The organism is Leclercia sp. G3L, from assembly GCF_021117075.1.
GTDB classification, from domain to species: Bacteria; Pseudomonadota; Gammaproteobacteria; order Enterobacterales; family Enterobacteriaceae; genus Enterobacter; species Enterobacter adecarboxylatus_C.
Window position 1 is genome coordinate 3442014 of record NZ_CP088265.1, and the last position, 230686, is coordinate 3672699.

Consider the following 230686-nt stretch of genomic DNA (forward strand, 5'->3'; position numbering starts at 1 on the left):
CTTGCATCCGGTGTTGCTTGATAATCAGCAGACGTTCTGGCAGCCCCGGCCCGTCGGGCCCGCGGAGTTTGAACAGGTCATGACGATCCTGGCGGAACGGGGCGTAGATTTTTCGCCTTCAAGCGGTATAGCCACTGGGGCGGAGAGCGGTGTGATTACGTTGCCGCTCGGCCCGCAGTTTGGGGGGGATTTAGCGGTTTTCAGAAAAAAGGTAACCTGTCGCCCACAACATGATGAAGAGGCAATAATATGACCACCCCGGTATTCCGCCAGGCAACCCCAGCTGACGTTGATCGTTGCTATGAAATTGAAATCACATCCTACGAAGGGGATGAAGCGGCAACGCGTGAGAAAATTGCCACCCGCATTAACCGCTACCCGGAAGGATTCCTCTGTATAGAGCTGGAGGGCAACGTCATCGGATTCATTAATGCGGGCTGTGCAGGGGAAGTGGTGATGTCCGATGAAGCGTTTAAAGAGCTGGTGGGCCACGATCCGGATGCGCCAAACGCGGTGATCATGTCCGTGGTGGTTCATCCGGATTTTCAGGGGAAAGGCTACTTGTCACTGCTGATGCGTGAGTTCGTGTCACGCATGAAGGCGATGCACAAAAAGACGATCCACCTGATGTGTAAAGATCGCCACGTCGATCTGTACGCCCATTTTGGCTACCGCTATATCAAGCCCTCAGCGTCCGATCACGGCGGAATGGCGTGGCATGAAATGATGATGACGCTCTGAATTTTCTGCACCTTATTGCGCAGCGTTAAACAGCCTGGCCTGCTCAATCATCCACTCCCGGAAGTGGGCGATCTTCGGCAGGCTGTCGCAGCCCGGGCGATAGACCAGGTAATAGGCCAGCGGGCTGGTAAGCGACACCTCGGGGCACAGGCGGATAAGCCTGCCGCTTTTCAGATCCTCATCCACCATAATGCTGCGCGCCAGCGCCACACCATGACCTTCCACGGCCGCCTGTAATACGGCGGCTGAGCTATTGATACGCAGGCCGGGCTTACGGGCCATGGCCTGCACGTTGAAGCGGCGCAACCACAGATCCCAGGTAATAAAATCGTTGTGCTGTTCCATCGACAGGTCGTGAATCAGCGTCTGCCCCGTGATGCCCGTCAGGCAGTTTACGGCCGGGTTGTCCGCCATCATGGCGGGGGCACACACCGGAAAAACCTCTTCCGACATCAACAGTTCTGCCTGTAATCCCTCCCACTGCCCCAGTCCGTAGCGAATACCGACATCCATCCCCAGCGCGGTGAAATCCAGCAGCTTCAGGCTGGTTTCCAGACGCACGTCGATATCGGGCCAGCGCTGCTGAAAATCTTCAATACGCGGCAATAGCCACTTGGCGGCAAAGGCCGGGCTGATGGTGACATTGAGAATGCCATGGGTGGCACCTTCGCGCAGCAGGGTCATCCCCAGGTTCAGGCTCTGAAATCCCATACGAATATCCGGGAGCGCACGCTGCGCGGGCTCCGTCAGCACCAGCGCGGCGCGTCGGTTGTGGCTGCGATGAAAGAGCGGATAGCCCACCACCTCTTCCAGGGAACGCACAAGCTGACCGACCGCGGCAGGAGTGACATTGAGCTCTTCCGCAGCCAGGGAAAAGCTTTGATGGCGCGCGCTGGCTTCAAAAGCCCGCAGTGCATTGAGGTGAACCGGCAACTTCATATCAGATAGAAAACCTTTTCAGAAAGCCAAGATTATCTCATTTGTTCATGAGAGCGATGCTAACGATAATGCAGAAACGGTAAGGCTTACAAAACAAATCGTTTAAGTCCTTAAACCTGTCGATGCTTTCAAGTGAAAAGTTTTTCTTTGTTCTACTAACAGAGTAAAGGAGTTAACAATGGCTTATTTGCAAATCACCCTTGATATCAGCGAACAGAACCGTGCCGCCGCCGCCGCGGTGTATCAGAAGTATAAAGCGCCTTTCCTGGAAACCATTGAGGGTGCGGTTTCTAAAGAGCTGCTGGTGCGCGCGGAAGATGTACAGGTGCTGCATGGTTTCGACACGGCAAAACAGGCCGAAGCCTATCTCGGCTCTCAGCTGTTCACCGCGGATGTCGTTGAAGCATTGAAACCTTATCTCAACAGTGCGCCGGATGTACGTATCTACACCCTGGCCTGATGACTCACTTCTAAAAGGGGATGTGTGTGTTTTTGAACTGGACTGAAATGCGTAAAGAGCTGCGTGCCGCTATCGGGAAATTTGCAGGTCTGCAACCCGACGTGATGCAGGGTATCGATAAGATGCAAAACGGCGCGGCAGCGACCGGGCATCTGGATGCCAAAACGCATGAGCTGATTGCGCTGGCTGTCGCCGTCACGACCCGCTGTGATGGCTGCCTGTCGGTGCATGCTGAAGCCGCGGCAAAGCACGGTGCGACGCGTGAAGAGATTGCAGAAGCCTTAGGTGTGGCGATCACGCTGAACACCGGCGCGGCGCTGGTTTACTCCTCCCGTGCGCTCGATGCTTTCGATTCGTTGCCAAAATAACCTCAGTACGGCGGCTTCTTCCTGAAGTCGCTTTTCCCTCTTGCAGGAACGCCACATGTTAATTAATCACGATTTTACCCGGCGCGTCACCGTCACCCGCGATCGGTACCGTTGGATCCCTTCGCCGCAGCCCGGGGTTGATCGTGTGATGCTGGATCGCATTGGGGCGGAGCAGGCACGTGCAACCAGTCTGGTTCGCTATCTTCCCGATAGCGCCTTTCCCTCCCATTGTCATCCGGGCGGCGAAGAGATTCTGGTGCTGGCCGGGCAATTTTCCGAAGGCGGGCAGCATTATCCCGTCGGTTGGTATCTGCGCAACCCACCCGGATCTGCCCATCAGCCTCATAGCTCCGGAGGGACATTACTGTTTGTTAAGCTCGGGCAAATGGCGGAGAGCGAGAAACTGCCGCTGCGCGTCAATACCTGCGACCCGGCAAACTGGTTAACGCGCGATGAACATCAGGTGTGTCCCCTGTTCAGTAATGCGCAGGAGAACGTCTGTCTGTTACGGCTGCGGGCCGGGTCGCTGTTAGTTGAATCCACTCTGCCGGGCGGTGCGGAGCTGCTGATCGTTGAAGGCAGCCTGATTGAAGCCAACAGCATTCATGAACAGGGAAGCTGGATCCGCATCCCATCGGGTCAGCGCATGGCGTTTATTGCTGAGAAAGAAAACACCCTCGTCTACCTCAAAACCGGCCATCTCGCGCCCGCACAGGAACCCCAATCATGATCAAGACCCGGGTGGTAATTGTAGGGGCGGGATTAAGTGGGCTATACGCGGCATACCTGCTGGAGCAAGCCGGAGTGGATTACCTGCTTCTCGAAGGGCGGGAACGCGTCGGAGGGCGGATTGTGCAGGCCCCGGGTTCGCAGGCAGATTTGGGGGCTACCTGGATTTGGCCGGGGATCCAGCCGGCGCTTAATCAGCTACTCGCCAGGCTGGGCATCGACATTTTTGTCCACCAGGAGACAGGCGATATGCTCTTCGAACGCGGGGGCAATACGCCGTCGCGCCATCCCGGATTTGTCTCTTCCCCGGCGGCGGCGCGGGCGCGCGGCGGGATGTCTCGTCTTATCGCTGCCCTGAAGCAGCAGATTGAGCCTGCGCGGATCATGACCGGCATACAGGTCACGCAGGCGGAACAGCGTGACGAGCAGATCGCGGTGACCTGTTTGGCCGCGGATAAGCAGTACGTGTCAGTGCAGGGCGATCGTCTGTTGTTAGCCCTGCCGCCAATGCTGGCCTCGGCGATCGCCTTTTTACCTGCATTACCGTCGCCGCTGCTGCAGGCCTGGCGCAACACCGGGACCTGGATGGCGCCACATGCAAAATATGTGGCGCTCTATGACCATGGCTTCTGGAAGAACAATGGCTTATCCGGTGAGGCCCGCAGCAGCGCTGGCCCCATGGTTGAGATACATGATGTCTCTGAGCCTGATGAGATGTTTGCCTTGTTTGGCTTCATCGGCGTGCCGTTCGCCGCTCGTCAGGCGCTGGGCGAGGAGCAGTTACAAAAGCTGTGTAAAGCGCAGCTGGTGCGCCTGTTTGGTGCGGAAGCCGCCTTTCCGCGGGCTGAATATCTGAAAGACTGGGCTGGAGATCCGTTTACCGCGACGTCGCGCGATCTGACCTTACCGGCGGGTCACGCCGTCCCTCCGGCCTGGCCGACAGAAGGACGGTGGAGCCGCGTCGTCACGGGCATCGCCAGCGAGTGGTCGCATGATTTTCCGGGCTATATCGCGGGAGCCATAGAGGCTGCCGAAGAAGGCGTTAAACGCATCCTGAATCGGAGTTAAAACATGACTAACACCTACACAGCCATGCAGGTCACCCGGCCGGGACAACTGGAAAGGGTGGAGAAACCCCTGCCGACACCCGGCCCGGGAGAGGTGCTCATCAAAGTGGAAGCCTGCGGAATTTGCGGCGCGGATTCGGGCGTGATTGAGGGGCTGGAAAAGGGCGTGGACTATCCGCGCGTGCCGGGGCATGAGGTGGTTGGCACCATTGTCAGGGTCTCTGATGCTCTGCCCGCGTACCTGAAACCGGGCCAGCGCGTCGGGGTGGGACGCCTGGGCGGGCACTGTCATGTCTGCGAGCAGTGCCGACTGGGGCATTTTAACCTCTGTCAGAATCAGCCCGTGACGGGCAGCTCGCGTGACGGAGGCTATGCCGAGTATATGCTGGCGCGTGCAACGGGGCTGGTCACTATTCCGGATGATCTTACCTCTGTGGAGGCCGCGCCGCTCCTCTGTGCCGGTATTGCGACCTTCAATGCCCTGAGAAAATCCCACGCCCGGGCCGGGGATACCGTAGTGATTCAGGGTGTGGGCGGCTTAGGCCATCTTGCGTTGCAATACGCCCGCAAGATGGGCTTTCGCTTCGTCGCCGTTGGCCGGGGGGACGACATCGCGGATGATGTCATGGCCCTGGGAGCGCACCACTATATTGATATCCACCGCCACGATGCCGCCGCGGCGATCAAATCCCTCGGCGGGGCGCAGGTGATTTTGTCGACCATTACCGATAGCCAGGCCGTCTCGGCGTTATTACCGGCGCTGGCGCCCCAGGGCAGGCTGATGGTGGTTGGCGTGGGTAAGGAGCCGCTGGCGTTAATGCCGGGTTTGCTGGTCGGCAGGGAGCTGTCGGTCAACGGCGCTATTACCGGCACGCCCATTGAGCTGGAAAAGGCGCTGGATTTCAGCCTGCTGGCGGATGTGCGCGCCAGAATAGAAACCCGGCCCCTTGCCCAGGCACAGGAGGCCTGGGAAAAGATGCGCAGCGGACAGGCCAAATTCCGCATGGTGCTGACGATGGATCGCGCCTGATCGGGCGGGAGACGGTTAAAATACGCCTCACAAACAAGGCCTGGGCAATATGTTGCGCAGGCCTTTTTATTGAAAGAAAACCTTCATCATCCACAAAGTTTATCTGCTTTGTCGCACGTGCAGTTTCCCCCGCATACTGCCGCAAATAACCCTGTTCCCTGACGCCACGCGGTACGCCGACCGAAAAGAGCCATGACCATTCCATTGACGATCAAACAGATTGAAATGCTGGTGAAAATCAGCGAAGGGCAGGGGCTCTCGGAAGCCGCGCGCCTGCTTAATATTTCCCCTTCAGCCGTCAGCAAGGGGCTGGCGGTGATGGAAGAGAATCTTGGGGTGCCGCTGATCCAGCGAACCACGCGCACCTTCCAGCTAACCGAAGCCGGAGAATATTTCGTTTCCAGGGCCACGGAACTGCTGAAGGAGTTTGACGACATCATCAACACCACCTGCGGCTATTTTAACCATCCGCATGGCGCCCTGAAGATCACCTGCTCCGTGGCGTTTGGTTATTCCCACTTGATCGACATCTTTGAAGAGTATCGAAGAAAGCATCATGACGTGGAGTTGATCCTCGACCTGGACGATCATCTGATCAACCTGAACGAAAACAACGTTGATATCGCGCTGAGGATCACAGCTACCCCGCCGCAGAACTATGCCGCGCGCAAGCTCTCCCGAATCAGCTGGCTTTACTGCGCGGCACCTGCGTACCTTGAGCGTAACGGCACCCCGACAAAACGTGCTGAGCTGGTCAGCCATGAGTGTTTAGTCTATCCCGGGCTAACGCCCCCGTTACGCCTGAACGAGAGGGGGTTACAGCATCCCCACTGCGACATCAAACCCAGAACACCGGTACAGGCCAACAGCAGCTTGCTGTTGCTGAAGGCGGCGCTCTCAGGACAGGGTATCGCCTGGCTGCCCTCCTACCTGATCAGCGAGCACATTGCGAGCGGAGCGCTGCTTCCCCTGAAGCTGGATGGCCGCTATGCGTATCCGACGCACAGCCTCTACGCGCTCTACTTCCCGAGCAAGTTCCGCAACCCGAAAGTCAGATCGTTCATCGATTATTTGGTAGAAGAACATCAGCCCTGGAACCTGTGGGAAAAAACGATTGCCAGCCTCGATTAAGGCCCGGTAAATAAATATGATCTGCTTCACAAAATAAATGACAGATAAGAATGTACTCATAAATAAAATCTCTCGCCCGGATCACATTCGGGATAAATAAAAAACTGCCATTTGCGGCTTGCGTCATGTTATTTCCATCTGCCCTGTTTGTGAGCAAAAGTAGAAACTGTTTTCTCTAATTTTCATTCGCCATCTATTCTGGGCTGTGTAAAGCTTTCCGCATTCAATCATTAATAACCGCAGGGTTATAGTCATTGAAAATAGCGGCGGCAACGTTATTAGTGTTTCAGGTAAATATAAAACTGAGTTGCAGGGTGCATATTTTGAACAGCGCCCGCCGGTTTTATTATTTTTTGCAGATTGGGGTCTCCTATGACAGTAGGAATTAATAACGAAGTGATTAATAAAAAGAATATACCCTTTACCCTGTACGATCTTGGGTGGGTGGTACTCTGTATTGGCGCCGCGATTGGCTCCGGGATTGTTTTTTTCCCGTTACAGGTGGGACTCAAAGGGGTGTGGGTATTCGCCCTGGCGGTGCTGCTGGGCTATCCGGCGGTCTACTACATGCAGAAACTGTTTATCGAAACCATGGCACGTAGTGATGAACAAGATTCCTATCTGAGTATTATCACCAGCTATGTCGGCAGCCGTTGGGGCGTACTGCTGGGGGCCTTGTACTCCATCACCATGCTGAAATCGATGGTGGAGTATGCGCTAGCCATCACCAACGACAGCGCTTCCTACCTGAAAACCTTCGGCCTTACGACCCAGACGTTATCGGAACACTGGTGGTGGTCTTTGCTGCTGATTGCCGGGCTGTCGCTGGTGGCATCAAAAGGGGAAAAGCTGCTGTTCAAGGTATCGGGCAGCATGATCGCCATAAAGCTGGTGATTATCGTGGCGATTGGCTTTGTGGTGGTGCCTTTCTGGGATCTGAGCAATATTGGCGAGTTTCCAACGGTGAGTCATCTGGTTGTCGGCACCTTCCCGACTTTGCCTTTTGCAATCTTCTCCATCATGTTTGTGGGCATCCTGAACCCGATGAATATTGCCTACAAGAAGCGCGAAGAAGATAAAGAGGTCGCGAAATATAAGATCCTGCGGGTGCATAAAGTCGCCTATCTGATTCTGGTCGCCACCGTCCTGCTGTTTGTGGTCTCCATTGTGCTCTCTATCAGCGAGGCGGACGCGCTGCGGGCCTATCAGGATAACATCTCGGCGCTGGCGCTGGCGGCGAAAGTCATCCCCGGAGCGGCGGTGAAATACATGAGCGTGATCCTCAATGTGTTCTCCATCGTCACCGCCTTCCTGGCGCTGTACCTGGCGGTACATGAATCCTTCGTCGGGTTAATCAAAGTCACCGTAGAGAAGTTCTTCCGGGTGCGGAAGGATAACGCCAACGGGATCGCCATTGCCGCATTCTTCATGGTGGTGCTGGTGCTGTGGTTAATCGTGTTGACCAACTTCCCGATCCTGAAGGTGTTCGTGTTTGGCGGCGTTACCTACGGCCTTATTAGCTGTATCGTCCCCGGGATAATTATATTGAAGAATGACAAGTTTGTTGATCTTCGCGGGGCATCGGTTTATTACGTGATTCTGATTGGGCTGCTGATGTGTATCGGACCCTTCGTTATGCTGTTTTCACAATAGATATTTTACCTCTGTAACTACAATGTTGTCTTAACCCTATAATAATACAGTGCGGCATTATTAATTATATTGCGGGTCATCATTAATCTCATTCATGATGACCCGATAATTAAATGGCGTAAGTGGAAAGTCATTATCAAAAACGTTTACCTGTGATATTAAAAAAGAGACGTAATGAAAAAGGGGAACGGAAGATGTCGCATAATAAAATCGCCAGTAAATTACAAAATCTTCAGTCATCTGCAATTAGAGAATTATTAAAACACAGCAAAATGGACGGGGTGATCTCCCTGGGCGGCGGTATCCCCGATCCGCAGCTGTTTGACCGTGAAGGGCTGCAACTGGCCATGGATAAGGTGCTCTCCAGCGCCTGGCGAGACGCTTTTCAGTATGGGCTGAGCGAGGGCAGCCCGGAACTGCGCGGTGCGATCTGCCAGCTGATGCACGAGCGGGCAATTCACGCCACTCCGGATGAGGTGGTGGTGACCTCGGGATCGCAGCAATCGCTGGATATTCTTGCCCGCGCCCTGATCAATCCCGGCGACGTTGTGGTCGTGGAGCGGCCCACCTATCTTGCGGCACTGCAGGTGCTGCAGCTGGCGGAGGCAAACCTGATGTCGGTGGGAACCGACGGGGACGGGATGAAGATTGACGAGCTCGACGCGCTGGTGAAAACCACGTCGGTAAAGGCCGTCTATATCGTCCCGACCTTCGGAAATCCCGGGGGTGTAACCCTGGCAGAGCACCGCCGCAAGCAGCTGGTGGCGCTGTCCCAGCGGTATGGTTTCGTCATCATTGAAGACGATCCCTATGGCGAAATTAACTTCACCGGGACCACCTTCACCCCGCTGAAAGCCTGGGCGGCGGAAGTGGGGAATAGCGATAACGTGATTTATACCTCAACGTTCTCCAAGATCCTCGCCCCGGGCGCACGCGTGGGATGGTTGGTGGTGCCTGGCTGGCTGAAGCGCCAGGTGGTGAACCTGAAGCAGGCCACCGATCTCCACACCAGTTCGCTGTCACAGTCGCTCGCGTACCACTATCTGATGAGTGGCCGTCTGGCCGGACAGATCGCCCTGATCCGCGCGGCCTATAAACAGAAGTGTCAGGTCCTGAGCCAGCACCTGCAAAACGAACTGGGTGACCATCTGACCTTCCACCCGCCGAAGGGCGGCATGTTTCTGTGGGCGAAATTTAAGTACGAGATGGATACCACCCGGTGGCTGCAAAAGACGCTGAACCACGGCGTGGTGTACGTGCCCGGCGAATTCTTTTACTGCGATGAGCCGGACCACGCCACGCTGCGGATGTCCTACGTCAGCACCACGGAAGAGAACCTGAAAGAAGCGGTCAGGCGGTTAAAAGCCGCCCTGAATTAACTGTCCCCGTTATCCACTTCGGGACGGGGACAAGGGTAATAACAAATCTGTACGTGTTGTGAAAAGAGGAAGAGTAAGAATGTCTAATCATAGTTTTGATCGCCAGGTATCCCCGGAAACCTATCTCTGCCATGGTCCGTTTGATCCCGACGTGTTCGGCGGCGTGGTTAATCCGCCGGTTTATCATGCTTCTACCGTGATTTTTAAAACCTGCAAAGAGCTCAGCGAACGCCATCAGGCGCTGTTCGAAGATGCGGAAGATGAGGTCATGTACTACGGCCGTTTTGGAACCCCGATCACCTTTGCCGTGCAGAAAGCCCTGGCGGAGCTGGAGGGCGGCTATCGCGCGTTATTAGTGCCGACCGGCCTGGCGGCCTGCACCAGCGCGCTGCTGGCGCTGGTAAAAAGCGGCGATCATATTCTGGTCAGCAGCAGCGTGTATGGCCCGACGCGCGGCTTCGTCAACAACGTGCTGGCGAAGATGGGAGTGGCGGCAACCTTCTTCGAGCCGACCCTTGGCGAGGGGATTGCCGAGCTGTTCCGCGACAACACCAGCGTGGTATTTACCGAATCGCCGGGATCGCAAACCTTCGATATGCAGAATATTCCGGCCATTACGCGAGTGGCGCATGCGCGCAATGCGAAGGTGATTGTCGATAACACCTGGGCGACGCCGCTGTTTTTCAAACCATTCGACCACGGAGTGGATGTCTCGGTCCATGCCGCCACCAAGTATATCGTCGGCCACTCTGACGCCCAGATGGGGCTGATCGTGACCAACAAAGAGACCTGGCTGGCTATCCGTCGCTTCGTCTATCTTTTTGGTCTGCATGCCGCCCCCGACGACGTTTACCTCGCCCAGCGCGGGCTGCGCACCATGTCCCTGCGACTCGAGCGGCATCAGGCTTCCGCGCTGAAGATCGCAAAATGGTTTGCCGAGCGTGACGAGGTGGAACAGGTGCTGCACCCGGCGCTGCCTTCCTGTCCGGGACATGATATCTGGAAGCGAGACTTCACCGGGTCGAGCGGTCTGTTTAGCGTGGTGCTGAAACCACATTATTCAAAAGCGTCGGTCGAAAAGTTCATCGATAGCCTGGAGTATTTCGGCATTGGTTTCTCCTGGGGCGGCTTCGAAAGCCTGGCGATACCGTTTAACCCGCGCAAGGATCGGCCGGAGTATCACTGGCCGTATGAAGGAGAAGCCTTCCGTCTGCAGATTGGCCTGGAAGACCCGGTGGATTTAGTGAAGGATCTGGATCAAGCCTTACGTCACCTGAAGGCCTGATCCTTGTTATACTCGCGTGATGAATACCTGTTCTGATTTACGGATTGCGTAATGGATATCCCGATTGACCTTAAGCACTTACACACCATTCTTACGTTGCGTAAAACAGGCAATTTAACGCGCGCTGCGGTCGCGTTACAGCTGACGCAGTCGGCGTTATCGCACCAGATCAAGCAGCTGGAAGATCACTATGGCGTCACGCTGTTCATCCGCAAAACCACGCCGGTGCAGTTCACCCATGCCGGCGAGCGTTTGCTACAGCTGGCCGAAACCGTGCTGGGTGCTATCGAAAATGCCGACCGCGACCTCTACAAGTTTGCCTGCGGTAAGCAGGGGGCGCTGCGGGTCACGCTGGAGTGTCACACCTGCTATGGCTGGCTGTTGCCGGTGATGGATGAGTTTCGCAAAAAGTGGGCCGAGGTTGAGATCGATATTCTGCCCGGCTTCCAGCCGGATCCGGTTGGGCTGTTGCTGCAAAACAGAGCGGATGTGGCCATCGTGGATGAAACAGAGCAGACGGCGCTGGTGAGCTACAGCCCGCTGTTCAAATATGAAATGGTGGCAATTTTATCCAACGACCATCCCTTAGCGCAGAAGCCGTGGCTGGAGGCGGAGGATTTCCGCGGCGAAGCGTTAATCACCTATGCGGTGCCCGAGGATCGTATCGATCTGTGTCGGAAGGTACTTAAACCTGCCGGTATTCCGGTACGGCGAAAAACAACCGAACTCACCATGGCGATTGTACAGCAGGTTGCCAGCCAGCGAGGGATCGCCGCGTTACCTGTCTGGGCGGTGTCGGAATATCTGGATAAAAAGTACGTTACGGGAAAATCGATTACCAGAGACAAACTGATGTCGGAAATATGGCTCGCATCGCTGACGGATAACAGGGATAAAGATTACGTGCAGGACTTTATTCATTTTATCAAGCAGCGCTGTATGCGTATGCTGCCGGAAATTCAGATTACGTAATCGAGGATCGTCAATTATCAGGGGGGTATTACATTAAACCCTCCGGGAAACTATTTTTCAAAAGGTAAAAGATGAAAAATATTATTAACACCGAGTCGGCTCCGGCCGCTATTGGGCCTTATTCCCAGGGCGTCGCTTACGGCGATCTGGTATTTACGTCCGGCCAGCTGCCGCTGGATCCTGTCACCATGGCCTTTCCCGAGGGCGGGGTACAATAGCAGACTCGCCAGTCGCTGTTGAACCTGAAAGCGGTTCTGGAAAAGTCAGGCGCGTCGCTGGATAGCGTGCTGAAAACCACCTGTTTTCTCGCCAGAATGGAGGACTTCGCCGCGTTCAATGCGATCTACAGCGAGTTTTTCGGCGCTACCGGCGCACCGGCCCGCTCCTGCATTCAGGCAGGTAAACTGCCGAAAGATGCGCTGGTAGAAATCGAAGCAATCGCCTGGATTAAAAAATAACGCAGACAGGAGGCAGGGTGGATATTCAACGTATCAACATGACACACCATTTCTACTACTGCCTCCTTGTCGCAGTAAAAATATATCGGCAAGAACGTGGGCTTGCGAATAAGGTGGATGAGAATGCGTTTATCTATTGTTGGTTAAATAAAGCCGCTTCAGAAGCCGTTTTTGATTATTCTCTGCAAGCCGAAATAATATGGTTAAAATCGCAGCTGAAAAGCCGGGGCATAACGGCAAATATGTTAGCGATCATCGAACCTGTTTTCGTTAAGCTGGATGCACTATTAAACGAGGTAAGTAAGAAGGCGGTATGAAACCTTTTCGCGCCCGGATCAGAATGCTGTTGCCACCGCCGCTTTTGCTGGTGCTGTTTTTGCTGTTCGACCTGGGGACGAGCGGGCCGAATATGCTCGACTTGCACCGGCTCATGGACAGGCCGGTGCTATCCGCTACTGCGCTGGTCACGGGTGGGCTCAGCCTGTATCTGGTCATCTCGGGCCTGCTGAGGCTGGTTTGCAACCACACGACGATCAATGCGCTGCATCCGGCCCGCACAACCACCTTGATCACCGACGGCTGCTATGCGTTTTCACGTAACCCGGTTTATCTCGGCTTTGTGGGGATCCAGCTCAGCGTTGCCATGCTGTCGGGCAGCACGTTGGGCTTATTGATTTCGCCGCTGCTGATGGTGCTGATAACCCTCCTGCATATTCAGCCTGAAGAGGAAGAGATAGCCCGTCGGTTTGGAGAGCAGTGGAAACGCTACCGCGAGCAGACGCCCCGCTGGCTGACATGGCGCCTGCGGTTTGGGCGCTCCAGATAAGCGGCGTCGCTGCGATCGTTAACGGCATTCAAGATAGATTTTCTTTCAAATCCCGCAATTTCTTATGATTCGCCAACCCTGATGCGTGCTGGCATTCTGTTGCCACACGATAAAAAGCAAATCAGGCGCTGGCGGCTGACGGGCAGGTGTCGCTGATCGTCGCCGATCTGATGACCGAAGCGGGCATGAAGCACGTCACCGGGGTGATTAACGCCGAACATAAGGACATCAGCCTGCTGGTGAATGCGGCCGGGGTCTTCTTCCCGAAACCCTTCACCGAACATGAAACGGCTGACTACGATCTCTATATGAGCCTCAACCGCGCGACCTTCTTTATTACTCGCGATGTGGTGCGCAATATGGTAGACGCAGGGATCAAGGGCGCCATCGTCAACATCGGCTCCATGTGGGCCCAGCAGGCCGTCGGAGCGACGCCATCTTCCGCCTATTCTATGGCGAAAGCGGGCCTGCACGCGTTAACCAAAAATCTGGCCATCGAGCTTGGCGGGAAAGGTATCCGCGTGAATGCCGTCTCTCCGTCGGTGGTGCATACGCCAATCTACGAAGGCTTTATTCCTAAAGACGAGGTAAAAGAGGTGATGAACAGCTTCGACAGCTTCCATCCGATTGGCCGGGTCGGTACACCTGAAGATATCGCGGAAACCGTTGCCTTCCTGCTCTCGGACAAAGCGGGCTGGGTCACCGGCGCCATCTGGGGTATCGATGGTGGGGTGATGGCAGGTCGTAATGCCTGATGATGTCGCCGCACGGGAGGCACCACGTGCGGCGTTCGTGAAATTTTAATCTGATTAATCCAGTTGAGATCGCGCATTACATGACCACAGAGCAGGCTCTTTCTGTCCCTGAGCAGAACAATAACATCATGCGCCTGGCGGCGGCTCAGGCCCTTGCCGGGGCCAACTCCGTGGTGTTCTATGCCACCGGGGCGATTGTTGGTAACGTCCTCGCACCCAGCGCGTCCCTCTCCACGCTGCCGATTACCCTGTTTGTCCTGGGGATGGCGGCCTGCATTTTGCCGTTCGGCGTGCTGGCACGAAAGCACGGGCGAAAAGCGGCATTTATGGTCGGCACCGGAGCAGGGGTGATTACCGGCCTGACAGCCGCGCTGTCGATGGTTATCGGTTCATTTTTGCTGTTTTGTCTCGCCGCGTTTCTTGGCGGAGCCTATGCCGCGGTTGCGCTCAGCTTCCGCTTTGCCGCCACGGACGGCGTCGCGCCTGAGCGGCGAGCCCGGGCGTTGTCGCTGGTGATGGGCGGCGGCGTGCTGGCTGGCGTCATCGGCCCGATGCTGGTGACCAGCACCATGAACCTCTGGCCGCCCTATACCTTTGCCATTACCTTTCTCGGCCAGGCGCTGGTGGCAGTAATGTCTGCCTTCATCCTGAAGGGGGTGATTCCGGCAGAGCCCGCAGCGGCGGCAGCGCCCTCCGCCGGGCGTCCTCTGGGCGAGATCGTGCGTCAACCCGGCTTTTTGAGAACGGTATTCAGCGCCGCTGTCACCTATATGGTGATGAACTTCCTGATGACAGCCGCGCCCTTGTCGATGCACATGCACGGTATTTCTCAGCAGGCATCGAATCTGGGGATCCAGTGGCATGTGATCGCCATGTACGGACCGGGATTTTTTACCGGCAAGCTTATCGACCGTTTCGGCGCCATGCGGGTTGCGGCTGCGGGGCTGGTGATTAGCGCCGGATCGGTTTTCGCTGGGCTTAGTGGCACGGAGATCGTCCATTACTGGCTGTCTCTGATTTTACTGGGGATCGGCTGGAACTTCGGCTTTATTGGCGCGTCGGCGAAAATCATTGAGTATCACCGGCCGGAGGAGAAGACCCGGGTCCAGTCCCTGAATGATTTCGTCGTTTTTGGCGTGATGATCCTGGGGTCGTTTTCGTCAGGGGTACTGCTGAATCTGTACGGCTGGAACGCCGTGTTGTGGGGCTCTCTGGTGCCGTTAGCGCTGGCGCTGCTGGTAATGATGCCGGGACGTCGGGCGTTGACAGGATCGTATTAACCTCTGACCCGGTCCCGGAGGGGGGTTATTTCAGTTCCAGCTCGGTTATTACCCGGGCAATCTCTGCGATATCTTCCGCTGGCAGCGGCTGCAGAGGGCGGGGCAGGCAGTCGGTATCGGTCAGCCCCAGCACGCCTGCGGCGGCGGCAATCACCCGGATGCTTCCGCCATGCTTACGGTAAAGCGCCCACAAGGGCTCCAGGCGGGTGGTCAGGGCCGTGACGCGGGCAGGATCGTTCATCGCCGCGGCCTGGGCGATCTGTTTTGCCGTCTCCGGGAATAAGCCCCCGCGGACGGAATACCACACCTCGCAGCCGGCATTTAATCCCAACCCGGCAAACGCATCCCCGCTGATCCCGATCGTCACGCCGGGGCGAAGACGGTGGCGTAACGCCGCGACGCGATCGACGGCAGCGGCTGGCGTATCCGGGACGCCGGGGATTTTGACCGAACGCACGCCGTTCAGGGACGACAGGCGTCCGTGCAGTTCATCCGTAAAGGTAAAATGGGTGGTGCCAGGATTGTCATAGACGCAGACCGGGACTGAAGCATGTCGGATGACGGTTTCAAAGAGGGCAAACACCTCGTCATCCCTGAGCGGCTGGTAACTGACCGCCGGAAGGAGCAGGGCATCCGCACCCGCCTCCTGCGCGTCTTCTGCCAGACGTAAAACGGTATCAGTGCTGACCGCGCCCACGCAGACCATCATGGGAATATCTCCGGCAAGCTCATTAGCCAGCGTGGCGATACGCTTGCGCTGCTCCCGGGTCAGGAAGGCGTAGCTTCCGGTTGACCCCAGAATGCCCAGTGAATCCACCCGGGCTGCCGTCAGGCGGGCCAGAATGTTACGGAACCCCTCTTCATCCACGCCGCTGGCGGTGACGGGGGTTAACGGGAAAGCACACAAGCCGGTGAACATGCTGTTTCTCCTGAATGATAGAGAGCCGATGAGGTGTTATATTGACCGACTTGTTTCATAATATCGACCGGTAGTAAAAAAAGTCAATCTAATGAATACAGTCCGTAGGCTGGGCAAGCGTAGCCCGGCGACTGCCACACAATGATGAGGTTTTCCAGAACGGTTTGTTGGAACGCGAACTTGCGTTGATGAGTAAGGTTCGGATAGTTTCGTTGAACTTAACTTAAGGAGTTTATGGCAATGGCCTTAATAAGGGCAGCAGCGTTAAAAGACATCCCCTCCCTGCAAACGCTTTTTCTGCAGTTGGGCTACCAGACAGATCCTGAGAACCTGAAACGACACATTAACGACGCGAAGACCGATTACAACGTGTTAGTGGCTGAAGCAGAGCAGGACGTTTGCGGCGTGATTGTGGTGAACTTTATTACCCCTGTGCATGAGAGTGGCCTGTGGGCTTTGATCTCCGCCCTGGTGATCAATGAGTCGGCACGGGGGGCAGGCATTGGTCAGAAACTCCTTTTCGCCGCTGAGCAACACGCCCTTGATAAAGGCTGTACGCAGATTGAGCTTTCAAGCAGTGAAAGCAGAGTCAGGGCGCACAATTTTTATGAAAATAATGGCTATAAGGAGGTCAGAAAGCGCTTCGTCAAGCGCCTCGCCGATCCCTCCCTCTGAAAGATTACGCGCCAAACGCGCCGTCGATGGTGTGCATGGCTCCCGTCACGAATGACGCTTCCGGGCCAGCCAGCCAGGCGACCATGCCCGCCACCTCTTCCGGACGCCCGTGCCGTTTAATGGCCATAAAGCTGTGCATCAGCTCCTTCATCGGACCACTCTCCGGGTTCGCATCGGTGTCGATGGGGCCGGGCTGCACGACGTTGACCGTAATGCCGCGTGGGCCAAAATCCCGTGCCAGGCCGCGCGCCAACCCTTGCAGGGCGGACTTACTGACCGCATAGGCAGCCATCCCCGGAACGGGCATGCGATCGCCATTCACTGAACCAATAACAATAATGCGTCCGCCGTCCGGCATCTGCCGGGCAGCCTCGACCGCAGCATGGTAAGGCGCGTGGATGTTGATACGGAACAGACGATCGACGGCATCGCTGTCCTGCTCCAGCGCATCGCCGAAGAGAGCGATCCCCGCGTTGACGATCAGAATATCCAGCGGCCCACTGTCACGCACCAGCTTTGTTACCGCATCCCGGTCGGCGCTGTCGGCCTGCACCGCAACACTTCCGGTTTCAGCGGAGAGCTGCGCGGCGGCGTCTGGCGAGCCGGCGTAGCTGAAAACCACCGACGCGCCCTCGGAAGCAAAACGCCGGACTATAGCCGCCCCAATACCACGACTCCCGCCCAAAACCAGTACCGATCTCTTTTGTAATGCAGCCATAACACGCTCCTCATGATATTGTAGTGAGCATTACAATATGTGTCGGCCACGCGTGCCGTCAAGGAGTAATGTAGTGGTCACTACAAAAAATAGTCGTACCCCAGGACGTCCCCGCCGGTTCGATCCTGAGCAGGCCGTTGAAACGGCGCAATACCTGTTTCACTCACGGGGTTATGACGCGGTCAGTATTGCGGATCTGACAAAAGCCTTCGGTATCAATCCGCCCAGTTTTTATGCGGCCTTTGGCAGTAAATTCGGGCTGTATACCCGCGTCCTGGCGCGCTATAACCACACCGGCGCGATCCCCTTTACGTCGCTTTTGCGTCACGACCGTCCGGTGGCTGACTGTTTGATGGACGTCCTGAACGAGGCGGCAAGACGCTACGTTGCCGATCCGACGGCTGCCGGGTGCCTGGTTGTGGAAGGCACCCATTGCAACGATCCCGAGGCGCGTGAGGCGGCGTGCGGTTTGCATACGGCTGCTGAAAATAGCATTCGGGACTATATTGCCGCCCGGTACCCGCAGGAGGCCGTCCGGCTGACGGACTTTATCAGTACGCTGATGTCTGGCCTCTCCGCGAAAGCCCGGGCGGGGGATAGCCTGGCGCGTCTGCAGGAAACCGTGCGGCTGGCGGGTCTGGCCATGCAGCAATTACTTCAGCGCTGAGGCCGGATCCTGCCCCCGGCGCCGCAACGGTGACGCCGGGGATGGCGGCTATCGGGACGTTAATAGCGGCGCGTAATCCATATTCTGAAGATCGTCGAGCAGGCCGGGGCCGGTGGGATGCCAGCCCAACTGCTGACGCGTCCAGGCCGATGATGCTCGCAGGTTCGAGGCGGCAAAAATAGCGAGCCAGCCAAAATGCGCCTCAGCCTCTGAGGGCGGGAGCGATATCAGGGGCAGATTGAGCTTACGGGCAACGGTTTCCGCGATCTGCCGTAGGGGCACCCCTTCTTCAGCCACGGCATGGTAGCGCTTACCCTTTTCGCCATGCTCCAGCACCCGATGGTACAGCGCAGCGACATCGCTGACGTGCGCCGCCGACCAGCGGTTATCTCCCTCACCAATGCAGGCAACCACACCTTTCTCAATCGCGTGCTGAATGTACCAGGTGATGAGGCCCTGGCGCCGGGTGTCATGAACCTGCGGCAGCCGCACTACCTGGACATTAACGCCTTCAGCGAGCAGCGCATTGCCCTCAAGTTCGGTTGCTACGCGGGGGTTATGATTCCCGGCTTTAAACTGATTTTCCCGGGCAATGGCCGCGGCGTCGTCATCACCGATGCCCGTTCCGGAGGTGATGATTAATGGACGATCGCTGCCTTGCAGCACTTGTCCCATGGCGCGGATAACCCGCCGGTCCTTCTCGCAGTTCTCGACGAAACGGTGAAAATCATGATCAAAAGCCGTATGGATCACGGCATCAGCGTGCTGCGCTCCCGCCGCTAACGTATCGGGTTCATCCAGCGTACCGCGATGAACGTCGGCACCCGCATGGCTGAGCGCCTGCGCGCTGCTGTCCGTGCGGGCAAGGCCGGTTACCTGATGTCCGGCCGCCAGCAGTTCAGTAAGGATCCGGGCGCCAATAAATCCACTTGCGCCGGTGAGGAAAATTCGCATAACACACCTCCAGATTAGGGTTCCGGAACAGAGTAGCGCTATAGTCAGACGAGAAAAGTAGAGACATTATCAGGGTATAAACCCTAACAGGATGACGACGATGCACACGGCAATGCAGTCACTGGGTGATTTCCTGCGGGCGCGGCGTTTGCGTCTCGATCCCGCCGCGTTTGGCTTTATGGCGGGCAAACGGCGCACGCCCGGCTTGCGCCGTGAAGAGGTTGCTCAGCTCGCCAGTATCAGCCCGGTCTGGTACACCTGGCTTGAGCAGGGGCGTGGCGGTGCCCCGTCGCGGGAAGTGCTTAACCGTATCGCCAGCGGGCTGCGCATGACCTCACCGGAACGCGAGCACCTGTTTATTCTGGCCTTCGGCCATCCACCCGACACGCAGTTCACCATTTCTGCTGATATCACGCCGCGTTTGCAGCGGGTTCTTGATGCCTTTAGCATCCCCGCGATCGTCAAAACCGTTGCATGGGATGTCATTGCCTGGAATCGTGCTGCCGCATGCGTTTTAACCGATTATTCGCGGTTGCCCGCCTCGGAACGTAATGTTCTGCGCCGGCTGTTCACCGATCCGCAAGTACGCCGTGCGCAGGATGACTGGCAGGCGATAGCGCGGCTGGTGGTTAACGCCTTTCGGGCTGACGTGGCGCGAGCGGGAACATCGCCGGAAACCGAAAACCTGATTGCCGAGCTTTCCCGTCAGAGCCCCGAATTCGATGCCTGGTGGTGCAGCAACGATGTCGCCAGCCATGCTGAGGGCGTAAAACGGATTTATCATCCGCAGGCCGGGGCGATAGACCTTGAGTTTTCGACCTTTGCGGTGGAGGGGCGGCCGGATCTGGCGATGCTGGTTTTTAACCCGGCGACAGAGGAGAGCCGACAAAAAATAGCGACCCAGGTCAGACAATCCCTGCTCTGCGACTAGCTGAACTCTGCCAGTCCGTCATTTTTTACCGCCGCGCGATGCTGGGCATATTCAACGGTTATCCGACATACTGATCCTATTCCCGGTCATGTTATTTCAGGAGACCATCATCAGCGGCTACCTCTCTGTGGCAGTAATGCTGACAGCATTGCTGCTCTTCAGCTTTCACGAGCCTGCGCACGCCGCGGACAGGATGGTGGTGGCCGCGGCCTTTTTGCAGGGTTCAACCACCCCCGATCCCGTTGCGCGCGCCCTGCAACGTTTTGCCCAGCTCCAGTCTTATCAGGTGATGGTGCGTTCTGTCTCCGCCCGGGATGAAACCAAAGTCATCCGCTACAGCTACCGTAAACCGGGCTCTGTGCGGATGGATTTTTCTACTCCGCATGCCGGGGCGGTGCTCATCTATAACCCGGACAATGGCAAGGTGAAGCTGTGGCCCTTCGGCGCGGGGACCTTTCCGGTTCTCAACCTGTCCCCCACGGATTCATTGATAACGGATGAAAATGGTCATCGGGTGGATCGGTCCGACATTGGCGTGTTGCTGAATAATATTCGTCGTCTGCAACAGGGCGGCACAAACACCCTCGTCGGTGAAGAGGACCTCGCCGGGAAACCGACGTTGCATCTGTCGGTGGTCGGCCCCGAAGGTAAGGCTGTCGATGCGGTTCATCGCTATGAGGTCTGGTTTGATAAACAATCCGGATTGCCTGCCAAGGTGGTCAGCTACGGGCTGGGGGGCAAATTACTGGAAACCGTGCTGATGGAGGCCATGGAGATCGACGTGCGTTTCCCTCCTGATTTTTTCACCCCCTGACGGGAGCAGAGCGCTATGGCTGACTATCGGTTTTCCACCGTCTGGCGGGTTGAGGCTTCGGTCCAGGAGGTCTGGGAGATCCTGTCTCATCCGGATTTATGGCCCGAATGGTGGGGAAGTCTGGTGCAGGTTATCGAAATAAAGAAAGGTGATGTCCGGGGGATCGGGGCCCTGCATCGCTATACCTGGAAGGGCGCGCTCCCGTATCGCATCACCTTTGATATTCATGTATTAACGATTCAGCCGTTATGCCTGCTGGAAGGGGAAGCCAGCGGCGAGGTGGAAGGGCGTGGCCTGTGGTCTTTGACCGAGCGGGGGCGGGAGACGATCGTCCGGTATGACTGGGATATCCGCACCAACGCTCGCTGGATGAACGTGCTTGCCCCGCTGGCAGGGCCCGTTTTTCGCTGGAACCACGACAGGGTGATGCGCGACGGCGCAAAAGGGTTAGCCCGGAGATTAGGCGCGCGGGTCGAGGTATATGCCGGTTAAAAAGCCCGCGTTTCATTATATGAAAATCTTTAAGAACAAGTGCTGGGAACGGGACGCGGATGTTGCAATGGATAAAAATAAATAAAGGCGCCTTCCTGTTAACGGAAAGGCGCCTGCGTAAGCCTGACCAGCCGGTGTGGTATTTACCTGAACCGGCGTATCAGCGTGAAAGCCCGAAACCTAACGCATACAGCGGAGCGTGCAGATCGCCCGGTACGGAAGGATCCTGTTTGAGCACGGCCTCCATAGACGAAGGCAGCGCAAAGGGCAGGCGGCCTGAATAAGGGGCATCCGATGTCAGGCGTGAAAACAGCACCTCGTCACTCAGGCCAAAGTTAGCAATAAACGCCTGCGTTTTATCGGTGACGTCTGTCAGTACCGCCGGTCTTTCCATATACATTGTCATCACGACCGGCACCTTGCGGGCGACAGCGTTCAGGGTTTTCATGACCTCACTGTCGGCCTTATATTCCAGGGAGCCTTCATGATGGCGGCGACCGAAAAAGTAATTGTAATGGGGTTGTTCAAAAGGTGCGGATGTGCGCATTACCGCGATCTGCGCCTCTTCCGGGCGATCGACCACAATCAAACCGGCATTCTTTGCCGCAGTCGCTTCGGCGCCATAAAGCCAGACGCGGGTTCCCGGTTTGAGGGGCAGGACATTCTTGTTCTGTAACAGAACCAGAGAGTGCCTCTGCGCCTCGTTAGCTTCTTTCTGCGTCTCCTCGCGGCCCACAATATCGTCAGCCTTTGCAGCATCGACGTAAGGCTGCTCGAACAGGCCAAGTTCAAATTTTTGCCTCAGGATGCGCTTAGCGGACTGGTTGATGCGACTTTCACTGACCAGGCCTTTTTCGACGGCCCCGGTGATGATGTCTGAATCCGTGACGCCGCCGAACTGATCGATCCCCGCGTGGATTGCCATAACGAACCGCTGCTCTTTGGTTAAGGACTCCACACCCCAGGGCATGCCGCCTGTGACCGGCTTTTTGTCCTCGGGAGCGCCATTGACACATTCGTCATCGCAATCGTTGGTGATTAACCAGTCGCTGATAATCACGCCGTTAAATTTGTACTCGCCCCGCAGTAAATCGGTTAACAGAAAATGGCTGTAGCCTGCGGCTACCGGCTCCGGGGATTTACCGTTCAGGTTGACGCCTTTTAACACCGAATACGTGGGCATCACCGCTGCGACCCGGGATTCGAAAGCGCCTTTAAAAGGCACGATATGATCTTCGAGATTATTGGTTTTGAAAACGACGTTCTTGCCATAGGCGTTATGACCATCCCAGCCGTTCTCGGCGGCACCGTAACCCACCCAGTGTTTAACCACGGCCGCTACGCCGTGCGGATTGAGCCCCTGGCTGCCGTTCTGCATGCCGGTGATATAACCCCGGACCAGTTTCCTTGCCAGCTCAGGATCTTCGCCAAACGTTCCGCTGATGCGCGCCCAGCGCGGTTCGCTGGCGATATCAGCCTGAGGAGAGAGGGCCTCGGTGATCCCCACGGCGCGGTACTCCTGGCCAATTCTGCTGGCAAACTGTCTGGCAAGGCTTTCGCTTCCGGCGGCACCAATCCCGATGGGTTCCGGCCACTGGCTGAATTTACCTGCCGGATTGCTGATACCGGCCAGCGCCTGGTAAGAATTTCGTGGATCGGTACTGACCGTCACCGGAATACCCAGCCGGCCACTCTCTGCAATTTCCTGTAAATGGTTGTTCTGTTCGGCAAGACGACGCGGGTTTTTGCCGCCAAGCCGCGTCAGGATGCTGTTGATATGCGCATCAACGATCATTTTCCGGGCAGCGTTCAAATCGTAGACATCACCATTGCCGAAGTTATTTTCGCTTACGGGCCCTGTGCCATGCATCATCAGACCGGCTTTTTCCTGCAGCGTCATTCGCCGGGTTAAATCTTCTGCCCGCTGCGCGGGAGTTAAACGCCAGTCTTCATACGGGTTAAGCTTTCCGTCGCGATTCAGATCTTTAAACTGATAGCCATCCTGTGTTAGCTGGGGAGCCGTTATATGTCCGAGGTCAGGCTGAGGCATATTTTGGGCGTTTGCCGTTAATGTCGCCGATGCGCACAATATTGCCAGCAATTTATATTTAAAAAGCATGTTGTTGTTTTGCATATATCTTCTTGATCCCTGCATTTTGCCTGTAAGTAAATGAATGATAACGAATGAAAACACCGTTGATGCCCGGATGGTAAAGGGATTCTGCATTTATTTCGATGGGTGAAACAATTCTCCGATCGTGGGTTTGTGACTATGATCTCTGTTTGTTGGGCTACGTTAAGAATATTGTCCCGATATTAACGGCATTTGGCCCAATTGCTTTCTGAGATATTTTATTGATTGTCTTTATTGTGTTGTGGTTATTATTTTTGAGGTGAGTTATTTAAATAAAAATAATCTGCGTAACAGGGAAGGTGAAAAAGAGATATTGCTAATGAAAAGCAATAAACGGCTGACTGGCAGCCAGCCGTTTTACAGGTTCTGCGAATTTAAGGGTGTTTGTGGAACGCAGGCATCAGCGCTTTGTTATGCTCGATAACTTCCGCCAGCGCCTTTTCAAGCACCTGGCCGCTGTTGATTAAGGGGTTAATGACCAGCGCGCGCCACGCCGTGTGGCGATCGCCGGTAATAGCCGCTTCGATAGTCAGCGCTTCAAAGCTCTTCATCAGCTGGATCAGGCGCAGCGTATCCTCCGGGAAAGGTTCGACGTTCAGCGGAATAGGTCCAGAGCGGGTGATCAGGGAGCTCACCTCAACGGCACAGTCATCCGGCAGGCCGGCGATGGTGCCGTTATTGCGCGTGTTAACGTGCATAATGATACGTTTATCGTTGTAGATCGCACTCATCAGTTCACATGCTGCATCTGAGTAATACTGACCGCCACGTCCCTCCAGCGCCTTCGGTTTCTCAGCCAGCTCGGGGTTACGGTAGATATCGAAGAGCTGTTTTTCCAGGGCTTTCACCACTTCGCCACGGGTTCCTTCGCCCTGCGCCTCGCCCAACTCCTGGCGATACATGTCGTCGCTCATATAGTAGTAGCGCAGATAAGGGCAGGGGATCATGCCCAGGTTTTCCAGCAAACCCTCCGGCCATTTGAAAGGGGGAATATTACGTGGGATCAGCGGGTCGTTGCCCGCGGAAATGTTCTGGATCACCTGGGTCAGTTTATCGCGGCCTTCATGCCAGATATGACGCGCGAAAATAAAGTGATTGAGCCCGGCCACCTGAAGAATAAAGTCATTGACGTCATTGACCCCCAGTAAACTCGCAATCCCTTTTTGCATGATGACCGGCACATTACACAGCCCTACCGTCCGTACCTTACTGTGTTTAAGAATGGCTTCGGTGACCATTCCTGAGGGATTAGTGAAATTAAGCAACCAGGCGTCGGGACAGAGTCGCTCCATTTCGGCCGCAATTTCCAGGGCGACAGGAATGGTGCGGCACGCGTTAGCGAACCCGCCCAGTCCGTTGGTCTCCTGGCCAATCATGTCGTATTTCAGTGAAATACGCTCGTCGCTGATACGCGCGTCCAGGCAACCGGCCCGGAACTAGGAGCAGACAAAATCGGCATCCTTCAGGGCTTCCTGACGATTCAGCGTCTCAAAAACCGGAATATCCAGACCATTTTTTTCCAGCATTCGTCGGGTGAGGCCGGCGATAATAGCCATCTTCTCCCGACCCTCTTCGATGTCCACCAGCCACAACTCGCGGACCGGAAATTCATGCTGTCGCTTGATGATGCCTTCCATTAACTCCGGGGTGTAACTCGAACCGGCACCGATAACCACGATTTTTAGATCTTTCACCTTCGTGCTCCTTTTTATGATGTATTTGTCATCACGATTAAAAGGCAGCGAGCACGGCTGGACAAACGATCGTTTCGGGGGTATGCATTAGCTCATTTAATGCATAAAGGCTACCGGACGGAGATTATCACTATGTCAGCTCAGGAAAATCTGCTGGCGCTATTGCATACCTTTGAAATAGCCGCGCATCATCTCAGCTTTACGCGGGCCGCGAAAACGCTCAACCTGACCCAGGGCGCAGTGAGCCAACGTATACGGCATCTCGAAACCCTGCTGGGGTTCAGGCTGTTTCTCCGCCTGACCCGCAAGTTGCAGCTTACCGATGAAGGGGGGCGACTGTTGAACGTCCTGTCCATGTCCCTTAAGCGCATTAATGATGAAATCGAAGATATCCGCGTCCAGGGGTTGCGCGGCACACTCTCTGTGGGGCTTCCCCCCACGTTTGCTTTCCTGTGGCTGATCCCGCGTTTAGCCGAATTCCGGGCGCGGTGGCCTGGGCTGAACATTAATTTCCGGGTCAGGGCAGGGCTGGTGGATTTCAATCTGGAACGGGTAGATGCTGCGATTTACTACAGCAATCTCCGCTATCCGGATCTCTATTGTGAGCGCCTGGCCGACGAGGCGCTGGTTCCTGTGTGTTCGCCGGCGTTAAAAAATATCCTCCTGGCTAACGGTGACTGGCCTGCGGATATCCCCTTCATTCATGCTTCTGAGTCAGTGGATTCGCAGGACGTCTTTTCAGAGTGGCGCGAATGGTGTCAGGTCACAAACCAGCCCCTGCCGGTGGAAGAGAATTTTATGAGCTTCAACAATTGTCAGATGGCGATTGAGGCGGCGGTCAGCGGATGCGGGGTGGCGATGGGCAGAAAGCGGCTGATTAAGAAGTACGTTGCCGCGGGCGATCTGGTTATGCCCTTTGAACAGGAAATTCCAGCCGGGCATGGATATGATCTCATTATGCCGCGTGAAAACCTGAACCGACCGGGGATTGTGGCCTTCAGCCAGTGGGTGAAAGAGATCCTGCGTGAAGGGTCAAACTGACCCCTGCCGGAACGCCCGGGCTGGCATTACTTTACAAATTGCCGCTTGCCCGCTGGCGAGTCGCTCACTATTCTCATTGCCCATGACTATCCTGACTGGTCCGACTCAACATAAAAACAGGCAACTTAAAGCGGTCGCGCTTCTGGTGGTTGCCTGTTTTGTCATGCTGATCTGTCTGACCCAGCGGGCCAGTATCCTGCATCACATGCAGGTCAAAGCCGCCGCGCTCTCTTTGACTGCTGACAACAGCCCGCAGGAACTTACGTCGCCAGGGTTGTCACCCTGTGAGCTCAGCGCCCACTCGCTGCTTAGCGCGCAGCCCCTCCATTTCGATACCATTCTGCTCTTACCCGGTCTGCTGGTTCTTGTTTTAGCGGTGCTGCTTAAAATCAGTGTCCTGCCGAGACCGGTGATCTTTTTCCGACCCCCCTTACTTCGAATACATCTTAAGAACTGCGTTTTCCGTGAATGACTGAACCGGACGTTCCTGTTTAGTCACTTTTTCACGGAGAAAACATATGAAAACCTTTTTCAGGAGCCTGTGGTTCCTGTTATTCAGCCTGTCTGCGGCCTCAGCCGCGGTACCGGGCTGGCCGATAAAGCCTGACAATTTACATGCTCAGGTTCATGTCTGGCACGATGCGCCCGCAGAGGGGAAAGTACGTCTGCTGCTGGACGTAACCCCCAATGAAGGGTGGAAAACCTACTGGCGAACGCCCGGCGATGGCGGCTTTCGGCCCGCGATCGCATGGGAGCCGCAGACAAAAACGCAGTGGCACTGGCCCCGGCCCGTCCGGTTTGATTCTGCTGGCTTCAGTTCCGTCGGCTACGATCGCCGCGTCGTGTTTCCGCTGGACGTTGCCATCGATGAGCGCCAGCGATTGCGCGGGAAACTGACGCTTTCGCTGTGCAGCAATCTCTGCGTGGTCAATACCTTCCCGCTGGATATCGACCTGGCCTCCGGTCCGTCAGCGCACTTTGCCGAGGCCTGGGACAACGCGATGCGCGCTGTTCCGCCAGATAACGGCCCTGTGGCGGTTAAATCTGTCGTCGCGGACAATGACACGCTGACCGTCAAGCTGACCTCCCCGGAAGGCTGGTCGCAGCCCGATCTCTTTGCTGACAACCCGGCCGGGGCGAACCTGTCGCCACCGCAGACAGAGATCCTCGGTGACACGCTGACCGCCCGGTTTAGCGTAAGCGATAAGCAGGGCAACCCGCTGGATGCGTCCCGGCTACAGCAGCTCCCTCTGTTGATCAGCAATGGTGCGCAGAGCCAGCAGCTCAGGGTCGATATCAGCCCGTCCACCACGCTATGGCAGATCGTGGTTGTGGCGTTAGCGGGCGGGCTTATTCTGAACCTGATGCCCTGTGTCCTGCCTGTGCTCGGGATCAAACTCGCTTCGCTGATGACCCTGGCTGAGAGTAGCCGCCGTCAGACGCGGCTGCGTTTTCTGGCAACCGCGGCCGGGATCATCTTCTCGTTTCTGGTGCTGGCGGCAGTCATCACCGGCCTGCGGCTGTCCGGTGCCTGGATTGGCTGGGGCTTCCAGTTCCAGAGCCCCTGGTTCATTGCCAGCATGGTGCTGGTGACGTGGATCTTCTGTTTCAGCCTGGCAGGCCTGCTTGAGATCCGCCTCCCTTCCGGGCTTTCCACCCGGCTGGCTACCGCCGGTGGTAACGGCATCGGGGGGAGTTTCCTTGAAGGCGCCTTTGCGACCCTGCTTGCCACACCCTGCACGGCACCTTTCCTTGGTACTGCCGTCACCTTCGCGTTAGCCGCGCCCGTGCATCAGCTGTGGCTTATCTTCCTGGTGCTGGGTGTAGGGATGAGTCTTCCCTGGCTGGTAATCAGCATCGCCCCCGGCGTGGCGCGCTGGTTGCCTAAACCCGGCCCCTGGATGGGAAAACTGCGCCTGGTGCTGGTGCTCCTGATGCTGGGATCCTGTCTCTGGCTGATGTCGCTGCTGGTGAAAGAGTGGGGCGCACGCTATGTGCTGATCGTCGGCGGTTTGATGGTGGCGTTTTTCCTTTTCCGCTGCGCGCAGGCCATGCCGAACCACAAAGAGAATCTGCGCAGCCTGGTGTTTGGCGTGCTGTTTGGCGCGGGACTGTATGCTTTTCTGGCTCCCCAGCCCCAGGGGAAGGCCGACTCCCCTCTGAACTGGCAACCGCTCAGTGAAGCGGCGCTCAGTGAGGCGCTGGATGCCAGAAAGCGCGTGCTGGTGGATATTACCGTCGACTGGTGTCTGAACTGCCGGGTTAATGAAGTCCTGGTGCTTCATCGCCCTGAGGTGATTGCTGCCTTAAACCGCGACGACGTTGTGCTGTTGCAGGGAAACTGGAGTCAGCCCTCTGCTGAAATCGAGCAGTTCTTGCGCCGCTACGGCGCCAGCGGCATTCCTTTTAACGCCATTTTTGGCCCTGCCATTCCGCAGGGGCATGTCCTGCCTTCCCTTTTGAGCAAAGACGCGCTGTTGACCACGCTGACGAGGGCGAATCCGGCCCCGTCTCCTGATTTTACTGAGGAAAAATAATGAACAAGATCCTGACACTGTTAATTCTGCTTCTTAGCGCTACCGCTCAGGCGCAGACCACTGACCTGCCCGAACCTGTTAAACAAATGGAGAAGCAGGGCATTGAAATTATTAAGCCGTTTAGCGCCCCCGGAGGCGTGGAAGGGGGGTTGGGTAAATATCAGGATATGGGCGTAACGCTCTACCTTACCCCGGATAAAAAGCATGTGGTTTCAGGCTATATGTATGATACGCAAGGCAATAACCTGAGCGAGAAAATCATCAATGATGAGATTTATATTCCCGCCGGGCGCGAAATGTGGAAGCAGCTCACCGCCGCGCCGGGGATTTCAGAAGGCAGCGCGGACGCGAAGTGCCAGGTGGTGGTCTTTTCCGATCCCTTCTGCCCCTACTGCAACAAGTTCTGGCATCAGGCCCAACCTTTTATCAAAGATAAAAGTATCAGCACCAAAACGCTGCTGGTTGGCGTGATCCGCCCGGACAGCGCGCAGTATGCGGCGGCAATCCTCTCCGCGAAGGATCCGGCTAAAGCCTGGCATGACCTTGAGAGTAGCGACGGAAAGATTAAACCGGCGCTGCAAGGCAACACGCCGCCCGCCGTGTTTAAGCAGATACAGCAGAATCAGCAGCTTATGGAGCAGACAGGGGCCAGCGGTACGCCTGCCATTTATTACCTGAATAAGGCGCGGGCTTTGCAACAAATCATCGGCTTGCCTGATGCTGAACAAATGGCCGATCTGGTGGCCTGTAAATAAACCTCTCTCTTCCTACCCCTGTCCGCACCCTGGGAAAGGTCGCGGACAGGCGGCGAAGTATGTTATTGGTACAGGGCTCTGCTGTCCTTTATATCCCTTTTTTGTCTGCGAGGTTTCCGTGTCTGCGGTTCGTATTGTGGTCCTGGCTTTTGAAGGAGTCAGTCTGTTTCAGCTTTCTGTACCTGCCGTTGCCTTCGGCGTTGTGAATAAGCCCGCAGGTTTCCCGGCCTATGATGTGCAGTACTGCGCGCAGTCCCCGGGGCTAATCATCAGCGATCAAGGGCTACCAATTAGCGTTTCATCCGGTCTGGAGGCGATGGAGGAGGCCGATATTATCGTGGTTCCGGCCTGGAAAGATCCGGAAGAAGAGGTGCCAGACGACATCATTGAGGCGCTGCAGGTCGCTAACGCCAGAGGCAAGCCGATCGTCGGATTTTGTCTGGGGGCATTTGTCCTTGGCGCTGCCGGGTTGCTTGCCGGGCGGGAGGCGACGACCCACTGGGTTGCCCGGGAGATTTTTGCCCGCCGTTTTCCTGACGCGAAGTTCCGACCGGATGTGCTGTATGTGACGGATGGCAATATTGTGACCTCCGCTGGCACCGTTGCGGCGTTTGATTGCTGCCTTGAGATGATCCGCCAGCAGCATGGCTCCGATATGGCTAACCGGATCGCCCGCCAGCTGGTCACGCCGCCGCACCGACAGGGCGGGCAGGCCCAGTATATTGAACAACCGGTTCCGCAATTGCCCTGCGTCGGACGCCTGGTTGAAGTGCTGGAGTGGGCCCGGGAACATCTGTCTGAACCCTTAACCCTCGATACGCTGGCGGGCGTGGCGAAAATGAGCCGCCGTACATTTACCCGTCGCTTTCGCGACACAACCGGCACGACCGTCACTAAATGGTTAAATGCCGAGCGCGTGGCGCGTGCGCAGCAGCTGCTGGAAATCACCGAACTGCCGGTAGAGTGCATTGCTTCTGAGGTGGGATTTGGGACACCGATGTCTTTACGTCTGCAGTTTACGGCGCATCTGGGCACCTCGCCTTCAGAATACCGGCGTACCTTCTGTCAGCGGCGCGGTACACAGGCCTGAACATATCCCAGCGATTGGCCCAATAGTTTTTAATATTGTCATTCAGGTCAATTGTGCCCTGACGTTATTCTCCGCAAAATTTGTCTCCTCTGCGCTACGTCATCCAGACGTAGCCGCCTTCGCATTTTGAGGAACGACAGTGTGAATCAGGTCATTTTTGGTACGCGCCGGGGCGGGGCTCCGGTTCCACTTTCCGTGCTGGACTTCGCTATGGCGGGAAAAGGGGTAACGGCGCATGAGGCGCTGTCGGGGAGCATCCGGCTTGCCCGTCTGGCTGATAAGCGTGGTTTTACCCGTTACTGGCTTGCGGAGCACCACGCTATGCCTGGCGTTACTACCCCTTCGCCGCCGTTATTGCTGGCGCGGTTAATTGGTGAAACGACCCATATCCGGCTTGGCGCGGGTGGGATGATGTTACCTAACTTTCCGCCGCTGGTGGTGGCTGAACAGTTCGGATTGCTGGCCTCCCTTGCGCCGGGCCGTATTGATCTGGGCGTCGGGCGTGCCCCGGGAACCGATATGGCCACCGCGTCGGCGCTGCGGCGCGGTGACGTAGGGGCAAACAGTTTCCCGAAACAACTTGATGAGTTAATGCACTTCCTGAAAGGCGATTTCCCGAAAGGGCATCCGTGGCAAAAGGCAGGCGTGTATGCCGTTCCCGGCCCGCTGCAGGATAAAGAAAATGGGGTGCCAGGCGCGTATCAGCGTCCCCCCGTCTGGCTGCTGGGTTCGTCCGACTATTCTGCCCGGCTGGCGGCGCAAATGGGGTATCCGTTTGCGTTTGCTGCGCATCTGGCCGATCAGAACGTCATGATGGCCATCAAGGTCTATCGCCAGAACTTCCGTCCTTCTGCAAATCTTGACCGGCCTTATGTTATTGCCAGTTTTGGCGTGATGGCAGCGGATGATGAGAGTGAAGCCCGGCGTCAGGCATGGGCCTATTCCCACGCGATGATGCGCATGAGCACAGGCCGCTCATTTATCGTCCCAACGCCGCAGGAAGCCGAAAACTACGGTTATTCTTCGGGAGAGTTGCAGCTGATTAAAATGTGGAATGCCAAAATCATGAGCGGCACCGGTAACCAGGTGGTTGACCAGCTGGCCGTCTGGCAACAGCGCATTGATGCTGATGAGATTATGCTGCTGAATCTGGGGCACTCTCAGGAGGCAATTTATCGCTCGACGGAACTGATTGCGGATGCCTATGAGATGCCCGTCAACCTTTAACCACACCTATTAAAAAGCGTCCCTGAAAAGGGACGCTGGCACGGGATTATGCAGACAGATAGTCTGATGTTGACTGGACTTTGCCATAGCCAAACTCAAATGCGGCCATCATCGCAGCATGAACCTGGGCCGCCGGTACAGTGACGCCGCCAAAAGACAGGTCAAGGGTGGCGCAGGCATCATGCAGGACGGTGACCGGGTAGCCCATATCTGCCGCCGCCCGCACGCAGGCGTCCACACACATATGGCTCATCGCCCCCACGATAATCACCTCTTCAACACCTTTCGCATCCAGCTGCGTTTTTAAGTCAGTGTCCCGGAAGGCGTTGACGAAATTCTTCACGATCACCGCTTCATCCGCTGCGGGCTTAACGGTTGGCTGGATCTCCACACCCTCAGTCCCGGGAACAAACACCGGTGCTTCGCCATGAGCGAACTCATGACGAATATGGAAGACGGGGATCTCTTTTGAACGTGCGTCAGCAATAGCAAGCGCTGCGTTATGCGCTGCCGCCTCGATGCCGGTCAGGGGTAATTTACCGGTTGGCAGATATTCGTTTTGCAGATCGATGACGATTAAACCGCGTTGTTTCATTATCTCATTCCTGTTTTATGGCTCATTGAAGCACAAGTTTGACAGCGAAAGGGATAGGGCTGAAGTGGCGTAAACGACATAATAAGGGGTGATATCGCCATTTTATGCCATCTATTCCTTTGCCTGGCTGGCGCTAAAGCGACGGCGATATTCTCCGGGGGTGAGCCCGACAATACGGGTGAAAATCTTACGCAGGGCGCCGGGATCGCTGTAGCCCACTTCCCACGCGATGCGATCAAATGAATCGCTGCTGAACTGCAAAAGCTCCTGCGCCCGGCCAACGCGCAGGTGCTGACAATATTCCGTGCTGGTCATCCCGGTTGCCTTCTGAAAGCGGCGCAGAAATGTTCGCTCTTCTAATCCCGCCTGCGCCGCCAGGCTCGACAGGGTGGCATCTTTTGCCTGCGTTGCCTGGAGCCAGTGTTGCACCTTAAGGACCGCCGCGTCGCCATGGGTCAGACGCGGCGAGAAGACGCTGTAATAGCGTTGCTTGCGCCCGGGTGGATCGACAAGCAGCATGCGCGCGGTGTCGATCATCACGGTCGGACCGAGCAGCCGATGCACTAACCGCAAGCCGAGGTCGGTCCAGGACATAAGCCCGCCCGCGGTGATGATCTCGCCGTCATCAATAATGAGCTGATTCACATCGACCTCTATGTCGGGAAAACGCTGGCTCAGTAAGTCGGCATAGGCCCAGTGCGTGGTCATTTTCCGCCCGTTCATTAACCCCGTTGATGCCAGGACAAACGCGCCAGCGCATACGGAACTCAGGATAACCCCCTGATTGTGCAGACCGGTAAGCCATGACGTTAACGCCGGCGTCGTGTCAATGATGGCAGGCTCGCGTAAGGTCGGCGGGACGATCATCGCGGAGGGTAACGTCGGGTCGGCTTCAGGTTCCGTATCAAAAACGCACACAGGAAGGTCTTTCGGGCCAGGCTGCTGCCAGTGTGTCACTCTCAGCAGGTTCGCTTTATTTGCCTGATATTTTTGGGAAAACATGTTGGCCACGCCAAAGAGATCGTTCAGCCCAAGCACGGCAGCCTGCTGAACCCCGGGGTAAAGATACAAACCAATTTCCAGCATAGTTACCTTCGCGAAATGTCGTTTTTGCCATTTAGAGTGTCGTTTCCGACGCTTGTTACCTTAGCATTGCACAGACACACTGAGCAAAGTTTCAGGTAACTAATTAAACAATCCGGCGTGCAAATTACGATAGAAAGCAAGGTTGCGCACTAAATCCGCGTCGGTACCGCTTTCGTTGAATCAGCGGGCAGCGCCTTGATTTATCCTTAAATTCATGGATACTGTATAAATATACAGTTAAATGGATTTGATACTATGCCGTTTATCCTTCCGCGCGTTACCGCGCCTGTTAAAGCGCGCAAATAATCATGTTTGCTCTTGTCGACGTGAATAGCTTCTATGCCTCCTGCGAAACTGTTTTTCGCCCGGACCTGAAGGGGCGCCCGGTGGTGGTGCTGTCGAATAACGATGGCTGCGTCATCGCCCGCAGCGCCGAAGCGAAAGGGCTGGTGACAATGGGGGCGCCTTATTTCAAACAGAGAGAGATTTTCCGCCGCCACGGCATTGTCACCTTCAGCAGTAACTACGAACTTTACGCCGATATGAGCCACCGGGTGATGACCACCCTGGAAGAGATCACCCCGCGAGTCGAGATCTACTCGATTGATGAAGCCTTTTGCGATCTCACCGGGGTCAGCAACTGCCTCAACCTGGAGGCCTTTGGCCGCGAAATTCGACATACCGTTGAGAAACGTACGCACCTGACCGTCGGGGTCGGTATTGCGCCTACCAAAACGCTCGCCAAACTGGCGAATTTCGCAGCGAAAAAATGGCAGCGGCAGACCGGGGGCGTGCTCGATTTATCCAGCATCGAACGGCAACGTAAACTGATGGCGGCGCTGCCCGTCGAAGAGGTGTGGGGCGTCGGGCGGCGATTGAGTAAAAGACTCGATGCGATGGGAATTAAAACGGTGCTGGATCTGGCTGACACCCATACCGCCGTTATCCGCAAACATTTCAGCGTGGTGCTGGAGCGCACCGTGCGGGAACTGCGCGGCGAGTCCTGCCTGGGATTTGAAGAATTTGTACCGGACAAGCAGGAAATTATGTGCTCCCGCTCGTTCGGCGAGCGGATCAGCGATTATGAGTCGATGCGCCAGGCTATCTGCAGCTATGCCGCCCGTGCCGCCGAAAAACTGCGGGCCGAGCATCAGTACTGCCGGTTTATTTCCGCCTTCGTGAAGACCTCGCCGTTCGCGCTGAACGAGCCTTACTATGGCAACAGCGCCTCAGTCAAACTGCTGACGCCCACCGAAGACAGCCGGGATATTATTAACGCGGCAACGCGCTGTCTGGACGCCATCTGGAAAGAGGGGCTGCGCTATCAGAAAGCCGGGGTCATGCTGGGGGATTTTTTCAGCCTTGGCGTCGCTCAGCTCAATCTGTTTGATGAAAATCCTCCCCGGCGCAACAGCGCAGAGCTGATGGCAGTCATCGATGAACTGAATAAAAAAGAAGGGCGCGGAACCCTCTGGTTTGCGGGGCAGGGCATCGAACAGCAATGGCAAATGAAAAGAGAGATGCTATCTCCCCGATATACCACGCGTTTTTCTGATTTATTGCGGGTGAGATAATTCGTTATCGCTAAAATAATATGGAGAGTGAAAAGAAATATATGCGAAACGGGGTGTTTTTATACGATATATCCCTGGTCGATTGATATTTACGTTATGGTGGTCGTTCTATTCACCTGCCCGGAGGGGCTATTCCCAACCTAAAATTTGAGTGCCCGGTTTGCACAAGTAAGCGATTTCGTTTTACCACGTTTAGTCCAGCGCAAACCCAACCTCATGGTGCTGTTTGTTCCGTCTGTGGAACCCGACTCACTACCCACTCATGCGTGCCACTCCCGAAAAGGAGACGCTGGCCAAAACAGGTTGTTTAAGTGTAAAGCGGGGGCCTGATTCAGGCCCTCCTGGATATTATTTTGCCGCTTCGCTTACGACATTTTTTATATTTTTTGGGTGTTAGTAAGTTCCAGAAATAATAGCTGTCAATGCCATTGACGTTATTTTACACCTCACCGATGTTCTCAATTAATTCTGGCCCCTGGTTTCTTATATTCCCCACCGCCCGGGTCACGGCATGCCAGTGGAACTGGTCTGCGGGGACGGCTCCCGTCTGCGCGATCTCTTCTGCCTCTTGCCCGCTCACCGTTTCGCGCAGCCATTCCCGCGCCGCCTCTGGCGTTAACACCAGCGGACGTCGGTCGTGGATATCCACCAGCCCTTTATCCGCCGCGGCGGTAACGATCAGAAATCCTTCAGCCTCATCCCCGCGTTCAAACGGCGTGCTGCCGATGGCTGCCATAAAAATAGGTTGCCCGTCCGCGCGATAGAGAAAGTAAGGCTGCTTTTTATCCCCCTCTTTTTTCCACTCGAACCAGCCGTCGGCAAAGACAATTGCCCGGCCATGGTGCCACAGCGGTTTAAACATCCGGCTGCTGGCGGCGGTCTCCTGCCGGGCATTGATCAGCAGTGGCTTGTCCCACCAGCCGGGAGCGTAACCCCAGAAGACGGGGTCGAGATGCAACTGGTCCTCGCGCTCGCTGAGCAGTAAGACTTTGGTGCCGGGCGCGACGTTATAGCGCCCGATAGGTTCCGGATCGTAGGGGACGTTGCAATCCGCTTCATCAGCAAGAAAGGCAAGGTACTCTTCCCGGGTCTGGGCCTGGGCGAAACGTCCACACATAGTCACCTCCAAAGGTTTGCTTAAGTATAGGATAGGGGGCATAGCTGAAGGGCTTCGGGCAGGTTTCACTTGTGAGAGACGATATGACAGGAAAAATAATACTTACCATGCTGGCGTTTGCCGCGAACTCCGTCCTGTGCAGGGTGGCGCTGACCGGCGGATACATCGATCCGGCGACCTTCAGCGATGTGCGGATCGTCAGCGGGGCCCTGTTCCTGGTTATTCTGATGAACGTCAGAAAAAAGCCGGGATCGAAAATACATTATGACTGGCGCAGCGGCCTGGCCCTGACGCTGTATGTCCTGGCGATGTCCTGGTCCTATCTCCGGATCGATACCGGAACCGGGGCGCTGTTGCTGTTCGGCACCGTTCAGACGGCAATGGTTATCTATGGCTGGCGGCAGGGAGAAAAGGTCGGTGTACTGAAGGGGGCGGGGCTGTTTCTGGCGGTGGCAGGAACGGTGCTGCTCCTGCTCCCCGGCGCGCATGCCCCGGAACCGACCAGTGCGCTGATGATGATCGGCTCCGGGCTGGCCTGGGCCTACTACTCGGTGAAAGGGAAAAGCATGCCGGAGGCGATACCGGCGACGACGGGGAATTTTATACTGGCCGTGCCTTTCACCCTCATTCTCTCTCTTTTGCCGTCGGTGGAACGATTTGCCAGCGCGCCCGGACTGTTGTTAGCCATGACGTCCGGGGCGCTGGCTTCAGGCGCGGCCTATGCCCTGTGGTATACGCTGCTGCCGAGGATGAAAGCCATGACCGCCAGCACGGTTCAGCTGAGTGTTCCGTGCCTTGCCACCCTGGGTGGCGTGGCACTGCTGGGCGAAACATTCAGCCTGCGCATGTTGCTGTCGATGTGCGCCGTGCTGCTCGGCATCCTGATGGTTATCCGGGCGGGCCGCGCCTGAGGATATTATTTCTTCTCCCGTTGATGCTCGCTGATAGCCTGCGCCGCGCAGATCAGCGCGAGATGGCTCAGGCCCTGGGGCATGTTGCCGACCCACTCGCCGGTTCGGGTATCAAACATTTCATTGAAGGTTTCCACGTTGCCGCGGTGGCACAGCGTCTTAAGTATTTCATCCATGCTCTCTGCGGCAGCCGCCGGCTCGTCCATCGATGCCCAGGCCTCTGCCAGCCAGAATGAGCAGGCGATGAAGGTGCTTTCCTCCTGCTCAACGCCGCTGTAGCGATAGACCATCGCGCTGTTATGGCCCAGCTGCTGGTGGATAGCCTGATAGGTCAGCTTCATGCGTTTCGGATTCACCTTCACGCCGTAGCGTGAAACCAGCGCCAGCGAGGCGTCCAGCTGCCCGCCGTCGCCAACGTAGAAGCAGTAGGACTGATGGGCTTCAGACCAGCAGTGCTTTTCCACCCAGTCGCGGATCCGGTCCCGTTCGCGTTCCCAGCGCGCCTTCCAGGTAGGTTCGATATGGCTGTGCTGCGCCAGCACCACGGCGCAGTCCAGCGCCAGCCAGCAGGACATTTTGGAGTGGGTGTAATGGCGCTCTTCCGGCAGCTCCCAGATCCCCGAGTCCTTCATACGCCAGCGGTCGGCACACTGATTGGCAAGGTGTCCGAGGAAGCGCGAGGTGCCCGTATCCAGAATATGGCCCGCTTCGACAAACAGTTTTGCCACCCCAAGCATATCGGCATACATGCTCAGCTGGCGCTGGTTGCGGGCATTATTACCTACCCGTACCGGCTGCGAATCCCGGTAGCCCTGGAGTTCTGCATACCGCTCTTCCGGGACCAGCTCGCCTTCGAGGGTGTAGCAGGCCTGCATTTCCGGGCCGTGCCTGATGATGGTTTTCGACAGCCAGGAAAAGGCCGCTTTACACTCTTCGAGGGTACCCAGATAGGTAAAGGCTTTGATAATCAGGCAGGCATCTCTCACCCAGGCAAAGCGGTAGTCGTAATTTTTCTTTCCACCGATCCCTTCCGGCAGGGAGGTGGTCGCGGCCGCGGCCAGCGCGCCGGTTGGCGAATACCAGAGGAACTTCAGCGCCAGCGCGGAGCGAATGACGTGATCTTTATAGAGGCCATCATATTTAAGCCCCTGGACCCAGTCCTGCCAGGCGGTATGGCTGGTTTCAATGCGGTTATCAATCGCCTGAATGTCCGGCACGGCCAGCGGTTCACTCTGGGTCACGAGCAGGGCGACAACCTCCCGGCTGCCCTTTTTAAGGGTGATCTCCGCTTCGATCTCTTCGTCATCAGCATGCGTAATGACGACGTTTTCACTGGTGTGCAGCATCGCCATCAGGTCGCCGATATGGTAAACGCTGCCCTTAAAGGTATCCGATCGCCAGGGCGATCGCGTTTCGACCATCGTCCCAAACCGCAAATGGAGCCTGAAAGGCACGGTGCCGCGCACGCCCTCAAGCCGCCGCGCCAGCTCACTCCAGGGCAGACGCCCCGCCAGCGTGCTGTTAATCGATTCGGTTAACAGCACCGTGCCATCCTCCGTCTCAAAGCGGGTTTCCAGCACATTGCTGTCCTCGCGATAGGCGCGGGAGACGGTATAGTCAACCGCGGGCGTCAGGCTGAAAAAACCGCCAATGGTTGGGTCAAGCAGCCGATCGAAAAGGGGCGGGGAATCAAGATTGGGCGCGCTCCACCAGTCAATCGAGCCATCCGGGGCGATGAGCGCAACGGAGCGGCCCTCGCCGATCGCGGCATAATCTCCCAGACCAATGAACCCTTCCTCGCGTAAAGGCATTGTGTATTTAGCATTTTTCAAATGAGTCATCCCTTTAGTCTGGCGCAGCAGGCCGCGTTATCGTCACCTTGTGGTGGTGCATATAAAGCCTGGCATAATGTGATGAATATCGCGCTTTCAGGAGGAACATTTGAGAATTCAGCCCGTTAACTGAACGACGCCGCCTGATAACAGGCTTCCATTTGATCCAGTGCGGACTGATTTTCCAACCCCCACTGGTACATTTGCTCAATGGGTTCGGCAAAGGTTCTGCCGAGTGGGGTCAGGCGGTAATCGACTTTTGGTGGGACCACGTCATACACATGGCGGGCAATCAACCCTCGCTGCTCCAGCTCTTTGAGCGTCTGGAACAGCATTTTTTTGGAAATCCCCTGCAGGCTACGCTGTAACTCACCGGTACGTGCGCGTTCATCCGGCCAGTGATACAGCGCATGCAGCACCATTGTGCTCCATTTCACTGAAAAGAGCTCCATCAGGCGGCGCGGCGGCGAGTCCGCATAGAAAAAGAGTTTACCCTCAACCCAGGCTGGCATTGTTCTGTCCTCTGCTTATGGTCACCAAATGGTGACTACTATCAATATGGAACCCTGTTGACTATAGTCTGCCCCCTTGAGTTAGCCAGAACCAGCACATTCCTGAGGTAAGATGAAAATCAACGCATTAGTCGCCCATGACGCGGCACAACCCTTAACATCAGGCCAGATTTCGCTGCGCGCGTTACAAAAGCAGGATGTCAAAATCGAGATCCTCTTCTGCGGCGTGTGCCACTCCGATCTCCATATGGCGCGTAACGAATGGGCGGTGAGCCAGTATCCGCTGGTGCCAGGGCATGAGATTGTCGGGCGAGTCGTGGAGGTTGGGGACGAGTCCACCCGTTTTAAACCCGGTGATATCGTCGGTGTGGGCGTGATGGTCGACGCCTGCCGCGAGTGCCATTTCTGCAAGCACCACGAAGAGCAGTACTGTGAGGCGGGGTTTACCGCTACCTACAATGGTATTGATAAATATACCGGCGAAAGAACCCGCGGCGGCTATGCGCAGAGCGTGATTGTCGATCAGCATTTTGTGGTTTCGGTACCGAAAAACCTGCCGCTTGCCGGGGTTGCACCGCTGTTGTGTGCGGGCGTCACTGTCTGGTCGCCGCTGCGCCATTTCAATGTCAAAGCAGGCGACCGTGTGGGTGTTGTGGGGCTGGGGGGATTAGGCCATATGGCAGTGAAGCTTGCCAGTGCGATGGGGGCGGAAGTGACGCTGTTTACGACCTCCCCGGAGAAGGGTAAAGATGCTCTTCGTCTGGGGGCAAAACAGGTGGTGGTATCGCGCGATGCCGCGCAAATGGCTGCCTGCCAGACCTCGCTGGATTTTATCATTGACTGCGTAGCGGCACCGCACGATCTGGATCCCTATCTGGCAATGCTGAAAACCAATGGCCGCCTGGTGTTGGTAGGCATTCCGGACCAGCCGCACAACTCGCCGAATATTACGCCCATGGTGTTCCGGCGTTTAAGCATCAGCGGTTCGTCGATTGGCAGCATTCAGGAAATGCAGGAGATGTTGAACTTCTGCGGCGAACACAATATTACCGCTGATATTGAAACGATCGGTGGCGAGGATATCGAGGCTGCCTTTGCCCGTATGCTTAAGGGAGACGTTAAGTACCGCTTTGTCATTGATATGCAGGCTACGACCTGGTAGTGGAGCGGCAGTCTCGGGCGGCCATTGCAGGCCGCTTTGCGCCTGAGCGTAAATCAGTAGAGCAGACATGACGGCTATCGATGCTGCCCACTCCCTGTAAAAGGAGATATCAAGACGACTGGCGCATCAGGCATTGCGTCCCTCTGAAAGGTGCGGTAAGTCATTACACAACACCTGCAATTCATTGAAGAGTCTTGCCACATGGAAACCATCGCACACGGAGTGATGGACCTGAGCGGCGACAGGCAACAGTACTTTCCCATCCTGGTTGAAATATTTTCCAAACGTGAACATAGGGGCAAAAAAATTCTGCATGTTAGCCACGTTAATATTAAAACTGGTAAAACTTCCCCATGGAATAGACGAGACGAAAAATATATTTTCCGGAGATTCGCCCTTAGGCCAATAAGAAAGATTATTACCATAGCGTGCAACGTCTTCGGAATAAACCGTCTGGAAGTTTTGAATATTGCCATCGTACGGGCTCCATAATGATGAGAACGTCTCCGTTTCATTATGGAAAATGGTATAGCTTGGATGAACTTCATTCCAAATGACAAGCTCATTGTTCTTCATGGCCATACGAAATTCCGGATGGCTGTTTGCAATTTTAGAAAGAAGGGAAATCATAGTGGGGTAAAATTTCCAGCCCACCTCTTTAATATGTTTTAGCAGCACGGTAATATCTAAATTAACAGTTTGGTTAATTGTACTTTGAGCAAACGACTGAAATACCTCAAAATGCTCCTTCCTTGCCCAACGGGATAAATCAACAGTGGTATATTCCGGGATTGTTTTTTTCATTTTTCATCCTTATTAAGCAATCATATATCAGACTAAGTTTGTCATAAATTAAGCAAGGGTACAGGTCCCGAACCGTTTTGGTCGCGAACGCATTTGTGAGAGTAGCCTATCCTTATACAGGAGGAAAGAAAATGTTAAATGTTTAATATGTCAGATAATAAAAGTAGATTGTGCAATCTTCGGGTGTTTTCCTGTCGAGAAAATGCTCTGGAATATCCGCTCCTCCCTCATGATGGACCTGATAACCTTGCTTTTTGTTCGCTTCGCGCCAGAAGCAGACGTGTTAAAGTCCAGATCCTATAATTCAGAAGTCCTGAAAAAGGTAATGCTTTGAGGTTTCCGACATGACGACCTTTCATCAACTTTCTGCCACCAGCCTGCGCGGCCAGCTCGTCTCTATGGCCGACTATGCAGGTAAGCTGGTTCTGGTGGTGAACACTGCCAGCCATTGTGGCTTCACACCCCGGTAATGACTCCAACTTACTGATAGTGTTTTATGTTCAGATAATGCCCGATGACCTTGTCATGCAGCTCCACCGATTTTGAGAACGACAGTGACTTCCGTCCCAGCCTTGCCAGATGTTGTCTCAGATTCAGGTTATGCCGCTCAATTCGCTGAGTGTAACGCTTGCTGATTACGTGCAGCTTTCCCTTCAGGCGGGATTCATACAGCGGCCAGCCATCCGTCATCCATACCACGACCTCAAAGGCCGACAGCAGGCTCAGAAGACGCTCCAGTGTGGCCAGAGTGCGTTCACCGAAGACGTGCGCCACAACCGTCCTCCGTATCCTGTCATACGCGTAAAACAGCCAGCGCTGACGTGATTTAGCACCGACGTAGCCCCACTGTTCGTCCATTTCAGCGCAGACAATCACATCACTGCCCGGCTGTATGCGCGAGGTTACCGACTGCGGCCTGAGTTTTTTAAGTGACGTAAAATCGTGTTGAGGCCAACGCCCATAATGCGGGCGGTTGCCCGGCATCCAACACCATTCATGGCCATATCAATGATTTTCTGGTGTGTACCGGGCTGAGAGGCGGTGTAAGTGAACTGTAGCTGCCATGTTTTACGGCAGTGAGAGCAGAGATAGCGCTGATGTCCGGCAGTACTTTTACCGTTACGCACCACGCCTTCAGTAGCTGAGCAGGAGGGACAACTGATGGAGATGGAAGCCACGGGAGCACCTCAAAAACACCATCGTACACTAAATCAGTAAGTTGGCACCATTACCCACACCCCAATACGCCGGCCTTGAAAAGCTCTATAAAAAGTATGCCGATCGGGGGCTGGTGGTGCTGGGTTTCCCCTGTAACCAGTTCGGTAAACAGGAGCCCGGCGGTGCCGACGATATTTCGCAGACCTGCCATATCAACTACGGTGTGAGCTTCCCGATGTTCGAGAAAGTAGAGGTCAACGGCGCGGCTACGCACCCGGTATTTCGCTATCTGAAAGAGGCGTTGCCCGGCGTGCTGGGGGGGCGGATCAAGTGGAACTTCACAAAGTTCCTGGTGGGGCGCGACGGCAAACCGCTGAAGCGTTTTGCACCGATCTCCACCCCGGAGAAGATGGAAGCCGCTATCCTTGCTGCACTTGAAATCTAAGTGGGCCAGAAAGGGAAGGCCGGGAGCGCTTCGCTTGCCCGGCCCGGATATTGCAACGGTTGCCCTGTGGCGGACCTTATTTTGTCGCCAGTTCTCTGCGGATAATCTCCGCCCCCGCGCTTAACGCGTTGAGCTTGCCGTTGGCAACCTGGCGGGATAACGGCGCCATCCCACAGTTGGTTGAAGGGTAGAGCTTGTCAGCATCAACGAACTGCAGCGCTTTGCGTAAGGTACTGGCTACTTCTTCTGGCGTCTCGATGGTATTGGTGGCTACATCGATGGCGCCAACCATCACTTTTTTACCGCGGATCAGCTCCAGCAGATCCATCGGCACGCGCGAGTTATGGCACTCCAGCGAGATGATATCGATGTTGGAGGTTTGCAGTTTAGGGAACGCCTCTTCATACTGCCGCCACTCTGAGCCCAGCGTCTTTTTCCAGTCGGTATTGGCTTTGATGCCATAGCCATAACAGATGTGTACCGCCGTTTCGCATTTCAGCCCTTCAATGGCTCTTTCTAACGCGGCGATCCCCCAGTCATTCACCTCATCGAAGAACACATTAAAGGCGGGTTCATCAAACTGGATAATATCCACCCCTGCCGCCTCTAGCTCTCTGGCTTCCTGGTTGAGAATTTTGGCGAACTCCCAGGCCAGCTTTTCGCGGCTTTTGTAGTGGTTGTCATAAAGAGTGTCGATCATCGTCATCGGGCCAGGCAACGCCCATTTGATCGGCTGCGTGGTGAGCTGACGTAAATATTTGGCATCTTCAACAAACACCGGCTTCTGGCGAGCCACGGCACCCACGACGGTCGGCACGCTGGCATCATAGCGATTACGGATTTTAACCACTTCGCGCTTCGCAAAATCGACGCCGCTGAGGTGCTCAATAAAGGTGGTGACGAAGTGCTGACGCGTTTGCTCACCGTCGCTGACGATATCAATGCCGGCCCGCAGCTGATCGTCGAGGGATAAACGCAGCGCATCCTGCTTACCGGCGAGTAATTCCTCATTCTCCAGCTTCCAGGGAGACCACAGGGTCTCCGGTTGGGCAAGCCAGGACGGTTTCGGCAAGCTGCCGGCAGTAGACGTGGGGAGCAATGTTTTCATAACAGGTGACCTTATTGTTTTAATTAATCAACGCGCGTACTGAGCAGACCATTGCTCAAGAATATTCTTGTACGGTTTGATGAAGTGTTTCTCAGTAAACTTTCCCTGCTCAATCGCTAACTGGCTACGCTCTTCGCGATCGTAAACAATTTTGGTCAAGGAGTGATCCTGGTTCGTCAGGCTGGGTTGATAGTGTTGCCCGGCGACCGAGTTAGCGTTGTAAATCTCAGGACGGTAGATTTTCTGGAACGTCTCCATCGTACTGATGGTGCCGATCAGCTCAATAAAGCTGTAGTCGCTCAGTAAATCGCCGATGAAATAAAACGCCAGCGGCGCGGCGCTGTTTGGCGGCATAAAATAGCGAACCTGCAGGCCCATTTTTTTGAAGTACGCTTCCGTCAACGACGAACCCTGCTGCTGGTATTCGAAGCCTAAGACCGGATGTTCATTCCCGATGCGCTGATAGACGTTTTTATTGGATACGCTGAGGCAGATCACCGGCGGCTTGTTAAAGTTCTGCTGGTACTCGGTCGAATTAACAAAATGTTTGAAGATATTGCCGTGTAACGCGCCAAAATCCGCCGGAATGCTGAACGCTGTCTGATGCTTATTATGATCCGGCAGTAACACGCTGAAATCATAATCCCGGACATAGGAAGAGAAGTTATTCCCGACAATACCCTCAATACGCTCGTTGGTGAGTTTATCAATGATGTTGGTTTTTAATATTTCAATGGCCGGGAAGGTAAAGCGATTATCTTCCGCATCAATATTCATCTCGACAGAGATAATGTCCAGCTCGACAGTATAACGATCGCCTTTAGGGTTATCCCAGTGCGCTAAGGCGTTGAATCGGTTGTCGATCATCACTAACGTATTACGCAGGTTCTGCTGACGGTTGTCGCCGCGGGCCAGATTGGCAAAGTTGGTGGTAATACGCGTGTTTTCTGAGGGGTTATAATTCTCATCGAAACGACTGCGCTTAATCGTAAAGGTGAAGTCTTTATTCATCGTTATCTCACTTCCTGAGCTCTGGCATAAGGACTGAAGCTATCTCATTTCAATCTTTATGTTGCTGATACGTTAATGCATCTTTTATGCCAGAGCCCCGGAACGAGTGAAAGCGACTAAATTTCACTACAACATGAGCCATCTTCATGATCGGCGAACCGATCAGTCACTTTTCTCCGAACGCTGCTCCAGATCCAGCGCGCTGGCGCTGGCGGGATCGAAGAGTGAAAGACTTTCAATTTGATCCAGCATAATCACCTTGCGGAAGGCCATTGCGCTTCTGGGCTGTGAATCGAGGGTAATATCATGTTCGGCATACCACTTGCTGTAGTTATGCTCAATGCACAGATTCAGCGTCGTACCGTCACGATAGCCGCTGAGCATCGGGATCAGCACGATATTGGCGGTCTTTTCATATTCAAGGGTCGCGGTATGGATCATGCCGACATAAATTCGCCGCGACTTCAGGGTCACCAGCGCCAGTTCGCCTTCCTCCATACACTGGTAAAGCAGCTGTTCGATACCGCTGGATTGCGACAGGCGCTTATAAAGCTGTTTCCGGCCTTCGCCGTCCAGCCTGGCGCTGCCTGCCCAGTTAGAGCGATAGAGACAAAACAGGATGGCAAAGGCCAGCATCACCACCACCGGCGCCTGGATGCCCAGAAAGCTCCAGTTCATAAAATCCACTTGCCAGTTAGCGTTGTCCTGGGCGGTTAAGTGGAACGTATTGGCAGCATACGAGAGCCCGAGCAGCAGCAACCAGAGCAGGCCGGTGGCGATCACGCCCTGCAGTACAAAGATACAGCCGTACAGCGCGACCAGAAAATAGACGTCCCAGCCGAAGGAGCGCTTAATTTTAAACCGGGTGGAGAGGTCGCGACTGGTGTACCAGTATCCGCTCACCATCAGCACCATAAATATCGCCGTTCCCATATCAGGCCCTCTTCAGCGCGTTAACATGGCGCAGAAAGTCCTGTCGCACCTCTTTGCTTTTGTAATTGACCGAGGCGTTACCGTCCTGATCGATAATAATGCGGTCCCCGTCCTCGACGGCTTCAATAATTTCCTGCTGACTCATCACCTGCAGTAACGACTCCGGGCTGGAGAAGATCGACATAACCAGACGTCTCATCGCGTGGCATCCTTATAAACAAAAAGGTTAAGTCTGGTCGATCCGCGCAGGCGCTGCCTTAAGGTTATGCTGAAAATGTTTAGCTTAGGGCCACACAGGGGAGGGTGAATTAACCTGCCAGGGTGCATAAAAACCACCATAATTAGTAAGGTTAAACAACGCCAGGTGACAATCATGAAGGACAATATTGACGAGTTTAAAACGCACTTCCAGGGGGAAGTGCTTCTTCCGGACGATGCCGGCTACGACGAGGTGCGCCAGATCTGGAACGCCATGATCGACCGCAAACCCGCGTTAATCGCACGCTGTACGTCAACGGAAGATGTGATGCAGGCCATCCAGTTTGGCCGCACGCACAATCTGCTCATTTCGATCCGCGGGGGCGGGCATAACATCGCCGGCAACGCCGTCTGCGACGACGGCCTGATGATCGACCTCTCGCTGATGAAGGACGTGCAGGTAGACGTGACCACCCGTACCGCCAGCGTCGGACCCGGCTGCACCCTTGCCGACTTTGATCGGGTGGTGCAGGCTCATGGTCTCGCCACGCCGCTGGGCATCAATTCGACCACCGGGGTGGCCGGCCTGACGCTTGGGGGCGGTTTCGGCTGGCTGAGTCGCAAATACGGGATGACCATCGATAACCTGCTCTCTGCCGAAGTCATTACGGCAGACGGCCGGCAGCTGAACGCCAGCGAATCGGAAAATGCGGATCTCTTTTGGGGGCTGCGCGGGGGCGGCGGCAACTTCGGGGTGGTGACGCGCTTTGATTTTCAGCTCCATCCCGTCGGGCCGGAGGTGCTGAGCGGGCTGATCGTCTTCCCGTTTGAGCAGGCCAAATCGGTGATCTCGCAGTTTGCCCGCTTCACCGAGACCATGCCGGAGGAGCTCAACGTCTGGATGGTGACGCGCAAGGCGCCGCCGCTGCCGTTCCTGCCCGCAGAGGTTCACGGCAGGGAGATGATCGCGCTGGCCCTGTGCTATGTGGGCGATCCGGAAGAGGGTGAGAGGATTATCGCGCCGCTGCGCGAGTTCGGCACGGTGCTGGGCGAGCACGTCGGCGTGCAGCCCTATACCGCCTGGCAGCAGGCCTTCGATCCGCTGCTGGCGAAAGGGGCGCGCAACTACTGGAAGTCGCACAACTTCGCGCAAATCAGCGACGGCGTGATCGATGCCATCATCGAATACGCGGCCAGGCTACCGTCCCCGCACTGTGAAATATTCATCGGAACCATTGGCGGTCAGACGACCCGCGTCGCGCCCGAAGCCATGGCCTACTCCAGCCGTGACGCGAACTACGTGATGAACGTACACGGGCGCTGGGAAACCGCCGCCGAGGATGAGCGCTGCATCGCCTGGGCGCGGGAGTTCTTCGCCAGCTCGCAGCCGTTTGCCAGCAGCGGGGCCTACATCAACTTCCTCACCCAGGAGGAGACCGACCGCATCGCCTTTGCATACGGGGCGACCTGGAACCGGCTGGTGGAGCTGAAGAGCAAGTACGACCCGACAAACCTGTTCCGGATGAATCAGAATATTAAGCCGGTATGAGGTCGGTCAGGACGCATCAGGTAAGCCAGTCCGCAGCTAGTCGGACTGGCGTTTAGCATTAACCGGGATCAGTTCTCCTCAGATTCATTTTCCGCGTCGTTATCGCCACCAAAACTGAGCAGTTCGGAGACTTTCATATTGCCGATCTCCTCGGCTTTCTGCTTAACGCTGTCGATTTGCTTGTTCGTCTCTTCCGACAGCCCAGAGGCGAGAGCACTCTGTTTAGCTTTTTCCATTTCGCTGTTCACGGAGTTGGTTAACGCCTCTACCGAGGCATTGGCCTCCTGGGTCGTCTCTTCAACTTTGGATTTCGCTTCCTGCGAGAGCTCCATATCACAGCCCGCGAGGAGAACGCTTCCCGCAAGAAGGAGTGCCGGGGTAAGTTTGATCATAGTGGTGCAGGCCTTTTTCATTATCCGGACGTGTCGCAACGTCGTTGTGGTGGTATTTGCCAACATGATGACATGCCGCTTTGATATTTATTCGAGCGATAAAGTAAGAAAGCGCAAAGTTGGGTAAGCCAGTGGGACGCTACCTTTACCGGGCTGCGCAGATATCACGGTTTACATCGCTGTAGCAGATCGCATACCATACCCCCCTACAGTATCCAGGAGCCCCTTCCATGCCACATTCACCTGAAGATAAAAAACGTGTCCTGACGCGCGTGCGCCGCATTCGCGGGCAGGTCGATGCCCTGGAGCGGGCGCTCGAGTCCGGCGAACCCTGTCTCGCCATCCTGCAGCAGATCGCCGCGGTGCGCGGGGCGGCGAACGGGTTGATGGGCGAGATGGTTGAAATTCACCTCAAAGATGAGCTGGTGACGGGCGAAACCACCGCCGATCAGCGGGCCGTCAGAATGGCAGAAGTCGGTCATTTGCTGCGCTCTTATCTAAAATAAACACCTGACATCACTAAAAGGAAAGCAAGATGAAATCACGTGCTGCTGTTGCATTTGGCCCAGGCCAGCCGCTGAAAATTGTTGAGATTGATGTAGCACCGCCAAAGAAAGGTGAAGTGCTGGTCAAAATCACCCATACCGGCGTGTGCCACACCGATGCGTTCACCCTCTCCGGTGACGATCCGGAAGGCGTTTTCCCGGCGGTGCTCGGCCATGAAGGCGGCGGCGTGGTGGTGGAAGTCGGTGAGGGCGTCACCAGCCTGCAGCCGGGCGATCACGTCATCCCGCTATACACCGCAGAGTGTCGCGAGTGTAAGTTCTGTAAATCCGGCAAGACCAACCTCTGCCAGGCGGTTCGCGCCACCCAGGGCAAAGGCCTGATGCCGGACGGCACCACCCGTTTCTCTTACAACGGTGAGCCGATCTATCACTACATGGGCACCAGCACCTTCAGCGAATACACCGTCTGCGCCGAAATCTCGCTGGCGAAAGTGAACCCGCAGGCGCCGCTGGATAAAGTCTGTCTGCTGGGCTGCGGCGTCACCACCGGCATTGGCGCAGTACACAACACCGCGAAAGTGAAAGAGGGCGATACCGTAGCGGTCTTCGGTCTGGGCGGGATCGGTCTGGCGGTTATCCAGGGTGCGGTGCAGGCGAAGGCCGGACGTATTCTGGCGGTGGACACTAACCCGGAGAAATTCAAGCTGGCCGGGGAAATGGGCGCGACCGATTTCATCAACCCGAACGACTACGACAAGCCGGTGCAGGACGTGATCGTTGAACTCACCGACGGCGGGGTCGACTTCAGCTTTGAATGTATCGGGAATGTCAACGTGATGCGCGCGGCGCTCGAGTGCTGCCACAAGGGCTGGGGCGAAAGCGTAATCATCGGCGTAGCCGGGGCCGGGCAGGAGATCAAAACCCGTCCGTTCCAGCTGGTGACCGGTCGCGTCTGGCGTGGTTCCGCCTTTGGCGGCGTCAAAGGCCGCACCCAGCTGCCGGGCATGGTCGAAGACGCGATGGCGGGCAAAATTCAGCTCGATCCGTTCATTACCCATCGCCTGCCGCTGGAGCAGATCAACGAAGCCTTCGATCTGATGCACGAAGGCAAATCCATCCGCACCGTTATCCATTTCGGCGATAACTAACAGACCCTCTCTCTCCCGCTGCGCCTTTACGGGCAGCGGGACGACATTTCTTTAAAAATCATTGCGAAAGTGTGACCAGTGTTGCGATTTTAGGCGTAATCAAATTCAGTGTAGTGCCGATGACTATTTTACAGGCGTGTTCCCACGCATCTTACCTATGAGAGAGTCAACGGCTATGGACAAAACAACAACAGTTCGGGCGCAACATAAGCTGGGCTTCCTGCATCACATCAGGCTGCTTCCGCTTATCTCCTCGATTTTGGGTGGTATTATTTTGCTGTTTGCCCTGAGCGCCGGGCTGGCAGGCTATTTTTTACTGCAGGCAGACAAAGATCAGCAGGATGTCACCGCTGAAATTCAGGTGCGTACCGGGTTATCAAACAGTTCTAACCACCTGCGTACGGCGCGTATCAACATGATCCACGCGGGTGCCGCCAGCCGTATCGCGGAAATGGACGCGATGAAAAAGAACATCGCGGAAGCCGAACAGCGTATCAAACAGTCTCAGGACAGCTTTGCCATTTACATGAACCGCGGCGTGCGTACTCCGGCGGATGAAGCGCTGGATGGCGAGCTGAAATCGAACTATCAGGCCTATATCGACGGCATGCAGCCGATGCTGAAATATGCCAAAAACGGCATGTTCGAAGCCATCATCAACCATGAAAATGAATCGGCGCGCCCGCTGGATGACGCCTATAACGAGGTGTTGCTGAAGGCGATCAAGATCCGCACCGACCGCGCCAATATGCTGACCGAACAGGCGCATACCCGCACCCAGCTGGGGCTGATGTTTATGATCGGCGCCTTTGGTCTGGCGCTGGTGCTGACGGTGATCACCTTTATCGTGCTGCGTCGCACGGTGATTAACCCGCTGCAGCGCGCGGCGAACCGTATTGCTCATATCGCCAAAGGCGACCTGACCCTGGCTGAGGATCTGACCGGGCGCAGTGAAATTGGCCGCCTGACCCACGACCTGCAAACCATGCAGCGTTCGCTGGTGGGCACCGTAGGCACCGTGCGTCAGGGTGCGGAAGAGATCTATCGCGGAACCAGCGAAATCTCCGCCGGCAACACCGATCTCTCATCACGTACCGAGCAGCAGGCCGCCGCCATTGAGCAGACAGCTGCCAGCATGGAACAGCTGACCGCCACCGTGAAGCAGAACGCCGATAACGCGCATCACGCCAGCAAACTGGCGGAAGATGCCTCCGGTAAAGCCAGCCGTGGCGGCCAGATGGTCTCCGGCGTGGTGAAAACCATGGGCAATATCTCCAGCAGCTCGAAGAAAATCTCTGAAATTACCGCGGTGATCAACAGCATCGCCTTCCAGACTAACATCCTGGCGCTGAACGCCGCGGTGGAAGCTGCCCGTGCCGGTGAGCAGGGGCGTGGATTTGCCGTGGTCGCCAGCGAAGTCCGTACCCTGGCCAGCCGCAGCGCCAACGCCGCGAAAGAGATTGAAGGGCTGATCAACGAATCTGTGTCCCTCATTGACCAGGGTTCCGGTGAAGTGGTGGCCGCCGGTAATACCATGAACGAGATCGTGGAAGCGGTTAAACGCGTCACCGATATCATGCTGGAGATCGCAGCCGCCTCCGACGAGCAGAGCCGTGGCATTGTGCAGGTCAGCCAGGCGATCTCGGAGATGGATAAAGTCACCCAGCAGAACGCCTCGCTGGTGGAAGAAGCCTCTGCGGCGGCGGCCTCGCTGGAAGATCAGGCTGCCCGCCTGACCGAAGCGGTTGGTACCTTCCGTCTGCACGGTATGACCCAGGCCCGCAGCAGCAGTAAAGCGGCACCGATTACGCCTGCCGCGCCGCTGCGCCCGGCGGTAGCCGATGGTGATAACTGGGAAACCTTCTGATTTGCTAACCCTACCCGGTGGCGGCTACGCCTTACCGGGCCTACGAAACCTGGCACCATGTGGGTTTTCGTAGGCCGGGTAAGCGCAGCGCCACCCGGCAATAGAGGGGCACCCTTGCCGCCGGGAAAAAAGGGTTCATGTTTCGACATGAACCCTTTTTTTATTCCCCGCTATGATGGTTGTAAGGGCTGAAGAGGAACAAGACGATGAAACGATTTACGCAGGTGGTTTGCGCCGCATGGCTGCTGGCCGGGTGTGCTTCCGGCGGCAGCGTGGGGATTGGCGGCGTGGGAATAGGCGGGGGCGGTGGCAGCGGCGGCGTAGGGGTTGGACTCTCTTTTCCGGTGGGCGGCAGCACCTCGACCGCGGACAACGGGCTGGCGGACTGCGAGGGTGATGTCTACCGCGTGCAGCCCCGCTATCCAGAGCAGGCCGCGGCGCAGAACTACTCCGGCAGGGTGACAGCGTCGTTTAACGTCAAGCTGAACGGGCGGGCGGCGGACTACGAGGCGGCGGGAGATAAACCCTTCTTCGACGAGACGAAGCGGGCGGTGATGCGCAGCTGTTGGCCAGCCGGCGTCAGACAGAGTTGGGTCGTGAACTACCAGGGCGGCAAAACGGCGACCTGGATGCAGAATTCCTTGTCAGGCACGCCATAAAGATAAAAAAAACCGGCCACACGAGGTGGCCGGCTGGAGCATTACTGCTTATCAGGCAAGGCGTACGCGATGATGTAATCCCCGCGATCCGGTGACTGACGTGCGCCACCCGCATTGATGATGATGTACTGCTTCCCGGTTTTCGGTGACACGTAGGTCATCGGCCCGGACTGGCTGCCCACCGGCAGACGGTCTTTCCAGATCTCTTTTCCGTTGGCGGTATCGAACGCGCGCAGGTAGAAATCCTGCGTACCGGCGAAGAACAGCAGGCCGGACTGGGTAGAGAGCGATGCGCCCAGGGTTGGCATGCCGATCGGGATAGGCATATGCATGCGGATCCCCAGCGGACCGGTATCTTCCACGGTACCTACCGGCACCTGCCACACCAGTTTGCCGGACTTCAGATCCACGGCCGACATGGTGCCGAACGGCGGTTTCTGGCACGGAATGCCCAGCGGCGACAGGAAACGCTCGCGCATCGCGCCGAACGGCGTACCGTCCATCGGCACGATCCCCATCTCAATCCCGCTGGCGTTTTTGGCCACATTGGCGCGCGGCACCATGTAGTTCGCCAGCCCCAGGCGCATATCGTTAACGAACATCAGGCTGTTGTTCGGATCCACCGAGACGCTGCCCCAGTTCATCCCGCCCAGCGAGCCCGGGAACTGCAGGGAGCGATCCAGACCCGGTGGGGTATAGACGCCCTGATGGCGCATCTCTTTAAACTGGATGCGGCACAGCAGCAGGTCAACCGGCGTCGCGCCCCACATATCCGATTCGTGCAGGGTCTGGTTGCCGATCATCGGCATGCCGACCGAGTACGGCTGGGTAGGGGAGTAACGCTCGCCCTCGACATTCCCGGCAGGCACCGGACGCTCTTCCACTTTCGCGACCGGCTCGCCGGTTTCGCGGTTGAGCATAAAGATCATGCCCTGCTTGCTGGTCTGCACCAGCACCGGAGTGGTACCGCCTTTATCATCCGGCAGATCGTACAGCAGCGGCTGAGACGGCAGGTCGAAGTCCCACAGATCGTGGTGGGTGGTCTGGAAATGCCAGCGTACCTGGCCGGTAGCGGCATCCACCGCCACGATTGAGGAGCTGTATTTATCGTCCAGTTCGGTACGTTCGCCCGCGTAGAAGTCCGGGGTGGCGTTACCGGTCGGGAGATAGATCAGGTTCAGCTTCGCGTCATAGGACATGGCAGACCAGACGTTCGGCGTCCCGCGGGTATAGGTCTGGCCTTCCGGCGGCAGGCCGGTCAGGTTCGGGTTGCCCGGATCCCAGGCCCAGGCCAGTTTACCGGTGTGGACGTCATACGCCCGGACCACGCCCGGGGGTTCGCCGGTGGAGAAGTTATCCGCCACGCGTCCGCCCACAACCACCACATTACCCGCTACCAGCGGAGTGGAGGTTTGCTGATAGTAGCCCGGCTTGATCTCACCCATGCCTACGCCAAGGTCAACCACGCCGTGGTCGCCAAAGTCTTCGCACAGCTGGCCATTGTCGGCGTTGAGCGCAATCAGACGAGCATCGGTGGTCGGCAGGAACAGACGGCGCGCGCAGGCGGCAGGCTGCGTTTCTGTCGGTGACGTTGTCACGTTAGAGGTATCTTCGAAATAGCCCAGGCCACGGCAGCGCTGCCAGTTTGGCGCGGTGGCTTTCGAATCATAACGCCACTTCTCTTTCCCGGAGTCCACGTCCAGCGCCAGCACCTTGCTGTACGGGGTACAGACAAACAGCGTGTCGCCAATCTGCAGCGGGGTGTTCTGGTCTTCCGCGCCGGAGCCGTTGCTCTGCGGAATGTCGCCGGTATGGGCAACCCAGGCCACCTTCAAATCGTTAACGTTCTGCTTGTTAATCTGATCCAGCGCGGCAAAACGGTCGCCGTGGGTGGTGTTACCCCAGTGCGCCCAGTTCTTCTGCTGCTGCCCCGCAGGCACCGGTTTAACCGGGACGGGTTCGTTAGCGGCCACCAGGGTTTGCGGCTTAAACATCCAGCCGAAGCTCACCAGCATCACTACGGCCAGGACGGCAGCAATACCGAACGCCGGGGCTTTAGTGACCGGCCGATCCGCGCCACGCAGGTACGGCCAGACGATCGCGGCCAGGAATGCCAGCACCGCAAAGGTGAACAGGCGCGAGAACAGCGGCCAGAAATCCCAGCCTGCGTCGCTGACGGCCCAGATCGCCGAGGCGATAAACGCCACCGCGTAGAGGATAATGCCGCTGGTGCGATGACGCGCAATGAGGAACGCGGCGATCAGCATCACCACGCCCATGGTCAGGAAGTACCAGCTTCCCCCTACGGTGGCGAGCTTAAAGCCCAGCCCACCGACGGCCAGTCCGATGAGTGCCATCAGACCGACCAGCAGCCACAGCAGGATCCGGGGGAACCCACGTAGCGAATTACCTATAGCCATTTCTGTCTCCTGAAATAATCTTGTCTTCACTGGACAGGCAGAACCAGGCCTGAACCAAATGGGTAACAGAAGAGAAGATCCATGATGAAAAAGTCGGGCATGACGCCGTTATAGCGTCAGGGAAATCACCGCTGCGTTATTTGAATGAACCATTTGGTGAAATCGGCGGGTATGATAAAACTGTTAAATTGTTTAGCGCAATTGTTAATGAATGATTTCGCATTATTTGAGTAACGGAAACAAAAAGCCCGTCAGCAAGACGGGCGTAGGGGAAGTGTGCTCACACCGGCATGGATTTACGAATCGCGCTGAGGAGCGTTTGCGTGGCAGTGGAGAGCGGGGCTTCCACGCGGGTTAATACCCCAATAGGTTCGCCGGGGCTGGAGGTTGTCACCGGCAGCGCCACCAGCGTGCCCTGGCGCAGATCTTCTTTCACCGCGCCGGAAGGGACAAACCAGACATAGTCATAATCGACGGTCAGCTGGCGTGACAGGGAGGCTGACAGGGTTTCGATACAGCCCGACGGCAGTTTGCACCCCTGGGTTTGCAGCAGCGTTTCCGCGGTCTGGCGCGGAACGGTGCCTTTCGGGGAGACCACCACCGGCCACTCCATCACCCGGCTGAGGGTCACGGTATCGTTGAGGATCGGGTGACGCGGGCGCACCACCAGCTTCAGGGATTCCAGGAACAGCAGTTCGTAGTTGAGACCGCTCATCAGTTCCGGGTCCGACATTCTGCCGATGCCAATATCCAGCTCTCCGGATTTCAGCCCCGCCAGCAGCATGGTGTTATTCATGGTGGCGACCTGCAGCGTGATGTTGCGCTGCTGCTTGTGGAACTGGCCAATGACCGCAGGGAGGATGCCCAGCGCTGCGGTAGGAAGCGCACCGATGCGCACCACATCTCCCGGCACGTCGTTGCGCCGCGTCAGGGACTGGCCCGCCGTATTCAGGGCATCGAGCACTTTAATGGCGTGGGTCAGGAATTGCTCTCCCACCAGCGTCAGCTGTGCACCCAGTCGTCCCCGGTCGAACAGGCGGGTGCCGGTCAGCTGTTCCAGCTCATTCAGCGTTTTTGAGAGCGCAGGCTGGCTCAGGTTGAGAGTTTCAGCCGCACGCCCCAGCGTTCCCTGTTGAGCGACGGCCACAAAAGTGTGCAGATGGCGCAGACGAATGCGCTGACTAAACAAACCATTTTTTTCCATAGGCGATGTTAAAAACAGAGGTAGCGGAGTGACAAGTAAAGTTGTTTAATTTTGATAACCTGCTAGCAAAATATTATTAACATTCAATCTAATTGAGTAACAAGCAATTTTTGGTTCTGCACGGAAATAGTTGTGCAGACGCCTGAATCACTTCACATCGCCGCTAGTCAGGAAATGAGCACCTCTCCACCTGGATCACAATTCGTAAATTCTTCCAGACGGCCTTAATGGCCTTCTCTACACTCCAGATAATATTCACTGGAGGCATTAAATCATGGCGAACAACATCACGGCTGATGATATTCGGGAGAACTTTTCACAGGCGATGTCGGCAATGTATCAGCAGGAAGTTCCGCAATACGGGACGCTGCTGGAGCTGGTCGCGGATGTGAATCTGGCGGTACTGGAAAATAACCCGAAGCTGCATGAACAACTGGCCAACGCGGATGAACTGGCTCGCCTCAACCTCGAACGCCACGGGGCAATCCGTGTCGGTACGGCCCAGGAGCTGGCCACCCTGCGGCGGATGTTCGCCATTATGGGCATGTTCCCTGTCAGCTATTACGACCTCTCTCAGGCCGGGGTGCCGGTCCACTCGACCGCGTTTCGTCCGGTTGACGATGCCGCTCTGTGCCGCAATCCGTTTCGGATCTTCACCTCGCTGCTGCGCCTCGATCTGATTGATAACGTCGCCCTGCGCGAACAGGCGGCGGCGATCCTTGCCCGGCGCAATATCTTCACCCCCCGCTGTCTGGAGCTGATTGCGCTGCACGAAGCGGAAGGGGCGTTCACCCCGGCGCAGGCCGAGGAGTTTGTCCAGCAGGCGCTGGAGACCTTCCGCTGGCATCGTCATGCCACCGTCGATCATGAAACTTATCAGGCGCTGCACAACGAACACCGGCTGATTGCCGACGTGGTCTGCTTCCCGGGCTGTCATATCAACCACCTGACGCCGCGCACGCTGGATATCGACCGGGTACAGTCCCTGATGCCGGAGTACGGTATTGAGCCGAAGATGCTGATTGAAGGGCCGCCGCGCCGGGAGATGCCGCTCCTGCTGCGTCAGACCAGCTTTAAGGCGCTGGAGGAACCGATTTTGTTTGCGGGCGAACATCGGGGGACCCATACCGCCCGCTTCGGTGAGATCGAGCAGCGCGGCGTGGCCTTAACCCCGAAAGGGCGTGAACTCTACGATCGCCTGCTTAACGAAGCCGGAACGGGCAAAGACAACCTGACTCATCAGCTGCATCTGCAGGAGGTATTCCAGGCCTTTCCCGACAGCGATATTTTCCTGCGCCGTCAGGGGCTGGCGTGGTTCCGCTATCGCCTGACCCCGGCCGGGGAGTCGCACCGTCACTCCTTTGGCCCCGGGGACGATCCGCAGCCGCTGATTGAGCGCGGCTGGGTGGTGGCGCAGCCTATTACCTATGAAGATTTCCTCCCGGTAAGCGCCGCCGGGATCTTCCAGTCGAACCTCGGTAACGAGACGCAGGCCCGCACCCACGGCAACGCCAGCCGCGATGCCTTCGAGGAGGCGCTGGGCTGTCCGGTGCTGGATGAGTTCACCCTCTATCGCGAGGCGGAAGAACGCAGCAAGCGGCGTTGCGGTTTGCTCTGAAAACGGTACTCTGCGGGGATGTGATTGCAACCTGAGGTCAGTATGGAAAACGACTCATCCCCGATAATCACCACGCGCCAGGGGGCGCTGGGCGGCATCACGGATGGCGATGTGCAGGTCTGGCGCGCCATTCCCTACGCCGCGCCGCCGGTGGGCGCCCTGCGCTGGCGTTCGCCGCAGCCGGTTGAGCGCTGGCAGGGCGTGCGTCAGGCCACCACTTTTTCGCCGTCGAGCTGGCAGAGCAGCGAGTACTGCCAGCAACTGGGCGGGGGCGATCCGGGGCGTTTCTCGGAAGATTGCCTCTACCTGAACGTCTGGGCCCCGGTTCAACGCCCGGCGCCGCTGCCGGTGATGGTCTGGCTACACGGGGGCGGCTTCACTATCGGCGCAGGCGGGCTGCCGCCCTATGACGGGAAGGCGCTGGCGCAGCGCGGCGCGATCCTGGTGACGCTGAACTACCGGCTGGGCCATCTGGGCTTTTTTGCCCATCCGGCGCTGGCAGGGGAAGAGGAGCGGGTGGTGCATAACTTTGCTCTGCTCGATCAGATTGCCGCCCTGGAGTGGGTGCGGGACAACATCGCGCAGTTTGGCGGTGACCCGAACAACATCACCCTGTTTGGTGAATCCGCCGGGGCGCGCAGCGTGCTGTCACTGCTGGCCTCGCCGCTGGCATTGGGGCTGTTTCATAAGGCGATTATCCAGAGCGGGTATACCCTACCGGACACGCCCCGGGAGCAGGCGCTCAAAAAAGGCAAGGCGCTGGCGGCCCATTTTGGGCTGCAAGATGCCACCGCAGAGCAGCTGCGGGCGATCCCGCCCGAGGCGCTCTGGCCGCTGACGGCCCCGCTTAACGTCGCCCCTGCGCCGATCAATGGGGATTGCGTCCTGCCGGAGCCGATGCTGGAGGTCTTTTTTGCCGCTCGTCAGCATCCGGTGCCGATCATGGTCGGCTCCAACAGCGACGAAGCCAGCGTGATGGCGGTGTTTGGTATCGATCTCGCAGGGCAGATCCAGAAGCTGCGCCGGGAGCGGCGGCTGGGACTGGGGTTGATCAAGCTGCTCTATCCCGGCATCAAAGACGATGCTGAACTCGGACGCCAGGTGTGCCGCGATATGGCCTTCACCACCCTGGGGTTTGTGGTGATGCAGGCCCAGCGTCGGGTGGGGCAGCCGTGCTGGCGCTACTGGTTCGACTATGTGGCCGAAGCCGAGCATGCCACCTATATCAACGGGGCGTGGCATGGCAACGAGGTGCCGTACGTGTTTGATACGCTCACTCTGGCCGAGCCCGCCCGGCGCTATGTGAATGACAACGACCTGGCCTTCTCAGCCCAGGTTGCCGATTACTGGGTCAACTTCGCCCGCCATGCCAGCCAGCAGTGCGACGCGTTGGATGGCCCGACGCGCTGGCCTGCCTGTCACCACGGGCGGGACGTGTTGCTACGCATTGGAGTGAATAAACATGCGGGATTTAAGCTTGAAAACCGCTTTATGCGCGCCCGCATGGCGCTGTTTAAACGGGTGATGAAGCACCACGTCAGCCTGGATTGAGCAGACACTCTCGAAAGGCGGCCAGCCCGGCCGCTTTGCCGCGCGACTCCCGCAGCACCAGCCGGTAGCTGGCGCCGGTCCTGACGCTGCTGGCGTAAGGCCGCACCAGCCGCCCGGCGCGAATATCCTCTGCCACCAGCGTCTCGTCGGCAATGGCAACCCCGAGCCCCTGAATGGCGGCGGTGATCGCCAGATCCATGGTGTCGAAGTGTTGATTTTTGTGCATGACAGGCGGCGAAGTGGTCTGTTTTTCCAGCCACAGCGACCAGTCGGTCTTATCCCGCGTCGGATGCAGAAAGGTAAGCGACTCCAGCGCCGGGCCCTGGCGCAGAGGGCTGACCACCGGGGTTAACGCCTCTTCAAACAGCAGATCCCCGGCGCTGAGCTGGGTGCCAAAGACAATGGCGGCATCATAGGATTCGGTTTTGAAATTAACGCTGTGCTCGTTGGTGGTAGTCAGGGCAATCTGTAACTCGGGCTGTTCGCGCTCCACCTGCAGCAGCCGCGGCACCAGCCAGCGCATGGCGCAGGTGGGAACCTTCAGACGCACCACGGTTTGCTGGGCGCGGGCCTGATCCGCCACCGTCAGAAAGTGCTCCCAGGAGGCGCGCAGATCCGGCAGCAGGGCGCTGCCCTGGGGGGAGAGGCGCAGCCCGCGGGCGTGACGTTCAAAGAGCGGAAAACCGAACCAGCTTTCAAGAGCGGCGATTTTGCGGCTCACCGCTCCCTGGGTGAGGCAGAGCTCTTTTGCGGCATGGGTCAGATTCAGATGCCGCGCGGTGATAATAAAAGCCTCAACGGCGGTAAGCGGGAACGAGCGACGCGACACAGAACCTCCAGGTATGATTTTTTGTCATGGCTATTATGACAACAATTCGATTGTCGCCACAATAGTGTTCGGGTTGAATAGTTATGCATTCTCCACCAGAGGAATTTCCGATGACGCTGCGTACCCCGATACAACCCCGTTCCAAACTGCCGGACGTTGGCACCACGATTTTTACCGTTATCGGTCAGCTTTCCGCTGAACACAATGCCATCAACCTTTCCCAGGGTGCGCCGAACTTCGAATGCGATCCGGCGCTGATTGCCGGCGTTCACCGTGCGATGCAGGCGGGTCACAACCAGTACGCGTCGATGACCGGGCTGGCGCCGCTTAAAGCGCGCATCGCCGATAAAATCGCCTCGCTGTATGGCACCCAATACGATCCCGCCAGCGAAGTGCTGATCACCGCCAGCGCCAGCGAAGGGCTCTATTCGGCCATCAGCGGGCTGGTGCATCCCGGCGACGAAGTCATCTACTTTGAACCCTCATTCGACAGCTATGCGCCGATTGTGCGCCTACAGGGCGCGACGCCGGTCGCCATCAAGCTGACCGTGCCGGATTTCGCGGTGAACTGGGATGAAGTGCGTGCCGCCATCACCTCGCGCACGCGGATGATCATCATCAACACGCCGCATAACCCGAGCGGGCAGGTCTTCTCGGCCGCCGATCTGGAGCAGCTCGCGCTCGTCACCCGTAACACCGATATCATTATTCTCTCTGACGAAGTGTACGAGCACGTGGTGTTTGACGACGTGCCGCATCACGGCATGGCGACCCATCCCGGGCTGGCGGAACGCAGCGTGATCGTCTCGTCCTTCGGCAAAACCTACCACGTCACCGGCTGGCGCGTGGGCTACTGCGTGGCCCCGGCGGAGCTGATGGAGGAGATCTGCAAGATCCATCAGTTTTTAATGTTTTCTGCCGATACCCCTATGCAGTACGCTTTTGCCGAGCATATGGCCGATCCGCAAACCTGGCTGTCGCTGGCGGCATTTTACCAGCGCAAGCGCGATCTGCTGGTCAATCTGCTGGTCGATTCACCCTTCCGTCTGCTGCCGAGCGCAGGCTCGTTCTTCCTGCTGGCGGATTACAGCCACTTCAGCGACGAGCGCGACAGCGAGATGGTGAAGCGGCTGATTGTGGATCACGGCGTTGCCACTATCCCGCTGTCGGCGTTTTATACCGACGGGACAGATAACAAATTAATCCGTCTCTCTTTTGCCAAAGATGAGGCGACATTACGGGCAGGTGCGCAGGCCCTGTGTCGGGTAACACCACGCTTAGGAGTTCAGTCATGAAATTAAAAGCCTTCGTTGTCGGCCTGGGATTGCTGTGTTCGTTTTCGTCCTTCGCGGCAACAGAATTACGTTACGGCGTCGAAGCCGAGTATCCGCCATTTGAGAGCCGCAATGCCTCGGGTGAGCTGGAAGGGTTTGATATTGAGCTCGGCAACGCCATTTGCGCCGCCGCCGCGCTGAAATGCAGCTGGGTTGAAACCTCGTTCGACGCGCTGATCCCGGGGCTGGTGGCGAAGAAATTTGACGCTATTAACTCGGCGATGAACATTACCGATCAGCGTCGTCAGAGCATCGACTTTACCCAGCCGATCTACCGGATCCCCTCCCAGCTGGTGGGCAAAACCGGCAGCGCGGTCGACGCTACGCCGGAAGGGCTGAAAGGCAAGACCATCGGCGTGCTGCAGGGCTCCATTCAGGAAACCTATGCCAAGGAGCACTGGGAAAAACAGGGCGTCACCGTGGTGTCCTATAAAGATCAGAACATGGCCTGGGGCGATCTGCTCAATGGCCGTATCGATGCCTCGCTGGTGATGTCTGCCGCCGGGCAGGCAGGCTTCCTCAGCAAGCCGCAGGGGAAGGGCTTCGGCTTTATCGGCAAACCGGTATCGGATGACACTATTCTCGGCAGCGGGATCGGCTATGGCCTGCGTAAAGGCGACGAGGCCACCAAAAAGCAGCTTGATGCCGCCATTGATATAGTCCGCGCTGACGGCACTATCGATAAGCTGGCGAAGAAGTACTTCCCGGGTATCGATGTCAGCGTAAAATAACGACAATCTGACTTTTTAGCCCCTGTCGTTAATGTCCGGCAGGGGCCTTTTTATACGTTTCTTTACCCCCGATTCAGGCAATTCTCCTCGACATAAAAATCTTTCTCCCATTGCGCATATTCTCGCCTGTCAATTATTGGATTCTTAACCGTTTTTGTTTAGGCTGTGCCCTCTTAATGATGTTCTTTCTTGCCGTTGTTTCGCCCTGAGCGAAATCCACCTCCCCACGACCATAAGGACGTTTTTCCAGGCATGAATCGCAGACGTTTTTTAAAAGGCTCCCTGGCTGTTGCCGCCCTGAGCGGGACTTCCGGCCTCGCCGCGCTTTTTTCCCGGGCAGCCAGTGCGGCTGAGTCGGATATTGCGGACGGTACGAGCCGTCGTTTCGACTTCTCCGTGCTGCAATCCATGGCGCACGACCTGGCGCAAACACCCTGGGGCGGTGCGCCGCGTCCGCTGCCGGATACCTTAGCGACGCTGACGCCGCAGGCCTATAACAGCATCCAGTACGATGCGAAGCAGTCGCTGTGGAACAACATCGAAAACCGCCAGCTCGACGTGCAGTTCTTCCACGTCGGAATGGGCTTCCGCCGCCGGGTGCGCATGTTCTCGCTGGATAATCAGACCGCGCAGGCGCGTGAAATTCACTTCCGCCCGGAGCTGTTCAACTACCACGACGCGGGCGTTGATACGAAGCAGCTGGAAGGCCAGAGCGATTTAGGCTTTGCCGGTTTTCGCGCCTTTAAATCCCCGGAGCTGGCGCGTCGCGATATCGTCTCCTTCCTGGGCGCGAGCTACTTCCGCGCGGTGGATGACACTTATCAGTACGGCCTCTCTGCCCGCGGTCTGGCGCTTAACACCTATGCCGATACGCAGGAAGAGTTCCCGGACTTTACCTCGTTCTGGTTTGAAACCGTCAAACCGGGTGCGACCACCTTTACGGTCTACACCCTGCTCGACAGCCCGAGCATCACCGGAGCCTATAAGTTCGTGATCCACTGCGAGAAGACTCAGGTGATCATGGACGTCGAAAACCACCTATATGCCCGAAAGGACATTCAGCAGCTGGGGATCGCGCCGATGACCAGCATGTTCGCCTGCGGCAACAACGAGCGCCGCATGTGCGACACCATTCATCCGCAGATCCACGACTCCGATCGTCTGGCGATGTGGCGCGGCAACGGCGAGTGGGTCTGCCGTCCGCTGAACAACCCGCAGAAGTTACAGTTCAACGCCTATACCGATAAGAACCCGAAAGGCTTTGGTCTGCTGCAGCTCGATCGCGATTTCTCGCACTATCAGGACATCATGGGCTGGTACAACAAACGTCCAGGCCTGTGGGTCGAGCCGCGCAACCAGTGGGGCAAGGGCACCGTGGGGCTGATGGAGATCCCGACCACCGGTGAAACCCTGGATAACGTGGTCTGCTTCTGGCAGCCGGAAAAACCGGTGAAAGCAGGCGACAAGCTGGACTTCCAGTACCGTCTCTACTGGAGCGCCAAACCGCCGGTCCGTTCTCCGCTGGCGAACGTGATGGCGACCCGTACCGGGATGGGCGGCTTCCCGGAAGGCTGGGCCCCGGGTGAAAACTATCCGAAGGTGTGGGCGCGCCGTTTCGCTATCGATTTTGTTGGCGGCGATCTGAAAGCGGCTGCGCCGAAAGGGATCGAGCCGGTGATCACTCTCTCCAGCGGCGAAGCGAAGCAGATCGAGATCCTGTACGTGGAGCCGTTCGACGGGTATCGCATTCTGTTTGACTGGTATCCGACCAGCGACTCCACCGACACGGTGGACATGCGCATGTTCCTGCGCTGCCAGGGAGAGGCGATCAGCGAAACCTGGCTGTATCACTACTTCCCACCGGCGCCCGATAAGCGCCAGTACGTGGATGACCGCATAATGCGTTAAGCCTGTGCCGGGTGGCGGCTGCGCCTGACCCGGCCTACTCAAACCATAACGATCCGGACCGTAGGCCCGGCAAGCGAATGCGCCGCCGGGCATCAGCCGCACCGATGCCACATTGCCGGGTGGCGGCTACACCTTACCCGGCCTACAAAGGCTAACCGATGAATATGACTAACGAAGAAGAAATTATCCCCGTCAGCGCGCATATCGAACTGCGCGCCACCGACGAGCGTTACACCACCGAGCTGCACAATCTGGTGGTCAAAAACCGGGAGTGGCTGCAGGAATACCTCAACTGGCCGCAGTTTGTCGGCACAGAAGACGATACCCACCAGAACATCCTGAGCAACCAGATGCTGCATCAGCGCGGTTACGCCAAAATGTTCCTCATCTTCAGGGATAACGCCCTGGTGGGGGTGTTGTCGTTCAATTCCATCGAGCCGCTGAACAAAACCGGCTACATCGGCTACTGGCTGGATGAAGCGCATCAGGGGCAGGGGATTTTGTCTCAGGCGCTGGAAGCGTTTATTCAGCACTACGCCGGACGAGGAGAGATCCGCCGCTTCGTGATCAAGTGCCGCGTAGACAACGCCGCCAGTAACCAGGTGGCGCTGCGCAACGGCTTTCTGCTGGAAGGGTGCCTGAAAGAGGCCGAGTTCCTCAACGGGCGCTATGACGACCAGAATATCTACGCCCGGATCTGCACCTCATAATGCCCCCAGCAACGGCGTGCGGGTAATGTGCTGCGCGCCGTTGATCATCTTCTCGCCGCGCAGGTGAATCACCTCTCCGTCTGATGCCTCAATCACCGCGTCATCGGTAATTTCAATATGATGCTCGATCAGCACTTCGCCGCGAATGCGCGCCCGACCCTGGATCACCACTTTATCGTCAATCAGAATCGGCCCACCGTGTAGCCAGGCGTCGCCGCCAATCAGGACGTGATGTTTGAGCACGCAGTTGCCCTCCACCAGGGCGTTTTCCGCCACCTGGGAGCTGTAGCGCAGGGTGGGGATGGCATCCTCCTCCAGCCCGGCGAGCAGGCGGGCGTTGCCGTACACTTTGGCGCAGTCACACACCCAGACGTTATTCACCTCGTTGCCTTCGACCAGCGCGTTCTCAAACACTTCCGCGCGGTGTTCAACAAAGGCGTAGGTGACGATGGCGTTGCCGTAGATCTGCGCCTGATGCACGACTCGCGACTGGCTGACCGTGGCTTCGCCAAAAATGCGCAGGATCTGATGTGGGTCCGGGGTTAAGCCTTTGGCGGCAATTACCATGCTGTTATGCAGGATGCGGGCATTGTTGAAAAGATGACACTCACCGCGCACTATCGAGGATTGCACCGTGACGTTGTCACCTATACGCGCGCCGTGGGTGATCTGCGCCCCATCGACCCAGACGTTATCACTCACCGACGCCTGATGGCTGATGACGCAGGGCCGGGTGATGCGCGCATTGCCGCTGACCTGCGCCCCAGCGAACACCACGCTGTTCTCGTCGTAGATCCAGCAGTCTTGCTCGTGCGACAGCGCCGATTCGTCATCGATCCAGCCGCCCCGGGTGCCGCACTTCACATCGTTGAAATCACGCGCGGCGATAATCTGGCGCACTTCTACCGCTGCCTTCGTCTCGCCGTCCTGCCAGTAGTGCTGACGGCTTTCATCGCTAAGTCGATATTTTTTCATCACTCTGCTCGCAGTTGTCCTCTCCACTAAACGTAGCAAACTTTAGCTTGATCGAAACAGTGGCATCCACAAATGAAACACCTTAAACTAGTATTTCAAATATATTTTATAGATTAAAATTTATGTATAAAACGCAACCGACTGAACGCGTTCTTAATTTACCCGCGGGCTACTACGGGATGGTGCTGGGGACCATTGGGATGGGCTTTGCCTGGCGTTACGCCAGCACTATCTGGCCGGTGACGCGCTGGCCGGGCGAGATCCTGGTGACGCTGGCGATGGTGATCTGGGCATTTCTGACCGTCGCTTTTCTCACCCGGGCGATACGTTTTCCGCGCAGCGTGCTGGCGGAGATGCGCCATCCGGTGATGAGCAGTTTTGTCAGCCTGTTTCCGGCCACCACCATGCTGGTGGCGATTGGCTTTGTGCCCTGGTATCACCCGCTGGCGCTGGCGCTGTTCACCGTTGGCGTGGTGGTGCAACTGAGCTATGCGGCGTGGCAGTCTGCCGGACTGTGGCGCGGCAAACACCCGGAGGAGGCGACTACCCCGGGCCTCTATCTGCCTACGGTGGCGAACAACTTTATCAGCGCGATGGCCTGCGGCGCGCTCGGGTTTCACGATGCCGGGCTGGTGTTCCTCGGGGCCGGGGTCTTCTCCTGGCTGAGCCTGGAGCCGGTGATTTTGCAGCGTCTGCGGAGCGCAGGCGAACTGCCCCCCGCGATGCGCACCTCCCTTGGGATCCAGCTGGCACCCGCGCTGGTGGCCTGTAGCGCCTGGTTCAGCGTCAACGGCGGCGAAGCCGATACCTTCGCTAAAATGCTGTTCGGCTACGGCCTGCTGCAGCTGCTGTTTACCCTGCGCCTGATGCCCTGGTATCTGTCGCAGCCGTTTAATGCGTCGTTCTGGAGCTTTTCGTTCGGCGTCTCGGCGTTGGCCACCACCGGTCTGCATCTGGGGCAGAGTAGCCCGTCCGGTTTTTTCCACGCCATCGCCATCCCGCTGTTTATTTTTACCAATGCCATCATTGCGCTATTACTGGTGCGCACGTTTATCCTGCTGATGCAGGGCAAACTGTTGGTCCGTGCAGACAAAGCAACGCTTATGCAAGCTGAGGAAAGAGAATGACTGTGTTTGATGAGAACTACTTTACCGAAAAATATGGCATGACCCGCACCCACTCTGAGGTGGTGTACAGCGCAGGGATGGTTAAACCGGGCAAAACCCTGGATCTCGGCTGCGGCAACGGACGTAACAGCCTCTACCTGGCGGCTAATGGCTTTGACGTTACCGCGTGGGATAAGAATGCGGCAAGCATCGATAACATCGAGAGTATCAAGGCCAAAGAGGGGATCGCTAACCTGCAGACGGCGATTCAGGATCTCAACAGCCTGCGCTTTGACGGCGAATACGATTTTATCCTCTCAACCGTCGTGCTGATGTTCCTCCAGCCAGAGACTATTCCGGGCCTGATTGACAACATGCAGCGCTGCACCAAACCGGGCGGCTATAACCTGATTGTGGCGGCAATGGATACCGAAGACTATCCGTGCAACGTCGGCTTCCCGTTTGCGTTCAAAACCGGGGAGCTGAGCGGCTACTATGCGGGCTGGGAACAGCTGAAGTACAACGAGGACGTCGGTGAGTTACACCGCACCGACGCCCAGGGGAATCGTATTAAACTGCGTTTCGCCACGCTGCTGGCGCGTAAACCAGCGTAACGGGCATTGCCCGGCGGCGCTTCGCTTGCACGGGCCTACAGGTCAGGGGTTTTGTAGGCCGGGTAAGGCGTCAGCCGCCACCCGGCTTAACGCGCCGCCAGCAGACAAAGCTGCAGCGCCGTATGATACGAGGCCTCGAACGATTTCAGCGGTAAAAACTCAAACTTCGAGTGGAAATTATGGGCACCGGTGAAGAAGTTCGGGGTCAACAGCCCCTTCGCTGAAAGCGCCGCGCCGTCAGTGCCGCCGCGCATCGGGGTCGGTTTCGGCGTGATGCCTAAGCTTTCCATCGCCTCAAACATCAGGTCGATAGCCCGACGATCTTCCCCTACGGCGTTGCTGATGTTGCTGTAGGTATCTTCGATGTGCCAGCTCACCTTCGCGGTAGGATGCTGTGCGGCGATCTTCTGCGCGACGTCGCCAATTTGCGCCTTACGGGCGGCAAAGCTGTCGCGATCGAAATCACGAATATTGGCCTTCAGCACCGCCTCGTTTTGCCCGGCCTGGATGCCGTTGAACCAGATGTAGCCTTCACGGCCTTCGGTATGCTCCGGGGTTTGCAGGCGATCGAAGTGGCTGATGTAGTCGGTGGCCATCAGCAGCGGGTTCACCAGCACCCCTTTGGCCGACATCGGGTGCGCGGTCACGCCGGTAAAGCGAATTTCCGCCGCTGCGGCATTGAAGTTCTCATAAACAATCTCCCCCAGCTCGCAGCAGTCGATAGTCCAGGCGAAATCAACGTCAAAACGCGCCAGATCCAGGGCTTTCGCCCCGCACAGGCCAATCTCTTCGTCCGGCACGAAGGCCACCACGATATCGCCATGTTGATGCTCTGCGGTGAGGTTCTCCAGCAGCGTCATCACCACGGTGACCGCCGCTTTGTTGTCTGCGCCCAGCACGCTGGTACCGTCGCTAAAGATAATCTCTTCGTTGGGATAGGCCAGAATTTCCGGGTGCTCGCTGACCCGCAGCCAGATATCTTTTTCACGGTTAAGACAGAGATCATCTCCGGTAAAAGTGAGGATCTGCGGATAAATATCCGGTGACAATCCCACGTCGACGGTATCGATATGGGTGATAAAACCGATGCGCGGTGCGCCGGGCACATTGCCCTTTTTCACCGCGGTAACGGTGGCAAATTCGTCGATCACAATGTCGTCCAGACCCAGCGTTTGCAGCTCCATCGCCAGTGCACGAGCCATCTCATGCTGACCGGGGGTGGAGGGCAGGGTTTTCACCTTCGGATCGCTCTGGCTGGTGATAGCCAGGTAGCGAAAGAAGCGTTGGGTTAATTGACTGGCGAGCGCGTGAGCCATGATGGATCCTTCTTTATTTGTGTTATCAGGTGTTTGCACAATCACTTTAGTGTTATTTATGGTTTGGCACGACAAAAATTCATTAGCCGTCAAATTAAAAGACAGGAAAACGCGATGAAAAGCAACCTCACAACCCTGGCACTGATGGTCGCCGCGCTGACGGTCAGTTCCACCGTTGCCGCTAAAACGCTGGTCTACTGTTCGGAAGGATCGCCGGAGAACTTTAACCCGCAACTCTATACCTCGGGCACCAGCGTGGATGCCAGCGCCGTACCGGTGTATAACCGGCTGGTGGATTTTACTCCGGGCACTACCGATCTGGTGCCGAGCCTGGCCGAAAGCTGGGACGTCAGCGAGGATGGCAAGGTCTATACCTTCCATCTGCGCAAAGGGGTCAAGTTCCAGAGCAATACGCTATTCACCCCGACACGAGACTTTAACGCCGATGATGTGATCTTCTCGTTTATGCGTCAGAAAGATGCCAGTCATCCGTATCACAACGTCTCCAACGGTAACTACTCCAATTTCGAGAGCCTGGAGTTCGGCAAGCTGATCGTCGCCATCGACAAAGTGGACGAGCATACGGTGCGCTTCACCCTGGCCCATCCGGAAGCGCCGTTCGTGGCGGACCTGGCCTGGTACTTCGCCTCAATCCTCTCTGCCGAATATGCCGACGCGATGCTGAAAGCCGGCACCCCGGAGAAGGTGGATATGGAGCCGATCGGCACCGGGCCGTTTAAGCTGGCGAAGTACCAGAAAGACTCGCGTATTCTGTTTACGGCGTTCCCTGAGTACTGGCAGGGCAAAGCGAAGCTGGATCGCCTGGTGTTCACCATCGTTCCGGACGCCTCGGTGCGCTTCGCCAAGCTGGAGAAAAACGAGTGCCAGGTGATGCCGTTCCCGAACCCCGCCGATCTGCCGCGGATGAAGGCCAACAAATATCTCAATCTCATGAGCAAGGCGGGGCTGAATACCGGCTTCCTGTCGTTCAATACGCAAAAACCGCCACTGGATAACGTCAAGGTGCGCCAGGCGCTGGCGATGGCGATCAACAAACCGGCCATTATCGAGGCCGTCTTCCAGGGCACCGGCACCGCCGCGAAAAACCTGCTGCCGCCGGGCGTCTGGAGCGCAGACAGTGAGTTGAAAGACTACGACTACGATCCAGAAAAAGCCAAAGCCCTGCTGAAAGAGGCCGGTTTTGCCAACGGGATGACCATCGACCTGTGGGCCATGCCGGTCCAGCGTCCGTACAACCCCAATGCCAAACGGATGGCCGAGATGATCCAGGCCGACTGGGCAAAAGTCGGCGTGCAGACTAAAGTCGTCACCTATGAGTGGGGGGAGTACCTCAAGCGGGTGAAGGGGGGTGAGCATCAGGCGGCGCTGATGGGTTGGACGACGGCAACGGGCGATCCGGATAATTTCTTCGGCCCGCTCTTTACCTGCACCTCGGCCAACGGCGGGTCGAATTCCGCCAAATGGTGTTATCCGCCATTTGATAAAATTATTGCCGAAGCGAAATCTATTACCGATCAGAATAAACGTGCGGCGTTATACCAGCAGGCACAGCAAATGATGCACGACCAAATGCCAGCGGTGATGATTGCGCACTCAACTATTTTTGAACCTGTACGCAAAGAAGTCACAGGTTATGAAATTGATCCGTTCGGTAAACATTTATTCTGGCAAGTGGATATAAAATAAACGTTTAATTCTGCCCGTCATCAAGACGGGCGATTTTTTTTTAATTTGTGCTGTCTTCATCATTTTTTGTCACTTTTTTTTCAGCCAACTTTTGCTATAACTTCAATTGCATATTTGCACTTAACAGGGATACACCCATTATGCGTACTACTACTTTATTTAAAGTTGCCGCGCTTTCCGGCCTGTTGCTTCTTGCTGGCTGTGCGTCAAAAGTGGCTGCGCCTGAACAATATTCAGGCTTTTTAAAAGACTACTCCGGGCTCCAGCAAACCACCTCTGCATCGGGTAAACCAACGCTGCGCTGGGTTGATCCGTCTTATAACGAAGCAAACTACGACAGCATTATCTGGAACAATATCACCTATTATCCGACGCCTAAGCCTACCACTCAGATCGGCCAACGCACGCTGGATGAACTGTTAAACTACACCAACACCAAAATGAAAACCGCTATCGGCCAGCGTAAGCCGATTGTGACGACGCCGGGTTCACGCAGCCTGATCTTCCGTGGCGCCATCACCGGTGTCAGCTCGCAGAAAGAAGGCCTGCAGTTCTATGAAGTTGTCCCTGTTGCGCTGGTGGTTGCCGGCACGCAAATGGCAACCGGTCACCGTACTATGGATACTCACCTCTTCTTTGAAGGTGAGCTGATTGACTCTAAGACCAACAAGCCGGTCATCAAAGTCGTCCGTAAGGGTGAAGGGAAAGAGCTGAATAACGAAAGTACACCAATGACCTTCGCGACCCTCAAGCAGGTTGTTGATGACATGGCGACCGATGCCACCATGTTTGATGTGAATAAAACCAAATAACCACAGACCGGCCTGCAACGCGCAGGCCGGTTTTTTTTACGCCGTTCGCAGCCGTCTGAACCAGTTCTCCGGTCGGGCAAACATCACCAGATTCCCCGTTAAGATCAGCAGCAGCCCGGCAATGCCGTTGCTGTGCCAGACGTACCCCTCGTACACCGTCGAGAACGAGAGCGCCACCAGCGGGAACAGCAGGGTGCTGTACGCCGCTTTGCCCGCACCAATCCGCCCGACCAGCGTGAAGTAAGCGCCAAAAGCAATCACCGAGCCAAAAAGCGCCAGATAGAGCAGAGCGCCCATATAGCTCACCGACCAGACCGGGGTGAAGTCATCCCCGCGGATCAGCGCAATCGCCCCCATCACCAGAGTGCCGTACAGCATCGCCCAGGCGTTGGTGGTCATGGTTTCCAGCCCGTTGCGCTGGTGGCGCAGGCTGATCATATTCCCGAGTGAGAAGCCGTAGGTGCCCAGCGCCGACAGGGCAATGCCGAACAGCAGGCCGGCGCTCCAGCCGCTGGCTAACAGGTCGTTCCAGAACAGGGTGATAATGCCGAGCAGCCCCAGCGCCGCCGCCAGATAAAAGCGTGCCGGTGGGCGCTGACCAAAAAAGAGGAAGCTGTTCAGGGCGTTATAGAGCACCGCCATCGAAAAAATCACCGATTCGAGGCCGGTATTGATATATCCCGCTGCCGTATAAAAGCACCAGAAATTAAAGCAGAAGACGCAGCAGCCCTGCAGGCCGCAAAACAGATGGTCGCGCAAGGCGAGCGGGCGCAGGCGTCGCAATATTAACAGCACCGCCATAATGGTGGCGGTGGCGACGGCGAAGCGCCAGAAAATAGAGACCGGCGCAGGCACCGGCCCCTGTTGTAAAAAGATGGCAATCCAGGTGGTTCCCCAGATCACGACCACCAGCGCGTACAATAATGCGTTCATCGTTTTTTCTCTTATCAGCAAAGTCTGACCCCAGTATGGCGGCAGCGAGAAGGGCCTTCTTTCACAGGCTTGCGGCGAACTTGCATATTCTTGCGCTTTTTTCCCGCCGGGGAGTCAACAGGGCTGGCACTGAAGTGAAGATCTTTTTAGACTCAATGGTTCTTATTTATCAGGGTGTGAGTCGCTATGGCTGAGATGTACGGTGCCTTTGAAAATCTGCGCAAGCATAAAGCGGTATTGCACAATGCCGTGGCGCTGAATTCAGGCATCCAGCTGGCGGCCTGGTCAAATAAACGCGACACCATTACGCAATATTGCGATCACCACACCCTGAGCCTCTATATTGCCGACGGCTACGAGAGCTATCACAAAACCAACGCGGGCTGGAAAAACGGCGGCGGCCCGGATCGCTTCTGCCTGATGCCAAAAGAGAGTGAATCCAGCTGGGATATCCGCGACAATCTGTCGTTTATCCATCTCTACTGTACCGACGCGCACCTGCGCAACGTCGGGGAGCAGATCTGGGATAAAAGCCCGTACAGCTTTACCCTGGACGAAAATCTGTTTGGCGACGATGCCAGCATTACCGCCCTGTACCGCCATTTTATCCTCGGCTGCGACTGGCAGCAGTCGGCCAACCAGCTCACGCTGAGTACCGCCTCAACGCTGCTTCTTACCCATCTGGTGCAGCATTACAGCAACGTGCAGTGGGCGCTCCCGACGGTAACGGGCGGCCTGTCGCCGTTCGTGCTGCGCAACGTGCTGGGGTTTATCGAAGAGAATCTGGCCCAGCCGCTGACCCTGGCGGATCTGGCGGGACAGGCGAGCTTAAGCGAGTTTCATTTTGCCCGCATGTTCCGTCAGTCGATGCAGATGGCGCCGCACCAGTATGTGATGCAGCGGCGGATGGAGAAGGCCAAAGTCCTGGTGCGATCCACCCGCCAGCCGCTGACCGAGATCGCGCTGGCCTGCGGGTTCAGCTCCGCCAGCCATTTCAGCAACCGCTTTCGCGCTGCCACCGGGCTGACGCCGTCCCAGCTACGCGCGTCGGGTGCGTAACAGCAGGGCATAGCAGACGCCGCCCGCCACTAATCCCCAGAACGCCGAGCCAATCCCGGCAAGCGTCGCGCCGCTGGCGGTGAGCAGAAAGGTCACGATCGCGGCATCGCGTTCGGCCTCATTATGCAGGGCCTGATGCAGACTGCCACCGATGGTACCCAGCAGCGCCAGCCCCGCCAGAGTCTGGATCCAGCTTAACGGCAGGGCCGCCATCAGCCCGCTAATCGAGCCGCCGAAAATCCCCGCCAGCAGATAAAAGATGCCTGCCGCCGCCGCGGCCAGCCAGCGTTTGCCGGCATCCGGGTGCGCATCCGGGCTCTGACAGATGGCGGCGGTGATCGCCGCAATGCAGATAGAGTACACGCCAAACGGCGACAGCAGCAGCGCCAGCCCGCCGGTAAAGACGATCAGCGGCGAAACCGCCACCGGGTAGCCGGAGGCTTTGAGCGTGGCGAACCCAGGCGCATTCTGCGAGGCCATGGTCACCAGGAAGAAGGGCAGACCGATACTGACAAGCGTGGTCAGGTTAAAGGTCGGGGCGATAAATTCCGGCATTACCACCGCCAAGGTTAACTTATCAGTGACAACGTCACCTTTCAGGGCCGCTACTGCACCGCCCACCAGCAGGGTAACCACGATGGCATAGCGCGGGGCGAAAGCTTTGGTAATAAGCCAGGCCAGCAACATGCTGCCGCACAGCAGCAGGTGCCCCTCCAGATTGCTGAAGGCCTGTAATCCGAAACGCAGCAGGACGCCCGCCAGCATCGCTGCCGCCAGGGAGTGGGGAATAATTTTCATCAGCCGGGCGAACAGGCCGCTCACGCCGCAAATCAAAATCAGCGCGTTAGCAAAGATAAAGATGCCGATGGTCTCTGACAGTGTCACCCCTTGCAGGCTGGTCGCCAGCAGGGCGGCTCCGGGCGTCGACCAGGCGGTGAGCACCGGGGCTTTATACCACCACGACAGCGCCAGGGTGCTGATCCCCATACCGATCCCCAGCGACGTCATCCAGCCTGCAATCTGTGGTGCCGTCGCGCCTGCCGCAGCGGCCGCCTGCCAGATGATGGCGGCAGAGCTGGCGTAGCCCACCAGCACGGCGACAAAACCTGATAACAGGGTGGGAAAGGTGAGCGAGGTTGCGCGCATGAGAACTCCGTTGTGCGTTATAACAGCCGTGAATGTAGCACTGTGCGTTATAGCATACAAGTGATACACTCGCGACAACGGGAGGGCCCATGGACATCACACAACATCTTGCCTTTACACTGAAAACGCTGCGTCAGGCGCGCGGCTGGAGCCTGTCAAAGCTGGCAGAAGAGACCGGCGTGTCGAAAGCGATGCTCGGCCAGGTGGAACGCAACGAATCCAGTCCGACAGTCTCAACGCTGTGGAAAATTGCCACCGGGCTGAACGTGCCGTTCTCCACCTTCATCACCCCCGAAGCGGAGAATCCGCCGGTCTTCGACCCGCAGCAGCAGGCGATGGTGGTCAAACCGCTGTTTCCCTGGGACGAGACGCTAAAGTATGATCATTTCTCGATTACCCTCGCCCCGGGCGCACTCAGCGAATCCACGCCGCACGAAGCCGGGGTGATTGAGCACGTGGTGGCGATCAGCGGGGAGCTGGAGATGCAGATCGACGGCGTCTGGCAGACGTTAGCCCCCGACACCGGCCTGCGATTTGCCGGAGATAAACCGCACGCCTACCGCAACAGCAGCGGCCAGACGGTGCACTTTCACTCGCTTATCCATTATCCCCGCTAAAGGCACGCAAAACTGTTTCACTGGCCCATACTTCTGACTACAATAGCCGCCATTTTGACCATAACGGATAACGACGAAGTATGCGCCTGCCATCCCATCATCTTGAACTCTTAAGCCCGGCTCGTGACGCCGCCATTGCCCGTGAAGCAATTCTTCACGGCGCCGATGCGGTCTATATCGGCGGCCCTGGATTTGGCGCCCGCCATAATGCCAGCAACAGCCTGCGCGATATCGCCGACCTGGTGCCGTTCGCCCACCGTTTCGGGGCGAAGGTGTTCGTGACCCTGAACACCATTCTTCATGATGATGAACTGGAGCCGGCGCAGCGTCTGATTACCGACCTTTATCAGACCGGCGTCGACGCGCTAATCGTCCAGGACATGGGTGTCCTCGAGATGGATATCCCGCCGATTGAGCTGCATGCCAGTACCCAGTGCGATATCCGCAGCGTGGAGAAAGCGAAGTTTCTCTCTGATGCCGGGTTCACCCAGATCGTGCTGGCGCGCGAGCTGAACCTCAATCAGATCCGCGATATTCACCAGGCGGCCGACGCCACCATCGAGTTCTTTATCCACGGCGCGCTGTGCGTGGCCTACTCCGGGCAGTGCAACATCTCTCACGCCCAGACCGGGCGCAGCGCCAACCGCGGCGACTGCTCCCAGGCCTGCCGTCTGCCCTATACCCTGAAAGACGATCAGGGCCGCGTGGTGGCCTTTGATAAACACCTCCTGTCGATGAAAGATAACGACCAGACCGCCAACCTTGGCGCGCTGATCGACGCGGGCGTACAATCCTTCAAGATTGAAGGGCGCTACAAAGACATGAGCTACGTGAAGAACATCACCGCTCATTATCGCCAGATGCTCGATGCCATCATTGAAGATCGCGGCGACCTGGCCCGCAGCTCCGCCGGGCGCACCGAGCACTTCTTTATTCCGTCCACCGATAAAACCTTCCACCGCGGCAGCACCGACTACTTCGTGAACGCGCGTAAAGACGACATCGGCGCCTTCGATTCACCGAAATTTATTGGCCTGCCGGTGGGTGAAGTGCTGAAGGTGGCGAAGGATTACCTTGACGTGGAAGTGACAGAACCGCTGGCGAACGGCGATGGCCTGAACGTGATGATCAAACGTGAAGTAGTGGGCTTCCGCGCCAATACGGTGGAGAAAACCGGCGAAAACCGCTACCGCGTCTGGCCGAACGAAATGCCCGCCGACATGTATAAAGCACGTCCGCATGCGGCCCTGAACCGTAACCTCGATCATAACTGGCAGCAGGCGCTGATGAAAACCTCCAGCGAGCGTCGTATCGCGGTGGACATTGAGCTGGGCGGCTGGGAAGAGCAGCTGATCCTCACCATGACCAGCGAAGACGGCACCAGTGTGACCCACACCCTGGATGGGATGTTTGAAGTCGCCAATAACGCCGAAAAAGCGCTGAACAATCTGAAAGACGGCATCGCCAAACTGGGCCAGACCATCTATTACGCCCGGGATATTCAGGTTAACCTGCCTGGCGCACTCTTTGTGCCGAACAGCCTGTTAAACCAGTTCCGCCGTGAAACCGCTGAAATGCTCGACGAAGCCCGTCTGGCGAATTACCCGCGCGGCAGCCGCAAAGCGGTCTCCGTACCGCCGCCGGTCTACCCGGAAACGCACCTCTCATTCCTGGCAAACGTCTACAACCATAAGGCACGGGCCTTCTATCAGCGCTATGGCGTTGAGCTGATCGATGCCGCTTATGAGGCGCACGAAGAGAAGGGCGATGTACCGGTGATGATCACCAAGCACTGTCTGCGCTTCGCCTTTAACCTCTGTCCGAAGCAGGCGAAGGGCAGCATCAAGAGCTGGAAGGCCACGCCTATGCAGCTGGTGAACGGCGATGAGGTGTTAACCCTGAAGTTTGACTGCCGTCCGTGCGAAATGCACGTCATCGGCAAGATGAAAAATCACATCTTTAAAATGCCTCAGCCGGGCAGCGTTGTGGCCTCCGTCAGCCCTGACGAACTGCTGAAAACGCTGCCGAAGCGTAAAGGCAGTTAATCAAAGAAAGTGAGTATCCGGTTTGCGCGACTTCTGCCAGTGGTGATGTTCGCGCAAACCCTCAGCGGAATCTTCCGCGACGGCGCGCAGCTCATCGCTGTCGGCTTCGTGGCGCAGCTGCTGATCGACGTTCTTCACCCAAAAAAATTCATGCCCTTTGTGTCCCGCCATCAGCTGCCCGGAAAAAAGCGCGCAGGTCAGCATCACTATCGATAACGTTTTTGTAAACATTCTGCCACCACCCGGTTACGTTGAGCGGCCATCATGCCGATAGTTCAGTTAGGTTATTATTAGGATCTTCAAAGGCGCGAAAAGGTTTTGTCAGAATTTGTCTGGGCATGGACTGTTCCCTCTCCCTTGCCGGGAGAGGGTTAGGGGTATTTAGTGCGCTTTAAACCCCGCCGCGGTCATCAGCACGCGGAAGAACATCCCCACCAGCGCCAGGGCCAGCACGCTGCCGCCCCAGATAATCACCATCCACATCAGACGTTTCCAGACAGGTTGATTCATCAGTGATAGCCCTCCCCAGGCTGGACTTTGCCGCGAAATACGTAATAGCTCCAGAAAGTGTAGACAAGGATGATCGGGATGATGAACAGCGCGCCCACTAACATAAAGCCCTGGCTCTGCGCTGGCGCGGCGGCCTGCCATAAGGTTATCGACGGCGGAATGATATGCGGCCAGATGCTGATCCCCAGCCCGCTAAAGCCGAGGAAGATTAACCCGAGGGTCAGCACGAAAGGCAGATGGTGGCTGTGCGGATTGTTCAGGCAGCGCCACTGCCACAGGCCCAATACCGCCACCAGAACCGGGACCGGCAGCAGGAAGAACAGGTTCGGCAGGCTGAACCAGCGGTCGGCAATCGCGGGCTGGGAAAGCGGTGTCCAGATGCTGATCGCCGCGATAATCCCCAGCAGCGCCAGCAGCAGACGCTTCGATACCTCACGCATCCGCCCCTGCAACGGGTTCTCACTTTTCATCACCAGCCAGGTGGCGCCTAAAAAGGCATAGGCCACCACCAGTCCCAGGCCGCAGAACAGATTGAAAGGGGTGAACCAGTCGAACGGGCCGCCGGCAAAGGCGCGGCCGCTGACAGCAAAACCGTTAATCACCGCGCCCACCACCATACCCTGGGTGAAGGTGGCCAGCACCGAGCCGCCGATAAACGCCTTATCCCAAAACGGACGGTGCGCGGGCGTCGCCTTGAAGCGAAACTCAAACGCCACGCCGCGGAAAATCAGGCCGATCAGCATCAGGGTCAGCGGGATGGTCAGGGCATCGACGATCACCGCATAGGCCAGCGGAAAGGCACCGAACAGCGCGGCGCCGCCCAGCACCAGCCAGGTTTCATTTCCGTCCCACACCGGGGCAACGCTGTTGACCATCACATCCCGGTCGTCGGCGTCCTGAATGGCGGGAAACAGAATGCCAATACCCAAATCAAACCCGTCCATCACGATATACATCAGGGTGGCGAAGACGATTATCACAAACCAGATCAGGGAAAGATCGATACCCATTATGGTGTCTCCTTGGTAGTAAACTCAGGGCTCGCTGCCGAGAGCGGGCGGGCCGGGCGACCATCGTTTTCGGTCGGGAAGGACTCTTCTTCCTGCGGACCCTTTTTAATCAGGCGCACCATATAGCTGTAGCCCACGCCAAACACCGAGGTGTAGACCACAATAAAGGCCAGCAGGCTGACGCTCATATGCAGATCGCCGTGGGCGGAGACCGCATCTTTGGTTCGTTGCAGGCCGTACACGACCCACGGCTGACGGCCCACTTCGGTAGTGACCCATCCGGCGAGAATAGCAATTAATCCCGACGGCCCCATCAGCAGGGCAAACCACAGGAAAGGCCGCGAGTGATAGAGCCGCTGCTTGTAGCGCAGCCACAGGGCAACGGCCCCCAGCAACAGCATCAGCATCCCCAGCCCGGCCATAATGCGGAACGACCAGAAGACGATGGTAGCGTTGGGGCGATCCTCTTTCGGGAACTCTTTCAGCGCCGGAACCTGCTTATCGAGGCTGTGGGTGAGGATCAGACTGCCGAGCGCCGGGATCTCCAGGCCGTAGCGGGTACGCTCCTGCTCCATATCCGGCCAGCCAAACAGCAGCAGGGGGGTAGGCTCGCCGGGCAGGTTCTCCCAGTGGCCTTCGATGGCGGCAATTTTGGCGGGCTGATGTTTCAGGGTGTTCAGACCATGCATATCCCCGACCATCGCCTGGATGGGGGCGACAATCAGCGTCATCCACAGCGCCATAGAAAACATGCGGCGAATGGCGGGGGTATTGTTGCCGCGTAGCAGGTGCCAGGCCGCCGAGGCTGCGACAAACAGGGCGCTGCTGAGGAACGCGGCAATCGACATATGCAGCAGGCGATACGGGAAGGAGGGGTTAAACACCACCGCAAACCAGTCCACCGGCACCACCTGGCCGTTGACGATCTCAAAGCCCTGCGGGGTCTGCATCCAGCTGTTGGAGGCGAGGATCCAGAAGGTTGAGATGATGGTGCCCAGCGCCACCATGCAGGTGGCAAAGAAATGCAGCCCCGGCCCGACTTTGTTCCAGCCGAACAGCATCACGCCGAGAAAACCGGCTTCGAGGAAGAAGGCGGTCAGCACTTCATAGGTCAGCAGCGGCCCGGTAATGCTGCCGGCAAACTGGGAGAAACCGCTCCAGTTGGTGCCAAACTGGTAGGCCATCACCAGCCCGGAGACCACGCCCATGCCAAAGTTGACGGCGAAGATCTTCGACCAGAAATGGTACAGCGAGCGCCATACAGGGTTTTTGCTTTTCAGCCAAAGCCCCTCCAGCACCGCCAGATAGCTGGCGAGGCCAATGGTTATCGCCGGGAAAATAATGTGGAAGGAGACAGTAAAGGCAAACTGGATCCTCGCCAGATGAAACGCATCTAAACCAAACATGCACAACCTCAGGGTAAAACGGTGTGGCTGTTATGGTAATGAGGCAGGAAGCGAAGTATCAGAGACAGAAAAGGGGAATTTAGCTATAACAGTTTGGGAGAAATGCATGAAATCATTCCCCTGTTATATCTTTAAGCGCATTCTCGTGAGTTTTAAACATTAATTCTGCTTGAGAATAAAATAATTCTGGGAGATGACGGGGACAAAGCCCCGTCATTGTCAGCGGATTTTGCGTTTATGCCTATAACGGGCGATAAGCCAGATTAACAACGAGGTCAGGATCAGAGATAACACTGATAAACTGAAAATGTATCGGTCGTACCATTGTGCTTCGGTTAGAAAACCAAACTTATCCGTGTAAATGTCATACAGATAGACGTCAGGCATGACAATGCACAATAACGAATACACAAGACACAGAAGCGCCAACTCCATTAGCCATATCACTACGCTTGTACCGGGTTTCATCAATATACCTGTATAGTGCCAAATGCTTTAAGCTCCGCGGTAATAAGTAAAGAACCGGCGCTTAATAATGCATGATGGAGGATTCGATAATGAGAATGGTTTGGCAACGTAATACACCCTTCACTAATTCCAGAAGTGCCAGCAGGATGTAGACGAAAAGCACCGCGTTCCACGCTACCAATAAAAGTTAAATCATCTATAGCCCCATCATCCCGGTAAAGTGCAAACCAAAAGTCACGATTCGAACCGCTCTCCAGTTCTTTGAGCATATCGTGCCATCGGGATCCGATGCCTCCGCGGGAACGGGTTACGATGAAATATTTTCCGGGAGGCAATGGACCTTTCTTTTTCAGAGCAATAGCATCCGGATTATTTCTGTTGGCACCAGCATGTCCAGAATATGCCGGGAAAAAACCCAACCCCGGACAGCTTAAGGTAGACATCTGCCCACCGTTTAAATGAAAAGTGCAGCGGATCATCTCTCATTCCACGCATCAGAAAAAATAATATTTCCATCACAGTGCTTCCAGGTGATTTTTTCGTATCGTAAAGCAATAGATTCGAGATGATTATGTTTTTCAGTGGAGGGATTTTTCACATCATGCATAAGAGGACAAACGGAAACGACTTTTACCCCTTCGAGGAGCATATTAAAGTACTCTTCTTCAAATCCGGCATCATTTATACGATACCATTTAAATTCTGCTGATTTGAGCGTTTGCCCGTGGGCAACGGCTTTATAGAGGTATGGACTGGAAGAGTCGAATTCTTTCTCAAAAACAAGTGCGCTATGGACGCGTGTACCGGTTATCTTTCCGGTATTACTGTCCGTAGGTAAATGAAGACCGTGACCAAATCCAAATATCTCAATACTTCCTTCACGATCCTGAACATCTACGGAACCACGAATATCCGCGCCACCATCATCCTTTAACCACAGATAGGCCGGTATTGCCATGTCAAACTCCTTTTGTCAGTTAGCTTAAAAAACAGGCATTACTTAACAAGGGTTTTATGACAAAGGCCAGGCATATCGTGCTATAGTTATTATAAATAAATCATGTGGTTATATACGGATTAATAATTCGGTGAAGGCAACGTCTCACATAATATTACCTACATGAGACGTTATTTCTTTATTCGTTGCGCCAGCCCATTTCCGGGGCAACATGCTTCAGAATCGACTCAATCACATGCACGTTATAGTCGACGCCCAATTGATTCGGCACGGTGAGTAACAACGTATCCGCTTCCGCAATCGCTTCGTCCTGTTTCAGCTGGGCAATCAGCTTGTCAGGCTCGGCAGCATAGCTGCGCCCGAAAATGGCACGGGTTTTCTCATCCAGGTAACCCACGCTGTCGCTTTCGTTACGACTGGAGCCGAAATACATCCGATCGCGGTCGTCCATCAGGGCAAAAATGCTGCGGCTGACCGAGACTCGCGGCGTGCGGGTGTGTCCCGCTTCGGCCCAGGCATCACGGTAGGCGCGGATCTGTTTTGCCTGCTGGATATGGAACGGCTCGCCGGTTTCGTCGTCCTTCAGGGTCGAGCTTTGCAGGTTCATCCCCAGCTTCGCGGCCCACACGGCAGTGGCGTTCGAACCCGCTCCCCACCAGATCCGATCCCGCAGCCCTTCGGAGTGCGGCTCAACGCGCAGCAGGCCCAGCGGGTTAGGGAACATCGGCTGTGGATTGGGTTTGGCAAAACCTTCACCGCGCAGGGCTTCCAGCAGCACTTCGGTGTGGCGACGGGCCATATCAGACTCGTTTTCACCTTCGCCCGGTACATAACCAAAGTAGCGCCAGCCGTCGATCACCTGCTCCGGGGAGCCGCGACTGATGCCCAGCTGCAAACGTCCACCGGAAATTAAGTCGGCTGAACCGGCATCCTCCGCCATATACAGCGGGTTTTCATAGCGCATATCGATAACGCCGGTACCGATCTCAATCCGGCTGGTTTTCGCGCCAATTGCCGCCAGCAGCGGGAAGGGGGAGGCGAGCTGACGGGCGAAATGGTGCACGCGGAAGTAAGCGCCATCCGCGCCCAGCTCTTCAGCGGCAACCGCCAGATCGATGGATTGCAGCAAGGCATCAGCGGCGGTACGGGTTCCAGACTGCGGCGAGGGCGTCCAGTGACCAAATGACAAAAATCCGATCTTTTTCATGTCGGGATTTCCTGGGTTCAGATAAAAACAGTGACCTTTACTTTACGGATTACCGGATGAGAAGAAATGCCGTTTATTTCACAGATGTGGTCAAAAAATTTGAAGGAATACAGAGAGTCGCTTAACCAAAAGAATTTTATCGTGAAAAGCGCTTGCATCCTTTCTTCGGTTGTGCGTAAATGGATTTTCGGTTTGAATGCCAAAAAAATATCCGTCGCAGTCCCTTAAAGCATCTCTCAACACGTTGTGCCTCTCCGCAGCCTCTCTTGGGTTTTATCTTTACGCTCTGAACGCTCTGATTAGTTTTGTCTCAGACCTCTAATGCCTTAAAGGCCCAATTTAGTATTTAACGTTTTTACGTTCAGGAGATTTACATGAGTTCTACTATCCATTTTCGTTGCCCGTGCTGTCATGGTTCGCAGTTCCGCACCTCCATTTTCGACGTGTCTGAAAAAAATCCACACGGCGCGAAGTGCATTTTCTGCAAATCATCGATGATCACCCTCGATCATTTAGCGGCCTCCCGCCATGCGCGTCAGGTGCCGTTTGAGTTTCGTAAGTAAGCCAGTCGGGCGCCGTCACGCCTGCTGAATTCTTCACTACTACCTATAACAGTTTATTAATCCTGCCTTTTTTCTCCTGCTGATATACACTGTGATGCAGCAAGGAGAACCCGATGAAAAAATACCAGCGCCTGGCGCAGCAAATCATTTTGCAGATCGAGCTTGGTGTCTGGCAGCCCGGCGATAAGCTGCCCTCCCTGCGTGAGCAGGTCACCAGCAGCGGAATGAGCTTTATGACCGTCGGTCATGCGTATCAGATGCTGGAGAGCCAGGGGCGCATTGTGGCCCGTCCACAGTCGGGCTACTACGTCGCGGCCCGTCCTACCGGGCAGCAGCCGATGCCGCCCGCGCAGGTGATGCGCGACGAAGCGGTGGATATCAACACTTATATCTTCGACGTGTTACAGGCCAGCCGCGATCCCTCGGTGGTGCCCTTTGCCTCGGCCTTTCCCGATCCGCGTCTCTTTCCGTTACAGCAGCTGAACCGCTCCCTGGCGAACGTCAGCAAGACCGCCACCGCCATGAGCGTGATCGAGAACCTGCCGCCGGGCAACGTCGATCTGCGTCACGCCATCGCCCGACGCTACGCGCAGCAGGGGATGAACATCTCCCCGGATGAAATTGTTATTACCGCCGGTGCCCTCGAAGCGCTGAATCTCAGCCTGCAGGCGGTCACCGAACCGGGCGACTGGGTGATTGTGGAAAACCCCTGCTTCTACGGGGCGTTACAGGCACTTGAACGTCTGAAATTAAAGGCGCTGTCGGTGGCCACCGACGTGCACGAGGGGATCGATCTCAACGCCCTGGCGCAGGCGCTGAACGACTATCCGGTCAAAGCCTGCTGGCTGATGACCAACGGCCAGAACCCGCTGGGCTTTACCCTCAGCGCGGACAAAAAAGCGCAGCTTATCGCCTTGCTCACCGAACATAACGTCACGCTGATTGAGGACGACGTCTACAGCGAACTCTATTACGGCCGCGAAAAGCCGCTCCCGGCCAAAGCCTGGGACCGCAGCGACATGACGCTGCACTGCTCATCCTTCTCCAAATGTCTGGTCGCCGGGTTCCGTATTGGCTGGGTGGCGGCCGGGAAACATGCCCGCCGTATTCAGCAGCTACAGCTCATGAGCACTTTGTCCACCAGCTCACCGATGCAGCTCGCGCTGGTGGATTATCTCGCCACCAAACGCTACGACGCCCATCTCAGGCGCTTGCGCCGCACGCTGGCCGAGCGTAAACAGCAGGCGTGGCAGGCACTGCTGCGCCATCTGCCGGCTGAAGTGAAAATCCATCACAGCGACAGCGGCTATTTTTTGTGGCTGGAGCTGCCCGCGCCGCTCGATGCCGGGGAGCTTAGCGCCAGGGCGCTGGAGCACCACATCAGCATTGCGCCGGGCAAAATGTTCTCCACCTCTGACACCTGGACGCCGTTTTTCCGCTTCAATACCTCCTGGGCCTGGGGAGAGCGGGAGGAGCAGGCGGTGATCCAGTTAGCGCAGATAATTAGCGGAATGTTAAACGCGCAAAAATAGTATTTTCGCGCGATTGATCCGCGCGTCTGAATAAAGTTTTCTTATCCCGTTAATCACGCCGCAATTAATTTGCGGCGTTTTTTTATGGTCGCTCATAGGAAATATGCATAACGCCAGCGCCTGCTAACCCCTTGTCTATAATCCAGTTACCGGGGAATGCGCCCCCGGTCACAACCTGGTGAAATTTCCACAGCCCGCCGGGTGCGCGGCATTGGCGCGGTCTACGTTTAATTCAGGAGATATTCTTATCGGCACGGCTGCCTTCTGATTTCATTACGACAGGAGTAAGACGTATGAGCAAAAAATTTGCCCGTAGCAGCCTGTGCGCGCTCGGCATGACTGTTTTGACTGCGCAGGCAGCGGAGCCGCCAAAAGAGATCGGTCAGGGCGAAGGTCGGCTGGATATCATTGCCTGGCCGGGCTACATCGAACGCGGCGAGACCGATAAAGCCTACGACTGGGTCACCGCCTTTGAAAAAGAGACCGGCTGTAAAGTGAACGTCAAAACCGCCGCCACCTCCGACGAGATGGTCAGCCTGATGGCGAAGGGCGGTTACGATCTGGTGACCGCCTCCGGCGACGCCTCCCTGCGTCTGATCATGGGAAAACGGGTTCAGCCCATTAATCCCGATCTGATCCCCAACTGGAAAACCCTCGACCCGCGCATCGTCAAAGGGGAGTGGTTTAACGTCGACGGTAAGGCCTACGGCACGCCCTATCAGTGGGGGCCAAACCTGCTGATGTACAACACCAAAACCTTCCCGACCCCGCCCGACAGCTGGGGCGTGGTGTTTAAAGAACAAAACCTCCCGGATGGCAAAACCAACAAAGGGCGAGTTCAGGCCTACGATGGCCCGATCTATGTTGCCGATGCGGCGCTGTACGTCAAAGCCACCCAGCCGGATCTGGGGATCACCGACCCCTATCAGCTGACCGAAGCGCAGTACGCGGCAGTCCTGAAAGTGCTTAAAGATCAGCACGCGCTGATCCACCGCTACTGGCACGACACTACCGTACAGATGAGTGATTTCAAAAACGAAGGGGTGGTTGCCTCCAGCGCCTGGCCTTATCAGGCTAACGCCCTCAAAGGCGAGAATCAGCCGATTGGCACCGTCTTCCCGAAAGAGGGGGTGACGGGCTGGGCGGACACCACCATGCTGCACGCCGACGCCAAACATCCGATGTGCGCCTACAAATGGATGAACTGGTCGTTGACGCCAAAAGTGCAGGGCGATCTCGCAGCGTGGTTCGGTTCATTGCCGGTGGTGGCGGAAGGTTGTAAAGCCAGCACCCTGCTGGGCGACAAAGGCTGTGAAACCAACGGCTACAACTATTTCGACAAAATCATGTTCTGGAAAACGCCCATCGCCAACGGCGGAAAATTTGTGCCTTACAGCCGCTGGGTGCAGGACTACATCGCCATCATGGGTGGTCGTTAAGCGCCAGGGAGCGGATTATGACGTACGCAGTAGAGTTTAACGATGTCTCACGCCTGTATGGCGACGTGCGTGCGGTGGACGGGGTAACGATCCGGATTCGTGACGGCGAGTTTTTCTCAATGCTGGGGCCTTCGGGCTCCGGCAAAACCACCTGCCTGCGCCTGATTGCCGGTTTCGAACAGCTGAGCGGGGGCACAATCTCCCTTTTTGGCAAAGACGCCAGCGAGCTCCCGCCCTGGGAGCGTGACGTTAATACCGTCTTTCAGGACTACGCCCTGTTTCCCCACATGTCGATCCTCGAGAACGTGGCCTATGGGCTGATGGTAAAAGGAATTAACAAATCCACCCGTCAGGCCCAGGCGCGAGAGGCCCTGGATAAGGTCGGCCTCAGCTTCGCGGAAACCCGCAAACCCTCCCAGCTCTCCGGCGGACAGCGTCAGCGGGTGGCGATTGCCCGGGCGCTGGTTAATCAGCCCCGGGTGCTGCTGCTGGATGAGCCCCTCGGCGCACTGGATCTGAAACTGCGCGAGCAGATGCAGTTTGAGCTGAAAAAATTGCAGCAGGAGCTGGGCATCACCTTTATTTTCGTCACCCACGATCAGGGCGAAGCGCTGTCGATGTCGGACCGGGTGGCGGTGTTCAACAATGGCCGTATCGAACAGGTGGATACCCCGCGCGAGCTCTACCTGCGCCCGCGCACGCCGTTCGTTGCCAGCTTCGTCGGCACCTCGAACGTTTTCACGGACGCCCTGGCGCAGCGCGTCTGCGGCCTGACGGGGAGTTACTCCCTGCGCCCGGAACATATTCGCCTCGACGGGGAGGGAGAAATTCAGGTTCAGGGCCGGGTGCAGGCCGTGCAGTTCCAGGGGGCGTCCACCCGCTTTGAGCTCCGTCTTGCCGGGGGGGAAAAGCTGCTGGTGAGCCAGGCGAACCTGACCGGTGCCGCGCTGGCCGCAGGGGTGGAACCCGGGCAGACGGTGACCGCCTCCTGGGCGCGCGACGCCATGGTGCCGCTGCATGAGGAGGGGTGAAATGGACATGAGCGTGGCACCCACCCCGGCGCCGCACGGCCTGGCCAGCCGTCTGTCGGCGCTGTTCTGGCGCAGACCATCGCTGGGGCTGTTCTTACTCCTTCTCGGCCCGCTAATGTGGTTTGGCATTGTTTATCTGGGGTCGCTGTTTGCCCTGCTGTGGCAGGGGTTCTACACCTTCGATGACTTCACCATGTCGGTGACGCCGGACCTGACCTTTGCCAACATCCGCGCGCTGTTCAATCCTGCCAACTACGACATCATCCTGCGCACCCTGACGATGGCAATTGCCGTCACTGTCGGCAGCGCGATCCTCGCCTTCCCGATGGCCTGGTATATGGCGCGCTACACCCGCGGGAAGTGGAAAGCCTTTTTCTACATCGCGGTGATGCTGCCGATGTGGGCCAGCTATATCGTCAAGGCCTACGCCTGGACGCTGCTGCTGGCGAAAGACGGCGTGGCGCAGTGGTTTCTCAGCCATATGGGGCTGGAGCCGGTGCTGACCTCGCTGTTAACGGTGCCGGGTATTGGGGGCAGTACGCTCTCCACCTCCGGGCTGGGGCGTTTTCTGGTGTTCGTCTATATCTGGCTGCCGTTTATGATCCTGCCGGTGCAGGCGGCGCTTGAGCGTCTGCCGCCGTCACTGTTGCAGGCCTCTGCTGACCTGGGGGCCCGCCCGCGTCAGACCTTCCGCTATGTGGTGCTGCCACTGGCCATTCCGGGTATCGCCGCCGGGTCGATCTTTACCTTCTCCCTGACGCTGGGCGACTTTATCGTGCCGCAGCTGGTGGGCCCGCCGGGGTACTTTATCGGGCAGATGGTTTACTCCCAGCAGGGGGCGATTGGCAATATGCCGATGGCGGCAGCCTTTACGCTGGTGCCCATTGTTCTCATTACCGTTTATCTGGCGTTCGTGAAGCGCCTGGGAGCGTTTGATGCACTCTGAACGCGCGCCGCTGTTTCTGAAAATTGCCACCTGGGGCGGGGTGATCTTCCTGCACTTCCCGCTGATGATTATTGCCATCTATGCTTTTAATAACGAGGATGCGGCGTTCAGCTTCCCACCGCAGGGGCTGACGCTGAAGTGGTTTAGCGCGGCGGCGGGGCGCAGCGACATTATTGAATCGGTGACGTTGTCACTTAAGATTGCCGCTCTCTCAACGCTAATCGCTCTGGTGCTCGGCACCCTGGCGGCCGCGGCGCTATGGCGGCGGGAGTTCTTTGGTAAGAACGCGGTGTCGCTAATGCTGATCCTGCCGATTGCCCTGACGGGGATCATCACCGGTCTGGCGCTGCTGACGGCGTTTAAGACCATCAATCTGGAGCCCGGCTTCTTTACCATCATTCTCGGTCACGCCACATTCTGCGTGGTGGTGGTGTTCAATAATGTAATCGCCCGTTTCCGGCGTACCTCCTGGAGCCTGATTGAGGCTTCGATGGATCTCGGCGCCAACGGCTGGCAAACCTTCCGCTACGTGGTGCTGCCCAATCTGGGGTCGGCGCTGCTGGCAGGGGGGATGCTGGCGTTCGCCCTGTCGTTCGATGAGATCATCGTCACGACCTTTACTGCCGGACATGAGCGCACCTTGCCGCTGTGGCTGTTAAACCAGCTCGGTCGCCCGCGCGATGTTCCTATTACCAACGTGGTGGCCCTGCTGGTGATGCTGGTGACCGCGATACCCATTCTGGGAGCCTGGTGGCTAACCCGCGACGGCGAGAGCGTTGCCGGCAGCGGGAAATAACGTTGATTTCAACAGGACAATACTATGCAAACTCAACTGCTGATTAATGGTGAACTGGTCAACGGCGAGGGGGAAACGCAGCCGGTCTATAACCCTGCGACCGGCGAGGTGCTGCTGGACATTGCGGAGGCTTCTGCCGCTCAGGTCGATGCTGCCGTACAGGCCGCCGACCGCGCCTTCGCCAGCTGGGGGCGCACCACGCCGAAAAGCCGCGCCGAGTGCCTGCTCAGGTTGGCCGACGCCATCGAAGCCAATGCTGAGGCCCTGGCCCGACTGGAGTCGCAAAACTGCGGCAAACCGCTGCACTGCGTATTGGGGGATGAAATTCCGGCGATAGCCGACGTGTTTCGCTTCTTTGCCGGGGCGGCGCGAACCTTGCACGGCTCGGCGGCGGGAGAGTATCTGGAGGGTCACACCTCTATGATCCGCCGCGACCCGGTGGGGGTCGTCGCCTCAATTGCGCCCTGGAACTATCCGCTGATGATGGCGGCGTGGAAACTGGCCCCGGCCCTGGCCGCCGGGAACTGCGTGGTGCTTAAACCTTCGGAGATCACGCCGCTCACCGCCCTCAAGCTGGCGGAGCTGGCACAGACGATTTTCCCGGCAGGGGTGCTCAACGTGCTGTTCGGGCGGGGCAAAACCGTCGGCGATCCGCTGACCGGGCATGAAAAGGTGCGGATGGTGTCGCTCACCGGCTCTATCGCCACCGGGGAACACATCATCGGCCATACCGCATCGACCATTAAGCGCACCCATATGGAGCTCGGCGGCAAGGCGCCAGTGATCGTCTTTGATGACGCCGATCTCGATGCGGTAGTGGAAGGGGTACGCACCTTCGGCTTCTATAACGCCGGGCAGGACTGCACCGCCGCCTGCCGTATCTACGCGCAAAAGGGCATCTATCCGGCGCTGGTGGAAAAACTGGGTGCCGCGGTCGCCAGCCTGAAGATCGGCGATCCGAATGACGAGAGCACCGAACTGGGTCCGCTAAGCTCGCAGGCGCACCTCGACCGGGTGTGTCAGGCTGTGGATCAGGCCAAAGCCCTGGAGCATGTGCAGGTCATTACCGGCGGCAGCAAGCACGACGGCAAAGGCTACTGGTTCCAGCCGACCCTGCTGGCAGGCGCGAAGCAGGAGGACGCCATCGTCCAGCGGGAGGTGTTTGGCCCGGTAGTCAGCGTCACCGAATTTGACGACGAAGATCAGGTGCTGGGCTGGGCTAACGAATCCCAGTACGGGCTGGCCTCGTCGGTCTGGACCCAGGACATGGGCCGCGCGCATCGCCTCAGCGCCTATCTTCAGTATGGCTGCACGTGGGTGAACACCCACTTTATGCTGGTGAGTGAAATGCCGCACGGCGGGATGAAAATGTCAGGCTACGGCAAGGATATGTCGGTCTATGGCCTGGAAGATTACACCGTGGTCAGGCATGTGATGATTAAGCATTAATGCGGAAAGCAGGCAGCGACGAAGCGTCGCTGCCTTCGGTTACCAGCCGCACACCTCGTGCTCATTCTCCGTGTCGTAAGCCCGCACGGTATTCACGAGGTCTTTCACCACCTGAGCGGCGACGTCCGGGATCATCAGCTCCATCGGGGCGTCCGTCTCGTAATCTACCGACACGCCGTTGCTGTTGTTGGTGACGGTGACGGTATAGGTTGCTTTGCCCATGATGTTACTCCTTCTCTATTTTCGGCTTTCTCAACACATCAGGTTCAACGAAAAAGTCGATATTGAAATAAGTATCGTCGGTCATCACTTCGATGTGGTGCCAGCGTTCAGGTGGAAATACGCCAAAATGCCCGGCCTCAATAATCAGAGTACTGTCGGGCTCGGGGGAGGTTTCGTCGGCATAGCCGAGATAACGTACCGCCCCCTGCATGACGCTGAGGCGTGGATAAACGCCGGGCTGGGTGCCGGTATCAAGATGGCGCTTGAAAATCCCCGGCGGGGCAGTGTCTTTGTTCCAGAACGGAGTGGAACGGGTGTGAATACAACTTTGCGGAATACGCAGCATAACGTCCTCCCTGTAAAAACTGAGGATATTACAGCACGAAACGCTAACGTGAATTTGCCAAAAAGTGCATTTAAAATGCTACTTTAAAGTGGTACTCCTCAGGTGGGCTATACTTACTCATTCCGAAGGCCGCAAAGGAGCGTCTTATGCTACAAGTCGATAAAGACAAATCCCGTAAGGTGCCCGACTCGGGTAATAAAAAGCCTCAGCCGGTGAAGAAGTAGTCCCGGAAACCAGGGCCGCATCATGCGGCCCTCATTGTGTTTGGGTGCCAGGCAGGCATGCCCGGAGGATGTAGCGAAAACTACTCAGTTGTTATTAACCATGATATCTATGTGGTTAATATGTAACAAAAAACTTGATCTGCCTCAACATTTGCCGCATATTGCGCGCGGTTATTGAACAGCAGATTGGGTGAATGAGATGACGTTGTACCAGAAAATGTTAATGTTTTACGCCGTCATGGCGACGATCAGTGCGCTTATCACCTGGTTTCTCTCTAAAGATCGCAAACGCATCCGCTTTTTGAGCGCCTTTCTGGTGGGCTCCACCTGGCCGATGAGTTTTCCCGTCGCGCTGCTGATTTCTCTCTTCTGACAGCGATCCCTTCGCGGCGTATTGCCGGATGCGGTGCAAGCACCTTATCCGGCCTACAAAAACCATTTCATCTGCTGCACTGACCGTAGGCCTGATAAGCGTAGCGCCATCAGGCATCTGTTTCTGAAGACGCCTTCCAGATTTAAATTCCAGCAATAGCATTCCTCTTCGGTTGCCTGTATAAAAACACAGTCATCTGAAAAGGAGTGCTTATGAACAGCTTTTATTCGCAGCAGGCCCATTGCACGGTGCGCTGGCAAGAACTTCCCGGCCACGGCGAGCCACTGGTTTTTATCCACGGTCTCGGCTGCGCCTCTTCTTATGAATATCCCCGTATAGTCTGCGACCCTGAGTTCGGTTCCCGTCGGGCCATCCTTATCGATCTGCCTGGCAGCGGTTACAGCGATAAACCTGAAGCCTACAGCTATCAAACCTCAGCGCAGGCCCGGGTGGTCATTGAACTGCTTAACCATTTAGCCATAACGTCATTCTGGCTGTACGGGCACAGCATGGGGGGCAGCATTGCAATCGAAACGGCAGAACTGGCCGATAGCCGTCTGCTGGGTCTGATCGTTTCTGAACCCAATTTCCATGCCGGAGGTGGCGCCTTTAGCCGGGATATCGCCGCCCGGACGGAGAACGATTTTATCCGTACCGGTTATCAGGCCCTGCTTGAGGCTGAAACCTCGTCCTGGAAAGGATGCCTGCAAAGTAATGCTCCCTGGGCGGTGTGGCGCGGTGCCGCGAGTCTGGTTAAAGGCGTACAGCCCAGCTGGAACGTGCGTTTTCAACAATTACCTTGCCCGGTCTGGCTGATTTTTGGTGAGCTTTCGCTGCCCGATGCCGACGTGGACGAGATGCGCCAGCAGGATATTGAGGTAAAAATTATCCCCGATGCCGGGCATTCGATGTCGTAGGAAAACCCGTCGGCGCTGGCGAAGGTGTTGGCTGATTGTATCCAGCACGGTCAGGCGGGCCGGTGAGGTTGCCGGATGCGGTGCAAGCACCTTATCCGGCCTACAAAACCCATTTCACCTGTTGCACTGACCGTAGGCCTGATAAGCGTAGCGCCATCAGGCATCTGTTCAGGCCAGTAAGCCCTGCAACACCTTCCGATCATCCATCGTCATATCGTGTGGATGCTGATACCCGATATTATCAATCGCCTGGGTATACAAGGCCACAAGCCAGTCATAGACATAGGCCGTCGCGGCATGCACTGGCTGCTCGCCGAGGCGGGTTAAGCGGGGGGCGCTGCTGTTGACCGTTGGCGTGACAAATACCGGCTGGCCCTTGCGGACACGGCTGGCAGGGCGCTCAGAAGCTGGCGTCTGCGCATAGCCGACCCAGCCCACAAAGTTCCCCAGCGCGGCGTGCAGCTGCGCGGCGCTGCTTTTATCGGTATCGACAATCTTTTTCAGCTGGGCGAGCAGATTCAGGCGGTAGCTGGCGATCACCAGCACATCGCTAATCTGCTGCAGCACCGCGGTGTCGAGGCCCAGGCGGCTGGCGACAGCGTCGTCGCGGCTCCACTGGCGCAGGTGATTCACCCAGACCTGATGGGCGAGGCGGGCTTTGTCCGTCGGCTGCCATATCTCATCGGTATCCTGGGCGCTGTCGGCAAACAGGTCGATGGCGTCGGTAAAGAGACCGTTAACCTGCTCCTCGCGCGGCTGCTGCACCGCGAGCAGCGTTTCGAACGCGCGCAGCGGCGGGAGTAACCCTTCCAGCAGCTCCCCGTGACGGGCGGCGCTTCCCTGCAGGGCGCGCACCACCGCTTCCGCGGCGCGGCGCTGGGCAGTCGGATCCTGAGTTAATGGCGCCAGATACCCCTGCATCAGCTGGTGCAGGTCACGCTGATGCCGCTGGCGTAAGGCCAGCAGACGCGTCTGGCGCTGGGATGGCAGGGTTGCCTGCGACAGCCACTCGAGCACCCGCTGCATGCTGCTGCTGTCGAGCGCCTGCAGAGTGCCCCAGTACTGGCCGGGTTTGCCAAGCAGCTGTTGCACCGCTTCGTCGAGATTGGTGCGGCGGGTAAAGCGTGCGTCCTGCGGGGTGATCGCCCACACCAGCCCCGGCAGGGCGGCGTCGTCGCCCGGCTGGGTCTCTTTTACCCAGTTGAGCAGCGTTTTAGCGGTCTTCGCCGTCTGGCCGTGATGGGCGGTGGCGTTGCAGATCACCAGCACGTCCGGCTGCAAATGCTGGCGATAATGCTCCAGCAGCCACTGCTGTTTGGCCTGGGCCAGCGGGAGATCGGGCTGGGCCGACGGGGCCGGAATATCAATGATATCCACCCCGGCCAGGGCGCTGTTTTCGACCGGCAGGATTAACTCGCGGGTCAGCAGGGCCAGCACGTCCAGCGGAATGCTGATGGCATTGAGCAGCTCGCCGTTATGCAGCGGATGCAGAACCGCCTGCTGCACGTCCGGCAGGGCAATATCGCCCCGGGTGAGAAAACCTTCGGTCGGCAGGCCAAAATTATCAACCAGCAGGCTCAGCGGTGCGGCCAGCTCCCGGGCATGGCTGGTCTGGTGCAGGATATGCGCCAGCTTCAGCCACTGCTGCGTCAGTTCCTGCTGCTCGCCCCATAGCAGCGACCAGACGCTGGCGCGGGTGCTCAGATCCAGCGACGGCAGCAGCAGGGCAAACTGGTGCCACAGGGCATCGTCCATCTGCTGGGCTGCGGCGGGCACCGTATCGCGCCAGTAGTGGGCGATGGTACCCACGTCGGCGGGGGTGATCCCCGGTACGCTCTGGGGCTGACGCAGGGCGCGCCACTTCTCCAGTCGCGCTTCAATCACGGTTTTGTCCACCGCAGGCAGCGTGGCGCGGGCAAGGAACACCTGCACCAGCTCCGCCTCGGTGAGCAGGCTCAGGCGCAGTGGAAAGGCGTCATCAGCGACCTCTGCCGCGTTCGGACTGAAGCGCAGCGCCATGTTGGTCAGGGCATGCCCCGGGTTGATATGCGAAAAGTAGTCAAAGGTCCGCTGGCCGACAATCACGTTCATTCGCTGATTGTCACTGCCGCACAGGGTAGCGAGCAGGTGGGCTTTCGCCGCCTGTGAGTGACCATATAAACCAATGGTGCTTCCCGAGGTCAGCGCCCGCGCAATGGCGTGTTCCCGCGCGTCGGCCACCGCCAGCCTTGCCAGCAGGGCGTCGGCGTCGTTATCGAGGATCGGGGCGTGCTGGCGCGTTGTGTTGATCCACCCGATTAACGCCTGAGTTATGGTCGTCGTGGCTGTCATTTCAGGTATACGCTCCCGCTGTCGATCCAGTAGTGGCTGCCGCTGTGTCTGCGATCCGCCAGGGTATTCAGTTTAAAGGTCAGGGCATCGGGCGGCACCGGCGTACCGTCCTGCAGCCAGGCATCGCTCAGTTCAAAGGCTTCCGGGCCATCATGCTTATTGCCGCCGCAAAGCTTCAGGCGCACGTTCAGCACCCCGTCCCCGGCGATAGATTTTGCCAGTTCCGCCGAGTTAATGCTCAGCGTGTAGAGCGGGGTGGCAGGCCAGCGGGCGTTCGCCAGCTGACGGAAGCCGAGAGTCACGTTGCCGCGCAGCGGGAAGTGCAGACGGGTATCCAGCTTCGCCCCCGGCTTGTCGAGGTCGATATCCTGATACCAGACGTTCTCTTCACGCAGGGTGTTGACGGTGTTATCCAGCACCCCCAGGTAGCGCACGGTGGAGTACGCCCCGATATCCGCCGCCTTAAAGTTGAAGCGCGGCAGGCGCAGATCCAGCGCCAGGCTACAGAGCATCGCCCCGACCGCCGCGGTGGATTTCGGGTTGCCGATGCGCCCCTGCTGGCTGAACGGATACCACTCATGCACCCGGTACTTATCCAGCCACACCATCCGGCTGACCGGGACCGGTTGCAGATGGCGGATCAGCGCCTGGACGCCCGGCAGGCAGCCTGGACGTCCGGTGATCAGCAGAATATCGCAGGCGTAGTGGGAGATCGCCTCCGCCACGGCGTGCAGCGGCGCGGCCAGGGTAAAGTGCCCGGCCAGCATCGCATCCTGCATCTCGCGGAAGTTGACGTGCAGCGGCACGGCAAACAGGTCGAACGGCTCCGATCCTGCTGGCAGGGCGTGTTCGATGGCCTGCTGCAGATAGTTCATTACGTTGCGCGTTGGTTTGCGGGTCAGCAGATCGCCAAAGGTGGCGTGCAGCCCGTCGAGCGGATCGTCGATATCGCTGGCTTCCCAGGCGGCGAGGATCGCATGACCAATCGGCATAAACAGCTGTAACGCCGTCTGCTGGCGCAGCACCGCCTGGGTGTCGATGCGCCCGGAGTCGCCAAACAGCGAGGCCATCAGCAGCGAGGCATCGGCAATGCCGGACTTCTGCAATTGCGTCTGCAGGGCAGGCAGGACGTAACGCTGAATCACATCCAGCAGGGTGTCATCGCCCGCCACCTTAAAGCCTTCGCGGAACAGCAGCTGCGGCGTGATTTTGACGTTGCTGCCGGAGCCATCGTCGAGCTGGTAATGGGTGATCGCCATGTCGGTGGTGCCGCCGCCGATATCAATCGAGGCCACGCGCAGGGCGCGACCCGGCTGACAGCCCGGCTCCGGCTCGCGATCCGGGCGGGCCACGGCCGCAAAGAAGGCTTCGGTCTGGCCGTTATAATGGGAGATGGCTTCGTTATAGAGCCACACCAGCTGGCCGCAGCTGGCTTCGTCCCACTCCATCTGGATCTCCGGCACCGGCACCACGCTTTTCTCCTGCTGTTTGCGGCTGGAGAAGTCGTCATCCTGCGGGTGCCAGCCCATCGCTTTCCAGACGATGGCGATGGCTTCGAACATGCGGCGGCGGAAGATCTCGCGCTCCTGCTTCGGCATCGCCGAGGGCAGGGTCAGGATCAGGGTGCGCAGCTGACGCGGCGAGGCCGGGAAGCCCAGACGCAGACGGGTGGCAACGCTGTTAATCTGCCCCAGCGCCTGCGCCAGCAGCTCGCACAGCATATGGGTCATCAGGGTGCTGCGGCTGTACTGCGGCGAGAAGACCGGCAGACGCTCGTCCTGCGGCAGGGTGAAGAGCGGCTGACCGTCATCGTTCATCAGGTTCATCAGCGGGAAGGCGGTCGCCAGCGGCTCGCGCTGGGTTTTGCTGTTCATCTGGCTGAAACGCCAGTCCTGCACCACCGGGGTTTCATCCCACAGGTAGCGGCGCGGGCTGGAGATACCGCTGTTGCCTTCGGTGCCCAGTCGCTGGGTTGCCAGCTTCCGCGCTTCGTCGCCGACGCGCACGATGGATGGCCAGACGAAAGCATCTTCACGGCCGCTCTCCACCGAGAAGTGCTGCTTGCCGAAGCGGGCTTCGGAAAACTCCAGACGGCTGGTAAACAGCGGCTCGTTGAGGTACTGCGGTTCGCTCAGGGATCGCACCTGCAACTCGGCGGTCTGACGCAGACCGTCGTTGGCGTCGCCGTGGTCTTCAATGATCACGCCGCAGGTGTGGGTGTTGCCCACATCCAGGATCAGGTCCACCGGGATCGCCGGGGTGCTGAGGGTATGGGTGACGAATTTTACCTCCGGCACCGTCAGCTGCTCGCCCAGCATCGCCATAATGTTCAGCCAGTGCGCCTGGTACTCAAAATTACGCATCGCCAGCTGGAGATCGCGTTCGGCGCGATTCTCCACGCCCGTGGCGTACTGGGTGAAGGCCTCGCGCAGCCAGCCGTCAATCCAGGTCTGGTCAAGGAAGTTCGCCACTTCGTCGTCGCGCCAGGCCAGCGCGAAGCGGGTGCCGTTAAGAATATCGTTCTCCACCGGCGACAGGGGGCTGGTGGCGTGGGCGGCAATCTGGCTGTCCAGCGCCAGGGTTACGCGATGGCTGTTCCCGGCATTATCGGGCGTCTCCAGCTTGCGCACCTGCACCCGCGCCCAGTTATCCGGGCCTTCAACAAAGGTACGCGGCGGGTTAAAGCGTAAAAACGGCACCGGTAGCCAGACGCCGTCCAGCACCGCCAGCGACTGCTGGAGCAGAATGGTGCTTTCGGGTTTGACCACTTCCGGCTGTCCACCGCCCGTGGCAGGCAGGGTATAGCGGCCATTAACCAGATCGAAATCCAGGCGTAGCAGGGGGCCATTCGTGGTTTTACGCACGAAACGTCCGCTCTGGGCGGAGTCCTGCGGCGTCAGGCCAAAATCAAGAAACTGAACGCCGCTGTTCGCAATCAGCGTGACGCTCTGTTTGTAGTCGCAAAGGTTTACCAGCATAGGATCACGCACCTGCCTTCCTGAATGTCAATGGAACCACGGTTTTCGCGTCGTAGCGCGCGCTGCATTCTGCCACGTCGTTGGTACCGGCTTTACAGATAATTTCCGGCATCGGGTAGCGCGAGCCGTCGGCGCAGCGGGCGTTGCCGCGGGTTTTAATCAGCAGCTCACCGTTGCTGTGCAGCCCGGAGAAGACCGTTGCGCGGCAGACCACGTTCTTACCGTGAACGACGCGGGCCGTACCTTTATTGTTCTGGATCTGATAGCGCACGTACGGCGGCTTACCGGTGATGGGATCGGTCACCTCCAGCATCGCCCGCCAGCTGCCGTTAAGAAAACGAGTCGAGCCGGATTTCACCTGACCGGCTTCCATCACCATCGCATCTTTCGGGATCGCGGTAATCACCACAGGTTCAGCCTCGACCGGCTCAGCAGCTTTCACGGCGGCCACTTCGGCCTGGTGCAGCGGTAAATTCAGCGGCAGAGGCTCTACGGCGGCAACGGGTTTTGGCGCGATCGCCACCGGGGCGACGGCTACGGCTTTCACCGGCTCAGCGGTGGGGGCCTGCTTCGGCCATAGCAATGGGGCGGCCACGGCGGCAACAACCACCGCGGCGACAGGCAGCGCCCAAAGCGCAACGCGGCGTTTTTTCGCCGTGACGATTGCCGGGGCGGGTTCTGGCTCAGGCTCGCTGGCGGTCATGACCGGGGCAGGATGCGCCTCGTAGAGAACGTCGGCGGTGATATGCACCGTCGCCGGGGCGGCAACCAGCGGTTCATCGGCTTTCTCAAAGACGATGGCCGGGGCCGGTTCCGGCTCGGGTTCCGGCTCAATAACCGGGGCAGGCATTGGGACCGGCAGCAGAGAGGCGCGCAGGCAGTCGAGAATATCCTCACGCGCGTTTTCATTAAGATTCACAAAGCCCCAGAAGGTGATCACCGGCTTGCCGTCCACCAGGAACAGGAAGTTTTCCCCCGGGAACTGGAACGCTTTAGACAGCAGGGAACCAAACAGCTGCTGGGCGGTTTTTGGCGACTGGAGCGATTTCTTGCTCAGGGATTCCACGCTGGACAGGGTGCTTTCCAGCAGGCGCAGCGCCCGGAAGCGCGCATCTTCGTCGGCGGCTTTCCAGCTGGTCACGACGCCTTCCGTAGGCGAGTACCAGTCTACCCGGTCGCCTTCGTCGTTGACCTGGGGGATCGCAAGGCAATCAACGATCGACTGCTGTTTGCGCAGGCGCAGGGCCTCACGGATTTGCAATGCTGATTCAAAAACGGCCTGTCCGCCGCCGCCAACGGCCTGAAAATCATCCAGATTGCCGCTGCGTAAAAGGGTTTTTGCCACGATTTGGTCCCATAGACTTTTTCACGCGTCTACTTTACGAAATCTGCGGGCAAGCAAACGGCAGAAGAGACGGCAAAAGGGGTGATTTCTTACAGCATTGAGGCAGCGGAAAGTGCTTGACGTTGAATGTACCTTAAGACAAATCACTCTCCCGCAGGTGGTGGGAAAATCAGCGGAAATAACTGCTTTAGAATAACCTGATAGTGTTTCGTTATTTGCCAGGGGAGAGGGGCTGTGCTGTTATTACCATTCTATATAATAAAACCAAACAGGTAATAAACATGTCTACAGGGAAAACTCTCCTCGCGCTGGCATTAAGCGCGCTGTTACCGGCAGGTGCCGCCTCGGCGGCGAATAACGACACCATTATCTACTGCTCAGAGGCCTCGCCTGAGTCGTTTAACCCGCAAATCGCCAGCTCCGGCACGACCTTTGTCGCCAGTTCGCAGGTGCTGTACAACCGCCTGATTAACTTCGATCCGGTGAAAAACACCCCGGTTCCGTCGCTGGCTGAATCCTGGACCATCTCCCCGGACGGTAAAACCTATACCTTTACCCTGCGCAAAGGAGTGAAGTTCAACAGTAATAAATTCTTTAAACCGACCCGCGACTTTAATGCCGACGACGTTATTTTCTCGGTGCTGCGTCAGAAAGACCCTAATCATCCGTATCACAAAGTGTCGCAGGGCAACTATGAATACTTCAATGACGTCGGCCTGGATAAACTGATCCAGGAGGTGAAGAAGGTGGATGATACCCACGTCCAGTTTGTGCTGAGCGAACCGAATGCCGCGTTCCTCGCCGACTGGGGAATGGACTTCGCCTCGATCCTCTCCGCGGAATATGCCGACGCGATGCTGAAAAAAGGCACCCCGGAAAACGTAGATACCTGGCCGATTGGCACCGGGCCGTACGTGCTTCAGCAGTATAAAACCGACTCGCAGATCCGCTATCTGGCTAACCCTGACTACTGGGATGGCGCGGTGCCGACCAAACACCTGATCTTCTCCATTACGCCGAACGTCGAAACCCGCCTGGCGAAGTTGCAGACCAACGAGTGCCAGATCATTCCTGCGCCATCTCCGGTGCAGTTTGACGTGATCAAGAAAAACAAAGATCTGACCCTCCACTCGGTGGATGCGCTGAACGTCGGCTATCTGGCGTTTAATACCGAGAAAAAGCCGTTTGATAACGTGCTGGTGCGCCAGGCGCTGAACTATGCCACGGATAAGAACGCCATTATCAACGCCGTATTTATGGGCTCCGGTACGGTTGCAAAATCGCCGATCCCGCCGAACATGATGGGCTTTAACAAAGATCTGCAGGACTACGGTTACGATCCGGAAAAAGCGAAAGCGCTGCTGAAACAGGCCGGGCTGGAGCAAGGGGCGGAAGTGACGCTGTGGTCGATGCCGGTGCAGCGTCCGTATAACCCGAACTCACGCCGCATTGCCGAGATGATCCAGAGCGACTGGGCGAAGGTGGGGATCAAGGCGAAAATAGTCTCTTACGAGTGGGGCGAATATCTCTCCGGGATGCGTAAAGGCGAACACGACAGCGCGCTGTTTGGCTGGATGTCGGATAACGGCGACCCCGATAACTTTGCTGACGTGCTGCTGGGCTGTAACAGCATTAAAACCGGCTCCAATGCTGCACGCTGGTGCGACAAGGGCTATGATGACCTGGTCCAGAAGGCGAAGCTGACCAGCGATCCGGCTGCCCGCGCGAAGCTTTACAGCCAGGCGCAGGAGATCTTCTACCAGCAGGCCCCGTGGATTGCGCTGGCGAACGGCAAAACCTTCTATGCCACCCGCAGCAACCTAAGCGGGTACAGCGTGAGCCTGATGGGAAGCGATTTCTCGAAGGCGAAGCTTAACTGACGGATTGCCGGGTGGCGGCTTTGCCTTACCCGGCCTACCCATGCACCCGTAGGCCCGGCAAGCGCAGCGCCGCCGGGCAGACTAATAAGGAGTGACAATGTCACATTTAGAGGAAGTTATCGCCCGCGTTGATGCCGCGGTGGCGGAAAGCGTGATCGTTCATATGAATGAACTGCTGATTGAATTAAGCGAAGACAGCGAATTAAGCCGGGAAGATCGCTATACCCAGCAGCAGCGTCTGCGCACGACCATTGCCCATCACGGCAAACATTATAAAGAGGAGCAGGAAGCCCGCGAAGAGAGCCTGACCAAAGGCGGCGTGATCCTCTGAATTCAGAATTGGCACCAGGCGATTAAACAGTCATATATTGTTATTCGATCCTCTTTTTTCACGTTGAATAAAGCGATTGCCACCAAAGAGATCGAAACAGCACTCAGGACTAAAGCTAAATCAATTAACCCGCGCAATATGTGCGGTTTTTTTATTGGCTAAGGAAATTAAAATGAAGTTTCAAAAAACAATGACTGTGACTGTACTGTTTGTGGGAGCGTGCTTGCTGTCGGGATGCGCCACTATTGTTGGGGATAGTGCTCAGTCCGTTCAAGTCAACAGCGTGCCGCCAGGGGCCAAGTTCATTGTTAAGGATAATGCCGGGGTGGTGGTGTCCAGAGGAACGACGCCGCAATCCGTTCTGCTGCAGAAGTCTGATGGAAGTTATTTTGGAAAAAGAGAATATAACATCACCCTTTGCAAAGAGGGCTATAAGCCAGAAACGCTTTCAGTCAACTCAAGCGCAAATGGCTGGTATATGGGGGGAACATCGTCTTTGGTGGCTTAATTGGCTGGCTAGGGGTAGATCCGTTTAATGGCGGCATGTACACGCTCCATCCCAAAGAAACCAATGCCCAGTTGATGAGTAGCTCGCAAGGGGCTTCAGGCAGCAACTGCGAGGGTGTGATTTAATGAGAAAAATACTGTTAGTTGCAGCTTTCTTTATCACCGCACCGGCTTTGGCGGATTGCGAATCGGGTTATTACATTCAGACGCTTAGTGAGGATGGTTCACTGATTACTCTTGATGATGGATCAATTTGGCGTGTTGATAGCGGTGATGAAGCCGACGTCCAGGCGTGGGTTGACAATGATGAAATCCTGGTCTGTGATGATGCATCTCTGATTAACAAAGATGAAGACAACGAAGAGGTGGAGGTCAGCCTGCTTTCCCGTTAATCAGATTGTTATCAAAATGAGCGCCTTGCCACCAGCCAGGCGCCAATCACCAACAGTACCGCTCCGCATACCGGGCCGATCAGCGCCTTTAACGGTACCCCCTGGCTGCGCACTACGTCCATCACCAGACCGCCAATCAACTGGCTGGCGACCAGCACCGCAATGGTCGTTGCGGCCCCGACATACTGATACCCGCTGATGCTGGCAAAAACAAAGAAAGACCCCAGCAGGCCGGGAATTAAGGTCCACCAGCGCACCTGGTGCACCAGCTCGCTGAACCCGGCGACACCGTTTTTAATCAGCAGGATCGAGACAAACAGCACAATGCCCACCAGCGAGTTGAGCAGCATGGCGATAAGAATGGTGCTCGAGGTCTGGGTGATGCGCACCATCAGCGTGTTCTGCACCACCAGGCCAATACCTGCCGCCACCAGAAACACCAGGGTCAGGGACTGATTCATCCGATAGCATCCGGGTCGGTGCGCTCGTCGAGCTGCAGCTGCATAAAGGTCAGATCCAGCCAGCGGCCAAACTTGGTGCCCACCTGCGGCATCTGTCCGGTAGTGACAAAACCCAGGGTCTCATGCAGATGAAGTGAGGCGCCGTTCTGCGCTTCAATCCCTGCCACCATCACGTGTTTACCGATGCGACGCGCTTCCGCGATCAGGGCCTTCATCAGCTCGCGACCAATGCCTTTGCCCTGATGGTCGGGATGAACGTACACCGAATGCTCAACGGTATGGCGAAAGCCGTCGAAGGCACGCCAGTCACCGAACGAGGCATAGCCCGTCACCACCTCGTTTTCCACGCTCACTAACACCGGGTATCCGGCCAGTTGGCGCGCTTCGAACCATGCGATACGGTTATCGGTATCGACCGTGGCATCGTTCCAGATCGCGGCGGTGTGCAAAACCGCGTGGTTATAAATTTCACCGATGGCGGCGCAGTCCTCTTTTAAGGCGTGACGAATAATCATGGCGATCCTCAGGCTGTGTGTTCACTATAGTGGTACGTTTCGTCATAATATTACACAGGGTGACAGGCTAAACGCTACGGTATAAGCCATATCTTTTTATTATGGAAAAAGCACGTTGTAATCCATTACTTTCACTATAGTATTACGTGATGAATACTATGCCAGACAATATTAATCAACGGATCAGCGCACGCATCCGGCTGGAGCGTGAATCCCGAGGCTGGTCTCTGAGCGAGCTGGCGGAACGCGCCGGTGTCTCACGGGCGATGATCCACAAAATTGAACGTGCTGAGAGTAGCCCAACGGCCACGCTGCTGGCACGGCTTTCCGGCGCGTTTGGCATCAGCATGTCCACGCTTATTGCGCGCGCTGAACTGCAGGAAGGCAAGCTGTTGCGCTTTGCCAACCAGCCGGTCTGGCGCGATCCTCAGACGCATTATCTGCGTCGTCACGTCTCGCCGCGCTCCGATCTGCCTATCGATATGGTGCAGGTTGAACTGCCCGGCGGCAGCGACGTGCCGATGCCAGCCTCTTCTTATGCCCTCGCACGCCAGCTAATCTGGCTCCAGTCTGGCGAACTGGTGTTCCTGGAAGGGGATACCCGCCACGAAATGCGCGCCGGGGACTGCCTGGAATTAGGCCCACCTAACGATTGTCGGTTTATCAACGAAAGCCGCGAGCCCTGCGTGTATCTGGTCGTCAGGCTGAACCAGTCTGGCTCGTAATGTCAAAGCAGACAGAGGAAGATGCGGCTAGTCTCTAAGGACGTTTGTCTAAACAGGAGTGAGGTATGAGTCAATCTTCAACGCAGAATCGTCAATGGCTTCTGGCTTCCCGCCCCCATGGCGCACCCACCACTGATAACTTTCGCTTAGAAACCACATCTATTCCGGAACCTGCCGACGGCCAGCTTCTGCTGCGCACTATCTGGCTGTCGCTCGATCCCTATATGCGCGGCCGCATGAGCGATGCGCCGTCCTACTCGCCGCCGGTGGAGATCGGTGCGGTGATGGTAGGCGGCACCGTCAGCCGCGTGGAAAAATCGAATCATCCTGACTATCAACCCGGTGAATGGGTGCTGGGCTACAGTGGCTGGCAGGACTATGACGTCTCTGACGGCAGCGGGCTGGTCAAACTGGGTACAGACCCTGAACACCCCTCCTGGTCGTTAGGCGTGCTGGGGATGCCCGGCTTCACCGCCTATATGGGGCTGCTTGATATTGGTCAGCCGAAATCAGGTGAGACGCTGGTGGTCGCTGCGGCTACCGGCCCGGTGGGCGCAACCGTCGGCCAGATTGGCAAGCTGAAAGGCTGCCGGGTGGTGGGCGTTGCCGGCGGTGCGGAAAAGTGCCGTCATGCAGTCGAGGTGCTGGGCTTTGACCAGTGTGTGGATCACCACGCCGGGGATTTTGCCGAACAGCTTAAACAGGCGTGCCCGCAGGGTATTGATATTTATTATGAGAATGTTGGCGGTAAGGTGTTTGATGCCGTGCTGCCGCTGCTGAATACCGCGGCGCGCGTGCCGGTGTGCGGGCTGGTCAGCGGATACAACGCCACCGACCTGCCGCCTGGGCCGGATCGTCTTGGGCTGCTGATGGGCACCATCCTGAAGAAACGCATCCGCATGCAGGGCTTTATCATTAACCAGGACTATGGTTATCGCATCGCAGAATTTCAGCAGGAGATGGGCCGCTGGGTCCAGGAGGGCAAAATCCACTACCGTGAACAGGTCACGGACGGGCTGGAAAATGCCCCTCAGGCACTGATCGGACTGCTGGAGGGAAAAAACTTCGGTAAAGTCGTGATACGTGTCGCGAACAATAACTTATAGTACCTGTTATGGCGGATTATTCCGCCATAATTACCTGGGCAAAATTCGAAATAACGTCTTTAATTATACCAACATAGATTAGTCCGGTCGCCATATACGTAATGAGGGACATTAATTAATCAATTAATTTTGGTTTTGATGGATGACTTTTTTTAAAGTTAATCAGGCATGAAGATACAGGATATATCTTTCCCGCAGCGGTCAGTTTATCACTGTGGAATATAAGTTAAGTGTTGGTAACAGGAATTGAACATGCTGGATTTGGACAATTTAGAAAAGGCTCAACGAATGAGCCTGACGATGCAAGTTGAGGTGAGTCTGAAAGGTGCCCTGATTGCAGGGGCCCTGAAACCAGGCGCACGGCTCGTCACCAAAGAGATTGCGGATAAGTTAGGTACCAGTATTACTCCTGTTCGTGAAGCACTGCTGCGGTTGGTCTCCGCTGGCGCGCTGCACGCCACCCCGGCGCAAGCGTTTCTGGTGCCGGAAGTCTCGCTTGAGCGCTACAACGAAGTCAATGCCATCCGTAAGGAGCTGGAGTGCATGGCCGTTGCGGCGGCGTGCGAGCAGATGTCTGATGAGCGGATCGCCACTCTGCGTACTCTCTCCGACAATTTTCATGATGCGATGAGCAATGGAGAGGTGGAGCGTGCGCTTCATGCCAACCGGGCTTTTCGCTTCACGCTCTATCACTATGCGGATATGCCAACGCTGATGGCGCTGATTGAGCAGTTATGGGTGCGTATTGGACCCTGTTTCAACTGTCTGTACGATCCCGAAATTGTGCTGCCGTGCCGCTCCTATCGCTACGATGAATTACTCACTGCCCTGGAACAGGGCGATACAGAAGCCAGCCGCGCGGCGATTGACAAAGTCATCGACGAGGCAAATGCCATATTGATTAAGCAGTTTTTACCGTAATTTACTTAAACAAGCGAAGCGGTAATATCACGGACTATTTCCTTGCATTATTTTCCGGCGGTCATTGTGCTGCCGGAAATGCTATTTCCTTTCAAACTGATAAGACCAGCCTGGCTATGAATTAACCACAACACCTGCCGATAACCTTAAAAGGCACAGTTGCCTTCTAAGGAGCCAGGAATGAGTGTCAGTCAACGATTACGTAATATAAAAATGAGCAGAAAGCTCGCGACAGGTTTTGGTCTGGTGCTGCTGCTGGTGGCGGTATCGACGCTGTTGAGCGTGCAGCGCTTCAAAGAGATTCGCGACGTCTATCAGCAAACTAACCTGATCTATAACATCAATATCGAGGTCTTCCAGGCCAAGATAAACCGACTTAAATTCCTCTATAACGGTGACGAAAAATCCGGTCAGCTGATGGCGAACTACGTCAGGCATGCTGCCGACCTGACCGCTGAAGCCCAGCAGCTGGAGTGGACACCCAAAGAGAAAGCGATCATTGACACCATTGCCGGGCATCTGGCCCGTTTTGGCAGCAGCGTGAGCGAAATGCAGACCGCGATGGCGGCCTGGCGCGCGGACAAAAACGATCAAGCTGCAACAGCAGCCCTGAAGGCGGCTGAAGACAAAGTCAAAACCGCAGGGGACGACAGCAGCGCTGCGATCCGCGACATCATCGCGCTGGTCAAAGTCCATAACGATTCGCTGGCCTACAGCTCCAGCACCATCACCGCCATTATTGGCGTGGTGGCCGTTCTCTTCGGGATCCTCGTCTCCTGGTGGGTTACCCGCCAGATCACCCATCCGGTTAAACACAACCTCCAGCTGGCCGAGCGCATTGCCAGCGGCGATCTCAGCTCGGATATTCTCCCGCAGGGTGAAGACGAACTGGGCAAACTGACCGGGGCGATGGGAAGGATGAACGATAAACTGCGGCTGATGATTGGCGAAGTCCGCAGCAGCGTGGCGCAGGTGTCGCTGGCGGCAAGCGAAATTGCCGAAGGCAATACCGACCTGTCTTCGCGCACCGAGCAGCAGGCCGCGGCCGTGGTGCAAACCGCAGCCAGCATGGAAGAGCTGACCGCCACGGTGAAAAACAACGCCGATAACGCCCGTCACGCCAGCCAGCTGGCGGCAGAAGCCTCGCAAACCGCCACCCAGGGCGGACGGGTGATGCGCGATGTGGTGAGCACCATGAGCGACATTAACACCAGCTCGCAAAAAATTGCCGATATCACGGCGGTGATCAACAGCATCGCCTTCCAGACCAATATTCTGGCGCTGAATGCCGCGGTTGAAGCGGCGCGCGCGGGTGAGCAGGGGCGCGGCTTTGCGGTCGTGGCCAGCGAAGTGCGCAGCCTGTCGCAGCGTAGCTCTCAGGCGGCGAAAGATATCGAACTGCTGATCAGCGAATCGGTCACGCGTATCAACACCGGTAGCGATCTGGTGGCGAAAGCCGGGCAGACCATGGAGCAGGTGGTGGACTCGGTGACCCGCGTCAACGATATCATGGGTGAAATCTCCTCGGCTTCCGAAGAGCAGAGCCGCGGTATTGAGCAGATCTCCCGTGCGGTGATGGAGCTGGACACTACCACCCAGCAAAACGCCTCGCTGGTGGGCGCATCCTCGACGGCGGCAGGGGCGCTGGAAGACCAGGCCCGTCTGCTGGAGTCGCTGGTAGCGGCGTTCCGTCTGGAGCAGCGCGCGCAGATGGCATAAAACAAAACCGGCAGCCTGGGCTGCCGGGTTTTTTATTACTCGAAGCGATACGAGACGGAAAGGCCCACCCCGTAGTTACGCCCCGGAGCCGGTTCGTAGTAACGCCCGTTCGATTCGTTGACGATAACCGAGCCGACATACTCTTTGTCGAACAGGTTATCCACGCGGCCAAAGACGTCCATGCCCCAGTTGCCGACGTTCAGCTTATAGCCGGTATTCAGGCCCACGACGGTATAAGAGGGGGCTTTGGCGTTGTTTTCGTCATCGGCCTCGATGTCGCTCATGTAGCGCACATCCGATCCCGCATACCAGCCCTCTTCAGGCTGCCAGCCAAAGGAGGCATAGCCCATGTTGCGCGCAATGCCCGGCATCCGGTTGCCTTCGCAGTCTGCCTCACCACAAACGTTGGTGCGGTAGGTGGCATCCAGGTACGTCCACGCCATCTTCAGCTTCCAGTTCTCGGCAAACTGCTGATCGAGTGAAAGCTCCACACCCTGACGACGGGTTTTACCGGCGTTTTTGTAGCTGGTGCGTCCGCCTGCGCTGGCATCCACCACGATCTCATCGTCGGTATCAGTGCGGAACAGCGCCGCAGTGAACAGGCCGTTGCCGACTCGCGTTTTGCTCCCCACTTCATACGTATTGTTGGTCGACGGCTTGAGGCCGAAGTTCAGGCCGCTCTGGTTATCGGAACGGTAGGAGAGTTCGTTGATGGTCGGGGTTTCAAAACCACGGCCTGCGACGGCATAGACGTTCCAGGCATCGGTCACGCGGTACTTCAGCGCGCCTGCCGGGAGCCATTTGTGGTAGCTGGCGTCGCCGCTGTCATCGCCGTTAGCACCCTGCACATAGTGGTCGTTCGAGTCGAACCACACCGAGCTGTAGCGCACGCCCGCATCGAGGGAGAGCTTATCTGTCAGCTGCCAGTTGGTTTGCAGGTAAGGGTCGACGTTCCACATCAGGTTGCGCTCATCGCGGCGCTTCGCCCCTTTCACGCCATAGTCCGGCGACCCGTTGTTCATCACGAAGTTTTCATACCCGCGACGATCTTCGCTCAGGTTTTCGTAGTTCAGACCGGTGGTGAAAGTCATCGGCACCAGCAGTTCCCCACGGTGGGTCCAGCGGGTGTCGATCCCCTGGTAGTGGCGCTGCATGTCGATCACGCCGCCCGCGTGGGTTGGACGCAGCTGCGGCTGGTACGGGATCGACTGGTACTGGATCATCTCACGCTCGCCGGCGTAGGCCATCACGCTGAGATCGTCCTGCGCGCTCAGCTGGCGCTCATAGCGCAGGCCCGCCTGGGTCTGCTTGATGGTTTTACGGGTGTTGTACTGATCCCCGCGCGGGGACTGACGTGGGTTATCCCGCCACTCCTGATAATCCAGTCCGCCGGGATCGTTGGCTTTCATATCGACGCTGTTAAAAATCAGGCTCAGCTTGCTGGCATCGTCGATGCGCACGCCCAGTTTGGCGTTGGCGAGGTTTTTACGCGCGCCGCTGTGATCGCGATAGCCGTGGGTGGTGAAGCGGGTGGTGGAGACGGTGTAATCCACATCCCCAGGCTGCGTGCCGTCGCCCATCGCGCCGGTGGCCTTCATGCCGTAGCGCCAGCTGCCATAGCTGCCGTAATAGCTGCTGGCCTCCACGGTGGTGGGCTGGCGTCCGGTTTCGGTGGTCATGTTAATCACGCCGCCCGAGGCATTGCCGTACAGGGCGGAGAACGGCCCGCGCAGGACCTCCACGCTCTCGATGCTGTTGATATCGATGTTCGAGGTTTGCCCCTGTCCGTCCGGCATGGTGGCCGGGATCCCGTCGACGTACAGACGAATACCGCGCACCCCGAAGGTGGAGCGGGCACCGAAACCGCGGGTCGACAGCTGGAGATCCTGGGCGTAGTTCTGACGGTTCTGGATTTGTAGTCCGGGAACGCTGCCGAGGGTTTCAGAGAGGTTAATGCGCGGGGTGGCCTGGCGCATATCATCGCCGTTGACCACACTGACCGCCGCAGGCGTATCCAGTTCAGATAGCGTTTGCGGCGACGCGCTGACGATCATGGTTTGCTCTTCGGCCGCCATCGTGGCGACAGGCGAAAAAATAACAGGAACCAACAGCAGGGGAAGCGTTGCCTTACGGGCAGAAATGATTTTCATGAATAAAAGCCGGTTAAGGGAATGACGAACCAAATGGAACATGTACTTATATGGTAAATCTTTTGTAAATGTTTTGAAAACCATAAAAGCACATAGCGTTAATCAAAGTGTAGGATAAATCGGCGGATCGTCTTGATGCGATCAAGAATTACTCCACATTGCGATAAATAATGATTACTATTCTCATCAATAATCAGGCGAAGCGATGACTTTGCCAGCCGGAAGCGATGTCACCGATACCATCTACGTTAAAAGGGAGTTGTTATGAATTTACGTCACCTGTGCTCGCCGCGTCTGCGTGGCTCACTGCTGTTAGGTTCTCTGCTGGTCGCCGGGACCTTTAATGTTCATGCCGCCGAAGAGATGCTGCGTAAAGCGGTGGGTAAGGGCGCGTATGAGATGGCCGTCAGCCAGCAGGAGAACGCATTGTGGGTCGCCACCACTCAGAGCCGCAAAACCGATAAAGGTGGGGTGGTTTACCGTCTCGATCCGCTGACCCTGGAAGTGACACAGGCTATTCATAGCGACCTGAAACCTTTTGGTGCCACTATCAACAACGCCACCCAGACGCTGTGGTTTGGTAACACCACCAACAGCGCGGTGACGGCAATTGACGCCAAAACCGGTGACGTGAAGGGCCGTCTGGTGCTTGACGATCGTAAGCGCAGCGAAACCGTCAAACCGCTGCAGCCGCGTGAGCTGGTGGCAGATGACACCACTAACACTGTCTATATCACCGGTATCGGTAAAGAGAGCGTGATTTGGGTGGTGGACGGCGAAACGCTGAAGCTGAAAGAGACCATCACCGGCACCGGCAAGTTCAGCACCGGTCTGGCGCTGGATGCGCAGGCTAAGCGCCTGTACACCACCAACGGCGACGGCGAGCTGCTGACCATAGATACCGCGACCCATAAAATCATCGAGCGCAAAAAACTGCAGGACGACGGCAAGGAGCACTTCTATCTGAACCTGAGCCTCGACGTGAAGGGCCAGCGCGCGTTTATCACCGACTCTAAGCAGCCGGAAGTGCTGGTCATCTCCCTGAAAGACGGCAGCGTCATCAGCAAAGTGGCGGCGCCTGAGTCACTGGCCGTGCTCTTCAACCCGGCACGTAATGAAGCCTACGTGACCCACCGTGAAGCGGGCAAGGTGAGCGTGATTGATGCGAAAACCTATAAAGTGACGAAAACCCTCGACACCCCGACCTTCCCGAACAGCCTGGCGCTCTCTGCCGACGGTAAAACCCTGTTCGTGACGGTGAAGCAGAAGTCTTCCCGCCAGCAGGAAGCAACCCAGCCGGATGATGTGATCCGAATCGCGCTGTAAGTGCCGTGCCGGGTGGCGGCTGCGCCTTACCCGGCCTACAACACCACGTAAACCGTAGGCCCGAGCAAGCGCAGCGCCGCCGGGCAAATATGTTATTCCGGGCGCTGGCACAGCCCGCTTGCCAGCTGCCTGAACACCGCAATGATGTCAGGTAGCGCCTTGTGCGGATCCGGGCGGGTGGCAATCCATAGCGCGGCGCTCATCGCGGCGCTGTTTAACATATAGGCCGCGGCATCCGCGTTCACGGGGTTTATCTCGCCGCGTTCGAGCATGTTTATGATGCTCTGGCGGGTGGATGCAAGGCAGCTAAGCTGACCCGGCCACTGGGCGGGGTCGCCCAGAAAAGCAGGGCCATCCAACAGAACAATGCGTTGCACCTCCGGGTCGAGCGCCATTTTAATATAGGCCACCCCTTCGGCTAACAGTCTTTCCCAGTCATCATCCACATCAGCGGCCTCAGCCTTAGCGCGTTGCGCCATTTCACCATCTATCTGGTCGACAACGGCGGCGAGGAGACCTTTTTTATCGCCAAAATTGTGGTACAGCGCCCCGCGAGTAAGGCCGACGCTGGCGGTGAGTTCATCCATTGATGCTGCGGCAAAGCCCTTTTCAGCAAAGGCTTTTCTTGCCGCCAGGATCAGTTTTGCCCGGTTCTCTTCCATCGTTTCGCTGCGGCTTTTGGCCACCATAGGTCCTCCATCTTCATTTGACATACGCGGCGTATGTGTGATTAATTTGACATACGCCACGTATATTAAATCATCCTTACGTGCTGCGCTTGACGTTTTTTAACCTTCTCTACAGTACAGGACACGCTATGATCCAGCGCGAACCGATTTTCCCTGCAAACCGACATGCGCTCTATGAAGCGCACGGTTACTCTGCCGCCATCCGTTCCGGCGATTTACTCTTTGTTTCTGGTCAGGTGGGAAGCCGCGCCGATGGCACGCCGGAGCCGGATTTTGCCGCTCAGGTACAGCTTGCGTTTGAGAACCTGAAAGCGACGCTTGCCGCGGCGGGATGTACATTTGACGATCTGATTGATGTCACGACCTTCCATACCGATCCGCAGAATCAGTTTCCGGTGATTATGCAGGTCAAACAGGCTATTTTCCCGCAGCCTCCTTATCCGAACTGGACCGCCGTAGGCGTGACCTGGCTGGCAGGATTTGATTTCGAAATTAAGGTGATTGCGCGCATTCCGCAGTAATCCAGGCCCGTGCAAGCGCAGCGCTGCCGGGCAAAAGGGTGAGTGCGGTCTGTTTGCCGGGTGGCGGCTTCGCCTTACCCGGCCTACGGAAGGATGTGCGTGCGGATTTTGTAGGCCCGTGCAAGCGCAGCGCCGCCGGGCAAAAAAAAGGGAAGGCATCTGCCTTCCCTTTTTTATTCATGCTTTTACCTTGAGGTCTCTTCCACCAGCGGACCATCCTGCTTTTCATCGTCCGGATGTTTTGGCGCGGTGCTGTGGATCTCATGCACGCGCTTACGTACGCCAAACCAGCCCGCTACCAGCAGAACCGCCAGCAGAGGGATAGTCGCAATGGTGTAGGTGCCGTTCGGGTAGTCGAACGCCATCAGCACGAGCACGCTGAACAGGAACAGCAGGGTCAGCCAGGAGGTGACCGGTGCGCCCGGCATTTTGAAGCTCACGTCGGCAGCGGTGCCTGCCTTAATCGCTTTGCGCAGACGCATCTGGCACACCACGATAAAGGCCCAGGAGGCGATAATGCCCAGCGCCGCCACGTTCAGCACGATCTCAAATACCTGCGACGGCACCAGATAGTTCAGGAACACGCCGAAGACGTAGACCACCAGGGTCGCCAGAATGCCCGCGTACGGCACCTGCTGCTTGCTCATCTTCGACATAAACTTCGGTGCAGAACCACCCATCGACATGGAGCGCAGGATACGGCCGGTGGAGTACAGGCCGGAGTTCAGGCTCGAGAGCGCCGCGGTGAGAACCACGATGTTCATGATGCTGCCCACGTACGGCACGCCGAGCTTCGAGAAGAAGGTCACGAACGGGCTTTGACCCGCCTGGTAGGCGTTCCACGGCAGGAGCAGAACCAGCAGCACTACGGAGCCAACATAGAACAGGCCGATACGCCAGATCACGCTGTTGATAGCCTTTGGCACCATGTTCTCTGGATCTTTACATTCGCCCGCCGCAGTACCCACCAGCTCAATGGAGGCAAAGGCGAACACCACGCCCTGAACCAGCACCAAGGCCGGCAGAAGGCCGTGCGGGAAGAAACCGCCGTTATCGGTGATCAGATGGAAGCCGGTCATGTTGCCGTCCAGCGGTTTACCGCTGCCGAGGAACACCGTACCGACGACCAGGAAGATCACAATCGCCAGCACCTTAACCAGCGCAAACCAGAACTCCATCTCAGCGAACCACTTCACGCCGATCATGTTCATGGTGCCGACAATCGCCAGCGCGCCAAGGGCAAATACCCACTGCGGCACATCGCCAAACGCGCCCCAGTAGTGCATGTAGAGCGCCACCGCCGTGATATCCACGATCCCGGTCATCGCCCAGTTGACAAAGTACATCCAGCCCGCGACATAGGCGGCTTTTTCACCGAGAAACTCACGGGCGTAGGAGACGAAGCTGCCGCTGGACGGACGGTGTAACACCAGTTCGCCAAGGGCACGCAGAATAAAGAAGGAGAAGATACCGCACACCAGATAGACCAGTGCGAGGGCCGGGCCAGCCATCTGCAGACGAGCGCCTGCACCTAAAAACAGCCCCGTACCGATAGCGCCGCCGATGGCGATCATCTGCACCTGACGGTTGCCCATCGCCTTGTGATAGCCCTCTTCGTGGGCGTTCAGCCAGCGACGTTTCGCAGCATGATGATCGGCTGCGCTTTTATTGCTTGTTTTCATTGAGTTACCTGTTTACCTGTCTGAATCATGTTTCATGATGTCCTCTCCGGCAGGTCACAATACAAACGATTGCTTTTGCGCGGAAATGTGCTGCCTTTCCAGTCATTCTGCGTATGGATAAGGCAAAACATGGCGAAGCATCCTACCTGCAAATAGTAAGGGACGCAAAATATAACGGGCCGAAAGTGAGGTGGCTCTAAATAATTGGTCGGGGCAGTGCTGTCGGGGGTTTGAGGCTGCTGAATCGTGCGTATTTTTGAAACGGCTTTTTGCGTTTTCGCCGCAATTTATATCAGTTTTGCTTAATTATTGCACAGCGGTAATACGGAGATGCCGACCCGATCGCAGGACCGGCAAAGCGGGGCAGAAAGACCGCTATTTGTGGCGCAGAGCCTCAACCAACAGGGCAAAGGCGGTAGTGTGCTGGCGGCGGCTGGGGTAGTAGAGATGGTAGCCGTCAAACGCGGGACAATACGCCTCCAGCACTCGCGCCAGACGCCCCTGGCTGATGGCCTCCTGTACGGTGTCTTCCGGAACATAGGCAAGTCCCAGACCGGCCTCGGCGGCGTCCAGGCGCTGGGGCAGGTTATTCAGGGTTAACTGTCCGTCCACCCGGACGCGGATCTCCCGCCCTTCACTGGTAAACTCCCAGGCATACAGGCCGCCGCGCGTCGGCAGGCGCATATTGATGCAGCGGTGATCCGCCAGCTGCTCGGGAGTCTGCGGCTCGCCATGCCGGGTGAAATAGTCCGGGGAGCCGACGACCGCCATCCGCATATCTGGCGCGATGCGCACCGCAATCATATCCTTTGCCACCTGTTCGCCCAGCCGCACGCCGGCATCATAACGGCCGTCGACGATATCCGTCAGGCCGTTATCCACCGTCACTTCCACATTGATATCCGGGTACTGCGCCATAAAGGGTTTCAGCACCGGCCACAGCACCCCGGTCATGGCATGTTCTCCGGCGTTAATGCGGATATTGCCCGCCGGGGTATCGCGCATATCGCGCAGGGCGGTCAGCTCCTGCTCGATCTCCCGCAGATGCGGGCTCAGGCGCATAAACAGCTGTTCGCCCGCTTCGGTGGGGGCCACGCTGCGGGTGGTCCGGGTCAGCAGGCGCATATCGAGGCGCGCTTCAAGGTTGCGCATGGCGTGGCTGAGGGCCGACTGCGACACGCCCAGCTGCGCCGCGGCGCGGGTGAAGCTGCGCTCCCGGGCGACGACCATAAACGACAGCAGATCGTTAAAATTATCCTTCAGCATCGTGGCGCTCCCATTATATGAATTTCACTCATGTTTCCTTGTAGATTATGCAGTCTAATCTTCGCCGTCCGCCGCCGTAAACCATCTCTTTTTGATCAGGTGGATCAGCGACACCTCCGTGGGGTGAACCACTGCATGTAGCGCCCGGGTATAGTCCAGCACCAGCCCGGGCGTCCAGGCCATGTTGGTAGCACGCTTGCGCAGCTGCGCGGCGATCCACAGCTCAGGAATAAACAACAGCCGCACAAAGCCGCCCCGAGTACAGCGCTCTTTCAGGGCACCATCCATGGCGGCTTCAAGAGCCCAGGCCACGCTGCTGGAGCAGTTGCGCCAGGTCAGGTTGTAGGTTTTGGTTTGCCGGTAATGGTTCCAGAAACTGGTGAGTGATGTCGCATTAAAGGTGGAGAAGTGGATTTTGCGGTCGGACTCGCACCACATATTGGCTTCAAAGGGATAATCCGGTTGATATTTGCCCGCTACGGTGTTCGCCTCCACCGCCTTCAGCAGGTTAAAAAACTCCGACGGTGACCGGTCAATCTCCGCCGCCGGGTAGAGGCTGATATAGAGCGTCGGCGGCAGTTCCAGCGCCGCATGGCCGGTCGAGATCACGCCGTCGGCATCCACGGCGGCAATGTAGCGGTTGATCACCGGACGCGGGAGCGTCTGTTGTTTAGCCGAGCCCTCCGGCGTCCAGACGTGAACGATCAGCTGATTACCCGTCGTGTTCTCAACCTCCTGCGGGAGCGCCTCGCGCTCGCCAATCCTCAGCGTCTGCGGGACGAGAATATCGAATACCGAGCGGCCGTGGCGGACCTGGCGCATCCGCAGGGAGAGGATCACCGAGTGCACCCCCCCGGTGAGCATCACCATGCCGATAAACTGCGAGACGGTGCCGTCGTGTTCTGTCGGAAAGGGCAGGAACAGGAAAATAGCAAACAGGATTTGCGACACCCCGGAGAGCAGGGCGCGACGCCAGTGGCTAAAGCGCACCACCACCGCAGAGGCGATGGTGAACAGGCCGGTAATGAAGTACGCAATTCCGAAGACGATCGCCAGCGCCAGGGTGCCGTCATGGCGACCCGATAAAATCAGAATGGCGATCAACAGGAACACGCCGCCCTTAAAGTAAAAAATCCCGCGCTGGGTCCCTTTAGCCGCCGAGCCCAGCGCCAGGGACACCAGGCTGTCGAGCAGCAGAAACAGCCCAAAGACATGCAGGGGGAAGTGCAACCCACCCTGCAGGCCATCGATAAAAATGGCCAGCCCCAGCCCGCCCCAGAGCATTCCGGCCACCATGAAGAACGGCGCTGCTCTGCGGACAAACGCCGCCCCGGCCAGCAAAAAAGCGATTTGCAGCATGGTTAACTCTCCTCCTGCGGCGCGGGCTGAAACAGGCTTTCCTTGTCTTCAGACCAGAACGCGACAATCACCGGGCGATCCTTATCGGCCATCAGCAGCATATTTCGTTCAGTTATTCTGATGGGCGGATGGTCCGGGAGCGCCAGCCTAAAACGAAATGCCTCCGCAACGGGCTGGCTGTTCGCTACCGCCTGCCAGCGGGCAGCCATCTGCGCCTGCTGTCGCGGATCGGGTACCCGGATCAGCAGCGCTTCCCGGGTGGTGACTGGGGCTAACGCGGCGGCGAGGACCGGGTGCGCATGAGGATCCCAGACCAGGCGACCCGTTTCGGGATCGAGGGAGTAGGCCGTAGACCGGGGATGACGGTCGGCGGGGGTATGTGTTTTCTGGGCGCGAATAAACACCAGCAGCAGGGCAGCGGCGGAGAGGTAACATTGCGCCAGCAAAATCGACTCCTCCGGGTTCAGGCGGGCGAAATAAAAGGGGCCGGTTTCGCGCCAGGAGGCGTAGATCACCACGGCGCTAAAGAGGATAAACGCCAGCGATGCCAGGCGATTACCGCAGATAACGGTGGTGGCGGTCAGCAGGACCAGCGGCAGACAGGCCAGGGCGTAAATCAGGGCGATATTGTCGCTGCGGTCGGGCACGCCGTTGAAGATATAGAGGGTCGTCAACAACACGGCGAACACTAAAAACACGCCTGCTAATGACTCCTGCTGCGCCCCTTTATCGACCGGGGTCAGCAGGCCCATCAGCGGCGGGGTGACAAACAGCGTGCCGGTGACGTTGGCGCTCCAGACGATCCACAGCCACGGCATCTGCACGCTCCCGGCCATCAGGGAGAGCCAGCCGACCCCCGCCAGCGCCGCCAGCGCGCTGAAGACGATAGTGGAAATCACCCAGTTGACGATTTTGTGCAGGCGGTCGTAGCCCCGGGAAAAGTAGCGCACACTCCATGCAATGCCCAGATGGCTGGTCAGCGAAAACAGGGCCAGCACCAGCGAGACGTGAAGCGAATGCTGAAAGGTCACCCCCAGTAACAGGCGGGCAAGGAACAGGGTAAGCCAGAGCGCGAGCCACAGCTTTCGCGTCGTGATGAGAAAGGCGGTGACGGCCACGCCCGACGGCAGCCAGATAAAGGCCGCCCGGCTCTCAGGACCGTCGAGGAATAACGAGATCCAGCCCAGCAGATAATAGAGTGCGCCCCAGGCGAGTAACGAGACCGCTAACGTCAGTTTATCTGCTTTCATCCAGGGCTCCCGGCAGCGACCGTCGCTTTAAAAAAGATATGACCTTTTCGCCGGGTTAGCCATTTTTGCCGTGGCGATGAGTCGCCAGGCGCCGCAAGTGCCTGTTGCAGCCGAAAGGGGAATTCACCTCATTATTACTGCCGTATCATTCATATAATCAATAACAAAGGTGTTCTCATCACGGACATGCTGATAGTAAAGCGGTAATCTACCCAATATATTTTTACGTCGGAAAGATCCGGCGCAGAGAATTAAGACCACTGGCGAACTTCAAACTTATCCACCTCGAGAGCACGACTGAAATGACGCTTATCGCACCGAAACACTATGCCACCATTAATGACCTGAACCTGACTGGTCGCGTTCTGATTATCCAGACAGACGGAAAAAAAGGCGCGCTGATACTGGATGAAACGACGGGCACTGGCTCATCAGGTTTCTGGCGCGTTGGAGCCTCGCACCGTTTCGATCACATCATCCTCCGCGTCGGGGAGAACAGGAACTATCGGTTAATCCAGGCGACTCATAGCCGTACAGAACGCCTGGATGGCCGCAACGCGAATGGAAACAGCAAAGTTGTCCATTTCGAAAACTTCCGTTACATCGGCGTGACGACGACAGAATCGCCATCAGAATTTGCCGGTGCGAAAACAAGTTATGGTTTTGTATCAGTAGACTGTCTGCCAAAACATGAGCCCATACCTGTGTTTTCAGAGTCGCCAGAACCAAAACGGCAGGGAACGGAGGTCATCATCGAGACACGGCCGGATCAACCTGACTTTGCGGCAGATGTCTGGGAAAATTGCAAAAGACGTTGTGTTATATCTGATGTGAAAATGCGCGCTCGATTACAGGCTGCACATCTTATCAGCCATGCTGACCAGGGTCCCGACCACTATTCCAATGGACTGATACTGCGTAGCGATCTGCATGGACTTTTCGACACGGATCATCTGGCCATTGAGCCTTCTACACTCACAGTACGAATCAGCCCAGCGGCATTGGCTACTGATCCTGATTTAGCGAAATTTGCTGATAAGCCATTATTGAATATTCATCATCCTGTCGATCCGTTCTTTCTTGAGCTTCGCTGGAAAAAGTTTCTTTCCCTCCACCATTGATAGTGATGGTTACCAGGTAGCTTTTCCGTCGTTTTGTCGACGACCCGACCATTCGGGCTGTTATTAACGACAGCATTGGGGCGCAGCGCGCCCCTTCACGTCGATGAGTCTATTGCAAGGGCCTTTCCCCTGAGACTCGTCAGCCGCCGAACACCGCAATCGCCTGCTGCAGGCGGGTGGTGCGCTGGGTGAGGTGGTTGGCCGCCTGGGTGACGTGCTCCACCATCCCGGTGTTGTTATGGGTCATCACCCCGATACGGGAAATGGATTCATTAATCAGGGTCAGCGCCTGGGTCTGTTCCTGGGTGGCGTGACCGATCTCCTTGATCAGGGCCGACATGTTCAGCACGTTACCAATCATGGTGGTCAGCTGGGTTTCGGTCTGTTCCACCATATCCACCCCGGCGTTGACGCTGGCGACGTTCTTCTCGATAAGCGATGCGATCTCCTTCGCTGCTGAAGCAGAGTGCTGGGCCAGGTTACGCACTTCGGCGGCGACCACCGCGAAGCCGCGTCCCGCCTCCCCGGCGCGGGCGGCCTCTACCGCGGCATTCAGCGCCTGGATATTGGTCTGGAAGGCAATCCGGTCGATCACCGCGATGATATCGACAATCTGGCCGTTATCCCGCGACACCGACTGCATCACGCCGATGGTCTGCTTCATTACCGCTTCGCCGCTGTATGCGCTGGCACTGGTCTGGTCGGCCATCCGGATTGCCTCTTCCGCCGTTTGTGCGGTCTGTTTTACCGCGCTGGCAATCTCTTCCACCGCCGCAGCCGTCTGCTGCAGATCACCGGAGGTCTCTTCCGAGCGGGCCTGCAGGGCATCGCCTTCTTTGGCGACCTGCTGGCTGATATCGCGGATACCGTTGATTTGCGTCCCGACATCATCCACCAGCGAGTTCAGGTTTAATCCGGACTGGTTAACCAGCCGCATCATTAAGCCAATCTCATCGACGCGATCGAAATGGGTGTAATCTGTCTTGCGACCCGACACCACGCGCTGCATCTGTTTAACGATGGTTTTTACCGGGCGACAGATCTGGGCATTGAGAAATAACGCAAGCAAAATAAACAGCAGCGCCAGGACGACGGACTGCATTATTCCGGTAGAGAATAATAAAGGCAGGGCCAACGCGAGCAGGGCGGTAATACCAAGGGAGTAATTAACCCGCTTCGCGGTACTGAGCCGTTTGAAAATAGAGAGGAAGGAGAATATTCCCCGACGCACCAGCACCCCTTTATAAAAACGATGGCCTTTTATTTCGTTATTTCGCACCCGCTGATAGAGCGCCTCGCTGGCATCGATCTCACGACGTTCGGGAATATTGCGCACCGAGATATAGCCGGTGAGGCTGTCATTCTGGTAGACCGGCGTGACGTTGGCCCGTACCCAGTAGTGATCCCCGTTGTGACGGCGGTTCTTCACCAGCCCGGTCCAGCTCTCGCCCTGCTGCAGGGTAAACCACATATCGCCAAACGCCTCCGGGGGCATATCAGGATGGCGGATCACATTATGCGGTTCACCAATAAGATGTTCTTCTTTATAACCACTGGCATCAATAAAGGCCGAGTTCGCGTACGTAATATGACTCTGGATATCGGTGGTCGACATTAGGGTCGACCCTTCGTTAAGCAAATACTCGTTTTGTGTAACTTGATTGTTACGCCTCATGAATAACTCCATGGTGATGTCTGTGTAAAGAGAAGCCGCCCGAAAAAAGTTTCAGGCAAGGTTAACTGTTTATTCTTTAATATTACGGCTGGCGTATTCTCCACAAAAATTAATGAATTAGAAAGCGCCTGAATTAACTATTTTTTTGTATTAACCGGTGCTTATGTAATAAAAATGCAATCAGCAGGCGGTGAATATCAATGAAGGCGGGAAATAAACCGAATTAAGGCAAATATAACGGAAATAATGGCTCCATGGCGAAAACGACACTTCCGAAATCGTGTTTCATTAACATTCATAAAACATTATCATTGTTAGCCCGTTTTTCCCGACGCATCAGGAAATGTGATGAAAATCAATATTGTTGGCACCAGCGGCAGTGGTAAGAGCACGCTGGCCCGCAGGATCGCTAGTGAACTGGCACTGCCCTGTATCGAAATGGACACTCTGTACTGGCGTCCTGACTGGGAGGGCACCCCGGACGAGGTCATGTTCCCAAAGCTGGAGACGGCGCTCAGCGCCACGCCAGGCTGGGTGCTGGACGGCAACTACAACCGCACCCGCCCGATAAAATGGCGCAACGTCGATCTGGTGGTATGGGTCGATTACGGCCTGGCCCGCACCCTGCGTCAGGCCGTCACCCGGGCGGTTAAACGCGCCTGGACGCAGCAGGAGCTGTGGCCCGGCACCGGCAACCGGGAGAGTTTTCGTCGCACCTTCTTTAGCCGGGAATCGATCCTGCTGTGGACAATCAAAACCTGGCGCAGCAACCGGGTGCGCTACGAGGCCGATATGCAAAACCCGGCTTTTGCCCATATCCGCTTCGTGCGCATCTCCTCCCGCCAGCAGGCCAACGCCCTGATCGCCGGGCTCCGTTCATTGCGATAGTCCGACGCGGTATTTCTGAAATCCGGCAAACCAAATGTAAATTAATTGTTTCTCAGAGGTGAAATCGCCCTTTAATAATGGCGACATGTTTAGTCAAACGAGATTGCAACATGTCCTGGCGAATCAGCATTCTGGATAAAAGTCCTGTCGCAGAAAACGAAACGGCCGCCGATGCGCTATCGCGCACCTTAAGCCTGGCGCAACAGGCCGAAACCCTGGGTTATCACCGCTTCTGGATTGCCGAACACCACAACACCCCGCAGCTGGCGAGTCCGTCGCCTGAGCTGCTGATTGCCTGGATACTCGGGCAGACCCGTCGCATTCGCGTCGGCTCCGGTGGGGTAATGCTGCAACATTACAGCCCGTACAAAGTGGCAGAGAACTTCAATCTACTGGCGGCTATCGCCCCCGGGCGTGTGGATCTGGGCGTCGGCAAAGCGCCGGGCGGCCTGCCGCTCTCGACCCGGGCGTTACAGCTCGGCCTCAGCCAGCAGGAGAAGGGCGATTTCGCCGACCAGCTGGCGCAGCTGGATGGCTGGCTCAACCCGACTTCACAGGAGGAGGCGGTTCGTGCCACTCCGTTACCCCAGGTTCCGGCTGCTGGCTTCCTGCTGGGCGCCAGCGCAGAGAGCGCTCGCCTGGCCGCCCGCCTCGACTGGGACTTCGTTTTTGCTGCCCATCTGAATGGCGATCCCGACCTGCTGCGCGAAGTGATTAGCACCTGGCGCGTCCATAGCGCCCGGGAGGTGATTGTCGCGGTGCAGGCCATCGTTGCGCCAACCCAGGCGCAGGCCGAGGAGCTGGCCAAATCCGTCGAAGTGTGGGGCGTTGAGCTTGCCAACGGCCAGCGGGTCACCGTTGCCAGCGAGGAGCAGGCTTATGCCTTTGCCCGCCAGGCGGGCAGCGAGCCGCTGCGCATCGCCCGACGCGCCCAGTCGCTGCTGGCGGGTACCGCGGTGTCGGTACTCGAACAGCTGGAGGCACTGCATCAGCAGTGGGGCATCGACGAATTCATCATTGATACCCCGGTCGCCGACGGCACCGCCCGGGTGCAGTCCCTGCGCCTGCTGGCCCAGGCCCGACAGCAGAGGGAGGTGGCCGCATGAGCCTCGAACAACAGCTGATCGCCTGGCGCCGCGAGCTGCACCAGAATCCGGAGCTTTCCGGCGAGGAAGTACAAACCACCGCCCGCCTGCGCCAGTGGCTGGGTGACGCCGGGATCACCGTCCTGCCCTATGACCTGCACACCGGCGTGGTTGCCGAAGTGGGGAAGGGTGATAAACAGATTGCCCTGCGGGCCGATATCGACGGCCTGCAGATTGAGGAGCGCAGCGGCGTAGCCTTTACCTCCCAACGCCCGGGCGTCATGCACGCCTGCGGCCACGACATCCACACCAGCGTGATCCTCGGCGCGGCCCTGAAGCTGAAAGCCCGCGAAGACGCGCTTAATGGCCGGGTGCGGATCCTGTTCCAGCCCGCGGAGGAGAACTTCGGCGGCGCAAAGAGCCTGGTGCGCGCCGGGGCCCTGCGCGACGTCAGCGCCATCTTCGGCATGCATAACGAACCCGGTCTGCCGGTGGGCAGTTTTGCCACCCGCGGCGGCCCGTTCTACGCCAACGTTGACCGCTTCGTATTTCGCATTACCGGCAAGGGGGCGCACGCCGCCCGTCCGCATGAAGGCAACGACGCCATCCTGCTTGCCAGCCAGCTGGTCACCGCCCTGCAGAGCGTCGCCAGCCGCAACGTGAATACCCTGGATTCGGTGGTGCTGAGCGTGACGCGCATTACCGGGGGCAATACCTGGAACGTGCTGCCGGAGAGCGTCGAGCTGGAGGGGACCCTGCGTACCCATCGCCCGGAAGTGCAACAGAACGTGAAGGCCCGGGTGGCCGAAATCGCTGCCGGATTTGCCGCCGCCTTTAACGCGCAGATCGACATCACCTGGTATGCCGGACCTACCGCGCTGGTTAACGACGCCAACTGGGCCGAGTTTGCCACCTCGGTGGCGCGGGAAACCGGGTATGAGACCCGGCAGGCCGAGCTGCACATGGGCGGGGAGGATTTTGCCGTCTACCTGCAGCAGATCCCCGGGGCTTTCGTCAGCATCGGCAGCGCCAGCCAGTACGGATTACACCATCCGGCCTTTAACCCGGATGAAGCCTTAATTGAACCCGCCGCGCGGTATTTCGCCCAGCTTGCGGAAAAAGCACTGAATCAACTTTAAGGGTAAGGAGGGAATATGTCCGCAACACGACAGCTGCGCCTGGGCACGATTTTGCACGGCGCTTCGGGGAATATGTCAGCCTGGCGTCATCCGGCAGCCCCGGCCGATGCCAGCATCAATTTTAACTTTGTCAAAGAGACGGCCCTCAAGGCCGAAGCGGGCAAGCTCGACTTTATCTTTGTCGCGGATGGCCTCTACATCAACGAGAAGTCGATCCCGCATTTTCTCAACCGCTTTGAGCCCCTGACCGTGCTGTCGGCGCTGGCGACCGTCACATCACGGTTGGGGCTGGTGGGCACCTTATCCACCTCCTACAGCGAGCCCTTCACCGTGGCGCGCCAGTTTGCCAGCCTCGACCATCTCAGCAACGGCCGGGCGGGCTGGAACGTGGTGACTTCGCCGCTGGAAGGTTCAGCGAAGAATTTCTCCCGCGACAAGCACCCGGAGCACGCCCTGCGTTACCGCATCGCCGATGAGTATCTCGACGTGGTGAAAGGGCTGTGGGACTCCTGGGAGGGCGACGCCTTTGTGCGTAACAAAGAGACCGGGGAGTTCTTCGACCCTAAAAAGCTGCACACCCTCGATCACCACGGGGATTTCTTTAAGGTAGCCGGGCCGCTGAACATTGGCCGCACGCCGCAGGGCAGGCCGATCGTCTTCCAGGCCGGCGCCTCGGACGACGGCAAAAAGCTGGCGGCGAAACATGCTGACGCCATCTTTACCCACCATGACACCTACGAAGAAGCCCAGGCGTTCTGGCACGACGTGAAAAGTCAGCTGAAGCAGCATGGCCGCCGTGAGGACGAATTGCATATCTTCCAGGGGGTGAGCGTCATCGTCGGGAAAGACGCCGCCGACGTGGAGGAGCAGTACCAGACCACCGCCGCGCTGGTCTCCATCAACGATGCCCTGAACTATCTGGGCCGCTATTTTGAGCATCACGACTTCAGCCAGTATCCGCTGGATGAAGCCTTCCCGGACATTGGCGATCTGGGGAAAAACAGCTTCCGCAGCACCACCGATGAGATCAAACGCAACGCCCGGGAGCGCAACTTAACCCTGCGTCAGGTGGCGCTGGAAGCCGCCTCGCCGCGTCCGCGTTTTTCCGGCACCCCGGAACAGGTTGCTGACGGCTTACAGCAGTGGTTTGAGGGCTATGCCGCGGACGGGTTCATCATCCAGGGCGGCACCCCGGATACCTTCCCGCGCTTTGTGGATCAGGTGGTGCCGCTGTTGCAGGCGCGCGGCCTGTTCCGCACCGAATACCCCGGCACCACCCTGCGTGAGAGCCTGGGATTAGACCAGCCCGTTAATCAGTTCACACAACAATAACGCACACAACAATAAGAGAACCTGCCATGAAAAAATCATCGCTTATTCTGGCGCTCGCGCTGGCCTTTACCCCTGCCGTCTGGGCAGAGAACGTCAACATTAACGGCACCGGGGTCAGCCTCGAGGCCAACAAAACGCCGATCAACACCGCAAAAAATCCGCAGGCCATCGCTCAGCTGCCCGCCAGCTTTAAGCCGGTAGTGCCGGGGAAATTTACCGTGGCGATTGCCGGGCTCAGCCAGCCGCCGCTGACGGTGTTTGCCGATGACAACAAAACCCTGATTGGCAGCGAGGCCGATATCGCCCGTCTGGTGGCCGACAGCCTCGGGCTGGAGCTGAACGTGGTGCCCACCTCCTGGGAAGACTGGCCGCTGGGGGTGACCTCCGGGAAATACGATGCGGCGATCAGCAATATCACCGTCACCAAAGAGCGCAAAGAGAAGTTCGATTTCGCCACCTACCGTAAGGATTCCCTGGGCTTCTACGTGAAATCCACCAGCCCAATCAAGAAGCTCGAGAAGGCGGAAGACATCGCCGGGCTGCGGATTATCGTTGGCTCCGGCACCAACCAGGAGGCGATCCTGCTGGCGTGGGATGCGGAAAACCAGAAGAAGGGGCTGAAGCCGTTCACCCCTATCTACACCAAAGATGATGCTGCCCAGACCCTGGCGTTGCAGTCCGGTCGTGCGGATGCTTACTTTGGCCCGAACGTGATTGGCGCGTGGAAAGCGGCCCTCAACGGTAAAACCAAACTGGTGGGCAGCGTCGACGGCGGCTGGCCGAAAGCGGCGCATATCGCCGTGACCCTGAAAAAAGGCAGTGGCCTGGCCGAGCCGGTGCAGACCGCCCTGAACGGCGTGATCAAGAACGGCGACTATGACAAGGTGCTGAACCGCTGGGGGGAAGGCGTGGAGCGCATCCCGAGTTCCGAAGTGAATCCGGCCGGCCTTGGCGACTAAGGAGAACCTATGAGCGACCTTTTTCGTGACGTTTCGCCGGAGGACGCCGATCTTCAGCCCATCATCGAGGGGCTGTTCGGCGAGTACGCGGCGCGCTACGGCGACTACTTCTCTAAAGATGCCGAGATCGAGCTGACCGAGTGGTATCTGGCGCCGCAGGGGCTGTTTATTGTCCTGGAGCGCGACGGAAAAATCATCGCCACCGGGGCCTATAAACCCTTCGATGGGCAGACCGCCGAGATCAAACGGATCTGGACCGACAAATCCCTGCGCCAGCAGGGACTTGCCGCCCGGGTGGTGCAGGAGCTGGAGCGCCGGGCGGTACTGGCCGGTTACAGCCAGATCTACCTCACCACAGGCTTTCGTCAGCCGGAAGCGGTGCGGCTCTACCTGAGCCAGGGCTACGCGGCGCAGTTCGACCTGACCCGTGACCCGGAAGAGTACAGCCAGCCGCCGTTCGACGGACGGCTGCGCTTCACCAAAACGCTGGTACGCGAAGCGTTCAGTAAATCGGCATGAGGAACGACGATGAACAACGTTGAAACCATCAAAGTGGTCCCGGCGCGCTACCCGCTGCGCACGGTGGGGGCGATTGTTGCGCTGTTTGTGCTGGCGGTTGTCATTCAGTCGGTGGCCTTTAACCCGCGCTGGGAGTGGAGCGTATTCGCGCGCTGGTTCTTCGATCCGGTGATCCTTGAAGGGGTGGGGCAGACGCTGCTCCTGACCCTGATCGGCACCGCGCTCAGCGTGGCGATCGGCGGCATGTTAGCCCTGGCCCGACTGTCCTCCTCGTGGCTGCTGAGCAGCCTCGCCTGGGGCTATATCTGGCTGTTCCGCTCCCTGCCGCTGATTGTGGTGCTGATTATCCTCTACAACTTCTCCTATCTGTACGACACGCTGTCGCTCGGCGTGCCGTTCACCAGCATCACCTGGGGCAGCTTTGAAACCATCAACGTGCTGGGGCAGTTCTCCACCGCCGTTGTCGGCCTGACGCTGGTGCAGAGCGCCTATACCGCGGAGATCATTCGCGGCGGCTTCCTGGGGGTCGATCACGGCCAGTATGAAGCGGCGGCCGCGCTGGGTTTGCCGGCCTCGCGCCGCACCCTGCGCATCATCCTGCCGCAGGCGCTGCGCACCATTCTGCCGTCCGGGTTCAACGAAATCATCAGCCTCGCCAAGGGCACGGCGATGGTTTACGTCCTGGCGATGCCGGAGCTGTTCTATACCATCCAGATGATCTACAACCGCACCCAGGAGGTGATCCCGCTGCTGATGGTCGGTGCCGTCTGGTATCTGGTGATCACCACCGTGCTCTCCGCCATTCAGCATCTGGTTGAACGTGCTCTGGCCCGCAGCGAGCGCCGCTCGGCGGTGAACACCTCCCGCGCCACCCGCACCCGTTCCGTTACCACCCAAACCACACAGGAGCCTGTCCATGCGAGCCTCTCCTGAAGGACATATTTCCATTACCGGCGTCAGCAAGTTTTTTGGTCGGCACAAGGCGCTGGATAACGTCTCGCTGGAGATCCCGCCGGGCTCGGTGACGGTGATCCTCGGCCCGTCCGGCTCCGGTAAATCCACACTGCTGCGCACCATTAACCACCTCGAGCGCGTTGATGAAGGTTTTATCCAGATAGACGGGGACTACATCGGCTATCGCCGGGAGGGCAACACGCTGTACGAGCTGAAGGAGAAAGCGATCCTCAAACAGCGCATCAACGTGGGCTACGTGTTCCAGAACTTCAACCTGTTCCCGCACCTGACGGTGCTGGAGAACCTGATTGAGGCGCCGATTGCCCACAAACAGCTGAGCCGAAAAGAAGCGGTCGATCGGGCCTACGATCTGCTGGACGTGGTGGGGCTGCGCGATAAGGCCGACGCCTGGTCGCGGCACCTTTCCGGCGGGCAGCAGCAGCGTATCGCCATTGCCCGTGCCCTGGCATTACGCCCACGAGTGATGTTGTTTGATGAACCGACGTCCGCCCTTGACCCCGAGCTGGTGGGCGAGGTGCTGGACGTAATTAAAAAGCTGGCCCGCTCCGGCACTACCCTGGTGGTGGTGACACATGAGATCGGCTTCGCCCGGGAAGTGGCAGACCAGGTGGTGTTTATGGTCGACGGCAAAATCGTCGAACAGGGGAGCAGCGACGAGGTGTTGAACCGTCCGTCCCACGCCCGAACGCGGCAGTTCCTGTCCAAAGTGCTGTAAGGAGAGAAGATGAAAAAGGGATTACTGGCGTTGTTAATGGTGGCGTCCACAAGCCACGCCGCCATTGATTTACAGGCGAACGAGCAGCCGCTGCCGGTGACGGTGGATAAGCAGGCGGTGGCGAAGATCCCCGCAAGCTATAAATTTGTCGAACCGGGCACCTTAACCGTCGCCATTTCGGCGCTGAACTCGCCGCCGCTGGCGCTGCTGGCCAGCGATAACCGTACCCGCATCGGCAGTGACCCGGATATCGCCCGGCTGCTGGCGGGCAGCCTCGGTTTAAAACTCAAGCTGGTGCCGACGGCGTGGGAAGACTGGCCGCTGGGCATCACCTCCGGGCGCTACGACGTGGCGCTGGTCAACATTGCGGTGACCGAGCAGCGTAAACAGAAGTTTGACTTCGCCACCTATCGCGTCGATAACCTGGCCTTTTCAGTGAAATCCACCAGCGAGGTGCAGTCGATCAAGAGCGCCGCCGATCTGGCGGGTAAAAAGGTGATTGTCGGCTCCGGCACCAACCAGGAGCGCATTCTGTTGGGATGGAACGAAGAGAACAAAACCGCCGGGCGCGAGCCTGCGCTGCCGGTCTACCTTACCGACGACGCCTCAGGCAATCTTTATATCCAGTCCGGCAGGGCGGACGTGTTCTTTGGCCCGCAGTCGGTATCGGCTTACAAAGAGGCCCTGACCGGTAAAACCCGGGTCGTGGGCTTAGGGCCGAAAAAGGCGTATGTCGCCACCACCACCAAAAAGGGTAACGAGCTGGTGTATGCCCTCCAGGCGGCGCTCGACGGGGCCATCCAGCGCGGCGAATACCAGAAGGTGCTGGCGCGCTGGGGCGAGCAGGGCGAGGCGGTGGCGCAGTCGGAGGTTAACCCGCCCGGGATAACCTACTGAGGCTGCTCTACACTTAAGGCTTTGACCGAGGTATAGCCGATGATCAAAGTCTATGGCGTTCCCGGCTGGGGCTCAGCCATAAGTGAAGTGATGCTGACCCTCGCCGATATTCCGTATCAGTTTATCAACGTCGACGGGTTCGATAAGCCGGGCGCGACGCGCGAACTGCTCGAAAAACTGAATCCCCTGTGTCAGGTGCCGACCCTCGAGCTGGAGAACGGCGAGATCATGACGGAAACGGCAGCCATTGCGCTGCTGGTGCTGGATCGCTGTCCCGATCTGGCACCTCCCGTCGGGCATGCAGATCGCCAGCAGTTTCAGCGCCTGCTGATCTGGCTGGTGGCTAACGTTTATCCCACCTTTACCTACGCCGATTACCCGGAGCGCTGGGCACCGGACGCCCCCGAGCAGCTGCAACAAAACTGCCGCGAATACCGTAAATCGCTCTATCTTTGGCTGGATAACCACCTCAAAGCCACGCCATACGCCTTTGGTGAGCCGATCACCCTTATCGACTGTTATCTGTGCGTGATGCGAATCTGGGGCCCACGTCCGGAATGGTTTGCTGCCAACACGCCGAACATTACCGCCATTGCCGATAGCGTGTGCAAGCTCCCGAAACTGCACAAGGTGCTAAAAGACAACGAGATACTCTGCTAGTCTGGAACGCTTACTCAAAAGGAGCCCTGCACATGCCACACGTCAATATCAAATGTTTTCCCCGCGACCTGAACGACGAGCAAAAAACCGCGCTGGCGGCAGATATCGCCGAGGTGATTACTCGCCATCTGAACAGTAAAGATCGCTCCATTTCGGTCGCGCTGAACGAAGTTCAGGAAGCCGACTGGAAAGCGCAGGTCTGGGATACGGAGATTGGTCCGAAGCTGGATGAGTTGATTAAAAAGCCGGGCTATTCGATGTAAAAGCAGTAAACGTATCCCCCGCATCGGCAAGATGCAGGGGATAAAAGCTGATTAAAGGGTACTGGTATTAACCCGCTTGCCAATATCTTTTAGCTGAGAATACTTTTCCAGTAATTGCGGCGCTGGATCGTTTTATGCGCGACGAGCTGGAGACATTTACGCGTGAAGTCGCGGGGTTATCCTCCGCGCAAAAAATGGAGCGCCTGGTCGCCGATTTTCTGCCCTTTGAGCAGGATGCCGCCTGGCAGCTGTATGGCGCCACGTGGCAGTTAGCGCTGCATAATGACGCTTACGCCGAATTCGTTGAGGCCATTATGCAAGCGTGGAGCGAACGGGTTCGCGACATTATTGAGGAAGGTGTGGGGAATGGAACCTTCCGCGAGTGCGACCCCAGCCGCACCACGCGACAGCTGATTTCTCTCCTGAGCGGTTATGACGAATTTCTGGGCGTCAGGCCTTCGGCGGAAAAATGCGCGATGGTCGAAGCCGATATTGCCGATTTTATACAACGATTTATTTATAAGGCGTAGGGGCCGGGTAAGGCGCAGCCGCCACCTGGCAAACAGGCCGCACGAAGTGACTTATCCTGTTTCGGATGCTAAAAAAAGCGTTGATTTGACCTCGAGATCCCAATTTTGCAATTATCAAAAAAATACCCTTCTGATTTTAGTTAGGGCGAGATAAAGCCATGCCTCTTGCTTATTAGTATTCTCCGACCCCTTTAGGTTTTTAATAGTAGTATAAAAAGTCGAGCAACTACCATTTATGGTGGATTTATAAGTCTGCGCCTAAGAAAAAAGACTTCAACATGTGGTTCCTAAGCATTAAAATGTCCACGCTAAAAATTATCAAAAAATAGTAAATTAAAGTTATTATAAAATTGCCAATGGATGATACAGATCATATGAAACAGAAAATTTTAGCTACCACGTTACTCACGTTGATTTCCGCTATTCTGGTAGGGTGTGGCGATAAGCAACCGGAATGTACTTCCGAGGCCTTTTCTAAAGCTATTGTCGATCGTGTTGGTGATAACTTATTCCGCAACTACAATGATACCGACGTTAAATTTAAGGATAAGGACGACTTAATCGCCCGTAACCATATTGAATTAAGAAACGTAAAAGAGGTTTCTGCAGATGAGAAAGCGCAGTCGAAGGTATGCTCTTTTGACATTAGCATCCAGCCAGTAGGCCCCTTAACCACCCGTTTTGAATCCAGAAACCATCAGGCCAGCGTCTTAATTGATAATAACGGTAAGGAAGTTATCTCCGCAGCGTCTAATTTAGGGCATTCGTTGATGGAAGATCCTGACATTGCTGAACGGGGTAAACCGTCCAAAGAGCAACAAGAAGCCCTTGATGCCTATAAGAAACAAAAGGAAGAACAAGAAAAGAAAGCGGCTGATTTCAAAAAACAGGTTCTTGCCGTACCAGCAGAAGATTACAAATTCATCAGCGATGAGGATTTTACCTGGCTGTATCTGGCGCGAGCTAAAAACATTGATAATAAAGAGATGCTTAACCTTGTTGATGCCAAATATTATAATGAGCAAGATGAGTTTAAGAAGCGCGATATCGAAAAAACCGCCATTCCGGCCATGCTTGATAAACTTGAAGAATATAAAAAAATCAAGTATATAAAATTTATATCAGCAGAGCGTGACCCTAAGGGGCAATTCCCTACCGTTTCGGGTGGGCCTGTGATGGTGAAATTTTTACCCGGTATTTTCCCTGAGAAGTATAACTTTGAAAAACAGGTTTACACTCTGACTTTGGACGGATGCCCTGATGTACCCAGCATTAAAAATCTCATGGTTAATACTCAGAATGTCATGATGGCCTGGGATACGGAAGCCTCACTCACAACATGCCAGATCAAACCTAAAGATGAAGCGGAAGCGCGTGCCTGGAATGACATCTTCCAGACTGAAAAAAGCCAGTATGGACATAATAACTATGGTGTGGTTTATTTCGCACTGAACGATGAGCTCGATGATTCTGGTCATCTCAAGTCTGTCCTGATCCGCGCGGATGTTAATTATAATGGCGAGCAGCCGCTGAAATTAACGACGCAGTTAAAGAATTAATGTTGTAGTCAATACAGGGGTTGAATGGCTTATTATTCAGCCCCTTTTTTACAGGCCGTATAACCTTTATCTATATTAAAAGTCCATGAGCCGATCGCGCGATCTTGACTTTTAGCGATATAAACAGGCTTAAACTCTCATCCCAACATTAAAGCGGGAATATTTCACCTCTGAACGTTGTTACCTCTTTTTATAGAGTTAGCACGTCCCATGCTGCATGTTCTTATAAGTTCCATAGAGTATCTACGGGTCAAAATTCTATCCATACAGCTCCGGATGCTCCCGCAACATCGCCAGCATATTATCCCGTATCTCATCCTGCGCACCGGTCATCCATACCGCCTCCAGCGGCATCCCCATCTGCTCCGCGCCGTTCAGCTGCACAAACTTCACCCCCGGCATCAGATAGCGGCTGCTCCACGCCGGGACAATCGCCAGGCCAATGCCCGCCGCCACCAGGTTGATGATGGTCTGCTTTTCGTCCGCCATCTGTGACACCGTCACTTCAATGCCCGCATTATGGAACAGGTTCATGGTCAGATCGTGGCTGTGCGGGCGCGAACGCCGCTCCGGCAGGATCATCGGCATTCCTTCCAGCTCGGCGATATCGACCCTTTCCCGGTCGGCAAACGGATGGCTGGCCGGCAGGGCAAGGATGCCGGGCTCATTGCATAAAAACGCCCGGCCAAACTGAGCATCCAGCTGCGCGGGCGGACGAATAAACACCAGATCCAGCCTGCCGCTTTTCAGCTTCGGCAGCAGATGGACGGTCTTGTCTTCGAAGAGCTGGATCTCCACCGTCGGGTAGTGCTGGCGAAACAGCTGCAGCAATCCCGGCAGCAATCCGATGGCCGCGCTGTCGATAGTCCCGACGCGTAAAAGCGGCTGCGCCCGGCGCGGATTTTGACGAAATTGCAACATAATCGCATCGGCGTGGGCGAGCAGCTTTCGCGCCTCTTCCCGCAGCAAAACGCCATTCTCCGTGAGCACCACCCGGCGGGTTGAACGCGTGAATAACCGCGTGCCAAGTGCTTCTTCTAAAAGGCGAATATTCCTTCCCAGGGCAGAGGGCAGCATATCCAGCCGCTGTGCCGCCTGACCGAAATGCAGGGTTTCTGCCACTGCCAGGAAACAGCGCAGGTGTTGTAGTTCCATTTTGGCTCGCTCGTGATTATTGCATTTTTTTGTATAAACCGATGCGCATGATCATGCAAGAAATATCAGCATACTCATCAAGGCAGCCCGACTGCGTACCCTACAAAATAATTATGAGGAACACCTCACATGACCTGCACAATCGAACAACGGGTCATGCGCAAGATCACCTTGCGCATCGTACCCTTTATCATGCTGTTGTATTTCATCGCATTTCTCGACCGCGTCAATATCGGTTTCGCGGCGCTCACCATGAACACCGATCTCGGCTTCTCCCCGGCGGTGTTTGGCTTCGGGGCCGGGATTTTCTTCCTCGGCTACTTCCTGTTTGAGGTGCCGTCCAACCTGATCCTGCACAAGGTTGGGGCGCGCATCTGGATTGCCCGGGTGATGATCACCTGGGGGATGGTCTCCGGCGGCATGGCCTTTGTCCAGGGCACTACCAGCTTCTATACCCTGCGTTTCCTGCTCGGCGTGGCGGAAGCAGGCTTCTTCCCGGGGATCATCCTCTACTTAAGCTACTTGTTCCCGGCGCAAAAGCGCGCCCAGGTGACGGCCATCTTTATGGCCGCGGCGCCTATCTCCACCGCGCTCGGCTCGCCGATTTCCGCCGCACTGCTGGAGATGCACGGCATGATGGGCTTTGCCGGCTGGCAGTGGATGTTTGTCCTCGAAGCGGTGCCAGCGGTGATCCTCGGCGTGGTGGTACTGTTCTGGCTGACCGACCGCCCGGAAAAGGCGAAATGGCTCAGCGAAGAGGAGCGCGGCTGGCTGATTGCCACTCTGCAACGCGAGCAGGCGGCTAAACAGGCTACGGCACAGCACAGCGTCTGGAAAGGGCTGCTGGATAAACGCGTTCTGGCCCTGTCGCTGGTCTACTTCGGCACTTCTGCCGGGCTCTATACCCTGGGCATCTGGTCGCCGCAGATCATCAAAACCCTCGGCGTCTCCTCCATGACCGTCGGCCTGCTGAATGCGATTCCGGCGGTGCTGGCAGTGGCGGCAATGGTGCTCTGGGCGCGTCATTCCGACAAAACCGGCGAACGCTCGTGGCACGTGATTGCCGCCTGTATCGTCGCGGCTGCCGGGCTGTTTATGGCGGGCAGTACGACGAGCATTGTCGGGGTGATCCTTGCGCTGACCATCGTTAACTGCGGCATCAGCGCCTCCAAACCCCCGCTGTGGAGCATGCCAACCCTGTTCCTTTCCGGTTCGGCGGCGGCGGCGGGTATCGCCACCATCAACTCACTCGGCAATCTGGGGGGCTTTGTCGGTCCGTTCATGATTGGCCTGATCAAGCAACAAACCGGGAGTTACACCTGGGGACTGTGGTTTGTCGCCGGGCTGCTGATCCTCTCCTCAATCGTGGTGCTGTGGCTCTCGGCGTCCAGCCGCAAGGCGCAGGCCAGCGAAACATTAATTCAGTCAAAACATTAATTTAAGGAAAAACCATGAAAGATTACGCCATTGCAGCTATCCCCGCAGACGGTATCGGCCCGGAAGTAATCACCGCGGGTGTGGAAGTGTTACACGCGCTGGCCCAGCGTCAGGGCGATATGCGTTTCTCGGTGCACACCTTCGAGTGGGGCTCGGATTACTACAAAACCCACGGGGTGATGATGCCGATCTGCCAGGGTTTCGACCAGTATGCCAACGTCCGTCCGACCAAAATCCTGCCGGGTATTCAGTCCCCGCTGCGCAAGGCGGTTCCGGGCACCCTCGACTGGGTGATCGTGCGCGAGAACTCGGAAGGGGAATATTCCGGCCACGGCGGTCGCGCCCACCGCGGCCTGCCGGAAGAGGTGGGTACCGAGGTGGCGATTTTCACCCGCACCGGAGTCACGCGCATCATGCGCTACGCCTTCCGCCTGGCGCAGACCCGTCCGCGCAAGCTGTTAACCGTGGTCACTAAATCCAACGCCCAGCGTCACGGGATGGTGATGTGGGACGAGATCGCCGCCGAAGTGGCCCGCGAGTTCCCGGACGTCACCTGGGACAAAATGCTGGTGGATGCCATGACCGTGCGCATGACCCTGCACCCGGAGTCGCTGGACACCATCGTGGCGACCAACCTGCACGCCGATATTCTCTCCGATCTGGCGGGTGCCCTGGCGGGCAGTCTGGGGGTGGCCCCGACCGCCAATATCGATCCGGAGCGTCGTTTCCCGTCGATGTTCGAACCGATCCACGGCTCGGCGTTTGATATCACCGGCAAGGGCATCGCCAACCCGGTCGCCAGCTTCTGGACCGCGGCGCAGATGCTTGAGCATCTGGGCGAAGGCGAGGCTGCTGCACGTCTGATGGCCGCCGTCGAGGCCGTCTGCGCGAAGGGCATCATGACTCCGGACGTGGGCGGTACGGCCAATACCCGCGAGGTCACCCAGGCGGTGATCCGCGCCATCGCAGAAGGCTGACCTATGGCTCAACACGACGACAGCGCCCTGCGAGGGGCGCTTACTGAGATCTTCATGGCAGCGGTGAAGAGTGCCGACCCCCATGAGGCGTTGATTAACGCGCTGCCGGAGAAACCACGAGGGCGCTGCATGGTGGTTGGCGCGGGGAAAGCCAGCGCCGCCATGGCCGCCGCGCTGGAGGCCGCCTGGCCGGACGTCGATCTGCAGGGTGTGGTGGTGACACGCTACGGTCACGCGGTGCCGACGCAAAAAATCCGCATCGTCGAGGCGGCGCACCCGGTCTCGGATGCGATGAGCGAAGTGGCTTCGATGCTGATGATGGAGCAGGTCAAACACCTCACCGCCGACGACTGTGTGGTTGCGCTGATCTCCGGCGGCGGCTCGTCGCTGCTGGCCCTGCCGCGCAAGGGCATCACCCTGGCCGATAAGCAGGCGGTGAACAAAGCGCTGTTGAAGAGCGGGGCGACCATCCACGAGATGAACACCGTGCGCAAGCAGCTGTCGGATATCAAGGGCGGACGGCTGGCGCTGGCCGCCAGACCCGCCCGGGTGATCACCCTGATCATCAGCGATGTGCCCGGGGACGATCCCCAGAGCATTGCCTCCGGCCCGACGGTGGCGGACAGCTCCACGGCGGAAGAGGCGCTGGAGATTATCGCCCGCTATGGCCTGGATCTGCCGGAACCGGTGATGCGGGTGCTGCGCATGCCGCGAGCCCCGGTGACAGCAAAGGAAATAGACGACGATATCCGCCTGATCGCCACCCCCTCCGGCGCGCTGGCCGCTGCCGCCGACGTGGCGCAGCGGATGGGTTTCACACCCTTGATTCTGGGGGATGCCCTGGAGGGGGAAAGCGCCCAGCTGGGTATTATGATGGCCGGGATCGCCAAATCGGTGAAGCAGCACGGCCTGCCGGTGAAAGGCCCGGCAGTATTACTCAGCGGTGGGGAAACCACGGTCACCATCGGCGAGACGGGCTGCGGGCGCGGCGGGCGCAATACCGAATTTCTGCTGGCGCTGGCCTGTGCGCTGAAGGGCGAGAAGGGGATTTACGCCATCGCCGGAGACAGCGACGGGATTGACGGCACCGAGGATGCGGCGGGCGCAATTGTCACCCCGGATACGCTGAGCCGCACCTCACTGGACGAGAAGGCGATGCTGCGCGGGCATGACAGCTACAGCTACTTTGCCGCCGTAGGCGATCTGGTGGTGACCGGCCCGACATTAACCAACGTGAATGATATTCGGGTGATAGTGATCACCTGACGTGGCTTTGCCGGGCGGCAGCTTCGCTTTGCCCGGCCTACAACACCGATCCCGTAGGTCGGGTAAGCGTTAGCGCCACCCGGCGTTTTTTCAACGATTTGCGAGGCCGCTTCCGGGAATGGCTATTGCCGCCTCGCTTTTAACGCAGTACCTTTTTGTCGAGACTGAAAAAGCGCCGGAGCGAGAATCTTTTGTTGAGGTATCAGTGTCTTACCATGTGGTATTGGTGTGGATTGAATTTGGTCTAAATATAGACTAAATTGAAGATTCATTTACTAACAAGGGGGCTCTATGAAAGTTGAAACTATTAGCTTCGTTAAGAAAAATGCGGCAACGCTCGATCTTTCTGAACCTATTCTCGTAACCCAAAATGGCATTCCTGCATATGTCATTGAATCTTACGAACAACAACAAGAAAGGGAAGATGCCATTGCGCTTCTAAAATTGCTTACTCTTTCGGAAAAAGATAAGGCTGAGGGAAAAGTTTTTTCAAAGGATCAATTACTCGATGGATTAAATGATTGAGTATCCTCATGGAAACGAGGGCATAGTGATGGATAACAACGACATCGTTTTTGAGTACACGCTTACTACAAAATACTGCATTGATGATATTGTCAGATTCTTGCGTCGGGCTGAGGTTGAACCGCGTCCCGTGATTGCAGGTATCCTGGAACAGTTTGAAAATACAGTTCGCGAATTTCCTCTGGGATGCCAGATTTGTCCAGAGCTCCTGAAAATTGGTTGTGCAAAGTATCGCGAATTTAATAGCCGGGACGGATACAGAGTTCTCTATTCCGTCGAGGGAAAAACGGTAACATCTCACGCGATACTGTCCCAGCGTCAGGATATTCAGCAGTTACTGTTCAAACGATTAATTCTCGTCTGAAACAAAGACCAGGATAACATTTGTCCCGCTCTCTGTAATAAACCATTCTGCTTGTCTCTGTTGAACCACACCGGAATCACCCGTCCCCACTTTGACAGAGCACTACACTGATCTACATACCTGCACGCGCTCACCCGGCGCGTGATTGTCATGTCCATTAAAGAAGGATGCATCATGATCCGGCCCATTCCTCTCGAGCGTTATCGCAACATCGGTATCTCGGCGCACATCGATGCCGGAAAAACCACCACCACCGAGCGCATCCTGTTTTATACCGGGGTGAGCCACAAGATGGGGGAAGTCCATGATGGCGCAGCGATCACCGACTGGATGGCGCAGGAGCAGGAGCGGGGCATTACCATCACCTCGGCGGCGGTGAGCTGCTTCTGGTCCGGCATGGACCGAGGCTTTGAGCCGCACCGGATCAACATTATCGACACCCCCGGCCACGTCGATTTCACCATTGAGGTGGAACGCTCCATGCGCGTGCTGGACGGGGCGGTGATGGTCTACGACTCGGTGGGCGGGGTGCAGCCGCAGTCGGAAACCGTCTGGCGGCAGGCCAATAAGTACCGGGTGCCGCGCATCGCTTTCGTCAACAAGATGGACCGTCCGGGGGCTGATTTCTTTCACGTGGTGCAGATGATGATCGACCGGCTGAAAGCCCACCCGGTACCGATTGTGATCCCCATCGGTGCCGAGGATCACTTCACCGGGGTGGTGGATCTGATCCACATGCGGGCCATTATCTGGGATGACGCCACCCAGGGGATGACCTTCAATTATGCCCCGGTACCGGGCGATCTCCAGGCGACCGCCCAAACCTGGCGGGATAAAATGGTCTCGGCGGCGGCGGAAGCCAGCGACGACCTGATGGATAAATACCTCGAAACCAACGATCTCGACGAGGCGGAGATTATTCGCGGCCTGCGCAAACGCACGGTGGCCGGGGAGATCCAGCCGATGCTGTGCGGCAGCGCCTTCAAAAATAAAGGGGTGCAGCGGATGCTGGATGCGGTGATTGAGCTGATGCCGTCGCCCCTCGACGTTCCCGCCATCGACGGGGTGGATGAGAAAGGGCAGCACGCCGAGCGTCACCCCAACGACGACGAACCCTTCTCGGCGCTGGCGTTCAAGCTGATGTCCGACCCCTACGTCGGGCAGCTGACCTTTATCCGCGTCTACTCCGGGGTGCTGAAAAAAGGCGACGCGGTCTTTAACCCGGTGAAGGGCAAAAAAGAGCGCATCGGGCGCATCGTGCTGATGCATGCCAACGACCGACATGACGTCGAGGAGCTGCGGACCGGGGATATCGCTGCCTGCGTCGGGCTGAAGGATGTCACTACCGGCGATACCCTGACCGACCCCAACGCGGTGATCACCCTCGAGCGGATGGAGTTCCCGGACCCGGTGATCTCCCTCTCCATCGAGCCGAAAACCAAAGCTGACCAGGAGAAAATGGGCATCGCGCTGCACCGGCTGGCGGCGGAAGATCCCTCCTTCCACCTGCATACTGACGAAGAGTCCGGCCAGACCATTATCTCCGGGATGGGGGAACTGCATCTGGAGATCATCGTTGACCGCATGCGGCGCGAGTTCGGCGTTGAGGCCAATATCGGCCGTCCACAGGTCACCTACCGGGAAACCATCCGCAGGGCGGTAAACGACATCGAAGGCAAGTTTGTCCGACAGTCCGGCGGGAAAGGGCAGTACGGTCACGTGATGCTGAGCCTCGAGCCGCAGGCGCCGGGCAGCGGCTTTGCCTTTGTCGATGCCACCAAAGGCGGGGTGGTGCCGCGGGAGTACATTCCGTCGGTGGAGAAAGGGCTGCGCGAAGCGATGAACAGCGGCGTACTGGCGGGATATCCGGTGGTCGATATCAAAGCGACCCTGACCTTTGGCTCCTATCACGACGTCGACTCCTCGGAGATGGCCTTCCGCATGGCGGCGATATTCGGCTTTAAGGACGCGGCGCGCAAAGCCGATCCGGTCATTCTCGAGCCGATGATGCACGTGGAGGTTGAAACTCCGGAAGAGTATGCCGGGAATATTATGGGCGATCTCTCGTCCCGGCGCGGGCTGGTGCAGGGGATGGAGGAGCAGTTCGGCAGCCAGATTATCCGCGCCGACGTGCCGCTGGCGGAGATGTTCGGTTATGCCACCACGCTGCGCTCCATGTCCCAGGGGCGGGCAACCTACAGCATGGAGTTCCACCATTACGCCGAGGCTCCGCGTATTGTGGCCGATGAGATCATCGCCGGGCGGTCGAAAAGGTAGGGCCGAGGGGTGAACCATGAAGCGTCTGCATTATGCTCTCGCCGCACTCATGGCACCCCTTACGTTGCTGGGGTGCGTGGTGATGTCCGGTACCAGCCGCACTGATTTTTCCGCCACGAAACAGGCGGATCTCGTCTTTATCGGCCTGCCTGCACCGCTAAACTGGCTTGCGGCCGGAATGCAGGGCACCACCTTTGCAGTCTCAAGCACGCTGTCGCTTACCGCCGCCCACGTCGCGGTGCCGTTGCTGAAGCCCGTCAGGGCGCAACATCCGGCCTGCGACGTGGCGGTGATTGCCGATAACAACCGGGGCAAGATCGTGCATCAGCTGGCCTGGGCCAGAGTCGGGCGCAACGTTACCCTGTTCGGCTACAGCGCTATTAATAGTCTGCCTAAATCCAGCATGGGAAAAATCGACGGCTTCGTGAAGCGTGACGGCTGCTACTACGGCATCATCACCGGGGCGGGGGCGGTGTCCGGCATGTCAGGCGGGCCGGTCATCGACAGCCTGACCGGGGAGACGGTGGGCATCATCACCAACGTCATCCCCGGCAAAGGGGCGGTGGCGTTCGTCGCGGTCCAGGATTTTACCAACCTGCTGGACCGGATGCGCATCCCCTATAAGACCTACTGACCCGGCGCTTTCACCTGCCTGCCGCTGGTGACGAAGGTCCCCGCGCCAAGGTGATGCAGGGTATTGCGCTTATCGTCATCAAACTGCCAGCGTCCGGCGACAAACGCCTGCTCATCCGCCGCGGCAGAGACCACCTCACCAAACAGGGTGTCATACTTTTCCGCCGCCGAGGTGGCGGGCAGCAGACGGCACTCCATCCACGCCAGACACTTCTCCTCGATCACCGGCAACCCCAGCACCGGACCGTTGATGGCCGGAATACCGTAGCAGTTGAACTTATCCTCATCGCGGCCGCTGACGCTACCCACCGCGTAGGTCCAGTTGGTCGCCGCCACGCCGGGAATGACGATCCCGAACATGCCGCTGCGCTCAATCAGCTCCCGTGACCAGGCGCTTTTATCCACCACGATGGCGATCCGCGGCGGCTCGAACTCCACCGGCATTGACCAGGCGGCGGCCATCACGTTGCGCCGATCAAGGGTGTCGTCGCGGCTGGTAATTAAAACGGTCGGGCCGTGATTCAACAGGCGGCTGGCGTGCATTAACTCAACGGGGCGGAAGTGGCTCATAGAAATTCCTCATAAATAGCATCAGAGCATTAAACGTCTGAAAGCCATCGGAAATCAATACGCAACATTTACGTCATGTATACGTCACATAAGCTGCCTACAGTGGCGAGCATCAAATCCCAAAGAGGATAACAATATGCTCACTTCCATAACGCTCAAAGGCGTCTCCTACGCTTTTGGCGCGAATACCGTTTTGAATCAAATCGATCTGCATATCGAGCCGGGTAGCGTGGTTGCGCTGCTGGGCCCCTCGGGCTGCGGCAAAAGCACGCTGTTGCGTCTGCTGGCAGGGTTAACCCAGCCCGCCCAGGGGGCAATCCATTTTGGCGAACGGCTGGTGGCGAAAACCGGCTGGGCCTTGCCGCCGGAAGCCCGGGACATCGGCATGGTGTTCCAGGATTACGCCCTCTGGCCGCATATGACCGTGGCACAGAATGTGATGTTCCCGCTGAAGATGCGCCAAATCCCGCGTCAGGAACGCGACAGCCGCGTGGCTCAGGCATTGGCCCGCGTCGGCTTAAGCGATTTCGCCGACCGCAAACCCGCCGGGCTTTCCGGCGGGCAGCAACAGCGCGTGGCGCTGGCCCGGGCGATTGTCGCCGAGCCGCGGGTGCTGCTGTTCGACGAGCCGCTCTCCAACCTCGACAGCGAACTGCGTGGAACCTTGTGTCACGAGATGGCCACGCTGCTGCGCCAGCTCGGCACCACCGCCGTCTATGTTACCCACGACAGCCGGGAGGCTGAAATCCTGGCCGATCGCATCGTGCATTTGTCTGCTGGCAGCGTCGCTGCCGATCGTTTGATTACATCCTCAGGGGAGTTCGCATGAAAGCTGCATTGTCCGTCAAAAAAGGAGTTCTGTTAGCCATGGCGTTATCGTCCGTAATGATGTCCAGCGCGCACGCGCTGACCGTCTACACCGCAGGCCCGGGGTCGCTCGCCAAAAGCCTCGCCAGCGGCTTTGAAAAGAAAACCGGCGTGAAGGTGGATATCTTCCAGGCCACCACCGGCAAGGTGATGGCCCGCCTCGAGGCGGAACAGGCCAATCCGCAGGCCGATATTCTGATCTCCGCCTCCTGGGATACCGCAGAAGATCTGCACAACCGCGGCTGGCTGCTGCCGTACCAGAGCGCCAATGCGGCGAAGGTGCCCGCAGAACTGAAATCAGACGACTATGTGGCGCAGGGCGTCTCGGCCTTAGGCATCGTCTGGAACACCAAAAGCGGCACCCCGGAGCCGAAAGAGTGGCGCGATCTGACCACCGACGCCTTCAAAGACAAAGTGACCACCCCGGACCCGGCGCTCTCCGGCGCCTCGCTGGATCTGCTGATCGGGCTGCAAAATGGCATGGGCGATAAGGCCTGGACCCTGTTTGATGAGCTGAAAAAGAACGGCATGGTGGTCAGCGGCCCGAATGCCCAGGCGGTAACGCCGGTGATGCAGGGGGCGAAAGCGGCGGTGTTCGGCGCGGTGGATTACGTGTCGTATGGCAACATCAGCCAGGGCGAATCCCTGAAGGTGATCTTCCCGGCCAGCGGGACGGTGATTGCCCCGCGCCCGATGATGATCCTCAAATCCACCCAGCATGCGGAGGATGCCAAAGCCTTCGTCGATTACGTCCTCTCTCCGGAAGGCCAGGCGATGGTGGCCGATGCCTGGCTGATGCCCGCCCGCGGCGACGTGCAGGCTAAGCGTCCGCTGCTCAACGATCTGAAAATCCTGCCGACCAAAAGCGACGGTACAAGCGAACGCAGCGATATCCTCAAGCGTTTCAACACGCTCTTCACCTTATAATCATGTGACGGGGGCAACCCCGTCTTCAGGACTGCTTTGTGAATCCTAAATACTTGTCGGTGACGACGCTGGCGCTACTGGTGATCCTGGTGGCGTTTCCGCTGGTCTTTATTCTGCTGCAGGCGGTGTTTCCGCACTTCAGCGCCGGGGTCTTCTCCGGGGCCTTTAGCGGCGTTGCGACGCTGCTGGCCGAACCGCAATTGCCCACCATGCTGGGCGGTACGCTGCAGGTGGCCGTCGGCGTGGCGCTGGTCAGCGCGCTGATTGGCTTTCCCCTCGGCGTGGCGCGCGGGCTGCTGAACCTGCCGCTGCCCCGACTGTGGGATCTGCTGTTTCTGATCCCGTTTTTAACCCCGCCTTATATCGCCGCGCTGTCGTGGATGCTGGTGCTGCAAACCAATGGCTATCTGCAACAGCTCACCGGGCTCAACCTGAATAATCTGCTGTTCAGCCAGACCGGGATTGTGCTGGTGATGGCCCTGAATATCTTCCCGGTGGTCTATTTCGCGGTGTCGCGCAGCCTGCTGGCCAGCGGGCAGCGTCTGGCCCTGGTGGCGCGGGTTCACGGCGCGACGCCGGGGCGGGCGTTCTGGCATATCACCCTGCCGATGCTTTCGCCGTCGCTGGCGGCGGGGATGCTGCTGGCCTTTACCCTGGCGATTGAAGAGTATGGCGTGCCCGCCGCGCTCGGCACCCGTGCCGGGGTAATGATGCTGACCACCGATATCGAGAAAAAACTCGCTGAATGGCCGATCGATCTCTCCGGCGCATCGATGCTCTCGGTGGTGCTGGTGACCATCGCCCTGAGCGCCTGGTGGTTGCAGAAAAGACTGACCGGCCATCAGGATGTGACCAGCATTACCGGCAAACCGACGGAGAACATGGGCGCGGATGCCGGGGGCTTTACCCTGCCGGTGGTAGCGCTGCTGGCGTTGACCGGGTTTATCGCGGTGATCCTGCCGGGGGCCTCGATGGCCTTGTCCGGGGTGCTGGGCACCTTATCGGGCGGGGTGGCGCTCGCCAATCTGACCGGCGCTCACTATGCGGCGCTATTCAGCCAGCAGGGGGATGCCCTGTCGGCGCTGGGCACCAGCCTGTCGCTGGCGCTGGGGGCGGCCTGTATTACCGGGCTGCTCGGCCTGCTGGCCGCCTGGCTGGTGGTGGTGCAGAAGATCAAAGGGCGCGGCGTGCTGGATGCCCTGTCCCTGATGCCCGCGGCGTTACCCGGCGTGGTGGTGGGCGTGGGGCTGATCCTGCTGTGGAACCAGCCGTTTTGGCCGGTCACGCCCTATAACAGCTGGGCGATCCTGCTCCTGTCCTACTGCTGCCTGCTGCTGCCGTGGCCGGTGCGCTATGTCGGCAGCGCGCTGCGCCAGCTGGGTGGGAATCTGGAGCCTGCCGCGCGGGTACATGGCGCGTCGGCGTTGCAGGCCTTGCGCTTTATCGTCCTGCCGCTGGTCTCCCCGGCGATGCTGGCGGCGATGCTGATGGTATTCGCTATCGCCTCGCGCGAGCTGGTCACCTCGCTGTTGCTGGCCCCGGCGGGGACGCAAACCGTGTCGGTGTTTATCTGGCGGCAGTTCGAGCAGGGATCCGTCGGACAGGGGATGGCGATGGCTACGCTGACGCTGCTTACCGGGCTGGTATTAATGCTGACGGCGCTGGGGATCATGCAACGCACAACGCGCGGGTAAAAAGCACATTTACGACAGTGGTTGAGGAAAAATAGTTTATAAACAAGGAAGCATTGTTAAAGGAGCCCACCATGACCCCGTTTTTGACCGAGTATTTCGCCCGTACCGGCTGGCAGCAGCCGGTTTCTGTGGATATCGACATCCTGCGGGCGTTGCACCTGCAGCACAACAGCGCCATCCCGTTTGAAAATATCGATGTGGTGCTGCCGCGGGAGATCCAGCTCGACGATCGTTCCCTGGCCGATAAGCTGGTCACCGCCCGACGCGGCGGTTACTGCTTTGAGCAAAACGGCCTGTTTGAGCGGGCGCTGCGTGAAGTAGGGTTTAACGTCCGCAGCCTGCTGGGTCGGGTGGTACTGGCAAACCCGGCACAGATGCCGCCGCGCACCCATCGTCTGCTGCTGGTCGAGCTGAATGGCGAGCGCTGGATAGCCGATGTGGGCTTTGGCGGGCAGACGCTAACCGCGCCGATTCGGCTGATCGCCGAGGAGGAGCAGGCGACCCCGCACGGGGTCTACCGCCTGATCAACGACGGCCAGGACTGGGTGCTCCAGTTCCGTCATCACGATCACTGGCAGTCGATGTATCACTTCGATCTCGCCGCCCAGTATCAGACCGATTACGTGATGGGCAACTTCTGGTCCGCGCACTGGCCGCAGTCCCATTTTCGTCATCATCTGCTGATGTGTCGGCATCTGCCGGACGGCGGCAAATTGACGCTCACCAATCTGCACTTTACCCATTGGCAGGAGGGGCATGTGGTGGAGCAGATCAACCTGCCGGACGCAGCGGCGCTATATCAGCTGATGCAGGAGCGGTTTGGGCTGGGCGTGGACGATCCGAAGTACGGTTTTTCACTGGCAGAACTGACGGCGGTGATGGCCGGGTTTGAAACCCATCCGCAGGCGGGGAAATAGGCGGGAAGGGGCGACAGCCCCTTTCTTTTACCCGATTAAAACTTTAGCGCGTATTCTCACGGCATCCAGTTCTTCGGCGGTTGCCGTTCCCTTTTTCACCGCGTTACTACGGTATGGTGCGGTTTTCGTAGGCCGGGTAAGGCGGAGCCGCTACCCGGCATGGTTTGGCACCCTGCGGTCTGCATCGCCGGGCGGCGCTGTCGCTTGCCCGGCCTACGGTATGGTGTGGTTTTCGTAGGCCGGGTAAGGCGGAGCCGCCACCCGGCATGGTTTGGCACCCTGCGGTCTGCAACGCCGGGCGGCGCTGTCGCTTGCCCGGCCTACGGTATGGTGTGGCTTTCGTAGGCCGGGTAAGGCGGAGCCGCCACCCGGCATGGTTTGGCACCCTGCGGTCTGCATCGCCGGGCGGCGCTGTCGCTTGCCCGGCCTACGGTATGGTGTGGCTTTCGTAGGCCGGGTAAGGCGGAGCCGCCACCCGGCATGGTTTGGCACCTTGCGGTCTGCAACGCCCGGCGGCGCATGCACTTGCCCGGCCTACGGTATGGTGCGGTTTTCGAAGGCCGGGTAAGGCGGAGCCGCCACCCGGCATGGTTTGGCACCCTGCGGTCTGCAACGCCGGGCGGCGCATGCACTTGCCCGGCCTACGGTATGGTGCGGTTTTCGTAGGTCGGGTAAGGCACAGCCGCTCCCCGACATGGTTTGGCACCCTGCGGTCTGCAACGCCGGGCGGCGCATGCACTTGCCCGGCCTACGGTATGGTGCGGCTTTCGTAGGCCGGGTAAGGCGGAGCCGCCACCCGGCATGGTTTGGCACCCTGCGGTCTGCAACGCCGGGCGGCGCATACGCTTGCCCGGCCTACGGTATGGTGCGGTTTTCGTAGGCCGGGTAAGGCGCAGCCGCCACCCGGCATGGTTTGGCACCCTGAGGTCTGCAACGCCGGGCGGCGCATACGCTTGCCCGGCCTACGGTATGGTGCAGTTTTCGTAGGCCGGGTAAGGCGGAGCCGCCACCCGGCATGGTTTGGCACCCTGCGGTCTGCAACGCCGGGCGGCGCATACGCTTGCCCGGCCTACGGTATGGTGCGGCTTTCGTAGGCCGGGTAAGGCGGAGCCGCCACCCGGCATGGTTTGGCACCTTGCGGTCTGCAACGCCGGGCGGCGCATGCACTTGCCCGGCCTACGGTATGGTGCGGTTTTTGTAGGCCGGGTAAGGCGGAGCCGCCACCCGGCATGGTTTGGCACCCTGCGGTCTGCAACGCCGGGCGGCGCATGCGCTTGCCCGGCCTACGGTGTGGTGCGGTTTTCGTAGGCCGGGTAAGGCGGAGCCGCCACCCGGCATGGTTTGGCACCCTGCGGTCTGCAACGCCGGGCGGCGCATGCGCTTGCCCGGCCTACGGTATGGTGTGGCTTTCGTAGGCCGGGTAAGGCGGAGCCGCCACCCGGCATGGTTTGGCACCTTGCGGTCTGCAACGCCCGGCGGCGCATGCACTTGCCCGGCCTACGGTATGGTGCGGTTTTCGTAGGTCGGGTAAGGCACAGCCGCTCCCCGACATGGTTTGGCACCCTGCGGTCTGCAACGCCGGGCGGCGCATGCACTTGCCCGGCCTACGGTATGGTGCGGCTTTCGTAGGCCGGGTAAGGCGGAGCCGCCACCCGGCGTGGCTCGGGCTTACCTCCGGGAGCGCACCAGCTGATAGCGTCGGGTGATGTACTCGAACGGAGCGCTCCAGACGTGAACCAGACGGGTGAACGGGAAGATCAGGAAGATAGTCATCCCCAGCACCAGGTGGACGCGGAATATGAACGCCACGCCGGTCAGCATCTCAGACGATCCGCCGCGGAAAGTGAAGATCCCCTGCGCCCAGCCGACCAGTTTCAGCATCTCGCTGCCGTCCGGGTACTGGGCCGAGAATGGAATGGTCGTCAGGCCGAGCACGCACTGGGTCAGCAGAATGCTCATGATGATGATATCCGGGGTGGTGGAGGTGGCGCGCACCCGCTGATTAAACAGACGACGATACAACAGCATCGAGCCGCCAATCAGGGTCAATACGCCGCAGATCCCCCCGGCAATCATCGCCAGCTGCTGTTTGACCGCCATCGGCAGGAACCAGGCGTACATCCAGTGCGGGGTTAACATCCCGAACAGATGGCCGAAAAAAATCCCCAGAATGCCGATGTGGAACAGGTTAGAGCCCCAGTTCATGCCGCGCTTGCTCAGCAACTGGCTGGAGGAGGCGCGCCAGGTGTACTGGCCGTAGTCATACCGCAGCCAGCTGCCGAGGAAGAAGACCGCGGCGCAGATGTACGGATAAATGTCGAAGAAAAAGACGTTCAGATGGTGTGTCATTTTGGGCCTCCGGCACTGACGTCCACGTACTGCGGCGCGACGTCCTGGCTAAAGCGTCGTTGATATTGCTGCATGGGCGAGCTGTCGCACGCCGTGGCGTTATCCTCAATAAACTTCACCTGCTCCTCTTCCCAGACCGCATCCAGCGCCTGGCGGGTATCATCCCGTTTTTCACCCGCCACCTGCTGCGTGACACTGTCACTGGAGAGTTTGCTGCCCGCGAACCTCAGCAGGGCGTCGAACAGTTGATAATGCGCCACCTGGCGCTGTTTCAGCCGTCCGCCAATCAGGGCCAGGATCGGCGCGACGTTCTGCAACCCCTCCCGGGCCTGCGCCTCGGGCACAATGCTCAGATACTCCAGATAGAGCGGCAGATAGTCCGGCAGCTCGCGGCAGTCGAGCTGCAGCCCGGCCTGCTCGTACTGATTCATCAGGTCGACCATCGCCTGTCCGCGATCCCGTGACTCCGCATGCACGTGTTCGAACAGCAGCAGCGAGGTGGCGCGCCCGCGCTCGAACACCTCACACCACTCGGCCTGGCGGTCGAGCAGCGGCGCGCTGAGATAGTGCTGCGCAAAGGTCAGCAGCGCCGGCGCGTCCTGCGCCACCAGTGAGATCGCCTCGTCGCGGCTCTCCCACAGCGCCTCGTCCGGGTACTCAATCAGCAGGGCAATAATTTTGAGGATCTGCATTACTCTCCCTCCCCGTGATCCCGCACCTCGGTGATGTTGATGGCGTCGATGCGGCTGCTGTTGAACAGGTTAAATTTGGTGTCGGAACCGTGGCAGCCGTCGCCGAAGGTAAAGCCGCAGCCATTTTTCTCCGGGAAGGCGTCACGGGCCATCTCCCGGTGGCTGGTCGGGATCACGAAGCGGTCCTCGTAGTTGGCGATGGCGAGATAGCGGTACATCTCCTCCACTTGCTCGACGCTGAGGCCCACTTCCTCAATGGCGCGGGTATCGGTCACGCCTTCCACGGTCTGGGAGCGTTTGTAGTGGCGCATCGCCATCATCCGTTTCAGGGCGCGCAGCACCGGGCCAGTGTCGCCCGCGCTGAGCATGTTCGCCAGGTACTGCACCGGAATGCGCAGGCTTTCGACGGCCGGGAGGATGCTGTCGGTCTGCGGCAGACCACCGGCATCGGCATAGGACTGGATCGGCGACAGCGGCGGTACATACCAGACCATCGGCAGGGTGCGGTACTCCGGGTGCAGCGGCAGGGCCAGCTTCCAGTCCATCGCCATTTTGTAGACCGGGGAACGCTGTGCCGCGTCAATCACGTTCTGCGGAATGCCTTGCTTAACCGCCTCTTCAATGATGGCCGGGTCGTGCGGGTTCAGGAACACGTCGCACTGACGCTCATAGAGATCGGTTTCATGCTCGGTGCTGGCCGCCTCTTCGATACGGTCTGCGTCATACAGCAGCACGCCGAGGTAACGGATGCGCCCGACGCAGGTTTCCGAGCAGACGGTGGGCTGGCCGGATTCGATGCGCGGATAGCAGAAGATGCATTTTTCCGACTTGCCGCTCTTCCAGTTGAAGTAGATCTTTTTGTACGGGCAGCCGCTGATGCACAGACGCCAGCCGCGGCACTTGTCCTGGTCGATCAGCACGATGCCATCCTCTTCGCGCTTGTAGATCGCCCCGCTCGGGCAGGTGGCCGCGCAGCTCGGGTTCAGGCAGTGCTCGCACAGGCGCGGAAGATACATCATGAAGGTGTTTTCGAACTGGCCGTACATCTCCTTCTGCATCCTGTCGAAGTTACGATCCCGGGCGCGCTTCTCGAACTCGCCCCCGAGCAGCTCTTCCCAGTTCGGCCCCCATTTGATTTTTTCCATGCGCTTGCCGTCAATCAGCGAGCGCGGGCGGGCGGTAGGCAGGTGGTTGCCCTCCGGGGCGCGGTGCAGATCCTGATAGTCGAAGGTGAAGGGTTCGTAATAGTCGTCGATCTGCGGCATCTGCGGGTTAGCGAAGATTTTCGACAGCACCCCCAGCTTGCCGCCCAGACGCGGGGTCAGCTTGCCGGAGATGCCGCGGATCCAGCCGCCTTGCCACACCTCCTGGTCCTCCCAGTTTTTCGGGTAGCCGATGCCCGGTTTGGTTTCGACGTTGTTAAACCAGGCGTACTCCATGCCTTCGCGCCCGGTCCAGACGTTTTTGCAGGTCACCGAGCAGGTGTGACAGCCAATGCATTTGTCGAGATTGAGTACCATGCCAACCTGTGAGCGTATTTTCATTTTTTCGCCTCCTGTACCTGATCCCGACCTTCGCCATCCAGCCAGTTAATGTTCTTCATTTTGCGGATCATGATGAACTCGTCGCGGTTCGACCCGACGGTACCGTAGTAGTTGAAGCCATACGCCAGCTGGGCGTAACCGCCAATCATGTGGGTCGGTTTCGGGCAGATGCGGGTGACCGAGTTGTGGATCCCCCCGCGCCGTCCGGTCACTTCAGAGCCTGGAATGTTCAGAATGCGCTCCTGGGCGTGGTACATCATGGTCATTCCCGGCGGCACGCGCTGGCTGACCACCGCGCGGGCGGTGAGGGCGCCGTTGGCGTTGAAGCACTCGATCCAGTCGTTATCCTCAATGCCCAGCTCGCGGGCGTCGGTTTCGCTGATCCAGACAATGGGCCCGCCGCGCGACAGCGTCTGCATCAGCAGGTTCTCGCTGTAGGTGGAGTGAATACCCCATTTCTGGTGCGGCGTCAGGAAGTTCAGCGCCTTCTCCGGGAAGCCGTTGGGTGGGATCTCGCGCATATGGGTCACGCTGCGGGTATCAATCGGCGGACGATAGGCTACCAGGCTCTCGCCGAAGGCGCGCATCCACTGGTGATCCTGATACAGCTGTTGACGCCCGGAGAGGGTGCGCCAGGGGATCAGCTCGTGGACGTTGGTGTAGCCGGCGTTATAAGAGACATGTTCGCTCTCGATGCCGGACCAGGTCGGGCTGGAGATGATTTTACGCGGCTGGGCCTGAATATCGCGGAAGCGGATCTTCTCGTCCTCCTTGTTCAGCGCCAGATGGCTGTGCTCGCGACCGGTAAATTCCGCCAGCGCCTCCCAGGCCTTGACCGCCACCTGGCCGTTGGTTTCCGGGGCTAGGGCGAGGATCACCTCCGAGGCGTCAATCGCCGTCTCAATGCGCGGGCGGCCTTTCGCCGGGCCGTCGAGCTTGACGTAGTTGAGCTTGCCGAGGAAATCGACCTCGTCCTGGGTATTCCACGAGATGCCTTTCCCGCCGTTGCCGAGCTTGTCCAGCAGCGGCCCGAGGGCGGTAAAGCGCTCGTAGGTGTCCGGGTAGTTACGCTCCACCACGGCGATGTTTGGCGCGGTTTTGCCGGGGATCAGCTCACATTCGCCTTTGCGCCAGTCGGCGATGTCGAACGGCTGGGACAGCTCCGCCGGGGAGTCGTGCTGCAACGGTTGCAGCACCACGTCGGTTTCGGTACCCAGATGGCCGACGCAGACCTCAGAGAAGACTTTGGCGATGCCCTTGTAGATCTCCCAGTCGCTGCGCGACTCCCAGGCCGGGTCCACCGCGGCGGAAAGGGGATGAATAAACGGATGCATATCCGAGGTATTCATATCGTCTTTCTCATACCAGGTGGCGGTCGGCAGGACGATATCCGAGAACAGGCAGGTGCTGGACATGCGAAAATCGAGGGTCACCAGCAGATCCAGCTTGCCCTCGATGGCGGCGGTCTGCCACTCCACCTCTTCGGGTTTCACGTCGTCGGTATTGCCGAGATCGTCGCCCTGAATACCGTTTTCAGTACCCAGCAGGTACTTAAGCATGTATTCATGGCCTTTGCCGGACGAGCCCAGCAGGTTCGAGCGCCAGACGAACAGGTTGCGTGGATGGTTACTGCCGCTGTCCGGCTGCTCGCAGGCCATACGGATATCGCCCGATCTCAGCGCCTGGGTGGTGTACTCTTGGGGCGACATGCCGACCGCCTCGGCCTGAGCCTTGATGTGAAGCGGATTAAGGTTCAGCTGCGGCGAAGACGGCAGCCAGCCCATGCGCTCGGCGCGCACGTTAAAGTCGATCAGATGCCCGGTGAACTTCGAAGCGTCCGCCAGGGGGGAGAGCAGCTCCTGGGCGGTGAGTTTTTCATAGCGCCACTGGCTGGCGTGATTGTAGAAGAACGAGGTGCTGTTCATCTGGCGCGGCGGGCGGTTCCAGTCGAGGGCGAAGGCCAGCGGCAGCCAGCCGGTTTGCGGACGCAGCTTCTCCTGGCCGACATAGTGCGACCAGCCGCCGCCGCTTTTGCCCACGCAGCCGCAGAACACCAGCATGTTAATCGTCCCGCGGTAGTTCATGTCCATGTGATACCAGTGGTTCACCCCGGCACCGAGGATAATCATCGACCGTCCGTGGGTTTTATGCGCCGTGTCGGCGAACTCCCGGGCGATCTGCTCAATATGGCGACGCGGCACGCCGGTGATCTGCTCCCCCCAGGCCGGAGTGTAGGCTTTGATTTCGGCGTAATCTTTTGCGGCGTGAACATCTTCCAGCCCGCGATCGAGACCGTAGTTAGCCAGCACCAGATCGTAGACGCTGGCGACGTGCAGCTGGCGGCCATCGGCGAGGGTCAGGGTTTTTACCGGCAGCTGGCGCACCAGCACCGGCTCCTGCTTCACGCTGCGAAAATGCGGGTTTTCATTGCCGCCAAAGTAGGGGAAGGCCACCCCGGCGACGGTGTCGCGGGTGCCCAGCAGGGAGAGCGCCAGCTCCGTTTCCTGACCGGCCGCCAAAGGTTCGAGATTCCATTTGCCTTTTTCGCCCCAGCGGAAGCCGATAGAGCCGTTGGGCACCACCAGATCGCCGGTGGCGGTAAAGGCGACGGTTTTCCACTCCGGATTATTGGCTTCGCCCAGCCCGTCGGCGAGGTCGGAGGCCCGCAGCATCCGGCCCGGCACGTAGCTGCCGTCTTCGCGCGGGTCGAGCATCACCAGCATCGGCATGTCGGTATAGCGACGGCAGTAGTTGAGGAAGTAGTCGCTCGGGTTATCAAGGTGGAACTCTTTCAGGATCACGTGGCCCATCGCCATCGCCAGGGCGCTGTCGGTACCCTGTTTCGGCGCCAGCCACTGGTCGCTGAGTTTCGCCACTTCCGAAAAATCGGGGGTGATGGCGATGGTTTTGGTGCCTTTGTAGCGGACTTCGGTAAAGAAGTGGGCGTCCGGGGTACGGGTCTGCGGCACGTTGGAGCCCCAGGCGATGATATAGCTGGAGTTATACCAGTCGGCGGACTCCGGCACGTCGGTTTGCTCGCCCCAGGTCATCGGCGAGGCGGGCGGTAGATCGCAATACCAGTCGTAGAAGCTCAGACAGGTGCCGCCCAGCAGGGAGAGATAGCGGGTGCCCGCGGCGTAGGAGACCATCGACATCGCTGGGATCGGCGAGAAGCCTGCCACCCGGTCCGGGCCGTAGTGCTTGATGGTCCAGACGTTGGCGGCGGCGATAAGCTGGTTTAATTCTTTCCAGTTGGAGCGGATAAACCCGCCGTGACCGCGCGCCTGCTTATAGCTCTGGCTCTTCTGCGGATCGCTCATGATGGCGTTCCAGGCCAGCACCGGATCGCTGTGCTGTGCCAGCGCCTCGCGCCATAGCTCGATCAGCTTGCGGCGCACCAGCGGGTACTTCAGGCGGTTGGCGCTGTAGAGATACCAGGAGTAGCTGGCCCCGCGCGGGCAGCCGCGCGGCTCGTGATTCGGCAGGTCGGGGCGGGTGCGGGGGTAGTCGGTCTGCTGGGTTTCCCAGGTGACCAGACCATTCTTGACGTAGATTTTCCAGCTACAGGAGCCGGTACAGTTCACGCCGTGGGTGGATCGCACAATTTTGTCGAACTGCCATCGCTGGCGATAGCTGTCCTCCCAGTCGCGGTTGGTGTGCATCACCTGACCGTGTCCATCAGCGAAGGTCTCGCCTTTTAGTTTGAAATAACGAAAGCGATCCAACAATTTACTCATGACGTTTCTCCTGACGGGGCGACTCCCGCCCCGTGGTTACACTGCTCACAAAAAATTGAACTGACTCGTTATGATTTGACGTGCTTCTGACGACGGCCATACACCAGCCAGGTGACGAACACGCAGACGATGTAGAACACCAGGAAGACCTTCATCGCCCCTACCGGCGAGCCGGTCATCGCCAGGGAGGTGCCGAAGGCTTTGGGAATGAAGAACCCGCCGACGGCGCCGATGGCCGAGATAAAGCCCAGCGCGGCCGCGGTGTCGGTAACAGCCTCTTTCTGGGCCTGCTCGTCCGTGCCGCCGTGCAGTTTGACTCTATAGACGGTGATTTGCCGGAAGATGACAGCGATCATCTGGAAGGTGGAGCCGCTGCCGAGCCCGGCGGTGAGAAACAGCCCCATAAACACCAGATAGAAGGCGGTAAAGTTGCCGGAGCCGGAGCCCGGCAGGGTGAGGAACAGCAGGGCGCTGAACAGGGCCATAAAGATGAAGTTCACCAGCGTGACGCGCACCCCGCCAAGCTTATCGGAGATCACCCCACCGGCAGAACGCGCCAGGGCCCCAATCAGCGGGCCAAAGAAGGCCAGATGCAGGATATTGACGTCCGGGAACTGGGTTTTCGACAGCATCGCGAACCCGGCGGAAAAGCCGATAAACGACCCGAAGGTGGCCAGATAAAGCAGGCTCAGCAGCCACAGGTGCAGTCGCTTGAGTACCGGCAGCTGGCTGGCGATGGTCGCCTTCGAGCTGGCGATATCGTTCATGCCGAAAAAGGCGGCGAGGGTGGCAAGCAAAAGCAGCGGGGCCCAAATCCAGGCGGCGTTGGCGAGGAACAGCGTCGAGCCATCCTCCTGCGGCACGCCGTGCACCCCAAGGAAAGTAAACATCGGCAGGAAGATCACCACCGGAGCCAGCATCTGCATCACGCTGACGCCGAGATTGCCCAGCCCGCCGTTAATCCCCAGCGCGCTGCCCTGTTTGGCTTTGGGGAAGAAAAAGCTGATGTTGCCCATGCTTGAGGCGAAGTTGGCGCCGGCAAAACCGCACAGCAGGGCAATAGTGATAAATACCGCATAAGGAGTAGCCGGGTTTTGCACCGCAATACCCAGCCATACGCAGGGAATAATAAGAATAACGGTACTTAATACCGTCCAGTAACGGCCGCCAAATATGGGCACCATAAAGGAGTAGGGAACGCGTAATATTGCCCCGGAGAGCGAAGGCAGGGCGGTTAACATAAACAGCTGATCGGTGGTGAAATTAAAACCCACCTTATTCAGGTTCACCGCCACCGCGCTAAATAACATCCAGACGCAGAACGCCAGCAGCAGACAGGCAACCGAAATAACTAAATTTCGTCGCGCAATCTTTTTACCTTTATTTTCCCAAAATGCTGCGTTTTCCGGTTTCCAGTTACTCAACAGATAATGATTATTCTTCTCAGCTTGTTGTGACATATTACCCTCTTGCATATCCGTAAATGGCAGAAAGAGAAATACATTCAGGCAGATGCCTGAGTTTTTGATGAGAAATTATTAGATGTGTTTTGGGAGTCTTCTGAAAGGATAGATAAAAAAGCGAACCCCTGAGTTTAGAAGGGAGATGTGGGCTCGCTTAATGTGTTACAAATCGTAACAGTTAAGAATGGCTGATGATTAGTCCAGCTCGAGGGTAATTAACGTATTAAGGTGTTGATTAAATGCTGCGTCGTCCATCTGCGGCATGGATAATACATACAGCCCGTCCAGCCCGCAGACCAGGCCAATCAGCCGCCAGGCGACGTTTTCAGCCCTGTCTTTCAGCCTGAAGGCCTTCTCTTGTTCACCCGCCCGTATTATGGCGACCGTCTCCTGATGCCACATCTCCATGGTTAACACATAAGCCCCTTTTATTTCGTCATCGCGGGTGGCTAACAGCTGGGCTTCCCGCCACAGGCGAATATAGGGTTCAAAACTGCGGTCATCGCTGCCGAGCATGGCGTGGAGCCGTTCCCGCCAGGTGGCGTTTTCTGCTACCACATCGGCATCCAGCAGGGCGCGGATCAGGCGGATAAAGGCCTGCGATTTGAGCTCGCCTGCGGAGGCAAAATGGTGATGCACCTGACCGGTCGCCACTTTCGCCTCACTGGCAATACGCCTTACGGTCATCGCGGTAAAGCCTTCGCTCAGCGCCACGCGCATCGCCGCCTGCAGGATCTCTTCCCGCCGCTCGTCCTTGCTCAGATAGCTCATTATTTTCACTCTCAACTGGGGGACAACAAGTGTAACAAAAAGCTGGACACGCGTTCAACTTTACGTAGGATCGCAATCTGGACATGTGTCCAGGTTTAGTCAGATAAGGATAGTTATGTTTCGTCAGTGGTTAGCGTTAGTGATTATTGTGCTGGTCTATATCCCGGTGGCGATCGACGCCACGGTGCTCCACGTCGCCGCGCCGACGCTGAGTATGACCCTGGACGCCAGCGGCAATGAATTGCTGTGGATCATTGATATCTACTCCCTGGTGATGGCCGGGATGGTGCTGCCGATGGGGGCGCTCGGGGATCGCATCGGCTTTAAACGGCTGCTGATGATGGGCAGCACCCTGTTTGGCCTCTCGTCGCTGGCGGCGGCGTTTGCCCCTTCTGCGGGGTGGCTGATTGCGGCGCGGGCCTCGCTGGCAATTGGGGCGGCGATGATCATTCCTGCCACCCTGGCCGGGATCCGCACCCTGTTCTCGGATGCGCGTCGGCGTAATATTGCCCTCGGGGTCTGGGCGGCGGTGGGGTCCGGCGGGGCGGCCTTTGGTCCGCTGGTGGGCGGGATGCTGCTGGCGCACTTCTACTGGGGGGCGGTATTTTTGATCAACGTCCCGATTGTGCTGCTGGTGGTTTCCCTGGCGGCGCGTTATGTTCCGGCTCAGCAGGGGCGGCCTGAGCAGCCGCTGAACATCACCCATGCCCTGATGCTGATCGTGGCGATTTTGCTGCTGGTCTACAGCGCTAAAACGGCGCTGAAAGGGGGAATTTCTCCGTGGCTGGTGGCGGGCACGCTGCTGACCGGGGCGGTAATGCTGTGGATCTTTATCCGCATCCAGCTGCGCGCCCGCACGCCGATGATTGACATTCGCCTGTTCGGCCACCGCATTATTCTCAGCGGCGTGGTGATGGCGATGACGGCGATGATTGCCCTGGTGGGCTTTGAGCTGCTGATGGCCCAGGAGTTACAGTTCGTCCACGGCTTTACCCCGTTTGAGGCGGGGATGTTTATGCTGCCGGTAATGGTCGCCAGCGGCTTTAGCGGCCCGATTGCCGGGGTGCTGGTGGGGCGTCTGGGGCTGCGGATCGTGGCGACCGGCGGCATGGGCCTGAGCGCGCTCAGCTTTATCGGTCTGTCGATGCTCGATTTCAGCACCCAGCAGTGGCAGGCCTGGTGTCTGATGGTGCTGCTGGGCTTTAGCGCGGCGAGCGCGCTGCTGGCCTCCACCTCCGCGATCATGGCCGCCGCGCCAAAAGAGAAGGCCGCTGCGGCCGGGGCGATTGAAACCATGTCCTATGAGCTGGGGGCCGGGCTGGGGATTGCGATCTTTGGTCTGCTCCTGACCCGCAGCTTCTCGGCCTCGATCGAGCTGCCGCCGGGGCTGGATGCCAGCCTTGCCGATCACGCCTCCTCATCCATCGGCGAGGCGGTGAAGGTCGCCCAGCATCTGACGCCAACGCTTGCCGAATCGGTGATTGAGGCGGCGAAAACCGCGTTTATCACCTCGCACAGCGTGGCGCTCGGCAGCGCAGGCGGGATGTTAACGGTACTGGCGATCGGGATTTGGTTTAGCCTCGCGAGGGTCGCGCAGCGGTAAAAAACCGCCCGGCGATGCAGGCCGCAGCTTATTTTTCTGGGGGGCTTCAGACCATGAATACTTCAGGTCCTTTTACATCAATGATATTGATGATACGTAGGGCCGCTTTGTTGGGCTTACTTTCATTGCGCTCCCATTTGGATACGCTTTCAACCGACATACCGGTTGTTATTGCCAGGGCCGCCTGAGACATGTTGTAGCGCGCTCGGACTTCTTTAATCTCGCCGCCGGTCATTTCGCGTACCGCCGGGATGTTACGGGCAGCCACTGCGGCATCGATGGATGCCACCGTCTCATCTTTCACAACACCTAATTTGTTGTAACGCTGAGCCATGCCCTGAATGCGTTTCAGTCGTTCAGTCATCACAAGTTACCTCTAGCAGTTCTTTGTCATCCACCAGACGCTTTATCTGGACTGGGGTCAGCGCGATAAAATCTTCTGCGATCCTGCAATAAGCATCAATTTCGTCATCTTCAAGCTCCTTGCCTTTCTTTTTTGATAGATGGCTTTTCAGGTACATATCAAAAAAATATACATTGGCACCATCATGAAAAAACACGATAGCCCGCGCGCCATCTCGTGGACTCACGGCTGGCAGGGCAAGCCGCTTTTTATATGTGTATTTACCTAAATGATCGCCATGCAGGCCAGAAATGATCGCGTTTGCGGCCTTACACAAAATAGTATTACTGATGCGTGCATCCTTGCGCTCCGCCTCAAATTCAGGCGTAAGATAGATCCCCATGGTTATCCCTTAACCTTGCAACCCGTAATTATTACTATAGTCATCTTTACAGGTTTGTTCAATCGTCACATCCAGTGACACAGGTTTTGCCCGGCGGCGCTGTGCTTGCCGGGCCTACAACGGCTCGGACCGTAGGCCGGATAAGCGCAGCGCATCCGGCGCTTTTTTACGGCTCCTGCGCCGCACTCAGCACGCTATGCAGCAGCACATTGGCGCCTTTCTCTGACCATTCCGGCAGGATCTTTTCCGCTTCGTTATGGCTGATGCCTTTTACGCAAGGAATAAAGATCATGCTGGCCGGCGCGATTTTGCTGATATAGCAGGTATCGTGCCCGGCACCGGAGACCATCGGTTTTGCCGAATAGCCCAGCGTAGCCACTGCCTGCTCGCTGCGCGCCAGGCAGGCGGCATCAAAGGCAATCGGGGCATAGTCAAAGATCCGCTCGACCTTAGCGCTGACGCCCCTGGCAGACAGGCTTTCCGCCGCCTGATGCAGGGCGGTTTCCATCGCAATCAGCGCCGCGCTTTCCGGGTGACGGAATTCGACGCTGCACACCACCCGGGAAGGGACCACGTTGCGCGAGTTCGGCGTGATTTCTGCCATCCCAATTGTCGCGCGGCCGTCGGGCGCATGCTGATAGCCAATGGCTTCCACCTTCAGCGCCAGCTCTGCAAAGGCGGTTAAGGCGTCGCGTCGGCTGTGCATCGGCGTGGTGCCTGCATGGGCGGCGAAACCGTCCAGCGTGAGGGTAAACCAGCGCTGGCCCATCGCCGCACGTACCTGTCCGATATCAACGGCTTCATCTTCCAGAATCGGCCCCTGTTCGATATGCAGCTCGTAGCAGGCGTGGATCGGGAAGGCGCGGGCAGGGCGTTCGCCGCGATAGCCAATGGTGTCCAGCGCTTCACTTACGGTAATGCCATCCCGGTCGGCCTGGGCGTGGGCGTACGCTTCGCTGAACTGCCCGGTCCAGACGCCGGAAGAGAGCATCGCCGGAGCAAAACGCGCCCCTTCTTCGTTGGTCCAGTTCACCAGCACGATATCGCGCTCGGTTTCAATCTGATGGTCGTTCAGGGTGCGCAGCAGCTCCAGCCCGGCCAGCACGCCGTAGATCCCGTCGTAGTTGCCGCCCAGCGGCTGAGAGTCCACGTGCGAGCCGGTCATCACCGGGGCGAGGGCAGCGTTCCTGCCCGCGCGACGGATAAACATATTGCCCATGCTGTCAACATCGCAGGAAAAACCCGCCTCCAGCGCCCAGTCGCGCAGCAGGTTGCGGGCAATCCGGTCTTCGTCGCTTAACGCCAGGCGGGTCACGCCGCCCCCGGGCGTACCGCCGATCTGCGCCATCCTCTCCAGCGTCGACCATAGCCGATCTGCATTCACGCGGATCATGCTTTGTCCTTGCTGCTGCGATAGCGGAAGTCGCAGCACTTGCCGCCCTGCATGATGGTGGTGGTACGGGTCAGCTCCACGTCTGGCGCATAGCCGACGATAAATTTCTCATCGCGGGCGCACGACAGCAGGTGGCCGATCTCACCCAGCCCCATCTCGTGATACATCTCGGCATAGCGACAGCGGGTCACGTTGTAGTTGTACTGCTGGTCATCGGCGTCGATCACCTTCACGTCCAGGGCGTTATCCTTCTCCCACAGATACTGCAGGGCGATAAAGCTCTTCACGTCCGCGCCGTTCGGCTCCTTGCTGGCAAACGCTTTGCCCGCGTCAATGGCGGCCTGCTCAATGGCCTCGCCAATTACCGCCTGGGCGCGGGTCTTGCCGATCTCGCGCACCAGAATTTCGTAAATGGGCTTAATAATTTCTGCTTCAATTTTGCGGCGGGCGAGAATGCCCAGCTCGTTATTATCACTCATCACATTGCCTCACTGCGTTACTTAGCTTTTGCGCCGCCCAGTACGGTTTGCGGCTGCCATTTGCCGTCGACCACTTTATAGACGGTGAACGACGGGGCTTTCAGGTTGCCCTGGTCATCAAAGGCGATTTGCCCGGTGACGCCGGAGTAGCTGATGGCGCGCAGGGCAGGCAGGTACTCTGCCGGATCCACCGAGTCGGCTTTCTCCATCGCCGCTACCAGCACGCGGGTCGCGTCATAGGCGAACGGGGCGTGCAGTTCGATATGGGTGTGGTAGCGGGACTGATACGCCTGCTCAAAGGTCTTGCCGCCCGGCATCTGATCCACCGGCAGGCCCGGTTCCAGCGCCACCACGCCTTCACCCTCTTTCTGCGCCAGCTGCAGGAAGGTCTGGCTGACAAAGCCGCCCGCGCCCATCAGGGTGGCGTTCATCCCCAGCTGTTTGATACGGCGCGCCAGCGGTGCTGCCTGGCTGTCCACGCCGCCGAAGAAGATCAGATCCGCGTTTTTGCTACGGATCGCGGTCAACACGGCGCTGAAGTCGACGGTTTTGTCGTCAACGTACTGACGGTCGACAATCTTCACGCCCTGAGCTTCGAGGGATTTAATAAACTCGTCCGCCAGCCCCTGACCAAAGGCGGTACGGTCGTCGATCACCGCGATGCGTTTGGCTTTCAGGGTGTCGATGGCGTACTGTCCGGCAAACTGACCGCCGTCATCGTCATGGCCCATCACGCGGAAGCTGGTGTCAAAACCCTGTTTGGTATAGGCGTGACCGGTAGCGACCGGGGCCACCTGAGCGATACCCGCGTCGTGATACACCCGCGCTGCCGGGATGCTGGTGCCGGTGTTCCAGTGACCGACTACGCCCGCTACGCCGTTGTCTACCAGACGCTGGGCCACGGCCACCGCGGTACGCGGATCCGACTGGTCATCTTCGGACTGTAGCTTGAAGGTCACCGCTTTGCCGCCAATGGTCGGGTGCTGCTTGTTGATGTCGTCAATCGCCAGTTGGGCGCCGTTCTCCAGGTCTTTACCGATACGGGCAGACGGGCCGGTGAGCGGGCCGGCCAGGCCAATCACCACGGTTTCGCTGTCGGCGGCCCAGGCTCCGGTAGAGGCAAACCCGCTGAGCAGAATAGCGGCGCTGAGGGCGCTGATTTTTACGGTTTTCATTATTTTTTCCTGATGTTGGTTGGTGTCGTTAAACGGGCATTTCGCCCAAATAAATCTGTGCAATCTGGTCGTCGTCGAGCATCGCTTTCGATGCCCCGTGATGAACGATGCTGCCGCTGTCCATTACCCAGGCCTGGTCGGTGACTTCCAGCGCCAGGCGGGCGTTCTGTTCGATCAGCAGCAGGGCGACGCCGCGCTCGCGCAGCCCGGCGATGACGGCAAAAATGTTCTCCACCATCTTCGGCGCAAGGCCCATCGACGGCTCGTCGAGGATCAGCAGACGCGGTTGGCTGAGCAGGGCGCGGTTCAGCGCTAAAAGCTGCTGCTCCCCGCCGGAGAGCAGCCCGGCCAGCTGGTTCTGGCGTTCGCCCAGACGGGGAAAACGGTCAAAAATCGCGTCCATCTCCTGCTTCACGGTGACAGTGTCACGTCTAAGCCAGGCCCCCATCTGTAAGTTCTCCAGCACCGTCATGCGGGCGAAGATGCCCCGACCTTCGGGGACCATCACCAGCCCGTTGCGCAGCAGCCCTTCGGCTTTCTGTTTACGCACCGGCTTGCCGTTAAATTCAATGTTGCCGCCAAAACGCTCCAGCCCGGTGATGGCCCGCACGGTGGAGCTTTTGCCCGCGCCGTTAGCACCGATCAGGGTGGCCTGTTCGCCTTCGCGCAGGCTAAAGGATACATCCCGGACCGCCTGGATCCCGCCGTAATGCACGTCCAGACGTTCCACTTTCAGTAATTCAGACATGGGCATTGCCTCCAAGCCAGGCGGCGATGACCGCCGGGTCGCGGCGCACGCTGTCCGGGGTGCCGCTGGCTAACGTTTTGCCGTAATCCAGCACCGTGAGGCGATCGCAGATCCCCATCACCAGCTTCACGTCGTGTTCAATCATCAACAGGGTTTTTCCGTCGTCACGAATGCGGGTCAGCAGTTCACCCAGGGCCACTTTTTCTGCCGCGTTCATCCCGGCAGCGGGTTCGTCCAGCGCCAGCAGCAGCGGATCGGTGGCCAGCGCACGGGCAATCTCCAGCCGACGCTGATGGCCGTAGGCCAGGTCGCAGGCGCGGTAGTGGGCGAACTTCGCGATGCCGGTGTACTCCAGCCAGTGCCAGGCCTGCTCCAGGGTCCGGGCTTCTTCTTCCCGGGCGCGCTTGTGACGGCTCAGCGCCGCCCACAGGCCGTTGCGGGTGCGCACGTGGCGACCGACCATCACGTTCTCCAGCACCGACATCTCGTTAAACAGCCGCACGTTCTGGAAGGTGCGGGCGATACCCGCGGCAGTCACTTTTTCGATCTGGGTTGGAAAATAAGGTTTATCGGCAATGGCGAACTCGCCGCTGTCGGCCGGATACAGGCCGGTGATCAGGTTAAAGCAGGTGGTTTTGCCCGCACCGTTGGGGCCGATCAGACCGTAGATCTCGCCCTTGTTAATTGACAGCGAGACGTTATCCACCGCCGTCAGGCCGCCAAAGCGTTTGGACATGTTGCGCACGGTTAACAGGCTCATGCTTTCACCTCCTTGTGGCGCTTCGGCCAGATGCCCGACGGGCGAACCAGCATCACGCCGACAAGGGCCAGGCCGTAGAACAGCTGGCGCAGGATCTCCGGGTCAATGAGTACTGAACCAAACAGCGCCTGCTGCACCGGGGCCGCCTGGCTGCGCAGCAGCTCCGGCAGGGCGGTAAGCAGCACCGCCCCGAGGATCACTCCCGGGATATGGCCCATCCCGCCCAGTACCACCATCGCCAGCACGGCAATGGACTCCTGCAGGGTAAAGGATTCCGGGGAGACAAAGCCCTGGAAGGCACCGAACAGCGCCCCGGCCACGCCGCCGAAGGAGGCGCCCATGGCGAAGGCCAGCAGCTTAAAGTTGCGCACGTTGATGCCCATCGCCCGGGCGACGTCTTCATCCTCGCGGATGGCGTGCCACGCCCGGCCAATGCGCGAGTGTTGCAGGCGCAGGCAGACAAAAATGATCCCGACAATCACCAGCATCAGCAGGTAGTACCACAGCCACAGGGCGGGCACTTTGACGCCAAACCAGTGGTAAACCCCGCTGAACTTGAGGCCGAACAGGTTGAGGGTATCGACGCCGGTAATGCCTTTCGCGCCGTTGGTGATGTTCACCGGGCGGTCGAGGTTACGCATCAGAATGCGGATGATCTCTCCGAAGCCGAGGGTCACGATCGCCAGGTAATCCCCGCGCAGCTTCAGCGTAGGGGCACCGAGCAGAATGCCGCACACCGCCGCAACCAGTGCCGCAAGCGGGATAATCAACAGGTAAGAGGTGTGCAGCCCGTCCGGGAACCAGACGTTGAGGATCGGGAACACCTCCGCCAGATGCGGAGACGCCAGCAGCGCCGCCAGATAGGCACCGACGGCGTAGAAGGCAATAAAGCCCATATCCAGCAGGCCGGTATAGCCCACCACGATATTCAGCCCCAGCGCCAGCATGATGTAGAGCAGGGCGAAGTCGATCACCCGCACCCAGTAGTTGCCGCCCAACTGGGTAGCCACCACCGGTGCAAGCAGCAGGGCAAGGACGAAGAGCGTCATGCCGGACCAGAATTTACCGCTGGTCGCCGGGGTTTTGAGTTCAATGGCAGTCATGATTTTCCCTTACGCCCTGTGCGCCACGCGCTCGCCCAGCAGACCTGCCGGACGGAAGACCAGCACCAGAATCAGCACGATAAAGGCGAACACGTCCTGATAGTTGCTGCCGAACACGCCGTTCGTGAGCTCGCCCAGATAACCGGCGCCCAGCGCTTCGATAATGCCGAGCAGGATCCCGCCAATCATCGCCCCGCGAATATTGCCGATGCCGCCGAGCACCGCCGCGGTAAAGGCCTTAATGCCGGGCAGGAAGCCCATCGAGAAGCTGGCGTTGCCGTAGTTGCTGGCCATCATCACCCCCGCCAGCGCGGCAAAGATGCCGCCAATGGCGAAGGTCAGGGTGATGATCGCATTTGGGTTGACGCCCATCAGGGTGGCGACGCGCGGATTTTCCGCCACCGCGCGCATACCGCGGCCAAGACGGGTGTACTCCACCAGCAGCCACAGGCCGGTCATCACAATCAGGGCCAGCGCCACGGTCACGATGCCGGTCACGGTGATAATCGCCGGGGGATGTGCCTCGCTGCCTGCGGTGACGGCAATGGGGTCCATCGGCAGGATCTGCGGAAACATCAGCGGGTTGCGCGACCAGATAACCATCGCCAGAGTTTGCAGCAGCACCGACACGCCAATCCCGGAGATCAGCGGGGCCAGCCGCGGGGCGTTGCGCAGGCGACGGTAGGCAAAGCGCTCCACCGCCATCGCCAGCAGGGCGCAGACCGCCATGGCAATCACCAGCGCAAAGCCGAGCTGCAATAGCTGCGGCATGGCCGGGAAATGGTTGCTGAGAAGATTCAGCGCCGACAGGGTAGTCAGCGCGCCGACCATCAGAATATCGCCGTGGGCGAAGTTAATAATGCGCAAAATGCCATACACCATGGTATAGCCCAGCGCGATCAGCGCGTAGATGCTGCCCAGCATCACGCCGTTGATCAGTTGTTGTATGAGTGTGTCCAACTTTGTTACCCGACAAATTGCTCTTTCAGCGGGTAACATCTAATAATTGAATTAAATTGTGAAATACGCATATATTCTTTCTTATGATTTTTGGAGCTTGCGTTATCTGATTGATTTTAAAGATTATGATAAATAACTGATTAACCTGATTATCCATAACAGGTCAATATATGAATAAAACAGAACAATCCATGGCGTTGGCGGCCTTTGCCGATAGCCGGCTGGCGAACGATCCGCCCCTGCGGGCGGTTCGGGCCTTCGAAGCGATAGCCCGTCTGGGCAGCGTGACGCAGGCAGCCCGGGAGCTGGACATCTCTCCGTCGGCGGTCAGCCATCAGTTGAAGGTGCTGGAAGGGTATCTGCAAATGCCGCTCACCGAGCGCCAGGGGCGCAGGTTGATCCTCAGCCAGCAGGGGCGGGACTACTACCGCTCCATTCGCGCGGCTTTTAACGTGCTGCGCCAGGCCACGGAGCATTTACTGGAGCAGGTGCAGACCCGCCAGGTGACCATCAGCCTGATCCCGCTGTTTGGCATGGGGTGGTTTATTCCGCGCCTGCCGGGGTTTATGCGCGCCAATCCGCAAACCGAGATTAACGTGGTTTACGCCAACCACCGCAACTACCTGAGCGATGCCTCGGATATGTCGATTCGCTTTGGTAACGGCCAGTGGGCGGGCTACCAGAGCGAAAAATTGATTTCCGGGCAGATGGTGCCGGTCTGTAGCCGGGCGTTTTTGCGCCTGCACGGGCATATCGACACCCCCGAACAGCTGCTGCAAATGCCGCTCCTGCACGACGAGGAGCGCGCCACCTGGCAGCAGTGGTTTATCCAGCAGGGAGTGAAGCGCCCGGTGCGGCGCAGCGGACCGATGTTTGAAGACGGGCTGTTAACCCTGGCGGGAGTGCAGGCGGGGCTGGGCTGTGCCCTGATGCGTGAGCCGCTGATTGCCCCCTATCTGGAGAGCGGGGAGCTGGTGAAGATCTTCGATCTGCCCATTGATGATGGCCGGGATTATTACCTGTGCGTGCGTCAGGACGGCGAGATGAGCCAGGACGGGAAGCTGCTGCAAAGCTGGCTGCGCAGGAACAGTTCCCTCACCCTGGAGGAGATGCCGGGTGGCGGCTCCGCCTGACCCGGCCTACAAAATCTACAAACGGCACCACGCCGTAGACCGGGCAAGCGCATGCGCCGCCCGGCGTGGCAGGCCGCAGAATCCTAACCCTTACGGGCCCGCGTGGCGTACCAGCACAATAGCGACCCCGCGCACACCATCATCGCGCCCTGCCAGAAGCTAAACGACAGGGGCGCACTCAGCAGCACCGCAGCCAGCGCTGCTGACAGCACCGGGGTAAAATAGGAGGCCGCCGCCAGCAGCGTCACGTTGCCGTGCAGAATCCCGACGTTCCACGAGGCATAGCCAAACCCCAGCGCCACGCCGCACATCAGGAGCTTGATCGTCACCGGCACGCTGAACACCATCTCGGGCTGATCGCTGAAGGCATATTTCAGCCACAGGGTTAGCGCCGTCAGCAGCACAAACAGCGTAATCCCGTTCTGCCCCCTGGCATATTTGCTGGTCACGGTGCAGTAGGCCGCCCAGATAAAGGCTCCGACAAAGGCGAGACCGTAGCTCAGCGGATTGGAGACGATGTTGCGGGCAATCTCCGCCGGATTGAGCCCGTTCTCGCCGCCCAACACCCAGCTGACGCCCAGCAGGGAGATAATCAGCCCCGGGATCACCCACAAGGTCGAACGCTGGCGGTTAAACAGAATGGCAAACACAATGGTCAGGCTCGGCCAGAGATAGTTAACCATCCCCACCTCAATCGCCTGATGGCGGGTAGTGGCGTAGCCTAACGACAACGCCAGGCAAATTTCATAGCTGACGAACAGCACACTGCCGGCAATCAGGTAACGGCGCGAGAAACGCCGGAGGTCAGGAAACCCGACCGTGATCAGGCAGAGTAAACCGCTGAGCGTGTAGATCATCGCCGCTCCCCCTACCGGGCCGAGCCCCTCGCTGACGCCCCGGATCAGGCCCACCATCGTGCTCCAGAGCACAATTGCGGCCAGCCCGATCAGGGTGGCTTTTTTTCTGTCCATCTTATTTCCACAGTCTTTGCATTTTTAGGGGCAAATTTATAGCACTGTTTCAGTACCTTCCGCGAATTAATCTCCCTTCAGCTACTCATTAAGCAGTAATAAAACCGCTCCCCGCTGACTATTAAGAGGGCGAAGATCGGTGATATTGATTTGCCGCAAAAAAAACAGGGGCTTTGCTGTTAGTTTTCCGCCGGAATTCTCAATGATCTAACGAGGACAGCAATGGACGTCAGCCGCAGACAGTTTTTTAAAATCTGCGCGGGCGGTATGGCCGGTACGACAGTGGCTGCTTTAGGGTTCGCCCCTAAAATGGCGCTGGCTCAGGCGCGCAACTATAAGTTGCTGCGCGCCAAAGAGATCCGTAACACCTGCACATACTGCTCCGTGGGATGCGGGCTATTGATGTATAGCCTGGGTGATGGCGCGAAGAACGCCAAAGAGTCGATTTATCATATTGAAGGCGATGCGGATCATCCGGTCAGCCGCGGGGCGTTATGCCCGAAAGGGGCGGGCCTGCTGGACTATGTCCACAGCGATAACCGTCTGCGTTACCCGGAATACCGCGCCCCGGGCTCCGACAAATGGCAGCGACTCTCCTGGGATGAAGCCTTCACGCGTATCGCGAAGCTGATGAAGGCCGACCGCGACGCTAACTTCGTCGAAACCAATGAGCAGGGCGTGACGGTAAACCGCTGGCTCTCCACCGGGATGCTGTGTGCATCCGCGGCAAGTAATGAAACCGGCATGCTGACGCAAAAATTTGTGCGCTCCCTCGGCATGCTGGCGGTAGACAACCAGGCGCGCGTCTGACACGGACCAACGGTAGCAAGTCTTGCTCCAACATTTGGTCGCGGTGCGATGACCAACCACTGGGTTGATATCAAAAACGCCAACGTCGTGATGGTGATGGGCGGTAACGCCGCTGAAGCGCATCCGGTGGGATTCCGCTGGGCGATGGAAGCGAAAAACAACAATGATGCGACGCTGATCGTCGTCGATCCGCGCTTTACGCGTACGGCGTCGGTGGCTGATATCTATGCGCCAATCCGCTCCGGCACGGACATCACGTTCCTCTCCGGCGTGCTGCTGTACCTGATCGAAAACAACAAAATTAACGCCGAGTACGTTAAGCATTACACCAACGCGAACCTGCTGGTGCGGGAAGATTTTGCCTTCGACGACGGGCTGTTCAGCGGCTACGATGCCGAAAAACGCCAGTACGACAAGTCCTCCTGGAACTATCAGTTCGACGAAAACGGCTATGCAAAACGCGATGAAACCCTGACCGATCCGCGCTGCGTGTGGAACCTGCTGAAACAGCACGTCTCCCGCTATACGCCGGAGGTGGTGGAGAATATCTGCGGCACGCCGAAAGCCGATTTCCTGAAGGTGTGTGAAGTGCTGGCCTCCACCAGTGCCGCCGACAGAACTACGACCTTCCTGTACGCGCTGGGCTGGACGCAGCATACCGTCGGGGCGCAGAACATCCGTACCATGGCGATGATCCAGCTGCTGCTCGGCAACATGGGTATGGCCGGTGGCGGGGTTAACGCCCTGCGCGGTCACTCCAACATCCAGGGCCTGACCGATCTCGGCCTGCTGTCGACCAGCCTGACCGGCTATCTGACGCTGCCGTCCGAGAAACAGACGGACCTGCAAAGCTATATGACGGCGAACACGCCGAAAGCGACGCTGCCTGACCAGGTGAACTACTGGAGCAACTATCCGAAGTTCTTCGTCAGCCTGATGAAATCCTTCTACGGCGATGCGGCACAGAAGGAGAACGACTGGGGCTTTAACTGGCTGCCGAAATGGGATCAGTCATACGACGTCATTAAGTATTTCAACATGATGTCGAAGGGGAAGGTCACGGGCTACATCTGTCAGGGCTTTAACCCGGTGGCGTCGTTCCCGGATAAGAACAAGATTGTCGCCAGCCTCAGCAAGCTGAAGTACATGGTGGTGATCGATCCGCTGGTGACCGAAACCTCGACCTTCTGGCAGAACCACGGCGAGATGAATGATGTGGATACCGCCTCGATTCAGACCGAGGTCTTCCGTCTGCCGTCGACCTGCTTCGCGGAAGAGGACGGCTCCATCGCCAACTCCGGTCGCTGGCTGCAGTGGCACTGGAAGGGGCAGGATGCGCCGGGCGAAGCGCGCAACGACGGTGAGATCCTGGCAGGGATTTACCATCGCCTGCGCGAGATGTATCGCACCGAAGGCGGCAAAGGCGTCGAGCCGCTGCTGCGGATGCGCTGGGATTACAAACAGCCGGATCACCCGGAATCGGAAGAGGTGGCGAAAGAGAACAACGGCTATGCGCTGGCGGATCTCTATGATGCCAACGGCGTACCGATCGCGAAGAAAGGCCAGCTGTTGAGCAGCTTCGCCCAGCTGCGTGATGACGGTACGACGGCATCGTCGTGCTGGATCTACACCGGGAGCTGGACCGAGCAGGGTAACCAGATGGCTAACCGCGATAACGCCGACCCGTCAGGGCTGGGCAATACGCTTGGCTGGGCCTGGGCGTGGCCGCTGAACCGTCGCGTGCTTTACAACCGCGCCTCGGCGGACATCAACGGCAAGCCGTGGGATCCGAAACGGATGCTGATCCAGTGGAACGGTGCGAAGTGGACCGGGAACGATATTCCGGACTACAACACCGCCGCGCCGGGCAGCAACACCGGGCCGTTTATCATGCAGCCGGAAGGGCTGGGGCGTCTGTTTGCCATCGACAAGCTGGCGGAAGGGCCGTTCCCGGAACACTACGAGCCGATGGAAACGCCGCTGGGCACCAACCCGCTGCACCCGAACGTGGTTTCGAGTCCGGTGGTGCGTGTCTACGAGGAAGATGCCGTGCGGATGGGCAAGAAAGACAAGTTCCCGTATGTCGGCACCACCTATCGCCTGACCGAGCATTTCCACACCTGGACCAAGCATGCGCGACTCAATGCTATCGCCCAGCCGGAACAGTTTGTCGAGATTAGCGAGACCCTGGCGCAGGCCAAAGGCATTGCCAACGGCGATTGCGTGAAAGTCAGCAGCCAGCGCGGGTTTATTCGCGCCGTGGCGGTGGTTACCCGTCGTCTGCAGGCCCTTAACGTTCACGGCCAGCAGGTGGAAACGGTCGGTATTCCGCTGCACTGGGGCTTTGAAGGGGTGGCGCAGAAGGGCTATATCGCCAACACCCTGACGCCATCGGTAGGGGATTCCAACTCGCAAACGCCGGAGTACAAGGCGTTTCTGGTCAACATCGAGAAAGCATAAGGAGCGAATAAATGTCGATGGAAACACAAGACGTCATCAAACGCTCCGCCACCAACGGCTTTACCCCCGCGCCTCGTGCGCGGGATTACAAAGCGGAAGTGGCAAAGCTTATTGATGTCTCCTCCTGCGTGGGCTGCAAAGCCTGCCAGGTGGCCTGCTCCGAGTGGAATGATATCCGCGACGAGGTGGGCCATTGCGTTGGCGTGTACGATAACCCGGCCGATCTGAGCGCCAAATCCTGGACGGTGATGCGTTTTAGCGAAACCGAGCAGAACGGCAAGCTGGAGTGGCTGATCCGCAAAGACGGCTGCATGCACTGTGAGGATCCGGGCTGTCTTAAGGCCTGTCCGTCCGCCGGGGCGATTATTCAGTACGCCAACGGCATTGTCGATTTCCAGCAGGATAACTGCATCGGCTGCGGGTACTGCATCGCCGGGTGTCCGTTCAACGTGCCGCGCCTCAATAAAGAGGATAACCGGGTCTATAAATGCACCCTGTGCGTGGATCGCGTCAGCGTTGGTCAGGAGCCAGCATGCGTGAAAACCTGTCCAACCGGGGCGATTCACTTTGGCACCAAGAAGGAGATGCTGGACGTTGCCCAGCAGCGGGTCGATAAGCTGAAGGCGCGCGGCTATGCCAACGCGGGCGTCTACAACCCGCAGGGGGTAGGCGGGACGCACGTGATGTATGTCCTGCACCATCTCGACCAGCCGGAGCTGTATCACAATCTGCCGAAGGATCCGGCGATCGATACCTCTATCAACCTGTGGAAAGGGGCGCTTAAACCGCTCTCCGCGGCGGGCTTTATCGCCACCTTTGCCGGGTTGATTTATCACTACGTGGGCATCGGACCGAACAAAGAGGTGGATGACGATGAGGAGGAGCACCATGAGTAAGTCAAAGATGATCGTGCGCACGAAGTTTGTCGACCGCGCCTGTCACTGGACGGTGGTGATCTGCTTCTTCCTGGTGTCACTGTCGGGGATTTCATTCTTCTTCCCGACGCTGCAGTGGCTGACCGAGACCTTCGGTACGCCGCAGATGGGGCGTATTCTCCATCCGTTCTTCGGGGTGCTGATTTTCGTGGCGCTGATGTTTATGTTCGTGCGTTTCGTGCATCACAACATCCCGGACAAGCAGGATATTCCGTGGCTGAAGGGCATTGTTGAGGTGCTGAAAGGCAACGAGCACAAAGTCGCGAAAGTGGGCAAGTACAACGCCGGACAGAAGATGATGTTCTGGACCATCATGAGCATGATTTTTGTGCTGCTGGTGACCGGGGTCATTATCTGGCGTCCGTACTTTGCCCAGTATTTCCCGATGCAGGTGGTGCGCTATAGCCTGCTGATCCACGCGACCTCGGCCATTATTTTGATCCACGCCATCCTGATCCATATGTATATGGCGTTCTGGGTCAAAGGCTCGATTAAAGGGATGATTGAAGGGAAGGTGAGCCGCCGCTGGGCGCAGAAGCACCATCCGCGCTGGTACCGGGACGTGGAGCGACTGGAAGCGCAGAAAGAGAATCGTGAAGGGATAAAATGAGTGCCCCCCGCTCCGGACGGTGTTTCGGAGCGGGTATTTTGGGAGGTCAGGTGTTGGTAATGACTCCAACTTACTGATAGTGTTTTATGTTCAGATAATGCCCGATGACCTTGTCATGCAGCTCCACCGATTTTGAGAACGACAGTGACTTCCGTCCCAGCCTTGCCAGATGTTGTCTCAGATTCAGGTTATGCCGCTCAATTCGCTGAGTGTAACGCTTGCTGATTACGTGCAGCTTTCCCTTCAGGCGGGATTCATACAGCGGCCAGCCATCCGTCATCCATACCACGACCTCAAAGGCCGACAGCAGGCTCAGAAGACGCTCCAGTGTGGCCAGAGTGCGTTCACCGAAGACGTGCGCCACAACCGTCCTCCGTATCCTGTCATACGCGTAAAAACAGCCAGCGCTGACGTGATTTAGCACCGACGTAGCCCCACTGTTCGTCCATTTCAGCGCAGACAATCACATCACTGCCCGGCTGTATGCGCGAGGTTACCGACTGCGGCCTGAGTTTTTTAAGTGACGTAAAATCGTGTTGAGGCCAACGCCCATAATGCGGGCGGTTGCCCGGCATCCAACACCATTCATGGCCATATCAATGATTTTCTGGTGTGTACCGGGCTGAGAGGCGGTGTAAGTGAACTGTAGCTGCCATGTTTTACGGCAGTGAGAGCAGAGATAGCGCTGATGTCCGGCAGTACTTTTACCGTTACGCACCACGCCTTCAGTAGCTGAGCAGGAGGGACAACTGATGGAGATGGAAGCCACGGGAGCACCTCAAAAACACCATCGTACACTAAATCAGTAAGTTGGCACCATTACCCAAAATTGTTATCCTGAATATAATAAATCACGGCTATATTTGGTTAATGTCATATTTGTGCGTGGCGTTTGATTTGAATCATGCGGATCGCAATAAGTGAAGTTTGCGTTAAGTGCTTTTCTTAACAACTGAAAACATATTTTAAACAAGCTTTTATTAAGCATGCAGTGCTGACGCGATTGAGAGGTGTTACCGTAATGAAAATGCTTTAGATAAATTTATGGGAAAGGAACTGCTTAAAAGCAGAAGCGGTCGCCAGGATGAATTAAAATATCAAAATTTCAAAATACAGCATAATTAGCCTGCTTTTATATTGATTAAATTAATGAGTCACAGGCCTGCGTCGAACCCTCTTCCGCCTGTAACACCATCGGCGCCACTCCGACAGGCCTGTGCGTCGGCGATCGCTCATCGGATCGACGAAGTGCGCGACGGGGCAAGGTGGGCCGTTGTGAAGTAGCATCCTGCCATCTGACGGATGAAAGGGATAAGTCATATGGTTACATTTTAAAACCAATTAGCCTAACCTCCATTTAGTTTTGTTTTGAAACCAGATTACTGGAGCTCAAAGGTATGCATGCGCAACGCACAACGTCGCCCGAGCAGGGAAATATGTCACGCAGTCTGGTATGGCTCTTCGCCATCGCCAGCGGCCTGTGCGTAGCGAATGTCTATTACGCGCAACCGCTGTTGGACGCCCTGGCGCGGGATTTTGCCATCAGCCAGGCCGCGGTCGGCGGTGTTATTACTGCCACGCAAACAGGCTGCGCGCTGGCGCTGCTTTTTCTGGTGCCGCTGGGTGACAGGGTGGATCGCCGCTGCCTGATGGCGATCCAAATGCTGGCTCTGACTATCGCCCTGGCGGCGGTAGGGATGGCGCAGTCCGCGCCGGTATTGCTGGCTGGCATGCTCGCCGTCGGGCTGCTCGGGACGGCGATGACCCAGGGGCTGATCGCCTATGCCGCCAGCGCCGCGGCCTCTCATGAGCAGGGGCGGGTGGTGGGAACGGCGCAGGGCGGGGTGTTTATCGGGCTGCTGCTGGCGCGGGTCTTTGCCGGGGCGTCAGCGATCTGACGGGCTGGCGCGGGGTCTATTTCTGTGCCGCGCTCCTGATGCTGGCGATTGCGATCCCGCTGTGGCGACGGCTGCCCGTCCTGCCTCCGGCTTCTCACGCGCTGACTTATCCCCGTCTGTTAGCCTCGATGCTGACGCTGCTGCGTCAGGAAAAGGCGTTACAGGTGAGGGGCATGCTGGCGCTGCTGATGTTCGCCGTCTTTAACATCTTCTGGAGCGCGTTGGTGCTGCCCCTGAGCGCGCCGCCTTATAGCTTCTCGCACACAATGATTGGTGCGTTCGGGCTCGCGGGCGTGGTCGGCGCGCTGGCTGCATCGCGTGCCGGTCAGTGGGCGGATCGGGGATATGCCGGGCGCACCAGCGGAATGGCGCTTCTGACGCTGCTGCTGGCCTGGTGGCCGCTGTCGCTGATGAATATGTCACTCTGGGCGCTGGCGATCGGTATCGTGCTGCTGGATCTGGGCGGCCAGGCGCTACACGTCACTAATCAGAGCCTGATATTTCGCACCCGCCCGGATGCCCATAGCCGGCTGGTGGGGCTTTATATGCTTTTTTATGCCTTCGGTAGCGGGCTGGGCGCGATCGGTACCACCCTTACGTATGCCCATTTCGGCTGGCAGGGAGTATGTTTTCTGGGGGCGATGGTCAGTTTGCTGGCACTGGCGTTCTGGTGGCTGACGCAGCGCCAGCTTACAGAAACGATGGACTGCGGCAGTGAACGCAGGTGAATTCCCGGCCGTACTGGCGTAAAATTAGTTTTTTGTCACAGGTAATCTCAGCAATGGCTCTGATCCCCAAAAACTACGCGCGGCTGGAAAGCGGCTATCGCGAAAAAGCACTCAAAATCTATCCCTGGGTATGTGGGCGCTGCTCGCGGGAATTTGTTTATTCAAACCTGCGTGAATTAACGGTCCACCATATCGATCACGACCACACCAATAACCCGGAAGATGGCAGTAACTGGGAGTTGTTGTGTCTGTTTTGTCACGATCACGAGCATTCTAAATATACGGAAGCGGATCTGTACGGCACTACCGTGGTAGCGGGTGAGGACGCGCAAAAAGACGTAGGCGCGGCAACCTATAATCCGTTTGCCGATTTACAGGCGATGCTGAATAAGAAGAAGTAGATCGTACCAACATAAAAAAAGGCAACTTACGTTGCCTTTTTGCTTTTTAAATTGAGGTTCTGCGGTAGCTGCGGTATTCCGGCTGCCAGAAGTTCTCATCAATCGCCTGCTGCAACGCATCGGCAGACGTTTTCACCGCCACCCCTTGCTGCTGCGCCATCTTCCCTACGGCAAAGGCAATCGCCTTCGACACCACGTGAATATCCTTCAGCTCCGGCAGCACCAGCCCTTCGCCGTTGTTCACCAGCGGTGAGTGCTTGGCCAGGGTTTCGCTGGCGGACATCAGCATCTCATCGGTAATGCGCGAGGCTCCCGAGGCGATCACCCCGAGGCCGATCCCCGGGAAGATATAGGAGTTGTTGCACTGGGCAATCGGGTAGGTTTTATCCTTCCATACCACCGGGGAGAACGGGCTACCGGTGGCAACCAGCGCATTGCCTTCGGTCCAGGCGATGATGTCCTGCGGGGTGGCTTCCACACGTGAAGTCGGGTTCGACAGCGGCATCACGATGGGGCGAGCGCAGTATTTATGCATTTCGCGGATGATCTCTTCGGTGAACAGCCCGGTCTGCCCGGAGACGCCGATCAGAATATCCGGCTTGACGTTGCGCACCACGTCCAGCAGGGAGAGCACTTCGTTGTCGGTATCCCAGTTTTTCAGGTTCTCGCGCTTTTGCACCAGTTTGGTCTGGAACGGCAGCAGGTTCGGCATGGCGTCGGTCAGCAGGCCGAAGCGGTCCACCATAAAGACGCGTGAGCGAGCCAGCTCTTCGCTTAACCCTTCCCGCTGGGTCTGGGCGATGATCTGCTCGGCAATACCGCACCCGGCGGAACCGGCGCCGAGGAAGACGATCTTCTGATAGCTTAACTGGTTGCCCGCCGCGCGGCTGGCGGCAATCAGGGTACCGACGGTGACAGCCGCGGTGCCCTGAATGTCGTCGTTAAAGGAGCAGATTTCGTCGCGATAGCGATTCAGCAACGGCATCGCGTTTTTCTGGGCGAAGTCTTCAAACTGCAGCAGCACGTCCGGCCAGCGGTGTTTTACCGCCTGGATAAAGTCATCCACGAACTGGTAATACTCGTCGTCGGTGATGCGCGGATGGCGCCAGCCCATATACAGCGGGTCGTTGAGCAGCTGCTGGTTGTTAGTGCCGACATCCAGCACAACCGGCAGGGTGTAGGCCGGGCTGATGCCACCGCAGGCGGTGTAGAGCGACAGCTTGCCGATCGGGATGCCCATTCCGCCGATCCCCTGGTCGCCCAGACCGAGAATACGTTCCCCGTCGGTCACCACAATCACCTTGATGTTGTGGTTTGACACGTTCTGCAGAATGTCATCCATTTGGTGGCGATTCTGATAGGAGATAAACACGCCGCGGGAGCGACGGTAAATTTCGGAGAAGCGTTCGCAGGCGGCCCCAACGGTCGGGGTGTAGATCACCGGCATCATCTCATCGAGATGGTTTTGCACCAGTCGATAGAAGAGGGTTTCGTTGGTGTCCTGGATATTGCGCAGATAGATGTGCTTATCGATTTCGGTTTTGAAGCCCTGGTACTGGATCCACGCACGCTCGGCCTGTTCTTCGATGGTTTCCACCACTTCCGGCAGCAGGCCCAGCAGGTTGAAGTTGCTACGCTCTTCCATGCTGAAGGCGCTGCCCTTGTTCAGCAGGGGGAACTCCAGCAGAACCGGCCCGGCGTAAGGGATGTAAAGGGAACGATGTCGGGTTGCTTTGTTGTCCATGTCACTCACTTAATTTTTGGAAATCCGTCCCTGGCACTGGTGTTGATCATTGTCGCTGTCGTGCCCGCAGGGGATGTCAGGCGGGTAGTATAAAGGAGGTCAATGTTAAAAACCGCAACATACAAACAAAAACACCACCGGAGTAGCCGGTGGTGTCAGGTATGCTTTAGCGAACTTACTTAGGTTCGTGGCGTTTTCTGCCGGTAGCGTGGGTGACCTGCGTTTCGCTGTCGCCCTCAATCACCACTTTACGCTGGTTCGAGAGTTTGTAGTTCAGTCCCAGGATATGGCGTGCCTGACGGTTCGATTTCATATTAACTCCTCATTCCTGTTGATAGTGATAAGGCGAACGAAATGTAACCCCTAAGGTTGCAGATCCAGCATAGCAGGTTTTCAGAAACTGGCGTGCTGGCCGCTGACGACGTAGTTAATGGTCTGCTGGTAGATGTCACTGAGGATGTCATTGTCTGAGGCTTCAACCCACTTGGTGAGTTCCATCAAAATGTCATCTTCGGTGACAGCGCCCAGTTCTGCGCGTAAACCCTGTGCAATTGCATTTACCAGCTCCGGCTGTGCGGATGGTGTGGTTGCTGAAGTATAAGTAAACATAGTGCCTCCGTGTCGTTTTCTGTCTAATGTTCCGGTTCGCAATAACGTAATGCACATTGATCTTGACCCGCCATCTCCGGACAGCTTTTGTATCTTAAGTTAACGATGTCCGCTGCCGCCGATATTCCCTCGGGGAGTGATATCCCAGCGCGCTGTGCGGGTGGTTTTCATTGTAATGTGTGAACGCTGCTGCAAGGTTTCGCAGGGCTGTTCTCACATCTGGTTTTGCCATGAACGCGATATAGTCTTCCTTCATCGTCTTCACGAACCGTTCGGCCATGCCATTGCTCTGCGGGCTGCTCACCGCTGTTGTACACGGCTCCAGATTCAGCTCTCTGGCGAACCTCCGCGTTTCATGCGCGGTATATGCTGAACCGTTATCCGTCAGCCATTGAACCGGTGTGGTCGGCAGCCCGTCGCCGAAGCGCTTTTTCCACCGACCTCAGCATCACATCCTGCACCGTCGAACTGTCGTAGCCTCCTGTGCTCGCTGCCCAGTCTATGGCTTCTCTGTCGCAGCAGTCCAGCGCGAACGTGACCCGCAGCTTCTCACCGTTGTCGCAGCCGAACTCGAAGCCATCTGAACACCAGCGCATATCGCTTTCTGCCACCGCGATTTTGCCCTTATGTTCACGCTTCGACCGCTCTGGTTTGTCATGCAGTAACAGCAGATTATGCTCGCTCATAAGCCGGTAAAGCCGTTTGGCGTTCACGGGGGGCAGTCCCTCTGTACGACGTTGCGTACGCAGGATGCCCCACACACGGCGATAGCCGTAACTGGGCATATCGCTGATGATATCGAGGATCTCTGACAGTATTTCAGCGTCTGCTTCGTCATCACGCCGGTTACAGCGCCTGTCCCTGCCAGTCGGCAGAACGGTTAATTCGCAGTGACAGCTGCGCACGCGACACGCCCATGGTGCGGCTGACCAGGGCTATTCCCCGTCCTTTGGCAACAAGGGCGCGTGCGCTATCCATTTTCGCGACTGAGCGTACTCCACGGCTTCTTTCAGGATCTCAACTTCCATCGTCTTCTTGCCCAGCAGGCGCTGAAGCTCCCGGACCTGCTTCAGAGCAGCAGTAAGCTCAGAAGCTGGAACAACTTCTTCTCCGGCCGCAACGGCGGTGAGGCTGCCTTCCTGATATTGCTTCTTCCACTTAAACAGCAGGCTGGGCTGGATGCCATGCAGGCGGGCGACATGGGAGACATTCATGCCCGGCTCCATCGTCTGCTGGATAATGGCGATCTTCTCCTGAGGAGTTTTACGTTTACGGACTTCTTGTCCTAACAGGATCCCGGTCATCTCAAAATTGGCGTTAGTGTTAGACATATATTCAAGCCTATCTCTTATCTGGAGATACAGCTACTGTCTGGTGTTTCAGGGGGCTACATCATCAATCCCCATTTTTAGTGGGCACCAGGTTTGCCATACATGTCTGCCATCAGCCCTGGATGACCTGTATTTCTGTATGCCGGGATAACCGGGCACCGAAGATCGCTGACGGTAGTGACAAATGCAAAATACGTTCTAAGATTCTTTAGGACAAAAACTGAGAACATGGAGTTTCTTATGACGGTTGCTATGTTGACAGCCTTATCTGCGTTGCTGATTGTGTCGGGGCTTATCTACTTTTTGAGGCAGTTAGTAAATACATGGTGTGACCCCGAACGTCACTAGGCAGGCGGAGGTTGCCCTGATGGATTTCCTTCGCCGGCAACAGGCTATGCAGGGCGCAGGCTACCACCTGTGAACATTTACAATGTAGGGATCGGCAGCCGCATCCTGGAAACAACCGCCTCCGGGCGGTTTTTTAGTGCCAGATGAATTGTGTCGTTTGCGGATTAACGGTTAAGGTGGCTGCACTCCAGTTCTTTTCGGCACGCATTTTCTCTATGCAATGCGTGGCGTAAAGATCATCTGGTGGAGTGAAAGAGGTATATTCGCGTTCGCGGGTTAACTTGAAATCATGTTTAGAGCCAAAAATTAAACCCTGAATGCGTATGCCTTCATTTTAGGTCCTTATACGGAAAAAACGACGCGTACACCATGCGATAATGTTTTCCCTTCATTAGATATAATCAAGGATATAAGCATGCATACGCGCACAACCCTTTTTGAACAATGGCTCCAGTACTCGATGACGACCTACTGTGATACATGGCCACCCACACTAACAGACGCCATAGGATTGCTGGGCGCGGTTATCACGCTTCTGGCTGTGAAAAGGGATTCGTATACAACGCTTCGGATCTACATACCCGCTTTCTTGAATGTTTTTATACTTTCGCGAAAATAAAAAGTTACTTTTTGGAGAAACAGCCGTCATTCGCTGGCTTGTCTCATATCTTCAGGGCTGCCATCTCGTTCAGGAGGCCATAATTTCCTGCCACCAGGCTGGATTACGGCAATAAAAAAGCAGGATTAACATCCTGCTTTAGTGTGTTTAGCTTTCGCTAAACTATTTGCCAGATAGATTTCGCCAGATACTCTGGCTAATCCCAAAAGCCATTGCTAAACAAAACCCGCCGGCAGACCATCGTTCAATCCCCTCTGCCATAATGAATATGGCAATTCCTGTCACCGCCAGTGGCAGCGCAGCGATAAAGAAAAGAGCGACATTACAGAACACCTGGCCTGCAGTAAGTTTTTGAGACATGGTAATACCCTTATTGAACGAAACCGTCGACAACAGTTGTTGTTATTCTTGGGTGGTTTTTTACGTTCAAGGGGAAAGAGCACTATCTCATCGCTGGTCTTTACGGGCAATCCTGATTTTTTGTAGGGAGTCGCCAGTGAATCCCCGTCGGGTGATGGCAGATTATTTCACATTCAGGGTAAGCCCTATTATGATGCCATGTTGCACGTTTGGACTTACAGAAGGATGAGCATGGATTTTTCCCCTTTACTACACGCGTTGGCTGCCGTAACGATCCAGTGTCTTTTCGGCCTGAAACTGGGCAGATGGGGAATCGGTGGTGCGCTGGGTTCCCTGTGGTTTATCGCCCGTGAGCAGACCCAGGCTGAATACCGCTGGATTGCCCTGTTTGGGCATGGTAAGCGCGCCAACATGCCGTGGTGGGGCGGGTTTGACTGGCAGGTGTGGAATATGGCCAGCCTGCTCGACTGGCTGGTTCCGGTTATCGCCTGTACAGCCGTCTGGCTAGTCGCGCGTTACCGTTCATCTTCAACCCGCTCAGAGCTCGTTTAACCTTCATTTATCTTTCTCATGCTAACCTGGTCAGGATCCGCAGCCCGGTATGGAATGCCGGGTCCGTAGATATCAAAATACAAATCTATCCATGCAAGCATTTACCGCCAGTCTCTGGCGGTTTTTTTTTGCCCTTCAGACCAACATGAATTTTTTTCAATACCGATGAATTTTTCTCGTTTGCCGTGCGGCGCAGGCTATGACATCCTTTGGACATATAGACATCCAGAAGTCTAAATGTTCAAATAATGAATTATCACTGTCGGCAATTACCTGGCGGCAGTTAAAGGAGATAAGCATGCAGCGACAACACGCCCCGAACCGTGCCGATGTGGTAGGCAGTTTCTTACGTCCCGACGCCATCAAACAGGCGCGGGTGAAGTTCGCCAGCGGTGAAATCGACGCGCAGCAGCTGCGTGCGGTAGAAGACGAGGCGATTCGCCATGTGGTAGAGCAGCAGTGCGCCTGCGGCTTAAACGTAGTGACCGACGGCGAGTTCCGTCGCGCCTGGTGGCACTTTGATTTCTTCGACGGGTTACAGGGCGTGGAGCGTTACGAAGCTGAGCAGGGGATCCAGTTTAACGGCGTGCAGACCAAAGCCCACGGCGTGCGCGTCACCGGCAAGCTGGGGTTCGGCAGCCATCCGATGCTGGATGATTTCCGCTACCTCCAGAGCGTCAGCGGTAACGCCCAGCCGAAGATGACCATCCCGAGCCCGAGCGTGCTGCACTTCCGCGGAGGACGTAAGGATATCGATGCCACCGTCTATCCGGATCTGGAGGTTTACTTCGACGACCTGGCGCAAACCTGGCGCGATGCCATTCACGCTTTCTACGCGGCGGGCTGTCGCAATCTGCAGCTGGACGACACCGTCTGGGCCTACCTCTGCTCCGACGATCAGCGCCGCCAGATCCGCGAGCGCGGCGATGACCCGGACCAGCTGGCGCATACCTATGCCCGCGTGCTGAATAAGGCCCTGGAAGGCAAGCCGGACGACCTGACCATCGGACTGCACGTCTGCCGCGGTAACTTCCGTTCGACCTGGATCTCCGAAGGAGGCTACGAGCCGGTGGCCGAAATTCTGTTTGGCACCGTCAACGTCGATACCTTCTTCCTCGAATACGACAACGATCGTAGCGGCGACTTTGCCCCGTTACGCTTTGTCCGTCCGGGCAAGCAGCAGGTGGTGCTGGGGCTGATCACCACCAAAAGCGGCGAGCTGGAAAACCCGGAAGGGGTGAAAGCGCGTCTGGAAGAGGCAGCGAAGTACGTGGCGAAAAGCCAGATCTGCCTCAGCCCGCAGTGCGGCTTTGCCTCCACCGAAGAGGGCAACGCCCTGACCGAAGCCCAGCAGTGGGATAAGGTTCGCCTGGTCACCCAAATCGCCAGCGAAGTCTGGTAACGATTTCTCCACAGCGTTGCATTAATTAAGTGCAACGCTGTGCCATTCTGATCCGCCCCTGCGTTTAAAACCCTCTCCAGCCCCCCGATCCTGCTGATTTTTCGTTCTGGCATCCTTTTTGCTCTGTCTAATCCTGAATGCTTTTTCTGCGTCCACGCCGTAACGGACGATTTCGCACAGCGTTGTTTTTCAGGAGTGAAAATTATGCATCGTCGTACCTTATTAAAAGCCTTTGCTTTATCGGCCTCCGTGGTGGCCATGGGGATGAGTTTCAGCGTGCAGGCAGCCGACACCATCAAGATTGGCATCATGCACTCGCTCTCCGGCACGATGGCGATTTCCGAAACGCCGCTGAAAGATGTGGCGCTGATGACCATCGACGAGATCAACGCCAAAGGCGGCGTGCTGGGCAAAAAGCTGGAGCCGGTGGTAGTGGATCCCGCCTCCAACTGGCCGCTGTTTGCCGAGAAAGCCCGTCAGCTGTTAAGCCAGGATAAGGTGGCGGCGGTCTTCGGCTGCTGGACCTCGGTCTCGCGCAAATCGGTGTTGCCGGTGTTTGAGGAGCTGAACGGTCTGCTGTTCTACCCGGTGCAGTACGAAGGGGAAGAGATGTCCCCGAACGTCTTCTACACCGGCGCGGCACCTAACCAGCAGGCCATCCCGGCGGTGGAGTACCTGATGAGCGAAGACGGCGGGGCGGCGAAGCGCTTCTTCCTGCTGGGTACCGACTATGTCTACCCGCGCACCACCAACAAAATTCTGCGCGCCTTCCTGCACTCAAAAGGGGTGCAGGATAAAGATATCGAAGAGGTCTACACCCCGTTCGGCCATAGCGATTACCAGACCATCGTCGCCAGCATCAAGAAATTCTCTGCCGCAGGCAAAACCGCGGTGGTCTCCACCATCAACGGCGACTCCAACGTGCCGTTCTACAAAGAGCTGGCTAACCAGGGCGTAAAAGCCACCGACGTACCGGTCGTCGCCTTCTCGGTGGGTGAAGAGGAGCTGCGCGGCATCGATACCAAACCGCTGGTGGGTAACCTGGCGGCGTGGAACTACTTCGAATCGGTGGATAACCCGGCCAACCAGACCTTCGTCGCGGCCTATAAAAACTGGGCCAAAGCGCAGAAGCTGCCGAACGCCGGCACGGTGGTGACCAACGACCCGATGGAAGCGACCTATGTGGGGATTCACATGTGGGCCCAGGCAGTGGAAAAAGCGGGCACCACCGACGTGGATAAAGTCCGCGCCGCCATGGCAGGCCAGTCCTTCAAAGCACCATCGGGCTTCACCCTGACCATGGATGCCACCAACCACCACCTGCATAAGCCGGTGATGATTGGCGAAATCGAGGGTAACGGCCAGTTCAACGTGGTGTGGCAGACCGAAGCGCCGGTCCGCGCCCAGCCGTGGAGCCCGTACATCGCCGGGAATGACAAAAAGCCCGACACCCCAATCAAAACCGCCAGCAACTGAATCCGGATCATAAAGAGGTAAAGCCATGAACGTCATGCGCACGATCTTCGCTCTCGTATGGCTTGCCGGACTGCTGCCAGGGATGGCGCAGGCAACGGACGCCGATAATTTTGTTGCCGCCAGCCGAAGCCAACAGGCGGTACTGCTCGAGCAGTGGGCCGCCGCACCCGATCCCGCCCGGCTGGCGCTGCTGCGCGCCTTGCAGCAGGAAAATGTCTTTATCGATACCAATAAGCAGGCCTTCACCCGGGAAAACGGCGCCTTGACCACTCTCGGCGAGGGCGGAGAGCCGGCAGGCGCTACCAAAGCCGTGCGGCTCACTAACCGCCTGCGGGTGCTGGCCGCTACGGCGCTCGCCACCCATCAGCTGGCAGGTGACAGTGTCACGGAAAGGCTGGCGGCGGCGAAGCAACTCCAGCGCGATCCCCAGCCGCAGATGCTGCCTTTTTTACAACGTCAGCTGGCAAGCGAGAATAATGACGCGGTGCGTCAGGTGCTGAACCTGGCCGTCGCCAGTCTCCAGTTGACCAGCACCCAGCCCGCGGTACGCCAGCAGGCCGTCACGCTGCTGGGCGAGTCGAGCGATCCGGAGGTGCAGGCCCGACTGCTGCCTTATACCCATCCGCAGACCGAGCCGGACGCCGGGGTGCGGGAAGCCGCCGCAGAAAGCCTGCGTCAGATCCAGCACCGTCAGACCATCAGCGACCTGCTGGGTCAGGCGTTTATGGGCCTGTCGCTGGGCTCCATTCTGCTGCTGGCCGCGCTCGGACTGGCGATCACCTACGGCCTGCTGGGAGTGATCAATATGGCCCACGGCGAGATGCTGATGCTTGGCGCCTACGCCACCTGGATGGTGCAGCAGGCGATGGCGCAGTTTACCCCGCAGTGGCTCACCTTCTACCCGCTGGTGGCGCTGCCGGTGGCGTTCGGGCTCACCGCAGGCGTGGGCATGGCGCTGGAGCGCACGGTGATCCGCCACCTCTATGGCCGCCCGCTGGAAACCCTGCTTGCCACCTGGGGCATCAGCCTGATGTTGATCCAGCTGGTGCGCATGATCTTCGGGGCGCAAAACCTTGAGGTGGCTAACCCGGCGTGGCTCTCCGGCGGCGTGCAGGTCTACGCCAGCCTGATCCTGCCGTGGAACCGGCTGGTGGTGCTGGGCTTTGTGCTGCTGGTGCTATTTTTCACCTGGCTGATCCTCAACAAAACCCGGCTGGGGCTCAACGTGCGGGCGGTGACGCAGAACCGCAGCATGGCGGCCTGCTGCGGGGTGCCTACCGGGCGCGTCGATATGCTGGCCTTCGGGCTGGGTTCCGGGATTGCCGGGCTCGGCGGGGTGGCGCTGTCTCAGCTGGGCAACGTCGGGCCGGAGCTGGGCCAGGGCTATATCATCGACTCCTTCCTGGTCGTGGTGCTCGGCGGCGTGGGGCAACTGGCCGGCAGCGTGGCGGCCGCCTTCGGGCTGGGGATTTTCAATAAGATCCTCGAACCGCAGATGGGTGCCGTACTGGGCAAAATCGTGATTCTGGTGGCGATCATTCTGTTTATCCAGAAGCGTCCTCAGGGGTTGTTTGCACTGAAAGGGAGGGTAATCGACTGATGAGCCAGCCACTGACCTTAACCCTGGCGCGGAAAGCGCCGCGCAGTTTACCGATCATACTCGGCCTGCTCCTTGCCGCCCTGCTGGTACTGCCGTTTCTGGCGCTGCTGCCCGCCACGCATCCGCTGGCGGTTTCCACCTGGATGCTGACGCTGGTGGGCAAAATCCTCTGCTATGCGATTGTCGCCGTAGCGCTGGATCTGGTGTGGGGCTATGCCGGCATGCTGTCGCTGGGCCACGGCCTGTTCTTTGCCCTCGGCGGCTACGCGATGGGGATGTACCTGATGCGCCAGGCCGCGGGCGACGGCCTCCCGGCCTTTATGTCGTTTCTCTCATGGAGCGAGCTGCCCTGGTTCTGGTGGGGCACGCAGCATTTCGCCTGGGCGCTGGTGCTGATCGTCATGGTGCCCGGCCTGCTGGCGCTGCTGTTCGGCTGGTTTGCCTTCCGCTCAAAAATCAAAGGGGTCTATTTCTCCATCATGACCCAGGCGCTCACCTTCGCCGGGATGCTGCTGTTCTTCCGCAATGAAACCGGCTTTGGCGGCAACAACGGCTTTACCGGCTTCACCACGCTGCTGGGCTTCCCGGTGACCGCCACCTCAACGCGCATCGCGCTGTTTATTGCCACCGTGCTGCTGCTGGCGGCGTCGCTGGCGGTGGGGTACGCGCTGGCCAAAAGTAAGTTTGGCCGCATTCTGACCGCGGTACGCGACGCGGAAAACCGGCTGACCTTCTGCGGCTACGATCCCCGCGGTTTTAAGCTGCTGGTCTGGACGCTGTCGGCGGTGCTGTGCGGGCTGGCCGGGGCGCTGTACGTCCCGCAGGTCGGGATCATCAACCCCGGCGAGATGTCGCCCACCAACTCCATCGAAGCGGCAATCTGGGTCGCGCTCGGCGGGCGGGGTACGCTGATCGGTCCGGTGATTGGCGCCGCGCTGGTTAACGGCGCAAAAAGCGTCTTCACCGTGGCGATGCCGGAGTACTGGCAGCTGTTTCTCGGGCTGATCTTTATTGCGGTGACGCTGTTTTTACCGCGCGGTGTAACGGGCCTGTTCCGCAAGGGAGACCAGTAATGAGCGAGCAATTATTTACCCGCCAGCTGCCCGGAGATCGCTATCGCGACCAGACTGACCCGGTGTTACAGCTGGAGGGGATCAACGTCAGCTTTGACGGCTTTAAGGCGCTCACCGACCTGTCGCTGAATATTGGCGTGGGTGAGCTGCGCTGCGTAATTGGCCCTAACGGCGCGGGCAAAACCACGCTGATGGATGTTATCACCGGTAAAACGCGGCCCCAGAGCGGGCGCGCGCTGTACGACCAGTCGACGGACCTCACTGCTCTGGATCCCATCGCCATAGCCCGTCAGGGCATCGGGCGCAAATTCCAGAAGCCGACGGTGTTTGAGGCCCTGACGGTATGGGAAAACCTCGAGCTGGCGATGAAGGGGGATAAATCGGTGTGGGCCAGCCTGCGCGCCCGACTGAGCAGCGAGCAGGCAGACAGGATCAACGAGATGCTGAGCCTGCTGCGCCTCGGCGGGGAGCGGCATCGCCGGGCGGGCCTGCTGTCGCACGGGCAGAAGCAGTTTCTTGAGATCGGCATGCTGCTGGTTCAGGAGCCGCATCTGTTGCTGCTCGACGAACCGGCCGCCGGGATGACCGACGCCGAAACCGAGTACACCGCCGAACTGTTTCGCACCCTGGCGGGCAAACACTCGCTGATGGTGGTGGAGCATGACATGGGCTTTGTGGAAACCATTGCCGATCACGTTACCGTCCTGCATCAGGGGCGGGTGCTGGCCGAAGGCTCGCTGCGCGAGGTGCAGGCCAACGAGCAGGTGATTGAAGTCTATCTCGGACGCTAAGGAGCGCGGATGCTACAGGTTAACGAACTGAATCAGTATTACGGCGGGAGCCACATTCTGCGCGGGGTCAGCTTTGAGGCCCTCCCCGGGGAAGTCACCTGCCTGCTGGGCCGCAACGGGGTGGGCAAAACCACGCTGCTGAAGTGCCTGATGGGGCTGATCCCGGCGCGCAACGGCGAAATCCTCTGGCAGGGCAAATCCATCACACACGCCAGACCGCACCAGCGGGTGCAGGCCGGGGTAGCCTATGTGCCGCAGGGGCGGGACATCTTTCCCCGCCTGACGGTGGAGGAGAACCTGCTGCTCGGACTATCGCGCTTTCCGGCGCGTGAGGCGAAGCAGGTCCCGGAGGAGATCTGGCAGCTGTTTCCGGTTCTTAAGGAGATGAAGCAGCGCCGGGGCGGCGATCTCTCGGGCGGGCAACAGCAGCAGCTGGCGATTGGTCGGGCGCTGGCGAGTCGTCCTCAGCTGTTGATACTTGATGAACCGACGGAGGGGATCCAGCCTTCGGTGATTAAGGAGATTGGCCAGGTGATCCGTCAGCTCGCGAACCGGGGCGATATGGCGATCCTGCTGGTGGAGCAGTTTTATGACTTTGCCGCCGAGCTGGCCGACAGCTATCTGCTGATGTCCCGGGGCAGCATTATCCAGCGCGGGCGCGGGGAGGGTATGGAACAGGAGGGCGTTCGCGGTCTGGTGGCGATTTAACGGGGTTGTTTTGCGATATGTTATACTATAACATCCATCGCTCTTTTAAAATGGAGTGAGGACGTTACCTTGGCAGGACATATTGGTAAATTTGCAATGACTCTGGGGGCGCTGCTGGTCAGCGGCCAGCTGTATGCCCATTCCCACGGCCACCAGATGACCGAAGCGGAACAAAAAGCGGCCAACGGCGTGTTTGACGATAAAGACGTAAAAGATCGCCCGTTCTCCAACTGGGACGGCGTCTGGCAGTCGGTCTATCCGTTTTTGCTGAGCGGCGATCTCGACCCGGTGTTCAAGAAGAAAGCCGAGAAAGACAAGAGTAAAACCTTTGACGAGGTTAAAGCCTATTACCGCACCGGCTACGCTACGGACGTGGAAACCATTGGCATTGAGAACAACGTGATGGAGTTTCACACCGGGAAAAATGTGAGCCGCTGTGAATACGTCTCTAACGGCTACAAGATCCTGACCTATGCCTCCGGCAAGAAGGGCGTGCGTTACCTGTTTGAATGTAAGGACGCCAGCAGCAAGGCACCGAAGTTTGTCCAGTTCAGCGACCACACTATTGGTCCGCGCCAGTCGGCCCATTTCCATATCTTTATGGGCAACACCTCCCACGAGGCGTTATTAAAAGAGATGGATAACTGGCCGACCTATTATCCGAACGAAATGTATAAAAAGCAGGTGGTAGAGGAAATGCTGCACCATTAATTCCGGTGCGGCCTGTGCGCCGGGTGGCGGCTACGCCTTACCCGGCCTACAAAATCTTTCAGAACTCATTAATATTTTCTTTATTTTATCTCGGCTCTAATGATGAACCTATTGATTTTGCTATCGAAATGCTGAGGTAGTGATGGGTTTTCTTAAACAGTGGCTCAAGGAAGAGGTGATTTTAATTATCTGGGGATGGGGCTGTTTTCTGTCTGTTCTCTTTTTTAGTATGTTTGCAGTGGTCTATTTCCCTGACGTTGCGATCACCCTGATCGGTGCATTTATCTTATTACTTGTAATTGGGCATCTTTTCCTCTGGTTTAAATATAAATAATAAATGCTCTCAGTAGGGAGATATTGCACCATTACGTTCCCGGTGCGGTCTGTATGCCGGGTGGCGCTGCGCTTACCCGGCCTACTGGCTTTGTAGGCCCGTGCAAGCGTAGCGCCGCCGGGCAATTACCGCGATACCAAATCAGGCACATCAACCCACGCCTTCACCCGCATCCCCCGCAAAATCATCAGCCAGGCCAGCACAATGGCAACCATCATAATCACAAACAGCGACCAGTGCGGGAGATGGGTCAGGATCAGCCCGGTGATCATCGGGTTGAAGGCCGCACCCAGCCAGCCAAGCGCCTGGGCGGAGAAATAGCTGGCTTTCATGCCCGGCGGGGCGATGTTGTCGATCAACATGTATTCCCCTGGCGCATAGATAATCTCACCCACGGTAAAGACAGCCGCAGCCAGCCCCCAGTAGATCAGATTCTCCCCGGAGAGCATAAACCCGGCCAGACCGAGGACAAAAAACAGGGTGCCCAGCGTCATCAGCGGGCGGATATTACGCGCCGACAGTTTACGGCCAATGATGTACTGCAGCGAAACCACCATCGCGGCATTCACCGGCAGCACCACGGCCACCACGTTCTGGGCGAAATCGCTGTCGTAGTCTGCCGCCAGCACGTACTGGGAAATGCAGCTGGCGAAGGAGCCGCCCACGTAGGAGGCCAGCAGCCCGGAGAGGGTATACCAGAACAGCGCCCGGTCGCGCAGCAGTACCGACGGCTGCCACGGCACTGGCACATGCTCGCTGTCGGCCGCCACGCCTTTCTGCACATAGCGTTGGACCAGCACCAGCGGCAACGCGGCGCAGAAGGCCGCTACCCAGAACGGCAGTTGCAGGCTGTACATCACCAGCAGGGTGCTCAATGGCGGCCCGACGGTCCAGCCGATGTTAAGAAAACTGTAGTTAAGGGAGAAAACCCGCGCTTTTTCCGCCGGGTTGAGCACATCGGAAAACCAGGCTTTCAGCACCGTGGAGAAGATCGAATAGGCGCAGTTGATCAGCGAGAAGGCCAGCACCACCAGCACGACGTTATCCACCAGTGGGATCGCCAGAAAGCCCAGAGCCACCGCCGTAATGGCGATCAGCATGTAGCGGTTTTTATCGAATTTATCGGCCAGAATGCCAAACCCCAGGCTGAAAACCACCCCGATAGTCAGCGCCACCGTCAGGGCATAACCAATATTCTCCACGCTCATGTTATAGACGCGGGTGAGATAGATGGTCATAAACGGCAATGTCGCGCCGCGACCAATGGTGAGTAACAGCGACGACGCCAGTAGCGCTGCGGTTGAGCGCCTGAGTGATGGTTTCATTTTCCTGCCCGACAATTGCGTGTGAAGTTTTTGTTATGTCTTATCAGGATTAACATGGCATAAGAGGCTTGTATACCACCAAATTTATCCCTAAGTGCTTCGCCTGACTGTCAGAATTAATGATCTGTTCCTCGGCGGTTTTTTTCGTTACTTTGATAAGCGGTTACAAAAATTTAATAAACAGGGGCAGGGTATGACGCGCAAAGACGGGCTGCTGGCATTGCTGGTGGTAGTAGTTTGGGGGCTGAATTTTGTGGTGATCAAAGTCGGATTGCACAACATGCCTCCGCTGATGCTGGCCGGTTTACGCTTTCTGCTGGTGGCCTTCCCGGCGCTGTTCTTCGTTGCCCGTCCAAAGATCCCGTTTCGTCTGCTGCTGGGCTACGGCCTGACCATCAGCTTCGGTCAGTTTGCCTTTCTGTTCTGCGCCATTAACTTCGGCATGCCCGCCGGTCTGGCCTCGCTGGTGCTACAGGCGCAAGCGTTCTTCACCATCATCCTTGGAGCGCTGGTGTTTGGCGAGCGCCTTCAGGGCAAACAGCTGGCGGGGATTGCCCTGGCCGTGGTCGGCGTGCTGGTGCTGGCGGAGGCCAGCCTGAACGGGCAGCACGTCGCGCTGCTGGGCTTTTTACTGACCCTGGCGGCGGCGTTCTGCTGGGCCAGCGGCAATATCTTAAACAAAAAGATCATGCAGCTTGAGACGCGTCCGGCGGTGATGTCGCTGGTAGTGTGGAGTGCGCTGATCCCGATCCTGCCCTTTATGGCGGCCTCATATCTGCTGGATGGCCCGACGGTGATGTTGCACAGTCTCGTCACCCTCGACCTGACCACGATTTTGTCGCTGATCTACCTGGCCTTTGTCGCCACCATTGTCGGCTATGGCATCTGGGGCGCGCTGCTCGGGCGCTACGAAACCTGGCGGGTGGCACCGCTGTCGCTGCTGGTCCCGGTGGTGGGCATCGCCAGTGCGGCGCTGCTGCTGGATGAAAAACTGGGGGCGTTGCAGCTGGTGGGGGCGCTGCTGGTGATGGCCGGACTTTATATCAACGTTTTCGGCTTGCGCCTGCGTCGGGCGACGCGGGTCAGAGGCTAAAAAAAAGCCCCGCGCGGGCGGGGCAAAACGCATTAAGAGTGCTGATTGTAATAGGGCACGCCTAATTCGTCGGATTTGTCGCTGCCTGCGCCCATATGGTTAAAGTCATGGGGCGACTGGCCGTTAGCCGTTGGCAGGATCATCGTGTCGCGGCTGTTCTGCTGCGGGACACGTGGAGTTTGCTCCGCAAAACTCTGGCCAGAGACCAGCACCAGGGCGGTGAGAACGGCGGAAGCGAATAGTTTCATAATTTCCTCGATACGTCTTAGAGCCTACGGGACCAGGCTCTTAATACAGGCGTTTAGCAGTTACAGTGGTTAATCGGAAGCAGATACCGGGATTCCCCATGCATATTGGTGATGCGATATTTATGCGGTGGAACGTCGAAGTAGTTCTTGAACGTGCGTGTCAGGGTCTGCTGCGATTCAAACCCATAACGCTCAGCCAGATACAGGATCGGCTCGTTACTTTCCTTCAGCTTCTGCGCGATTTCCGTTAATTTGCGGCTGCGGATGTACTGGCCTAATGAGTGGCCGGTCTCTTTTTTAAACATCCGTTGCAGGTGCCATTTTGAGTAACCTGAACGCTCAGACACTTTCTCAAGCGAGAGCGGCGACTCCAGGTTATCTTCGATCCAGCCCAAAATGCTATGAATAGTGATGGCGTCAGTATTGCGTCTGGACATCGTCATACCTCTTTCTGTTTACGGCAGGATTTTCTTAAGCAAGTGCTCAAGAGTTGCCACTTCGTCCGCCGTTAAGTTTTTTGTTAGTTCCTGGTGCAGTTTTTGTCCTACTAATTGATGACATTGTTCACACATTGCCGCGCCGTCGCTGGTCAATTGCACCAGCACGCCGCGTTTGTCATTCGGATTCGGGCGGCGTTCAATCCACCCCTTGCAGACCAGCCGATCCATCATGCGCGTCAGCGCGCCGAGGTCGACAGATAAGATTTTCTTCAGCTCAACCGGGGTGATACACACTTCGCAGCGCACAGAACAGAGCACTTTAAACTGGGTTGCGGTGATATCCAGCGGTGATAAATAATCATTGAGCAGGCGGTCTTTCTTCTGGTTAACCATGTAGATAAGCCGACCCAGCGGAATGATTTCGTTGAAGAGGTCACTGGTGCTTTTCACAATGGTTGCCCTGGCAAGTAGTTTAATCACGGCAGATATTATTGCTCAGGCAACTATAAGTCAACTGAATGCATTTGCTTATGACACGATTTGCTAAAGCGATTCAGATCACTTTTTTGCCCGCCAGGGGGATCGTCATATCATCGGGATAAATTGATTTCGGAGCGAAAATATTACTTACGATGTGTGCGTAGCTGTAACGGTTGTTTTGACCCTATACTTGCCTGGTTAATTTTTGATAAGGACGAATCCGTAAAATGGTTGATTTAATTAAAGCAATTGGTCTTGGGCTGGTGGTGCTGTTACCCCTGGCAAACCCGTTAACCACCGTTGCGCTTTTCCTTGGCCTGGCGGGCGACATGAACCGTGAACAACGTAATCATCAGTCGCTCATGGCCTCCGTTTACGTCTTCGCGATCATGATGGTGGCGTACTACGCCGGGCAGCTGGTAATGAACACCTTCGGGATCTCCATTCCCGGCCTCCGAATTGCGGGGGGGCTGATCGTGGCCTTTATCGGTTTCAGAATGCTGTTCCCCGCGCCGAAATCGCCGGATGATTCAGACGTGCAGGACGCGCTGGAAGATAAGCAAAATAAAGCGGCTCCGAACATTGCCTTCGTGCCGCTGGCGATGCCAAGCACCGCAGGTCCGGGTACCATTGCGATGATCATCAGCTCCGCCTCGACGGTGCGCAGCGGTTCTGCTTTCCCGGACTGGGTGGTCATGATTGCGCCGCCGCTGATTTTTGCCATTATCGGCGTGATCCTGTGGGGCTGTCTGCGTAGCTCGGGCGCGATTATGCGCTGGGTGGGCAAAGACGGTATCGAAGCCATCTCCCGCCTGATGGGCTTCCTGCTGGTCTGTATGGGCGTGCAGTTTATTATTAACGGCGTGCTGGAAATTATTAAAACCTACCCGTAATAACTGAACCGGGTGGCGCTCGCCACCCGATTACCTCTCTAGCTGTGATGCGGTTGCTCTTCCAGGGCGACGGGCCATTTGCGAAAGATCAGCACCGACCAGATCAGCGCCGCAAGGGCCGGGATCGCCCCCAGATAACCGATCGACGCCATCGACAGATGCAGGATCACCTGATTGCCCACCAGCGCACCCGCGCCAATCCCCAGGTTGAAAATACCCGAGAACAGCGCCATCGCCACGTCCGTGGCATCCGGCGCCAGGGCCAGCACTTTCACCTGCATTCCAAGACCGATAATCATGATTGCCACGCCCCAGACGATGCTCAGCAGGGCGAGATTTGTCTCACTGCCCGAGGCGGGCAGCAGCAGAAGCAGACACGCCAGCAGCAGGCCAATGGCGCTGCTCACCAGCAGCGAGGCGTGACGGTTGCCGAGCTTGCCAAACAGCAGGCTGCCGATAATGCCTGCGCCGCCCAGCAGCAACAGCAATACCGTGGCAAAGCTGGCGCTGAACCCGGCGATGGTCTGCACAAACGGCTCGATGTAGCTGTAGGCGGTGTAATGGGCTGTCACCACGACGACCGTCAGCAGATAGAGGCTCATCAGCGCCGGACGACGCATCAGCAGCGGCAGGCTTTTCAGCGAGCCGGAATGCTCACTTGGCAGTTTGGGTAACAGCTTGATCAGACACAGCAGGGTGAACAGCGCCCCGAGCCCAATAACGAAAAAGGTGGTACGCCAGCCAAATATCTGTCCGACGATGCGGCCGATTGGCAGCCCGAGCACCATCGCCAGCGCGGTGCCGGTGGCCAGCAGGCTCAGGGCCTGAGCGCGCTTCCCGGCCGGGGCCAGGCGGATCGCCAGCGAAGCGGTAATTGACCAGAAAATGGCGTGCGCGAAGGCAATGCCGATCCGGCTTATCACCAGCACCGTGAAGTTCCACGCGAGGAACGACAGCACATGACTGGCAATAAACAGCACAAACAGCCCGATCAGCAGTTTGCGCCGCTCCATCTGGCTGGTGAGCAGCATAAAGGGTAACGACATCATCGCCACCACCCAGGCATAGATGGTGAGCATGATCCCCACCTGCGCGGTCTCCATGCCAAAGCTGCTGGCGATATCCGAGAGCAGGCCGACGGGGACAAATTCAGTGGTATTGAAGATAAAGGCGGCAACGGCGAGCGTGACCACCCGTAGCCACGCGACCCTGCGGGAAACGGTGTTGGTTGTCATAGGGAAATCCGGGAGTCGTTACGTCAATGAGGTGCGGCGATCTTAAAACCTTCCCTGCTGAAAATACAATCATTTTGTGATGTAGATCTCACTATAACCAAAAAGTAATAGCTGGTGAAACAGGGTATTTTCCATGAATATAGGATGCAACATTACGTTAACAGTGGGTAAAGCAATGCAGGAGATTGAGTTTTATCTGGTCGATGCGTTTAGCGATCGCGCGTTTGGTGGGAATCCTGCAGCCGTTTGCCCGCTCGAGGAGTGGCTACCGGATGACGTGCTGTTAAAGATGGCCCAGCAGCATAACCAGTCGGAAACCGCCTTTTTCGTGCGTACCGACGTGGGCTTTGAACTGCGCTGGTTTACCACTCAGTACGAGATTAACCTTTGCGGTCACGCGACGCTCGCCAGCGCCCACGTGATTTTTGAGTATCTGGACTACCCACACACCGAGATCGTTTTCTCCACCCGTTTTGTCGGCGACCTGAAGGTCACCCGCAGCGGCGACTGGTTAACGCTTAACTTCCCGGCGTGGAGCAGCGAGCCGGTAGACAACCCACCAGCGCTGCTGTTCAGTACCCTCGGCATCACCGGGGCGAAGGAGGTGCGGGCAGGGCGCGACTACATGGTGGTGCTGGAGAACCAGCAGCAGCTTGAGGCGTTGACCCCGGATATCGACGGCATGATGCCGCTGGATAAGATGGTCTGCGTCACCGCCCCAGGGGATGAGTATGACTTTGTCAGCCGCTTCTTCTGCCCGGGCGAGTCGGTGGCGGAAGATCCGGTGACCGGCTCCGCCCACAGCATGCTGATCCCGTACTGGAGCGAAAAGCTGGGTAAAACGTCGCTACAGGCCCGTCAGGTCTCGCCCCGCGGCGGCGATCTGCGCTGCGAGCTGAAGGGCGACCGGGTATTGATTGGCGGCCAGGCGGCGCTCTATCTGAAGGGCACCGTTTACCTGCGCGGCCATTAAAAGCCTTTGCTGTGCTTCAGCCACTCCACCTCTTCGGGGGTGGATGGGCGATTAAGCAGACTGTTGCGGTGCGGGTAGCGGCCAAAGCGCTCAATAATCGCCCGGTGCTTGATTTCCGCATTCAGAAAGCCCGGCACGTTCAGGGCGGTGAACAGCCGCTCTGCCTCCTGATGAATCACTCGTGATTCCGCATGCATCATCGGCAGCAGTGAGACGCCTTTTTCGTTGCTGTCCAGCTCCTGCCACATCGGCTGATAAACCAGCTCCTGGGAGAGGATCAGCGCCATGCCGTCCTGCTGCCAGGCGCGTGCGTCGTTGCGGTTCAGGTTGCGCGAGAGTTGATCGAGCAAAACGATCTCCGCCAGCCGTCCGCGCGGCGTGTCCCGCCAGTGAAACAGCTCCCCCCGACAGGCGGCCTGCCACAAGGGGTAGAAGCGGTGTTTGCACTGGGCGTCGAAATCATCATTGCGGGAAAACCAGAGCGGTTGATGCTGCTCGTGAAACCAGAATTCAAGCAGAGAAGCGTATTCCATGGCGGGTTCCGGCGTTGGGGTTAAGGCGCTCATACAAATGTAGGCCGGGTAAGGCGCAGCCGCCACCCGGCGTGGTTTGGCACCCTGAGGTCTGCAACGCCGGGAGGCGCTGGCGCTTGCCCGGCCTACGGTGCGGTGCGGTTTTTGTAGGACGGGTAAGGCGCAGCCGCCACCCGGCGTGGTTTGACATCCTGCGGTCTGCAACGCCGGGCGGCGCTGGCGCTTGCCCGGCCTACGGTGTGGTGCGTTTTTTGTAGGACGGGTAAGGCGCAGCCGCCACCCGGCGTGGTTTGACATCCTGCGGTCTGCATCGCCGGGCGGCGCTGGCGCTTGCCCGGCCCACGGTGTGGTGCGGTTTTTGTAGGACGGGTAAGGCGCAGCCGCCACCCGGCGTGGTTTGGCACCCAGCGGTCTGCAACGCCGGGCGGCGCTGGCGCTTGCCCGGCCTACGGTGCGGTGCGATTTTTGTAGGACGGGTAAGGCGTGGTTTGGCACCCTGAGGTCTGCAACGCCGGGCGGCGCTGGCGCTTGCCCGGCCTACGATGTGGTTCGGTTTTTGTAGGCCGGGTAAGGCGCAGCCGCCACCCGGCAAACAGGCCGCACAACTCACCCCAGCGACGCGCCACCGCACAGCACCAGCTCCTGCCCGGTGATGGGCGCGGCCTCGGCGCTCAGCAGATAGTTGACCATCGCCGCCACCTCTTCCGGGGCGATCAGCCTCCCCATCGGCGGCATTTTTGGCGGTGACGTTTGCCGTCCGGGCGCACTCAACATCGGGGTCTGCGTCGCACCCGGGGCCACCACGTTGGCGGTGATCCCGCGCGGAGCCAGCTCCGCCGCCCAGCTGCGCACCATCCCAACCAGTGCCGCCTTGGTCGCAACATACTGCGAGCGCCCGGCCGCTCCCCGTGAGGTGCGGCTGCCGATAGCGATCAGCCGTCCACCCGCGCTCATCCGCGGGGCAAAGTGGTTAAACAGGATCTCGGCGGCGTGGATATGCAGCCCCCACAGACGAGCGCTGACCGCCGGATCCAGTTCGCCGAGCGGGGCGGCCGCCATCATTCCGGCGGCATGGACGATCGCCTGCGGCACCGGCAGGGTATTGAGCGTGGCGCTGAACGTGACGCTGTCACTTAAATCCACGCTCAGGCTGGTAAAGTTCGGGTGTCCGCACTCCACTTCGCGTCGGCTTAAGCCCGTCACCTGCCAGCCTTCCGCCAGCAGGCGTTTGACGATAGCTTCGCCGATGCCCGAGCTGGCACCGGTGACAATCGCATGGCGCATATCACACCTCCAGCAGGGCGCGTGGCACCTTGAACACCGCCTTGCGCACGGTCATCGGCGCGTTCACCGCGCACAGCGCCTGATGCGGCTCGCCTGGGAGAAACACCGCAAAATCCCCGCTGCGTAAGGTAATGCTCACCGGATGCTGCGCCCCGGCTGCGATCCAGAGATCCGGTTTGCGCTCTTCGTCGCCGACCTGCGCGACAGACTGCATCCCGGCGCGGATCGTCTCTTCACCCGCAAGCACCACCTGAATATCGGCATATAAATAGTGATATTCGGTATGACGCTCGGCCTGCGGCTGAGTCTGCGCCGGGCCGATATGGCAGAACCACGGACAGCCTTGCGGCTGCCAGCGTCCGTCATCCCGGGCGGTGAGCGCCGTCAGGGAACAGTCCGGGCGCTCGAGGATCGCCCGCAGCACCGGCGGGAGCCCCGCCAGCGGCAGGGCGTTAAGATGACCAATAATCACTGTTGCGGCTCCTTTACCCACTCCGGCGACACGCGCACATACTTGATCGCCTGGCGGAAGTAGGTGTAGGCGATATGCAGCGACCCGTCGGCACCCTGTTTGATGCTGGGATAGGAGAACTCGCGGTTCAGTTTCTCCAGCGAGTTGTTAGTCATGCAGTAGCCGTCACCCTCGTCGAGATTGCGCTGCCAGGCCCAGCTTTTCCCGCCGTCGTTGGATATTGCCACCGTCATTGGCGCGCGTGGGGCGCCCCAGAAGGCGGCGCGACCGTGGGTCACCTCCGGCTCTTTACGGCCATCGCCGTCGTCGATCTCGTCATACAGCGAGGCGCGGCGCTCCAGCGCACCCGCCGCGCTCATGTGGTTGAACACCAGCGCCAGCCCGCCGCTGGCAAGGGTGGTGACCTGAATCGACGAGTTGTTGTTCGGCAGCGCTGTAGGTTCCGGCACCGACCAGCTTTCGCCGTTGTCCAGCGACTGGCTGATGTAGATATTGTCCGCCCAGCGGCTGCGATACAGCGCCACCAGATGGCCGTTATTCAGGGCGGTGATGTTCATGTGCACGCAGCCCAGGCTCTCCGGCACCTCGACGTCGCGCCAGCTTTTACCCTGGTCTTCGGAGATTTTCACCGCGCTGATGTCGTCATTACCCACCCATTTTTCGCCCGGCTGGGTGCGGCAGTAGAAGACCGGCAGCAACCAGGTGCCGTTCTCCAGCACCACAATGGGCTGGCGAATAAAGGTGCCGGGTTTATCCAGCAGGGTGGCGATCTCGCCCCAGCTTTTACCCAAATCCTCAGACTTGCGGTAACGGACGATGGCGGTGTCCTGGTTGCCGGAGAGCTGCGCGGTCCACAGCAGCCACAGCACGTTGTCCGGGGCGAGGAACAGCACCGGGTTCTGCTCCGAGCGGCTGGCATCGTCCGACAGCTTCACCGCTTCGCTCCACTGATTGCTGCCCGGGGCCAGGCGCGACCCCCACACTGAAATATCAGCGATCCCTTCCTGGGTGCCGCCAAACCAGACGCACATCAGGGTGCCATCCGGCAGCGGCAGCAGGTTCGCGGCGTGGTTCTGCGGGCAGGAAGAGGGCAGCATCGCCGTTTCCACGCGGGCATCCTGCGGCTGCGGGCGAACAATCCCGTCACGGGTTACGGTTACAGACATATCAGACTCCATTATGTTGAACAGGGGCAGGCGCTTTGCGATCCGCTTTGTTAGGGATCAGACGGTCGAGGACCATAATCACCGCCGGGGTGATCAGCGCGATATACATATTGTTAATGCCAAACGGGTCGCCCAGCAGATACCACAGGGAGGTCACGACGCAGGCACCAATCAGGCCGGCGTTGGCACCCCGGGTGCTCTTAAAGAACGGGGCATAGAAGGCAATGACCGCCACCACCGTAATCGACAGACGAATGGCGCGGGTGAAGAAGGACAGCTTCAGCACTTCCGGCACCAGCAGGACGAAAATCAGCGGCAGGAAGCCAATCAGCAGCGACATCCAGCGGGTGGCTTTAAACTCCTGCTCCGGGGTGGGGTTGCGGTACGGCACGTAAAAATCTTTCACTACCAGCGAGGCGATAGCCAGCGCCACGGTACTCACGCTCACGAAGATTGACGCTACAAGTGACGTTGTCACCAGACCGGCCAGCCACGGGTTCATGTCCTGCAGGAAGATCGGCATGGCGTACAGGCTGTCGATCTCCGGGTGCAGATACTTCGCCGCCACGCCGATCACCGCAATCGCCAGGGCGATCGGCAGGCAGAAGAAGAACGCCACCCAGGTGGAGCGTTTGGCCGACTTCACATCTTTGGTGGAGGAGATGGCCTGGATCACAAACTGGGTACAGAAAATGGAACCGATGGTGCCGATCAGCCAGGCGAAGATGGTGCTGGCGCCGATGTTGCCATCCCAGGTCCAGTAGTACGACGGCATCTGCTCAATCATTGGCGTAAAGCCGCCGGTTTTGGAGAGCGCGAAGCCCATGATCACCAGGATACCGAAATACTTGAGAGCGCTGTGCAGCAGCGTGACCCAGGCCACGCCCTTCATGCCGCCAAAGGCGAAGTAGAAGGTACTGACTACCGCAGTGATAAAGGCCGCGACCGGCAGGTTGACCTTCAGCACGGTGGAGATGGCCGCCGCGCCGGAGACATAGTTGCCGACGTTCACCAGCAGCAGGGCGTAAATCATGATGATCGAGATAATGTTTTTGGTGCTGGTGCCGTACTTCTCGGCAATCGCCCCGGAGATGGTGATTTTGCCGGTGCTGTAGATGCGCTTCACCAGCAACAGGCCAAACAGCGGGAAGCCAATCGCCGCGACAATCACCGACCAGGAGGCGGCAAAACCATCCTCGAACGCCGCCTGGGCGGTGCCGATGGTGGATTTGGCGCCGATGTATTCGGACATCAGCAGGATCCCGACGATAAACGCCGGCATCGCCCGGGAGCCCTCCATAAAATCGCCGGAGTTTTTACTGCGCAACCGGAAGGTCAGCCATGTGGTAAACAGGATGTAGACAATCACAATGCCTACGATGATCAGGGTATCTTCAGCGGTAAAATTGTTCATCTTTGCCTCTCTTCAGGGCGTAGGAACCCTGGGCGCCAGCGGCACCCGGTATTCTTATGGACGAAATCAAACGCCGGTTACTGCAGTGACTTCGTCACTATCTGGCGGATCTGTTCAGTCTGTTGCGCATCAAAAGCCACCGCGTAGCGGCTTTCACCCACCTCTTCGCCCATCACCTGCAGCGCCTTTTTCACGGCGGCCGGAGAGAAGGCAATTTTATATAAATTCGTTCGCAGCTCGGTGACGCTCTCCTGCGCCTGACGCGAGCCGTCAATATCGCCCGCCTGGTAACACGCCCAGATGGCGTTGATCGCCGCCGGGGCGACGTTCGCTAGCCCGGAAATACAGGCGGAACAGCCCTCGACAAAGCCCTGGTGGATCAGCGAGTCCGGGCCGTTCAGCACGGCGAAATCCTCGATGCCCTGGGCGGCCTTCAGGAAACCGCTCAGGCTCTCATAGCTGCCCGCGCTGTCCTTAATGCCGATGATGTTCGGGTGCGAAGCCAGCACCCGCGCGGTGTGCGGTTCAATAGTGTTGCCGGTGCGCGCCGGGATGTTGTAGAGAAATACCGGCACCGTCAGGGCATCGGCGATGGCGGTATAATGGGCGATCAGCTCCGCCTGGGTCAGGGGCACAAACCACGGGGTGATCACCGAGACCGCATCGACGCCCAGGGCTTCGACCTGCTTGCCGAGACGAATAGTGGCGCGGGTGGAGATCTCCCCGATGTGCGCCACCACCGGCGCACGGCCTGCGACCTCTTCCACGCAGGTGCGGGCGACGGCCACCTTTTCCTCTTCGGTCAGCACAAAGAACTCACCGTTGGTACCGCCGCAGAAAATGCCGTTTCCCGCCGCCAGCTGGCGCTGGATCTGGCGTTTCAGTCCCGGCAGATGCAGCGCGCCATCCTCCGTAAAGGGGGTGACGATTGCCGTCAGCACGCCTTCAATCTTGTTACGCATTTCTCACTCCTTCGATGTTAAATTTCGGGGAACAGGGTCTGATAAATGCCCTGCACCTCGGCATGGCTGACCTGACGCGGGGCGTTGTTCATCAGGCGTTTTACGTTCAGGGCGGCATCGCTCAGGGAGGCGATGTCATCCCGCGGTACGCCCAGCGTTTCGAGGTTGTCCGGTAAGTTCAGGCGGCGGACCAGGGCGGCAAACCACGCCACAAGCGCGTGGGATTTCTCTTCTGCCGACAGGGAGGTATCCGCACCCGGCACCAGATCCCACACCTGCGCAAATTTTTCGACGGCATCCGGGCGCACCACGCGCATGCAGGGCGCCAACAGAATGGCGTTCGCGACCCCGTGCGGCAGGTGATACTTGCCGCCCAGCGGATAGGAAAGGGCATGCACCAGATGGGTTCCGGCATGGGCAATGGCTACGCCGCCGTAGTACGAGGCCCACAGCATCTCCAGCTTCGCCGCCAGGTTATGCGGCTCGGCGCAGGCGGTTTCGATATTGTTCAGCAGCTTGCGCAGGCCAATCAGCGCCGCGTTGTCGCTCACCGGATTCGCCACGGTGGCGGTAAAGCATTCGATAAGGTGACACAGGGCATCGATCCCGGTGGAGGAGGCAATGTGCGGCGGCATGCTGGTGGTCAGTTCGGGTAACAGCGCCACGTAATCCGGCAGCAGCACCGGAGAGATAATGCCGATTTTGGTGCTATGCTCAGGAATGGCGAGGATCGCGTTCGGCGTGGCTTCAGAGCCGGTGCCGGCGCTGGCCGGAATCAGTAATGAGGCGAGGCGCAGGGTCGGTTTTTCACCCGCCAGCAGGGCATCCAGCCCCGGTGAAGCAGGATGGCACAGCACGGAGAGCAGTTTCGCCACATCCAGTACGCTGCCGCCGCCCACGCCTACCACCAGATCAAAGTCGGTGTTGTTGATCTCCGCCAGCAGGGCGCGAACGTCATGGTTGCTGGGCTCCGGCGGCACGCTTTCGATCACGCTGACGCTACGGTTGTCGGCTTCCAGCAGGGCGCGGATGGCGAGAGCGGCGTCCAGACGAGCGATATTGCCGTCGGTGACCAGTAAAAGGCGCGTCTTGCCTGCCAGCAGTGGCGCGAGGGCCGGGATCGCACCCGCACCGCTGATAATTGTACTGTTAATGGTTAACACATTGCTCTCCTGTTGCTGTGTCTGTGATTGATTTCGCTCAAACCCGGCAATCACACTCATCGTGTGTCTAAATTTATAATTTATTCGCAAACTGAATACCTTGATCTTGCTCACACATAATCAATCGTGATTGAATATAATCATTATCAGGAAATGCGAACCTTTGGGGATGGAATGAACAACCTGAACAGAGAAGTGGTGGCGATCGCCGATGACTTTACCGGTGCGAACGACGCGGGGGTTAGCCTGGCGTTAAGCGGTAAAAAAGTCAGCGTGGCGTTTCAGACTCCCTTTACCGGCGACACCGATGCGCTGGTTATTAATAGCGAGAGTCGTGCGCTTCGGGCATCAGAGGCCGCTGAAAAGCTGAAGCACTACGCTGCCGAGATTAACGCCGCGAAATGGCTGGTGAAGAAAATCGACTCCACCCTGCGCGGCAACCCGGGGGCAGAGGTGGAGGCGCTGCTGCGTCTCAGCGGTCAGCGTCAGGCCATTATCGCCCCGGCCTTCCCGGCGGCGGGGCGCACCACGCGAAACGGCGTCTGCCTGGTTAACGGCGTGCCGGTCACAGAGACCGAATTTGCCAGCGACCCGAAAACCCCGGTGCGTCATGCCCACATTGCGGCGGTGCTGGCGGAGCAAACCCGGCTTAACAGCGTGGTCGTTACTCCGCAGCAGCTGACGGCAGCACTACATAGTGGTGCGCAGCTGGTGATTGTCGATGCGCAGAGCGACGACGAGCTGGATCAGATTATCAGTACGGCCTTTACCTGCGATGAACGCCCGCTGCTGGTGGGCTCCGCCGGGCTGTGCGATGCCCTGGCGCGCCGTCTGGCGACGCCGCGTCAGCTGCTGGCGGTTATCGGTTCGATGAGTGAGATTGCTCAGCAGCAGATCCAGCGGGTGGGCACTCAGCATAACGTCAGCAGGGTACTTATAGATATCAATGATGTGTTCAGCGATGCGCTGGCGGGCTATCAGCAGCAAATCGCTGCTGCACTGGCGGCAGGCCAGCACTGCGTGGTGCATACCTGCGCCGATACACAGGCCCGGCATCAGATCGACACCCTGTGTCAGCAGCGCGGGTTAAGCCGTGCCGCGCTCGGGGAGACCATCAGCGCGTTTCTTGGCGAGCTTACGCGCAGGGTGCTGGAGAGCCATAGCCCGGCGGCGCTGTACGTCTCCGGGGGCGACGTGGCAATGGCGGTCGCCAGCGCGCTCAACGCGCAAGGATTTGCCATACGCGGACAAGTGGCGCAGTGCGTGCCGTTTGGTCGGTTTTTAGGTTGTCGCTGGCAGGGGCCAGTCATGACCAAAGCGGGTGGTTTTGGTACTGAAACCACGCTGCTTGAGGTTTTGCATTTTATCGAGGAGAAGATGAGTGACTAATATCATTGCTGTAACCATGGGCGACCCGGCGGGTATTGGCCCGGAGATCATTATCAAATCCCTGACCGGAGGCGAACTGTCCGGCGCGCCGTTGGTGGTGGTCGGCTGCGCCCGTACCCTGCAACGGGTGCTGGAGAAGGGCATCACCGCCCCGGCGGAGTTACGCGTGATTACCCGCGTCAGCGAGGCGCAGTTCGGCCCGGCCATCATCAACGTGCTGGACGAGCCGCTGGCGGATCCCGAGGCGTTGCAGCCCGGCGTGGTGCAGGCCCAGGCAGGCGATCTGGCCTACCGCTGCGTGCGTCGCGCCACCGAGCTGGCGATGGCAGGCGAGGTGAAAGCCATTGCCACAGCGCCGCTCAACAAAGAGGCGCTGCACCTGGCGGGCCATCACTATCCGGGCCATACCGAACTGCTGGCGCACCTCACCGACAGCAAAGATTACGCGATGGTGCTCTATACCGACCAGCTGAAGGTGATCCACATCACTACCCATATCGCGTTGCGCAAATTCCTTGATACCCTTAACCAGGATCGGGTAAAAACCGTGATTGGCATTGCGGATACCTTCCTCAAGCGCGTGGGGTATAAGAATCCGCGTATCGCCGTGGCCGGGGTCAACCCGCACGCCGGGGAGAACGGTCTGTTTGGCGACGAAGAGATCAAGATTGTCGGTCCGGCGGTGGAAGCGATGAAGGCCCAGGGTCTGAATGTGTCAGGGCCATGCCCGCCGGATACGGTGTTTATGCAGTGTCACGAAGGAATGTACGACATGGTAGTGGCGATGTATCACGATCAGGGGCATATTCCGTTAAAATTACTCGGCTTTTACGACGGGGTGAACATCACCGCCGGGCTGCCGTTTATCCGCACGTCTGCCGACCATGGCACCGCGTTCGACATTGCGTGGACAGGTAAAGCGAAGTCTGAGAGCATGACGGTCTCTATCCAGTTAGCGATGCAAATCACACGGGAATAATATGAAGGGATATAGCCGGTTAGAACAGATAATGGACTACCTGAAAGGGCACAACCTGGTGACGGTGGATCAGCTGGTGGCGGCCACGGACGCCTCGCCCGCGACCATTCGCCGGGATCTGATTAAGCTCGATCAGGAGGGGGTTATCAGCCGCACCCACGGCGGCGTGACCCTGAACCGGTTCATCCCTTCACAGCCCACCACCAGCGAAAAGATGCAGCGCAGCCTGGCGGAGAAACACGCCATCGCCTGCGCGGCAGCCAGCTTTGTTAAGGCCGGCGACGCGGTGGTGCTCGATGCGGGCACCACCATGATTGAACTCGCGCGCCAGCTGACCCATCTGCCGCTGCGCGTCATCACCAGCGATCTGCATATCGCCCTGTTTCTGTCCGAGTTTAAGCAGATTGAGGTGACGATCATTGGCGGGCGCATCGACGACTCGAGCCAGTCCTGCATTGGCGAGCACGGTCGCCGCCTGCTGCAAAACGTCTGGCCGGATATCGCCTTTGTCAGCTGTAACGGCTGGGATCTGCAGCGCGGCATCACCTCGCCGACGGAAGAGAAAGCGGCCCTGAAGCGGGATCTGATCGCCAACGCCCGCCGCCGGGTGCTGCTGGCCGACAGCTCGAAATATGGCGCCTGGTCGCTGTTTAACGTGGCACACCTCAACACCCTGACCGATATTGTCACCGACAAACGGCTGGACGAAGGGGTGCAACAGACCCTAAGCCAGCTGGATGCCACCCTGAGCTTAGCGCCTTAAGGGCTCAGGGCAGGCGGGCGATATTGGCTTTGATCACCTCCGCCGAATGGCGGAATTTTTGCAGTTCATCCTCTGCCAGCTTCAGCTCAATGATCTGCTGGACGCCGCTCTGGGCCAGCACCGCCGGCACGCCGATCGCCACGCCGTCTACCCCATACTCACCCTCCAGAATGCAGGAGATCGCCAGCGCCCGGTGGCTGCCGGTGAAGATATTGCGACAGATTTCAGCGATGGTGGCGGCGATGCCGTACTCCGTGCAGCCCTTACGGGCATAGATCTCAAAGCCCTGTTTGCGCACGCGCTCGGCCAGTTCATCAAAATCCAGGGTTTTGCCGGTGTGACGCTGATAAACGTCAGCAATCGGCGAGCCGTAGACCGCCGAATGCGACCAGACCGGGAACTGCGTATCCCCGTGCTCACCCAGAATAAAGGCATCGATGCTCTGCGCGCCGATATCCAGCGCCTGCGCCAGGGTCCGTCGCAGGCGGGTAGTATCCAGCCAGACGCCGGTACCAATGACCTGCTGACGCGGCAGGCCGGAGAGCTGCCACACCTGCCAGGTGATGATGTCGCACGGGTTGGTCGCGATCAGAAAAATGCCGTTAAACCCGCCCGCCATCATCTGCGGGACAATGTTTTTCACAATGCTGGCGGTAGCGGTCAGCTCATCCAGCCGCGTCTGCCCCGGTTTGAGGGCGCCGCCGGAGACGGTGATCACCGCGATATCCACATCGGCACAGTCGCTCGCCTCACGGGTGGAGATGGTCATCATCCCGGGCATAAAGGCGGCGGCATCCGACAGATCCCAGGCGTGGCCTTCACTGCGCGGCTGGTTGATATCCACCAGCAGCAGCTCTTCACAGATATTCTGGTTCAGCAGGGCGTAGGCGGCGGAGGTACCGACGTTTCCGGCCCCGATAATCATCACTTTGCGGGCTTTGGTGTTCATTGTTTTTCCTGAGATTTTAACCGTGACTGTGCCCAAACTTACGCCGCAGGCGCAGGGGGCGCAATTGCTGGCGGCAGCTATAAGTTAAAAATATGCCTGCTCGCTCGTCAGGCGGCGTTATGGTGGAGAAAAACGACAAAAGGAGCCTGCCATGTATTCCATTACCTCAGAATCGCCCGCCCATCCGGATATCACTAACCTGATTGCCGATCTCGACAGCTACCAGAGCACGCTCTATCCGGCGGAAAGCAATCATCTGCTGGATCTGACCGGGTTGCCGGAACACAGCCTGATCATGATGGTGATCCGCGATCGCCAGCTCAACGCCGTCGGCTGTGGGGCCATCGTGCTGAACGGCGACGGCAGCGGAGAGATGAAGCGGGTCTGGATCGACCCGACCCATCGCGGGCAGCGGCTGGGTGAAAAACTGCTGGCGGCGCTGGAAGATGAAGCGTTGAGCCGCAGCTGTCATACCCTGCGCCTCGAGACCGGCATCAAGCAACTGCCGGCTATTCATTTGTATGAGCGCTGTGGCTATCAGCTGTGCGAGGCATTCCCTCCGTACGCGCCCGATCCCCTGAGCCTGTTTATGGAGAAGGCGCTGGTGGCTGATCTTCGTTTAGCAGTGCTATAAACGCCTCGAGCTGGCGGGTCATCGCCCCCCGGCGCCACACCAGCCAGGTGGTGAGCCAGCGCCAGTTCTCTGCCAGCGGCCAGGCTTCCACCTGCTGATGACCGGGCATACTTTCCAGCATCGAGCGCGGCATCAGCGCAATCCCGGCGCCGGCGATCACGCAGGCCAGCATGCCGTGATAGGACTCCATCTCATGAATGCGCCCTGGCGTGGCACGATCCGCATGAAACCAGCTCTCAAAATGGCGGCGATAGGAACAGTTGGCGCGAAAGGCGTAGATATCGCGTCCGCTAATAGCCAGAGCCCGCTCGACCTTCGGCTGACCGGCCGGTACCACCAGCATCATCTCCTCCCGGTAGACCGGCATCCCCTCCAGCTCCGGGTGGGTTAAGGGCCCGTCGACAAAGGCTGCGCTTAACGTCCCCTCCAGCACACCATCGATCATCGTCCCCGAAGGGCCGGTCGCCAGCGCAAACTGAATGCGCGGATAGCGCTGGTTAAACTGCGCCAGCGAGGCCGGGATGCGCACCGCCGCCGTGCTCTCCAGCGACCCGAGGGTAAACAGCCCCTGGGGTTCATCGCCCGCCACTACCATCCGGGCTTCATCTACCAGGGCGAGGATCTGCCGGCTGTAGCGCAAAAAATTGTGACCCGCCGGGGAGAGGCGCAGCCGTTGGTTCTCGCGGATAAAGAGCTCCACGCCGAGGTCGGCCTCCAGCTGTTTGATGCGGGTGGTGAGGTTAGAGGGGACGCGATGCACCTTCTGCGCGGCCTGGGTGATGCTGCCGGTCTGGGCGACGGCGTTAAACATTTCCAGCTGGGTCAGATCCATATCATTCTCATATCGTGAATAAGGTGGTCACTATTATTCATTTTTAAGAAATAGCAGAACGGGCCACACTGTAGCAACTGTTATTACACGGAGCCGATCATGACTACACCTTCTGCTACCCATGCCCTGTCCATCAACCCGGCAAATGGCGAAACCTTGAGTACGTGGCCCTGGGCGACCGCCACCGAGGTTGAACATGCCCTCGCACAGACCAATGCCGCCTTTCGCCAGTGGCGCAGCGTGCCGGTGGCGGCGCGTGCGCAAAAATTACGTGACCTGGGCACCGCGCTGCGCAACCGTGGCGAAGAGATGGCCCGGATGATCACTCGCGAGATGGGCAAGCCCATCGCCCAGGCGCGTGGGGAGGTGGCGAAATCCGCCGGTCTCTGTGACTGGTATGCCGATCACGGCCCGGCCATGCTGAATACCGAGGCGACGCAGGTAGCGGACGCGGTGATCGAATACCGTCCGCTGGGGCCGGTGCTGGCGGTGATGCCGTGGAACTTCCCGCTGTGGCAGGTGCTGCGCGGCGCGGTGCCGATTATCCTAGCGGGCAACAGCTATCTGCTGAAACATGCCCCGAACGTGCTGGGTGCCGCGAACCTGATCGAACAGATTTTTAACGATGCCGGTTTCCCGCCGGGGGTGTTTAGTCAGCTGAATGCCACCAACGACGGGGTAAGCCAGATGATTGCCGATCCACGCATTGCGGCGGTGACCGTCACCGGTAGCCTGCGCGCCGGGGCGGCGATTGGGGCTCAGGCCGGGGCGGCGCTGAAAAAATGCGTGCTTGAACTGGGCGGCTCCGATCCCTTTATCGTCCTGAATGATGCCGATCTGGATCTGGCGGTGAAAGCGGCCGTGACTGGACGCTATCAGAACACCGGACAGGTCTGCGCGGCGGCCAAGCGCTTTATCGTTGAGGCGGGGATTGCGGATGCGTTCAGCCGTCGCTTTGTGGAGGCGACCGCGGCGCTGAAAATGGGCGCGCCTGACGCAGAAGAGAACTATCTCGGCCCGATGGCGCGTTTCGATCTGCGCGACGAGCTGGATCAGCAGGTGCAGGCCACGCTGGCCGAAGGGGCAACGCTGCTGCTGGGCGGTGAGAAGGTGGCGGGGGCAGGGAACTACTATGCACCGACCGTACTGGGTAACGTCACCCCGAATATGACCGCGTTTCGGCAGGAGCTGTTTGGCCCGGTGGCGGCCATCATCGTGGCAACCGATGCCGATCACGCCCTTCAGCTTGCCAACGACAGCGATTTCGGCCTCTCTGCAACGGTGTTTACCGCCGATGCTGCAATGGCGGATCGCTTTGCCCGCCAGCTCGAGTGCGGTGGGGTATTTATCAACGGCTACAGCGCCAGCGATGCCCGCGTGGCGTTCGGCGGCGTGAAGAAGAGCGGCTTCGGCCGGGAGCTGTCGCACTTTGGCCTGCATGAGTTCTGCAATGCGCAGACGGTGTGGAAAGACCGGGTGTGATCTAGCGCCGGTGTTTTGCCGGGTGGCGCTGCGCTTACCCGGCCCACATGAACCCCTTAGCCCGTAGGCCCGTGCAAGCGCAGCGCCGCCGGGCAATTTGGCATATTTGCGAGATGTGTCGATAAAATGCGTTTTTTTAAACATATTGATGTGACATGTTTATACCATCGACATAAAATGGTCATATGTCGATAAAAACGGTTTTTTTAAACATATGAGCTGGGATCCCGTCGTACCTTATAATGAACTTCCGGTGTTACCTCCGGATCTGGACAGCATTGAAACCCGTAGTGTACTCAAAGCCTGTATCAGTGCGCGCGCAGCGATTGCTGAGTTAAAAACTGCGGGTGAGTTAATACCCGATCAAAGTTTATTGATTAATATCCTACCGATGCTGGAAGCAAAAGACTCTTCCCGTATAGAGAACATTGTGACCACCAGCGATCGGCTTTTTCAATACGTTGATCGTGCCGAAAATGCCGATCCCGCTACAAAGGAAGCGCTACGCTACCGCACTGCGTTATACGATGGATATCTCCATCTCAACAGCTATCCCTTGTGCACCAATACCGCGATAAAAATTTGTACTGCACTACGAGCCGTACAAACCGATATTCGTAAGACGCCGGGTACCGTCTTGCGCGACCAGTACGAGGAGGTGGTTTATACGCCGCCAGTTGGCGAAACAACTGTCCGCGATCTCCTGGCTAACTGGGAGCGCTTCCTCCATGCCGAGGATGATGTCGACCCGTTGATCAAAATGGCTATTTCACACTATCAGTTTGAATGCATTCATCCTTTCCCCGACGGTAATGGACGAACGGGACGGATCCTGAATATCCTCTATTTAATTCAGGCAGGATTGTTGTCATTACCCATTCTGTATTTGTCTCGCTTCATCCTCGAAAGACGTAACGATTACTACACCTTATTGCGTAGTGTGACTGCGAATGGGGACTGGCAGGCATGGATCCTTTTTATGCTCGAAGCGATAGAGAATACGGCGAGATGGACAACGAAGAAGATCGCAGTGGTCCGAGCGTTGATGGCGGAGACTACTGACTATGTACGTAAGGAATTACCCAAGATTTATACACACGAACTGGTGAGGGCCCTCTTTGCACAGCCCTATTGTCGGATTGAAAACCTTGTAGAGGCTGGCGTTGCAAAACGGCAGACGGCTTCATCCTACCTCAAGCAATTAGTTGAGATTGGTGTGCTGGAGGAAATGAACGTTGGGCGTGAGAAGTTGTATATCAATACCCGATTATTACTCGAATTAAATCATTAGTATTTTAAAAGGGGTTAGCGAGTTTTTAACCTACAGTCCCTTGTCATCTCCCTGAAATAGTTCTGTCATTTTCACTGCGTAGACTCGCCCACGTCTAAGGCATTGTTAATGAATACAATTATGAACTTAAGCAAAATTTTCCGCCGCTTTACTCCCCGGCAGTTTGGTTTGCTGGCGGGGATCTTCTGCATTATCGGGCTCTTTTCCGCACTGCAAATCTCTTCTTCGGTTTTACTCTCCGTCTCGCTGCGCGATGCCCAGCGCAATGAACAGCGTAACCAGATGGCGTACCTGCAACAGGCGAAGGTCGATCAGGCGCGGATCTCGCTGCTGGCGGCGAGCGATCTGCTTAACCGCGCGGGGGTTTACTTTATGCAGGATAAAGAGACCGGGTCGGACGGGAGCTGGCACAGCCTGATGGATGAGGCGCAGCAGGCGTTACGGGATTCTCAGCAGGCGTGGCAGGCGTGGCAGGCAATGCAGCCGCCGCGGGATGAGGCACTGCTTACCAGCTATCAGCTGTTCTTCGATGCCATCCGGGAACAGGCCGACGGGCTGGTCAACAGCCAGTCGATCGATGCCTTCTTCGCCGTACCCGCCCAGGCTTTTCAGGCGGACTTTAATGACAACTACGCCCGCTATCAGCAGGCAAGCGCCCAGCGCGCCGCTGAGGGGCGTCAACTGCTGACCGCCAGTCTCTCCAGCCTGCAATTGCTGTTCTTACTGGCTCCGGTGGTCCTGCTGGCCATCGCCGTGGCGGTGTGGTTTGCGATGTCGCGCTGGGTGATCGTGCCGCTGCGTCGCCTTATCGCCCATATCAACATGCTGGCGGCGGGAGATCTATCCGCTCAACCACCAGACGTTAAGCGTTTCAACCGTGAGATCGCGCAGCTTGGCGACAGCGTCGACACCCTCCAGCAGGGCCTGCAGCAGCTGGTGACCCAGGTCAGCGAGGCGACCACCTCGATGGTGACCAATATCGGATGGCTGGCGCAGGGAAATCAAAAGCTGTATCACCAGTCGGCGCGTCAGGCGCAGGAGCTGCAAGAGGTCACTGCACACATTGCCGACCTGGAGACTCACGTCGAGGGCAACAGCGGCTACGCCAGGCTTGCAAGCTCGCGGGCGGACGAGGCGCGGGCGATGGCGGCAGGCGGGGATCGAATGATGGAGACGGTGAATGCCTCGATGGCGGCGATCGTGGAGCGATCTGCCGAGATGCGCGGCATTGTGGCAATCATCGATAACGTGGCGTTTCAGACCAATATTCTGGCGCTGAATGCGGCCATCGAGGCGGCGCATGCCGGGAATCAGGGGCGCGGTTTTGCCGTGGTGGCGCGGGAAGTGGGGCTGCTGGCGCGCAAAAGCAGCCACTCGACGCAGACCATCCAGCAGCTGATTAACCACTCGTTGCAGGGCATCGAAGATGGCTCGAAAGCGGTCACCCGGCTTGAAGATAACCTGCAGCAGGTCATCGGCCTGGTCGGCAACCTCTGTAGTTTGCTGAATGAGATCTCGGTCGCCACCCTCAGCCAGGGGGAGAGCATTCACCGGATGACCGGCCAGCTACAGGCGCTGAATCAGGTGGCGCACCAGACCGATATCCTGGTGAACACCGCGTCCGAAGCCTCGCAACGGCTGCATGATGAATCTGGCCTGCTGTTACAGGCGGTATCGCGGTTCCGACTTCCGGCCTGACGTCATCCATAAGCCTCTGTTATACTCGCAGGCCGTTTTTGGCCTGTGAGCAAGGAGCAACCGATGGCTGCGAACATCAATAATCAGATGCTGGAAGCCATTCTGGCGCAAGTACGTCCCTTACTGGGTCAGGGCAAGGTGGCCGATTACATCCCGGCGCTGGCCTCGGTCAACGGCAACAAGCTCGGGATTGCCATCCGTACCGTCGACGGCCAGCGCTTCCAGGCCGGGGATGCCACCGAGCGTTTTTCCATTCAGTCGATCTCGAAAGTGCTCAGTCTGGTGGCGGCCATGCGCCAGTATGACGAGGAGGAGATCTGGCAGCGGGTGGGGAAAGATCCCTCCGGTCAGCCGTTTAACTCTCTCCTGCAACTGGAGATCGAGCAGGGCAAACCGCGCAATCCGTTTATCAACGCCGGGGCGCTGGTGGTGTGCGATATGCTGCAAAGTCGTCTTAGCGCGCCCCGTCAGCGGATGCTGGAGATTGTGCGCCAGCTCTCCGGGGTCAGCGATATTACCTACGATGCGGCGGTCGCCCGGTCTGAATTCGAACACTCGGCGCGCAATGCGGCCATTGCCTGGCTGATGAAATCGTTCGGCAATTTCCATAACGATGTGCCGACGGTCCTGCAAAACTACTTCCACTACTGCGCCCTGAAGATGAACTGTGTTGAACTGGCTGACACCTTTCTGTTTCTGGCCGCGCAGGGTCAAGCGCCGCATCTGTCTGAGCCCGTGGTCACCTCAATGCAGGCGCGGCAGGTGAATGCCCTGATGGCGACCAGCGGGATGTATCAGAACGCCGGGGAGTTCGCCTGGCGGGTGGGGCTGCCTGCCAAATCAGGGGTCGGCGGTGGCGTGGTGGCGATTGTGCCGCATGAAATGGCGATCGCGGTCTGGAGCCCGGAACTGGACGAGACGGGGAACTCGCTGGCGGGGGTCGCGGTGCTGGAGCGCCTGAGCCAGAAGCTGGGTCGTTCGGTCTATTAACGGGATCCTGTGTCGGTGTATTTATTGCCACATCGTTAAACCCCGTTAACGGAGTGGTGATCGTATTACCCCTAATGTGATATACATTAATCCCAAACTTTTAACATTCACCCGCGCGGGTGATAAATCATTGTTAAAAGCAACCCTATGGATTGATATTGCATGTCTTCTGCCTCCACCAGAACTTTCGCGCTTTTTCAGCCGCAAAGCGCCATGCGTAATGCGGCGGGAATATTTGCTCTGACCACGCTGTTCTATTTTATTGTATCGATCATGAGTTACATAAGCTGCGGCAGACCTGTCGCGAGTCGGCGCTGATGTTTATCGATATCGATAACTTCAAAGAGGTTAACGATCGCTTCGGACATAAGGTGGGGGATATGCTTCTGGTGACAGTGTCACAAATATTGCATATCGCTACCCGCCAGAGCGATACCCCCGCGCGGCTGGGCGGGGACGAGTTTGTGATTCTGCTTCCGGATACTACGCTTGACGAGGCGCATCTTGTCGCGACCCGGATTATGGATGCCGCCGCCGTGATCGATGACGTGGCGGAAGAGGCGGTCCATTGCACGATGAGTATTGGCATTGCCATTGCCACCCGGGAGATGGGAAATGTTACAGACTGGTTACAGGCAGCCGACACCGCCCTGTACCAGGCGAAACGTGAAGGGAAAAACCGCATCTTTGCTCACTAACCGGGGTCAGGATGCACTAAGCTTTTAAAAAGCCTGACGTCCGGAGCCCCGTATGAAATCACCCTCACGACCCAACAATGAAGTGGAGCGTCTCAGCGCCTTGCGCGAATCCGGGCTGCTGGAGATCGAAAATCACCCGTCCTATGATCGGCTGACCCGGCTGGCAAAACGCCTGTTTGCCGTGCCGGTGGCGATGATTAATCTGGTTGACGAGCATGTGGTGGTGGTCAAATCCGCAGATGGCGTGGACGCGACGAACCTGCCGCGAAATCTCTCCTTTTGTGGCCATACCGTGCTCAGTGACACGCCGCTGGTGGTACCCGACACCCTGGACGATGCGCGTTTTGCCGATAATCCACTGGCTACCGACGACGATCCTGTCCGCTTTTATGCCGGTTATCCGCTGCACCTGCCCAATGGTGCCACGGTGGGGTCGCTGTGCATTATCGATCATCAGCCGCGGCAGTTCTCAGCTTCTGACGTCGAGGCGCTGGCCGATCTGGCTGCGCTGGTTGAGGTGGAGTTCGCCGCGATCTGCGCCAGCATCATCGACGACCTGACCGGGCTGTATAACCGCCGGGGGTTTCATCACCTCGCCACCTACGCCATTCGCGCCGCGCGCCGACGGGCAGAGCCGCTGACCCTCGCCTGGCTGGATCTCGACCGTTTTAAACAGATCAACGCTCGCTTTGGCCGCGCCGACGGCGATAACGCCCTGAAGGCAATGTCAAGTCTGCTGAGTTCCACCTTCCGCGAAGCCGACGTGCTGGCGCGTTACGGTGGAGATGAGTTCGCGATCCTCTTTGCCAACAGCGACGAAAAGGGCGCATGGGTCGCCATGCAGTTTCTCACCGAACAGGCTGCGGTGTGGAATGAGCACGCCGAATATCCGTGGTCGCTTTCATTCTCCTGGGGAGTGAGCGAGTTCAACCACGATCGCGACGATCTGGAGGGCTGGCTGAAGACCGCCGATGAGATGATGTACTCCATGAAACAGCAGCGCGGTACCGGCTGCTGAGATAAGAAAATCCTCTGACAGTCGCTCTTGTGTTACGAAAATGTAAAGCGCATGGTGATGCCGTTGATAAAAAGGAGAATAATGATGACATCACCCGCTATTCAGATCTTTTCCCGTGACGATATTCTCGCGCACCTTCCCCGGTTAGCGGAGATCCTGCACAGCTGTGTGACCGGCGGCGCGTCGGTAAGCTTTATGTTGCCTTACAGCCATGAGCAGGCTGGCGCGTTCTGGCGCGGCGTAGCCGACAGCGTCGGGCGGGGTGAACGTACCGTGCTGGTGTCGACTAACACAGAGGGCGAACTTACCGGCACCGTGCAGCTTATCACCGATCAGCCCGACAACCAGCCGCACCGGGCGGACGTTGCCAAACTGCTGGTTCACCAGAACGCACGCCGCAACGGCGATGCCGGACGATTGATGCAGGCCCTGGAAAACGTGGCCCGCGATAAAGGTAAAACGGTGCTGGTGCTGGACACGTCAACCGGCAGCGGGGCGGAGACCTTCTATCAGCGGACGGGCTGGCAGAAAGTGGGGGAGATCCCGCGCTATGCCCTGATGCCGGACGGTGAGATGACGGCCACCTCGGTGTTCTACAAATTCTTATAAATCCTGTCACAATTCACACCGTATTTGATCAAAACAGGGGTTCGTGGTCGTTAAGTTTTGATAAGTTATCGTACCAATCTTATCAGGCTGTATGACTAATCATTACAAGGACCCCATTGTGAACACACTGAACCGTCGTGATTTCCCCGGTGCTCTCTATCCTGAACGTATCATCCAGTTTGGTGAGGGCAACTTCCTGCGCGCGTTTATTGACTGGCAGATTGACCTGCTCAATGAACATACCGACCTGAACGCCGGTATTGCGATTGTCCGCCCAATCAAAAGCGATTTCCCGCCTTCACTGAGCACTCAGGACGGCCTCTACACCACCATCATCCGTGGCCTGAACGAGCAGGGCGAAGCGGTGAGCGACGCGCGTCTGATCCGCTCGGTGAACCGCGAAATCAGCGTTTACGACCAGTACGATGAATTCCTGAAGCTGGCCCACAACCCGGAGATGCGCTTTGTCTTCTCCAACACCACGGAAGCGGGCATCAGCTATCACGCCGGGGATAAGTTCGAGGATGCGCCTGCGGTCAGCTATCCGGCGAAACTGACGCGTCTGCTGTTCGAGCGTTTCAGCCATTTTAACGGTGCTGTCGATAAAGGTTGGGTGATCGTCCCCTGCGAACTGATTGACTATAACGGTGACGCCCTGCGCGAGCTGGTGCTGCGCTATGCCCGGGAGTGGGCGCTGCCTGCGGCCTTTACCCAGTGGCTGAACGACGCTAACAGCTTCTGCTCAACCCTGGTTGATCGTATCGTCACCGGTTATCCGCGTGATGAAGTGGCCCAGCTTGAAGCCTCTCTCGGCTATCATGATGCCTTCCTCGATACCGCCGAACACTTCTACCTGTTTGTGATCCAGGGGCCAAAATCGCTGGCGCAAGAGCTGCGTCTCGACAAACTGGCACTGAACGTGCTGATTGTTGATGACATCAAACCGTACAAAGAGCGTAAAGTGGCGATCCTCAACGGCGCGCATACCGCCCTGGTGCCGGTGGCCTTCCAGGCCGGGCTGGATACCGTGGGTGAGGCGATGAACGATACCGGGATCTGCGCCTTTGTCGAAAAAGCCATCCATGAAGAGATTATTCCGGTGCTCGATCTGCCGCGTGATGAGCTGGCCTCCTTCGCCAGTGCAGTCACGGGCCGCTTCCGCAACCCGTATATCAAACATCAGCTGCTGTCGATTGCGCTCAACGGCATGACCAAGTACCGCACGCGTATTCTGCCGCAGCTTCTGGCAGGGCAGCAGGCCAGCGGCAAACTCCCGGCGCGTCTGACGTTTGCCCTGGCGGCGCTGATTGCCTTCTACCGTGCGGAACGTAACGGTGAAAGCTACCCGGTGCAGGACGATGCCCACTGGATCACCCGCTTCCAGCAGCTGTGGACCCAGCATCACGATCGACAGATCACAACCCGCGAACTGGTGAGCGCGGTACTGAGCGTCAGCGAACACTGGGAGCAGGATCTGACTCAGGTTACTGGCCTGGTGGATCAGGTTACGCAGGATCTGGATGCTATTCTGCAGAAAGGGATGCGTGAAGCGGTAAAACCGCTCTGCTAATCCGCTGAACTTCCCCTCATCCTCAGGGTGAGGGGAAAAACACCGCACCGTTATTGACTCCTCACTCATGTTAGTTACAACATACTTTAAGTTAATCCTGTTACCTCCTCCTCAACACCGTGCGGTCTGCCTTTGGCCTCGCAATAACGTCATCATTTTTTAACATACTTGCAACCGTGACGACGATCACGTTTAATAGTCACCGCTCTTTTTTCCCGATGAAGCTGACTATGATTGTTCGACCTCAACAGCACTGGTTGCGTCTGATTTTTGTCTGGCACGGTTCCGTGCTGACCAAAATCTTTTCCCGCCTGTTTCTAAACTTTTTGCTCTCTATCGTCGTGATCCTGATGCTGCCCTGGTACACCTCGCTGGGCATTCGTCTGACGGTAGCGCCGTTCAGTATTCTCGGGGTCGCCATCGCGATCTTCCTTGGGTTCCGCAATAACGCCTGCTACGCACGCTATGTCGAAGCGCGACAGCTGTGGGGCCAGCTGATGATTGCGTCGCGCTCGCTGTTCCGCGAAGTCAAAAACACGCTGCCGGACGACCCCGCGCTTGGCGAGTTTGTCCGCCTGCAGATTGCGTTTGCCCATTGTCTGCGCATGACCCTGCGCAGACAGCCCCAGGCCGACCAGCTTTCGGCGTATCTTTCCGAGGAAAACCTGCGCGTGGCGATGGATTCCAGCTCGCCTGCTAACCGCATTCTGCTGATCATGGGCGAATGGCTGGCGGTAAGACGCCGGAAAGGGGAGCTGTCGGATATCCTGTTTCACAGCCTGAATATTCGTCTGAATGATATGTCGACCGTGCTGGCCGGCTGCGAGCGTATCGCCAACACCCCGGTGCCTTTTGCCTACACCCTGATCCTGCACCGCACCGTCTACCTGTTCTGCATCATGCTGCCGTTTGCGCTGGTCAGCGATCTGCACTACATGACGCCGTTCGTGTCGGTGCTGATCTCCTACACCTTTATCTCGCTGGATACCCTGGCGGAAGAGCTGGAAGAGCCCTTCGGCACCGAAAATAACGATTTACCGCTGGATGCCATCTGCAACGCGATGGAGATTGATCTGCTGCAGATGAACGATGAGCAGGAGATCCCGGCGCGCAAACTGCCGGACAAATATTACCAGCTGACGTAGGCGTTTGTATCACAGTGTATCCGCGCCGGAACGCGATACAGTACCTTGCAAAACGGACGACTTTGTACATATTCGGCATACATCAGGGTGGTGAGATAAGCGGGTAAATTCTACTGACCCGGAGATACCACCATGATGAACAAACTGGCTTATTCAACCCTGGCGCTGACCCTCTCTTTCGCGACCGTTTCCGCCTGTCAGGCCGAAGCGGCGGGCACGGATTATGCCGCCGCTTTTAACCAGATCCGCCAGATTGACGCGGGCGATCTGAATATTGGCTATGTCGATATCGGGCCGAAAAACGGCGAACCGGTGATCCTGCTTCACGGCTGGCCGTACGACATTCAAAGCTATGCCCAGGTTGCCCCTCAGCTTGCGGCAAAAGGCTACCGGGTGATTGTGCCGTACAACCGCGGGTTCGGGACGACGCATTTTCTGTCGCCGGGCACGCCGCGCAACGGTCAGCCAGCGGCCATGGCGAAAGACGTCATTAACCTGATGGATGCGCTGAAAATCAAACGTGCGGTCTTCGCCGGTTACGACTGGGGGGCCAGAACGGCGGATATCGTGGCGGCACTGTGGCCGGAGCGCGTGAAATCGCTGGTTTCGGTGAGCGGGTATCTGATTGGCAATCAGAAGGCAGGGGAAAAACCGCTGCCGCCGCAGGCCGAGTTACAGTGGTGGTATCAGTTCTATTTCGCCACCGAGCGCGGTGAAAAGGGCTATGCCGCCAACACCCATGACTTCGCGAAACTGATCTGGACTCTGGCCTCGCCAGGCTGGAAATTCAGCGACGCCACTTTTAACGTCAGCGCCAAAGCGCTGGATAACCCGGATCACGTGGCGGTCACCATCAGCAACTACCGCTGGCGTCTGGGGCTGGAAAAAGGGGAACGCCGCTACGACAGCTATGAACAAAAGCTGGCGGCTGGCCCGACCATCAGCGTGCCGACCATTACCATCGAAGGCGACAATAACGGTGCGCCGCACCCGGCTCCTGAAGCCTATGCCGCGAAATTCACCGGCAAATATCAGCATCGCACCTTTACCGGCAACATCGGCCACAATCCGGCGCAGGAAGATCCGCAGGATTTCGTCAAGGCGGTGGTGGATGCGGATCGGTTGTAAGCCAACTATGCTATTTTTGGCGAATTGCTGATAAACAGGAGCTTAGGGTGGAGACAACCGATCACATACTTGTCGTCGATGACGACCGGGATATTCGCGAGCTGGTCGTCGATTATCTGCTGAAGTCGGGCTATCGCGCCACCGGCGCCGCTAACGGCAAAGAGATGCGTGCCGTACTCGATAAACAGGCGGTCGATCTGGTGGTGCTGGATATCATGATGCCCGGCGACGACGGACTCACCCTGTGCCGCCAGCTGCGCAGCGGGCAACATAAAGATCTGCCGATACTGATGTTGACCGCGCGCCACGACGACATGGATCGCATTCTGGGTCTGGAGATGGGGGCCGACGATTATGTGGTCAAACCCTTTGTGGCGCGCGAGCTATTGGCGCGGATCAAAGCGATACTGCGCCGCTTTCGCACGCTGCCGCCCAACCTGCAGGTGACCGAAGCCGGACGGATCATCGCCTTCGGCGACTGGCAGCTCGACACGAGCGCCCGTCATCTGCTGGATGCCACCGGCACCATCGTGGCGCTGAGCGGGGCGGAGTACCGTTTGCTGCGGGTGTTTGTCGATCATCCCCAGCGCGTATTAACCCGCGATCAGCTGCTGAATTTTACCCAGGGCCGGGATGCGGAGCTGTTCGAACGCTCCATCGATCTGCTGGTCAGCCGCGTGCGACAGCGTCTGAATGAGGATGTACGCTCACCACGGTATATAAAAACAGTGCGCAGTGAAGGCTATGTCTTTTCGATGCCGGTGAGCATTCTTGAGGTCAGAGAATGAGGCTTTGGCCGCGTTCGCTGCATTATCGTCTGCTGCTGATCGTCCTGCTGGGTTTGCTGCTTGCCAACGGCCTGAGCCTGGCGCTGGTGATGGCCGAGCGCATGAGCAGCGTGCGTAACGTGATGCTGGGTAATCTGCAGGACGATGTCTCCACCAGCGTGGCGATTCTTGACCGGCTGCCCGCCAGTGAGCGGGCGCAGTGGCTTCCGCGTCTTGACCGGGATAACTATCACTATGTGCTGGGCCCGGGTGAGCCGGGCGCTCCACCCGCAGACGCCCGTTCCCGGGATGCGGTCCGCACGATTACAGAGAGCCTGGAGACCCGGTATCCGCTGCGCTTCACGGCGGTGCCGGGGCCGGTTTCGCATATTCAGGCGCACCTGACCCTGGGCGACGGCTCGCCGCTGACGCTGGATCTCACCCCCCGGATGCCGCCGGTGGCCCGCTGGTTGCCGGTGGTGTTTGTTATTCAGCTGCTGCTGGTGGCGATCTGCGCCTGGCTGGCGGTGCGCCAGGTGGTGCGTCCCTTTACCCGCTTTACCCGGGCAGTCGATACCCTTGAGCCCGCCAGCCCCAATCCGCTGACGCTCACCGAGCAAGGCCCGCTGGAGGTGCAGCATGCAGCCCGCGCCTTTAACGCCATGCAGACCCGTATCCAGACCTCGCTGAAGGAGAGGGCGCAGATCCTCGCCGCCATCTCCCATGATTTACAGACGCCCATCACCCGGATGCGGCTGCGGGTGGAGATGGCCGACCAGCCCGAGCTGCGCGACAAACTGACCCAGGATCTGGACAGCATGACCCGGCTGGTGCGGGAGGGGATCGACTACGCCCGTTCATCCGGGGTTTCGCCCGAGCCGGTGCGCAACGTCGATCTCTATAACTTTATCGATACCCTGATCTGCGATTACACCGATACCGGTAAAAACGTGCAGTTTACTGCCGCCCGCACCGCCTTGCCTTTTGCTACCCGTCCGCAGGCGCTGCACCGTATCCTGACCAATCTGCTGGATAATGCCCTGAAGTTTGGCGATGCCGCAGAGGTGACGCTGACGGTGCGCGACAAAACGGTGTTGATCGCCGTAGAGGATAACGGCCCGGGTATTCCCGGAGACGAGCTGGCGGCGGTGTTGCAGCCGTTCTACCGCGTGGAATCCTCCCGCAACCGGGAAACCGGCGGTACGGGGCTGGGGCTGGCGATTGCCGCCCAGCTGACCGCCCAGCTTGACGGCCAGTTACAGCTGGCGAACCGCCCCGAGGGCGGGCTTTGCGCACGGATTACCTTGCCGGTGATGTGAATTGCCGGGTGGCGGCTGCGCCTTACCCGGCCTACAAAACCCTTGCTTTGCCCTTGTAGGCCCGGCAAGCGTAGCGCCGCCGGGCAGTCAGGCCGCACTCAACCCGCCATTTGTACCGCACTGTATCCCGGCGCTAAACGAATACACCACCTGACAAAACCCCCAATTGCCCACACATGCCAGATACCTCCCCACGCTGTAATAGCCTCACTGCAATAGTCGCAGCCAACCGCTTTAGTGAGGTGTGTTATGTTTCTTTTAATCGCATTTTTAGGTGGGATGGTCAGCCTGCTCAGCCCCTGTACGCTTCCCGTCATCCCGCTGCTGTTCGCCGGTTTTCGCGGCCAGAAGCGCCAGCTTATCGCCATGCTGTTTGGGATGGTGATCATGTTTACCCTGGTCGCCAGCCTGATCGCCGTCGCCAGCGACTGGGTGGTCAGCGCTACGATTGTCGGACGCTGGATTGCGCTGGCGTTGTTGAGCCTCGCCGCGCTGGCCCTGATCTTCCCGCCCTTTGCGCAGCGCATTGCCGGGCCCGCATTACGCCTGGGCAATGCGATCAATACCCGGAGCACCCGCACCCGGGGCATCGCCTCGGCAGTGCTCGCCGGGCTGGCGGTCGGGCTGCTGTGGTCGCCGTGCGCCGGGCCGGTGCTGGGGGCCATTCTCAGCCTGAGTCTCGCAGGCCATAACCCGATTGCTACCGGTAGCCTGCTGGCAGCGTACGGCAGCGGCTGCGCCGTCATGCTCGCGCTGCTCGGCTTTAGCGGGCAGGCGCTGATTGCGCGTCTGAAAACCCAGTCTGGGCTGATGGACGGGCTGCGAAAAGCGGCGGGGGTTGCGATGCTGATGTCAGTGGCGTTTACCGCGTTCGGTCTGAACAGCGTCTTTCAGGGGGCAAACGGCGTAGCCGACCGGCTGGAGAAAACGCTGTTGCAGCTGGTGCCGGAAAGCTCCCCTCAGCCCAGGCTTCAGCCGGTGGCGCAGCCCGTCACCACTAGCGCTATGCCGTCGCTGGAGGGCGGAACCGGATGGCTGAACGGCGAGCCGGTCAGCCCGGCGTCGTTAAAAGGTAAGGTAGTGCTGATCGACTTCTGGACCTGGGACTGCATCAACTGTCAGCATACGCTGCCGCACGTTCGCGAATGGGCCAATAAATATCAGGCCCAGGGACTGGTGGTGATTGGCGTCCATACCCCGGAATATGCGTGGGAAAAACCGCTGGCGTCGGTGCAGCAGGCCATCAACAAATGGCAACTGCCGTACCGGGTGGTGACTGACAACAACTACAAGATCTGGACGGCCTTCGGCAATCGTTACTGGCCGGCGCACTACTTCTTCGATGCCAAAGGCCAGCTGCGCTACGCCTCTTTCGGGGAGGGGAATAACGACAAGCAGGAGCAGGTGATCCAGCAGCTGCTGAAAGAGGCGAAGGCGTAATCAGGGTTCGCGTCTGGCAATGATAAACAGGCGCGGGAAGGCCAGCAGTATCTGCCCGTTTTCCTGCAGCGGATACTGCTCTTCCAGCAGCTGATGATAGCGATGCAGATAGCGCTGTTGCTCGCTCTCGTTCAGATCCCGCAGCCAGGGCCGCAGACCGGTAGCGCTCACCCAGTCAATAATCGCCTGGTGCGAACTCATCTGATGAAAATAGGTGGTGCGCCAGATGTCCACCTCGCATCCCGCCTCGGTCAGAATATCGTAATACGCATGGACGCCCGCCAGGGCCGCGCGGCCGCGATCCGGATAATCCTGTTCAAAGGCCACCTCCCGCATCAGCACGTGCGTCGGCTCCAGATCGTTATCCGGCATCTGGATCGCCAGCACACCGTGCAGCTTCAGCAGTGAAACCAGATGCGGCAGCAGGTCGTAATGGTTATCAACCCACTGCAACGAGGCGTTGGCGTAGATCACGCTCAGAGCCTGTTCCGGGCGATAGTGGCGAATATCGGCCTCTATAAACCGGCAGCCCGGCAGCGCGGCTCTGGCCTCCACCAGCATCGCGGGCGAGGTATCAACTCCGGTGATGCGCGCCGAGGGCCAGCGCTGCTGGAGAAGCGCCGTGCTGTTGCCCGGCCCGCAGCCCAGATCGACGACATCGGTGACCTCGTCAAGCGCAATGCGGGAAAGGAGTTCTAAGGCGGGGCGGGTGCGTTCAGCGCCGTATTGCAGATACAGGGCGGGGTTCCAGTCGGTCATGCAGGCATCTCCGGTTTGCTCTTTTCAGAAGTGTAGATGATGCGGTTTGCGGGATGACAGAAATCCGTTTCTGTCGGCGCGATTAAGCTAGAAGATCCCCTTCAGGGCAACGTGATACAGCAGCATAATGGTTTTGCCATCGACAATCAGGCCGTTATCAATGGCCTGCAACGCCTGTTCTATGGGCCACTCCAGCACTTCAATATCTTCACCTTCGGCCTCAATGCCGCCGCCCTCGCCGGTGCGATCGCCAGGGCGATACTCCGCGATGTAAAAGTAGAGTTTCTCGGTGACCGAACCGGGGCTCATAAAGGCCTCAAAGACTTTCTCCACATGGTCAATTTGATACCCGGTCTCTTCTTCCGCTTCGGCCTTGATGCGCTTTTCCGGCGCCATGTTATCGAGCAGCCCGGCAGCGGCTTCAATCAGATAGCCGTCGTGACCGTTGATGTACACCGGAAAACGAAACTGACGGGTGAGGATCACCGTTCGTTTCTCACGGTTGTAGAGCAGGATCGTGGCGCCGTTCCCCCGATCATAGGCTTCACGGTTCTGGCGCTGCCACTCCCCGTTACGGCGGCGCACATCGAAGGTGTATTTTTTGAGTGTGTACCAGTCATCTGACAACGTCTGGCTATCGAGAATGCGTACTTCTGCACGATTTGATTGCACGGTGCCTCCTGTTTACGTAGAGTGGGCATCATAAACCGCACATTCGTGCAATATCAAGATCAAACATGCAACCTCAGGACCGTCACATGCTCACTCGTCAACGCAAACAGCTGATCCTCGAAAAACTGAGTTCCGAGGGGCAAGTGTTATCCAAAACCCTCAGCCTGGAATTTGACGTGTCGGAAGACACCATTCGTCGGGATTTGCGCGAGCTGGCCGCCGAGGGGCGTTTACAGCGGGTACACGGCGGCGCGTTGCCGGCATCAAAGGCGGTCTCCAGTTTTGCCGAGCGGAGCCATCTGGGCATCGAGGCGAAAAAGCGGGTGGCGAAGAAGGGCGTCGAACTTATCTCGCCCGGCCAGGTGGTGATTATCGACGGCGGAACCACCACCGCCGAGCTGGTGCGCTGCCTGCCTGCGGATCTGCCTTTCACGGCGGTCACCCACAGCCCGGGCATTGCCCTGGCGCTGGTGGACTATCCCCGGGTAGAGGTGATCCTGATCGGCGGACGCCTGTTCCGCCACTCGGTTGTCACGGTCGGCGCCGCGGCTATTGAAGGCATTGCGCATATCCATGCCGATCTGTTTTTCATGGGAGTGACCGGGATCCACCCTGAGGCCGGGTTAACCACGGGAGATTATGAAGAAGCGTGCATCAAACGGGCATTTTCCGGCAGAGCCGCAGAAACGGTGGTGCTGGCCTCGCCGGAAAAAATTAATACTGCATCGTCCTTCACGATCGGCGAGCTTTCGCTGATCAACACCCTGGTGGTTGAACCGGATACCGACAGCCGCTGGGTGGATGCGGTGAGTCAGCAGGGGGTTTCGGTTGTGAAAGCCTGACAAGCTTAACTCCAGCATTATGTTGTTTAATCCTGATTCTTCGCGTTAATTCTCTTATTTTGTGATTTATGGCTGATAGCGTAACGATGAGAGTAACTCTATAATATTGTGTGTTAACGCCAAAAATCGCGATTAAGGTACAAAATAATGGATTTAAACTTCAAAAAGCCTGATGAGATCGTTAAGTTGCTGTGCGAGCGATTACGCCAGGAGCGCATTCGCCGTCAGTTTACCCAGACCGAACTGGCGCAACGGGCTGGCGTGGGGGTGAATACGGTTTCAAATCTGGAGGCGGGGCGCAACGTCGGCTTTGAAGTTGTGGTTCGTGTGGCGATGGTGCTGGGTCTTACCCCTGAGCTGGAGAACCTGTTTCAGCCGCAGCTCGAGAGCCTGGACGATCTTCAGCGCTTCGAAGCCAGCGCGTCCCGCCAGCGCATAAGGAAAAGGAGTCATGATGCCTGATCGCGTAGAGGTTTATTACGAGGGCTGGGGTGAACGCTGGTTGTGGGGAACGCTGGCGACCACCACCGCACTGACCGGGCGGCCGCTGATCTTCTTCGAATACGCTGGAAAAAGGTTTTGAATTATCTGCGTTTAGTCTTCCTCTTAAGGGTGACAAGCTGCGACAAAATTTTCCCGCTCACCAGTTAGGTTTGCCTGGCCCGGTCTATGACTCCCTGCCTGACGGCTGGGGTATGCTGCTGATGGATCGCTTGTTCAGGCAGCGTGGCCTGAGTACGGCCCGTGTCGGCCCCCTTGAAAGACTGACCTACATTGGCAGTAATGCGATGGGGGCGATGTCTTTTGTGCCTGTTCAGACCGATCTTGCCGCGCCACAGAACGATATTCCCCTGACGCAGCTTGCAGAAGAGGTAAGGGAGGTGCTGGAAGGCGAAGGCGGGGCATTTTTACACCGGCTGCTGCAGATGGGGGGCTCCCCGCAGGGGGCAAGGCCTAAAGCCTTGCTCTATCGTGACACTGTCACCGGGAGATTCACCACGATCCCCGTAATGGGCTATGAACCCTGGCTGATCAAGTTTCCTGCCAGGGATGAGCCTGCCGAAGTGTGCGCCATTGAGATGGTTTATGCCCAGTGCCTGCGGGAGTGCGGCATTGATACCCCGCAAACAGAATATTTTGATCTGCCGGGCGGCTATGCGGCGTTTGCCAGCAAGCGCTTCGATCGGCAAGCCGGGATGCGTGTACCGATGCAAAGCCTGGCGGCATTTACCGGAGCGGATTATCGGGCGCCGGGCTCGCTGGATTACGCCACCTTTATGCGCGCCACGCAGTTCTGTACCAACGATGTGCGAGAGAAAGCGCGCGCCTTTGCCCGGGTTGTCTTTAACGTCATATTCAATAACCGCGACGATCACCCAAAAAACTTCGCGTATTTAATGTCTGCCGAAGGGACGTGGTCGCTGGCGCCTGCGTTTGATGTCACCTGGAACGAAGGCCCAGGCGGATACCACCAGATGGATATTATGGGCGAGGCGTTAAATATTAATAAACAGCATCTGCTGTGGTTGGGCACCCAGGAGGCGGATCTCAGTGAAACGCAGGTTAACCGGCTGATTGCGAGCATTGCCGATGTCGCCAGTGGATTTTCCGTTTATGCCGAAGCACTGCTTCCGGGCAAAATTACCCCGGCAACCCGGCGTGCCATGCAAAAGCAAATTGATGCCAACATCAAGCAGCTCCGTTAAAGCCAGGAAGAGCGCAGCTGCATAGGCTACGCTTCAGCTAATGCTTGTTTAACAAAAGGACTGCGTGATGCTGCAAAAAATCAGCCTGTTATCTCTCGCCTGTGTGCTGTTTACCGGGTGTATGTCCAATGAGGGCACGTCCCCCGAAGAGAAAAAGTTTCGCAAAGTAGAGGCCGCGGCAAGCGAATGCGCCGAAATTGTGAAAAACCAGACCATCGAACTCACCGCTGAAGGGAAGGATGCCAATACCCGCTGGACGACCATAGAGTACGTGGCGTCTGACCAGCGTACCCGCACGGTGGAATATCGAACCTCCTCGGTGCTGGATAATGGCGAGCCGGGCAAGGCGTGGCAAACCTGCATGTCGGACAAAAAAGCCCTTGTTCCTGAACTGAAAATATAACCTTCGGGCGGGAGCTGCATCTTTCTCCCGCCAATGAAACAAAATGTTAGTATCCTAAACATTATTTTTAGCGCTCTGACGTTCCTCGTTCTTGCATGTTTATAATCACTAAGGGGGATATATAAAAATGGGGGGCTATGGCGGCGTCAGGTGTTGAATAAGCGATCGGAACCATTCATTACATGAATCTATTAATATAAAAAACACACTGATTACGCTGGGTTTTAGATTTTTATTAAAATGGCGCGCGTGAAATTAATATTACAAATAGCAGGCGGCAAGACTATTCTTAATTGGTTTTTATTGCGTAAGAATCTCTTCGATCGATTGTTTATCAGAATCATCTTAGGGATATAAAAATGCGCTATAAAACTCGCCGTACCTTGTTATCACAATGCATCCTGTTCTCTCTGACTGCTTTTTCCGGCTATGCCTTAGCAGCAGACTGCTCTCCAGCCGATGCGCCAACCAGCACCTGCGGATTCAAGAGTACGAATTATCATGGTCCTAATGGCACCGAGACCTGGGCTGTTAATGATAATGGCTCCGCTTACACCAATGATGCCAATACCAACAGCACCGGCAACGGCAATGACGCTATCTATCTGTGGGATAACAAACAGGAAGATACTCAGTCACTGACCGTAGACGGCACCGACATGAGCGGGACGTTTATTCAGGCTAATTATGGTGGTACCAAAAATATTACCCTGCAGAACGGCGCGACCACCGACATGATTGAGGGTGGCAACAACAACCCGGGTGATAACGGCAGCTTTAACATTGATATCAATAATTCCACGCTGACAGGAGAGAATGACAACCTCATCTACGGTGCGGCATCGCATGCGAAAACCTATATGGGTGGGGCGGCTATTTTTGTTGACTCCGGTGCCAATGAGGGTACCAACACCATTAATATCGAAAATGGCAGTACCCTTGGCGGCGCTATTTATACCGTGACCGGCGGGGATAACACCATTAATGTTGCCGGGAACAGCACCGTTAACGGCGCTATTTATGCTTTCACTAACAGCAACAACACCATTAGCGTTGATAACAGTACCGTGACGGCAAATGAAACTAACGCGACGTTGCAGGGCTATTTCGAAGGGGCCTATGCAGGCAACGCGGATGCAGCAACTATTACCTCGGCGCTTCAGGGGCAAACAATTGCGATGGGTATCTATGGTCAGCAGGCATCCACTATTGCGCTGACCAACGGCACCACGGTAAATGGCTCTGTTGCGGTTGTCGGGAATGGCTCCTCTACGGCGCAGATCTCCCTCGACAGCAGCACCCTGAACGGCAACATTATTACCGCCGATGAAAGTAACACCACGGTGAATCTGAATAACGCTACCGTCAACGGCAATATTACGACCGGAGCGGGAGATGACACGGTCGTGCTGGCCAATAACTCCTCTGTCACCGGTAACGTGGATGCGGGTACCGGCACCGATGAGCTGTCGATGGATGCCAGCAGCTCCATCACCGGCCAGATCAGCGGATTTGAAACGGTCAACACCACCTCGGATAACAATATCGACATCGATAAGTTAAACGACAATACCGGCTGGACTATCCAGAATGGCTCCCGTTTAGTGGCCGAAACCACCGGCAGCAATGTCCAGGTGGCAATGACCTCCGACAGCACTGTTGATTTTGGTAACGTCACCGGGGCCAACAACAACCTGACGGTAACCCAGATTTCCCCGTCTACCCTGAACCAGAAAAACGTTCAGATCGCGACATTCTCTACCACCGGTAACCCGGCCGATGCCGTTGAAGCCCAGTTCAGCAACGGTTCACAGCAGGTTGAAAGCCGCAGCGGCGCTTACAACTACAATGATTCCCTGACCATTGAGCAGGCGGCACAGCTGAGTAAACGTGCCGGGCTGACTGCCACACCGAATGCTTACAACGTGCTGCTCGACAGCTCGCGCGGTGAACTGGCCAGCGATGTCCAGGGGGCGATTGCCGGTCTGGATGCCGCCAAGCAGGCAGGTCGCATGATAACGGACGATCTGGCAAACCGCCTGGATCAGGTTCACCTGCAAAATCTGTATGGCCACACGGCGGATGGGGCGCAACTCTGGGGTGACTTCCTCTATCACCATGGGGATTACAGCGATGACGTTGATTACCAGGACATCACCCAGGGCGTGCAGGGCGGCGTTGACTGGACGACCCACCTGACAAACGGCGACAGCCTGACCGGCGGTGTGGCGCTGGGCTGGACCCGCAGCCGCGACCAGAGCAACAGCGGCGGCGCTAACAGCTTCAACGATACCGTCTATGGCAACTACTACAGCGTTTATGCCGGCTGGCAGCAGGCGCTGCACGACAACCTGTGGGGTATGTTCGTTGACGGCAGCTTCAGCTACGGCGATATGCGTTACTCAATGTCGGCGAAAAACAGCAAAGAGGACACCAGCGGCATGACCGAAGCATTAAGCGGCTCCGCGGATGGTAACCTGTACACCACCCAGCTGCGTACCGGTGTCAACGTGATGCTGCCGGGTGAGACCGTCCTCCAGCCATATGCGACTTTAGGCTGGGATAAAGCAGAGGAGAAAGGCTTCTCTGACAAAGAGCTGACCTTCAGCGATAACCAGGTTTCGCAGTGGAATACCAGCGTCGGTATGCACGTGACCACTAAGCTCGCGGATCTCAACAAGAACGTCGAGCTCTACCCATGGGCCGATGCCCGTTACCAGACCGAGTTTAGCGATAATACCGACATCAAAGCGGCGGATTATCACAACACCGACGGTCATAACACCTCAATGGGTATCTTCGGGGCGGGTATTAATACCACCATCGGTAACAACTTCTCCGTTAACACCGGAGTGTACTTCGGTACGGGTGATGTGGATAACGATGCCAGCGTACAGGCCGGTATCAGCTATCAGTTCTAACCCAGTCTGACCCAACCAAACGGCAGGGATCTCAGGATCCCTGCCGTTTTTTTTTGCAGCATGGCCCGGCATATAATATACTAAAATACATTATATAAAAATGTATATTGATGGGTGGAAACCATGACTACAGTGACCGATACTGATATTCAGGATGCCATGAAACAGGCGGCG

The 230686-nt window shown here is 57.8% G+C and carries 211 protein-coding genes and 11 pseudogenes (2 of these 222 only partly in view); 136 read left to right on the forward strand and 86 right to left on the reverse strand.

Annotated elements, in window-relative coordinates; all coding sequences use genetic code 11:
- Positions 1-253, forward strand: the 3' end of a protein-coding gene (locus LRS40_RS17905; protein WP_231312236.1) for a CapA family protein. 3107 nt of this gene lie to the left of the window's left edge; 253 of the gene's 3360 nt are visible here — the last part of the coding sequence; the start codon falls outside the window, past its left edge; its stop codon occupies positions 251-253.
- A complete protein-coding gene (locus LRS40_RS17910; RefSeq protein WP_231312237.1) occupies positions 250-741 on the forward strand; it encodes a GNAT family N-acetyltransferase in 492 nt (163 codons plus the stop codon). The genes LRS40_RS17905 and LRS40_RS17910 overlap by 4 nt, the downstream gene beginning before the upstream one ends.
- A gap of 12 nt (positions 742-753) precedes the next feature.
- On the opposite strand, the gene gcvA is transcribed toward LRS40_RS17910, so the two are convergent.
- Positions 754-1680 (reverse strand): transcriptional regulator GcvA, encoded by a 927-nt coding sequence (gcvA, locus tag LRS40_RS17915; protein WP_231312238.1) that lies wholly within the window; start codon positions 1678-1680, stop codon positions 754-756.
- A 178-nt stretch (positions 1681-1858) separates the two neighbouring features.
- On the opposite strand from gcvA, the gene LRS40_RS17920 reads away from it, so the two are divergent.
- From LRS40_RS17920 to LRS40_RS17990, 15 genes and pseudogenes are all read left to right on the forward strand, one after another.
- Positions 1859-2140: a hypothetical protein gene (locus LRS40_RS17920; protein ID WP_142489642.1), complete on the forward strand. Its 282-nt coding sequence runs from the start codon at positions 1859-1861 to the stop codon at positions 2138-2140.
- A gap of 26 nt (positions 2141-2166) precedes the next feature.
- Positions 2167-2508, forward strand: a complete 342-nt coding sequence (locus LRS40_RS17925) for a carboxymuconolactone decarboxylase family protein (protein WP_142489641.1) — start codon at positions 2167-2169, stop codon at positions 2506-2508.
- A gap of 55 nt (positions 2509-2563) precedes the next feature.
- The gene (locus LRS40_RS17930; protein ID WP_231312239.1) at positions 2564-3238 is read left to right on the forward strand and encodes a cupin domain-containing protein; all 675 of its coding nucleotides are present in this window, start codon (positions 2564-2566) and stop codon (positions 3236-3238) included.
- On the forward strand, positions 3235-4305 hold the full coding sequence (locus tag LRS40_RS17935) for an FAD-dependent oxidoreductase (protein ID WP_231312240.1): 1071 nt from the start codon (positions 3235-3237) through the stop codon (positions 4303-4305). The genes LRS40_RS17930 and LRS40_RS17935 overlap by 4 nt, the downstream gene beginning before the upstream one ends.
- Positions 4306-4308: 3 nt before the next feature.
- A complete protein-coding gene (locus tag LRS40_RS17940; protein WP_231312241.1) occupies positions 4309-5334 on the forward strand; it encodes an alcohol dehydrogenase in 1026 nt (341 codons plus the stop codon).
- Between the two features lie 192 nt (positions 5335-5526).
- A complete protein-coding gene (locus tag LRS40_RS17945; protein ID WP_142489637.1) occupies positions 5527-6465 on the forward strand; it encodes a LysR family transcriptional regulator in 939 nt (312 codons plus the stop codon).
- A gap of 372 nt (positions 6466-6837) precedes the next feature.
- Positions 6838-8118 carry an amino acid permease gene (locus LRS40_RS17950; RefSeq protein ID WP_231312242.1) on the forward strand — a complete coding sequence of 427 codons (1281 nt, stop codon included), beginning with the start codon at positions 6838-6840 and terminating at the stop codon, positions 8116-8118.
- Between the two features lie 194 nt (positions 8119-8312).
- On the forward strand, positions 8313-9497 hold the full coding sequence (locus tag LRS40_RS17955; protein WP_156263900.1) for a PLP-dependent aminotransferase family protein: 1185 nt from the start codon (positions 8313-8315) through the stop codon (positions 9495-9497).
- 79 nt (positions 9498-9576) lie between these two features.
- Entirely contained in the window at positions 9577-10782 is a 1206-nt protein-coding gene (metC, locus tag LRS40_RS17960) for a cystathionine beta-lyase (protein ID WP_231312243.1), read from the forward strand.
- 51 nt (positions 10783-10833) lie between these two features.
- Complete coding sequence (locus tag LRS40_RS17965) at positions 10834-11754, forward strand: LysR family transcriptional regulator (RefSeq protein WP_231312244.1); 921 nt, start codon at positions 10834-10836, stop codon at positions 11752-11754.
- Positions 11755-11825: 71 nt separating this feature from the next.
- Positions 11826-12212 (forward strand): annotated as a pseudogene (locus LRS40_RS17970) (RidA family protein).
- Between the two features lie 17 nt (positions 12213-12229).
- Complete coding sequence (locus tag LRS40_RS17975) at positions 12230-12529, forward strand: hypothetical protein (RefSeq protein WP_156263896.1); 300 nt, start codon at positions 12230-12232, stop codon at positions 12527-12529.
- On the forward strand, positions 12526-13038 hold the full coding sequence (locus tag LRS40_RS17980; RefSeq protein WP_231312245.1) for an isoprenylcysteine carboxylmethyltransferase family protein: 513 nt from the start codon (positions 12526-12528) through the stop codon (positions 13036-13038). The genes LRS40_RS17975 and LRS40_RS17980 overlap by 4 nt, the downstream gene beginning before the upstream one ends.
- A gap of 113 nt (positions 13039-13151) precedes the next feature.
- Positions 13152-13793 (forward strand): annotated as a pseudogene (locus tag LRS40_RS17985) (SDR family NAD(P)-dependent oxidoreductase); the annotation flags it as partial.
- A gap of 80 nt (positions 13794-13873) precedes the next feature.
- Entirely contained in the window at positions 13874-15073 is a 1200-nt protein-coding gene (locus LRS40_RS17990) for an MFS transporter (protein ID WP_231312246.1), read from the forward strand.
- Positions 15074-15098: 25 nt separating this feature from the next.
- Here LRS40_RS17990 and LRS40_RS17995 read toward each other — a convergent pair whose 3' ends face one another.
- On the reverse strand, positions 15099-15992 hold the full coding sequence (locus tag LRS40_RS17995; RefSeq protein WP_231312247.1) for a dihydrodipicolinate synthase family protein: 894 nt from the start codon (positions 15990-15992) through the stop codon (positions 15099-15101).
- A 240-nt stretch (positions 15993-16232) separates the two neighbouring features.
- Here LRS40_RS17995 and LRS40_RS18000 point away from each other — a divergent pair, with 240 nt between their 5' ends.
- Complete coding sequence (locus LRS40_RS18000) at positions 16233-16667, forward strand: GNAT family N-acetyltransferase (protein WP_231313908.1); 435 nt, start codon at positions 16233-16235, stop codon at positions 16665-16667.
- 4 nt (positions 16668-16671) lie between these two features.
- Here LRS40_RS18000 and bdcA read toward each other — a convergent pair whose 3' ends face one another.
- Positions 16672-17385, reverse strand: coding sequence for an SDR family oxidoreductase (gene bdcA, locus LRS40_RS18005; protein WP_156263892.1), 714 nt, complete (start codon positions 17383-17385; stop codon positions 16672-16674).
- A 73-nt stretch (positions 17386-17458) separates the two neighbouring features.
- Between bdcA and LRS40_RS18010 the strand changes: the two genes are divergently transcribed.
- Complete coding sequence (locus LRS40_RS18010; protein ID WP_231312248.1) at positions 17459-18052, forward strand: TetR/AcrR family transcriptional regulator; 594 nt, start codon at positions 17459-17461, stop codon at positions 18050-18052.
- A 48-nt stretch (positions 18053-18100) separates the two neighbouring features.
- Here LRS40_RS18010 and LRS40_RS18015 read toward each other — a convergent pair whose 3' ends face one another.
- Positions 18101-19006, reverse strand: coding sequence for an SDR family oxidoreductase (locus LRS40_RS18015; protein WP_231312249.1), 906 nt, complete (start codon positions 19004-19006; stop codon positions 18101-18103).
- Between the two features lie 100 nt (positions 19007-19106).
- On the opposite strand from LRS40_RS18015, the gene LRS40_RS18020 reads away from it, so the two are divergent.
- From LRS40_RS18020 to LRS40_RS18030, 3 genes are all read left to right on the forward strand, one after another.
- Complete coding sequence (locus LRS40_RS18020; RefSeq protein ID WP_231312250.1) at positions 19107-19937, forward strand: helix-turn-helix transcriptional regulator; 831 nt, start codon at positions 19107-19109, stop codon at positions 19935-19937.
- 88 nt (positions 19938-20025) lie between these two features.
- A complete protein-coding gene (locus tag LRS40_RS18025) occupies positions 20026-20751 on the forward strand; it encodes a DUF1571 domain-containing protein (RefSeq protein WP_231312251.1) in 726 nt (241 codons plus the stop codon).
- Positions 20752-20766: 15 nt separating this feature from the next.
- Positions 20767-21243: an SRPBCC family protein gene (locus LRS40_RS18030; RefSeq protein ID WP_231312252.1), complete on the forward strand. Its 477-nt coding sequence runs from the start codon at positions 20767-20769 to the stop codon at positions 21241-21243.
- 160 nt (positions 21244-21403) lie between these two features.
- On the opposite strand, the gene LRS40_RS18035 is transcribed toward LRS40_RS18030, so the two are convergent.
- Positions 21404-23293, reverse strand: coding sequence for a glycoside hydrolase family 3 protein (locus LRS40_RS18035; RefSeq protein WP_231312253.1), 1890 nt, complete (start codon positions 23291-23293; stop codon positions 21404-21406).
- 458 nt (positions 23294-23751) lie between these two features.
- Positions 23752-25071: pseudogene (locus LRS40_RS18040) on the reverse strand (6-phospho-beta-glucosidase).
- 132 nt (positions 25072-25203) lie between these two features.
- On the opposite strand from LRS40_RS18040, the gene LRS40_RS18045 reads away from it, so the two are divergent.
- From LRS40_RS18045 to LRS40_RS18070, 6 genes are all read left to right on the forward strand, one after another.
- On the forward strand, positions 25204-26112 hold the full coding sequence (locus LRS40_RS18045) for a LysR substrate-binding domain-containing protein (protein ID WP_231312254.1): 909 nt from the start codon (positions 25204-25206) through the stop codon (positions 26110-26112).
- Entirely contained in the window at positions 26096-26584 is a 489-nt protein-coding gene (locus LRS40_RS18050; RefSeq protein ID WP_370649919.1) for a copper-binding protein, read from the forward strand. The genes LRS40_RS18045 and LRS40_RS18050 overlap by 17 nt, the downstream gene beginning before the upstream one ends.
- Before the next feature lie 46 nt (positions 26585-26630).
- Entirely contained in the window at positions 26631-28649 is a 2019-nt protein-coding gene (locus LRS40_RS18055) for a protein-disulfide reductase DsbD (RefSeq protein ID WP_231312255.1), read from the forward strand.
- A complete protein-coding gene (gene dsbG / locus LRS40_RS18060; protein ID WP_231312256.1) occupies positions 28649-29404 on the forward strand; it encodes a thiol:disulfide interchange protein DsbG in 756 nt (251 codons plus the stop codon). The genes LRS40_RS18055 and dsbG overlap by 1 nt, the downstream gene beginning before the upstream one ends.
- 118 nt (positions 29405-29522) lie before the next feature.
- Positions 29523-30494: a GlxA family transcriptional regulator gene (locus LRS40_RS18065; RefSeq protein WP_231312257.1), complete on the forward strand. Its 972-nt coding sequence runs from the start codon at positions 29523-29525 to the stop codon at positions 30492-30494.
- A gap of 141 nt (positions 30495-30635) precedes the next feature.
- Positions 30636-31721, forward strand: a complete 1086-nt coding sequence (locus LRS40_RS18070) for an LLM class flavin-dependent oxidoreductase (RefSeq protein ID WP_231312258.1) — start codon at positions 30636-30638, stop codon at positions 31719-31721.
- Between the two features lie 46 nt (positions 31722-31767).
- Here the strand turns inward: LRS40_RS18070 and LRS40_RS18075 are convergent, their stop codons facing one another.
- The gene (locus LRS40_RS18075) at positions 31768-32316 is read right to left on the reverse strand and encodes a cysteine hydrolase family protein (protein WP_231312259.1); all 549 of its coding nucleotides are present in this window, start codon (positions 32314-32316) and stop codon (positions 31768-31770) included.
- Positions 32317-32427: 111 nt separating this feature from the next.
- On the reverse strand, positions 32428-33387 hold the full coding sequence (locus LRS40_RS18080) for a GlxA family transcriptional regulator (RefSeq protein ID WP_231312260.1): 960 nt from the start codon (positions 33385-33387) through the stop codon (positions 32428-32430).
- A 323-nt stretch (positions 33388-33710) separates the two neighbouring features.
- On the opposite strand from LRS40_RS18080, the gene LRS40_RS18085 reads away from it, so the two are divergent.
- Complete coding sequence (locus tag LRS40_RS18085; RefSeq protein ID WP_231312261.1) at positions 33711-34976, forward strand: Y-family DNA polymerase; 1266 nt, start codon at positions 33711-33713, stop codon at positions 34974-34976.
- A 439-nt stretch (positions 34977-35415) separates the two neighbouring features.
- Here the strand turns inward: LRS40_RS18085 and LRS40_RS18090 are convergent, their stop codons facing one another.
- Entirely contained in the window at positions 35416-36093 is a 678-nt protein-coding gene (locus LRS40_RS18090) for an SOS response-associated peptidase (protein WP_231312262.1), read from the reverse strand.
- Positions 36094-36200: 107 nt separating this feature from the next.
- Between LRS40_RS18090 and LRS40_RS18095 the strand changes: the two genes are divergently transcribed.
- Complete coding sequence (locus LRS40_RS18095; RefSeq protein WP_231312263.1) at positions 36201-37004, forward strand: DMT family transporter; 804 nt, start codon at positions 36201-36203, stop codon at positions 37002-37004.
- A gap of 5 nt (positions 37005-37009) precedes the next feature.
- Here LRS40_RS18095 and LRS40_RS18100 read toward each other — a convergent pair whose 3' ends face one another.
- A complete protein-coding gene (locus LRS40_RS18100; protein ID WP_370649920.1) occupies positions 37010-38815 on the reverse strand; it encodes a glycoside hydrolase family 15 protein in 1806 nt (601 codons plus the stop codon).
- A 146-nt stretch (positions 38816-38961) separates the two neighbouring features.
- The gene (locus tag LRS40_RS18105) at positions 38962-39348 is read right to left on the reverse strand and encodes a helix-turn-helix domain-containing protein (RefSeq protein ID WP_231312265.1); all 387 of its coding nucleotides are present in this window, start codon (positions 39346-39348) and stop codon (positions 38962-38964) included.
- A 112-nt stretch (positions 39349-39460) separates the two neighbouring features.
- Between LRS40_RS18105 and LRS40_RS18110 the strand changes: the two genes are divergently transcribed.
- Positions 39461-40510 carry an NAD(P)-dependent alcohol dehydrogenase gene (locus LRS40_RS18110; RefSeq protein WP_231312266.1) on the forward strand — a complete coding sequence of 350 codons (1050 nt, stop codon included), beginning with the start codon at positions 39461-39463 and terminating at the stop codon, positions 40508-40510.
- A 126-nt stretch (positions 40511-40636) separates the two neighbouring features.
- Here LRS40_RS18110 and catA read toward each other — a convergent pair whose 3' ends face one another.
- A complete protein-coding gene (gene catA / locus LRS40_RS18115) occupies positions 40637-41314 on the reverse strand; it encodes a type A chloramphenicol O-acetyltransferase (protein WP_231312267.1) in 678 nt (225 codons plus the stop codon).
- A 344-nt stretch (positions 41315-41658) separates the two neighbouring features.
- On the opposite strand from catA, the gene LRS40_RS18120 reads away from it, so the two are divergent.
- Positions 41659-41784: a glutathione peroxidase gene (locus tag LRS40_RS18120; RefSeq protein ID WP_370649921.1), complete on the forward strand. Its 126-nt coding sequence runs from the start codon at positions 41659-41661 to the stop codon at positions 41782-41784.
- Positions 41785-41794: 10 nt separating this feature from the next.
- On the opposite strand, the gene LRS40_RS18125 is transcribed toward LRS40_RS18120, so the two are convergent.
- Positions 41795-42492 (reverse strand): IS1 family transposase gene (locus LRS40_RS18125; protein WP_223216367.1). Its coding sequence is split into 2 segments (ribosomal slippage): positions 41795-42243 and positions 42243-42492, totalling 699 coding nucleotides; the frame shifts between segments, so codons are not numbered across the junction.
- 56 nt (positions 42493-42548) lie between these two features.
- Here LRS40_RS18125 and LRS40_RS18130 point away from each other — a divergent pair.
- Positions 42549-42917 (forward strand): annotated as a pseudogene (locus tag LRS40_RS18130) (glutathione peroxidase); the annotation flags it as partial.
- A 76-nt stretch (positions 42918-42993) separates the two neighbouring features.
- Here the strand turns inward: LRS40_RS18130 and LRS40_RS18135 are convergent.
- From LRS40_RS18135 to LRS40_RS18150, 4 genes are all read right to left on the reverse strand, one after another.
- Positions 42994-44025: a methionine synthase gene (locus LRS40_RS18135; protein ID WP_142489604.1), complete on the reverse strand. Its 1032-nt coding sequence runs from the start codon at positions 44023-44025 to the stop codon at positions 42994-42996.
- Between the two features lie 27 nt (positions 44026-44052).
- Positions 44053-45036 carry a DUF1852 domain-containing protein gene (locus LRS40_RS18140; RefSeq protein WP_231312268.1) on the reverse strand — a complete coding sequence of 328 codons (984 nt, stop codon included), beginning with the start codon at positions 45034-45036 and terminating at the stop codon, positions 44053-44055.
- 162 nt (positions 45037-45198) lie between these two features.
- On the reverse strand, positions 45199-45969 hold the full coding sequence (locus LRS40_RS18145) for a hypothetical protein (RefSeq protein WP_142489602.1): 771 nt from the start codon (positions 45967-45969) through the stop codon (positions 45199-45201).
- Between the two features lies 1 nt (position 45970).
- A complete protein-coding gene (locus tag LRS40_RS18150; RefSeq protein ID WP_142489601.1) occupies positions 45971-46168 on the reverse strand; it encodes a hypothetical protein in 198 nt (65 codons plus the stop codon).
- Positions 46169-46342: 174 nt separating this feature from the next.
- On the opposite strand from LRS40_RS18150, the gene LRS40_RS18155 reads away from it, so the two are divergent.
- Positions 46343-47716, forward strand: coding sequence for an FAD-binding oxidoreductase (locus LRS40_RS18155; RefSeq protein ID WP_231312269.1), 1374 nt, complete (start codon positions 46343-46345; stop codon positions 47714-47716).
- Between the two features lie 68 nt (positions 47717-47784).
- On the opposite strand, the gene LRS40_RS18160 is transcribed toward LRS40_RS18155, so the two are convergent.
- Complete coding sequence (locus LRS40_RS18160; RefSeq protein WP_142489599.1) at positions 47785-48108, reverse strand: hypothetical protein; 324 nt, start codon at positions 48106-48108, stop codon at positions 47785-47787.
- A gap of 230 nt (positions 48109-48338) precedes the next feature.
- Between LRS40_RS18160 and LRS40_RS18165 the strand changes: the two genes are divergently transcribed.
- The 4 genes from LRS40_RS18165 (at position 48339) to LRS40_RS18180 (ending at position 52288) form a co-directional block, all read left to right on the forward strand.
- Positions 48339-48614 carry a metal/formaldehyde-sensitive transcriptional repressor gene (locus LRS40_RS18165; protein WP_032610935.1) on the forward strand — a complete coding sequence of 92 codons (276 nt, stop codon included), beginning with the start codon at positions 48339-48341 and terminating at the stop codon, positions 48612-48614.
- Positions 48615-48643: 29 nt separating this feature from the next.
- On the forward strand, positions 48644-49762 hold the full coding sequence (locus LRS40_RS18170; protein WP_156263865.1) for an S-(hydroxymethyl)glutathione dehydrogenase/class III alcohol dehydrogenase: 1119 nt from the start codon (positions 48644-48646) through the stop codon (positions 49760-49762).
- 175 nt (positions 49763-49937) lie between these two features.
- Positions 49938-51629: a methyl-accepting chemotaxis protein gene (locus LRS40_RS18175; protein ID WP_156263864.1), complete on the forward strand. Its 1692-nt coding sequence runs from the start codon at positions 49938-49940 to the stop codon at positions 51627-51629.
- A 206-nt stretch (positions 51630-51835) separates the two neighbouring features.
- Positions 51836-52288, forward strand: a complete 453-nt coding sequence (locus LRS40_RS18180) for an energy transducer TonB (RefSeq protein ID WP_142489596.1) — start codon at positions 51836-51838, stop codon at positions 52286-52288.
- Between the two features lie 41 nt (positions 52289-52329).
- Here LRS40_RS18180 and LRS40_RS18185 read toward each other — a convergent pair whose 3' ends face one another.
- Positions 52330-54708 carry a glucose/quinate/shikimate family membrane-bound PQQ-dependent dehydrogenase gene (locus LRS40_RS18185; protein ID WP_231312270.1) on the reverse strand — a complete coding sequence of 793 codons (2379 nt, stop codon included), beginning with the start codon at positions 54706-54708 and terminating at the stop codon, positions 52330-52332.
- A 280-nt stretch (positions 54709-54988) separates the two neighbouring features.
- Positions 54989-55912, reverse strand: coding sequence for a LysR substrate-binding domain-containing protein (locus tag LRS40_RS18190; protein ID WP_142489594.1), 924 nt, complete (start codon positions 55910-55912; stop codon positions 54989-54991).
- Positions 55913-56186: 274 nt separating this feature from the next.
- Here LRS40_RS18190 and LRS40_RS18195 point away from each other — a divergent pair, with 274 nt between their 5' ends.
- Both LRS40_RS18195 and LRS40_RS18200 read left to right on the forward strand, forming a co-directional pair.
- Positions 56187-57530 carry a VOC family protein gene (locus tag LRS40_RS18195; protein WP_231312271.1) on the forward strand — a complete coding sequence of 448 codons (1344 nt, stop codon included), beginning with the start codon at positions 56187-56189 and terminating at the stop codon, positions 57528-57530.
- A 42-nt stretch (positions 57531-57572) separates the two neighbouring features.
- Positions 57573-59081: a carboxylesterase/lipase family protein gene (locus LRS40_RS18200; protein ID WP_231312272.1), complete on the forward strand. Its 1509-nt coding sequence runs from the start codon at positions 57573-57575 to the stop codon at positions 59079-59081.
- Here LRS40_RS18200 and LRS40_RS18205 read toward each other — a convergent pair.
- On the reverse strand, positions 59068-59910 hold the full coding sequence (locus tag LRS40_RS18205; protein WP_142489591.1) for a LysR family transcriptional regulator: 843 nt from the start codon (positions 59908-59910) through the stop codon (positions 59068-59070). The genes LRS40_RS18200 and LRS40_RS18205 overlap by 14 nt on opposite strands.
- 110 nt (positions 59911-60020) lie before the next feature.
- Between LRS40_RS18205 and LRS40_RS18210 the strand changes: the two genes are divergently transcribed.
- From LRS40_RS18210 to rimL, 4 genes are all read left to right on the forward strand, one after another.
- Positions 60021-61205, forward strand: coding sequence for a pyridoxal phosphate-dependent aminotransferase (locus tag LRS40_RS18210; RefSeq protein ID WP_156263859.1), 1185 nt, complete (start codon positions 60021-60023; stop codon positions 61203-61205).
- Positions 61202-61975, forward strand: a complete 774-nt coding sequence (locus tag LRS40_RS18215) for an ABC transporter substrate-binding protein (protein ID WP_231312273.1) — start codon at positions 61202-61204, stop codon at positions 61973-61975. Before LRS40_RS18210 ends, LRS40_RS18215 begins: the two co-directional genes overlap by 4 nt.
- 252 nt (positions 61976-62227) lie before the next feature.
- Entirely contained in the window at positions 62228-63883 is a 1656-nt protein-coding gene (locus LRS40_RS18220) for a glucan biosynthesis protein D (protein WP_142489589.1), read from the forward strand.
- Positions 63884-64047: 164 nt separating this feature from the next.
- Positions 64048-64593 (forward strand): 50S ribosomal protein L7/L12-serine acetyltransferase, encoded by a 546-nt coding sequence (gene rimL / locus LRS40_RS18225; protein ID WP_231313910.1) that lies wholly within the window; start codon positions 64048-64050, stop codon positions 64591-64593.
- Here rimL and ydcK read toward each other — a convergent pair.
- Positions 64588-65568: a YdcK family protein gene (ydcK, locus tag LRS40_RS18230; RefSeq protein WP_231312274.1), complete on the reverse strand. Its 981-nt coding sequence runs from the start codon at positions 65566-65568 to the stop codon at positions 64588-64590. The two genes, rimL and ydcK, sit on opposite strands and share 6 nt — an antisense overlap.
- 122 nt (positions 65569-65690) lie before the next feature.
- Between ydcK and tehA the strand changes: the two genes are divergently transcribed.
- Positions 65691-66695 (forward strand): dicarboxylate transporter/tellurite-resistance protein TehA, encoded by a 1005-nt coding sequence (tehA, locus tag LRS40_RS18235; protein WP_231312275.1) that lies wholly within the window; start codon positions 65691-65693, stop codon positions 66693-66695.
- A complete protein-coding gene (gene tehB, locus LRS40_RS18240) occupies positions 66692-67288 on the forward strand; it encodes a tellurite resistance methyltransferase TehB (protein WP_156263857.1) in 597 nt (198 codons plus the stop codon). Before tehA ends, tehB begins: the two co-directional genes overlap by 4 nt.
- Before the next feature lie 86 nt (positions 67289-67374).
- Here tehB and pepT read toward each other — a convergent pair whose 3' ends face one another.
- The gene (gene pepT, locus LRS40_RS18245; RefSeq protein WP_142489585.1) at positions 67375-68604 is read right to left on the reverse strand and encodes a peptidase T; all 1230 of its coding nucleotides are present in this window, start codon (positions 68602-68604) and stop codon (positions 67375-67377) included.
- A 114-nt stretch (positions 68605-68718) separates the two neighbouring features.
- On the opposite strand from pepT, the gene LRS40_RS18250 reads away from it, so the two are divergent.
- Together LRS40_RS18250 and LRS40_RS18255 are read left to right on the forward strand one after the other, a co-directional pair.
- On the forward strand, positions 68719-70311 hold the full coding sequence (locus LRS40_RS18250) for an ABC transporter substrate-binding protein (RefSeq protein ID WP_231312276.1): 1593 nt from the start codon (positions 68719-68721) through the stop codon (positions 70309-70311).
- 140 nt (positions 70312-70451) lie between these two features.
- Positions 70452-71123, forward strand: a complete 672-nt coding sequence (locus LRS40_RS18255; RefSeq protein WP_142489583.1) for a DUF3313 domain-containing protein — start codon at positions 70452-70454, stop codon at positions 71121-71123.
- Between the two features lie 36 nt (positions 71124-71159).
- Here LRS40_RS18255 and LRS40_RS18260 read toward each other — a convergent pair whose 3' ends face one another.
- Entirely contained in the window at positions 71160-72056 is an 897-nt protein-coding gene (locus LRS40_RS18260) for a DMT family transporter (RefSeq protein ID WP_231312277.1), read from the reverse strand.
- Positions 72057-72242: 186 nt separating this feature from the next.
- Between LRS40_RS18260 and LRS40_RS18265 the strand changes: the two genes are divergently transcribed.
- Entirely contained in the window at positions 72243-73115 is an 873-nt protein-coding gene (locus LRS40_RS18265; RefSeq protein ID WP_231312278.1) for an AraC family transcriptional regulator, read from the forward strand.
- On the opposite strand, the gene LRS40_RS18270 is transcribed toward LRS40_RS18265, so the two are convergent.
- Positions 73095-74282: a benzoate/H(+) symporter BenE family transporter gene (locus LRS40_RS18270; protein WP_255673663.1), complete on the reverse strand. Its 1188-nt coding sequence runs from the start codon at positions 74280-74282 to the stop codon at positions 73095-73097. The genes LRS40_RS18265 and LRS40_RS18270 overlap by 21 nt on opposite strands.
- A gap of 68 nt (positions 74283-74350) precedes the next feature.
- On the opposite strand from LRS40_RS18270, the gene LRS40_RS18275 reads away from it, so the two are divergent.
- On the forward strand, positions 74351-74878 hold the full coding sequence (locus LRS40_RS18275; RefSeq protein WP_156263850.1) for a helix-turn-helix domain-containing protein: 528 nt from the start codon (positions 74351-74353) through the stop codon (positions 74876-74878).
- A gap of 80 nt (positions 74879-74958) precedes the next feature.
- Positions 74959-76923: a U32 family peptidase gene (locus LRS40_RS18280; RefSeq protein WP_156263849.1), complete on the forward strand. Its 1965-nt coding sequence runs from the start codon at positions 74959-74961 to the stop codon at positions 76921-76923.
- On the opposite strand, the gene LRS40_RS18285 is transcribed toward LRS40_RS18280, so the two are convergent.
- The 7 genes from LRS40_RS18285 to LRS40_RS18315 form a co-directional block, all read right to left on the reverse strand.
- Positions 76924-77154 (reverse strand): DUF2554 family protein, encoded by a 231-nt coding sequence (locus LRS40_RS18285; protein WP_142489577.1) that lies wholly within the window; start codon positions 77152-77154, stop codon positions 76924-76926.
- Positions 77155-77304: 150 nt separating this feature from the next.
- Positions 77305-77433: a DUF2474 domain-containing protein gene (locus tag LRS40_RS18290; protein ID WP_142489576.1), complete on the reverse strand. Its 129-nt coding sequence runs from the start codon at positions 77431-77433 to the stop codon at positions 77305-77307.
- Complete coding sequence (cydB, locus tag LRS40_RS18295; protein WP_231312280.1) at positions 77433-78443, reverse strand: cytochrome d ubiquinol oxidase subunit II; 1011 nt, start codon at positions 78441-78443, stop codon at positions 77433-77435. Before cydB ends, LRS40_RS18290 begins: the two co-directional genes overlap by 1 nt.
- Positions 78443-79849: a cytochrome ubiquinol oxidase subunit I gene (locus tag LRS40_RS18300; protein ID WP_231312281.1), complete on the reverse strand. Its 1407-nt coding sequence runs from the start codon at positions 79847-79849 to the stop codon at positions 78443-78445. Before LRS40_RS18300 ends, cydB begins: the two co-directional genes overlap by 1 nt.
- Positions 79850-80316: 467 nt before the next feature.
- Positions 80317-80796 (reverse strand): DUF2778 domain-containing protein, encoded by a 480-nt coding sequence (locus LRS40_RS18305; protein ID WP_231312282.1) that lies wholly within the window; start codon positions 80794-80796, stop codon positions 80317-80319.
- The gene (locus tag LRS40_RS18310; protein ID WP_231312283.1) at positions 80793-81275 is read right to left on the reverse strand and encodes an Hcp family type VI secretion system effector; all 483 of its coding nucleotides are present in this window, start codon (positions 81273-81275) and stop codon (positions 80793-80795) included. Before LRS40_RS18310 ends, LRS40_RS18305 begins: the two co-directional genes overlap by 4 nt.
- 178 nt (positions 81276-81453) lie before the next feature.
- Positions 81454-82482: an LLM class flavin-dependent oxidoreductase gene (locus LRS40_RS18315; RefSeq protein WP_231312284.1), complete on the reverse strand. Its 1029-nt coding sequence runs from the start codon at positions 82480-82482 to the stop codon at positions 81454-81456.
- A gap of 374 nt (positions 82483-82856) precedes the next feature.
- Here LRS40_RS18315 and LRS40_RS18320 point away from each other — a divergent pair, with 374 nt between their 5' ends.
- From LRS40_RS18320 to patD, 7 genes are all read left to right on the forward strand, one after another.
- The gene (locus LRS40_RS18320; protein ID WP_142489569.1) at positions 82857-83045 is read left to right on the forward strand and encodes a cold-shock protein; all 189 of its coding nucleotides are present in this window, start codon (positions 82857-82859) and stop codon (positions 83043-83045) included.
- A gap of 113 nt (positions 83046-83158) precedes the next feature.
- Positions 83159-84577, forward strand: a complete 1419-nt coding sequence (locus LRS40_RS18325; protein WP_231312285.1) for a PLP-dependent aminotransferase family protein — start codon at positions 83159-83161, stop codon at positions 84575-84577.
- Positions 84578-84870: 293 nt separating this feature from the next.
- A complete protein-coding gene (gene ydcS, locus LRS40_RS18330) occupies positions 84871-86016 on the forward strand; it encodes a putative ABC transporter substrate-binding protein YdcS (protein WP_142489567.1) in 1146 nt (381 codons plus the stop codon).
- Positions 86017-86033: 17 nt separating this feature from the next.
- On the forward strand, positions 86034-87047 hold the full coding sequence (locus LRS40_RS18335) for an ABC transporter ATP-binding protein (RefSeq protein ID WP_231312286.1): 1014 nt from the start codon (positions 86034-86036) through the stop codon (positions 87045-87047).
- A gap of 7 nt (positions 87048-87054) precedes the next feature.
- The gene (locus LRS40_RS18340) at positions 87055-87993 is read left to right on the forward strand and encodes an ABC transporter permease (RefSeq protein WP_370462897.1); all 939 of its coding nucleotides are present in this window, start codon (positions 87055-87057) and stop codon (positions 87991-87993) included.
- On the forward strand, positions 87983-88789 hold the full coding sequence (locus LRS40_RS18345) for an ABC transporter permease (protein WP_231312287.1): 807 nt from the start codon (positions 87983-87985) through the stop codon (positions 88787-88789). The genes LRS40_RS18340 and LRS40_RS18345 overlap by 11 nt, the downstream gene beginning before the upstream one ends.
- A 24-nt stretch (positions 88790-88813) precedes the next feature.
- Positions 88814-90238 carry an aminobutyraldehyde dehydrogenase gene (patD, locus tag LRS40_RS18350; RefSeq protein WP_231312288.1) on the forward strand — a complete coding sequence of 475 codons (1425 nt, stop codon included), beginning with the start codon at positions 88814-88816 and terminating at the stop codon, positions 90236-90238.
- 39 nt (positions 90239-90277) lie between these two features.
- Here the strand turns inward: patD and LRS40_RS18355 are convergent, their stop codons facing one another.
- The gene (locus LRS40_RS18355) at positions 90278-90460 is read right to left on the reverse strand and encodes a DUF1869 domain-containing protein (protein ID WP_059307860.1); all 183 of its coding nucleotides are present in this window, start codon (positions 90458-90460) and stop codon (positions 90278-90280) included.
- Positions 90461-90464: 4 nt separating this feature from the next.
- The gene (locus LRS40_RS18360) at positions 90465-90806 is read right to left on the reverse strand and encodes a DUF1971 domain-containing protein (RefSeq protein WP_142489562.1); all 342 of its coding nucleotides are present in this window, start codon (positions 90804-90806) and stop codon (positions 90465-90467) included.
- 423 nt (positions 90807-91229) lie between these two features.
- Here LRS40_RS18360 and LRS40_RS18365 point away from each other — a divergent pair, with 423 nt between their 5' ends.
- Complete coding sequence (locus LRS40_RS18365; RefSeq protein ID WP_072036615.1) at positions 91230-91403, forward strand: GhoT/OrtT family toxin; 174 nt, start codon at positions 91230-91232, stop codon at positions 91401-91403.
- Between the two features lie 212 nt (positions 91404-91615).
- A complete protein-coding gene (locus LRS40_RS18370; protein ID WP_231312289.1) occupies positions 91616-92320 on the forward strand; it encodes an alpha/beta fold hydrolase in 705 nt (234 codons plus the stop codon).
- 168 nt (positions 92321-92488) lie between these two features.
- Here the strand turns inward: LRS40_RS18370 and LRS40_RS18375 are convergent, their stop codons facing one another.
- The 3 genes from LRS40_RS18375 to LRS40_RS18385 are packed head-to-tail and all read right to left on the reverse strand — an operon-like array spanning position 92489 to position 98974.
- Positions 92489-94651 carry a virulence factor SrfC family protein gene (locus LRS40_RS18375; protein WP_231312290.1) on the reverse strand — a complete coding sequence of 721 codons (2163 nt, stop codon included), beginning with the start codon at positions 94649-94651 and terminating at the stop codon, positions 92489-92491.
- Positions 94648-97629, reverse strand: coding sequence for a virulence factor SrfB (locus tag LRS40_RS18380; protein WP_231313911.1), 2982 nt, complete (start codon positions 97627-97629; stop codon positions 94648-94650). Before LRS40_RS18380 ends, LRS40_RS18375 begins: the two co-directional genes overlap by 4 nt.
- 4 nt (positions 97630-97633) lie before the next feature.
- Positions 97634-98974 carry an SrfA family protein gene (locus LRS40_RS18385; protein WP_231312291.1) on the reverse strand — a complete coding sequence of 447 codons (1341 nt, stop codon included), beginning with the start codon at positions 98972-98974 and terminating at the stop codon, positions 97634-97636.
- Between the two features lie 281 nt (positions 98975-99255).
- Here LRS40_RS18385 and LRS40_RS18390 point away from each other — a divergent pair, with 281 nt between their 5' ends.
- The 4 genes and pseudogenes from LRS40_RS18390 to LRS40_RS18405 all read left to right on the forward strand — a co-directional run bounded on the left by LRS40_RS18390 (position 99256) and on the right by LRS40_RS18405 (position 102084).
- Complete coding sequence (locus tag LRS40_RS18390; RefSeq protein ID WP_231312292.1) at positions 99256-100854, forward strand: ABC transporter substrate-binding protein; 1599 nt, start codon at positions 99256-99258, stop codon at positions 100852-100854.
- A 97-nt stretch (positions 100855-100951) separates the two neighbouring features.
- Positions 100952-101185, forward strand: coding sequence for a YdcY family protein (locus LRS40_RS18395; RefSeq protein WP_142489557.1), 234 nt, complete (start codon positions 100952-100954; stop codon positions 101183-101185).
- 190 nt (positions 101186-101375) lie between these two features.
- A pseudogene (locus tag LRS40_RS18400) lies at positions 101376-101818 on the forward strand (hypothetical protein).
- Entirely contained in the window at positions 101818-102084 is a 267-nt protein-coding gene (locus LRS40_RS18405) for a hypothetical protein (protein ID WP_142489556.1), read from the forward strand. The pseudogene LRS40_RS18400 and the gene LRS40_RS18405 overlap by 1 nt, the downstream one beginning before the upstream one ends.
- An 11-nt stretch (positions 102085-102095) precedes the next feature.
- Here LRS40_RS18405 and LRS40_RS18410 read toward each other — a convergent pair whose 3' ends face one another.
- Positions 102096-102545, reverse strand: coding sequence for a DMT family transporter (locus LRS40_RS18410; RefSeq protein WP_142489555.1), 450 nt, complete (start codon positions 102543-102545; stop codon positions 102096-102098).
- Entirely contained in the window at positions 102542-103060 is a 519-nt protein-coding gene (gene mddA / locus LRS40_RS18415) for an L-methionine sulfoximine/L-methionine sulfone acetyltransferase (protein WP_142489554.1), read from the reverse strand. The genes LRS40_RS18410 and mddA overlap by 4 nt, the downstream gene beginning before the upstream one ends.
- Positions 103061-103209: 149 nt before the next feature.
- On the opposite strand from mddA, the gene LRS40_RS18420 reads away from it, so the two are divergent.
- From LRS40_RS18420 to LRS40_RS18435, 4 genes are all read left to right on the forward strand, one after another.
- Entirely contained in the window at positions 103210-103785 is a 576-nt protein-coding gene (locus tag LRS40_RS18420) for an XRE family transcriptional regulator (protein ID WP_142489553.1), read from the forward strand.
- Between the two features lie 65 nt (positions 103786-103850).
- A complete protein-coding gene (locus tag LRS40_RS18425) occupies positions 103851-104891 on the forward strand; it encodes an NADP-dependent oxidoreductase (protein WP_231312293.1) in 1041 nt (346 codons plus the stop codon).
- Between the two features lie 252 nt (positions 104892-105143).
- Positions 105144-105812 (forward strand): GntR family transcriptional regulator, encoded by a 669-nt coding sequence (locus LRS40_RS18430; protein ID WP_142489551.1) that lies wholly within the window; start codon positions 105144-105146, stop codon positions 105810-105812.
- Between the two features lie 180 nt (positions 105813-105992).
- Positions 105993-107531 (forward strand): methyl-accepting chemotaxis protein, encoded by a 1539-nt coding sequence (locus LRS40_RS18435; protein ID WP_231312294.1) that lies wholly within the window; start codon positions 105993-105995, stop codon positions 107529-107531.
- Positions 107532-107566: 35 nt separating this feature from the next.
- Here LRS40_RS18435 and pqqU read toward each other — a convergent pair whose 3' ends face one another.
- Entirely contained in the window at positions 107567-109681 is a 2115-nt protein-coding gene (pqqU, locus tag LRS40_RS18440; RefSeq protein WP_231312295.1) for a TonB-dependent receptor PqqU, read from the reverse strand.
- A gap of 264 nt (positions 109682-109945) precedes the next feature.
- Here pqqU and LRS40_RS18445 point away from each other — a divergent pair, with 264 nt between their 5' ends.
- Positions 109946-111007, forward strand: a complete 1062-nt coding sequence (locus LRS40_RS18445) for a YncE family protein (RefSeq protein ID WP_142489548.1) — start codon at positions 109946-109948, stop codon at positions 111005-111007.
- A 92-nt stretch (positions 111008-111099) separates the two neighbouring features.
- Here LRS40_RS18445 and LRS40_RS18450 read toward each other — a convergent pair whose 3' ends face one another.
- Positions 111100-111696 (reverse strand): TetR/AcrR family transcriptional regulator, encoded by a 597-nt coding sequence (locus LRS40_RS18450; RefSeq protein WP_231312296.1) that lies wholly within the window; start codon positions 111694-111696, stop codon positions 111100-111102.
- 128 nt (positions 111697-111824) lie between these two features.
- Between LRS40_RS18450 and LRS40_RS18455 the strand changes: the two genes are divergently transcribed.
- A complete protein-coding gene (locus tag LRS40_RS18455; RefSeq protein WP_142489546.1) occupies positions 111825-112217 on the forward strand; it encodes a RidA family protein in 393 nt (130 codons plus the stop codon).
- Between the two features lie 185 nt (positions 112218-112402).
- Here LRS40_RS18455 and ansP read toward each other — a convergent pair whose 3' ends face one another.
- The 4 genes from ansP to LRS40_RS18475 all read right to left on the reverse strand — a co-directional run bounded on the left by ansP (position 112403) and on the right by LRS40_RS18475 (position 117774).
- On the reverse strand, positions 112403-113899 hold the full coding sequence (gene ansP / locus LRS40_RS18460; RefSeq protein ID WP_231312297.1) for an L-asparagine permease: 1497 nt from the start codon (positions 113897-113899) through the stop codon (positions 112403-112405).
- 375 nt (positions 113900-114274) lie between these two features.
- Entirely contained in the window at positions 114275-115165 is an 891-nt protein-coding gene (locus tag LRS40_RS18465; protein WP_231312298.1) for a LysR family transcriptional regulator, read from the reverse strand.
- 54 nt (positions 115166-115219) lie between these two features.
- Entirely contained in the window at positions 115220-116524 is a 1305-nt protein-coding gene (locus LRS40_RS18470) for an HdeD family acid-resistance protein (RefSeq protein WP_231312299.1), read from the reverse strand.
- 2 nt (positions 116525-116526) lie between these two features.
- Positions 116527-117774, reverse strand: a complete 1248-nt coding sequence (locus tag LRS40_RS18475; RefSeq protein WP_231312300.1) for an MASE1 domain-containing protein — start codon at positions 117772-117774, stop codon at positions 116527-116529.
- 302 nt (positions 117775-118076) lie between these two features.
- Between LRS40_RS18475 and LRS40_RS18480 the strand changes: the two genes are divergently transcribed.
- Positions 118077-118895 (forward strand): HNH endonuclease signature motif containing protein, encoded by an 819-nt coding sequence (locus LRS40_RS18480; protein WP_142489541.1) that lies wholly within the window; start codon positions 118077-118079, stop codon positions 118893-118895.
- Between the two features lie 139 nt (positions 118896-119034).
- On the opposite strand, the gene LRS40_RS18485 is transcribed toward LRS40_RS18480, so the two are convergent.
- Positions 119035-120570 (reverse strand): methyl-accepting chemotaxis protein, encoded by a 1536-nt coding sequence (locus LRS40_RS18485; RefSeq protein WP_231312301.1) that lies wholly within the window; start codon positions 120568-120570, stop codon positions 119035-119037.
- Positions 120571-120918: 348 nt separating this feature from the next.
- Here LRS40_RS18485 and LRS40_RS18490 point away from each other — a divergent pair, with 348 nt between their 5' ends.
- The 12 genes and pseudogenes from LRS40_RS18490 to LRS40_RS18545 all read left to right on the forward strand — a co-directional run bounded on the left by LRS40_RS18490 (position 120919) and on the right by LRS40_RS18545 (position 132091).
- Complete coding sequence (locus LRS40_RS18490; RefSeq protein WP_231312302.1) at positions 120919-121458, forward strand: (d)CMP kinase; 540 nt, start codon at positions 120919-120921, stop codon at positions 121456-121458.
- Positions 121459-121568: 110 nt separating this feature from the next.
- Complete coding sequence (locus LRS40_RS18495) at positions 121569-122564, forward strand: LLM class flavin-dependent oxidoreductase (RefSeq protein ID WP_231312303.1); 996 nt, start codon at positions 121569-121571, stop codon at positions 122562-122564.
- Positions 122561-123682: an amidohydrolase gene (locus LRS40_RS18500; RefSeq protein ID WP_231312304.1), complete on the forward strand. Its 1122-nt coding sequence runs from the start codon at positions 122561-122563 to the stop codon at positions 123680-123682. Before LRS40_RS18495 ends, LRS40_RS18500 begins: the two co-directional genes overlap by 4 nt.
- A 15-nt stretch (positions 123683-123697) precedes the next feature.
- Positions 123698-125973: pseudogene (locus tag LRS40_RS18505) on the forward strand (NtaA/DmoA family FMN-dependent monooxygenase).
- A 9-nt stretch (positions 125974-125982) separates the two neighbouring features.
- Entirely contained in the window at positions 125983-126492 is a 510-nt protein-coding gene (locus tag LRS40_RS18510; protein WP_142489534.1) for a GNAT family N-acetyltransferase, read from the forward strand.
- A gap of 9 nt (positions 126493-126501) precedes the next feature.
- Entirely contained in the window at positions 126502-127425 is a 924-nt protein-coding gene (locus LRS40_RS18515) for an amino acid ABC transporter permease (RefSeq protein WP_142489533.1), read from the forward strand.
- Entirely contained in the window at positions 127409-128182 is a 774-nt protein-coding gene (locus tag LRS40_RS18520; RefSeq protein WP_142489532.1) for an amino acid ABC transporter ATP-binding protein, read from the forward strand. Before LRS40_RS18515 ends, LRS40_RS18520 begins: the two co-directional genes overlap by 17 nt.
- A gap of 9 nt (positions 128183-128191) precedes the next feature.
- A complete protein-coding gene (locus LRS40_RS18525) occupies positions 128192-129079 on the forward strand; it encodes a transporter substrate-binding domain-containing protein (RefSeq protein ID WP_231312305.1) in 888 nt (295 codons plus the stop codon).
- Positions 129080-129118: 39 nt separating this feature from the next.
- Positions 129119-129739, forward strand: coding sequence for a glutathione S-transferase family protein (locus tag LRS40_RS18530; RefSeq protein ID WP_231312306.1), 621 nt, complete (start codon positions 129119-129121; stop codon positions 129737-129739).
- A gap of 32 nt (positions 129740-129771) precedes the next feature.
- Positions 129772-130002: a tautomerase PptA gene (pptA, locus tag LRS40_RS18535; protein WP_142489529.1), complete on the forward strand. Its 231-nt coding sequence runs from the start codon at positions 129772-129774 to the stop codon at positions 130000-130002.
- Between the two features lie 134 nt (positions 130003-130136).
- Complete coding sequence (locus tag LRS40_RS18540) at positions 130137-130532, forward strand: TetR family transcriptional regulator C-terminal domain-containing protein (protein WP_231312307.1); 396 nt, start codon at positions 130137-130139, stop codon at positions 130530-130532.
- Positions 130533-130906: 374 nt separating this feature from the next.
- On the forward strand, positions 130907-132091 hold the full coding sequence (locus LRS40_RS18545; RefSeq protein WP_231312308.1) for a hypothetical protein: 1185 nt from the start codon (positions 130907-130909) through the stop codon (positions 132089-132091).
- 258 nt (positions 132092-132349) lie between these two features.
- On the opposite strand, the gene LRS40_RS18550 is transcribed toward LRS40_RS18545, so the two are convergent.
- On the reverse strand, positions 132350-133246 hold the full coding sequence (locus LRS40_RS18550; RefSeq protein WP_231312309.1) for a LysR family transcriptional regulator: 897 nt from the start codon (positions 133244-133246) through the stop codon (positions 132350-132352).
- Positions 133247-133375: 129 nt separating this feature from the next.
- On the opposite strand from LRS40_RS18550, the gene LRS40_RS18555 reads away from it, so the two are divergent.
- The 7 genes from LRS40_RS18555 to LRS40_RS18585 all read left to right on the forward strand — a co-directional run bounded on the left by LRS40_RS18555 (position 133376) and on the right by LRS40_RS18585 (position 140726).
- A complete protein-coding gene (locus LRS40_RS18555) occupies positions 133376-134683 on the forward strand; it encodes an MFS transporter (protein ID WP_231312310.1) in 1308 nt (435 codons plus the stop codon).
- A 14-nt stretch (positions 134684-134697) separates the two neighbouring features.
- A complete protein-coding gene (locus LRS40_RS18560) occupies positions 134698-135660 on the forward strand; it encodes an isocitrate/isopropylmalate family dehydrogenase (protein ID WP_231312311.1) in 963 nt (320 codons plus the stop codon).
- Between the two features lie 3 nt (positions 135661-135663).
- A complete protein-coding gene (locus LRS40_RS18565; RefSeq protein WP_255673231.1) occupies positions 135664-136926 on the forward strand; it encodes a glycerate kinase in 1263 nt (420 codons plus the stop codon).
- A 291-nt stretch (positions 136927-137217) separates the two neighbouring features.
- Positions 137218-137451 carry a type II toxin-antitoxin system Phd/YefM family antitoxin gene (locus LRS40_RS18570; RefSeq protein ID WP_142489521.1) on the forward strand — a complete coding sequence of 78 codons (234 nt, stop codon included), beginning with the start codon at positions 137218-137220 and terminating at the stop codon, positions 137449-137451.
- Positions 137452-137479: 28 nt separating this feature from the next.
- Positions 137480-137815 carry a type II toxin-antitoxin system RelE/ParE family toxin gene (locus tag LRS40_RS18575; protein WP_231312312.1) on the forward strand — a complete coding sequence of 112 codons (336 nt, stop codon included), beginning with the start codon at positions 137480-137482 and terminating at the stop codon, positions 137813-137815.
- A gap of 174 nt (positions 137816-137989) precedes the next feature.
- Positions 137990-140092 (forward strand): elongation factor G, encoded by a 2103-nt coding sequence (gene fusA / locus LRS40_RS18580; RefSeq protein ID WP_231312313.1) that lies wholly within the window; start codon positions 137990-137992, stop codon positions 140090-140092.
- A 16-nt stretch (positions 140093-140108) separates the two neighbouring features.
- Complete coding sequence (locus LRS40_RS18585) at positions 140109-140726, forward strand: serine protease (RefSeq protein ID WP_231312314.1); 618 nt, start codon at positions 140109-140111, stop codon at positions 140724-140726.
- On the opposite strand, the gene LRS40_RS18590 is transcribed toward LRS40_RS18585, so the two are convergent.
- Positions 140720-141295: a flavin reductase family protein gene (locus LRS40_RS18590; RefSeq protein WP_142489517.1), complete on the reverse strand. Its 576-nt coding sequence runs from the start codon at positions 141293-141295 to the stop codon at positions 140720-140722. The genes LRS40_RS18585 and LRS40_RS18590 overlap by 7 nt on opposite strands.
- A 136-nt stretch (positions 141296-141431) precedes the next feature.
- On the opposite strand from LRS40_RS18590, the gene LRS40_RS18595 reads away from it, so the two are divergent.
- The 4 genes from LRS40_RS18595 (at position 141432) to nhoA (ending at position 145700) form a co-directional block, all read left to right on the forward strand.
- Positions 141432-142124, forward strand: coding sequence for an ABC transporter ATP-binding protein (locus LRS40_RS18595; protein WP_231312315.1), 693 nt, complete (start codon positions 141432-141434; stop codon positions 142122-142124).
- Positions 142121-143089 (forward strand): ABC transporter substrate-binding protein, encoded by a 969-nt coding sequence (locus LRS40_RS18600; protein ID WP_231312316.1) that lies wholly within the window; start codon positions 142121-142123, stop codon positions 143087-143089. Before LRS40_RS18595 ends, LRS40_RS18600 begins: the two co-directional genes overlap by 4 nt.
- Before the next feature lie 38 nt (positions 143090-143127).
- The gene (locus tag LRS40_RS18605) at positions 143128-144783 is read left to right on the forward strand and encodes an iron ABC transporter permease (RefSeq protein WP_231312317.1); all 1656 of its coding nucleotides are present in this window, start codon (positions 143128-143130) and stop codon (positions 144781-144783) included.
- A gap of 71 nt (positions 144784-144854) precedes the next feature.
- Positions 144855-145700 carry an N-hydroxyarylamine O-acetyltransferase gene (gene nhoA, locus LRS40_RS18610; RefSeq protein ID WP_231312318.1) on the forward strand — a complete coding sequence of 282 codons (846 nt, stop codon included), beginning with the start codon at positions 144855-144857 and terminating at the stop codon, positions 145698-145700.
- Positions 145701-147368: 1668 nt separating this feature from the next.
- Here nhoA and narI read toward each other — a convergent pair.
- From narI to LRS40_RS18640, 6 genes are all read right to left on the reverse strand, one after another.
- Positions 147369-148049, reverse strand: a complete 681-nt coding sequence (narI, locus tag LRS40_RS18615) for a respiratory nitrate reductase subunit gamma (protein WP_032618185.1) — start codon at positions 148047-148049, stop codon at positions 147369-147371.
- Positions 148046-148741: a nitrate reductase molybdenum cofactor assembly chaperone gene (gene narW / locus LRS40_RS18620; RefSeq protein WP_231312319.1), complete on the reverse strand. Its 696-nt coding sequence runs from the start codon at positions 148739-148741 to the stop codon at positions 148046-148048. The genes narI and narW overlap by 4 nt, the downstream gene beginning before the upstream one ends.
- A complete protein-coding gene (gene narH, locus LRS40_RS18625) occupies positions 148741-150285 on the reverse strand; it encodes a nitrate reductase subunit beta (RefSeq protein WP_231312320.1) in 1545 nt (514 codons plus the stop codon). Before narH ends, narW begins: the two co-directional genes overlap by 1 nt.
- Positions 150282-154022 carry a nitrate reductase subunit alpha gene (locus tag LRS40_RS18630; RefSeq protein WP_231312321.1) on the reverse strand — a complete coding sequence of 1247 codons (3741 nt, stop codon included), beginning with the start codon at positions 154020-154022 and terminating at the stop codon, positions 150282-150284. Before LRS40_RS18630 ends, narH begins: the two co-directional genes overlap by 4 nt.
- A 68-nt stretch (positions 154023-154090) precedes the next feature.
- Positions 154091-155482: a NarK family nitrate/nitrite MFS transporter gene (locus LRS40_RS18635; protein ID WP_142489507.1), complete on the reverse strand. Its 1392-nt coding sequence runs from the start codon at positions 155480-155482 to the stop codon at positions 154091-154093.
- A gap of 198 nt (positions 155483-155680) precedes the next feature.
- A complete protein-coding gene (locus LRS40_RS18640; RefSeq protein ID WP_231312322.1) occupies positions 155681-156256 on the reverse strand; it encodes a TetR family transcriptional regulator in 576 nt (191 codons plus the stop codon).
- A gap of 115 nt (positions 156257-156371) precedes the next feature.
- Here LRS40_RS18640 and LRS40_RS18645 point away from each other — a divergent pair, with 115 nt between their 5' ends.
- A complete protein-coding gene (locus LRS40_RS18645) occupies positions 156372-157859 on the forward strand; it encodes an MFS transporter (protein ID WP_231312323.1) in 1488 nt (495 codons plus the stop codon).
- A 46-nt stretch (positions 157860-157905) separates the two neighbouring features.
- On the opposite strand, the gene LRS40_RS18650 is transcribed toward LRS40_RS18645, so the two are convergent.
- From LRS40_RS18650 to LRS40_RS18690, 9 genes are all read right to left on the reverse strand, one after another.
- A complete protein-coding gene (locus LRS40_RS18650) occupies positions 157906-158223 on the reverse strand; it encodes a DNA-binding transcriptional regulator (RefSeq protein ID WP_231312324.1) in 318 nt (105 codons plus the stop codon).
- Positions 158216-158605, reverse strand: coding sequence for a type II toxin-antitoxin system RelE/ParE family toxin (locus LRS40_RS18655; RefSeq protein WP_231312325.1), 390 nt, complete (start codon positions 158603-158605; stop codon positions 158216-158218). Before LRS40_RS18655 ends, LRS40_RS18650 begins: the two co-directional genes overlap by 8 nt.
- 166 nt (positions 158606-158771) lie before the next feature.
- Entirely contained in the window at positions 158772-159998 is a 1227-nt protein-coding gene (locus LRS40_RS18660; RefSeq protein ID WP_231312326.1) for a Zn-dependent hydrolase, read from the reverse strand.
- Complete coding sequence (locus LRS40_RS18665) at positions 159995-160477, reverse strand: L-2-amino-thiazoline-4-carboxylic acid hydrolase (RefSeq protein WP_142489497.1); 483 nt, start codon at positions 160475-160477, stop codon at positions 159995-159997. Before LRS40_RS18665 ends, LRS40_RS18660 begins: the two co-directional genes overlap by 4 nt.
- A 17-nt stretch (positions 160478-160494) precedes the next feature.
- Positions 160495-161652 carry a branched-chain amino acid ABC transporter substrate-binding protein gene (locus tag LRS40_RS18670; RefSeq protein ID WP_231312327.1) on the reverse strand — a complete coding sequence of 386 codons (1158 nt, stop codon included), beginning with the start codon at positions 161650-161652 and terminating at the stop codon, positions 160495-160497.
- 28 nt (positions 161653-161680) lie between these two features.
- Positions 161681-162400 (reverse strand): ABC transporter ATP-binding protein, encoded by a 720-nt coding sequence (locus tag LRS40_RS18675; protein WP_231312328.1) that lies wholly within the window; start codon positions 162398-162400, stop codon positions 161681-161683.
- Positions 162393-163160 (reverse strand): ABC transporter ATP-binding protein, encoded by a 768-nt coding sequence (locus LRS40_RS18680; RefSeq protein ID WP_156263792.1) that lies wholly within the window; start codon positions 163158-163160, stop codon positions 162393-162395. The genes LRS40_RS18675 and LRS40_RS18680 overlap by 8 nt, the downstream gene beginning before the upstream one ends.
- Complete coding sequence (locus LRS40_RS18685; RefSeq protein WP_231312329.1) at positions 163157-164263, reverse strand: branched-chain amino acid ABC transporter permease; 1107 nt, start codon at positions 164261-164263, stop codon at positions 163157-163159. The genes LRS40_RS18680 and LRS40_RS18685 overlap by 4 nt, the downstream gene beginning before the upstream one ends.
- Before the next feature lie 9 nt (positions 164264-164272).
- Positions 164273-165223: a branched-chain amino acid ABC transporter permease gene (locus tag LRS40_RS18690; RefSeq protein ID WP_142489492.1), complete on the reverse strand. Its 951-nt coding sequence runs from the start codon at positions 165221-165223 to the stop codon at positions 164273-164275.
- Positions 165224-165393: 170 nt separating this feature from the next.
- Between LRS40_RS18690 and LRS40_RS18695 the strand changes: the two genes are divergently transcribed.
- Positions 165394-166356, forward strand: a complete 963-nt coding sequence (locus tag LRS40_RS18695; protein WP_231312330.1) for a LysR substrate-binding domain-containing protein — start codon at positions 165394-165396, stop codon at positions 166354-166356.
- An 83-nt stretch (positions 166357-166439) separates the two neighbouring features.
- On the opposite strand, the gene yddG is transcribed toward LRS40_RS18695, so the two are convergent.
- Entirely contained in the window at positions 166440-167327 is an 888-nt protein-coding gene (gene yddG / locus LRS40_RS18700; protein ID WP_231312331.1) for an aromatic amino acid DMT transporter YddG, read from the reverse strand.
- 222 nt (positions 167328-167549) lie between these two features.
- Between yddG and fdnG the strand changes: the two genes are divergently transcribed.
- Genes fdnG through fdnI form a run of 3 tightly spaced genes read left to right on the forward strand, consistent with a single transcriptional unit; the run spans position 167550 to position 172142 of the window.
- Positions 167550-170597, forward strand: a complete 3048-nt coding sequence (fdnG, locus tag LRS40_RS18705; protein WP_231312332.1) for a formate dehydrogenase-N subunit alpha — start codon at positions 167550-167552, stop codon at positions 170595-170597.
- 11 nt (positions 170598-170608) lie between these two features.
- Complete coding sequence (fdxH, locus tag LRS40_RS18710; RefSeq protein ID WP_142489488.1) at positions 170609-171493, forward strand: formate dehydrogenase subunit beta; 885 nt, start codon at positions 170609-170611, stop codon at positions 171491-171493.
- Complete coding sequence (gene fdnI, locus LRS40_RS18715) at positions 171486-172142, forward strand: formate dehydrogenase-N subunit gamma (protein WP_142489487.1); 657 nt, start codon at positions 171486-171488, stop codon at positions 172140-172142. The genes fdxH and fdnI overlap by 8 nt, the downstream gene beginning before the upstream one ends.
- A gap of 70 nt (positions 172143-172212) precedes the next feature.
- Here the strand turns inward: fdnI and LRS40_RS18720 are convergent.
- Positions 172213-172911 (reverse strand): annotated as a pseudogene (locus tag LRS40_RS18720) (IS1 family transposase).
- 667 nt (positions 172912-173578) lie between these two features.
- On the opposite strand from LRS40_RS18720, the pseudogene LRS40_RS18725 reads away from it, so the two are divergent.
- Positions 173579-174768, forward strand: a pseudogene (locus LRS40_RS18725) (MFS transporter).
- A 53-nt stretch (positions 174769-174821) separates the two neighbouring features.
- Positions 174822-175169: an HNH nuclease YajD gene (gene yajD, locus LRS40_RS18730; protein WP_106992874.1), complete on the forward strand. Its 348-nt coding sequence runs from the start codon at positions 174822-174824 to the stop codon at positions 175167-175169.
- A 46-nt stretch (positions 175170-175215) separates the two neighbouring features.
- On the opposite strand, the gene LRS40_RS18735 is transcribed toward yajD, so the two are convergent.
- The 5 genes and pseudogenes from LRS40_RS18735 to LRS40_RS18755 form a co-directional block, all read right to left on the reverse strand.
- A complete protein-coding gene (locus tag LRS40_RS18735; protein ID WP_156263773.1) occupies positions 175216-176913 on the reverse strand; it encodes an NAD-dependent malic enzyme in 1698 nt (565 codons plus the stop codon).
- Positions 176914-177088: 175 nt separating this feature from the next.
- Complete coding sequence (gene sra / locus LRS40_RS18740) at positions 177089-177226, reverse strand: stationary-phase-induced ribosome-associated protein (protein WP_032618124.1); 138 nt, start codon at positions 177224-177226, stop codon at positions 177089-177091.
- An 80-nt stretch (positions 177227-177306) separates the two neighbouring features.
- Entirely contained in the window at positions 177307-177522 is a 216-nt protein-coding gene (gene bdm, locus LRS40_RS18745) for a biofilm-dependent modulation protein (protein ID WP_106992870.1), read from the reverse strand.
- 94 nt (positions 177523-177616) lie between these two features.
- Positions 177617-178826: pseudogene (locus LRS40_RS18750) on the reverse strand (IS3 family transposase).
- 1156 nt (positions 178827-179982) lie between these two features.
- Positions 179983-180180 carry a hypothetical protein gene (locus LRS40_RS18755; RefSeq protein ID WP_156263707.1) on the reverse strand — a complete coding sequence of 66 codons (198 nt, stop codon included), beginning with the start codon at positions 180178-180180 and terminating at the stop codon, positions 179983-179985.
- A 225-nt stretch (positions 180181-180405) separates the two neighbouring features.
- Here LRS40_RS18755 and LRS40_RS18760 point away from each other — a divergent pair, with 225 nt between their 5' ends.
- The 9 genes from LRS40_RS18760 (at position 180406) to LRS40_RS18800 (ending at position 188827) form a co-directional block, all read left to right on the forward strand.
- Complete coding sequence (locus LRS40_RS18760) at positions 180406-180732, forward strand: hypothetical protein (RefSeq protein ID WP_231312333.1); 327 nt, start codon at positions 180406-180408, stop codon at positions 180730-180732.
- Between the two features lie 298 nt (positions 180733-181030).
- On the forward strand, positions 181031-182134 hold the full coding sequence (locus LRS40_RS18765) for a cobalamin-independent methionine synthase II family protein (RefSeq protein WP_231312334.1): 1104 nt from the start codon (positions 181031-181033) through the stop codon (positions 182132-182134).
- Positions 182135-182338: 204 nt separating this feature from the next.
- Positions 182339-183610, forward strand: coding sequence for an urea ABC transporter substrate-binding protein (gene urtA / locus LRS40_RS18770; RefSeq protein WP_142489378.1), 1272 nt, complete (start codon positions 182339-182341; stop codon positions 183608-183610).
- A 25-nt stretch (positions 183611-183635) separates the two neighbouring features.
- Positions 183636-185210 (forward strand): urea ABC transporter permease subunit UrtB, encoded by a 1575-nt coding sequence (urtB, locus tag LRS40_RS18775; protein WP_231312335.1) that lies wholly within the window; start codon positions 183636-183638, stop codon positions 185208-185210.
- Positions 185210-186283: an urea ABC transporter permease subunit UrtC gene (gene urtC / locus LRS40_RS18780; RefSeq protein ID WP_142489380.1), complete on the forward strand. Its 1074-nt coding sequence runs from the start codon at positions 185210-185212 to the stop codon at positions 186281-186283. Before urtB ends, urtC begins: the two co-directional genes overlap by 1 nt.
- Positions 186283-187074 (forward strand): urea ABC transporter ATP-binding protein UrtD, encoded by a 792-nt coding sequence (gene urtD, locus LRS40_RS18785; protein ID WP_231312336.1) that lies wholly within the window; start codon positions 186283-186285, stop codon positions 187072-187074. The genes urtC and urtD overlap by 1 nt, the downstream gene beginning before the upstream one ends.
- 9 nt (positions 187075-187083) lie before the next feature.
- Positions 187084-187782: an urea ABC transporter ATP-binding subunit UrtE gene (gene urtE / locus LRS40_RS18790; protein ID WP_231312337.1), complete on the forward strand. Its 699-nt coding sequence runs from the start codon at positions 187084-187086 to the stop codon at positions 187780-187782.
- Between the two features lie 69 nt (positions 187783-187851).
- Positions 187852-188493 (forward strand): metal-binding protein ZinT, encoded by a 642-nt coding sequence (zinT, locus tag LRS40_RS18795; protein WP_231312338.1) that lies wholly within the window; start codon positions 187852-187854, stop codon positions 188491-188493.
- Between the two features lie 142 nt (positions 188494-188635).
- Positions 188636-188827, forward strand: a complete 192-nt coding sequence (locus tag LRS40_RS18800) for a hypothetical protein (RefSeq protein WP_231312339.1) — start codon at positions 188636-188638, stop codon at positions 188825-188827.
- Between the two features lie 125 nt (positions 188828-188952).
- Here LRS40_RS18800 and ydeE read toward each other — a convergent pair whose 3' ends face one another.
- The gene (ydeE, locus tag LRS40_RS18805; protein ID WP_142489385.1) at positions 188953-190152 is read right to left on the reverse strand and encodes an efflux MFS transporter YdeE; all 1200 of its coding nucleotides are present in this window, start codon (positions 190150-190152) and stop codon (positions 188953-188955) included.
- Positions 190153-190345: 193 nt separating this feature from the next.
- Here ydeE and eamA point away from each other — a divergent pair, with 193 nt between their 5' ends.
- Positions 190346-191245, forward strand: a complete 900-nt coding sequence (gene eamA / locus LRS40_RS18810) for an O-acetylserine/cysteine exporter (protein ID WP_231312340.1) — start codon at positions 190346-190348, stop codon at positions 191243-191245.
- Positions 191246-191277: 32 nt separating this feature from the next.
- Here the strand turns inward: eamA and marB are convergent, their stop codons facing one another.
- Genes marB through marR form a run of 3 tightly spaced genes read right to left on the reverse strand, consistent with a single transcriptional unit; the run spans position 191278 to position 192383 of the window.
- The gene (marB, locus tag LRS40_RS18815) at positions 191278-191493 is read right to left on the reverse strand and encodes a multiple antibiotic resistance protein MarB (protein ID WP_142489387.1); all 216 of its coding nucleotides are present in this window, start codon (positions 191491-191493) and stop codon (positions 191278-191280) included.
- 53 nt (positions 191494-191546) lie between these two features.
- A complete protein-coding gene (gene marA, locus LRS40_RS18820) occupies positions 191547-191930 on the reverse strand; it encodes an MDR efflux pump AcrAB transcriptional activator MarA (protein WP_138369239.1) in 384 nt (127 codons plus the stop codon).
- A gap of 18 nt (positions 191931-191948) precedes the next feature.
- Positions 191949-192383 (reverse strand): multiple antibiotic resistance transcriptional regulator MarR, encoded by a 435-nt coding sequence (marR, locus tag LRS40_RS18825; protein ID WP_106993851.1) that lies wholly within the window; start codon positions 192381-192383, stop codon positions 191949-191951.
- A gap of 257 nt (positions 192384-192640) precedes the next feature.
- Between marR and LRS40_RS18830 the strand changes: the two genes are divergently transcribed.
- Positions 192641-193306, forward strand: a complete 666-nt coding sequence (locus LRS40_RS18830) for a MarC family NAAT transporter (RefSeq protein WP_142489388.1) — start codon at positions 192641-192643, stop codon at positions 193304-193306.
- Between the two features lie 38 nt (positions 193307-193344).
- Here the strand turns inward: LRS40_RS18830 and LRS40_RS18835 are convergent, their stop codons facing one another.
- Positions 193345-194541: a sugar transporter gene (locus tag LRS40_RS18835; protein WP_142489389.1), complete on the reverse strand. Its 1197-nt coding sequence runs from the start codon at positions 194539-194541 to the stop codon at positions 193345-193347.
- Between the two features lie 175 nt (positions 194542-194716).
- Here LRS40_RS18835 and LRS40_RS18840 point away from each other — a divergent pair, with 175 nt between their 5' ends.
- A complete protein-coding gene (locus LRS40_RS18840; protein WP_231313913.1) occupies positions 194717-195514 on the forward strand; it encodes a PhzF family phenazine biosynthesis protein in 798 nt (265 codons plus the stop codon).
- Here LRS40_RS18840 and LRS40_RS18845 read toward each other — a convergent pair.
- From LRS40_RS18845 to LRS40_RS18875, 7 genes are all read right to left on the reverse strand, one after another.
- On the reverse strand, positions 195511-196047 hold the full coding sequence (locus LRS40_RS18845; RefSeq protein WP_231312341.1) for a DUF924 family protein: 537 nt from the start codon (positions 196045-196047) through the stop codon (positions 195511-195513). The genes LRS40_RS18840 and LRS40_RS18845 overlap by 4 nt on opposite strands.
- 606 nt (positions 196048-196653) lie before the next feature.
- Positions 196654-197331, reverse strand: a complete 678-nt coding sequence (locus tag LRS40_RS18850) for an SDR family NAD(P)-dependent oxidoreductase (protein WP_231312342.1) — start codon at positions 197329-197331, stop codon at positions 196654-196656.
- A 1-nt stretch (position 197332) separates the two neighbouring features.
- The gene (locus LRS40_RS18855; protein WP_231312343.1) at positions 197333-197803 is read right to left on the reverse strand and encodes a YhcH/YjgK/YiaL family protein; all 471 of its coding nucleotides are present in this window, start codon (positions 197801-197803) and stop codon (positions 197333-197335) included.
- Positions 197800-198969 carry an exo-alpha-sialidase gene (locus tag LRS40_RS18860; RefSeq protein WP_231312344.1) on the reverse strand — a complete coding sequence of 390 codons (1170 nt, stop codon included), beginning with the start codon at positions 198967-198969 and terminating at the stop codon, positions 197800-197802. Before LRS40_RS18860 ends, LRS40_RS18855 begins: the two co-directional genes overlap by 4 nt.
- 1 nt (position 198970) lies before the next feature.
- Complete coding sequence (locus LRS40_RS18865) at positions 198971-200383, reverse strand: sodium:solute symporter family protein (protein ID WP_231312345.1); 1413 nt, start codon at positions 200381-200383, stop codon at positions 198971-198973.
- Between the two features lie 77 nt (positions 200384-200460).
- Positions 200461-201345: a dihydrodipicolinate synthase family protein gene (locus LRS40_RS18870; RefSeq protein ID WP_231312346.1), complete on the reverse strand. Its 885-nt coding sequence runs from the start codon at positions 201343-201345 to the stop codon at positions 200461-200463.
- 17 nt (positions 201346-201362) lie between these two features.
- Positions 201363-202508, reverse strand: coding sequence for an iron-containing alcohol dehydrogenase (locus LRS40_RS18875; RefSeq protein WP_231312347.1), 1146 nt, complete (start codon positions 202506-202508; stop codon positions 201363-201365).
- Positions 202509-202682: 174 nt separating this feature from the next.
- Between LRS40_RS18875 and LRS40_RS18880 the strand changes: the two genes are divergently transcribed.
- From LRS40_RS18880 to LRS40_RS18890, 3 genes are read left to right on the forward strand one after another with little or no spacing between them, the layout of a single operon-like run.
- A complete protein-coding gene (locus tag LRS40_RS18880; protein WP_231312348.1) occupies positions 202683-203897 on the forward strand; it encodes a four-carbon acid sugar kinase family protein in 1215 nt (404 codons plus the stop codon).
- On the forward strand, positions 203890-204876 hold the full coding sequence (locus LRS40_RS18885) for a D-threonate 4-phosphate dehydrogenase (protein ID WP_142489399.1): 987 nt from the start codon (positions 203890-203892) through the stop codon (positions 204874-204876). Before LRS40_RS18880 ends, LRS40_RS18885 begins: the two co-directional genes overlap by 8 nt.
- 1 nt (position 204877) lies before the next feature.
- Entirely contained in the window at positions 204878-205639 is a 762-nt protein-coding gene (locus LRS40_RS18890; RefSeq protein WP_231312349.1) for a DeoR/GlpR family DNA-binding transcription regulator, read from the forward strand.
- Between the two features lie 4 nt (positions 205640-205643).
- Here LRS40_RS18890 and LRS40_RS18895 read toward each other — a convergent pair whose 3' ends face one another.
- Entirely contained in the window at positions 205644-206588 is a 945-nt protein-coding gene (locus LRS40_RS18895; protein WP_142489401.1) for an L-lactate dehydrogenase, read from the reverse strand.
- A gap of 151 nt (positions 206589-206739) precedes the next feature.
- Between LRS40_RS18895 and LRS40_RS18900 the strand changes: the two genes are divergently transcribed.
- Positions 206740-207222, forward strand: coding sequence for a GNAT family N-acetyltransferase (locus tag LRS40_RS18900; protein ID WP_231312350.1), 483 nt, complete (start codon positions 206740-206742; stop codon positions 207220-207222).
- Here the strand turns inward: LRS40_RS18900 and LRS40_RS18905 are convergent.
- Positions 207176-208054 (reverse strand): LysR family transcriptional regulator, encoded by an 879-nt coding sequence (locus LRS40_RS18905; protein ID WP_231312351.1) that lies wholly within the window; start codon positions 208052-208054, stop codon positions 207176-207178. The genes LRS40_RS18900 and LRS40_RS18905 overlap by 47 nt on opposite strands.
- A gap of 99 nt (positions 208055-208153) precedes the next feature.
- On the opposite strand from LRS40_RS18905, the gene sad reads away from it, so the two are divergent.
- The 13 genes and pseudogenes from sad to LRS40_RS18970 all read left to right on the forward strand — a co-directional run bounded on the left by sad (position 208154) and on the right by LRS40_RS18970 (position 223209).
- Positions 208154-209536: a succinate-semialdehyde dehydrogenase gene (sad, locus tag LRS40_RS18910; protein ID WP_231312352.1), complete on the forward strand. Its 1383-nt coding sequence runs from the start codon at positions 208154-208156 to the stop codon at positions 209534-209536.
- A gap of 214 nt (positions 209537-209750) precedes the next feature.
- Complete coding sequence (gene fic / locus LRS40_RS18915) at positions 209751-210827, forward strand: protein adenylyltransferase Fic (protein WP_231312353.1); 1077 nt, start codon at positions 209751-209753, stop codon at positions 210825-210827.
- 120 nt (positions 210828-210947) lie between these two features.
- Entirely contained in the window at positions 210948-212525 is a 1578-nt protein-coding gene (locus tag LRS40_RS18920) for a methyl-accepting chemotaxis protein (protein WP_231313914.1), read from the forward strand.
- 63 nt (positions 212526-212588) lie between these two features.
- On the forward strand, positions 212589-213515 hold the full coding sequence (gene glsB / locus LRS40_RS18925) for a glutaminase B (RefSeq protein WP_231312354.1): 927 nt from the start codon (positions 212589-212591) through the stop codon (positions 213513-213515).
- Positions 213516-213781: 266 nt separating this feature from the next.
- Positions 213782-214213, forward strand: a pseudogene (locus LRS40_RS18930) (GGDEF domain-containing protein); the annotation flags it as partial.
- Between the two features lie 52 nt (positions 214214-214265).
- Positions 214266-215231 (forward strand): sensor domain-containing diguanylate cyclase, encoded by a 966-nt coding sequence (locus LRS40_RS18935; protein ID WP_231312355.1) that lies wholly within the window; start codon positions 214266-214268, stop codon positions 215229-215231.
- Between the two features lie 81 nt (positions 215232-215312).
- Positions 215313-215840 (forward strand): GNAT family N-acetyltransferase, encoded by a 528-nt coding sequence (locus tag LRS40_RS18940; protein ID WP_231312356.1) that lies wholly within the window; start codon positions 215313-215315, stop codon positions 215838-215840.
- Between the two features lie 118 nt (positions 215841-215958).
- Entirely contained in the window at positions 215959-217410 is a 1452-nt protein-coding gene (locus tag LRS40_RS18945) for a tagaturonate reductase (protein WP_231312357.1), read from the forward strand.
- 230 nt (positions 217411-217640) lie between these two features.
- Positions 217641-218555: a bestrophin family protein gene (locus tag LRS40_RS18950; RefSeq protein ID WP_231312358.1), complete on the forward strand. Its 915-nt coding sequence runs from the start codon at positions 217641-217643 to the stop codon at positions 218553-218555.
- 132 nt (positions 218556-218687) lie between these two features.
- A complete protein-coding gene (locus tag LRS40_RS18955) occupies positions 218688-219683 on the forward strand; it encodes an alpha/beta fold hydrolase (RefSeq protein WP_231312359.1) in 996 nt (331 codons plus the stop codon).
- 47 nt (positions 219684-219730) lie between these two features.
- Positions 219731-220471: a response regulator gene (locus tag LRS40_RS18960; RefSeq protein ID WP_231312360.1), complete on the forward strand. Its 741-nt coding sequence runs from the start codon at positions 219731-219733 to the stop codon at positions 220469-220471.
- Positions 220468-221769, forward strand: coding sequence for an ATP-binding protein (locus LRS40_RS18965; protein WP_231312361.1), 1302 nt, complete (start codon positions 220468-220470; stop codon positions 221767-221769). Before LRS40_RS18960 ends, LRS40_RS18965 begins: the two co-directional genes overlap by 4 nt.
- 249 nt (positions 221770-222018) lie before the next feature.
- Positions 222019-223209 carry a cytochrome c biogenesis protein/redoxin gene (locus LRS40_RS18970; protein ID WP_231312362.1) on the forward strand — a complete coding sequence of 397 codons (1191 nt, stop codon included), beginning with the start codon at positions 222019-222021 and terminating at the stop codon, positions 223207-223209.
- Here LRS40_RS18970 and tam read toward each other — a convergent pair whose 3' ends face one another.
- Both tam and LRS40_RS18980 read right to left on the reverse strand, forming a co-directional pair.
- A complete protein-coding gene (tam, locus tag LRS40_RS18975) occupies positions 223210-223968 on the reverse strand; it encodes a trans-aconitate 2-methyltransferase (protein ID WP_231312363.1) in 759 nt (252 codons plus the stop codon). It abuts the gene before it with no gap.
- Positions 223969-224055: 87 nt separating this feature from the next.
- Positions 224056-224640, reverse strand: a complete 585-nt coding sequence (locus LRS40_RS18980; RefSeq protein WP_231312364.1) for an NUDIX domain-containing protein — start codon at positions 224638-224640, stop codon at positions 224056-224058.
- Positions 224641-224726: 86 nt separating this feature from the next.
- Between LRS40_RS18980 and LRS40_RS18985 the strand changes: the two genes are divergently transcribed.
- The 6 genes and pseudogenes from LRS40_RS18985 to LRS40_RS19010 all read left to right on the forward strand — a co-directional run.
- Positions 224727-225482, forward strand: coding sequence for a DeoR/GlpR family DNA-binding transcription regulator (locus tag LRS40_RS18985; protein ID WP_156263740.1), 756 nt, complete (start codon positions 224727-224729; stop codon positions 225480-225482).
- 147 nt (positions 225483-225629) lie between these two features.
- The gene (locus LRS40_RS18990) at positions 225630-225944 is read left to right on the forward strand and encodes a helix-turn-helix transcriptional regulator (RefSeq protein WP_350224634.1); all 315 of its coding nucleotides are present in this window, start codon (positions 225630-225632) and stop codon (positions 225942-225944) included.
- Positions 225937-227188 (forward strand): annotated as a pseudogene (locus tag LRS40_RS18995) (type II toxin-antitoxin system HipA family toxin). Before LRS40_RS18990 ends, LRS40_RS18995 begins: the two are co-directional and overlap by 8 nt.
- 67 nt (positions 227189-227255) lie before the next feature.
- Positions 227256-227591 (forward strand): hypothetical protein, encoded by a 336-nt coding sequence (locus LRS40_RS19000; protein ID WP_142489421.1) that lies wholly within the window; start codon positions 227256-227258, stop codon positions 227589-227591.
- 359 nt (positions 227592-227950) lie between these two features.
- Complete coding sequence (locus tag LRS40_RS19005) at positions 227951-230512, forward strand: autotransporter outer membrane beta-barrel domain-containing protein (protein WP_231312365.1); 2562 nt, start codon at positions 227951-227953, stop codon at positions 230510-230512.
- Between the two features lie 123 nt (positions 230513-230635).
- Positions 230636-230686: the start of a metalloregulator ArsR/SmtB family transcription factor gene (locus tag LRS40_RS19010; RefSeq protein ID WP_142489423.1), read on the forward strand. It continues 288 nt past the right edge of the window; the window shows 51 of its 339 coding nt (coding positions 1-51); its start codon is at positions 230636-230638; its stop codon lies beyond the right edge, outside the window.

Bases quoted from the DNA above. Each gene is read 5' to 3' on its own strand.
- LRS40_RS18850 (WP_231312342.1), bottom strand. From the start codon at position 197,331: ATGCGCCATGCGATTGTCACCGGTGCCAGCTCGGGCATCGGCGAAGCT.
- fusA (WP_231312313.1), top strand. From the start codon at position 137,990: ATGATCCGGCCCATTCCTCTCGAGCGTTATCGCAACATCGGTATCTCG.
- LRS40_RS18465 (WP_231312298.1), bottom strand. From the start codon at position 115,165: ATGCTGAAGGATAATTTTAACGATCTGCTGTCGTTTATGGTCGTCGCC.
- LRS40_RS18255 (WP_142489583.1), top strand. From the start codon at position 70,452: ATGCGTACTACTACTTTATTTAAAGTTGCCGCGCTTTCCGGCCTGTTG.
- LRS40_RS18120 (WP_370649921.1), top strand. From the start codon at position 41,659: ATGACGACCTTTCATCAACTTTCTGCCACCAGCCTGCGCGGCCAGCTC.
- LRS40_RS18495 (WP_231312303.1), top strand. From the start codon at position 121,569: ATGTCCTGGCGAATCAGCATTCTGGATAAAAGTCCTGTCGCAGAAAAC.
- LRS40_RS18570 (WP_142489521.1), top strand. From the start codon at position 137,218: ATGAAAGTTGAAACTATTAGCTTCGTTAAGAAAAATGCGGCAACGCTC.
- LRS40_RS18140 (WP_231312268.1), bottom strand. From the start codon at position 45,036: ATGAATAAAGACTTCACCTTTACGATTAAGCGCAGTCGTTTCGATGAG.
- LRS40_RS18520 (WP_142489532.1), top strand. From the start codon at position 127,409: ATGCGAGCCTCTCCTGAAGGACATATTTCCATTACCGGCGTCAGCAAG.
- LRS40_RS18650 (WP_231312324.1), bottom strand. From the start codon at position 158,223: ATGACTGAACGACTGAAACGCATTCAGGGCATGGCTCAGCGTTACAAC.
- fdnI (WP_142489487.1), top strand. From the start codon at position 171,486: ATGAGTAAGTCAAAGATGATCGTGCGCACGAAGTTTGTCGACCGCGCC.
- LRS40_RS18685 (WP_231312329.1), bottom strand. From the start codon at position 164,263: ATGACTGCCATTGAACTCAAAACCCCGGCGACCAGCGGTAAATTCTGG.
- gcvA (WP_231312238.1), bottom strand. From the start codon at position 1,680: ATGAAGTTGCCGGTTCACCTCAATGCACTGCGGGCTTTTGAAGCCAGC.
- LRS40_RS18635 (WP_142489507.1), bottom strand. From the start codon at position 155,482: ATGTCACAACAAGCTGAGAAGAATAATCATTATCTGTTGAGTAACTGG.
- LRS40_RS18155 (WP_231312269.1), top strand. From the start codon at position 46,343: ATGAAGGACAATATTGACGAGTTTAAAACGCACTTCCAGGGGGAAGTG.
- LRS40_RS18335 (WP_231312286.1), top strand. From the start codon at position 86,034: ATGACGTACGCAGTAGAGTTTAACGATGTCTCACGCCTGTATGGCGAC.
- LRS40_RS18305 (WP_231312282.1), bottom strand. From the start codon at position 80,796: ATGATCCGCTGCACTTTTCATTTAAACGGTGGGCAGATGTCTACCTTA.
- LRS40_RS18210 (WP_156263859.1), top strand. From the start codon at position 60,021: ATGACGCTGCGTACCCCGATACAACCCCGTTCCAAACTGCCGGACGTT.
- LRS40_RS18470 (WP_231312299.1), bottom strand. From the start codon at position 116,524: ATGCTGCAAATCGCTTTTTTGCTGGCCGGGGCGGCGTTTGTCCGCAGA.
- bdm (WP_106992870.1), bottom strand. From the start codon at position 177,522: ATGTTTACTTATACTTCAGCAACCACACCATCCGCACAGCCGGAGCTG.
- LRS40_RS18095 (WP_231312263.1), top strand. From the start codon at position 36,201: ATGCTGGCGTTTGCCGCGAACTCCGTCCTGTGCAGGGTGGCGCTGACC.
- narH (WP_231312320.1), bottom strand. From the start codon at position 150,285: ATGAAAATACGCTCACAGGTTGGCATGGTACTCAATCTCGACAAATGC.
- LRS40_RS17980 (WP_231312245.1), top strand. From the start codon at position 12,526: ATGAAACCTTTTCGCGCCCGGATCAGAATGCTGTTGCCACCGCCGCTT.
- narI (WP_032618185.1), bottom strand. From the start codon at position 148,049: ATGACACACCATCTGAACGTCTTTTTCTTCGACATTTATCCGTACATC.
- urtD (WP_231312336.1), top strand. From the start codon at position 186,283: ATGAGCGAGCAATTATTTACCCGCCAGCTGCCCGGAGATCGCTATCGC.
- LRS40_RS18890 (WP_231312349.1), top strand. From the start codon at position 204,878: ATGAAGGGATATAGCCGGTTAGAACAGATAATGGACTACCTGAAAGGG.
- LRS40_RS18035 (WP_231312253.1), bottom strand. From the start codon at position 23,293: ATGCCTCAGCCTGACCTCGGACATATAACGGCTCCCCAGCTAACACAG.
- LRS40_RS18175 (WP_156263864.1), top strand. From the start codon at position 49,938: ATGGACAAAACAACAACAGTTCGGGCGCAACATAAGCTGGGCTTCCTG.
- urtB (WP_231312335.1), top strand. From the start codon at position 183,636: ATGAACGTCATGCGCACGATCTTCGCTCTCGTATGGCTTGCCGGACTG.
- LRS40_RS18870 (WP_231312346.1), bottom strand. From the start codon at position 201,345: ATGCGTAACAAGATTGAAGGCGTGCTGACGGCAATCGTCACCCCCTTT.
- fic (WP_231312353.1), top strand. From the start codon at position 209,751: ATGAGCTGGGATCCCGTCGTACCTTATAATGAACTTCCGGTGTTACCT.
- LRS40_RS18800 (WP_231312339.1), top strand. From the start codon at position 188,636: ATGGGTTTTCTTAAACAGTGGCTCAAGGAAGAGGTGATTTTAATTATC.
- LRS40_RS18735 (WP_156263773.1), bottom strand. From the start codon at position 176,913: ATGGACAACAAAGCAACCCGACATCGTTCCCTTTACATCCCTTACGCC.
- LRS40_RS18020 (WP_231312250.1), top strand. From the start codon at position 19,107: ATGCACACGGCAATGCAGTCACTGGGTGATTTCCTGCGGGCGCGGCGT.
- LRS40_RS18455 (WP_142489546.1), top strand. From the start codon at position 111,825: ATGATCCAGCGCGAACCGATTTTCCCTGCAAACCGACATGCGCTCTAT.
- cydB (WP_231312280.1), bottom strand. From the start codon at position 78,443: ATGGGTATCGATCTTTCCCTGATCTGGTTTGTGATAATCGTCTTCGCC.
- LRS40_RS18475 (WP_231312300.1), bottom strand. From the start codon at position 117,774: ATGAAAGCAGATAAACTGACGTTAGCGGTCTCGTTACTCGCCTGGGGC.
- LRS40_RS18100 (WP_370649920.1), bottom strand. From the start codon at position 38,815: ATGCCTTTACGCGAGGAAGGGTTCATTGGTCTGGGAGATTATGCCGCG.
- eamA (WP_231312340.1), top strand. From the start codon at position 190,346: ATGACGCGCAAAGACGGGCTGCTGGCATTGCTGGTGGTAGTAGTTTGG.
- LRS40_RS18215 (WP_231312273.1), top strand. From the start codon at position 61,202: ATGAAATTAAAAGCCTTCGTTGTCGGCCTGGGATTGCTGTGTTCGTTT.
- LRS40_RS18530 (WP_231312306.1), top strand. From the start codon at position 129,119: ATGATCAAAGTCTATGGCGTTCCCGGCTGGGGCTCAGCCATAAGTGAA.
- pqqU (WP_231312295.1), bottom strand. From the start codon at position 109,681: ATGAAAATCATTTCTGCCCGTAAGGCAACGCTTCCCCTGCTGTTGGTT.
- pepT (WP_142489585.1), bottom strand. From the start codon at position 68,604: ATGGCTCACGCGCTCGCCAGTCAATTAACCCAACGCTTCTTTCGCTAC.
- LRS40_RS18485 (WP_231312301.1), bottom strand. From the start codon at position 120,570: ATGAGGCGTAACAATCAAGTTACACAAAACGAGTATTTGCTTAACGAA.
- LRS40_RS18260 (WP_231312277.1), bottom strand. From the start codon at position 72,056: ATGAACGCATTATTGTACGCGCTGGTGGTCGTGATCTGGGGAACCACC.
- LRS40_RS18315 (WP_231312284.1), bottom strand. From the start codon at position 82,482: ATGAAAAAGATCGGATTTTTGTCATTTGGTCACTGGACGCCCTCGCCG.
- LRS40_RS18860 (WP_231312344.1), bottom strand. From the start codon at position 198,969: ATGTCTGTAACCGTAACCCGTGACGGGATTGTTCGCCCGCAGCCGCAG.
- LRS40_RS18045 (WP_231312254.1), top strand. From the start codon at position 25,204: ATGTCAGCTCAGGAAAATCTGCTGGCGCTATTGCATACCTTTGAAATA.
- LRS40_RS18565 (WP_255673231.1), top strand. From the start codon at position 135,664: ATGGCTCAACACGACGACAGCGCCCTGCGAGGGGCGCTTACTGAGATC.
- LRS40_RS17990 (WP_231312246.1), top strand. From the start codon at position 13,874: ATGACCACAGAGCAGGCTCTTTCTGTCCCTGAGCAGAACAATAACATC.
- LRS40_RS18575 (WP_231312312.1), top strand. From the start codon at position 137,480: ATGGATAACAACGACATCGTTTTTGAGTACACGCTTACTACAAAATAC.
- LRS40_RS18165 (WP_032610935.1), top strand. From the start codon at position 48,339: ATGCCACATTCACCTGAAGATAAAAAACGTGTCCTGACGCGCGTGCGC.
- LRS40_RS18675 (WP_231312328.1), bottom strand. From the start codon at position 162,400: ATGTCTGAATTACTGAAAGTGGAACGTCTGGACGTGCATTACGGCGGG.
- LRS40_RS18365 (WP_072036615.1), top strand. From the start codon at position 91,230: ATGACGTTGTACCAGAAAATGTTAATGTTTTACGCCGTCATGGCGACG.
- LRS40_RS17930 (WP_231312239.1), top strand. From the start codon at position 2,564: ATGTTAATTAATCACGATTTTACCCGGCGCGTCACCGTCACCCGCGAT.
- LRS40_RS18420 (WP_142489553.1), top strand. From the start codon at position 103,210: ATGAATACTATGCCAGACAATATTAATCAACGGATCAGCGCACGCATC.
- marA (WP_138369239.1), bottom strand. From the start codon at position 191,930: ATGTCCAGACGCAATACTGACGCCATCACTATTCATAGCATTTTGGGC.
- LRS40_RS18200 (WP_231312272.1), top strand. From the start codon at position 57,573: ATGGAAAACGACTCATCCCCGATAATCACCACGCGCCAGGGGGCGCTG.
- LRS40_RS18290 (WP_142489576.1), bottom strand. From the start codon at position 77,433: ATGAATCAACCTGTCTGGAAACGTCTGATGTGGATGGTGATTATCTGG.
- LRS40_RS18585 (WP_231312314.1), top strand. From the start codon at position 140,109: ATGAAGCGTCTGCATTATGCTCTCGCCGCACTCATGGCACCCCTTACG.
- LRS40_RS18030 (WP_231312252.1), top strand. From the start codon at position 20,767: ATGGCTGACTATCGGTTTTCCACCGTCTGGCGGGTTGAGGCTTCGGTC.
- tehA (WP_231312275.1), top strand. From the start codon at position 65,691: ATGTATAAAACGCAACCGACTGAACGCGTTCTTAATTTACCCGCGGGC.
- LRS40_RS18920 (WP_231313914.1), top strand. From the start codon at position 210,948: ATGAACTTAAGCAAAATTTTCCGCCGCTTTACTCCCCGGCAGTTTGGT.
- LRS40_RS18695 (WP_231312330.1), top strand. From the start codon at position 165,394: ATGAATAAAACAGAACAATCCATGGCGTTGGCGGCCTTTGCCGATAGC.
- LRS40_RS18515 (WP_142489533.1), top strand. From the start codon at position 126,502: ATGAACAACGTTGAAACCATCAAAGTGGTCCCGGCGCGCTACCCGCTG.
- LRS40_RS18425 (WP_231312293.1), top strand. From the start codon at position 103,851: ATGAGTCAATCTTCAACGCAGAATCGTCAATGGCTTCTGGCTTCCCGC.
- LRS40_RS18640 (WP_231312322.1), bottom strand. From the start codon at position 156,256: ATGAGCTATCTGAGCAAGGACGAGCGGCGGGAAGAGATCCTGCAGGCG.
- LRS40_RS18145 (WP_142489602.1), bottom strand. From the start codon at position 45,969: ATGGGAACGGCGATATTTATGGTGCTGATGGTGAGCGGATACTGGTAC.
- patD (WP_231312288.1), top strand. From the start codon at position 88,814: ATGCAAACTCAACTGCTGATTAATGGTGAACTGGTCAACGGCGAGGGG.
- LRS40_RS18000 (WP_231313908.1), top strand. From the start codon at position 16,233: ATGGCCTTAATAAGGGCAGCAGCGTTAAAAGACATCCCCTCCCTGCAA.
- metC (WP_231312243.1), top strand. From the start codon at position 9,577: ATGTCTAATCATAGTTTTGATCGCCAGGTATCCCCGGAAACCTATCTC.
- LRS40_RS18900 (WP_231312350.1), top strand. From the start codon at position 206,740: ATGTATTCCATTACCTCAGAATCGCCCGCCCATCCGGATATCACTAAC.
- LRS40_RS19005 (WP_231312365.1), top strand. From the start codon at position 227,951: ATGCGCTATAAAACTCGCCGTACCTTGTTATCACAATGCATCCTGTTC.
- LRS40_RS18865 (WP_231312345.1), bottom strand. From the start codon at position 200,383: ATGAACAATTTTACCGCTGAAGATACCCTGATCATCGTAGGCATTGTG.
- LRS40_RS18560 (WP_231312311.1), top strand. From the start codon at position 134,698: ATGAAAGATTACGCCATTGCAGCTATCCCCGCAGACGGTATCGGCCCG.
- LRS40_RS18510 (WP_142489534.1), top strand. From the start codon at position 125,983: ATGAGCGACCTTTTTCGTGACGTTTCGCCGGAGGACGCCGATCTTCAG.
- LRS40_RS18110 (WP_231312266.1), top strand. From the start codon at position 39,461: ATGAAAATCAACGCATTAGTCGCCCATGACGCGGCACAACCCTTAACA.
- LRS40_RS18150 (WP_142489601.1), bottom strand. From the start codon at position 46,168: ATGAGACGTCTGGTTATGTCGATCTTCTCCAGCCCGGAGTCGTTACTG.
- LRS40_RS18500 (WP_231312304.1), top strand. From the start codon at position 122,561: ATGAGCCTCGAACAACAGCTGATCGCCTGGCGCCGCGAGCTGCACCAG.
- sra (WP_032618124.1), bottom strand. From the start codon at position 177,226: ATGAAATCGAACCGTCAGGCACGCCATATCCTGGGACTGAACTACAAA.
- LRS40_RS18390 (WP_231312292.1), top strand. From the start codon at position 99,256: ATGTCTACAGGGAAAACTCTCCTCGCGCTGGCATTAAGCGCGCTGTTA.
- LRS40_RS18590 (WP_142489517.1), bottom strand. From the start codon at position 141,295: ATGAGCCACTTCCGCCCCGTTGAGTTAATGCACGCCAGCCGCCTGTTG.
- LRS40_RS18360 (WP_142489562.1), bottom strand. From the start codon at position 90,806: ATGCTGCGTATTCCGCAAAGTTGTATTCACACCCGTTCCACTCCGTTC.
- ydcS (WP_142489567.1), top strand. From the start codon at position 84,871: ATGAGCAAAAAATTTGCCCGTAGCAGCCTGTGCGCGCTCGGCATGACT.
- LRS40_RS18135 (WP_142489604.1), bottom strand. From the start codon at position 44,025: ATGAAAACATTGCTCCCCACGTCTACTGCCGGCAGCTTGCCGAAACCG.
- LRS40_RS18550 (WP_231312309.1), bottom strand. From the start codon at position 133,246: ATGGAACTACAACACCTGCGCTGTTTCCTGGCAGTGGCAGAAACCCTG.
- LRS40_RS18545 (WP_231312308.1), top strand. From the start codon at position 130,907: ATGAAACAGAAAATTTTAGCTACCACGTTACTCACGTTGATTTCCGCT.
- LRS40_RS18760 (WP_231312333.1), top strand. From the start codon at position 180,406: ATGAGCATGGATTTTTCCCCTTTACTACACGCGTTGGCTGCCGTAACG.
- LRS40_RS17965 (WP_231312244.1), top strand. From the start codon at position 10,834: ATGGATATCCCGATTGACCTTAAGCACTTACACACCATTCTTACGTTG.
- LRS40_RS18830 (WP_142489388.1), top strand. From the start codon at position 192,641: ATGGTTGATTTAATTAAAGCAATTGGTCTTGGGCTGGTGGTGCTGTTA.
- LRS40_RS18595 (WP_231312315.1), top strand. From the start codon at position 141,432: ATGCTCACTTCCATAACGCTCAAAGGCGTCTCCTACGCTTTTGGCGCG.
- LRS40_RS18075 (WP_231312259.1), bottom strand. From the start codon at position 32,316: ATGAAACAACGCGGTTTAATCGTCATCGATCTGCAAAACGAATATCTG.
- yajD (WP_106992874.1), top strand. From the start codon at position 174,822: ATGGCTCTGATCCCCAAAAACTACGCGCGGCTGGAAAGCGGCTATCGC.
- LRS40_RS17955 (WP_156263900.1), top strand. From the start codon at position 8,313: ATGTCGCATAATAAAATCGCCAGTAAATTACAAAATCTTCAGTCATCT.
- pptA (WP_142489529.1), top strand. From the start codon at position 129,772: ATGCCACACGTCAATATCAAATGTTTTCCCCGCGACCTGAACGACGAG.
- LRS40_RS18755 (WP_156263707.1), bottom strand. From the start codon at position 180,180: ATGTCTCAAAAACTTACTGCAGGCCAGGTGTTCTGTAATGTCGCTCTT.
- LRS40_RS17920 (WP_142489642.1), top strand. From the start codon at position 1,859: ATGGCTTATTTGCAAATCACCCTTGATATCAGCGAACAGAACCGTGCC.
- LRS40_RS18990 (WP_350224634.1), top strand. From the start codon at position 225,630: ATGGATTTAAACTTCAAAAAGCCTGATGAGATCGTTAAGTTGCTGTGC.
- LRS40_RS18370 (WP_231312289.1), top strand. From the start codon at position 91,616: ATGAACAGCTTTTATTCGCAGCAGGCCCATTGCACGGTGCGCTGGCAA.
- LRS40_RS19000 (WP_142489421.1), top strand. From the start codon at position 227,256: ATGCTGCAAAAAATCAGCCTGTTATCTCTCGCCTGTGTGCTGTTTACC.
- ansP (WP_231312297.1), bottom strand. From the start codon at position 113,899: ATGAAAACAAGCAATAAAAGCGCAGCCGATCATCATGCTGCGAAACGT.
- LRS40_RS18105 (WP_231312265.1), bottom strand. From the start codon at position 39,348: ATGCCAGCCTGGGTTGAGGGTAAACTCTTTTTCTATGCGGACTCGCCG.
- LRS40_RS18185 (WP_231312270.1), bottom strand. From the start codon at position 54,708: ATGGCTATAGGTAATTCGCTACGTGGGTTCCCCCGGATCCTGCTGTGG.
- LRS40_RS18320 (WP_142489569.1), top strand. From the start codon at position 82,857: ATGAGTTCTACTATCCATTTTCGTTGCCCGTGCTGTCATGGTTCGCAG.
- LRS40_RS18280 (WP_156263849.1), top strand. From the start codon at position 74,959: ATGCGCCTGCCATCCCATCATCTTGAACTCTTAAGCCCGGCTCGTGAC.
- tehB (WP_156263857.1), top strand. From the start codon at position 66,692: ATGACTGTGTTTGATGAGAACTACTTTACCGAAAAATATGGCATGACC.
- tam (WP_231312363.1), bottom strand. From the start codon at position 223,968: ATGACCGACTGGAACCCCGCCCTGTATCTGCAATACGGCGCTGAACGC.
- LRS40_RS18085 (WP_231312261.1), top strand. From the start codon at position 33,711: ATGTTTGCTCTTGTCGACGTGAATAGCTTCTATGCCTCCTGCGAAACT.
- ydcK (WP_231312274.1), bottom strand. From the start codon at position 65,568: ATGAAAAAATATCGACTTAGCGATGAAAGCCGTCAGCACTACTGGCAG.
- LRS40_RS18665 (WP_142489497.1), bottom strand. From the start codon at position 160,477: ATGAGTGATAATAACGAGCTGGGCATTCTCGCCCGCCGCAAAATTGAA.
- LRS40_RS18325 (WP_231312285.1), top strand. From the start codon at position 83,159: ATGAAAAAATACCAGCGCCTGGCGCAGCAAATCATTTTGCAGATCGAG.
- LRS40_RS18160 (WP_142489599.1), bottom strand. From the start codon at position 48,108: ATGATCAAACTTACCCCGGCACTCCTTCTTGCGGGAAGCGTTCTCCTC.
- LRS40_RS18490 (WP_231312302.1), top strand. From the start codon at position 120,919: ATGAAAATCAATATTGTTGGCACCAGCGGCAGTGGTAAGAGCACGCTG.
- LRS40_RS17940 (WP_231312241.1), top strand. From the start codon at position 4,309: ATGACTAACACCTACACAGCCATGCAGGTCACCCGGCCGGGACAACTG.
- LRS40_RS18880 (WP_231312348.1), top strand. From the start codon at position 202,683: ATGAACAACCTGAACAGAGAAGTGGTGGCGATCGCCGATGACTTTACC.
- LRS40_RS18765 (WP_231312334.1), top strand. From the start codon at position 181,031: ATGCAGCGACAACACGCCCCGAACCGTGCCGATGTGGTAGGCAGTTTC.
- LRS40_RS18180 (WP_142489596.1), top strand. From the start codon at position 51,836: ATGAAACGATTTACGCAGGTGGTTTGCGCCGCATGGCTGCTGGCCGGG.
- LRS40_RS17995 (WP_231312247.1), bottom strand. From the start codon at position 15,992: ATGTTCACCGGCTTGTGTGCTTTCCCGTTAACCCCCGTCACCGCCAGC.
- LRS40_RS18410 (WP_142489555.1), bottom strand. From the start codon at position 102,545: ATGAATCAGTCCCTGACCCTGGTGTTTCTGGTGGCGGCAGGTATTGGC.
- LRS40_RS18835 (WP_142489389.1), bottom strand. From the start codon at position 194,541: ATGACAACCAACACCGTTTCCCGCAGGGTCGCGTGGCTACGGGTGGTC.
- LRS40_RS18445 (WP_142489548.1), top strand. From the start codon at position 109,946: ATGAATTTACGTCACCTGTGCTCGCCGCGTCTGCGTGGCTCACTGCTG.
- LRS40_RS18540 (WP_231312307.1), top strand. From the start codon at position 130,137: ATGCGCGACGAGCTGGAGACATTTACGCGTGAAGTCGCGGGGTTATCC.
- LRS40_RS18965 (WP_231312361.1), top strand. From the start codon at position 220,468: ATGAGGCTTTGGCCGCGTTCGCTGCATTATCGTCTGCTGCTGATCGTC.
- LRS40_RS18935 (WP_231312355.1), top strand. From the start codon at position 214,266: ATGAAATCACCCTCACGACCCAACAATGAAGTGGAGCGTCTCAGCGCC.
- LRS40_RS18405 (WP_142489556.1), top strand. From the start codon at position 101,818: ATGAGAAAAATACTGTTAGTTGCAGCTTTCTTTATCACCGCACCGGCT.
- LRS40_RS17950 (WP_231312242.1), top strand. From the start codon at position 6,838: ATGACAGTAGGAATTAATAACGAAGTGATTAATAAAAAGAATATACCC.
- LRS40_RS18480 (WP_142489541.1), top strand. From the start codon at position 118,077: ATGACGCTTATCGCACCGAAACACTATGCCACCATTAATGACCTGAAC.
- sad (WP_231312352.1), top strand. From the start codon at position 208,154: ATGACTACACCTTCTGCTACCCATGCCCTGTCCATCAACCCGGCAAAT.
- urtC (WP_142489380.1), top strand. From the start codon at position 185,210: ATGAGCCAGCCACTGACCTTAACCCTGGCGCGGAAAGCGCCGCGCAGT.
- LRS40_RS18395 (WP_142489557.1), top strand. From the start codon at position 100,952: ATGTCACATTTAGAGGAAGTTATCGCCCGCGTTGATGCCGCGGTGGCG.
- marB (WP_142489387.1), bottom strand. From the start codon at position 191,493: ATGAAACTATTCGCTTCCGCCGTTCTCACCGCCCTGGTGCTGGTCTCT.
- LRS40_RS18940 (WP_231312356.1), top strand. From the start codon at position 215,313: ATGATGACATCACCCGCTATTCAGATCTTTTCCCGTGACGATATTCTC.
- LRS40_RS18250 (WP_231312276.1), top strand. From the start codon at position 68,719: ATGAAAAGCAACCTCACAACCCTGGCACTGATGGTCGCCGCGCTGACG.
- catA (WP_231312267.1), bottom strand. From the start codon at position 41,314: ATGAAAAAAACAATCCCGGAATATACCACTGTTGATTTATCCCGTTGG.
- LRS40_RS18220 (WP_142489589.1), top strand. From the start codon at position 62,228: ATGAATCGCAGACGTTTTTTAAAAGGCTCCCTGGCTGTTGCCGCCCTG.
- LRS40_RS18630 (WP_231312321.1), bottom strand. From the start codon at position 154,022: ATGAGTAAATTGTTGGATCGCTTTCGTTATTTCAAACTAAAAGGCGAG.
- glsB (WP_231312354.1), top strand. From the start codon at position 212,589: ATGGCTGCGAACATCAATAATCAGATGCTGGAAGCCATTCTGGCGCAA.
- LRS40_RS18450 (WP_231312296.1), bottom strand. From the start codon at position 111,696: ATGGTGGCCAAAAGCCGCAGCGAAACGATGGAAGAGAACCGGGCAAAA.
- LRS40_RS18840 (WP_231313913.1), top strand. From the start codon at position 194,717: ATGCAGGAGATTGAGTTTTATCTGGTCGATGCGTTTAGCGATCGCGCG.
- LRS40_RS18845 (WP_231312341.1), bottom strand. From the start codon at position 196,047: ATGGAATACGCTTCTCTGCTTGAATTCTGGTTTCACGAGCAGCATCAA.
- LRS40_RS18950 (WP_231312358.1), top strand. From the start codon at position 217,641: ATGATTGTTCGACCTCAACAGCACTGGTTGCGTCTGATTTTTGTCTGG.
- LRS40_RS18670 (WP_231312327.1), bottom strand. From the start codon at position 161,652: ATGAAAACCGTAAAAATCAGCGCCCTCAGCGCCGCTATTCTGCTCAGC.
- LRS40_RS18190 (WP_142489594.1), bottom strand. From the start codon at position 55,912: ATGGAAAAAAATGGTTTGTTTAGTCAGCGCATTCGTCTGCGCCATCTG.
- LRS40_RS18300 (WP_231312281.1), bottom strand. From the start codon at position 79,849: ATGTTTGGTTTAGATGCGTTTCATCTGGCGAGGATCCAGTTTGCCTTT.
- LRS40_RS18905 (WP_231312351.1), bottom strand. From the start codon at position 208,054: ATGGATCTGACCCAGCTGGAAATGTTTAACGCCGTCGCCCAGACCGGC.
- mddA (WP_142489554.1), bottom strand. From the start codon at position 103,060: ATGATTATTCGTCACGCCTTAAAAGAGGACTGCGCCGCCATCGGTGAA.
- LRS40_RS18310 (WP_231312283.1), bottom strand. From the start codon at position 81,275: ATGGCAATACCGGCCTATCTGTGGTTAAAGGATGATGGTGGCGCGGAT.
- narW (WP_231312319.1), bottom strand. From the start codon at position 148,741: ATGCAGATCCTCAAAATTATTGCCCTGCTGATTGAGTACCCGGACGAG.
- LRS40_RS18340 (WP_370462897.1), top strand. From the start codon at position 87,055: ATGAGCGTGGCACCCACCCCGGCGCCGCACGGCCTGGCCAGCCGTCTG.
- LRS40_RS18380 (WP_231313911.1), bottom strand. From the start codon at position 97,629: ATGCTGGTAAACCTTTGCGACTACAAACAGAGCGTCACGCTGATTGCG.
- LRS40_RS18345 (WP_231312287.1), top strand. From the start codon at position 87,983: ATGCACTCTGAACGCGCGCCGCTGTTTCTGAAAATTGCCACCTGGGGC.
- fdxH (WP_142489488.1), top strand. From the start codon at position 170,609: ATGTCGATGGAAACACAAGACGTCATCAAACGCTCCGCCACCAACGGC.
- LRS40_RS18015 (WP_231312249.1), bottom strand. From the start codon at position 19,006: ATGCGAATTTTCCTCACCGGCGCAAGTGGATTTATTGGCGCCCGGATC.
- urtA (WP_142489378.1), top strand. From the start codon at position 182,339: ATGCATCGTCGTACCTTATTAAAAGCCTTTGCTTTATCGGCCTCCGTG.
- LRS40_RS18680 (WP_156263792.1), bottom strand. From the start codon at position 163,160: ATGAGCCTGTTAACCGTGCGCAACATGTCCAAACGCTTTGGCGGCCTG.
- LRS40_RS18170 (WP_156263865.1), top strand. From the start codon at position 48,644: ATGAAATCACGTGCTGCTGTTGCATTTGGCCCAGGCCAGCCGCTGAAA.
- LRS40_RS18195 (WP_231312271.1), top strand. From the start codon at position 56,187: ATGGCGAACAACATCACGGCTGATGATATTCGGGAGAACTTTTCACAG.
- LRS40_RS18430 (WP_142489551.1), top strand. From the start codon at position 105,144: ATGCTGGATTTGGACAATTTAGAAAAGGCTCAACGAATGAGCCTGACG.
- LRS40_RS18265 (WP_231312278.1), top strand. From the start codon at position 72,243: ATGGCTGAGATGTACGGTGCCTTTGAAAATCTGCGCAAGCATAAAGCG.
- LRS40_RS18600 (WP_231312316.1), top strand. From the start codon at position 142,121: ATGAAAGCTGCATTGTCCGTCAAAAAAGGAGTTCTGTTAGCCATGGCG.
- LRS40_RS18285 (WP_142489577.1), bottom strand. From the start codon at position 77,154: ATGTTTACAAAAACGTTATCGATAGTGATGCTGACCTGCGCGCTTTTT.
- LRS40_RS18895 (WP_142489401.1), bottom strand. From the start codon at position 206,588: ATGAACACCAAAGCCCGCAAAGTGATGATTATCGGGGCCGGAAACGTC.
- LRS40_RS18055 (WP_231312255.1), top strand. From the start codon at position 26,631: ATGAAAACCTTTTTCAGGAGCCTGTGGTTCCTGTTATTCAGCCTGTCT.
- dsbG (WP_231312256.1), top strand. From the start codon at position 28,649: ATGAACAAGATCCTGACACTGTTAATTCTGCTTCTTAGCGCTACCGCT.
- LRS40_RS17910 (WP_231312237.1), top strand. From the start codon at position 250: ATGACCACCCCGGTATTCCGCCAGGCAACCCCAGCTGACGTTGATCGT.
- LRS40_RS18525 (WP_231312305.1), top strand. From the start codon at position 128,192: ATGAAAAAGGGATTACTGGCGTTGTTAATGGTGGCGTCCACAAGCCAC.
- LRS40_RS18025 (WP_231312251.1), top strand. From the start codon at position 20,026: ATGTTATTTCAGGAGACCATCATCAGCGGCTACCTCTCTGTGGCAGTA.
- rimL (WP_231313910.1), top strand. From the start codon at position 64,048: ATGACTAACGAAGAAGAAATTATCCCCGTCAGCGCGCATATCGAACTG.
- LRS40_RS17935 (WP_231312240.1), top strand. From the start codon at position 3,235: ATGATCAAGACCCGGGTGGTAATTGTAGGGGCGGGATTAAGTGGGCTA.
- LRS40_RS18355 (WP_059307860.1), bottom strand. From the start codon at position 90,460: ATGGGCAAAGCAACCTATACCGTCACCGTCACCAACAACAGCAACGGC.
- LRS40_RS18985 (WP_156263740.1), top strand. From the start codon at position 224,727: ATGCTCACTCGTCAACGCAAACAGCTGATCCTCGAAAAACTGAGTTCC.
- urtE (WP_231312337.1), top strand. From the start codon at position 187,084: ATGCTACAGGTTAACGAACTGAATCAGTATTACGGCGGGAGCCACATT.
- LRS40_RS18655 (WP_231312325.1), bottom strand. From the start codon at position 158,605: ATGGGGATCTATCTTACGCCTGAATTTGAGGCGGAGCGCAAGGATGCA.
- ydeE (WP_142489385.1), bottom strand. From the start codon at position 190,152: ATGAAACCATCACTCAGGCGCTCAACCGCAGCGCTACTGGCGTCGTCG.
- yddG (WP_231312331.1), bottom strand. From the start codon at position 167,327: ATGGACAGAAAAAAAGCCACCCTGATCGGGCTGGCCGCAATTGTGCTC.
- LRS40_RS18660 (WP_231312326.1), bottom strand. From the start codon at position 159,998: ATGATCCGCGTGAATGCAGATCGGCTATGGTCGACGCTGGAGAGGATG.
- LRS40_RS18275 (WP_156263850.1), top strand. From the start codon at position 74,351: ATGGACATCACACAACATCTTGCCTTTACACTGAAAACGCTGCGTCAG.
- LRS40_RS18955 (WP_231312359.1), top strand. From the start codon at position 218,688: ATGATGAACAAACTGGCTTATTCAACCCTGGCGCTGACCCTCTCTTTC.
- LRS40_RS18090 (WP_231312262.1), bottom strand. From the start codon at position 36,093: ATGTGTGGACGTTTCGCCCAGGCCCAGACCCGGGAAGAGTACCTTGCC.
- bdcA (WP_156263892.1), bottom strand. From the start codon at position 17,385: ATGGCTGCATTACAAAAGAGATCGGTACTGGTTTTGGGCGGGAGTCGT.
- LRS40_RS18970 (WP_231312362.1), top strand. From the start codon at position 222,019: ATGTTTCTTTTAATCGCATTTTTAGGTGGGATGGTCAGCCTGCTCAGC.
- LRS40_RS18375 (WP_231312290.1), bottom strand. From the start codon at position 94,651: ATGACAGCCACGACGACCATAACTCAGGCGTTAATCGGGTGGATCAAC.
- LRS40_RS18645 (WP_231312323.1), top strand. From the start codon at position 156,372: ATGTTTCGTCAGTGGTTAGCGTTAGTGATTATTGTGCTGGTCTATATC.
- nhoA (WP_231312318.1), top strand. From the start codon at position 144,855: ATGACCCCGTTTTTGACCGAGTATTTCGCCCGTACCGGCTGGCAGCAG.
- LRS40_RS18555 (WP_231312310.1), top strand. From the start codon at position 133,376: ATGACCTGCACAATCGAACAACGGGTCATGCGCAAGATCACCTTGCGC.
- LRS40_RS17945 (WP_142489637.1), top strand. From the start codon at position 5,527: ATGACCATTCCATTGACGATCAAACAGATTGAAATGCTGGTGAAAATC.
- LRS40_RS18435 (WP_231312294.1), top strand. From the start codon at position 105,993: ATGAGTGTCAGTCAACGATTACGTAATATAAAAATGAGCAGAAAGCTC.